Origin of the sequence: Nocardioides sp. NPDC087217 (assembly GCF_044744805.1) — a bacterium.
In the GTDB taxonomy this organism is placed as follows: Bacteria; Actinomycetota; Actinomycetes; order Propionibacteriales; family Nocardioidaceae; genus Nocardioides.
The window spans coordinates 338,928-564,864 of sequence record NZ_JBIUZB010000003.1 but is presented as its reverse complement, the minus strand read 5'-3'; the positions used below and the strand labels follow the sequence as shown (position 1 = coordinate 564,864).

Here is a 225,937-nt window from a genome sequence, read left to right as displayed (position 1 = left end):
CCGGCGACGGGGCGTGGGCAGCGCCTGCCCCACCACCGCTGGTCATCACGGCCACCGTTCCCGAGGCGTGGAGGGAGGAGATGTCTCGCCCGTTGTCCGGCGCCGTCCGTGCCGGCGTACGCAGGCTCGACCGCAACCACGGCTGGACCAGGCCGGGCGGACACCTCTGGATCAACCTCGTCGGGATCGCGGACGGCAGCATCGGGCTCAACGGCAGGCCCGCGACGGCGGACGACCTGACGAGCTGGATGACCGAGGAGTTCCGTGCGCGACACCGCGCGGGCGACGTAGACCTTCCCGAGGGCGTCGTCATCGATCCGGTGTGCGGCATGCAGGTCACCCTCGGCCTCGGAGCGATCACGTTGGAGCACGACGGCGAGACCATCGGCTTCTGCGCCGCGTCCTGCCGACGTGCCTACGCCAAGGAGCACGGTGGCCCGGCCTGATCAGGCCGGGCCACCGCCCAGCCCGATCTCGTTGCCGTCGGGGTCGCGGAAGATGGTCTTGCGGACCCCGTTGTCGTACCTCTCCTCCGACTCCGGCCGCAGACCACGGTCGGCGATCGCGGCGAGGCGGGCGTCCAGGTCGTCGACGAAGAGGGTAACGAAGCCGCTCCCGGCGAGCTCGGGCTTCACCTCGACGTAGACGTAGCCGTGCTCGACCACCTCGAAGACGGCCTCGACGTCGTTGGGGTAGAAGGCCGGCGGGCCGCCGAGCAGGGCCTCGTACCACCGGGCCGCTCGGGCCAGGTCCGCGACCGGCAGCCCGGCGAACAGGTCGGTCATCAGAACCTCCAGCGGGTCGCACCGTAGGGCTCGACGGTCGCGACCGCATGGGCGGAGGTCGCGTCGATGCGGAACACGTGCCAGGGCGCCGGGCCCGCGCTCTGCGCGTTGAACGGCGCGGTGACGGCCTCGCCCGACTCGTCGACCTCGGCCGGCCAGCCCTCGTCGTCGTGGTAGTGCTTGGCCACACGCTCGAGCTGGTCACCGAGGACCCGCGTCACGCGGCCCTCCACGACCAGGTCGAACTCTCGCACCGAGAGCGACAGCGCGCAGCGGGGATCATGGGCGAGGTTGCGGCCGCGCCGCGTCCCCGGGCCGGTGACCAGGTAGAAGCTGCCGTCGAGCCAGATCGCGCCGACGGCGTTCACGTGCGGACCGCCATCGGCGTTGATCGTGCTCACCCAGGTCGTGTAGCGCCCGGGCTCGCCCTCCTGCGACCCCGGGCCCTGGTTGAACCCCTGGTCGAGGCGAGCGGTGACCTCCTCCCAGGACATGGGCGGAGCGTCGTACATCTCGGCAAGGTTGTGGGTCTTCATGGCGGTCTCCCCCAGTTGGAAAGGATGTTTCACCTACTCCACGAACAGGATGCGTCGATTCCGACACCGCCGCACGACGAAGTGGGCGAAAGCGGCACCCGGATCTCAGGACTCCCTGCCACTTTCGCCCATTGTTGCTGGTCAGGCCAGGAGTGTCGGTGCTCCCGGGGATGCTGGGGCGTATGACCACGAAAGGGAAGCGGCGACGGCCGCGGCAGCCTCGGCGCCGGGGGCCGACCTGGGAGCGGATCGGCCATGGCGTGTACGTGCCGGCCGGCCTTAACGGAGACGAGCGCTGGCGCGCCGAGCTCGCCGCGTGGGCCGAGGTGCTTCCGGATTCGGCCACGTTCACCGGACTGACCGCGGCCCGGATCCACGGTCTCTGGCTCCCGCCGCTCCCGGACGACGTCCCGACCTTCGTCGCGCTGCTCGAGTCGTCCGTACGCATCCGCCGGCCCGAGCTGCGCATCACTCGGCATCGGCGGGCCCCGGCCGCGACCGAGATCGATGGCCTGTGGGTCGCCCCGGTGGCCGAGGCGATCCTGGCCTGCGCCCGGGACCTCGGCGTGCTCGACCTGGTGGTGCTGATAGACAGCGCTCTCCATCTGGAGAAGTGCACCCTCGCCGACCTCGAGACCGTCGCCGCGACCGGGCGGTCGGGCTCCCCTCGGCTGCGCGAGGCATCACGCTCGTGCGACCGTCGCGCCGAGTCGGCCTGGGAGTCGGTCCTCCGGATCCTGCACACCGCCTGCGGCATCGAGGTCGAGCCCCAGGTCGACATCCATGACGCTCGTGGAGTCTTCATCGGACGCGCCGACCTCGTGGTGACCGGGACCAGGACGCTGCAGGAGTACGACGGCGCCCAGCACCGCGAGCGTGGCCAGTACCGCCGCGACCGCACCCGGGATGCCGACCTCGCCAAGGCGGGATACGTACGCCACGGCTGGATCGCCAGCCAGGTCCGTCACGACGGCTGGCAGATCCTGCGGGCGGCGACGGACGCGCTCGGCCGAGAGCTCACCGTCGACGACGTCCGACCGTGGTGGAGGCTTCTGGAGGCCTCACTCTTCTCGAAGCCCGGCACCGCGGCGTTGCGACGCATCTGGGGACTGCCGGACGAGCGAGTGGGCGAAAGTGGCCGTCAGATCGCCGCCTGACCTGCCACTTTCGCCCACCCGAACGCCGGTCCTGCTCAGAAGGTGTGCCGCAGCGGGTAGCCCGAGAGCCCGTCGACGGTCTTGGTCGCGAGCACGTGGTGGAGCTGGATGTTGTTGCGCTCGAAGCCGATCCGGGAACCGGCCATGTAGATGCCCCAGACCTTCGCGGTGCCGAGGCCGACCTCGTTGACGCAGGCGTCCCAGTTGTCGCGGAGGTTGTCGTTCCACGCCGTGAGGGTCTTGGCGTAGTGGACCCGGATGTTCTCGTGGTGCTGCACCTCGAGATCGGTGTTCTCGATCGCGGACACGATGGTGCCCGAGCCGATCAGCTCGCCGTCGGGGAAGACGTAGCGGTCGATGAAGGCTCCCGCGTTCGCCTTCGAGGCGTTGTCGGGACGGGTGATGCAGTGGTTGAGCAGCCGACCCCCGTCGCGCAGCTTGCTCTTGATGAAGCCGAAGTAGGCCGGGTAGTTGGCCACCCCGATGTGCTCGGTGAGCCCGATGGAGCTGACCGCGTCGAAGTCCCCCTCGACCACATCGCGGTAGTCGGAGAAGCGCACCTCGGCGACGTCGTCGAGACGATCGGCCTTGATCGCCTTCTGGGCCCAGTTGGCCTGTTCGCGCGAGAGCGTGACGCCGAGCGCCTTGACGCCGTAGTGCTGCGCCGCGTGGCGCACCATCCCGCCCCAGCCGCAGCCGATGTCGAGCAGCCGCATCCCGGGCTCGAGCCCGAGCTTGCGGCAGATCAGGTCGTACTTGGCCGCCTGCGCCTCCTCGAGCGTGGCGTCATCGGTCGGGTAGAGCGCACACGTGTAGGTCATCGACGGGCCGAGGACGTACTCGTAGAAGGTGTTGGAGACGTCGTAGTGGTGGTGGATCGCGTCGGCGTCGCGCTCGGGCGAGTGCCGCGTCCACGGCAAGGCGCTGATCGCGCGGCCGGAGAGGTGGCGTACGTTCTCGGCCCGCTGCCGCCACGCCGGCAGGTGCTCCTGCGGCGGTGGCTTGGGCGGGACGAAGTTCTTCGCCCCGAGCGCGCGCACCATGTCGACCGTCTCGCGAGGACTGGGCCGCTTGAAGTCGGTCTTGTCCAGGATCAGGTCCAGGAGCGGGTAGGGGTCGCCCGGATGGATGCCGTGCAGGGCCATGTCACCGCTGACGTAGGCACGTGCCAGGCCGAGGTCGCCCGGCGCGGTCAGCAGGTACGCGAGCCCGCGCGGGTTGAGGATCTCCATCCCGAAGGGAGAGTCCTTGTCGCCGGCGACGCTGCCGTCATACGCGGTGAGCTTGATAGGCAGCCCACCGTCGAAGAGTTCGTTGATGGTCTCTGCAATGTGGTTCACAGTCTCTTCACCGCCTTGCTGTACAGATCGGTCAACCGGTTGGCGGGGTCATACCTCGCCTTCACGGCCGCGAGGTTGTCCCCGTCATAGAGAGCGTTGAAGACATCCTTGTCGTAGAACGCCTCGGAGTAGAGCGATTTATGCCCGCCGAGCTCGTGGACCTGATCCTCGATCGCACGGTTCTTGGGCGCGTTGACGGCGCCAGGGCCGACGTGGACCGTGCCCCAGAAACCGACGTTGACGTACGTCCGGCCCGCCTCGAGCGGGTAGGTCGGCCATTTCCCTCCTGTGCTCGTGCCGTGGGACACCAGCGGGCACAGCCACACCGGCCGCATCCCGATCTCGGCGTCGAACCACTCCAGGAACGCCGGAAGGTTCTCGACCGGGACCTCGATGTCCTGGATCACCCGTTCCCTCAGAAGCCGTCCGGCACGCGCGTCGAGCTTGTCGGCGATGCCGAACCTCCGGTCCAGGCCGACCAGCTTCATGTAGACGTCCGAGCGCCGCAGCCGGCGCGGCCACACCCTGCGGAGGTACTTGTTCTGCGCGCCGAAGGCGCCCGAGCACCAGAACCAGTCGGTGTCCCAGCGCCACAGGTAGTCGTAGGTCGTCAGCACATCAGTGCGACGCTGCTGGATCGAGCGGTAGTAGATCTGCTGGCCGCCGTAGTCGCTGGGGTTCTGCGTTGCCTGGTCGTTCCAGGTCGCGAGGGTCAGGTAGTACTCCCCCGGCTCGAACGCGACACCGTCGAGCCCGTCGACCCGCTCCCCCTCGTACGTCCTGCTCTCGGTGATCTGCGCGATCGTCTTGGTGAGCAGGCCGAGGTCGTCGAAGCGTACGTGGCGCAGCGCGACGTAGCCCGGCACCTTCTCCAGCTTGATCTTGAGCCGGGTGGCGTAGCCGAGGGAGCCGTAGGAGTTGGGGAAGGTGTCGAAGAGGTCCTCCCCAGGTCGGGTCGTGACGATCTCGCCCGACCCGGTCAGGATGTCCATCTCCAGCACCGACTCGTGCGGCATCCCGTTGCGGAACGAGGTCGACTCGATGCCCATCCCGGTCACCGCACCACCGAGCGTGATCGTGCGCAGCTGCGGGACGACGTACGGAATCATCCCGTGGGCCAAGGTGGCGTCGACGAGGTCCTCGTAGGTGCACATCCCCTGTACGTCGGCCGTGCCCGCCTCGGCATCGACCTCGATCACGCCGCCCAGGCCGGAGACGTCGAGACCCGGGGCGTCTGTCGCCGCCCGGGCCCGGAAGAGGTTGGTGGTGCGCTTCGCCAGCCTGACAGGAGCCCCCTCCGGAATCGCTGCGTAGGAGGTCGTCAGCCGCTCGACGGCTTCGTTGTGTCGTTCCCAGCCAGTCTCACCCGTCACTCGACGCACTTTACTCCCGCGTTCGGATCTCGGGTTTCGATTTCTCGGTTAGTTCGCTTACAGTCGCCAAGCGTCGACTGCTCCCGTCGGCTCCCCCATCTCGTGCACCCTGGAGGGTCCTCATGTCCAGTGCTGCCCATCGTGACGCTGTGTCGACGCTCGCCGAGAAGGCAACCCCCTACTTCACCGAGAACCAGGTCAAGTGGCGCAACAAGTCCGTGTCCCAGGCACGGCTCGCCCTGGCGATCGACCAGATCGTCGTGCACATGCGCGAGAAGGGTGTCGACATGGCCACCATGAACGGCCTGACCGCCTACCGTGACGAGGACGGGATCCACGTCACGATCGAGCTCGGCACCCTGCCCCTCCTCGCCGAGTCCGGCGGTGGAACGGGCGGGCACCGAGCCGCTCGCTAGGACCTTCCGACCTACCGACCGATCGCCGAGGCGACGACGGCTCCGGCCGCGTCCATGCCGCTCTGGTTCGGGTGGTACGGCGCCGCTGCGCTGGTCGGGATGAGGCCCTCGACCCACTTGCTCGCGTAGGGCGCGCAGACGCCGTGGCCGGTGCTCGGCGTGGCGATGTCGATGTAGGTCGCGCCGCTCTCGGTCGCGGCCTGCCGAATCATCGCGTTGGTCCGGTCGAAGATCGACTGCAGCCACTCGGCGTCGACGGCCCAGATCGGGTCGGTCGGATAGCAGCCGGTCTCGTCCCAGTAGCGCAGGTAGCCGACGAGGTGGACCGTGGCCCCGGGCGCCTTGGCGTGGATCCGGTTCACCGCGTCGACGATCTTCGGACGGACGGCGGCCAACTGGGTGTCGGTGGTGTCCCCGCCCGCCGTCATCCACGACTTGCAGGAGACCCCGAACGGCTCGGGCAGCGGCTGGGTGCAGCCCACCACGGTGCCGCCCATGTTGATGTCGTTGGCACCGATGGCGAGCGTGACGATGTCGGTGTCGGCGGTCACCGCGTCGAACTGCGGGGCGATGTAGCCGAACCGCTTCCCCGTCAGGTCGGCGGTGGTCGCACCCGAGCAGGTGACGTCGGTCAGCTGTGCGCCGAGAGCCCGGGCGGCGATGGTCGGCCAGTTCGAGCTCGAGCGCAGGCAGTCCAGGCTGTTCTGCGTGCCCACCAGCGGCCCCGCGGCGGAGGAGTCACCGAGGGCGACCATCGTCAGCGTGCCGGCGGCCGAGGCCGGCTCCGCACCTCCCGGTCCTGGTCCGATGCCCAGCATGACCATCGCCGCACCGGCTCCCAGCAGGGCCGCACCACGCCGTACGTACCGTCTCATCTCTTCCTCCCAGATCGTCGTCACGGCCGATGAGCCGTCCCCTCGATGCTCGGGCACCGGGCCGGTGCGCGGGTGTGGGAGCAAAGCCAGACTTTCGCGACGATGACTGTGACAGGTCACAACCTCTGGGCGGACCGGAGGCACCGTCTGCCACGATGGCTTTGTGACAGGTCCCAGCAGCTGGCTCATCGGCGGCCACGAGGTCACGCAGATCCTCTCGACCCGGATCCCCGACCTCACCGACGAGGTCCTCCGTGTCCTCACCGCAGAGCTGCCCGTCTACGCCCGCCTGCCCACGGACCTGCTCAACGGGGACGTACGCAAGGTGGTCGCGCGGGCCATCCGGCTCTTCGTGACGGCCCTCGACACCGACGGACGGCCCGACGACGCGGCACTGGCGGACCTGGCCGAGTCGGCCGCGCGTCGCGCCGAGGAAGGGGTCCCGTTCGAGATGGTGGTCGCCGCCTACCACCGCGGAGCACGGGTGTGCGCGGACACGGCCCTCGCCGGGGCCGGACCCGAGGACGTCGACGCGGTTCGGGCCATCCTCCGCACCACGATGAGCTTCCTCGAGCACATCGCGGTCGCGGTGGCGAGCGGCTACGCCCAGCACAGTAGGACGGCGCTGGCCGAGCAGGCGGCCTCACGGACGCTTCTGGTCAACACCCTGGTCGAGGGTGGCGACATCCACGAGGCGGCGGGCCGCGCCGGGGTGCCCCTGCCGGCGTCCTACCTGGTCGCCACGCTGGCCGCCGGCGCCCACCCCGACGAGTCCGACCCGGACACCGACCCGCTGGTGGCCGCGCGCTGGAAGCTGCGCCGCATCCACGAGGAGCTGAGCAGGCACTACCGCGAGACGGTGCTCTGGATCCCGGCGACCGACGGCGGCCAGGCGCTGATCCCGCTCCCGGCAGCCGCCGAGGAGAGCTCCTCGGCAGGCCTCGCACGCCTGGAACGGATCCTGGCCGACGTGCGCCGGGCCGCCGGGGCGGAGATCCACGTCGGTGTCGCCGTCGCGGCACCGTCCGGGGTGCCGGAGGCGGCACGTCTCTCGCGCGAGGTCCTCGAGGTGGCCCTGCTGATGGGCAGGCCGCCCGGTCTCTACCGTCTGGCCGACGTGGTGCTCGAGCACCAGCTGTCGCGAGCCGGAGCCGGCCGGGACCTGCTCGTTACGTTGCTCGAGCCCCTGGACGGCCACGAGGGCCTCGGCGAGACCCTGCAGGTCTTCCTCGCGAGCGGCCTCAACCGCCGCCGGACCGCCTCGACGCTGCACGTCCATCCCAACACCGTCGACAACCGGATCCGGCGGGTGAGCGAGCTGACCGGGCTCGACGCGACGCGCGCCGAGGACCTGCCGCTGTTGCACGCGGCAGTGACCGCGCGCCGCACCTCCCCGGGCCTATGAGCGCACGGAGGCGGCCAGCGTGCCACGCGGGTCGCCGAGAAGGACCGGGACGTCCTCGCCGGCGAACTCCTTGACGGCCGCCAGGTCGGCCGCGGACGGCGCGTCGGACTCACCGAGCACCACGACCGCCTCGAGCCCCTTGGAGCCGGAGGCCACCGCCATCGCCACGCACACGCCGATCGCGGAGACCTGGAGCGAGGGCAGGTCCACGGTGGCGGCGGCGTAGGTGCGGCCGTCGAGGTCGCGTACGGCTGCTCCTTCGGCCGCTCCGGTGCGGGCACGCGTCGCACGGGCCAGGGTCACCAGCTTGCGGTCCTCCGCGGAGAGCTCACTCTGCTCGGGCATGTGCCTCTTTCTTCCTGTCCGTCTTCTCGCTCTGCTCGTCCTCGCCGTCGGCCTCGGTCTCGGCTGGGACGACGACGCTGATGCGTACGGTACCGATCTTGTTCCGCCGGCCGGCAGCCTCCTCGGCCACGAAGCGGAGCCCGTGGGCCTCGACCTCGGTCCCCGGGATCGGCACGAGGCCGAGATGCTTGGCCATCAGACCGCGTACGGAGTCGACGTCGTCCTCCTCGACGGGGAGGCCGATGAGCTCTTCGATGTCGCTGACCAGGAAGCGGGAGGGCACCCGCCAGGAGCCGTCGCCGAGGTGGAGGGGCTCGCGGTCCTCGATGTCGTACTCGTCGGTGATCTCGCCGACGATCTCCTCGAGGATGTCCTCGATGGTGATCAGGCCGGCGGTGCCGCCGTACTCGTCGACGACGACCGCGATGTGCTGGCGGTGCTGCTGCATCTCGGCGAGCAGCTCGTCGACCGGCTTGGAGTCGGGGACCCAGGTCGGCTTGCGCATCAGCGACTCGACCCGCTGGGTGGTCTCGACCTCCGGCGCCTCGAAGTCCCGTGCGACGACGTCCTTGAGGTAGACCATCCCGATGATGTCGTCGAGGCTGTCGTCGATCACCGGCATCCGGGAGTAGCCCGAGCGCAGGAACAGCGACAGCGCCTGTCGCAGGGTCTTGCGGCGCTCCAGGAAGACGATGTCGCCGCGGGGAACCATCACCTCGCGGGCGCGGGTGTCGCCGAGCTCGAAGACCGAGTGGATCATCCGGCGCTCGTCGGCCTCGATCAGGTCGGAGGCCTCGGCGATGTCGACCAGCTCGCGCAGCTCGGTCTCCGTCGAGAACGGGCCCTTGCGGAACCCCTTGCCGGGGGTGAGCGCGTTACCGAGCATGATCAGCAGGCTCGGGATCGGGCCGAGGATGGCGGTGATCGCACCGATCGGCCCGGCGACCGCGAGGGCGATGCCCTCGTGGTGCTGGCGCCCCAGCGTGCGCGGACCGACGCCGATGACGACGAAGGAGACCACGGTCATCGTGCCGGTCGTGGTGAGCACGGTCGGCCACCAGCGCCCCTGGTAGAGGTCGTACGCCCACAGCGCGACCAGCACGGTCGCACCGATCTCGCACAGCATCCTGAGCAGCAGGACCGTGTTGACGTAGCGGGCGGGGTCGCCGACCACCGCCACCAGGCGCTTGGCGCCGGCGCGGCCCTCGGAGACCAGCTCCGCGGCCCGGGCGCGGGAGAAGGCGCTGAGCGCCGCGTCGGCGGCTGAGAAGATGCCGGCGATCAGGACCAGAACTGCGGCTGCGATCAGCAGCCTCGCATCGTCCATGGGTGGTGGTGGTGCTCCTACTCGGGTGCGGTGGCCGAGGAGCCCCAGGCCTTGAGCAGCTTGGCCTGCAGCCCGAACATCTCGGCGTGCTCGTCGGGGTCCACGTGGTCGTAGCCGAGCAGGTGGAGGATGCCGTGGGTGGTCAGCAGCTCGATCTCCGCCATGGTGCCGTGGCCGGCTGCCTCTCCCTGCTTGGCCGCGATCGTCGGGGCGATGATGATATCGCCCAGGTCGCCCTCCTCGGGCTCCTCGTCGAGGCGGCCGGGGAGCAGCTCGTCACCGGGGAACGACAGCACGTCGGTCGGGCCCTCGGTGTCGAAGTAGCGCTCGTTGAGCTCGGTGATCGTGGCCTCGTCGCCGAACTTGATCCGGAGGTCGGCCTGCGGGTGCACACGCAACTGCTCGAGCAGGAAACGAGCGAGCTTGGCGACGTGCTCGACGTCGATCTCCTGCTCGGACTCGTTGATGATCTCCGTGCTCACGCCGCCGCCTCCGTAGCGCAAGCGCAATCATACGGACGCGGCGACCTGAGGCTTATGGTCGCTCGCTGGCGCTCGCTCATCGCCCTTCCCCGGAAGCTCGTTCCTGGCTCCGCACGTCGTGCGCCTCGTAGGCGGCGACGATCTTGGCGACCAGTCGGTGGCGTACGACGTCGTGGCTGGTCAGGTTGTTGAAGCTGATGTCCTTGACGTCGTCCAGGATGCCCTCGACGACCCGCAGGCCCGACCGCTGCCCGGAGGGCAGGTCGGTCTGGGTCACGTCGCCGGTGACCACGATCTTCGAGCCGAAGCCGAGGCGGGTCAGGAACATCTTCATCTGCTCGGGCGTGGTGTTCTGCGCCTCGTCGAGGATGATGAAGGAGTCGTTGAGGCTACGCCCACGGAGGAACGCGAGCGGGGCGACCTCGATGGTCCCGGACGCCATCAGCTTGGGGATCAGCTCCGGGTCCATCATGTCGTGCAGCGCGTCGTAGAGCGGGCGCAGGTAGGGGTCGATCTTCTCGGTCAGGGTGCCGGGCAGGAAGCCGAGCTTCTCGCCGGCCTCGACCGCCGGGCGGCTCAGGATGATCCGGGTGACCTGCTTGGTCTGCAGCGCCTGGACCGCCTTCGCGACCGCCAGGTAGGTCTTGCCGGTGCCGGCCGGGCCGATCCCGAAGGTGATCGTGTGCTTGTCGATCGCGTCGACGTAGCGCTTCTGGTTGAGCGTCTTGGGACGGATGCTCCGGCCGCGGTTGGAGAGGATGTTGAGGCTCAGCACGTCGGCCGGCTTCTCGGTCGTGTCGGCCTGGAGCATGCCGATCACGCGCTCAACGGTCTCGCCGCTGACGCCCTGGCCGGTGCGGATGATCTGGACCAGCTCCTCCAGGACCCGCTCGATCATCGCGATCTCGCTGGGGGCGCCGTGGAGGGTGATCCGGTTGCCGCGCACGTGCACGTCTGCGTCGAAGTGGGCCTCGATGATCCCGAGGTGCTCATCGGCCGGACCGAGGACGGTCACCATGTCGACGCTGTTCGGAACGACCACGGTGTGCTTGGTCGTAGCGGAGACCCCCTGGGCGGAGGCGTCGGTCGGAAGCGGACTTGGGTGTCGATCGGTCATGGATGCCCGGAGCGGGCCCTTTCTCGTCATGAGGCTGATGCGTCCATGGTACGCGGGCGCGCGGCCCCTCTCCTACTGGATAGTTCCGGCGTCAGCTCGAGAGCAGCGATTCGACGCGTACGGTCTCCTCGGCGAGCTCGTCGCGCTCGTCCGGGGTGAGGTCGCGGAGCAGCTTGACGACCTCGACCTTGCCGTCGACCGGCTTCCAGAGGCCGATGAGGTGGCCGCCGCCGATGATGACCGCGCCGCCGCCACCGATGCCCCACTCCTTCCGGGTCCCCTTGGCGGTGATCCGCTCCCGGTTGGCGTGCGAGAGCCAGACGTTGTCGAACCTCCCCAGCAGCCGCACCGGGGCGTGCTCGTCGCCGGTGGCGAGCGGAGCGTCCGGGACGTCGTAGAGGGTCTTGCCGGCCTCGTCGCGGTAGGTCACCAGCCCCTCGATCCGCTTGACCACCGGGCCCAGTCGCGTCAGCGACGACCACGTGGTGATGTCGGCGGCGGTCGCCGGCCCGAAGGCGAGCAGATAGCGGCGTACGATCTCCGGCGCCAGCGTCGGGACGACGTCGTCCACCTCAACCGGGGGCACCCCGGTCCAGCGTGGGAGCAGGTCGTAGACGAGCCCGCCCGAGCCCTTCCACAGGCCTCGCGGCGGGAGCTGGACCAGCGGCAGCTCGTTGCGCGCCCGCAGACCCAGCGCCTTGGCCGGTACGCCTGGGAAGTGCTCGACCAGACCGGCCTCGAGGGCCGCGTTGGGCAGCGCCCCGAGAGCGAGTACGTCCTCGGCCGCCTCCACGAAGCCCTCCAGCTGCGCCGCCGGGCGGACGATCTCGACCCGCTGGGTGTAGAAGTCGTGGACCGGCTGGGTCCACGCCCTGATCAGCGCCGCATCGGCGGCGGTGTGCATGTGGATCGTCGACCGCAGCGAGGAGAGCCGGACCAGCGCGCTCGACTCGAGCTGTGCGCTGAGCGCGTAGGGGTCGAACGACTCCAGCCGGGCGGCCAGCGCGAAGAACGGCGGCGAGGTCTCCTGCGCCTGCAGGCCGACCAGATGCTCGATCATCTCGGCCGGGGCGAGCGAGGCCCGCGACAGCAGGTGCTGGCGGAGCAGGAGGGTCCGGTTGAGCTGCCGTTCGGTGAGGATCACGGTAGCGATGATCTCCTACTCGACGGTGATCCGGGCGCCAACCTCCTCAGAAGGCTTCCCCTCGCCGTCGGAGGTGTCGTCGGTGCGCGCGATGAAGAGGTACGTCCCGGGCTCGAGCTCGGAGACGTCGACCGTGGTCTTCCACGGGTAGAGCTTGTCCATCCAGCCCTCGGCCGTCGCGAACCCCTTGAGCACCGTCTCCCCGGTGGTGTCGCGGACCTCCCACGGCACGTTGGCCTCGGGAGAGTTGGCCTTGCCCGAGGCCTCGAAGCTGTCCGAGACGGTCGCACCCTCGGCCGGCGCCGCCAGCGTGATCAGGCCGGAGGTACGTGGCAGCGTCGACGGCTCCTCGGACGGCTCTGCCGACACCTCGGGATCCTCGGCGACGGCATCGTTGCTGCCGCACCCGGCAGCCAGAACGCCGCAGAGAGCAAGAGCGATCATGGCGCCCGCCGGACGCGTACGTGTGCTCCTCATGCCTCCATACTCACCTGGCATCGTCGAAGGACGAACCCACCACGCCGAGCAGTCGGCGGTCAGTCGGCCGGTCAGTCCCAGCGGCGGGTGCGGGCCAACAGGGCGGCGCTCGCCGCCACGCCTGCCGTGGAGGTGCGCAGCACCTCGCCGCCGAGACGGATGGTGGTGGCGCCGGCCTTCTCGAACAAGGAGATCTCCTCCTCCGTCAGACCACCCTCGGGGCCGACCACGACCAGGATGGTGCCCTCGTCGATGACCGGGACCGCGCCGAGCGGGAGGGTGCCCTCCTCGTGGAGCACGACGGCGACGTCGGCCGCCTCGATCTTGGCCACGACGGCGTCGGTGGTGGCCAGCGGCTCGACCTCGGGGTGCCACAGCCGGCGCGACTGCTTGGCGGCCTCGCGGGCGGTGGCCCGCCAACGGGCCAGGGACTTGACCGCTCGCTCGCCCTTCCAGACGGCGACCGAGCGGGTCGCCGCCCACGGGACGATGCTGGCGGCGCCGATCTCGGTGAGCATCTCGACGGCGAGCTCGCCGCGGTCGCCCTTGGGCAGCGCCTGGACGATCGTCAGTGCGGGCTCGGGCGGCGCGTCGCCGAGGATGATCTCGTCGACACGTACGGTCATCGACTTCTTGGTGGTCTGCGTGATCGTGCCGGTGACGCCCTCGCCGGCACCGTCGGTCAGCACGACCTCCTCGCCGACCCGGAGGCGGCGTACGACGACCGCGTGGTGGCCCTCGTCACCGCTCACCTCGATGTCGTCGCCGACACGGGTGCCGACGAGCGACTCGACGAGGTGAACGGGGAGAGTCATCGTGGATCAGTGCCCGTTGAGGGTGTCCTTGAACCAGGAGAAGACGCCGCCCTTGTGGGCCGCCTTGAGCTGGCCCTGGACGGACTCCTCACCGCGCATCTCGGCGAGCTGGCGCAGCAGCGCCTCCTGCTCGAGGTCGAGCTTGGTGGGGGTCTCCACGTTGATGGTCACGATCAGGTCGCCGCGACCGCCGCGCAGACCGGGCACACCGCGGCCACGCAGGACGTGGTCGGTGCCGGACTGGGTGCCGGGCTTGAGGTCGATCTGGATCGAGGCGTCCTCGGGGTCGATCTGGTCGGCACCCTCGCCGACGAGGTCGGCCTCGAGCGTCGGCAGGTTGAGCGTGGTGCCGAGCGCGGCCGCGGTCATCGGCACCTTCGCGGTGCAGTGCAGGTCGTTGCCCCTCCGCGTGAAGGTGGCGTGCTTGGCGACGTGGATCTCGACGTAGAGGTCGCCGGCGGGACCGCCGCCGGGGCCGATCTCGCCCTGCTCGGCGAGCTGCACCCGGGTGCCGTCGTCGACGCCCGGCGGGATCTTGACGGTCAGGGTGCGGTGGGAGCGCACCCGGCCCTCGCCGCTGCAGTCGCGGCACGGGTCGGGGATGACGGTGCCGAAGCCGTTGCAGGCCGAGCACGGGCGCAGCGTGCGGATCTCGCCCAGGAAGGAGCGCTGCACGACCGCGACCTCACCCTGGCCGTGGCAGGTCTCGCACGGGATCGGGTGGGAGCCTTCCGCGGCCCCCTCGCCACCACAGGTGTCACAGACGACCGCGGTGTCGACCTTGAGGTCGCGGGTGACGCCGAAGGCGGCCTCGGCCAGGTCGATGTCGAGACGGATGAGGGCGTCCTGCCCGCGGCGTACGCGCGGACGGGGGCCACGCCCCGCGCCTCCGGTGCCGGCACCGGCGCCGCCGAAGAAGGCGTCCATGATGTCGGTGAACGAGAAGCCTGCGCCCTGCGCACCGAAGCCGCCTGCGAACGGGTCGCCACCACGGTCGTACGCAGCCCGCTTCTGCGGGTCACTCAGCACCTCGTAGGCGTGGGAGATCTCCTTGAACTTCTCCTGCGACTCGGCGTCCGGGTTGACGTCAGGGTGGTACTGGCGCGCCAGCTTCCGGTACGCCTTCTTGATCGTTGCGTCGTCGGCGTCCTTGTCGACACCGAGGAGCTCATAGGGGTCCAACGTCGGTCTTCCTGCCATCGAAGTTCGCTGATCTTCCTTGAATCGAGTCTGCTGCTCAAGCCTCGTCGAGGATCCGGGAGAGGTAACGCGCCACCGCGCGCACCGCCGCCATGGATCCGGGGTAGTCCATCCGGGTGGGGCCGACCACGCCGAGCGTGGCCAGCGCCTCGTCGCCAGGCCCGTAGCCGGTCGCGACCACGCTGGTCTGGGAAAGCTCCTGGTAGGGGCCCTCGGCGCCGATCCGCACCGTGACCAGCCCGCCCGCGGTCGCCTCGCCCATCAGCTTGAGCAGGACGACGTGCTCCTCGAGGGCCTCCAGGAGCGGGCGTACGGCGGTGTCGAAGCTGTCGCCGAAGCGGGCCAGGTTGCTGGTGCCGCCGATGGAGATCCGCTCGTCGGAGCGGTGGTCGTTCATCGCCTCGATCAGGGTCTCGGCCACGGCGGAAGCGAGCGGGTCCTGCGGGGCGTCGGCGGGCGCATCGGCCGGCTGGGCGATCGTGCGCAGCGCCTCGCCGGCCTCGGCGATGACGGCGCCGGAGACCGCGGTGTTGATCTTCGTGCGCAGCGTGGCCAGGGCCTCCTCGGAGACCTCCTCGGTCACCTCGAGCAGCCGCTGCTCGACGCGGCCGGTGCTGAGGATGAGCACGAGGAGGAGCCTGGTCGGGGCCAGAGCGACCAGCTCGACGTGGCGGACGGTCGAGCGGCTCAGGGTCGGGTACTGCACCACCGCGACCTGGCGGGTCAGCTGCGAGAGCAGCCGGGTCGAGCGGGTCACGACGTCGTCGAGGTCGACCGCGCCCTCGAGGAAGCCGGCGATCGCCCGCTTCTCGGCGGCGGTCATCGGCTTGACCGTGGTCAGCCGGTCCACGAAGAGCCGGTAGCCCTTGTCCGTGGGCACCCGGCCGGCGCTGGTGTGGGGGGCGGTGATGTAGCCCTCCTCCTCCAGCGCGGCCATGTCGTTGCGCACCGTCGCCGGGGAGACGCCGAGGCCGTGACGCTCCACGAGCGCCTTGGAGCCGACCGGCTCCTCGGTCTTCACATAGTCCTCGACGATCGCCCTGAGGACGGAGAGCCTGCGTTCGTTCTGCATCTGCCCTCCTATCGCCCTGGCTGCTTGGCACTCATTCCGTGCGAGTGCCAATCCTACCGGTTCGTGTCACAGGCACCAGTTCTCGGTGGCTGCTCCGCTCTGTGGAACGGAACACTTCTCTCGCCATCGAGATAGCCTTAGGTTAGGCTGACCTTAGAGCCACCCGCTGCACTGCTTCCGCCCCACTGGAGAGTCCTATGATCGCCGACGATCTGCTGGTCCGCATCACGGCCCACGCCAACGACGAGCACCAGGCGGACCTGTGCCGATCGCTCTCGGCACGGCTCGGGCTGCGGCCGCGTCACATCGTGGGCGTACGCCTCTCCCACCTCACCGCCGAGAGCGTCGACGTCTCCTGGATCACCCTCGACGGCGGCCACCACGTGACCTTCCGGTTCCCGGAGACCGCGGCCACGCCGGACGACGTTCTCGAGCAGCTCGGGCGCGTGCTCACCGGTTCTCGCTGCTGACTCCACTACCGTTCTCCGGATGAGCGATCGCTACGGCTCCGACGTACTGGCCGGCGACTGGCGCAAGCCCAAGAACGGGCGTGCCGTCGAGACTCCCGCAGAGCTGGGCGCGGTGGTGGAGGAGGTCGAGACCGATTTCGTCGGCGAGATCGTGCGGATCGACCGCGACCTGCACACGCTGACCCTGGAGGACCGGAAGGGCAAGCGGCGTACGTTCCCGCTCGGGCCGGGCTTCTGGCTCGAGGGCAAGCCGGTCATCCTCACTCCCCCGGTGACCCGCACGGCACCCGCGAAGCCGACCCGCACCGCGTCGGGCTCGGTGGCCGTGGACAACGTCAAGGCAAGGGTCGCACGCGAGTCGCGGATCTTCGTCGAGGGGCGCCACGACGCCGAGCTGGTCGAGAAGATCTGGGGTGACGACCTGCGGATCGAGGGTGTCGTCGTCGAGTATCTGGGCGGTGTCGACGACCTCGCCGACCACCTGGTCTCGTTCAAGCCCGGACCGCAGCGGCGGGTCGGGGTCCTGGTGGACCACCTGGTGAAGGGCTCGAAGGAGGCCAGGATCGCGGAGTCCATCCGGCGCTCCGCGGTCGGCCAGCACGTGCTGATCGTCGGTCACCCGTTCATCGACGTGTGGCAGGCGGTCAAGCCCGCCCGGCTCGGGCTCGAGGCCTGGCCGAACGTGCCGCGGTCGATCGAGTGGAAGAAGGGCATCTGCCAGCACATGGGCTGGCCACACCGGGATCAGGCCGACATCGCCCGGGCCTGGAAGCACATCCTGGGGCGGGTCAACTCGTTCGGTGACCTGGAGCCCGCCCTGCTCGGGCGGGTCGAGGAGCTGATCGACTTCGTGACCGAGCCCGTCTGAGGCTCCGTCAGTAGGACGACTTCTTCGGCATGATGATCCACAGCACGATGTAGACGATGAACTGCGGTCCGGGAAGCAGGCAGGAGATGACGAAGGCCAGCCGGATCAGGTTCGAGTTGATGCCGAAACGTTGACCGAGGCCACCGCAGACGCCGGCGATCCATTTGTCGTTGCTGGGACGGGAAAGAGTTGTGGTTGCCATAGCTCCACTCTCCCCTGTCGGACCCTCTTTACCAATCAGGATCACCCCTGATCCTTCGATCAGGACCAAGGTCCCGAACTCAGGGATACTCAGGGAAGCAGGTCTCGGACCACCGCGTCGGCGAGGAGTCTGCCGGTCTCGGTGAGGAAGATCGTGTCGTCGGCGACGGTGACCAGGCCGCGGCGTACCTGCTCCGGGAGAGCGGCACGGCCCTCGTCGTCGAGAGCGTCCCCCGGGAGGCCGTCGGCGAGTCTCAGCTCGAGCAGGACGCGCTCGACGCGGCGGTCCTCCTCGGCCAGGATCTCGCGGGCATGGGCAGGGCTCTGGTTGCTGTTGATCCGGTCCGCGTACGCCTTGGGGTGCTTGACGTTCCACCACCGGGTGCCGCCGACGTGGCTGTGGGCGCCGGGGCCGACACCCCACCAGTCGCCGCCCTGCCAGTAGAGCATGTTGTGGCGGCAGCGCTGGGACTCGTCGGTGGCCCAGTTGGAGACCTCGTACCAGGTCAGGCCGTGCTTGCGGAGGGTGGCGTCGGCCAGCTCGTACTTGTCGGCGAGGTCGTCCTCGTCGGGCATCTCGATCTCGCCTCTTCTGACCTGTCGGGCCAGGGCGGTGCCGTCCTCGACGATGAGGGAGTAGGCCGAGATGTGGTCGGGGTCGCTGGCCAGGGCGGCGTCGAGGCTGGTGCGCCAGTCGTCGATCGACTCACCGGGGGTGCCGTAGATGAGGTCGAGGGAGACCTGCTCGAAGCCGGCCTCGCGGGCCCACTCCACGACCAGCGGGACCCGCTCGGGGTCGTGGGTGCGGTCGAGGGTCTTCAGTACGTGGGGGACGGCCGACTGCATGCCGAAGCTGAGCCGGGTGAAGCCGCCCTCGCGCAGGGTGCGCAGGTAGTCGAGGTCGACCGAGTCGGGGTTGGCCTCGGTCGTCACCTCGATGTCGTCGGCGAGGCCGAACTCGTCCCTGATCGCTCCGAGCATGCCGGTCAGGTCGCTGGCCGGCAGGAGCGTCGGGGTGCCGCCGCCGAAGAAGACGGTGTCCACCTGCTTGTCACTGTCGGCCAGCACCCGGCGGGCCAGCCTGATCTCCTCGATGGCCTGGTCGGCGTACGTCTGCCGGCTCACGCCTGGGCCCAGCTCGATCGCGGTGTAGGTGTTGAAGTCGCAGTAGCCGCATCGGACCGTGCAGAACGGGACGTGGACGTAGAAGCCCAGCCCCTTCTCCCCCAGCGTGCTCAGCGATTCGGCCGGTAGCGACCCGTCGGTGGGGGCGGGGTCGCCGGGGGGCAGAGCGGAAGGCACCCCTCCATTATCGATCCACCTGTCGAAAAGGGTTAACCGTGACTGGGGCGGGGGTGGGAAAATTCCGGCGTGCCCGTCTCGCAGCCTGATCTTCTTCTCGACGATGTTCTCGACAACCCGGTCTGGCACTCGCTGACCGGTGCGCATGCCTCGCTCGCCGAGGGCTCGGGGCTCGCCCGTCGCTACCGTCCCGACGTCTCGCCCTTCGCCGCCGTCTCCGACCCGCGCGAGCCGCAGGCGTGGCGCGACCTGGCCGCGGCCGTCGGACCCGGTGGCACCGCGCTGATCACCGGCGCGGCCGGGGTCTGCGGGGACGGGTGGGAGATGGTCGGTGGGGGCGAAGGGGTCCAGCTCGTCGAGACGTCACGGGTCGCTGCCGCGCCCGATCCCGAGGCGGTCGTGCTCGGGGCCGCCGACGTCCCCGAGATGCTCGACCTCGTCGCCCGCACCGAGCCCGGACCGTTCGAGAAGGCGACCCACACGATGGGTACGTATCTCGGCCTGCGCCACGAGGGCCGCCTCATCGCGATGGCTGGCCAGCGGATGCACCCGGGCGGCTGGATCGAGATCAGCGCCGTCTGCACCGCCCCCGAGGCACGCGGCCGCGGCCTCGCCGGCCGCCTCGTCCGCGCCGTCACCGCCGACATCCACGCCCGCGGCTCTCGTGCGCTGATGCACGCCTCCGTCGCCAACACCGGCGCCATCTCGGTCTACCTCGGTCTCGGGTTCGAGGAGCGGCGGCGTACGACCTTCGAGCTCTTCCGCGCCGCCGGCTGAGTCCCTGCCGAGACTGTAGTTCTGGCGGCCGAAACTGCAGTTGTGGGCGACGAATCTCTACATTCGTCGCCCACTTCTACAGATTCGCCCGCCAGTTCTGCGGACTCGGCGGGCGGTCAGTGGAAGTCGCGGGAGCGGTGGCGGGAGGCGATGGCCTTGGCCGCCTCGGGGTGGATGTCCTCGAGCGGGCCGAGGCGGTCGGCGACCAGGTTGGTGACTCCGTCGTTGCGCTCGAGGATGCCGCGGATGAGCATGACGGAGGTGGAGACGGCGATCTTGCGGTGCTTCCTCCACAGGCCGGCGGAGCAGACGACGTTGAGCATGCCGGTCTCGTCCTCGAGGTTGATGAAGGTGACGCCACCCGCGGTTCCTGGGCGCTGGCGGTGGGTGACCAGACCGGCGACGGTGATGCGTCGGCCGGGCTCCGAGGTGGGGAGGTCGCTGATCTTCGGGAGCCCCGCCGCGGTCAGGCCGGCCCGGAGATGGGCGAAGGGATGGCTGCCTGGGGTCACGCCGGTCGCCCACAGGTCGGCGAGGGTCTCCTCGACCGGGTCGAGGCCGGGCAGCGCAGGGGTCTCGGCGGTGAACCGCACCCCTTCGAGCTGATCCTCGGTCTCGGTCCAGCCCGCCTGCCACAGCGCCTGTCGACGGCTCGATGTGAACACCTCCAAACATCCAGCGGTCGCCAGCGCCTCGAGCTGGGCGCGTTCCAGCCCGGCGCGACGGGAGAGGTCGAGGGAGTCCTTGAACGGTGCCTCCTCGCGAGCCTTCACGATCCGCTTGGCGACGTCCTTGCCGATGCCGCGTACGGAGTCCAGGCCCAGCCGCACCGCGAAGTTGCCATCACGCCGGTGCTCCGGGGTCGGGTCGGGGGTGCCGGGTACCCACGGGGTCTTCTCGCCGTCCAGCCGGCAGTCCTCCTTCCCGGTCGGCGACACGACGTCGACATCGAGCGGCTCCAGGTCCGCGGCGGCCTGGCTGAGGACGAGGTCGGGGCGGCGTACCTCCACTCCGTGACGGCGGGCGTCCTGGGTCAGCGACTGCGGTGAGTAGAAGCCCATCGGCTGGGCGCGGAGCAGCCCGGCCAGGAACGCGGCCGGGTAGTGGAGCTTGAACCACGACGAGGCGTAGACGAGCTTGGCGAAGCTCAGCGCGTGGGACTCGGCGAAGCCGAAGTTCGCGAAGGAGAGGATCTGGGTGTAGACCGCCTCGGCCGTCTCCTCGGTCATGCCCTTGGCCCGCATGCCCTCGTAGAGCTGCTCCTTGAGCGAGTCGATGCGCTCGAGACCACGCTTCGAGCCCATCGCCCGGCGCAGCAGATCGGCGTCGTCGTGGTTGAAGTCGCCCAGGACGCGGCCCATCTCCATGAGCTGCTCCTGGAACAGCGGCACCCCGAGGGTGCGCTCCAGCACCGGCTCCAGCAGCTCGTGGGCGTAGCTGACCTCCTCGCGCCCGGTGGCCCGGCGTACGTAGGGATGGACCGCTCCGCCCTGCACCGGCCCGGGCCGGATGAGCGCGATCTCGATCGCCAGGTCGTAGAAGCAGCGCGGCTGCAGGCGCGGCAGGGTGCCGATCTGGGCGCGCGACTCGACCTGGAAGACGCCGATCGAGTCGGCCCGGCAGAGCATGTCGTAGACCGCCGGCTCCTCCTTGGGAATGGTCGCCAGGGTCCAGCCCTCCCCCAGGTGCTCGAGAGCCAGATGCATCATGTGGTCGAGCGCCGCCAGCATCCCGAGCCCGAGCAGGTCGAACTTCACCAGCCCCATGTATTCGGCGGCGTCCTTGTCCCACTGGATCACGGTGCGCTTCTCCATGCGGGCACGCTCGATGGGTACGACCTCGCCGATCGGCTCCTCGGTCAGCACCATGCCGCCGGAGTGGATGCCGAGATGGCGCGGGGCTCCGTGGATCTCCTCTGCCAGCGCGAGGACCGGAGCGGGGATGCCGACGTCGTCGGGTGCCTCGACGCGGGAGTAGCCGAGGTGCTTGGACCAGGCGTCCTGCTGGCCGGGGCTGTGGCCGAGCGCCTTGGCCGCGTCCCTGACCGCCATCTTCGGCCGGTAGCCGACGATGTTCGCGACCTGCGCGGCGTTGCGCCGGCCGTAGGTGTCGTAGACCCACTGGATCACCGTCTCGCGCTTGTCGGAGTCGAAGTCGACGTCGATGTCCGGCTCCTCCTCCCGGTGCCGGGAGATGAACCTCTCGAACGGGAGGTTGTAGAAGACCGGGTCGATCGCAGTGATCCCGAGTGCGTAGCAAACCGCGCTCGCCGCCGCACTCCCCCTGCCCTGGCAGAGGATCTTCTCCTTCCGCGCGAAAGCCACGATGTCGTGCACGATCACGAAGTAGCCCGGGAAGTCCTTGCGCTCGATGACGTCGAGCTCCTCATCCACGCGCTTGCGAGCCTTCGCGATGTGCTTGGGGTTGTCGGCGTACGCCTCCTCATAGCGCTCCCGGAAACCCTCCTCGGTCAGGTGGCGCAGCCGGCTCGCGGCGGTCTCGCCCTCGGGGATCCCGCGCTTGGGCAGCTTCGGGGTGGCCTTGCGCAGGTCGAAGGCGCACTCCTCGGCGATCTCGACGCTGCGCGCCACCGCCCCCGGGTAGCGCCGGAAGAGCTGGTCCATCTCCTCCCCCGTCCTGACGTACGCCACCGGGCCCGCCGGGAGCCAGCCGGCGATGTCGCTCAGGGTGCGGCGCGCGCGGACCGCCGCGAGCGCGTCGGCCACCCGGTGCCGGTCGGGGGTGGCGTAGTGGACGTTGTTGGTGGCGACCGTGGGCAGACCAGCCTCGCGGGCGATGCCGGCGAGCAGATCGTTGTCGTAGGAGTCGGTCGGATGGCCGCGGTCGGTCAGCTCGACGATGACGTTCTCGTGTCCGAAACGATCAGTGAGGTCGCGCAGCGCCCGGGCCGCGGCGATCGGACCGGTGCCGGTGAGGGCTTGGCGTACGGTGCCCTTGCGGCACCCGGTCAGGATCAGCCAGCTGCCGGCGCGAGCCCGGTCGGCGAGCTCGTCGAGGTCGTAGGCCGGCCGGCCCTTCTCGTCGCCGCGCAGCTGCGCCTCGGTGATCGCGCCGGCCAGCTGCCGGTAGCCCTCGACGCCACGGGCGAGCACCAGGAGATGGCTGCCCTCGGGATCGGCGACCCCGTTCTGCGGCTTGGTCAGGCCCAACGACAGCTCGGCGCCGTAGATCGTCAGCAACCGCCGCCCCGGCTCTGTCAGCTTCTGTGCCGCCTCGGCGAAGGCAGGAGCCCCGTAGAACCCGTCGTGGTCGGTGATCGCGATCCCGTGCAGCCCCTGCCGGATCGCCTCGCTGACCAGCGCCGACGGGGAGCTCGCTCCGTCGAGGAAGGAGAAGTCGGAGTGGGCATGGAGCTCGGCGTACGGCACCACCGGGCCCTCCGGCCCGCGCACCTCCTCATCGGGCAGCCGCTTCTTGCGCCGGGAGATCGGCGCGTCGCCGTAGGGGTCTTTCGGCGGGCGACCCGACAGTCGCCGCTCCAGCTCCTTCCACGGGATCTCGGGGTTGTTCCAGCCCATCAGCCGAGCCCATCAGTCGTAGCTGGCTTCGGTGAGCCAGTGGTCGGTGTCGAAGGTGGCCAGCCAGGCGCGGCCGTCGACCCCGACGAGCTGGAAGCGGGCGACCCGTCGCCCGCCGCCGGGCTCCCACCACGCCTCGGTGACCGGCCACGGACCGGCCCAGGAGGCGACCCGCTGCCAGGGCTGGCCGGCCGAGGGGCGATAGCGGGCGGGGTCGGCGGAGACGCCTCCGCGCGGGAGCACCAGCACCTGCCGCCCGGCCTGGTCGCAGACCTCCGCAGGCCACGGTTCGGCCAGGACCCGGGCAGGCGCCGGCGGCGGGATCGAGCCCGGCCACGGCAGCGCGCGGTCGCGAAGGGTGCTGGGGCGGTCGCCCCAGGGGACGTACGCCTGGCGGTCGCGTGGGGTCCGGCCGCCCTGGAGCACCGGAGCGACGACGGCCTCGTGGCCGAGCAGGCCCTGCACCCGGGCGATGCCGCGATCGACGCGCTCGTTCGTGCCGCCCCAGAGACCGTCGGCGTGGACCGCCTCGGAGACGGCGACCTCGGGGACGAAGCGGACCTCGATCACCGCGCCGCCTGCGACGACCCCGGCCAGCTGCCAGTGCAGCCGGTCGATGAGATCGACGGAGGAGAACCACCGCGGGTGCGCCCAGGTGCGTACCGAGTCCGGGACGTCCTCCATGACGACCTCGATCCGCACCTCGGTGCAGACCTCCTGGCGCGTCGCGAGGCCCTTCACGAACCCCTCCGCCGCCTGCCGGGCCGAGAAGCAGACCGCCTCGGCGGAGTCAAGCGGCGGCTCGAAGGCCACCTCGGTGGTGAGCTCGGGCGGTGGCGTACGCCCCGTCACCGGCCGCGCTCCCTCGCCGTGGATCACCCGGCGGACCCAGGCGGCCTGCGCGCCGAAGCGCGCCTTCACGTCGGCGCCGGGCAGGTCGGCGAGGCCGCCGAGCGTGGTCAGACCGAGCCGCTGCAGCAGGCTGACCGCGTTCGCGTCCTCGAGGACATGGACCGGCAGGGCGCGCAGGAACGCGGTGGAGCCTCCGTCTGCCGGGACGGCGTACGTCTCCTGCGGCCCGGCGCTCCGCGCGGCCTGCTCGGCAGTGAAGAGCTCATCGGCGATGCCGATCCGTACGTCCCAGATCCCGAGCTCGACCACGCACTCGGCGATCGCCGCGCCGGCCTCGGCCTCGCCGCCGTAGAAGCGTGCCGGCGAGCGCAGCGCGACCAGCCCGGGACGCAGCGGCATGACACCGGGGCGCAGCTCCTCCAGGCGCACCAGCACCTCCTCGAAGACCCGCGCGTCACGGGCTTCGTCGGCGGCGAGCACCTGGATCTCCGGGCAGCGCGACTGGGCGTCGCGGCGCCGCATCCCGCGCTTGATCCCGAACTCCCGCGCCGCCTGGTTGTAGGCCTGGACCCGGTTCTGCGCGAAGACCGCGGCCGGCAGGTGCCGCGGCAACCCCGCCTCGCTCAGCGCCGCGGCGACCGGCCAGTCGGCACACCAGACCACCAGCGTACGACTCATGCCGACTCCTGTTTCCGCAGGTCAGCGACCGGTTCGAGGACGCGCCGCAGACCGCCGTCCTCGGCCGGGAACCAGAGTGCCGTACGCCGCGGCGGAGCCGTCCCGCGTACCGCCTCGACCACCATCCTGCGCGCCCGGAGATGGCCGTCGCCGTTGCCCAGCCCGACCCAGCGCGGCTCGGTCGCCCGGAGGCGTACGTCTGCTCTCGGCCACTCCCCCAGCGCGACCAGCGCGGCGCCACGGGTGCGCAGCCGGGCACCGATCTTCTCGGCGACGCTCGGCGTCACCCGCCCCACCGGCCGGACCAGCACCAGCGTGGTCACATCGACGAGCGCCGCGGTCGCCTCCAGCCAGGAGTCCTTCGGCCGTGGCACCAGGATGGTCCGCTCCAGGTCGACCCCGGCCTCGGCCGCAGCCTCGACGCCGAAGTCCTCCACCCCGACGACGGCGGTCCACTCCCCCGCCGCCGACGGCCCCGCGAGCAGCAGCATCGCCAGCGAGAGCGAGTCGGCCGCGTACGTCCCTCCGGCCCGGAGCTGCACCACCCCACCGAGCGCCTCGTGCGTCGCCAGCTCCGCGCCCATGCCCGGCTTCTGCTCCAGCCGTCGCACCTTCGACCGGAGCTGCTCGATCTGAGCCAGCTTCTGGTGTCGCTCAATCCCCGCTACCACTCCCACTCAATGAGTATCGAACATTTGTTCGAACAGAGCAACCCTGCCGAGACGTCGCTCCCGCCGGCCGAGACGTCACTTACGTCGGCCGAGTTGGCAGCGGAATGCCCATTCGGCCGACGGGAGTGACGCTTCGGCCGACGTAGCTGACGCCTCGGCGGGTGGGGTCAGCCGCGGAGCGCGGAGGCGAGGTAGGTGAGGCGGGGATAGTCGGAGGTGGGGAGGGCGGTGACGGTGGTCGTCTTGGCCACCGCGATCTTCCAGTACGTCGTGCCGGCGACGACCAGGAAGTCGGCCTTCGACGAGCCATCGCCGGACAGCGGCGTGGTGATCAGCTCGGGCACGCCGAAGGCCCGGAGGGCGGCGATGACCGGGGAGCTCTCCTCGAGTGCGGCGCGGGCGGCGGCGACGAGGCCGCCGTGGGCGTCGGGGACGGCGTTGACGCGCAGGGTCTGGATGCGCGGCTCGGCCTCCGGGGAGAGCATGACCTCGATGTCGTAGCGGCCCTTCTCGGCCGGCACCACGGCCAGCGCCACGCCCATCGCCCGGGAGAAGTAGCCGTAGGGCGCGCCGCCCAGCGGCAGCCCGACCTTCGCGCGCGCCTGGGTGATCTGGACGCGCCGCCCGGCGTCGGGGGCGTCGAGCTCGACGTTGTCGGCGAAGAGCGACGGCAGCGCGAACACCTCAGCACCCGCAGGATCGAAGGTACGCAGCCGCTCGACCGCGGCCTCCAGCGCCGAGTCGAGCCGCGGCCGCAGACCCTTGACCACCGTCGAGAACCGGTGCGAGCCACCACCGGCGAGCTCGTCGGATACCAGCGAGCGCAGCGCGGTCATCGCGGTCGGGTAGCCCCCGGCGTACGTGCTGTTGGACAGCGTGATCACACCCAGTCCGGTCTCGGGGTGCCACACCATCCGCGAGCCGTAGCCGGGGTAGCCGCCGGAGTGGTGGACGAACTGCCCGAGCCTGCTGTCGTGGTCGATCATCAGGCCGTAGCCGTAGCCGGCGGCGACCGCGCCGATCCCGGCCTCGGGGCCGTCGAAGCCGAGCGAGGCCGACACCGATCCGAACCGGTGCAGCTGCTGCATCTCCCGCCGCGACGCCTTCGACAGCGGATGCCCGTCGGCGGCTGAGGAGAAGGCGCCCAGGAAGCCGCCGACCCAGCGCGCCAGATCGGCGACCGAGGAGTGCAGACCGCCCATCGCCGCGAACGACCCGGACGGCACCGGCGCCGTCGCTGCCCACGTCGGCGGGCCCTCGAGCCGGTCGCCGGCCCAGGCCGGGTGCAGCGGCGGCACATGACCCGGCACCCGGTTCGGCACCGCATCGGGCGAGTAGGCCGAGGAGGTCATCCCCAGCGGCGCCAGCAGCTCGTGCTCGACGAAGTCGCGGTTCGCCCCCTCGGGCGCGTCACCACCGACGACGTTCTCGATCGCGCGCCCGAGCAGCGCATAGCCGAGGTTGGAGTACTCGAACCCGACCCCCGGCTCCCGCCCGGTCGAGAAGCCTCCGTCGAGGAACGTGCCGAAGTCGTCGTAGGACAGCGACTCCTGCCGGTCGCCCCACGGGTCGTCGGTCGGCAACCCGGCCGACATCGAGAGCAGCAGCCGCAGCGTCACGGCCGGGGAGTCGGCGGAGTAGGGCGCCTGGTCGACGAGCTCGGGCACGTACTGCGCGATCGCCTCGTCCAGGTCGACCAGCCCGCGGTCGCGCAGCAGCAGCACCGCGGCCGCTGTGAACGACTTCGACATCGACGCGATCCGGAAGACGCTCTCGGCCGTCGGCGCCGGACCACCCTCGGTCGTCGCCCCGAACGCGCCGGAGTGGAGCAGCTCGGAGCCGCGTACGACCCCATAGGCCAGGCCCGGAGTCAGGTTCTCCTCGAAACGCTGCTGGAAGAGCTCGTCGACGACGGAGGTGTTCAGGCTCATACAGGCGTTCCTTCGGTGGCAGGTTGCTCGACGCGTTGCAGCCTAACCACCGAGGGCACCGAGAGTGCGGCAAGGCAGACCGCGGCGTAGAGGACGCCACTGACCAGGAAGACCGGGCGCTCCCCGAACCAGCCCGCCAGCGGCCCGAAGAGCAGCTGCCCGACCGGCATCGCGAGGAACGAGCCGAGCGCGTCGTAGGAGTAGGCGCGGGAGAGCATCTCGCCCGGGACGTTCTCCTGCATCGCCAGGCTCCAGCCGAGGCTGAAGATCTCGATCCCGGCGCCGGCAACGGCCATCGCCACGATGAGCGGCACCGTCTCGGGCCACAGCGCGAGCGCGAAGAAGGGCAGCGAGAACGCCATGATCCCGAACATCCCCGCTCGCAGCGGGCGCCGGATCGTGGCCCGCATCAGCACGACGGTCATGATGAGCATCCCGGCCGCGAGCGCGGAGTTGGCCAGGCCCCAGCCCTCGACGCCGAGCGAGGAGGACTTCGCGTACGCAGGACCCAGCACGTGCAGCCCGCCGGACTGGATCGCGTTGAGGATCATGAAGGCGACGACCACCACCCACAGCCAGGTGGTGCTCCGGAAGTACGTCCACCCCGCCCGCAGATCCTCGATGGCCGAGGTCTTCTCCGCGTCCGCCGGGCGCGGCGGGATCCGCACCGGAAGCAGGAAGAGCGCCGCGAGCAGCCAGGTCAGCGCATCGACCGCCAGCGCCCAGCCGGCACCGACGCCGACCACGAGAGCGGCCGCGACCGACGGGCCCAGGACCGTCAGCGTGCCGCGCGACATCGAGAGCAGCAGGTTGGCCGACTGCAGGTCCTTCTTCGCCACCAGCTGCGGCACCATCCCCTGCATCGCCGGGAACGCCATCGCCATCGTGGTGCCGTTCAGCGCCTGCAGGACGACCAGATGCCAGATCTCGGCATGCCCGGTGATGACCAGCGCCGCAGCGGCCGCCTGGGTCAAGGCCGAGGCCACGTTGCTCAGCTGCAGCACCAGCCGCCGCGGGAACCGGTCGGCGATCACCCCGCCGACCAGCAGGAACACGACCATCGGGATGGTGTGCGCGGCGACCACATAGCCCAGCGCGGAGGCCGAGTCGGTCACCTCGAGCACTGCGAACGCGAGCGCCACGTGCGACATCGACGACCCCGCGAGATTCACGAACCGCGAGGCGAAGAACCACCCGAAGTCGCGCTCCTTGAGGACGAAGAGGCTGTCCCGGACGCTCACTGAGCGTCACCCATCACGAACGCGGATGCGGTCAGGTTCACATGGATCGTCCCCTCCGTACGCGGCGGCCGGGCGTTGTCGTGGAGCAGACCGCTCGCCTCCCGGACGAGGTCGTGGACCCGCTGCCAGACATCGGGGTCGACCCACATCTCCGCGTCCGAGATGATGGCCGGTCCGTCGGCGCGCAAGCGGCGGCGGCGTACGAGCTCCTCGGCGATCGCACGGGTGTGGACCTCGTCGTCCTCCCTGGACGGCGGCCCCTGGGCGGTGTCGCGGCGCCAGGCGTACCGGTATCGCTTCGCGACCCCACCTCGGATCCGCTCCTCGCCCGCGACCTCGAGCAGCCCGGCGCTCTCGAGCAGCCGGAGGTGGTAGGAGGCGTTGGCGTGGGTCAGGTCGAGCTCGCGCGCCACCTCCGCCGCCGAGAGCTCCGCACCCGTCAGCAGTGACAGCATCCGGAGCCGCAGCGGGTGCCCGGCCGCCCGCAGCCGCGAGATCTCCTCGTCCACCGAACCTCCCAAGAGTTGTTTGGGAGTGAGTCTGGTGAGGCCCGGGAAAACCGTCAAACAGTTATTCGGGTCGCGCCTAAACCGATAATGGCTGCTGTGCGTCATCCAGGCGTGAGCCGAGAAGAATTCACCGACTTCTACGTCGGTGCCAAGGACCGCTGCCTGCGTGCGGCGATCGCGACCGGCATGGATCCCGGGCGGGCAGAGGAAGCGACCGCAGAGGCCTTCGCGCGCGCCTGGTCGCGCTGGTCGACGGTCAGACTCGCCAACTCCCCCGCAGCCTGGGTCGTCCGCACCGCGATCAACGTGAACATCACCTGGTGGCGCAAGCGCCGCCGTGAGCTGATCGTCCCCGACACCCCCGATCAGCTCCCCCGCGACGACCTCGACATCGACCACGACCTGGTGGAGGCCGTACGCCGGCTGCCACCGCGCCAACGCCAGGTGGTCGCACTGCGCTACTTCCTCGACCTCGACGCCGAGACGACCGCCCGCGAGCTGGGGATCGCTCGCGGCACCGTCTCCGCCACGCTCCACCATGCGCTCACGAACCTGCGGCTGCAGTTGACCGACCCCGAAGGGATGCTGTCATGAACGACATCGAGACCCTGCTGCGCAACAGCAACCGCCAGACCATGGACCTCCCGGCCACCGAGATCCTGCGCCGAGGCGACCGGATGCGTCGCCGCCGTCGCGGCGCGAAGGCGGTCGCCGCCGTCGCCGCCTTCTCGCTCGCCGGGATCGGGGCGTACGTCGCTATCCCCGAACGGCTGATCGACTCGGAGATCGCGACCCCGGAGCCGCCCACCCAGAAGACTCCGGTCGACTGGTCCGGCAACCCGACCAACCTCACTCCCGAGGAGCTCGACGTGCTGAGCGATCGGTGTCTGATGACGGCCTGGGCCGACGTGAAGTCCTTGTACACGGACGCACCCGAGGCGACCAATGCCATCAACCCCGACGAGGTCGAGCAGATCCCGGAAGGCACTTGGCCGTTCCTCGCCGAGAAGCGTGGTTCGACGGCGATGGCGGTCTTCGACGGCCGCGACTACGAGGTGACCTGCTCGACGGTGCACGACGCCAGCCGGAGCGCTGACAGCGACCCCGACCTGGCGGGGGCCTTCGGCCTGCCCCAGGTCTGGGGTGCCTTCGCCGAGACCGGGCCGTGGGAGGACTTCTCCCGTAGCGGCACCAGCGTGGGTACGGAGTTCATGCTTCCCCTGCCGGAGACGATGGACGTCGCCAAGGTGGTCTTCACCTCGAGCGGGGAGGAGATCCCGGCCACCATCGTCAACGGCGTGGCGGTCGCGTGGACCGACCACGACGTCGACGTCGAGTCAGCGGACTTCCGTGCCTACGACGCTGACGGCAATCTGGTCCATGGCGATCCGGGTGAGGCGAGAATGGCACCGCCGACCACCGAGTGGACAGAGACCGCCGAAGGAGTCCGCGTCACCCGATCCCTGGGCAACGAGACGCTGGAGTCCGCCTGGTTCTGGGTCGGCGAGCAGCGGTTCGACGCGACCATCACCGAGGCCAACGTGGCGGTCGCGGTGATCCCGACCGGGACGCTCACCACGGACCAGCTGAACGGCCTCCAGATCCAGGGCGTCTCCCCCGAGGGTCTCTACCTGCGTGGCTGCACCGGACAGCCCTGCGGTCCCTAGGCCTGGGCGGCGACGTACCTCTCGGCCGCGGCACGCGGCTTGTCCCCGAGCCCCTCGATCCCGATCAGGCTCGGGAGCAGGCTGCGGTCGGTGGTGAGCGCCTTGAAGAGCGTCGAGACGGTGATGCCGTGGTCAGGACGGTGGACGAGGACGATCTCGTCGCCGGCCTGCAGCTGCCCCTCCTCGAGGACACGCAGATAGGGGCCCGGCCGGGCCTCCTGGGTGAACTTCTTGACCCACTGGGCGTTGTCGTAGCCCGAGACGCCCATCCAGTTCTTGAAGTCGTTGCAGGGCGTACGCACGCTGCAGACCTGCAGCAGCACCGTCCCGATCCGCCACTGCTCCCCCACCAGAGCCTCATTGATGTCGATCCCCTCGGTGGTGAGGTTCTCGGCGAACTGCCCGTCACGGAGCGTCACGCCCAACCGAGTGCCCCACACGTCGAGGTCCTCGCGGGCGAAGGCATAGACCGCCTGCTCCTCGCCGCCGTGGTGGCGCCGGTCGGTCTGGGTGTCGGTGACGATGCCCTCCTTGCCGACCGTCACCGGCTCGGGCGTGGCGAGCTTCTCGATCGAGGTGGCGCCCACCTCCGCCCACTCAGCGGGCTTGGATTGACCGACGTTGACGCTTCGCACGATGGGCATGGCGCAGATTCTCCTGGCTGCGCCGGATCGAGGCACGCGAGTTTCTCAGTCCTGGACGGCCTTCGCGACCGAGATCATCGCGGTGATCCAGTCCTTGTCGGGGGTTCGGTTGTCCTCCAGCTCGCCCTTGACGTTGACGATCAGCCGCAGCACCGCCCAGGCCCGAGCCCGGTCCTCGTCGAGCTCGGCGGCGTCGACGAGTGCGAAGAATCGCATCCGTACGCCATCGCGGATCCGCCCCGCATACTCCTCGAAACGGTTCCAGAGCATCGGCGCGAGCTCGTAGTGCGGGTCGCCGGAGAGGGGCTTCGGGTCGATCACCAGCCACTCCTCGCGATCGCCCTGGAGGACGTTCTCGTAGTGGAGATCGGTGTGGATCAGCGTCCCGTCGGTGGCCTCGTCGGCGGCGAAGTCGCGGGCGATCGCGCGGGCCTGCTCGACCATCCGCGGCGGCACCGGAAGCCGTCGCTCTTTCTCTCCCAGCTCGCTCGCCCAGCGTGCGGCCTGCGCCGACAACGTACGCAGCTGCGGCGGAGCCGGGACATGGAGCCGCCGGTAGAAGCCGCCCACGATCTCGCACGCCTGTACGTCCCAGAGCTCCGAGAGGTCCTCGGCGTGCAGCCGTTCCAGCAGCAGCGCAAAGCGCTTCGGGTCGGCCCGGAGAAGGCGTACGGCACCCCGGCCGCCCCAGGTCTGCAGCGCCAGCGCCTCGTGCTCGGCCTCCCAGTGCGGCCAGCCGATCTTCAGCACCGCCGCCTCGTCATCGGCGGTCCGCACCGGCATGACCAGGGCGGTGCTGCCGTGGGTCGCCTCGCCCTCGGGCCTCAGCGACCACTCCTCGAGCAGATCGCGCACCAGCCCGGGCAGCCGGTCGAGCCACGCCGCCCAGTCGGGACCGTTCGCCGCGAGTGCCACGAAGGAGTCCGGCAGCGGCGTCACGCGAGCCACCTTAATCCGCTTCCCAACCCCGGACGGATCGGGCAGGTTGTGCCCATGTCACTTCCAGAGTCGATGGGGACCAAAGGTGTTCCCTACCCGCCCGAGCGCTACGACGGCGAGGCCGGTGAGGTCTCGGCGTTCTACCGTCCCGACACCACCGCGCCCGACCTGTCCTACCCCAACGGCGTGAAGGTCGACTATCTCGCCACCGGAGCGACGACCGCAGGTGACTACGGGCTCTACCGCTGGCACTTCGGGCCCAACGAGACCGGCCCCGGGCCCCACTTCCACCGTGCCGTGGCCGAGTCCTTCTACGTGCTGACCGGGACCGTGCGGATCTACAACGGCGAGGAGTGGATCCCGGCCGGTGCCGGCGACTTCGTGCACGTGCCGGTCGGCGGCCTGCACGGCTTCCGCAACACCACCGACGAGCCCGCCTCGATGCTGCTCCACTTCACCCCGGGTGCGCCGCGGGAGGGCTACTTCGAGGGGCTGCGCGAGCTGGCCGAGGGCACCGAGCTCGGTCCGGACGAGATGGCCGAGTTCTACAAGCTCCACGACAACTACTGGGTCGACTGAGCGACCTTCAGGGCCTCGATCCCCATCCGGACGATGGGGCTGGTGGTGTCGGCTTGGATCGCGGGGTCGTCCAGCCCGATCCACGCGGCGTAGTCGGTGGTTCCGTCGATCTCCAGCGTGCCCAGCTCGCCCCCGACGATCCGTGCCTCGAAGACCACCCGGGTGGACTGGTAGGGCCGGCGACCGGGGTCGAACGGCACCACGTAGACATCGGTCGTCAGCGGAGCCCCGACCTCGACGTCGTAGCCGGTCTCCTCCTTCACCTCGCGCACGACTGCGGCGGGCATCTGCTCGCCGTAGTCGACGCCGCCACCCGGCAGCGTCCACCCCGGTTCATTGCGATGGTTGCCGTTGAACCAGCTCAGCAGGATCCGCCCTGCGTCGTCGACGATGACGGCGTACGCCGCCACCCGGGTGTCGTAGTCGGTGAAGTGCATCCCCGCGAGACTAGCGCGGACCAGCCGGAAGTCAGTCGAAGACGAAGGCGGTCGCGTCCTTGGGGAACGAGGTCCAGGCGCGGATCCGCCGTGGATGCACCGCCGGCGCCCCCTCGATGTAGTGCTTCGCCTCGAAGACGTTCTCGCCGTACTCGGGATACTTCGCGTTGAGCAGCCCCGCGATCTCCTCGGCTGTCGCCGGGGCGAATGACGTCGTCCGCACCTCGCCCTCGATGACGACCAGCTTCCACGGATCCGGCAGGTTCACCGTCACCTTCGGATGCTCGGCCGCGAGCCGCCGATGCAACGTCTCCGGGCTGCCGCCGTAGACCAGCTTCTCCTCGAACCAGATCCCGTCCAGCGGCGTCACGTGCGGACTCCGCCCCGGCCTCTCGAACGCGAACCAGAACTGCTTCGCCTCGACCAGCCGCTGACGTACGTCCTCCCACGCCAGCAGCTCGCTCGGCGTGCCGTATCCCTCCGGAAACCGGATCTGTTCTCTACGCATGTGCCTCACTCAACCACCGCCCGGCCCTGGCCGACCCGACCGAAATTGCTCAGCCGTACGCGGCAGTCAGCTCGGCCCCGATGCGAGCCAGCTCGCGGCGTACGTCCTCAGGCCCGGTGACCTCGATCATCGAGCCCCATCCGGCCAGCTGCTCGGCGAGGGACCGAGCGGTGTGGGCGGCGAGGGTCACCTCGATCCGCTCCTCGTCGCCGACCGCAGGCGCATCGCCGATCACATCGAGGTAGGTGCCGAAGTGGTCGCGCAGGACCCAGAGGTGCCGACGCCGCACGACCACCGTGGCCCGCACCCGAGCCCGCCGCTCCTCGACGTACGACACCACCCGCTGCCACTCCCGGGCGAGGTCGAAGCCTTCGGGCCGATTCGCCGGCTGTGCGGTGACCTCGACCGAGGCGACCCGGTCCATCCGGTAGGTGCGTACGTCCGGACCGTCCTCGCGGGTGGCCAGCAGATACCAGAGGTCGTCCTTGGCGACCAGGCCCAGCGGATCGAGCAGGACGGTGCTGACCTGACCGGTGCGGTTGGTGTAGTCCACACGCACCTGCCGCCGGTCGATCACGGCCTGCTGCACGACGTCGACGACCTCGGGCCGCGAGCGACGCTGCTCACCCCAGGAACCGGCATCGAGCCGCACCGCCTCCGCGGCAGCGGCCGCATCTGCCCGGAACGGGCTCGGCAGCGCCCGGAGCAGCTTGCGCACGGCCTGCTGCGCCTCGGGCGACGTGCTCGCACCCGGCCCGACGAGCGTGAACAGGGCCTGTGACTCGGGACCGGTCAACCCGCTCAGGTCGGTGCGTGCGCCCCCGACGAGGGACCATCCCCCGCCCCTGCCCGGCTGCGGGTAGACCGGCACGCCTGCCGACGACAGCGCCTCGAGATCGCGGCGGGCGGTCGCGACCGAGATCTCCAGCTCGGTGGCGAGCTCGGCCGCCGTCACCCGGCCACGCGCCTGCAGCAGCAGGAGCGTGGCGATCATCCGCTCGGCTCGCACAGATCTGAGATTGCCACACAAAGTGCTCATGAGGTGAGCACTTTGAGCGGAAGCATGGGTGTCACCACTACGAAAGGAAGCGCACATGTTCCGCGGATTCACCACCATCAACTACCTCGTCGACGACGTGAAGGCGGCCGCCGCCTGGTACCAGGAGCTCCTCGGCGTCGAGCCCTACTTCGCACGGCCAACCGCCGACGACCCGGCCTACGTCGAGTTCCGCATCGGCGACAGCCAGGACGAGCTCGGCCTCCTCGACCGCCGCTACGCACCTCAGGGCTACTCGTCAGCCAACCCCGCCGGCGCGATCATGCACTGGCACGTCGACGACGTGCAGAAGACGTACGACCACCTGCTCACCCTCGGCGCGGCCGGGCTCGCCGCCCCGCGACCCCTCGGCGAGCCCGGCTGGGAGATCGCCACCGTCGCCGACCCGTTCGGCAACGTGATCGGACTGATGCACAGCCCGCACTACCTGGCGATGCAGGCCGACCGCTGACCCATGGCGCGGCCGCTCGTCGCCTGTTGTGATGGACTGTCCGGCATGCATTCTCGGGCTGCACCCTTGATCGTCCTGATCGCTGCGACCTCGGCGTGCGGGGCCGGCTCGGGGCCGGTGACCACGGACGCACCGACGCCGTTCTCGGCATCCTCGACCTCGACGCCGGAGGGATTCACCGCGAGCGAGTGTGCGGGGGTGGTCGGCGGGAAGCAGGTGATTGTGAAGCTGGACATGCCGAAGGAGTTCGAGCCGGAGTCAACCGACCCGACCGACCAGACCCCCGACGGCCAGTGCACCTGGCGTACGTCCGAGGAGCGCTTCTTCAGTGTCGAGATCGGCGAGAAGGAGTCGCTCGCGGACCTGAACGACGAGCTGAAGGAGTACGAGGACATCGGCGGTGACGACGAGGTCAGGGACGTCGCCTACGACGCCGCGACCGACACCTTCGGCGGCCTGGAGGGCGAGCGGCTCGGCTGGTGGTCCTACTCCGACGGCATGCCCGCCGACTGCGTCCACGTGCAGGCCAACGGCATCCGCGTGTTCTGGCAGAACCCCGACGATGTCGAGCAGCGGCTCGACGACCTTGACGCCGTCCTCGACAGCATCGAGCTCATCCGCTCCTGACCGGCGCCATGGCCCGGCTGCCGCTCACGACGATCAGCACCACGAGCATCACGGGCACGATCAAGGCCCACATGGTCGGCAGCAGCCCCGCGACACATCCGATCGCCGTGAGCATGAACCCCGCCCTGGGCCTATGGGGCAGAAGCAGCGTGCCGGCCAGGACGAACGAGCCTCCGCCGACAAGCGTGCCGAACCAGAAGACAAACCCGCCGTCCCCGCTGCGTACGAGCCGAACGGTCTCTGCCGCTCCCGCCGCCAGCAGCAGGCAGCCAATGAACAGTCCGTACCACCAGACCCAGCCGTGGGCGCCCGAGCGCTCCTCATCGGATCGCATCGCGTCCCCTCCCGTCTTTGTCGCCCCCGGGAAAGGCTCTCCACCATCGAGCGTAAGGCGTAGCGACTCAGGCCGCGAGCGTATGAGTGAGGAGTACGCGGCGCAGCATGAGCTCCGCCGGCGACAGTGGTGGTGGATTCGGCGGCCAGGTGTCGGGTGGTGGGCTGATGTAGGTGTGCCCGGTGGGGGTGGTGGTGATGATGCTGCCGTCGGGTCCTGGTCTGGCCTGCCAGCCGAGTGCTTCCTTGGCTTGGTTGCATCGCTCGCACAGCCCTTGGAGGTTCTCGGCGCTGGTGATGCCGCCGTCGGCATGGCGCTCGATGTGGTCGATGTTGCGGATCGGGGCGTCGCAGCCGTTGGTGCGGCAGATCCCGCCGTCACGAGTCGCAATGAACTCGGCTAGCCCCTCGGGTGCCTTCCGGGAGCGTGATTCCATGGCGACCAGCTGCCCGGCGGGGTCGGTGAACAACCGCCTCACGAACACGTCCGCGTCGGCGAGCGTCTCGCGGGCCCAGGCCGCCGGAACAGGGCCGTAACCCTCCACCATGGCCGGCTGGTCGGCGTCGTTGGCGAGGGTGTCGGCGGTCATCACGATCTTGACCTCGATCCGCGGCTTCGCGCCGGTGGTGCTGCGGCCGGTGATCCGGTCGACGAGGGTGTCGGCCATGACCTGACCACGGCTGCGTTCGTCACCTGCTGCACGTGCGGCGTTCGCGGCCTGGTCCAGGGCGGCGAAGACGGCGACGCCGTCTTTGACGGGAAGGAGCGCACCGAGCCAGGTCATCGTGTCCGGTGCCGGCCGCAGGCTGACGCGACGGTCCTTCACTGCGTTGGCTGCCCGGGCGACGACGGAGGCTTGGTCCAGGGTGATGGCGAGTTTCTTGGCGGCGTTCTCGAGTTGGCGCAGCCCCATCGACACGGCCCTGGCGGGTTCCCCACCCGGCCCGGTGGCGCAGAGTTGGTAGTCGATGACCCGACGGTCCTCGAGTGAGAGACAGGCGGTTTCGCGGGCCAGGATGGTGGCCTGCCACTGGGAGAACAGCCCGGCCTTCATCAGCGCGAAGGTGTGCGGCATCTCGTTGATCAGGATCTTCGCCAGACCCAGTAGTTTGGCGCCCTTCTCGGGCGAGACCCTTCGCGCCAACGCGACCTGGGAAGCCACGCCTTCACCGAGCTTTCGGGCAGGCATCCCGGCCTCGGATTGGCGTGCCCGGACGGCTTCGTCGAGGCGTACCGCCGCTTCGGCTTGGGCCGCCTCGGCGGTGCACTTGACCTCTTCGAGACGCGTGATCCAGCCGACCAGCTCAGCCTCGGTCGCACCCGCAGGCGGCCCGGCGAGGAGGCGGTCGATGGTCTCGTACATAGACCTCATTATATGCGCAAGAGCACCATCGCGCGACCTATTTAAGCAGGTCAAACCCAGTTTTCGCAGTCAGTGAACAAGCAACGTGGACTCCGCGCCACACTCTCGCCGCCGCCCCGTTATAGGCGAAATCTTTCTCGATCGGGTGCCGTGTCAAGGACCGCGAAGCGGCCGGCGAAGCCGGCGCCCGAAGGGCGTCCTTGACGCGGCGCACGATCGAGAAACACTCACAGCAAGGGTCGGCGGCGAACCCCGAAACCAAGAACAGTCACCCAACCGAGGTTTCCCGCGCAAGAGAACCGTGTTGGTCTCGACACGCCTCCGCCTAGCGGCTCCGGCGGCTCGACCAGCGGAGCAAGGCGGCTCGACCAGCGAAGATCTACTTCTTCCCGGCAGACTTGTCGGTGGAAGGCTGGGTGGTGGAGAGCGCGGCGACGAAGGCCTCCTGGGGGACCTCGACGCGGCCGACCATCTTCATCCGCTTCTTGCCCTCCTTCTGCTTCTCCAGCAGCTTGCGCTTACGCGAGATGTCGCCGCCGTAGCACTTGGCGAGAACGTCCTTGCGGATGGCGCGGATGGTCTCGCGGGCGATGACGCGGGCTCCGATGGCGGCCTGGATGGGCACCTCGAACTGCTGCCGCGGGATGAGCTCCTTGAGCTTGCCGGCCATCATCACGCCGTAGCCGTAGGCGGCCTCGCGGTGGACGATCGCGGAGAACGCGTCGACGGGCTCGCCCTGGAGCAGGATGTCGACCTTGACCAGGTCGGCGGCCTGGTCGCCGCTGAACTCGTAGTTCAGCGAGGCGTACCCCTTGGTCGAGGACTTGAGCTGGTCGAAGAAGTCGAAGGCGATCTCGCCCATGGGGAGGACGTAGCGCATCTCGACGCGGTCCTCGGAGAGGTAGTCCATGCCGCCGAGGGTGCCGCGCTTCTTCTGGCACAGCTCCATGATCGTGCCGATGTAGTCGGACGGCGAGAGGATGGTGGCGTTGACGACCGGCTCGCGGACCTCGCGGATCTTGCCCTCGGGGAACTCCGAGGGGTTGGTGACGATGTGCTCGGAGCCGTCCTCCATGATCACGTCGTAGACCACGTTGGGAGCCGTCGAGATGAGGTCGAGGTTGAACTCGCGCTCGAGACGGTCGCGGGTGATCTCCATGTGCAGCAGGCCGAGGAACCCGACGCGGAAGCCGAAGCCGAGCGCGCCCGACGTCTCCGGCTCGTAGGTCAGCGCCGCGTCGTTGAGCTGCAGCTTGTCGAGCGCCTCGCGCAGCACCGGGTACTGGTCGCCGTCGATCGGGTAGAGCCCCGCGAAGACCATCGGGTTGGGGTGGGAGTAGCCGCCGAGCATCTCCTTGGCCGGGCGGTTGTTGCCGGTGACGGTGTCACCCACGCGCGACTGGCGTACGTCCTTCACGCCGGTGATCAGGTAGCCGGTCTCGCCGACACCGATGTGGTCGGCCTTGACCGGCTCCGGGCTGATCACACCGAGCTCGAGCATCTCGTGGACCGCGCCGGTCGACATCATCTTGATCTTGTCGCGGTGGGTCAGCTTGCCGTCGAAGACCCGGACGTAGGTCACCACGCCGCGGTAGGTGTCGTAGACGGAGTCGAAGATCAGCGCCCGCGCCGGGGCGTCCGGGTCGCCGACGGGAGCCGGGGTCTGGGCCACGATCTCGTTGAGCAGCCCCTCGACACCCAGACCGGTCTTGGCCGAGACCTGGAGTACGTCCTCGGGCTCGCAGCCGACGAGGTTGGCCAGCTCCAGGGCGTACTTCTCCGGGTTGGCGGAGGGCAGGTCGATCTTGTTGAGCACCGGGATGATGTGCAGGTCGGCACCCATCGCCAGGTAGAGGTTGGCCAGCGTCTGCGCCTCGATGCCCTGCGCCGCGTCGACGAGCAGGATCGCCGCCTCGCACGCCTGCAGCGACCGGGACACCTCGTAGGTGAAGTCGACGTGGCCGGGGGTGTCGATCATGTTCAGCACGAACGTCTTGTCGGCATCCTCGCCCTCGGTGACCGTCCACGGCATCCGCACGGCCTGGGACTTGATCGTGATCCCGCGCTCGCGCTCGATGTCCATCCGGTCGAGGTACTGCGCCCGCGCGGCACGCTCATCGACCACACCGGTCAGCTGCAGCATCCGGTCGGCCAGCGTCGACTTGCCGTGGTCGATGTGGGCGATGATGCAGAAGTTGCGGATGATCGCCGGATCAGTGGAGCCGGGCTGTGGCGCGGAGTGAGTCACAGGCTGCTTTCGTAGATGCTCAAGAACGGGGGCGGGTACGTCACCGCCTAGTGTCCCACGCTCAGTACTGATGGAACCAAAGCGGCAGCTGCACCGACTCGCCCGGGCAGGTCACGTTGCGGTCGCGGCCGTCCTCGAGCCACTGCACCATCACCGCGGCACCGCCCTGGAACATCCACTCGCCACCGCACCGCTCCAGGGCCGCGGCCCGCGATGCCTCGCCGGCCGGGCGCCACTCGGGCAGCTGCAGCTGCAGGTCGCCGACGATCGGCGTCCACAGGCCCTCGATCGAGTAGACCCCGACCCGCTTCCCGGCGTCCTGATAGCCGGCCAGAGCTCCCTTGACCACCGCCTGGTTGGCCTCGATGTCGCCGGACCACTCCCAGACCGCGACCGGCTCGACGTCGAGCCAGACCGAGGGCGACTCCAGACCGGCGCGTTCCATCTGCTCGAGGTTCCACACCGCCTGCTGGTAGCCGACGTTGGTCAGCCGGCCGATCTTCGTGTCCGGGTCGCCCGGACCTTCGCCGCCGTACTCACGGATCGTGGCGTCACGGGGGTAGGAGGTGACCGCATAGGCCGAGGTCATCACCTTGTTCTGCTTGGCCCACTCGACCTGCGAGGCCAGACACGGGTTGGGGGTGAACGCCGGGCCGTTGGTGAGCCCGATGACCACGTACTCCGCCGAGGAGAGCGGCATCGGCAGCCCCAGCGTCCGGCGCTCCTTGATGCCCATCCCCTCGGGACACTGCGGCCAGCTCAGGTCACCGCCCTCGACGATGCCGCGATCGTCGGCGGGTGGGACGGACGGGATCTCCAGCGACTCGGGCGCGCGTGGCGGCACGCTCGCCGACGTCTCGGGCGCGGGGCTCGCGGGCATCGACGGCGAGCCGGACTCCGCCTCGGCCGGGGGCTCGGCGGCGCAGCCGAACAGCACCGGCGCCACCAGAACCAGCAGCACAGCGGCGAACATGTTCCTTCTAGCCCACATCACCGCAGATACTGCCACCCGTATCCCAGCGGGTCACACCGGGTCATACCTGCGCGAAGTCGTCCCCCATCACCGGCCGGATCTCGATCGGCTCCCCGAGGACCGCGACGATCCGCGAGACGATGTCGATGGCGCGCTCCTGGCTGGCCACGTCGATGACCGCGAAGCTGGCCATGACCTCCTTCAGCTCGGCGAACGGGCCGTCGGTCGCGACCGGACCGTTCTCGCCCGGCCGGACGGTGACCGACACAGCCGGGTGCCCCAGGCCCTCGGTGCTGACCAGCTCGCCGTTGGCGACCAGCTCCTCCTCGAACTTCTGGTACTCCGCGAACGCCGCGAGCGCCTCCTCGGAGGCCGTATCGGAGGCGTCCCACGCGTCGGCGGGCGTGTAGCCCAGCAGCAGGTATTTCATGCCTCGAAACTAGACCCCCGAAACTAGGCTCTGTCGGCATGACCGGACCGGTGGCGCTCGAGGACCTGCTGCGGACCGAGGCGCCGTACGTCCTGAGCGCCCTGGTCCGCCGCTTCGGCCGGTTCGAGGCCGCCGAGGACGCGGTCCAGGAGGCGCTGCTGGACGCCAGCATCCAGTGGGCGCGCGACGGCGTTCCGGAGAACCCGCGTTCCTGGCTGACCAGGGTCGGCTACCGGCGGATGGTGGATCTGCTCCGCTCCGAGCAGGCGGCCCACCGCCGCGAGCTCCAGATCGGGATCGCCGAGGTGGTCACGCCGGCCGGTCCGGCGGCGGAGACCGACGACAGCCTGGCGCTGTTGCTGCTGTGCTGTCATCCGGCGCTGTCGCGGACCGGGCAGGTGGCGCTCACGCTGCGCGCCGTGGGCGGGCTGACGACGACCGAGATCGCCCATGCGTACGGCGTACCCGAGAACACCATGGGTACCCGGATCAGCCGGGCGAAGCAGACGCTGCGCAAGGCCGGCGCCCGGTTCACGCCGCCCGGAGAGACCGAACGCGCGGATCGGATCGGCGCCGTGCTCGAGGTGCTGTACCTCGTCTTCAACGAGGGCTACACCGCCACCGCCGGCGCCGAGCTGGGCCGGGTCGACCTGGCGCACGAGTCGATCCGGCTGACCCGGATGCTCGCCCGGATCGCTCCGGGTGAGCACGAGGTCGCCGGCCTGCTGGCGCTGATGCTGCTCACCGAGGCACGGCGGCCGGCCCGCACCGACCCCGACCTCGGCCTGGTGCCGCTGGCCGAGCAGGACCGCTCCCGGTGGGATCGCGCGCTGATCGAGGAGGGGCTGGCCGTGCTGGAGGAGGTGTGGGGAGCCTGTGATCCGGGCCCGTTCCGGCTCCAGGCGGCGATCGCGGCGGTGCATGCCCACGCGAAGTCGGCCGCGGACACCGACTGGCACGAGATCCTCGGCCTCTACCTCCTGCTGGAACGTACGCTGCCGACCGCGCCGGTCCGCCTGGGCCGCGTGGTCGCGGCGGCTCACGCGTTCGGCCCGGTGGTAGGCCTGCAGCTGCTGGACGAGCTCGACGCCGAGCACGGCCTCGCCGGCGATCCGCTGACCGCGCAGCGGGTCCTGGCGGTGCGTGCGCACCTGCTGGACCAGCGGCGTGACCCGTCCGCCGCCGCCCAGTTCCGGGCGGCTGCGGAGCTGACCGCCAACGAGGCCGAGCGCGACTACCTGCTCCGGCGCGCGGATCAGGCCCGGGTCATCGTCGACTCATAGCCGCCCTGGCCGGCGTAGTCCCACTCGCCGGTCATCACGTCGCCGGTCTCGTCGAAGGTACCGACGAACTTCACCGGCGAGCCCTTCTCCCCTCCCCAGATGGTGAGAGTGTCGCCGTCGAGCTCGTAGACGTAGTCGAGGGTGGCGCCGGTGTTGTCGTAGTAGCGCGAGTGCACATCGGCGCTCGCCTCCTCGCCGAAGGGGCGCAGGTTGCCGATCACCTCGATCCCGGTCGTGACCTGGCCGAACTGCTCCAGGCGTACGTCCTGCAGCAGGAAGTAGCCGCCTTCCATCCAGCGGTAGGTCACCTCGCCTTCTGCCCCGCCGGTCACCTTCCAGGTGCCGATCAGCCGGTCCAGGGCGCGAACGCCGGGGCTCGGTGTGGGCAGTGCGGGCATGGCGTACTCGTCGTTCATGATGTCGCTCCTCGTGTGCGGCCGGCTTCTCCGGCCTTCACCCCTCTCTCGGAGCTCGCCCGAGGATCTCGACATCCGGGTGAAAGAAACTTCTCTTTCACCCGGGGACGGCACCCTTCGCGTACGTGTTCACCGACACGACCCGCGGAACTCACCGGTCGTTCCGCCGGAATCGGCAGGTTTGGTCCATGACCCCACTCAACCGCCGCTCCGTCCTCGGCCTCGGTGCCGCCGCCGGTGCCGGACTCGTCATCCCCACGACCGCAGCTACCGCCCACGCCGCCCCCGCCTCCGCGCCGGCCTTCGTCCGCGGCAACCGACCGACCCTCACCCACGGCGTCCAGTCCGGCGACGTCGGCGCCCGCGGCGGCGTCCTGTGGAGCCGCGCGGACAAGACCTCCCGACTGGTCGCGGAGATCTCGGCCGACGAGTCGTTCCGCCGGGCCCGGCCGGTCAGCGGCCCGGTGGTGACCGCGCGCAGCGACTTCACCGGGGAGCTGAAGGTCGACGGCCTCGAGGCGGGGCGCGACTACTTCTACCGGGTCCGTGCCGTCGACCCCGATGACCCGCGACGCGGCAGCGCCTGGGAGCTGGGCCGGCTGCGTACCGCTCCCGCACGCCGCCAGGACATCCGGTTCCTGTGGTCCGGCGACATCGCCGGCCAGGGCTGGGGCGCCAACCCCGACTTCGGTGGCTTCCGGATCGCGCCCGCGATGGCGGCGCGCGAGGCCGACTTCTTCCTGAGCTCCGGCGACAACGTCTACGCCGACGGCCCGCTCACCTCGACCGTGACCCTCCCCGACGGACGGGTCTGGAACAACATCGTCACCGAGGAGAAGCACAAGGTCGCCGAGACGCTGGCCGAGTTCCGCGGGCAGTACGCCTACAACCTGCTCGCCGACAACTGGCGCGCGTTCCTCGCCCAGACGCCGATCGTGGCGCAGTGGGACGACCACGAGGTCACCAACAACTGGTACCCGGGCGAGATCCTCCCCGACGACGGCCGCTACACCGAGCGCCGTGTGGATGTCCTCGCGGCGCGTGCGAAGCAGGCCTTCCACGAGTACATCCCAGTCGGCGACGCCTCCCCCGACCCCGACGGCCGGATCTACCGCAAGCTCTCCTACGGCCCGCTGATGGACCTGTTCGTCCTCGACATGCGCACCCACAAGGACGCCAACACGACCAACGCCGAGACGAGCTCCGACGGCGGCGTCCTCGGTGAGCGTCAGACGAAGTGGCTGCTGCGCGAGCTGGCTGCCTCCCGGGCCACCTGGAAGGTCATCGCCGCGGACCTGCCGATCGGCCTGGTCGTCCCGGACGGTCCGCTGCAGGAGGGCATCTCCCAGGGCGACGCCGGCGCCCCGCTCGGCCGCGAGCTCGACATCGCGACAGTGCTCTCCGGGCTCAAGCGCCTCGGCATCCGCAACCACGTCTGGCTGACCGCCGACGTCCACTACACGGCAGCGCACTCCTACTCGCCAGACCGTGCGTCCTACCAGGACTTCGACCCGTTCTGGGAGTTCGTCTCCGGTCCGCTCAACGCCGGCGCCTTCGGCCCCAACAAGCTGGACCCGACCTTCGGTCCGGCGGCCGAGTTCGTGGCCGCTCCCCCGGCCGCCAACACCTCACCCGCCGACGGCTTCCAGTTCTTCGGCGAGGTCGAGATCGACGGACGTACGCAGCAGCTCACCGTCACCCTCCGTGACGTCGACGGCGGTGCGCTATTTACGAAGACGCTGGACCCGAGTTTCCGTTAGGGTCTGCCGGCTAGGGCGTGTCTCTGCGAAGACACGCCCTAGCCGTCTCCCGTTCGGGCCCAGGAGGACCAGCAGACCATGAGCGAAATTCATGTCGTCCCCAAGGACATGAAGACATCCATCGGCATCGCCACGGACGCCGAGAGCGCCGTACGCAAAGCCGATTCCGCCGGCTATCTGAGCAAGGCGGGCGCTGCGGTCCCAGGGGCGGAGTCGGTCACCTACATGTCCGATCTCGGCACCCGCTGGACCGATGAGACGAAGGCCGCGGCCGACAGCTCCCAGAAGCTCGCCGCGGAGATGCAGAAGGCTCTCGACGAGTTCGAGGCCGCTGACCAGGCCGCCGGCGACAAGGGCGGAAAGGTCATGGGCCCGAACTGATGGCGATCACGTTCGGCCAGGTCAAGACCTGGAAGGCAGCGCCGCTGGGTGACGCCGGCGACGGACTCAAGGCCGACCTGCGCAAGCTGGAGACCAGCCGCGACGAGCTCGAGGCCAACGGCGTGGCCAAGTCCTGGACCGGTGCGGCCGCCGACGCCGCCCGCGGCCACCGCGACACACTGGTCAAGCAGCTGAGCGGCCACATCACCGGCAAGCAACAGATGCAGAAGGCGCTCTACGCCGCCGAGCCCGAGGTCGAGGCGATCGAGCGCCTCGTCGCCGGGATCCTCGACCGGGCCAAGACCAACGAGTTCACCGTCGGTGACGACGGCTCGGTGACCAGCACCGCCACGCCGCCGACGTTCAAGAGCCGTTTCGAGGCCGAGGAATGGAGCAGCAGCCGCCAGTTCGTCGCCCAGGAGATCGCCGACGACATCACCGACGCCCTCGCCAAGGCGGCCGGCGTGGACCAGATCCTCACCGACGGCATCCCGACCGGCACGGACAAGGATCTCGATCACACCCGTGACGAGCGCGGCCTGGCCTCCCCCGAGGTGACCGAGCGCTGGGCCCAGCTCACCGATGCCGAGCGCAAGGCGATCATCGACCAGAAGATCGAGGAGCTCGCCGAGGAGTACGGCGTCGATGTCGAGGACATCGTCTGGGACGCCCAGGGCAGCACCAACGGCTACTGGAGCGAGGACGACCACACCGTGCACCTCAATCCGGGCAATGTCGACAATCCCGACATCCTGCACACCGTGGCTCACGAGATGCGCCATGGCCGGCAGTACGAGGCGATCGAGGACAACAACGACTTCCAGTTCTGGTGGGAGGACGACCCCTTCGACGAGCACAAGGAAGACGGGATCACCGAGGAGCAGGCCGAGGACTGGGAGGAGAACTTCGACGACTACAAGAGCACCGACAACGGCGACACGTACGAGGAGTACTACAACCAGCCCGTCGAGGCCGACGCCCGCAAGTCCGGTCGCGAATATCTCGACAATCTGACCGCCGCTGAGCTCGACCGTCTCCTGAAGGAGTCGAAATGACGACGTACGCCGATCTGGTCACCGCCTACCTCGACGCCCCCGGCTCCGAGACGCTGGCGCCGCTGCGCCGCGCGGTCCGCAACTCCGCCAACTTCACCGTCGACCTCGACCTCAGCGCCGTCGACAAGCTGCTCGACGAGGGCGCCTACGCCGAGGCCGCGGCCGCGCTGCGGGCACTCATGCCCGGGGCGATCTTCAGCCCGTCCGCCCATCTGCGCCTGGCGACCGCCCTGGAGCGCTCCGGCGAGGAGCGCTCAGCCGCTCGCGAGCGTCAGGTCGCCAGCGCTGCCCTGCGGAGCATCCGGGCGACCGGCGACGGCACCTTGGAGCATCCTTGGACGGTGCTGCGGATCAACGACGAGTACGACCTGCTCCGCGCCCTGAAGAAGGTCCCCGGCCGCCAGGATCTCCTGGAGGCTGGCGGGCGGCGTATCGACCGCCACACCTGCACCGACGGGACCCTCGTCCACTTCGACGCGACCGCGCTCGTCTGATGGCGATCACGTTCGGCCAGGTCAAGACCTGGAAAGCCGCGCCGCTGGGTGACGCCGGCGACGGACTCAAGGCCGACCTCCGCAAGCTGGAGACCAGCCGCGACGAGCTCGAGGCCAACGGCGTGGCCAAGTCCTGGACCGGGGTGGCCGCCGACGCCGCCCGAGGGCATCGCGACGGCCTGGTCAAGAGCCTCAGCAGCCACATCACCGCCAAGCAGGAGATGCAGAAGGCGCTCTACACCGCCGAGCCCGAGGTCGAGGCGATCGAGCGCCTCGTCGCCGGGATCCTCGACCGGGCCAAGACCAACGAGTTCACCGTCAGCGACGACGGCACGGTGACCAGCACCGCCACCCCACCGACGTTCAAGAGCCGTTTCGAGGCCGAGGAGTGGAGCAGCAGCCGCCAGAACATCGCCCAGGAGATCGCCGACGAGATCGAGAAGGCCCTCGCCAAGGCCGTCGGCGTCGACGCGATCCTCGCCCGCGGCCTGCCGACCGGCATCAACGAGCAGGGCGACGAGTACGGCAACATCGACCCGGCGATCGCGGAGAAGTGGGAGACGCTCACCATCGAGGAGCGCAAGGCCGTGCTCGAGGAGATGGTCAAGAAGATCGCCGAGGAGAGCGGCGTCGACATGCCCACCATCGACTGGTCCGATCTGGAGAACGACGACTGGAGCGACGGCAGCATCACCTACGGCTACTGGAACGACGAAGAGCCGACGATGGCGCTCAACCCCAACGTGCTCGACGACCCCGGCCAGCTGATCAACACCGTCGCCCACGAGGTCCGTCACGGTCGCCAGCACGAGGCCATCGACGACAAGAACGACTGGCAGTTCTGGTGGGAGGACGACCCCTTCGACGAGCACAAGGAAGACGGGATCACCGAAGAGCAGGCCGAGGCGTGGGAGGAGAACTTCGACGACTACAAGAGCACCGACAACGGCGACTCCTTCGACGAGTACTACAACCAGCCCGTCGAGACCGACGCCCGCAATTCCGGCCGTGACTACCTGAACAACCTCACCGAGGAGGAGTTCAACCGGCTCCTGGAGGAGTCCCGATGACGACGTACGCCGACCTGGTCTCCGCCTATCTCGACGACCCGGGCCCCGAGACCCTCGGGCCGCTTCGCCGCGCCGTCCGCGGCGCGGCCAACTTCACCGCCGATCTCGACCTCGACTCGGTCGACAGGCTGCTCGCCGAGGGGTCGTACGCCGCGGCCGCCGCCGAGCTGCGGCGGGCCATGCCGGGGGCGATCTTCAGCCCCTCGGTCCACCTGCGGATGGCCACCGCGCTGGAGCAGTCCGGCGACGGCCGGGCCGCCGCCCGCGAGCGGCAGGTCGCCGGTGCCGCGCTGCGCAGCATCCGCTCCACCGGCGACGGCAGCGAGCAACATCCGTGGTCGGTGCTGCGTATCAACGACGAGTACGACATGCTCCGAGCCCTCGACAAGGTCCGGGACCGCCAGGACCTCGTCGAGACCGGGGGCCGTCGACTCGACCGCCTCACCTGCACCGACGGCACCGTCGCCTACTTCGACGTGTCCTCGTTCGCCTGACCGATCTCTCCAGAAGGACCGATGAAACCCCGAACGTACGTCCTCAGCGTCCCGCTCATCGGCGTGCTCGCCGCCGCGCTCCTGGCCGGGTGCGCCGGCGACCCCGACCAGGACGGCTGCGACATCTCCGCGCTCGGGACGTCCGGCGGCACGATCAGCCTGGCCGCCGCGGTCATGCCGTCGCGGGTCGACGCCGGCTCGCTGGTCACCGACCCCGACGGGAAGTACGTCGTGGCCAGCTGCACCGACGGCACCTGCCGCTGGAGCGCCGCCGGGGGTGCGTACGAGACGATCTCCGACACCGGCTACGGCGCCATCAGCCCCGACCTCACGCTCGTCGCGCGGCAGGTCGGCTGCTCGGACATCGCGCTGGTCGAGGTGGACGGCGACAAGCAGGTCCAGCGACTCGAGGGCCTGCCGAACCCGCAGGTCACCGACGCCAGCCCGGTCGGCGAGATCGCCTTCAGCCCCGACGGTCGCCTCGTGGCCGGCGCCGGGCTCGAGGGCGACCTGATCATCTGGTCGGTCGAGGACGGCGACGAGGTTGCGAGCACCGATCTCGGCAACGGTGTCGGATCGATCTCGTTCAGCCCCGACAGCAAGCAGGTGGCGGTCGCCTCCGGCGACAGCGTCTCGATCCTCGAGGCCGAATCGGGCGACGAGGTCGGCACGGTCTCGGCCGCTGGCGGCGCCGACCCGGTCTGGAGCCCGGACGGGCGCTGGATCGCCGGCGAAACTACCGAGGGCTACCCCACGATCTGGGACGCTGAGACGCTCGAGGCCGTCGAGACGCTACCCGGCGACCCGGTCGCCGCCGTCTCCTTCTCCCCCGACTCTCGGTCACTGGCCGCCATCGACGACTCCGACGATGCCCGGTTGATCCTGTGGGCACCCAAAGCGCTGGGCGGTACGGGCGGGTCCCGCGACCTTGCCCGGACCGCGTCCCCTGGATCGAACGTGATCTTCAGCCCCGACGGCAAGACCCTCTACACCGCGTCGACCGAGGAAGGCGTCGCCGCCTGGGACGTCGCCACCGGCAAGCCCGCCGCTCAGCTCGATCAGCCGCCGATGTCCTAGGGCGTGCCGTGGTGCGCTGGCGCATCATGGCCGGCGTACACAAGGATGTGGTCGTGAGCGCGATCCCGACGAACATCCCGCACGGGCAGACCGCCCGCCGCTTGGAGTGGCCGCACCTGCCGCCGTTCCTGCGGTCCTCGATCGAGAAACGCCTCGGCGGTGGGCCCGTGGTCTCGGCGGAGTCGCACGGGGCCGGGTTCACGCCGGGGTTCGCCTCGACGCTGACCTGCCAGGACGGCTCCCAGCACTTCGTGAAGGCGGCCTCCGCCAAGGCGCAGCGCGACTCCGCGGCGCTCTACCGGGAGGAGGCCGTGAAGCTGAAGAAGCTCGCCGGCTGGGTCCCCGCCCCGAAGCTGAGGTGGTTCGACGACGGCGAGTGGGTCGTCCTGGCCTTCGAGCACATCGAGTCGCGGCTGCCTTCGCGGCCCTGGACTCCCTCGGACCTCGAGGTCGTCTCCCAGGCGCTGGTCGAGACCGCCACCGCCCTCACCCCGGCCCCGGGCATCGGCTGGCCGACCTTCGCCGAGGAGCACGCCTCGTACCCCGCATTGTGGGACCGGGTGGCCGGCTACCCGCACGCCGACCGTGCGGCCGAGATCGCCGCAGGGTTCGCGGAGCACACCGCCGGCGAGACGCTGGTCCACCTGGACGTACGCGACGACACCATCCGCATCCGTCCCGACGGTGGCGTCCTGCTGGTCGAGTGGACCTGGCCGGTCCTCGGCGCCGACTGGATCGACTCGCTCCTGATGCTGGTCGGACCGCGCGGTGACGGCCTCGACGTCGAGTCGTTCCTGGCCACCCATCCGCTGCTGTCGCAGGCCGCCCCGGAGGCCATCGACTCCGTCCTGGCCCTCTTCGCCGGCTACTTCCTGGCCGCCGCCGACCAGCCGGTCAAGACGACCTCGCCCCACCTCCGCAGGATGCAGCGGTGGCAGGGCGAGGTGTGTCTGGACTGGCTGGCGGAGCGCCGAGCCTGGGATCAGGACCCGGCGTAGAACGCGTCGATCCGCGCCTGCTCCTTCGCCTCCACGACGTTGCGCTTCACCTTCAGCGACGGGGTGAGCTCACCGCTCTCGACGGTCAGGTCGTGCTCGAGGATCTCCCACTTCTTGATGGTCTCCCAGCGGTTGAGGCCTGCGTTGAGCTCGTCGACGTAGCCGCCGATCAGCTCACGCACCTGCGGCGAGGTGACGATCTCCTCGTAGGACTTCCCCTCCAGACCGTGGGAGGCGCCCCAGGCGGTGATCGACTCGGGGTCGAGGGCGATCAGCGCGCTGACGAAGTTGCGGTTGGCACCGAAGACCAGGAACTGGCTGGTGTAGGGGCACAGCGCGGCGAACTTCGACTCGATCGCCGGCGGCGCGACGTACTTCCCGCCCGAGGTCTTGAAGAGCTCCTTGATCCGGCCGGTGATGGTGATGTAGCCCTCCTCGTCGATCGAGGCCTTGTCACCGGTGTGGTACCAGCCCTCGGCGTCGAGCGCCTTGGCGGTCTCCTCGGGCAGGTTGTGGTAGCCCGGCATCACGTGCGGGCCGCGGATGAGCAGCTCGTCGTTCTCGCCGATCTTCACCTCGCTGCCCGGGAACGCCTTGCCGACGGTGCCGAGCTTGTTCTCCTGCAGAGTGCCAACCGACGCGCCCGCGGCGTTCTCGGTCGAGCCGTAGCCCTCCATGATCAGGATCCCCGCGGCCCGGAACCACTCGGCGATCTCGCGGTTGAGCGGGGCCGAGCCGGAGATGAAGAACCGTACGCGGCCACCGAAGCGGTCACGGACCTTGCTGAGCACCAGCTTGTCGAGCACGGCGTGCTTGAGCGCCATCGAGGTCGGCACGGACTTGCCCTCGCGCAGCAGCCGGTCGCGGGCGATGCCGTTGGCGAAGGCGGCGTCGAAGAGCTTCTTCTTCACACCACCGTCGTTCTCGACCATCATCGTGATCCTGGCGTGCACCTTCTCGAAGATGCGCGGGGCGGCGCCCATGAAGGTCGGCTTCACGATCGCCAGGTTGTCGACGATCTTGTCCATCCGGCCGTCGATCGCGGTCGGGAAGCCGCAGGCGATCTGGACCGAGAGCAGCACCTTGCCGAAGACGTGCGACATCGGCAGCCACAGGAACTGCAGGTCGTCGGGGCCGAGTACGTCGCCCTTGGACCGGAATACCTCGCCCTCGTAGACCCAGGCGCGGTGGAGCAGGCGTACGCCCTTCGGCCGGCCGGTGGTGCCTGAGGTGTAGACCAGCGTGGCCAGGTGGTCCGGGGTGATCTTGGCCGCGGTCTCCTCGATCACGTCCGGGTGGTCGGCGAGGTACTTGTCGCCGATGGCGGCAAGGTCGTCCAGGCCGATGACCCGCTCGCCGTCGGTCTGACCGTCGAAGGTGATCACCTTGACGATCTCGGGCAGGTCGGCGGCCCTCTCGGCGATCTTGGCGAGCTGACCGTCGTCCTCGGCGAAGACGAAGCGGCACTCGGCGTCGCCGAGGATGTAGGCAGTGTCGTCGACGTTGGTCGTCGGGTAGACAGTCGTGGTGGCGCCACCGGCGAGCATCACCGCGAGGTCGGCGATGATCCACTCATAGCGGGTGGTCGAGGCGATGCCGACCCGCTGCTCGAGCTCGAGGCCGAGCGAGACGAGGCCCGCGGCGAGGCGGCTGGCCAGGTCGCTGGCCTCCTTCCAGGTCAGCGACTTCCACTCCTCTCCGCCTGCCTCGGTCGTCGAGCCGACCACGGGATAGCGGAACGCTTCCGCATTCGGGGTCGCCTTGACCCGGTTGAGGAAGTGAAGGGCGAAGTTCGCCGGCATCTCGTCGAGGAATGCGAGATCGATCGCGGACTGGGTCGGCATGATTCTCCTGGCCTGCAGTGTGTGCGTGGGGGGTGAACGGTGGGCGGTTAGCACGAGAGGGACCGCGCGGGGGACCCTAGACGCTGGAGCCGAGCCGCAACAGGGGGTTCCGCCGGAAATCTCGTGACCGAGATCACCACAGCCTACCCCGGAGTAGCTATGGGAGGTACGGCGATTTGAGGCCAAACGACGCGAGTCTGTAATCTTGACCGCAAGCGTGTTCGCGTAGGCCTCTCCCCTCTCATTTCCCCGAGGGGCCGGATTGAGAGCTCGCACCACCACACGTCGAAGCACTGGAGATCATTCACCCATGGCGAACATCAAGTCGCAGATCAAGCGCAACAAGCAGAACGAGAAGGCGCACGAGCGCAACAAGGCCGTCAAGAGCGAGCTCAAGACCGTCATCCGCAAGTTCCACGCCGCCGCTGAGGCCGGCGAGAAGGACGCTGCGGTCGAGACCGCCAAGGTCGCCACCAAGAAGCTCGACAAGGCCGTCTCCAAGGGCGTCATCCACAAGAACCAGGCCGCCAACCGCAAGTCGGCGATCGCCAAGAAGGCTTCCTCCCTCTGAGGTAAGCCCCACCGAAGCCCCCGTCCTCCGCGACGGGGGCTTTCGCATTTGCCGAGTCAGCAGTTGTGGCGGCCGAGAATTCAGTTGTGGCGAACGAAAGTCGAGTTTCGTTCGCCACAGGTGCGGATTCGCGCGCCAGAACTACCGATTCGGCGCGGGGGTCAGCGCTGGCGGAGGGCGGCGATCGTGAGGACGAGGCGCTCGAGCGTGTACGCCGGGTCGCTGGCGGCGCCCTTGAGGTCGGCGTCGGCTCGGGCGACCGAGCGGAGGGCCTCGCCGATGCCTTCGCGGGACCAGCCGCGGGCAAGGCCGGCGATGGACTTCTGCTTCCAGGGCGGAGTGCCGCTGTCGCGGATCCCGGCGACGTGGTTGGCGACCGTGCGCAGCTGGCCGGCCACGGCGGAGAGGACGTAGACCGGGGAGGAACCGGTGTCGAGCGCCCAGCGGATCTCCTCGAGGGCCTTGACCCGGTCGCCGGAGATGATCGCGTCCGCGATCACGTAGTTCTTCACCTCGGCCCGGCCGCCGAAGTACTGCTTCACGTGCTCCAGGCCGAGTCGCTTCGCCTCGTTGTCTCCGGCAAGCTGGCTGGCAGCGGCCGAGAGGGCGCGAAGGTCCTGGCCGACGGCCTGGATCAGGAAGTCGGCGCCCTCCTCGTCGATGCTCGCCCCGTGCAGCCGCAGCTCGGCCTTCACGAAGCTGCCGAACTCCCGCGCCTTCAGCTCGACCGACTTGTGCTCGGTCACCTTCGGGAGCTTGCGGAGCTTGGCCAGAGTGCCGCTGCCCTTCTGCCCACCACCGTGGACGAGGACGAGCGCGACCTCCTCCGCGGGCATCCCGGCATAGTCCATCAGGCCCGCCACCGACTCGTCCGGCAAGTTCTCGAGGTTCCGGACGACGACGCACCTGATGCTCGAGAAGAGCGACGGTGCGCTCAGCTCGCCGAGCGTCGCCAGCGTGAGGTCGGCAGCGGTCGCCTCGGAGACCTCAGCCTCGGAGTCGTAGGCCTTCACCGCGGCCTTCGCAGCCGCGACCGTACGCTCCCCCAGGAACTCCTCCTTGCCGGTCACCAGGGTGACCCGACCCAGGACGTCGGAGGCCGAGAGGTTGCCGGTGGGGCTCGGTGCGGAGGCGGTGCGTGCCATGCTCAAACCCTCCCACACGGCAACGACACTTATCGCGTCACCACGGCGGCCTCACCTCCCGACTCGACGACCGCGACCGAGCCGTCGCGGTCGGTGCGGTAGACCTTGGTGCCGCTCTCCGCGAGCCCCTGGACCGTGGCGGTGGCCGGGTGGCCGTAGTCGTTGCCGGCACCGACCGGGACGAGAGCGACCTGCGCGCGCAGCGTACGCAGCCAGTCGAGGTCCTGATAGCGCGAGCCGTGGTGGGGCACCTTGAGCACGTCGATGTCGAGCTCGGCCAGGTCGTCGGCGAGCTGGTCCTGACCCTCCGGCTCGATGTCGCCGGTCAACAGCAGACGCAGGCCGCGGGACTCGACGAGAAGAACCACGCTCGCGTCGTTGGCGGTGGAGCCGTCCCCGGGCCCGCGGGTGTCGGACTCGCCCGTCGGCCAGAGCACCTGGATCCGCACCTCACCGACGGTGGTCGTGGCCGCATAGGGAGCCGGAACCGGCACCACCCCCGCCGCACCGGCGGTCTCGCCGAGGACTCGTACGCCCTCGGGCGGGTCCTGGAGCCGCGAGGTCCACAGCTCCCCGACCCGGCGGCCGGCGAAGACGCCCTCGACGCCGTTGACGTGGTCGGCGTGGAAGTGGGTGATCACGGCGAGCGGAACGTCCTCGATCTCGAGGCGGTCGAGACAGTCGTCGACGAGGTCCGGATCGGGGCCGGCGTCCACCACGACGGCACTACCCGACCCGGTGCGCACCACCAGGGCGTCACCCTGTCCCACGTCGCACATCACGAGCACCCATCCCGGCGGGGGCCAGCCCGGGCTGGGCAGCCGCACCAGCGCGACCGCGAGCAGCACCAGGCATCCGGCCAACCCGGTGACCGGATGCCGCAGGATCCGCGGCGCCAGGAAGGCGATGGCGGCACAGACGACCACGAGCACCGCCAGGGCCAGCGGCCCGGTCGCCCAGCCGACCTCCGCGGTCGGCAGCCCGGCACCGAAGCGGGCGACCGCGATGATCCAGGCGACGCACCAGGTTGCGATCGTGCCCGCGACCATGCCGAGCGGATCCCACACCAGCCCGAGCAGACCTCCCAGGAGACCGAGCACCGTCGCCGGTGCGACGGCGGGCTCGACCAGCAGGTTGGCGAGCACCGCGACCAGGCTGACCTGGCCGGAGATGGCGGCGACCACCGGAGTGCAGGCCAGCTGCGCCGCTGCCGGGACCGCGATCGCCTCCGCGCACCACTGCGGCATCCAACGCCTCAGAGCATCCCGCCACGGTGGCCCGAAGAGGAGGATGCCGGCCGTGGCCAGGACCGAGAGGGTGAACCCGATCGAGGTCGCCAGCCCGGGGTCGATCAGCAGCAGCCCGATCACCGCCGCACCGAGCCCGCGCAACGCTCGCTGGCGTCCGTTGTGCGTCATCGCCAGCAGTCCGACCGCACCCATCGCGGCCGCCCGCACCACACTCGGCTCGGTGCGGGCGAGCACGATGAACCCGAGGATGCCGAGCACCCCGACGGCGTACAGCCCTCTCCCCCGCACCCCGGCCCAGCGGGCGACGATGAGCAGGAATCCCACCACCAGGGTCAGGTTGGTGCCGGAGACCGCGAGCAGGTGGGTCAGACCGGTCGTGCGGAAGTCGTCCGCGAGGTCGTCGGAGAGACCGGTGTCGTCACCGTCGACCAGCGCCGGAACCAATGCCGCCTGGTCCGGTGGCCGGTGTGCCACCGCGTCCCGGATCGAGCCACGCAGCGTCTCGGAGGCGCGCCACCAGATCCCCGGACCTGCGACGACTCGCGGCTGCCCCGCGATCAGCAGCGCCGACTCCTCGTGCGAGTCGCTCTCCCCCAGGCGTCCCGTCGTCGACACCGTCGCCCCGAGCGGGATGTCCGCCCAGGCGTCGCCGCCGAGCACGACCACCGGCGTACGCAGCCTGTAGACCACCCCGCGGCCCCTGATCTCTCGCACGCTGGCCCGCCGGAGCTGGTACGTCCCGTGCTGACCCGTCACCTCCTTCGGGTCGGTGGTGACGGTGGCGACCACCCGCACCTGCGCCTTGCGCGCGGCCAGGTCCGCCACCGGGTTGTCGCTGACCCGGGCGGCGTGCAGCCCCGCGACGACGGCGGTCCCGGCGACCATCAGCACCAACGCCAGCGCCGTCGGGCGGCGCTTCCGAACGGCCCATCCACCGCCGATGCCGAGGACCGCGGCGAGGAGCACGAGCAGAACCACCCCGGACCCTCCGCCGGCCACCACCACAGGCCCGGCCAACGCCCCCGCCCACGCCCCGGCTCCGAGAAGCGGCAGCCGCAGGTCGTTCACAACGTGACCAGCGGTGCCAGGGAGTCGTAGGTCTTCGGTCCGATCCCGTCGACCTCGAGCAGCTCGTCGACGGAGGTGAACGCGCCGTTGGTGGTGCGCCAGTCGATGATCGCCTGCGCTGTCACCGGCCCCACTCCGGGCAACGTCTCCAACTCCTCCAACGACGCGGTGTTGAGGCTCACCCCCGGCCCTGGAGCACCCGCCGCCGGGGCGCCAGAGCCGGGCGCCGCGACGCCACCTCCCCCGTTGGGCGCACCGACCACGATCTGCTGACCGTCGCTGAGCAGAGCAGCGAGGTTGAGCCCGGCGAGCTGCTTGTGGGAGGCCCCGCCGGCAGCCTCGACGGCATCCACCACCCGGGAGCCGATCGGCAGCACGACGATGCCGGGCTTGGGCACCTTGCCCTCGACGTCGACCGTCACCGTCCCGGCCGACGGCCCGCCCGACGGCACCGCAGCCGTGCTCCCGGGCGCCACCGAGGCGGTCGGCAGCGCGACCAGCGGGGAGGCCGAGGGCGAGGCCCGGGCGGCCGGCACCACCTCCGGGTCGGCGCGGATCATCCACCAGCAGGCCACCGCCAACCCGGCGACCAGCACGAGCGAGACGATGACGAGATGCCAGGGGCCGAGGCTCACCCGCCCGCGCAGCGGCTCGGGCAGCACCGCATCAGGCGAGATCACGACCTGACGCCGAGACGCGTGGCGTCCCGGGACCGGCACCAACGGATCCAGCTCCGCGGTGTCGGTCGGTCTCGGCCCGTCCCACCACGGCGGCTGCCAGTCCTCCTCGCCCTCGTCCTCCTCCCCCGGCGGGTCCAGCTCGGCGCGCAGCTGCTTCAGCCGCCGGGCGACGGCATCGGCGTGATCAGAGGTCGGTCGGGTCCGCATGACGCCGAAGCTATGCGCCCGCGCCGACACTTCCGAGCGCGTTCTCAGCGCCTGTGGACAACCCGATCCTCAACCGCCCCTGTGGACGGTAATCGGCCCAAGAACAGGCCCAGAATCAGAGCTTCGGCCCCACCACGACCGCCACACACCCCGGCCCGACATGCGCACCGAGCACCGCGCCCAGCACCCCGACGCGTACGTCGCCGTTGATCTTGCCGTTCAGCTCGGCGGAGAGTCCCTCGCTCATCGCGGCCGCCCGGTCAGGGCTGCCCAGGTGAGCGACGACGATCTCGACGGCGTCCGCGTCCTCGCCCGCCTCGACCCCGAGCGCCTGCAGCCGCGCGATCGCCCGCTCAGCCGTACGCACCCGCTCATGCGGCACGACCCGCCCGTCCTCGATCGTGAGCAGCGGCTTGACCGCGAGCGCCGTCCCCAGCAGGGCAGCAGCGGCTCCGATCCGCCCGCCCCGGCGCAGGTACTCGAGCGTGTCGACGTAGAAGTAGGAACGAGTGGCGGCGACCCGCGCCAGCGCGGCCTCACGCGCCTCGGCAGCACTCCCGCCGCGTCCGGCCACCTCCGCGGCAGCCAGAACGGCGAACCCGACCCCGGGCCCGACCACCTTCGTGTCCACCGTGATCACCGGCACCGGAGCCTCCCGCGCGGCGAGCATCGAGGACTCGCACGTCGCGCTCAGCTCCGCGGAGAGGTGGATGGAGACGATCTCCTCGAAGCCCTGCGCCGCGAGCTTCGCGTAGACCTCCGCCAGGAGCGCCGGCGAGGGCCGGGAGGTCGTCACCGTCTTGTGTGCCGCCAACGCCGCCAGCAGCGCCTCGGGCGACGTCTCCTCCACCCCGTCGTCGTACGACGTCCCATCCACGATCACCTGCAACGGCACCGATGTGATCAGCTCCGTGGCATCCCCGAGATCGGATGGAAGCATCGCGGTCGAGTCGGTCACGATCGCTACCCGGGCCATGTCAGAAGCCTACAGATCGACCCATCGCCTCGACAGCGCGAGCCGAGCCGATCAGACGACGATGTTGACGAGCTTCGGCGCGCGGACGATGACCTTGCGGACGGTCTGGCCCTCGATCGCGGCCGCGATCGTCGGGTCGGCCAGCGCGGCGGCCTCCAGGTCGGCCTCGGAGATCGAGGGCGAGACCTCCAGGCGCGCACGCACCTTGCCCTTGATCTGCACGACCGCCGTCACCGAGTCCTCCACGAGCAGGTGGGGCTCGACCGTCGGCCACGCAACCCGCGCAACCGTCGGCTCGTGCCCCAGACGCTCCCACATCTCCTCGGCGGTGTAGGGCGCGACCAGCGAGAGCAGGATCGCGACCGTCTCCGCGGCCTCACGTACGGCGGGGTCGGCAGGACCGACACCAGAGTCGATCGCCTTCCGGGTCGCGTTGACCAGCTCCATCACCCGAGCCACCACCACGTTGAACCGGTAGGACTCGATCAGCTGCTCGGCCTCGGCGACGGTCTTGTGAGTCGTACGCCGCAGCGCGACGTCGCCACCCGAGACGTCGACACCCGGGGACGACGTCACGTCCCCGGCCAGGCGCCAGGCCCGCTGCAGGAACTTCACCGAACCCGCCGGCGAGACGTCGGCCCAGTCGATGTTGTCCTCCGGCGGGGAGGCGAAGACCAGCGTCAGCCGGGTCGCGTCGACGCCGAACTCCTCCAGCACGTCCGACAGGTTCACACCGTTGCCCAGCGACTTCGACATCTTCTTGCCGCCGTTGATGACCTTGCCCTGCGACAGGTACGCCGAGAACGGCTCGTCCCAGTCGATCAGGCCGATGTCGCGCAGCGCCTTGGTGAAGAAGCGGGCGTACATCAGGTGCAGCACAGCGTGCTCGTCGCCGCCCAGGTAGAAGTCGACCGGGCCCCACTCGCGTGCCAGCTCCGAGGAGAACGCCTGCGTCTCGTCGGTCGGCGACAGGTAGCGCAGGAAGTACCACGACGAGTCGACGAAGGTGTCCATCGTGTCGGAGTCACGCGTGGCCGGACCGCCACACTTCGGGCAGGTGACGTTGACCCACTCCGAGGCCGCGGCCAGCGGCGAGACGCCCTTCGGCTTCAGGTCGGCGCCCTTCAGCTCCGGCAGCTGCACCGGCAGCTGGGCCTCAGGAACCGGCACCTCACCGTCGACCGGGCAGTGGATGATCGGGATCGGCGCGCCCCAGTAGCGCTGCCGGGACAGCAGCCAGTCACGCAGCCGGTAGTTGATCGTGCCCTTGCCGTGGCCCTCGGCCTCCAGCTTCTCGATGATCTTGTGGATGCCGCTCGCCTTGTCGGCGACGCCCTCCAGCTCCGGCGAGTTCACGTACGCGCCGTCACCCGCGGTCGCGACGTACGTCTCCTCGGGGTTGTCCGCGCCCGGCACGTCCACGACGCGGCGCACCGGCAGCGAGAACGCCTTGGCGAAGTCCAGGTCGCGCTGGTCGTGGGCCGGGACGGCCATCACGGCGCCGGTGCCGTAGTCGGCCAGCACGTAGTCCGCCGCCCACACCGGGATCTGCTCGCCGTTGACGGGGTTGGTCGCGGTGACGCCCAGGTCGACGCCGGTCTTGGGACGGTCGGTCGCCAGGCGGTCGATGTCCGAGGCCTTGCGTACGTCCTCCAGGTAGCCCTCCAGCGCAGCAGCCTGCTCCGGGGCCACGATCTCCTTGGCCAGGTCGGCATCCGCGGCGACGACCATGAAGGTCGCTCCGTACAGCGTGTCGGGACGCGTCGTGAAGACGGTGACCTTCTTGGTTCCGCCAGAGGTCAGCGAGATCTCGAAGTCGACGTGCGCGCCCTCGGACCGGCCGATCCAGTTGCGCTGCATGTTGACGACCTTGCCGATCCAGGTGTCCTGCAGCTGGTCCAGGCCGTTGTACAGCTCCTCCGCATAGGCAGTCGTGCGGAAGTACCACTGCGTCAGGTCACGCTTGGTGACCGTCGCGCCGCAGCGCTCGCACTCGCCGTTGACGACCTGCTCATTGGCAAGCACCGTCTGGTCGTTGGGGCACCAGTTGACCGGCGACTTCTTGCGGTAGGCCAGGCCGGCCTCGTACAGCTTCAGGAAGATCCACTGCGTCCACCTGTAGTACTCCGGGTCGGAGGTGTGCAGACGGCGCGACCAGTCGAAGGAGATGCCGTAGCGCTTGAACGACTCCGCCTGGGTCTCGATGTTGGCGTAGGTCCAGCCGGCGGGGTTCTCGTTGCGCTTGATCGCGGCGTTCTCGGCGGGCAGGCCGAAGGAGTCCCAGCCGATCGGGTTCAGGACGTCGAAACCCTTCAGCCACCAGTAGCGGGCCAGCACGTCGTGCAGCGCGGTCACCTCGGCGTGGCCCATGTGCAGGTCACCCGACGGGTAGGGGAACATGGTGAGCGCGTAGCGCTTCTCGGCCCCCTCGCGCTGGCCCGCCTTGAACGGCTCCAGCTTCTCCCAGATGGGGCGCCACTTGTCCTGCAGCTCGGTGACGTCGTACGTCGCGTGCTCGGCCTGCTCCTGCGTCATTGGTCTTTCGTCCTTGTCGAGTGTCGTGCGTCAAGACTGCTTCTGGAACGATCCCTAGAAATAAGAAGGGCCCCTCACATGGAGGGGTAGCCGCGTGACCGGGGTGTGTCCCTCAGGGTCAGCGCGGCTGCCTAAGAAGCAGGACAGACATCTGCATGTGTCCAGGGTAGCCGACCACCGCCGCCATCGTCATACGCAGCCCGGCCATACTCCCGCGCGCGGCGCCGGTGACAGGGTCGAAGTCCTCTAGAAAAGCACTTTCGATAGTCCATGAGTTCTGCCCTGCGGATCGACCGACAGAAAATATTGCCGGAGGGGCCTTCACCTATTGCGACGACAAGTTCGAGCGTGCCAAACTGGCGACGCTCCGCTGCTCGTGATGTCGGTCGTGAATGAGGACCCCCCCATCTCATCCAAGGAACGCTCCGAGCAGCGGAGTCCAAACTTCGGAGCCCCTGCGACCCGGTCGTAGGGGCTCTCGCATTCACGGCGCCGAGCCGGCACACCACCCGGGTCTCGTCCATTTGGGTCATGCGACACACCCTCCCCCGTAGCTAGCGTCGTCCTCGTGCAGAGCGCCCCCGAGCAGCACCAGGACGCCCTCGTCGGCCGAGACCCGGAGCAGGTACGCCTGGCCAGACTGCTGAGCCGTACACGGAACGGGAAGGGCGGGTCGATCGCCCTGCTCGGCGAGCCGGGCATGGGCAAGTCCGCGCTGCTCACCGCAGCCACCACGGGCACGAGCGTTCGGGTGATCAGGCTCGACGGCTACGAGTCCGAGTCCGACATGGCGTTCGCCGCGGTCCAGCGGCTGGTGACGTCGCTGCAGCCCGAGTGCGGGATGCTCCCGGAGCAGCAACGCCGCGCCCTGCTCGTCGCCTCGGGCGAGGCGGACGGACCGCCGCCCGACCGCTACCTGGTCGGCCTCGGGGTCCTCGGGCTGCTGGCCGCCGCGAGCAACGAGCACGGCATCGTCTGCACGATCGACGACGCCCATCTGATCGATCCGGAGAGCCTGGACGCGCTGGCGTTCGTGGCCCGCAGGATCGCGGTGGAGCGGGTCGCGGTCGTGTTCGCCGGGCGGGACGAGGCGGGCCTGGCCGAGCACCTCGGTGGCGTGCCCCAGCTCGCTCTGACCGGGCTGGACACCGATGCCGCCGTGCGGCTGCTGAACCGTGCGGCGGCGGAACCACTCCCGCCCTCGGTGGCCCTGGCGATCGCTCAGGCCACCGGCGGCAACCCGCTCGCCCTGATCGACCTCGCCGGCGAGTCGCTGGTCCACGAGCTGCCGGACCTGGGTATGGCCGGCGAGCCCGTCCCCGTCGGTCGCCATCTGGAGGCCCACTACGTACGCCGCGTTCGCCAGGCCGACCAGGCGGTCCAGACCTGGGCGCTGCTGGCCGCGGCGGACTCGACCGGCAACATCGACCTGCTCGCCGCGGCGGGGACGGACCTCGGCCTCACTCTCGACGACGCCGACCGCGCCGAGGTCGCCGGGCTCGTCCAGCTCACCCCGACCGTACGGTTCCGCCATCCCCTGGTGCGCTCGGCGGTCTACAACGCGGCCTCGGGCGTCGAACGACGCCGGGTCCACCGTGCCCTCGCGCACGCGGCCGACCGGGCGAACCTGACCGAGGCAGAAGCGTGGCACGCGGCCCGGGCCGTCGTCGGAACCGACGAGGAGGTCGCCGCACGGCTGGACCTGACCGCAGACCTGGCCGCCCGCCGCGGCGGCCTCGTCTCGTGTGCGCGTCTGCTCGCCCGTGCCGCCGAGCTGAGCCCGCCGGGAGAGGCACGTGCCGCACGGCAGGTCGGCGCGGCGGAGGCGGCGCTGGCCGTCGGCGCCGTGCATCTCTCCCAGCGGCTCGTCGACGACCTCGACGAGGAGTCCGCCGGCGCGGTCACCCGTGGCCGTGCGCTGATCATCCGCAGCGCGCTGGCGCTGCTGCGCGCCGAACGGGACGGGGTGATGGGCGGTTCGGCCGACCACCTGCGCGCCGCCGATCTCTTCCACGGACTCGACGACGTACGCGAGCAGGACGCCCTGCTCCGGGCCTTCGACCGATGTTCGAGCGCCGACCGGCTCATGACCGGCGTGACGCAGACCGAGCTGGGCCGGCGGATGCTCGCCGGCGCCGATCTGGACGGCCGGTGGTCGGTCGTGCTGCGCGGACTGGCCGCCGTGATCCTGGAGCCGTACGACACGGCGCACCCGAAGGTGCGCGCGGCGTTCGACGCCGTGCTCGCCCTGCCCGATGACGAGATCATGTACTTCGGCAGCGTCATCGCCGGTCTCGGTGGCTACCTGTGGGACGACGGGAACCGAGCCGCCGGCCTCGACCGCGCCGCACGGGCCGCACGCGACCGAGGCGCCCTGCTCGTGCTCGACACGCTGCTGTGGATCATGGCGCTCTCCGAGGTCTACGGGGGCTCCCTGCACCGGGCCGGCCGCTGCGTTGAGATGCATCGAGAGGTACGGGTCGCGATGGGCTATGAGGACGCGAACGTGCCCAACGTCGCGGTGATGGCCTGGTCCGGCGAGCCACGCGAGCTGGTGGCGGCGCTCGCCGACGGCGCCGGAGCGATCGGCTTCGGCGGAGTCCGGTCCTCGGGGATCGAGGGGCTGGTCGCGCGTGACCTCGCGGACCGGCGCTACCAGGACGCCTACCAGCGCCACAGACCGCTGGTCGAGGACCCGTTCCTCCAGGTCACCCCGATCTGGTACGCCGACTTCGTCGAGTCAGCCGTACGCTCCGGCCATCCGGACGTTGCACGGCGGGTCGCCCAGGACCTGGCGAGCCGGGCGGCGGTGAACGGCATGCCCTGGTGCGAGGGAGCCGCCGAGCGCGCGCTCGCCCTGGTGAGCACCGACGACGAGGCCGAGGCCCACTACCTCGCCTCGGTCGCGGCCCTGCACAAGACGCTGGCCGAGACCGAGCTCGGCCGGTCGTACCTGCTCTACGGCGAATGGCTCCGTCGCGTCCGGCGCCGTCGCGAGGCGGCCGAGCAGCTCCGCCTCGCGCTGCGGCACCTGCGCCACAGCGGCGCCGAGATCTTCGTCCCACGAGCTCTCGCCGAGCTCGAGGTTCTCGGCGTCCGGACCGACGTCGTGGACGCCGAGGTGGACCCGCCGCTGGAGCTCACCACCCAGGAGCACACGATCGCGCGCCTGGCCGCGTCCGGGCGTACCAACGCCGAGATAGCCGCCAACCTGTTCATCAGCCCGAACACCGTCGACTACCACCTGCGGAAGGTCTTCCAGAAGCTCGGCATCTCCTCTCGCCGGCAGCTGGCGGACCGTCTGGGCACCTAGGTCTACACCGGCAGCCGGAGCGGCAAGCCCGGCGTCGGCCAGCGGAAGCGGTCGGCGATCCCGGGCGGAGCATCGGCCAGGTCGGCGAGGATCCGGTCCTTCCCCTGACGAAAGTGCGACCAGCCCTCGTAGTGCACCGGCACCACCGTGACCGGGTCGAGCAGCCCGCACAGCTCGACCGCTTCCCGCCCGCCCATCGTGTAGGCGAGCGGGCCGGTCACCGGGAACCCGACACGCCCCAGGTGCAGGACCGCGGTCCCGACGTCGACCCGGGTCGCGACCTCGCCGATACCCCCGTAGAGCACCGTGTCTCCCGAGACCCAGACGGCTCCGTGCTGTTGCCCCTCCCAGGTCAGCGAGAAACCGATGACGTCGCCGACGATCGGTCTGCTGCCGAGGAAACCATGACGCGCGGGAGTCGCGGTCACCGTGACCGTCGGACGTCCCGGCGCCTGCAGCACCGTGGTCTGCCACGGCCGCAGACCCCTCACCGCCCGGACCAGGCCCGACCTGGAGAGCCTGACCGCGCCCGAGGCGGTGGTGGCCACGACCCCGACATCCGGCAGCAGCGCGCGGCCAGCGTCGTCGAGGTTGTCGGCGTGATGGTCGTGGGTGAGGAGGACGGCGTCGATGGGGCCGATCTCGGCAGCGAGGACCGCAGGGCCCGCGATCTTCCGCGAGGACGTACCCCAGCCGAACCTGTACGTCCGGCCGGGGGCGTCGAAGGTCGGGTCGGTCAGGATCCTCCACCCGGCCACCTCGAGCAGCGTCGTCGGTCCACCGACGTGAGTGAGCGTGAGGTCCATCGCGCGGCCTCAGGAGACAGTGGGCTCGGTCGCGCCCCGCTGCCCGGAGTTGGAGAGCGCCCACTCCAGCGCGTGGTCGGCGATCTCCTCCCACCCCGCACCCGCCACCATCAGATGCGGCCGGCCCTCGTACGTCTCGTGCTCGGTGACGGTTCCGGCGCCCTTGTAGTGCTTGGCGTTCGAGGCCTGCACCGAGGGCGGCATGATGTGGTCCTCGGATCCGGACAGGAACAGCAGCGGCGCGCGGTCGGCGTTCTTGAAGTCGACCCAGGCGCCCTGGTGACCGGGCTGGAAGTTCGCCAGCACGGAGTCGAACAGGACGCGTCCCGAAGCCGGGATGTGGTAGCGCTCGTAGAACGCCAGCGACTCCTCCTCGGTGTAGGTGTTGGTGAAGGCGTACTTCCACTGCTCGGAGTCGAACCCGACGGCGCGGTGATGGTTGGCCGGGTTCTTGAGCACAGGGAAGACCGAGCGCAGCTGGCTCCACGGCGTGGCCCGGACACCCTCGGTCGGAGCGGAGTTGAGGACGACGCCCGCAGCTCCGTAGCCGTGGTCCATCACGACCTGCGTGAACGCCCCGCCGGCCGAGTGGCCCATGATGATCGGTGCGGTGTCGAGCGTGTCGAGGAAGGCCTCGAGGTGGGAGACGATCGCCTCCAGGGTGAGGTCCGCGATCGGGGTCGGGTCGGCGCGGAGGGCCTCGACCTCGACCTCGAAGCCGGGGTAGGCAGGAGTGTGCACGGTGAAGCCCTTGGCCTCGTACCGGGCCTTCCAGTGTTCCCACGACCGGGGTGTGACCCAGAAGCCGTGTATCAGGACGATGGTGTCGGGGGTGCTCATGTCAGGTTCCCTTTCCAGTGCTGGGGCTGCGGCGCTCCGATCGTCCATCGCGTCGCGATGCGTCCGGACCACGTGGACCGCGTAGTCCCGCGGGACTACGCGGTCCACGTGGTCCGCCGAGCCCGATGGCCGCGCGAGGCTTGCCAGGACAGAGCCCAACCGACCGTGGGAGGAAGCCGATGCCTTACATCACCGCCGACGACGGCGCCCAGATCTTCTACAAGGACTGGGGCGACAGCGGAAGCCCCGTGCTGCTCAGCCACGGCTGGCCGCTCAACTCCGACGCCTGGGAGGCCACCGCGCTCTTCCTCGCGCAGCACGGCCACCGAGCCGTTGCCCACGACCGCCGGGGCCACGGCCGCTCCAGCCAGACCTGGTCGGGCAACGAGATGGACACCTACGCCGACGACCTCGCCTGTCTGATCGACGCTCTCGACCTGAGCGACCTCACCCTCGTCGGGCACTCGACGGGCGGCGGTGAGATCGTCCGGTACGTCGGCCGGCACGGCACCGGCCGCGTCGCCGGGCTCGTCCTGGTCTCGGCGGTGCCGCCGCTCATGCTGCGGACCGAGGACAACCCCGAGGGGCTACCCATCGAGGTCTTCGACGAGATCCGGGCCGGGGAGCTGGCCAACCGGGCCCAGCTCTATCGCGACCTGGCCGACGGGCCGTTCTTCGGCCACAACCGGAACGGCGATGTTCCGCAGGGCTTCCGCGACGCCTTCTGGCTCCAGGGCATGGCCTCCGGGCACCGTGGCGCCTACGAGTGCATCGCGGCCTTCTCCGCCACCGACTTCCGGCCCGACCTGGCCAAGATCGACGTGCCGACGCTGGTCGTGCACGGCGACGACGACCAGATCGTGCCGATCGACGTCGGGGGTCGCCGCTCGGTCGAGCTGATCGACGGCGCGGAGCTGAAGGTCTACGAAGGATCCAGCCATGCCCTCCCGGACACCGATCGCGACCGTCTGCACGCCGATGTGCTGGCCTTCATCGACCGCTGACGGCCTACGGCACCCTCGCGCGCCAGGCCGGGGTCCCGTGCTTGCTCTCGACCAGCGCCGCGGCCTCGTCGATCGTGGCCTGGTCGAGACCGACGTACGCCGCGCCGAAGCTCTGCTCAAACTCCGAGAGCAGCGCGTCGATGACCTTCTCGCGGCTCAGCCCGGTCTGGGAACGGATCGGGTCGACGCGCTTGGCGGCGCTCCGGGTGCCCTTGTCGGACATCTTCTCCCGGCCGATCCGGAGCACTTCGAGCATCTTGTCGGCGTCGATGTCGTAGGCCATCGTGACGTGGTGCAGGACGCCGCCGGGGATCCGCTTCTGGGCGGCGCCGGCGATCTTGCCGACCGGCGAGGCGATGTCGTTGAGGCCGGCGTAGGCGGCCTCGATGCCGACGCCGCGCAGGCCGCGCAGCACCCACTCGTCGAGGAAGGCGTACGACTCCTGGAAGGACATGCCGGCCACGAGCGTGTCGGGGACGGCGAGGCTGTAGGTGATCGTGTTGCCCGGCTCGATGAACATGGCGCCGCCACCGGAGATGCGGCGTACGACCTCGATGCCGTGACGCTCGGCTGCGGCCTCGTCGACCTCGTTGGAGATCGACTGGTAGCTGCCGATCACGACCGCGCTGCTGGCCCAGTCCCAGAACCTCAGGTTGGGGGCGCGGCGACCCTCGGCGACCTGGCGGACGATGACCTCGTCGAGCGCCATCTGCATCCGCGGCGACAGCGGCCCGGTCTCGACGATCTCGAGGTCGAGGTCGTCCCAGGTCGTGGCCCGGCCCAGCGCCCGCAGCACCGTCAGGGCGACGTCGCGGGTGCCGAAGCCGACCAGCTCGGCATCGCGGGCGGCGACGTCGAGCACCGCGGTCAGCTGGTCGAGGGAGACGTCGACGGACTGCCCCTCCAGCGCCTCGGTCAGCCAGCCCAGCGCCTCGTCGGGCTCCAGGAAGAAGTCGCCCGAGAGGACGACGTCGATGATCGTGTCAGCGGAGACTGTCGCGTCGACGACGACCAGCTTGCCGCCGCGTACCTTCCGCTCGCCATGCACTCTTTCACTCACAATTTCTCAACACCGCGAGCGCCCCGAATCATCCCGTCGAGACGTCACCCCGGTCGACCGAGACGTCACTCCGGTCGGCCGAGACGTCGCCCCCGTCGGCCGAGACGTCACCAACTGCCCACTCGGCCGACGTAACTGCCCACTCGGCCGACGTAACTGCCCACTCGGCCGACGTAACTGCCCACTCGGCCGACGTAACTGCCCACTCGGCCGACGCAACTGACGTTTCGGCCGACCTACCTGACGCCTCGGCAGGCGTTCCTCAGACGGCGGCGCCGCAGGAGCCGGCGGTGTCGGCGAGACGGGTCAGGCCGGCCGGCCCGACGAGCGGGCGCGGGTCCTCGGCGAGCGTCCAGGCCCCGTCGACGAGGACGTAGTCGCCTCGGACGTCACCCACGAGAAGAGCACGTACGCCGGCCACCAGCCGGTCCACGTCGGCGACCGAGGTGCCGATCCCGATGCTCGCGCGGACCGCGCCGCCGGTGAGCCCGAGGCGCTTGAGGAGCGGCTGCGCGCAGAAGCGGCCGTCGCGTACACCCAGACCGTGCTCGGCGGAGAGGTAGGCCGCGACCCGGCCGGGCTCGATCCCGTCGACCGTGAACGTCGCGACCCCGACCGGCTCCTCGGAGTCAGGCCAGAGCCTCAGCACGTCGACACCTTCCAGCTCGGACAGGCCGGCCACGAGACGCCCCCTCAGTGACGCCTCGTGGCGGTCCAGCTCGGCGGGCTCGAGGCCACCGAGAGTCGTACAGGCAGCGGCCAGCGCGGCGGCGCCGATGACGTTGGGCGAGCCGCCCTCGTGGCGTGCGGGGGCGGGCTGCCACGTCGTCTCGCCCACCTCGACGTCATCGACGGCCCCTCCCCCGGCGAGGTAGGGGGTGCCGACGTCGAGCCAGTCGCGGCGCCCGACCAGGGCGCCGGCGCCGTAGGGGGCGTAGAGCTTGTGGCCGGAGAGGACGACGTAGTCGGCGCCGGTGGCGGTGAGCGAGAAGTGGCGGTGGGCGAGCAGCTGGGCGCCGTCGACGAGGACCCGGGCGCCGTGGGCGTGGGCAAGGGTGACGATCTCGGCGACCGGCAGCGCCTCTCCGGTGACGTTGGAGGCGCCGGTGATCGCGACCAGGGCGAAGCTGTCCCGAGCCAGCTCACCGGCGAGGGCGTCGATGGTGCCGGCGAGGGTGTCCCGGCCGGCGACCACGGTGACGCCGGCCTCGACGCGGCGCCACGGGAGCAGGTTGGCGTGGTGCTCGATGTCGAGGACGAGCACCCGGCCGGGTACGCAGCCGGCCAGCAGGTTCACCGAGTCGGTGGTGTTGCGGGTGATGACGGTGACGTCGTCCTCGCGGGCGCCGACATAGGCGCCGATGGTCGCGCGCGACTCCTCGTAGAGGGCGGTCGAGACCTGGGACAGGTAGCCGGCGCCGCGGTGCACCGAGGCGTACCAGGGCAGGACCTCGGCAACCCGGTCGGCCACGCTCTGCAGCGCCGGCGCCGAGGCGGCGACATCCAGGTTGGCGTACGTCGCGGTCGTTCCGTCCAGCAGCGGGACCTGCGTGTTCGAGCCGACGAGCGGAAGCAGGGACATGGGGGCACCCTTCGGGTCATGGCTCCCCAGGGCTGCCCGGCGAAGCACGCGCTTGCCCGCGCCGCCTCGGCGCGGGCCTGGTCGTCACCCGGAGCACCCCACCGCGTGGGAGGGTTGCCCGCCAGCAAGCCGGGGCTTCGCGCTGGCAGTCGTGACCTTCGCCGACGATGGTGCCGGAGACCGCCTGCCCTCTCCAACTCGTCGTCTCGATCCGTGGGCACGGATCTCACATCACGGACGACCTTCCCAAGGGTTGCCGCCGCCTCCCCAGCCGCCCTCGCCGTCACCCTCGCAGGTGCCGAAGAACTCCGAGACCGGGTCGCACTCCTCGCCGTCGTCCTCCTCCTCCGGCGGCGCGGGCGGAGCGATCAGCTCCTCCTCGTGCCCGGACTCGGGATCCTGGCCGTCGACGTAGACGGGCTCGGGGAAGTTCTCGACCTCCTTGCCCTCCATGGCCTTCGCCATGATGGCAGCCCAGGTCTCGGTGGGATAGTCGGCACCGAAGTAGGACGGCATCCAGCCGCCGTCGAGCTTCCCCTCGCCGTTGCCGCGCGAGTAGCGCACGGCGGTGGCGATCTGCGGGGTGAACCCGACGAACCACGACGAGCAGACGTACTGCGCGCTGGTGCAGGTGCCGGTGCCGGTCTTGCCGGCTACAGGGCGGCCGATGCTCTGGGCCTTCTGACCCGAGCCGCTCTGCACCACGCCCTGCATCGCGTACGTCACGTCGGCGGCGATGTCCTCGGAGATCGCGTGCCGGGCGTTCTTCCGGCCGTTCCAGCTGTAGAGGACGTTGCCGGCGCGGTCACGGACCTTCTTCACCACGTGTACGTCGTGGCGGTAGCCGCCGTTGGCGATCGTGGCGTAGGCGTTGGCCATGTTGATCGGGCTGACGTTGGCGCGGCCGAGGGCGATCCGGTCGTCGGTCTGGTGGTCGAAGTCGGTGGTGGTGCTGGGGATCCCCGGGAACTTCGGGTCCGCCTTCGCCGGGGCGACCCCCGCGGCGACCGCGGTGTCGTAGATCGCCTTGCGGCCCTCCTCGGGGCCACCCATCGACTCGGTCATGTCGATGTAGGCCGTGTTCACCGACTGCTCCATCGCCTTGAGCATGGTGATGTGCTGGCCGTAGTCCATCCCGTCCGCGATGCCAGCCTGCTCACCCTCGTTGACGACCTCGGAGCCGGCGTAGGTCGTGAACGGCGAGTCACCGGCCCACGTCGAGTTCAGCGAGTAGCCCTTCGCGATCGCCGCTGCGGTGGCGAAGGCCTTCATCGTCGACCCGGCGTGACCACCGGTCGCGGCCCAGTTGTGCTGGCTGTCGAGGTAGTCCTGGCCACCGTAGAAGCCGAGCAGCGCACCGGACTCGACATCGACCGAGGCGGTCGCCACGTGCAGGGCGTTCTTCTGCTCGGGGTCGCCCTTGACGTACGCCTTCCGGTTCTTCGGCTTCACGGTCTTGGCCGCGGTCGCCGACGCCTTCATCACCTTGGGCGAGAGCGTCGCGGTGATCCGAAGGCCACCGCTGTCGATCTTCTCCTCGGTGAACAGGGGCTTGCCCTGGGCATCGGTGAGGCCGAGCAGCTCGGCCTTGATCATGGTGAGCGCGTGGCCGCGCTGACCGCCGAGCCGGCTCGGCACCGTCTTCGCGGGGAACTTCGGCAGCGCGTCCTTCACCTTGTCGGCGTCGGCCTGCTTCAGGTAGCCGAGGTCGACCATGCCGGAGAGGACGTACTGGTAGCGGCCGAGCAGCTTCTCCTCGCCACGGAAGGTGCTGCTGGCGGGGTCGAAGCCGGCGGGGTTGTTGAGGATGGCCGCGAGCGCGACCGTCTCCCGCAGCGACAGGTCCTTGGTGGACTTCGCGAAGTAGGCCTTCGCGGCCGCCTCGATGCCGTAGGCGCCGCGGTTGAAGTAGATCGTGTTGAGGTAGTCGGTGAGGATCTGGTCCTTGCTCTTCTGCCTGGTCAGCTTCAGGGCGATGACCGCTTCCTTCAGCTTGCGCGAGTAGGAGCGCTCGGCGCTGAGGTAGTAGTTCTTGACGTACTGCTGGGTGATCGTGGAGGCACCGCCCGAGGTGCCCTCGGTCGTGTTGGAGAAGGCGGCCCGCACGATGCCCTTCACGTCGACGCCGCTGTTCTCGTAGAAGGTACGGTCCTCGGCGGCCACCACGGCGTGCTTGACGGTCTCCGGGATCTCGTCGGCCTCGAGCTTGATCCGGTTCTGGTCGCCGTCCTGGTAGCGGCCGAGCTCGGTCTTGCCGTTGCCGTAGTAGACGAAGGAGGTCTCGACCTCGAACGCGGCGTTGGGGTCCGGCACCTTGATCCGGTTATAGGCCACGATCGCCGTCACCGACCCGATCAGGGCGATGGCCAGGAACCCGACCAGCGCCACCTTCGCCGTGACCTTCCCCCAGCGGCGCCAGGTCGTGGCCGGTGGACGACCGCCGGTGCTCCTGGATCCGGTGCTCCGGGTGGCCCACTTCTCGGCTGCCCAGGCCTTGGCCGGCTCGAGCTTTGCGAGCAAGTCGCGGGCCGCGGACGGCTTGGGATCCGCCCGACGCGCACCCGGTCGGCTGGGCACGACCCGAGGCGGCTCGGGCGCGATCCGAGGACCCTGCGCGGCGGGCGGAGGAGGCGGTCGCCACGACGGCGGCGGGCCGGTCGGACCCTTCGGAGGCTCGGCGCTCCGGTGTTCCATTGCTCCACCTGACCTAGGCGACTGACTGCGGCGGCCGTTGATCCTACCCGGGTGGGTATGACAACGGAGGCCGACCCCACAAGGGGCCGGCCTCCGTGTCAGGCGTACGCCGCGGCGTACGGCCTCAGGTCACTTCTTCAGGTCGAAGCGGTCGTTCTCCATGACCTTGACCCACGCCTTGACGAAGTCGTTGACGAACTTCTCCTTGGCGTCGTCGGCACCGTAGACCTCCGCCAGGGCGCGGAGCTCGGAGTTGGCACCGAAGACCAGGTCGACGCGGGAACCGGTCCAGCCGTTGGAGCTGGTGTAGGTCGCCTCGTCGGCGGACGGGGTCCACTGCTGGTCGTAGTCGAGCAGGTTGACGAAGAAGTCGTTCGTCAGCACGCCCGGGGTCTTGGTGAAGACACCGAGGTCGGAGCCGTCCCAGTTGTTGCCGAGCACGCGCAGGCCGCCGACCAGAACCGTGGCCTCGGGGGCCGAGAGGCCGAGGAGGCTCGCCCGGTCGAGGAACAGGAACTCGGTGGGGAGGTTGAGGAACCCGGAGTCGTAGTTGCGGAAGCCGTCGGCGACCGGCTCGAGCCAGGCGAAGTTCTCGACATCGGTCTGCTCCTGGGTCGCGTCGACGCGGCCGGCGGAGAACGGGACCGTGACGTCCTGGCCCGCGGCCTTGGCGGCCAGCTCGATGCCCACGCCACCGGCGAGGACGAGCACGTCGGCGAAGGAGACACCGGTCGCGGCCGCGATCTCCTCGTACTTCGCGAGGACCGGCTTGAGCTCCTCGGGCTGGTTGACCTTCCACGAGACCTGCGGCTCGAGCCGGATACGACCGCCGTTGGCGCCACCGCGGTGGTCGGACGTACGGTGCGTGGCCGCCGCCTTCCACGCGGTGGAGACCAGCTGCTGCACGCTCAGACCGGACTCGGCGATGGCCGCCTTGGCTGCGGAGATCGCGGCCTCGTCGGTCGCGCCGCCCTCGGCCGGGAGCGGGTCCTGCCAGAGCAGGTCCTCGGCCGGGACCTCGGAGCCGACGTAGCGGCTCTTCGGACCCATGTCGCGGTGGGTCAGCTTGAACCAGGCACGGGCGTACGCGTCAGAGAAGGCCTCCTGGTCGTCCCTGAACCGGCGCGAGATCTCGTCGAACTCCGGGTCCACGCGCAGCGCCAGGTCGGAGGTGAGCATGCGCGGCTCGCGCTTGCCCTCACCGTGCGCCTCGGGAACCATGTCGGAGCCCGCGCCGTTCTTCGGACGCCACTGCTTGGCGCCAGCAGGCGACTCGAACAGCTCCCACTCGTAGGCGTAGAGGATGTGGAAGAACTCGTTGTCCCAGCGGGTCGGGTGGTAGGTCCAGGTGACCTCGAGGCCCGAGGTGAGTGCGTCCGCGCCGACACCGGTGCCGTGGCCGTTCTTCCAGCCGATGCCCTGGTTCTCCAGCGGCGCGGCCTCCGGGTCGGGGCCGACCAGATCGTCGGGGTGGGCACCGTGGGTCTTGCCGAAGGTGTGGCCACCGGCGATGAGGGCGACGGTCTCCTCGGAGTTCATCCCCATGCGGCGGAAGGTCTCCTTGATGTCCACCGCGGACTTCATCGGGTCGGGCTCGCCGTTGGGGCCCTCCGGGTTGACGTAGATCAGACCCATCTGGACAGCGGCCAGCGGCGCCTGCAGGTCGCGGTCGCCGGTGTAGCGCTCGTCGTCGAGCCAGACCTTCTCCGGACCCCAGTAGATGTCGTCGTCGGACTCCCAGACGTCCGCGCGACCACCCGAGAAGCCGAAGGTCTTGAAGCCGCCCTCCTCCATCGCCACGTTGCCCGCCAGAACCATCAGATCGGCCCAGGAGAGGTTCTTGCCGTACTTCTTCTTGACCGGCCACAGCAGACGACGGGCCTTGTCGAGGGAGACATTGTCCGGCCAGGAGTTGAGCGGCGCGAAACGCTGCTGGCCACGGCCGGCGCCACCGCGACCGTCGTGACTGCGGTAGGTGCCGGCGGCGTGCCACGCCATCCGGACGAAGAGCCCGGCGTAGCTACCGAAGTCAGCCGGCCACCAGTCCTTGGAATCGGTCATGACCGCGGCGATGTCCGCCTTGACGGCAGGCAGGTCCAGGGACTCGAAAGCCTTCGCATAGTCGAAGTCCTCGCCCATCGGGTCGCTCACAGGGGCGTCCTTGGCGAGAATCTTCAGGTTGAGCTTGTTCGGCCACCACTCCTGGTTGGCACTGCCGGCGGTGGGGTGAACGCGGCCTGCGTTCATCACCGGGCACTTGCTCACGGCCTCTTCAGACATGAGATTCCTATCCGTTTCTGATCGGACTGGCTGCTGCCAGACGCTGTGATTCACATGTGTTGCGCCGGCCGATGACAAGCTCAGCCGGCGCGGGCTCTACCCCTGGGACAGGCTGCAGTCCGCGCAGGTGCCCCAGTAGATGACCTCGGCCTCATCGACCGTGAAGCCGTTGTCATCAGATGCCGTCAGGCAGGGCGCATGGCCGACAGCGCAGTCGACGTCGGCGATCGCCCCGCAGGAGCGGCAGACCACGTGGTGGTGGTTGTCCCCGACCCGGGTCTCATAACGAGCCACCGAGCCGGACGGCTGGATGCGGCGTACGATCCCGGCCGCCGAGAGGGCGGCGAGGGAGTCGTAGACGGCTTGATGGGAGACGTCCGGAAGCCGCTCGCGCACCGCTCCGAGAATGGTCTCGGTATCGGCGTGCGCGTTCTCGGTGACGGCCCCCAGAACGGCCACTCGCGGGCGAGTGACGCGCAGGGAGGCACCTCTCAGCAGCTGTTCGTAGTCCGCGTTCCCCACACCCCAGACACTACGCCAAATCTTGAATGAGTCAAGAAACGATGGGGAAATTTCTGGCGCGAATCAACCCAGTTTCACGGTCTCCGGAGACTCCGGAGCCGGACGGGTCGCGAAGCGGCCGGCCATCAGCGGGATCAGCACGGAGATCGCCAGCGGGATGACGAACATCGAGCGTTCCCCGAAGACCTCGGCGACCGCGGCGATCAGGGAGGCGGCGGCGAGGTAGCCGGCGTAGTTGGCGAGGTTGACCCGGGCGATCGCGTCCTCGGCGTTGTCCGGGGAGATGTGCGCGGCGGCGACGAAGGACTGCGGCGGGACCATCGCCAGACTGCCGCCGAGCACGGCGAAGCCGACGGCCGCCACGCTCCAGTGCGGGGCGACGACGATCAGCACCAGCGCGCCGACGCCGACGATGCCGCCGGTCCGGATCACCCGCTCGGGACCGAAGCGGGCGACGAGGCGGTCGCCTGGGAGGCGTACGGCCAGGAGCACGAGCTGGTAGGCGGCGTAGATCGCCGGCGCGACCGCCGCCGCGGCCCCGAGTCCGTCGACGACATAGATCCCGCCCCAGGCGGAGGCCGCCGAGTCGATGAACCACATCGCGAACGTCGGCACCGCGACCAGGAGGAGGGGCAGCCACGGCAGCGGGGGCTTCGGGTGCTGCGTACCGCTGGTCCGCTTCTCCGCCGCGTCGACCGCCTCGGGCGGCAGCAGGAGCCGGAACGTGGCGAGGTTGGCGGCCAGGCCGATGACGGCGATGGGGATCATGTCCAGACCCAGAGGTACGCCGAGGGCGATCGTCGCGGTCGCATAGACGGCGCCGAGGACGGCCGCCGCGCTCCACATCGCGTGGAAGCCGTTCATCAACGGGCGGGCGTACGCGTCCTGGGTGGCCGTGCCCTGCATGTTCATGGAGGCGTCGACGCCGCCGAGGAAGAAGCCGTAGACGCCGTTGAGCACCAGCAGCGTCGCCATGGTCGGCGCGAAGGCAGGCGCGACCGCGGCCAGGGAGGCCCCGCCGAGCATCAGCGAGAGGGTCGCGGCGCTGCCGATCCTGGTGGCGAGGTGGCCCGCGACGACACTGCCGATCGCCCCGACCGCGGTGGTGATGCCGAGCACCACGAACACGTCGCCGGCGCTGAGGTCGAGCTTCGTCGCGATCGACTCGAGCCTGGTGATCAGCGAGGCGAAGGTCAGTCCCTGGACCGCGAAGGCGACGAAGACCGCCATCCGGGCCAGCTGGAGTCGGGTCATGGACGCGAAGTCTGCACCCTCACGCCCGGTTGGTCGAGGGGTCAGTTGCCCTTGAGCAGGCCGTCGAGGATCTTCTCGCCATCCTTGCCGTCGCCCTTGCTCAGGCTGTCGAACTCCTCGCGGAGCTGCTCCATCTCGCGCTTGGCGCTCTCGCCCTTCTCGACGAGGTCGCGGATCTGCTGGATCTGGTCCTCCCACTCCTGGGACTGACCCTCGTCGATGACGTTCCAGCCCTCGAGGTTCTCGCGCCAGCGGTCGAGCCGGTCGAGACGGTTGAGGGTCTTGTTGTCCGACTTGTCGACGGGCTCGTCGGCGGAGTCGTCGGTGTTGTCGGAGTTGTCGGTGTTGTCGTCCGCGGTGTTGGAGTTGTCGGAGCTCTGGGACGGCTGAGCCTCGGCGGCAGAGGGCTCGTAGGCGGCCAGCCAGGAGGCGGCGAAGACGCACGCGATCACGATCGCCACCGCGCCGAGGAGGCGGCCGGTCGGGAACTTCCGCAGCGACCTCGGGCGCGGCCCGCGGACCGGAGGCGGGGTGCCGGGGCCGGGCAGGACGCCGGTGCGCGAGTTGGCCAGCGCCATCGGCTCGTCGAGCGGGCGCGGCGCCATCGCCTGGGTCGGCCGCGGCGCCTGCCCGGCGGAGAGCCGGTCGGTGGCGTCGGGGTCGGCTCCGCTGAGGACATAGCCGAGCTCGTGACCGACCTGGTCCATCGAGGGCCGGGCGGCCGGGTTCTTGTCGAGCATCCGGGTGACCAGCCGAGCCAGCGGCGCAGGCACCGCCCGGAAGTCGGTGATGCGCGGCACCGGCTCGCTGAGGTGCATGTGGAGGATCTTGACCGGATGCGGCGCGGAGTAGGGCACCTTGCCGGTGAGCATCTCGAAGAGCACGCAGCCGAGCGAGTAGACGTCGGCGGGCGGCCCGACCGGGTCGCCGGAGGCCTGCTCGGGCGAGAGGTAGGACGGGCTGCCGATCACGTGGCCCGTCTGGGTCAGCCCGGCGTCGACCCCCGTCATGGCGTACGCGATGCCGAAGTCGAGCACGGTCAGCCGGCCGTCACCGTCGAACATGAGGTTGGCCGGCTTGATGTCGCGGTGCACCACACCGGCCCGGTGGGCCGCGCCGAGCGCGCCGGCGACCTGGCGGGTGTATTCGACCGCCATGTCGATCGGCATCGGGCCACGCTGCTGCAGCGGCTCGGCCAAGGTGGGCCCGGGCAGCAACTCCATCACCAGGAAGACGTCGTTGTCGTCGCTGCCGGCGTCGAAGATCTTGACCACGTCGTCGTGGACGACCCGGGCGGTCGAGAGCGACTCACGGCGGAACCGCTCGGCCATCGTGGGGTCGTCCACGTCCCGCATCAGCTTCACCGCGACATCGCGGTCGAGGACGGTGTCACGCGCCCGCCAGACCTCGCCCATGCCGCCGGCTCCGAGCAAGGTGAGGAGCCGGTAGCGGCCGGCGATCGGGGGAAGCTCGTCCATGCCGGAAATTATGCCGGGGTCACCCAGGAGCCGAAGAGCGGGATGCCCTCCCAGGCTCCCCCGCGTGCGATCGCCACCACCGCGTGCGGCCGGTCGAACCTCAGGTCGATCTGCCGCACCGTCGTCTCGCGCGGCGCCGCGGCGGCGGCGCGGACCATCATCCCGGTCACCGCGGCCGCCTTGAAGCCCTCCCGGTCGTAGGACGCGACCGCCTTCTGCACGCAGACGGCCTCCGTCTCCTCCGCCACCGCGGCCATCACTCCGTGGGCGATCTCGGCGACCCCCGGCGCGGCCGACAGGTCGTGACGGTCCTCCGCGCTCCACTCCGGGAGGTGGCTGCGCCAGCGGTCGGACGGAGCGCTGCCGAAGGCGGTGACCTCGCGGACCGTCCAGGCGTGCCCGTCCTCCTGGCCGGCGTCGAAGGTGCGATCGTGGACCTCGCCGGCGTCGATCCTCCGGACGACCTCGTCGGCGGCCCGCCACACATCGTCGGCGGACACGCCCTCCTCGGCGATCACGGAGTAGACCGAGATGCCGTCCTCGCTCGGCGGGCAGGCGACGGCGACCGGGCCGGCAGCCTCTGTCGCCACCACCGCCTGAAAGCCGTCCTCGAGCACCAGCAACCCGTCCTCGCCCTGCTCCAGCTGCTCGCTCCAGCGCGGCGTCACCACCAGCGCGGAGCCGAGCACGAGCAGCGTCTGGGCGTCGATCTCGAGCGGGAACTCCCTGATCAGCCCGCGGGTGTGCGCACCGGCCCACGCGTCGAGCCCGGCCTGGTCCGGGAGCGGGTCGAGCATGATCGGCAGGCCCTTGGTCAGCTCGACACCCGATCGCAGCCAGCCGGCGACCGCCGCCCCGATCGTGGGGTGCGGCGCCTCCAGCAGCGTCAGTGCTGCGGCCCGCGCGTCGGCCTTGTTCAGGCCCAGGATCTCGTCGGTCTCGGTCTCCGCCGCGGGTGCCAGCGAGGCGAGTAGCAGCCACAGACCTGCGTACGAGATCACCGGGGCCTCGGCGGACCCGAGAGCGGAGCGAGTGGTGGCGGCGTACGTTCGGACCGCCTCGGCGGCCGCGAGGGACAGGGGCGTCTGCGTTCCCGACTTCTCCATGCAGAAGACATTACGGCGGGAGACACCACATGTGAGCCAAGTCACGATACAGTTATGTATCGAGCGAGGAGGCATCATGGCCAAGCTGAGTTGTCAGAGGCGGGCGCGCACGGCAGGGCTGGACCCGGAGACCGAGTTCCAGGAGATCTCGAGACGCCTGGGGCTCTACGAGTTCCCCTGGGACACGACTCAGGCGCTCAGCTTCGCGCTGTTCCGGACCTACGCGGTGCCCTCGATCGGCCGCCTGCTGGCCGACACGCACCAGTTCACCGAGAACGCCCAGAAGCGCTACGACGACACCGCGCTGCTGCTGGAGGACGCGGCGATCGAGGACCTGGACAGCCCTCGCGGCCGGGCCGCGGTGCGGCGGATCAACCAGATGCACAAGATGTACGACATCTCCAACGACGACATGGTCTATGTCCTCTCCACGTTCGTGGTGATCCCTCGGCGCTGGAACCAGGAGTTCGGCTGGCGGCAGTCGACCCCCGACGAGCAGCTCGCCGCCCTGCGCTACTACCAGGCGCTCGGGAAGCGGATGGGCATCAAGGACATCCCGGCGACCTATGAGGAGTTCGAGCAACTCCTCGACTCCTACGAGGCCGAACACTTCGGGTACGACGAGGGCGGCCGTGCCGTCGCCGACTCGACCCTCGAGCTGCTGACGACCTTCTACCCGCGGCCCTTGGCTCCGGTGATCCGCATCTTCTCGCTGTCGCTGATGGAGCCGCACCTGCTCGAGGCGTTCGGCTACCCCGAGCCCGGACGGCTCGCCCGGACGCTGTCGCGCGGGGCGCTGAAGGCGCGGGCGCGCGTCGTCGCGCTGCTGCCGGCACGGCGCAAGCCCGCGTACGTCCGGGACATGCCGCGCATCAAGAGCTACCCGCACGGCTTCAACACCGAGGACCTCGGCACCTTCGCGCCGGGCTGTCCGGTGCACCGTACGGCCGAGACCGCTTAGCCCGGTTCTCCCCCGCCCGTCACCACGGCTTTACCGGGCACCGCTTCGCTGTTGTCGATAACCCCATATCGACAGGAGCACGTCGTCCATGCCTGCCCCCAGCAACACTCCTGATCTCCGTGGCGCCCTCCGGGGCCTCGACCGCCGCCGCTTCCTGACCGTCTCGGCCGCCGCGACCGCGTTGGCCTTCACGACCGGCCTGCCGCGTACCGGCGCCTTCGCCGCTCCGGCCGGCTCCCCCGCCGACATCACCTCGGACCCGTTCACCCTCGCCGTGGCCTCCGGAGACCCGCTGCCCGACTCGGTGCTGCTGTGGACCCGGCTCGCGCCGCTACCGCTGGAGCCCACCGGCGGGATGCCGCCGTCGCGCTTCGACGTCGGCTGGGAGGTGGCGCGCGACGCCGCCTTCAGACGCGTCGTACGCCGCGGCACCGCTGTCGCGCACACCGAGTTCAACCACTCAGTGCACGCCGAGGTCCGCGGCCTGGACTCGGCGACCGAGTACTTCTACCGCTTCCGGGTCGGCCAGTGGATCAGCCCGGTCGGCCGGACCCGGACCGCCCCGGCCGTGGGGGCCGCGGTGTCGTCGCTGACCTTCGCCCTCGCGTCCTGCCAGCGCTACGACCAGGGCTACTACACGGCGTACAAGCATCTCGCCGGCGAGGACGTGGACGCGGTCTTCCACCTGGGCGACTATCTCTACGAGTACGCGGTGAACGCCACCGCCGGGACGCGCGCCTACACCGAGCCGCTGCCGGCGCACCTCAACCACGAGACCGTCACGCTGGACGACTACCGGGCACGCTACGGGCTCTACAAGTCCGACCCGGACCAGATCGCCGCCCACCTGGCGCACCCGTTCATCGTCACTTGGGACGACCACGAGACCGAGAACAACTACGCGGCCGACACCCCGGAGAACTCGGTGCCGCCGGAGGAGTTCCTGGTGCGCCGCGCCGCCGCCTACCGCGCCTACTGGGAGAACCAGCCGCTGCGGCTCCCGCAGCAGCCGTCCGGTCCCGACCTGACGCTTTACCGTCGGCTGCAGTGGGGCCGGCTGGCGCAGTTCGACATCCTCGACACCCGCCAGTACCGCACCAACCAGGCCAACGGCGACGGCTGGAAGGTGCCCTCGGCGGCGTCCGAGGCCGAATCGATGACGCTTCCGGGGAACGAGCAGGAGCAGTGGCTGATCAACGGCTGGCGACGCTCCTCAGCGCTGTGGAACGTCGTCCCGCAGCAGGTCACCTTCTCGCGCCGCGACAACCCGTCCGGCGACGGCACCCGCTCGATGGACTCCTGGGACGGCTACCCCGCCTCCCGGCGCCGGATCCTCGAGGGCTGGAAGGCGTCCGAACAGTCGAACCTGATGGTGCTCACCGGTGACGTGCACGTCCACTACGGCCTCGACATCCACGACGACTTCGACGACCCGTCCTCGCGGGTGCTCGGCACCGAGATCGTCACCAGCTCCATCACCTCCGGCGGCAACGGCGCCGAGCACCCCGCCAACTGGGCCGCCTACCTCGAGCGCAACCCGCACATGAAGTTCTACAACGGCCTCCGCGGCTACACCACGATCTCCCTCGGCGCCGCCGGCGCCGAGATCACGTACAAGAACGTCGCCCAGGTCAGCACCCCCGGCGCTCCGCTCACCGTCGGTGGCCGCTTCGTCACGGAGTCCGGCCGCCCGGGTCTCGTGGAGGCGTAGGGATTCGTACGTTCTGGCCGCGCCCACGCCGCTACCCTCAGATGCGTGACCCGGCCGCGGTACTCCCCTGCTGTCGGGATCGTCGTTGCCGCGCAGGCTGCCGTGCTGCTGGCGATGAGCCCTTTCTACGGGCCGCATCGAGACGAGCTCTACTTCGTCTCCGCAGGTCAGCGGTTGGCCTGGGGATATCCCGATCAGCCGGTGCTGACACCGTTCCTGGCGCGGGTCGCGACCGAGATCGCACCGTACAACCTCGTCGTACTGCGGTTGTGGAGTCTGCTGGCGATGGTCGGACTGGTCCTGCTGGCGGCGGAGTTCGCACGGCTGGCAGGCGGCGGACGTACGGCGCAGGTGCTGACCGCGGGACTCGTGGCCGTCGGAGTGGTCACGATGACGTTCGGGCACTGGCACTCGACCGCCACGTTCGACGCGCTGGCCTGGACCGCGATCCTGGTGCTGGTGGCCCGGGCGCTGATCGCCGACGGCGGGCGGCAGCGGGGGCTGTTCTGGCTGGCGGCCGGGATCGTCGCCGGGATCGGGCTGGAGAACAAGCACTCGGTGGTCTTCCTCCTCGGCGCGATCCTGTTCGGCATCGCGCTCGTTCCGGCGACCCGGCGCAACCTGACCACGCCGTGGCCATGGTTGGCCGGGCTCACCGCGCTGGTCCTGTGGACTCCCAACCTCCTCTGGCAGCTCGAGCACGACTGGCCGGTGCTCGACCTCTCCGAGGACATCCGGGAGGAGTACGGCGGGCTGACCGGACGGATCGGGTACGTCACCCAGGCGCTGATCCTGCTCAGCCCGGTGATCACGCCGATCTGGATCATCGGTCTGGTCGCGCTCTTCCGGCGACGTGAGTGGGCGCTCGTCCGACCTGTTGCCGTCGCGTTCGTGCTCGTTGCGGGCTTCTTCCTGGTCGCCGGCGGCAAGGGCTACTACCTGGCCGGCCTGTTCCCTCCCCTGGTCGCGGCAGGCTCCGTGGTGGTCGCCGAGCGACTGCGACCGCGCACCGTCGGCCTTCTCGGCGCCGGCCTGGCCCTGCTGACCATCCCCGCCTGGCCGATCAACCTCCCGGTGCTCCCGGCGAAGACGTACGCCGGCTCCTTCTACACCGCCGCCGGGGAAGACCAGCTGGAGACGATCGGCTGGCCCCAGTACGCCGCCCAGGTCCGCGCCGTCGTCGACGACCTCACGCCGGCCCAGCGGCGTACGGCCGTGGTCTTCACGACCAACTACGGAGAAGCCGGCGCCCTGGAGTGGTACGGCGCGGGGGTCCCCGTCCACAGCGGGCACAACGGCTGGCGATTCTGGGAGCAGCCGCCGAAGGACGCGACACCGATCGTCGTGGTCGGGTTCGAGGCCCCCGACCGCTTCTTCGACGGCTGCCGCCAGGTCGCCTCACTCCACAACCGCGAAGGTGCCGACAACGAGGAGAACGGCGCCCCGATCCACGTCTGCGACACCCCGACGCGGCCGTGGTCACAGCTGTGGCACTACAGCGCCTGATCTGCGTCGGTTGCTACCAGGGAGACCGTCCCGTCGTGTCCGACAACGGCGAGATCTCGAGGTCACCGGTCAGGTAGGCCAGGGTCGTGTCGTTGGACAGCACCACCCGGCGACCTTCGTCGGTACGCCGCTGCAGCGACCTCAACGTCGTGAGCACCTGCTCCGGGCGGTCGAGGAGCGGGTAGCCGACCCGGACGACGCCCTTGCGCCAGCGCTTCGGAATCACCCGGATCCGATGACGCCGCGTCACCGTCCATGACGGCGCATCGCCACGCGCCGTGATCTCGAGGAAGCGGTTCGTCACCGTGATCCCGTTCGGGCTCATGACCTGCTCGAACAGGTCGACGCGGAGGTCCGCCCACGCCGCAGAGACCGTCTCGGGGCCGAGCTCAACCCTCAGCACCTCGGGCGTGATCAGCACTGCTCGTCGCAGTCCCAGCGTCATCGCATGCTCGGCCACCACGACGGCGAAGAAGACCGCGAGGAGCGAGAAGAGCGGCCCGATGAGCGGATCGCCGGCCCGAAAGCCGAGCCCCGCCGCCAGGCACAGCATCGCCACGAAGCACACCAGCATCAGCTCTCCGCAGATGCCTGGCGCTCGCCTCAGCCGGATCACGATCCCGTCACCGGCGACCCCACCCAGCCGCTCGATCCTGCGCGTGGCGCTCCCGGCTGGACGTACGCCCTTGGTGAGCAGTCCGTGCACACCCGTCAGGAACAGCAGGATCCCGAAGCCGGTCCCCAGCAGATAGGGCCCGTACGCACCACCGTCGGCCACCACCGACCCGAGACCGATGGCGAGCCCGAGCATGGCGTTGACCACCCCCGTCACCGTCCAAGCAACGCGGCGCACCGTCGCCATCCACGGCGAGCCCAGATCCTCATCCCCGACCACGCCGTAGACCTTAAGGGTCGCCGCTGCGGCCGCGCTCGCAGCTGGCGTCATTCCCGGGCGAACGAATTTTTCGTTCGCCGTGTGCACGTGGTGCCTCCGGCTCGGGGTATACGTATCTCGTGATGCTGCTCGCGATCATCCTCGTTCTCGGGGCCGCCGAGGGCGCGACCTGCATGCCCTGATCAGAGCCTCGGCCTCCTCGGCCGTGATGTCTCCGATGAGAGCTCGCAGGGTGAGTCCGTCGGAGAGTGCGAGCAGTTCGACGGCGTGTGATCGTGCCTCGGCCTCATCGAGACCGTCAGCTTCCTGGATGTGGCGGGTGCACTCCTCGACACCGACCCGGGTCGCCTCGGCGAGGATCTCGCGTACGGCGGGGTGGGTCATCGCCTTGGCGACGTAGGCGTACCAGACGGTGACGCCGATGCGGCCTGCTTCGGTCGCGGGGATCTGCTGGAGCAGGATGTGCAGGAGGCGGTCCTGCGGCGGCCGCCCTACGGTTGCCTCGTACTCGATGACGGCCCTCTTGACGAGCAGGTCGATTCCGGCGACGACCAGTGCGTCCTTGGTGCCGAAGTAGTGCTGCACGCGACCCATCGAGACCCCGGCCCGGGCGGCGACGGTCCGCAGGCTGACGCCCTCGATCCCCTGCTCGGCGACGATCTGCCAGAGCCCGGCGACGATCTCGAACCGGCGCTGTTCGTGGTCGACGGCTCTTGGCATGGCGCCCAGGTTAGCAATACAGTCGCATCGCAACAGGTTTCAATGCGATCGCATCGTCATCGGGGACGAACATGGACGAGGACAATCAGGATGAGCACATCGAACCGCGCAGGAAGCGCCGGCGCTGGCCGGTCGTGCTCCTCACCGTCATTGCGGTCGTCTCGACCGGGTGCCTGGTGATGGTGCTCGGCACGAGCGGCCCCGGCGTCGGCCACTTCCGCAGCCCTGCCGGGCGCCAGACCTACACCGAGGCGTACGACGCGGCCTTCGCCGCGCTGCCGAAGCCGACCGAGACGCACGACGTGGAGACCACCTTCGGCACGGTCCGTGCGTACGCCTGGGTCAACCCGGACCCGGTCGACGAGATCCCGGTCGTGCTGGTGCCGGGACGGGCCAGCGGCGTACCCATGTGGGGAGAGAACCTGCGCGACTTCGTCGAGCACCGCACCGTGTACGCCTTCGACGCGATCGGCGACAGCGGGCTCTCCGAGCAGACCCTGCCGCTGCGCGGGATGGACGACAACGCCCGTTGGGTCGAGGAGGCGCTGGCAGGTCTCGGACTCGACCGGATCCACCTGGTCGGGCACTCCCAGGGCGGCGGGCTCGCCGCGGCCGTCGCCGTGCGCCACCCGGATCGGCTGGCCAGCCTCACCCTGCTCGAGCCGATCATGACGTTCGGCATGCTGCCGGCCTGGGCGATCGGCTGGTCGGCGGTGGCCGCTCTCCCGTTCCTGCCCGACTCGTGGCGCGACCATGCCCTGAACCGGATCGGAGGCGTCGAGGACGACGAGGTCGACCCGGATGACCCGATGGCTCGGATGATCGCCGCCGGGACAACCCACTTCGACTCCGGCAGCCTGCCGACGCCATCGCGGCTGACCGACGAGCAGATCCGCTCACTGCGGATGCCGGTCTACGTCGCGATCGCGAGCGACAAGTCGCTGGCCGGCGGCGAGGACGCCGCAAAAGAGGGCCGAGCTGCTCCCCCGCGCGACCGTCAAGGTGTGGCCGAAGACCACTCACTCCCTGCCGATGCAGGTGGCGTCCGAGCTCGACGCCGAGCTCGAGAGATTCTGGGCGGGCGTAAGTTGACGGCGAACGCCGTCCTCAAGCCCAGAGACCGACGTACTCGATGACCATCCTGATTCCGCCGTTGAACTCCGTGGTGTTCGTGATCGCGTTGATGACCCGTACGACCCAGAAAACCACCAGCGTGTAGCCGATCCCGAGCGCGACCCCTGCTGCCACGGTGCTCGTTCCAGCCGCCTTCGCCCGGCTCAGACCGAGATGTCCGAGCACCACCGCGCCGGCGATCGGCACGATCGAGGCGATCATGAGCAGCCCGAGGATCAGCCAGACGATCGGGCGGTCCTCCAGGCTGTAGAGGGCGTTGTAATAGCTCCGGCTGACCCCCGGGATACCGACGACCACCCGGACCAAGGCGACGATCGCGAGCGTTCCCGCCCCGAGCCCCAGCCCGGCAAGTCCAAGCCATCCTCCGGTGGTCCGATCATCGGATCCGGGCTCGGGAGCTCCCGGCGCTGTCCACGACGGTTCTGCTGCGGCGCTACTTGGGTTCGACATCCCGCTCTAACCCCTAGCCCAGCCTGCTCGAAAGCCACGAAGCACCAGCCACCGCCGTGCGCTGGCCGTCATCGGCTGGCGATTCCAGCGGGGCACTTGAATCGCCAGACGCCTGACTGGGCTGTGCGTCTGTCACGTTGGTGTTGAAGTCTTTCGCAATCGCCACCGCATCCTCAGCGGGTGTGCCAGTGGCTCCATTGATCGGCCGATAGATGATGCGGATGAAGCGAGTGTCAGTTGCGACCCCGAGAAAGACCTCTGTCGGCGAACCCGAATCGGGCGAGGATGGCGCCGCGATAATGATCCGTCCGTAACCAAGTTCATCGAGACCAGGCGCCTCAGTGGGTTCACCGTCGAAAGTGGCGGCGAACTCGTCAACACGCTTTCGAGACGCTGTGGCGTCGCCGTCCAACTTCGTCGCGTCCGCGGTGATGAAGGTCTTGCCGCTGTCCTTGTCGTAAAGGCGACACTTGGCGGCGTCGGCGCTTACCTGCTCGTCTTGCACCCCGACGTCGATCTTTGGCGCAACTTGCTCGATCACCTCGGCGCCAATCAGTCCACAAAGCATGTCTGAATCCTTTCCGTCACCAGAGTCGCCTGACGAGCTTCCGCACGCCGCGAGCGGAAGTACGAGCAGAACGGCTAGCAGTTGTAGTCGTCTCACTGCTGGATTGCCTCCATGCGTTGGGGGATGGGTTAGCGCAGGTTTCGGGCATACTCGACTGCCTCCTGCAACTTATCGTCATACTGCTGGAGGCCGTCGACGCCTACGTCGAGTGCGTAGAGCTCCTCGTCGCTTCCGTGCCACTTGTTCCAGTCCTCGACGAGCTGTGGGTTGGTCGTACGAAGTTTCTCCAACTCCGAAGAATCGAAGAGCTCAGGACGGAAAACCGGACCGTCAGGGGTGTTGACGACAGCTGCTGAGTTGTTCAAGTAGTCGGGTAGAAGACCGTTACGAAGGTAGGTGTTCATCGCACTTCGTTCCATCAGCAACTCGCCAGCGTTGTCCTGCTTCGCGATCCAAGCGCTCGATGGCGGGTCACCTGCAGCAACAGCGTTCTTGAGCGCGTCGACACCTTCGGATGTAGCCGTGTCGATGGCCGAGCCGACGACATGCTTGGTGGCGCCTTGGAGACTTTCGCCGATCACATCACCCGCACCGGGGATGAAGCCAGATCCGATGCTGATCGCCTTCTGCATGAATTCTGCCTTCGCGGCGGCCTCTTCCTCGCCCTCGAGATCCACCAAGACCGACGACCCAACCGTCTCCGCGAGGACCTCCCCCGTGCGCGTGTTGTGCCCAGAAAGCAAGCCGCCGATCTCACGGTTGACCTCCTGGATGTCTGCCCCCGGGTGCTTCTTCAGGTAATCCTGAATCGCCCCGTCGATTCGGTCGTTCCCCTCGGCGACCATGGCCGCGCCAACCATCTCGGCGCCGGTCTTGTCTTCGCCGCGACCCAGCTCACCGAGCACGACCTTGAAGTCGTCCTCAGAGATTCGCAGTTCGTCCTTGCCGTTGGGCACTTCACCGCTGAGCAGGTCGTAAACGTCGTTGGAGTAGCCGGATGCGATCGCGCCGAGGCTGTCGTTCATCTCAGGCCAGGTATGCCAGCCATCCTCGAACCAACCGTCATCCTTCCCGCTGTTGTCCGCGATGGTCTGCATGACCTCAGAAGCGATCGAGGCGCTGAGTTCAGGATCGATGCTCTTTCCGCCGACGGTCGCCGCTTCCAGCGCGAGACCGAGCCCGTCGCCTTCGTCGCTGCCATTGTCGCTAGCGAAAGTGCGGTCCAGCATGAAGTACTTGAGCCGATCATCACTGTCGCCGTTATCAAGCGTGTCGTCTGCGAAGAAACGTTGGGCCGCTTCAGGCGAATGATTCAAGCCACCCAACAGGTTGGCCATCCCGTCGTCAGCGTGGCCCGAGGTCCACACGTAGGCGCCCCTGCCGCGCGCGGCTGATCCGACCTCCGCGTCGGGATCAAGCAGGCCGGCACTCTTCGGACCCCACACCGGATCCCCGTCGTGATTTCGCTCCCAGTTGTACACGTCATCGGTGAGGTTGTACATGAAGTCCGTCTGGAAGGCTCCCCCGTCCTCGCCCCCCTTCTTGATCATCAGGGTCAGAGCGGATGCGTTCTCGTCATCACCTTCGGTGATCGCCTTGAACCACTCGCCAGCCAAGCCCTTCGGGTCCGGGTGGCCCTGGGTGTAAGTCGCGAGCGCCGAACCGCCGGCGCGGAGGAACTCCGAGTAGACCTTACGGTCCGCCTCGTCGATCTTGCCGTTACTGAACGCCTCGTCGTTCTCATGCTTGATCGCATCGGCCCACTCGTCGGGCGAGACGTTGGTGAAGAGCTCCTTGGTGAACTCGGCGTCCTTCTTGTACGCGCCGAGAAGGGTCGCCGTGTCTCCGCTGACGCCCTTGTTTGTGATGTCGTGCTCGACCCAGTCCTCGATCACACCGCGGCCTGTCGCGCCCATCGCAGCATGCAGATCGACGCCAACTGCCTCGGCGTTCTTGAAGGCGTTGGCGATGCCCTCACGACCCATCTGGCTCATGATCTCGCGCTTGAGTTCGGGCTCGTCCTCGAGCTCATCCATGTACGCGGCATAACGCTGCATCGCAGCCTTGTCGGGCTTGTCGCCATCTTCTTGACCAGAAGCAAGGATCTTGCCGATCTCAGGCGGAATGGCGTCGGCGATCTCGCCATCCCCGCCGTCGTAGCCGCCACTGGTTGCGGTGTTCAGGACCGCCTCCAGCTCGCTCTCGGCCTCAGTGGCGTCGGAAAGCGCCTTGGAGATCGTCTGAGCATAGGAGTCCATCGTGTCCTGGTCCGGGTGACCGACAGGCGTCCCTCGACGGTTCCCGGGAGCCTTCGACTCAGGCGGGGTCGGATCCTCGATCTCGACCTGCGTGCCACCCGGGAACTTCACGGTCCAGCCCTTGGCGATCGCGCCGTCGTAGGCCGTCTTCGCAGACTCCTTCGCGCTGCGGAGCGACGACGCCGCGCTGTCGAGGCCTGCGACGACTGCAGACAAGGGAGCCGCGATGTCGTTGAGGTCCTCCACGAGGCGCTTGTGCCGACTGCGCGCCGCTTCGGAGCTGTTCGGGGTCTGCCAGGAGGCTGGCGGCTTGCCGGCGTCCATCTCGTCCTGCTGGTCGATGAGCTTCTTGCGCAGGTTGTTCAGCTTGTCGGCAGCGCCGCTCAGGCCGTCGGGCTTCCAGCTCTGCAGCTTCTCGTAGGTGACGGTCATCGCGGACCCACCTGCTGATTGATCTTGTTCCCGGTCCGCTGGCTGGTCTCATCGGCGGCAACGATGTGGTCGGCCGCGTTGTTGGTGAGTTCATGGTGACTGTTGGCCGACTTGACCCACGCGTCGAGGTTGGTCTTTAGCTCTGTCTTGAGCTTGTTCGCCGCACCGACGCACGTGCTGTCCGGGAGAGCAGAGGTGATCGCACTGATCGAGTCTGAGAAGTCGATCCCTTTGACATTGTTTGCTGCGGCTTGGATCTTCTGCGCAGACTTCCTGACGTCTGCCTCGATCATCTGCACGTTCATGCGCGGCCCCCAAGACTCTTGGCGATGGTTTCAACCACCTCATACCCCGTTGCGGGGGTTCTAAACATAAAAGTTTCGGGCGCTTCGACGGCGGTCAGCAACCAAGCACCACGCGGCGCACCACGGCTTCACAGCCCACTGAGCAGCATCGTAGCTGCCCGCGTCGGACGCCAACTGGGCAAACGACTTGCTTTTCATCCGCTACTCAGCGCTACTATGTACCGGTAGTTAGCAACACTGAGTAGTGGAAGGAGGTGCCCGATGGGCAAGCAGATGACCGAGATGCTCAAGGGGACGCTGGAGGGGATCGTGTTGGCGTTCCTGACCGGCAACCCGGCGTACGGATACGAGATCACGACCTGGCTGCGGAGCCAGGGGTTCACCGAGATCGCCGAGGGCACGGTCTACGCGCTGCTGGTCCGGATCGAGAAGAACGGACTGGTGGACGTCGAGAAGCGGCCGTCCGAGAAGGGGCCGCCGCGGAAGGTCTACTCGCTCAACGCAGACGGCGAGAAGTACCTCGAAGAGTTCTGGACCACGTGGGGGTTCCTGGCCGAACGGCTGGAGAACCTCCGTACGGAAGGGAAGTAAGGCATGTCGATCCGATCAATGTTCGAGGCCGTCGTCGGCGAGCTCGAGCTGAAGAAGCGCTGGCGGCAGCTCAAGGCCCGCAAGCAGCAGCTTCCTGAGAACCACCGCAAGGCGCACGACGCGGTCGAGCGCTACCTGATGTACTCCGCCGGCATCGCCGACGGCGCGATCGTGACGGCGATGGCCGAGGACCTCCTCGAGCTCTTCGAGCAGGCCGCCGCCGACGGCACCCCGGTCAGCGCGATCGTCGGCGACAACCCGGTCGAGTTCGCCGAGGAGTTCGCCCGGAACTACTCCGAGGGCGCCTGGATCAAGAAGGAGCGCGCCCGGCTCAACGAGGCCATCGACAACATCAACGAGGAGGACGAGTCATGAGCGCGGCAGCTGCCATCTCCGTACGAGGGTTGGAGAAGTCCTACAAGGACAACCAGGTCCTGCGAGGGGTCGACTTCGAGGTGGCGCGGGGCACGATCTTCGCGCTGCTCGGGTCCAACGGGGCCGGAAAGACCACGGCCGTACGCATCCTCTCGACGCTCCTGAAACCTGATGCCGGCGCGGCGCTGGTCGAGGGTGCATCGGTGGTCGACGAGGCGCAGCGGGTTCGGGAGGCGATCTCGCTGACCGGCCAGTTCGCGGCGGTCGACGAGATCCTGACCGGGCGGGAGAACCTGATACTGGTCGCGAAGCTGCGGCATCTCCCCTCCCCCGGCGACGTGGCCGACGGGCTGCTGAAGCGCTTCGACCTGGTCGAGGCGGGCGCCCGGAAGGTCGCGACGTACTCCGGTGGCATGCGGCGGCGGCTGGACATCGCCATGTCGCTGATCGGCTCGCCGTCGGTGATCTTCCTCGACGAGCCGACCACCGGGCTGGACCCGGAGGCACGCCTGGAGGTGTGGCGGGTCGTACGCGAGCTGACCGCTCAGGGCACGACCGTCCTGCTCACCACGCAGTATCTGGAGGAGGCCGAGCAGCTCGCCGACCGGATCGCCATCCTGCACGGCGGGACGATCATCGCCAACGGCACGCTCGCCGAACTCAAGGCGCTGCTGCCGCCGGCGAAGGTCGAGTACGTCGAGAAGCAACCGTCGCTGGAAGAAATTTTTCTTTCACTCACCGGCTCCACCAAGGGAGGACAGTCATGACCAAGCACGCTTTCGCCGACGCCGGCACCCTGCTGGGCCGCTCGCTGCGGCACATCACCCGCAGCCCGGACACGATCATCACCACCGCACTCACGCCGATCGCGATGATGCTGCTCTTCGTCTACGTGCTGGGCGGCGCGATCCGGACCGGCACCGACAACTACGTCAACTATGTGCTCCCCGGGATCATGGTCATGGCGATCGCCTCGGGCATCGCGTACACCGCGCTTCGGCTCTTCACCGACATGCAGAGCGGGATCTTCGAGCGGTTCCAGTCGATGCCGATCGCCCGCTCGGCGGTGCTCTGGGCGCATGTCGGGACCTCGATGGTGGCCAACATGCTGACCATGGTGATCATCCTCGGCGTCGCGTTCCTGATGGGGTTCCGCACCTCGGCGGACCTGGGCGCCTGGCTCGCGGTGGCCGGGATCCTGGCGCTGCTCACCCTGGCGCTGACCTGGCTCGCGGTCATCCCCGGACTGGCGGCACAGACCATGGAGGGGGCCACCGGGTTCTCCTACCCGCTGATCTTCCTGCCGTTCATCAGCTCGGCGTTCGCGCCGACGGAGACGATGCCCGGTCCGGTGCGCGCCTTCGCCGAGAACCAGCCGGTCACCTCGATCGTCAACAGCATCCAGGCGCTCTTCGCGGGACAGCCGGTCGGTGACGACATCTGGGTCGCGCTGGCCTGGTGCGTGGGCATCCTGGTCGTCTCCTACGCCGCCGCCATGGCTGTCTACCGGCGCAAGATCAGTTGAGCCCAGCCACAAGATGCACCACAAGTACGGCGAAGAGCCGATCTACCCCTTCCGGTGGTAGGTCGGCTGCTCGCCGTCCCTGAGGTTGCCGCGGTAGAAGCCGGTCCGCAGCTCGTAGGTGTATTCGTCGAGCTCGGGCATGCCGACGCTCGCGGCGTACGCGATCTCGGCCTCCGCGTCATAGGGGACCCGGACCCACTGGATGCCGAACGGCGCCTCCTGGTCGCTGTCCATCACGCCCTCGAGGATGACGTAGACCGGGGTCGGGTCGCTCATGCAGTTGCCAACGCTGCCGGTGTTGAAGACGGTGCGCCGGTGCCGGTCGGTCTCGTAGTAGGGATCATGGGTGTCGGCGTAGCCGACGATGTCGGGCTCCGGCCGGTCGAAGCCGGTGGCCTCGGTGTTCCGGAACAGGCCCAGGAACTCCTCCTCGTCATGGTCGAACCTGACCCGGCGGTGGACCGTCTCCTCGGAGGCGTGGAAGAGTCTGATCCGACGGCCGCTCATCGTGAAGTCGTAGGAGAACGGGAGCGTACGCAGCCACTCGGCCTGCTCCCATGCCTGCAGCCGCCACCACATCAGCCCCACCGACTCGCGGCCGAAGTCGGGCTCGGGGGTGAGCAGGAAGTCCTCCCAGTTGCCGAGGATGTTGACCTCGCACCGCTCTCGGCAGATCTCGGCTACTTCTCGACCTCTCGGGCCCTTGCCGACGTAGTCGCCCAGGTTGAAGATCCTGGTGATTCCTCGTGCTTCGATGTCGGCGAGGACGGCTTCCAGGGCGGTGAGGTTGCCGTGTACGTCCGAGATCAGCGCGATACGCTCTGGGGTCATGGGTCGCAGGCTATGCGATGGCTGGGAGACTGGCCCGGTGAGGATTCTGGTGACGGGCGGGGTGCGGTCCGGGAAGTCGCGGCATGCTGAGTCGCTGCTCGCCGCCGCGCCTTCGGTGGCGTACGTCGCGCCGGGGCCGACGGTCGAGGAGGAGCCGGATCCTGACTGGGCTGCGCGGCTGGCGTCGCATCGGGCTCGGCGGCCGGAGGGGTGGCGTACGGTCGAGTCGCGGGATCTCGCGGGGGCGCTGGCCGAGGGGTTGACCAACGGCGACGCGGTGATGGTGGACTGCTTGGGCACCTGGCTCACGGCTGTCATGGATTCCCACCAGCTGTGGGAGGCCACGTCGGAGGAGGCGACCGCGGCGGTCTCGGCGCTGGCCGAGGATGCGGCTGCCTTGCTGGAGCAGCAGAACGGCGATGTCGTGCTGGTGACGAATGAGGTCGGGCTCGGGGTCGTACCGGCCCATCGCTCGGGCCGCCTCTTCCGCGACCTGCTCGGGCTGGTCAACCAGCGGTTGGCCGCGGCGTGCGACGAGGTGCATCTCGTCATCGCCGGACGGGTCCTGAAGCTCTAGCCGGTGCTCAGGCTGACCAGGATGGTCGCTAACGCCGCCTCGACGGCCGCACCGAAGACGTCGCCGGTCACTCCCCCGAACCGTTTGACGGCTCGGACCAGGATCAGCGCGACGACCAGCGCCGCGAGCACGGCGGCCGATGTGCCTCGCCACCAGCCGATGCCGGCCCACCACGCGGCCGCGGCCAGCGCGGCGCCCGATGCCAGCCACACAACGGCGGCGAGGAGCGGCGAGACGGTCTGGGTGAACGTGCGCCCGAGGCCGTCCTGGCGGGCGGGCCGCACGCCGCGTACGCAGCACAGCGACAGCGCCGCGCGCGACGTACAGACCGCAACGAGGGCGAGAAGAGCCAGGCGTACGTCGCCTTCACCTCCCAGCACGGAGGCCAGCGCCGCCACCTGGAGACCGAGGACCAGGACGATCGCGGTGACACCGGCGGGGCCCGAGGTGCCGGTCTTCATGACCGCCAGCGAGCGCTCGCGGTCGTAGGACGCCGCCATGCCGTCGACCGTGTCGGCGAGACCGTCGAGGTGGAGGGCCCGGTTGCCTACGACCACAACGCCGATCGCAAGCAGGGCGGTGACCAGGTGCGGTAGCCCGGTGAGCTGCCCCAGGAGTGCGATAGCGGCGGCCCCCAGTGCGAGCGGCAACACCGCCAGCGGCGCGACGGCCATCGCCACCGCGGCGCGACGGCGATCGACGTGCTCGGGAGGAGGCACGGGCATCGCGGTCAGCGTGCCGACCGCGAGACGCCAGGCGTCCCGCACGAGCATCAGGCAGGGTCTCCCGGCGCTAGCTCGGAGAGCAGGGCGACGTCGCGCAGCAGGGCGACTGCGCTGCGGACGACCGGCACGGCGGCGACGGCGCCGGAGCCTTCGCCGAGGCGCAGGTCGAGGTCGAGCAGCGGCTCGAGGCCGAGCTTCTCCAGGGCCATCGACTGGGCAGGCTCGGTGGAGCGGTGGCCGGCGGCGTACCAGGTCGCGGCGCCGGGCTCGATCCGGTCGGCGGTGAGGGCACAGGCGACGCTCATCAGGCCGTCGAGAAGGACAGGGGTGCCGCTGCGGGCGGCCTCGAGGAGGTAGCCGGTCGTCGCGGCCAGGTCGGCGCTGCCGAGTGCGGCGAGGGTCTCGACCGGGTCGCCGGCGCGCTCACCGGCGCGCTCCAGGGCCGCGGTGATGACGTCGGTCTTGGTCCGCAGCGCCTCGTCGCCGATGCCGGTCCCACGACCGGTGACCTCGCTCGCGGGCAGCCCGAGCCCGGCGGCCACCATCGCGGCCGCGGGGGTGGTGTTGCCGATGCCCATGTCGCCGCTGATCAGCAGCTGCGCACCGGCGGCGATCTCCTCGCGCGCCACCGCGGCGCCGGCCTCCAGCGCGGCCGTGGTCTCCTCGGCGGTGAGTGCGTCCTCGAGATGGATCGCGCCGCTCCCCCGCCGGATCTTGTGCTGGGTCAGCGCCTCCCGGGTCGTCGCGTCGAGGTCCGGGAACTCCTCGTCGACGCCGAGGTCGAGCACCCGGACCTGGACACCGTGCGCCTTCGCGAGCGCGCTGACTCCGGCCCGGCCGCCCAGGAACGTACGCACCATCGCGCCTGTGATCGCCGGCGGGAACGCCGAGACCCCGTGCTGAGCGACGCCGTGGTCGCCGGCGAAGATCACCAGTCGTACGTTCTCGACCGGCCGCGGCGGCACCTCGCCCTGGCACGCGGCCACCCAGACCGCCAGCTCGCCCAGGCGGCCCAGGGCCCCCGGCGGCGTCGCCAATGCTCCGAGGCGCTCAGCGGCAGCGCGGCGTACATCGTCGTCAGGGGTCTGGATCGTCACCAGCGCAAGGTACCCCACCCGCCGAGAAGGTCGTGATGGCGGCCGAGAAGTGAGTTGTGGGCGACGAGTGTCTACTTTCGTCGCCCACAACTGCAGTCTCGGCCGCCACAGGTGCAGATTCGGCGGGGCGGCTACGGGAGGGCGCGGGAGACGCCTTGGGCGGCGACCTTGAGCGCGGAGACGAGGCGGAGGCGGTTGCGGCGGAGGTCGGAGACGACGATGCCGAGGGAGCCGACGACGCCGGAGCCGGTGGTGATCGGGACCGCGACCGAGCAGGCGCCGAGGGTCATCTCCTCGGCGGTGGTCGCATAGCCCTCGGTGATCACCCGGTCGAGCTGGCGCCGCAGCAGGCCGGGGGTGGTGATGGTGTGGCGGGTGAACGGCTTGAGCGGGCCGGCCAGCACCTGGTTGCGTACGTCCTCGGGCGCGTGGGCCAGGAGCACCTTGCCGACGCCGGTGGAGTACATCGGCAGGCGCGAGCCGACCGAGGAGACGATGGGTACGTTGCGGGTGCCGCGGAGCGTCTCGAGGTAGAGCACGTGGTCGTCCTCGCGAACGGCCAAGTGGACCGTCTCCAGGGTCGCGCCGTAGAGGTCGTGGAGGAACGGGGAGGCGACCGAGCGCAGGTCCGTGGCCACCGGCGCGAGCAGGCCGGCGTCCCACAGCCGGCGGCCGACGGCGTACGTCCCGTCCTCCTCCCGCACCAACGCACCCCACTCGACCAGCTCGGCGACCAGGCGGTGGGCGGTCGGGAGGGAGAGGTCCGCGCGGTCGGCGAGCTCGCTCAGCGTGAGCCGGCGATGGCCGGCGTCGAAGGCGCCGATGAGACCGAGCACTCGGGAGGCGACGGTCCGGCCCCCGCTGCCTCCTGCCATCTCGACCCAACCTTTCGCTCAGCGGAAGTCCCTGCTTTCATCGTACGCCTCCGCCACCTAGCGTTCGGAGCGTGACAGCGCCCACCAAGAAACCACCAGTCGAGACTCAGGCCGACCTCTCGGCCGAGATCGAGAAGCTCGAGGCCGACTCCGCGGGCCAGAACGTACGTCAGCCGCTGCTGGACTACCCGCCCTACCGGTCCAGCATCCTGCGCCACCCGACCAAGGACCCGCGCCATGCCGACCCCGAGACCATCGAGCTGTGGGCGCCGTGCTTCGGGAACTCCGACGTGGACCCGCTCGAGGCCGACCTGACCATCGCCGGCAGCAACGAGCCGATCGGCGAGCGGATCACGGTCAGCGGCCGGGTGACCGACGGCGAGGGGCGGCCCGTGCGCAACCAGCTCGTCGAGATCTGGCAGGCCAACTCCGCCGGGCGCTACATCCACAAGCGCGAGCAGCACCCGGCGCCGCTCGATCCCAACTTCACCGGCGTCGGCCGCTGCATCACCGACTCCGAGGGGCGCTACCGGTTCCAGACGATCAAGCCCGGCCCCTACCCGTGGGGCAACCACATCAACGCCTGGCGGCCGGCGCACATCCACTTCTCGCTCTTCGGCCGCGCGTTCACGCAACGGCTGATCACGCAGATGTACTTCCCCAGCGACCCGCTCTTCGCGCTCGACCCGATCTATCAGTCGATCACGGACCAGAAGGCTCGTGACGCCCTGGTGGCGACGTACGACCACGACCTCTCCACCCCCGAGTACTCGATGGGCTACCACTGGGACATCGTCCTGACCGGCCCGAGCCGCACCTGGACCGAGCCCGAGGAGGGCGACCTGTGAGCACCCCCGACCGCCCGACTCCGGGGCAGACGATCGGCCCGTTCTTCGGCTACGCGCTCCCCTACGAGGGCGACGCCGACCTGGTCCCGCCCGGCAGCCCCGGCTCGATCCGACTGCACGGCAAGGTCTACGACGGCGCCGGCAACCCGATCCCCGACGCCCTTCTCGAGATCTGGCAGACCGACGCCGAGGGCAACGTCCCGCAGGCCGAGGGGTCGCTGCATCGCGACGGCTGGACCTTCACCGGCTGGGGCCGCGCCGACACCGACCTGAACGGCCACTACACGTTCTCGACGGTGCTCCCCGGGGCGTCCGAGGACGGCGCGGCGCCGTTCTTCGCGCTCACCGTCTTCGCCCGCGGTCTGCTCGACAAGCTGCACACCCGGATCTACCTGCCCGAGCACCCCGCCAACGCCGGCGACCCCCTGCTGGTGTCGCTGTCCGAGGACGAGCGTGCGACGCTGGTGGCAACCGCGGACGCAACCGGTTTGCGATTCGACATCCACCTCCAGAGCGACCGCGAGACCACCTTTCTCACCTACCGCTGAGGAGTCGAATGTCGCTGCTGTGGCCAGGCGAGGAGCGCGCCGGGGACCTCTTCTCCGAAGCCGCCTACCTCGCCGCGATGGTACGGGTCGAGGACGCCTGGCTGGCCGCCGTCGCTTCCTCCGGGATCGCCCCGGAGGAAGCACGTACGCCGCTGGCCGGCTTGGTCTCCCCGGACGACGTCCCAGCGCTCGCCGAGGGTGCTGAGGCCGGGGGCAACCCGGTCATCGGGCTGGTGAAGCTGCTGCGTGACCGGCTCGACGGTGAGGCCGCCCGGTGGCTCCACAAGGGGCTGACCAGCCAGGACGTGGTCGACACCGCGCTGGTTCTCTGCCTCGCCGACGTACTCGACCGGGTCGAGGACGAGCTCGCCGCGCAGGCCGCGTCGCTGGTCGGTCTCGCCCGGGACCACCGCGCGACGGTGATGGCGGGTCGCACCCTGACCCAGCACGCGGTGCCGATCACCTTCGGGCTCAAGGCCGCGACCTGGCTGTCCGGCCTGAGCGATGCCGCCGAGGCGCTCCACCGGACGCGTACGTCGCTGCCCGCCCAGATCGGGGGCGCGGCCGGCACCCTGGCGGCAGTCGTCGGCCTGGCCCGGCTCCGCGGTCTCGGCGATCCCGTGGCCGCCGCCCAGGAGGCAGCCACGACCGCGGCGACCACGCTCGGGCTGACCCCGCGAACCCCCTGGCACACCAACCGCGCCCCGCTGACGGCGGCCGCCGACGCGCTGGTCACCGCGGCCGACACCTGGGGCCGGATCGCCACCGACGTCACCCTGCTGACCCGCCCGGAGATCGGCGAGCTCACCGAGCCGGCCGGCGAGGGGCGGGGCGGTTCCTCGACCATGCCGCACAAGTCCAACCCGGTGCTCTCGGTCCTCATCCGTCGCCACGCGCTCGCCGCTCCCCCGCTGGCCGCGACGCTCCACACCGCCGCGGCGACGTACGTCGACGAGCGTCCCGACGGCGCCTGGCACGTCGAGTGGGAGACCTTGGCGACCCTCGCCCGCCGCAGCGTCGTCGCGGCCTCGCAGACCGCCGAGCTTCTCGCCGGGCTCCGCGTCGACGCGGCCCGGATGCGCGCCACGGCCGAAGCCGCGGGCGCGGACCTGCTGGCCGAGCAGCGGTCGCTGACCGGGTTCGTGGGTGGCGACATCCTCGCCGGGACCGAGGCCGCCGCCGGGCTCCATGACTATCTCGGCGCCACCGACGCCCTCATCGACACCACCGTCGCCCGCGCCCACGAAATCTGGAAGGACCTACCATGACGCCGAGGATCACCCCTGTCGAACTGGCCGGAGGCCCGAGCAAGCCGCTCCTGGTCGTCGGCCCGTCCCTCGGCACCTCGGTGACCGCGCTCTGGGCCGCCACCGCGGAACTGCTCGCGGACAGCTTCCACGTCATCGGCTGGGAGCTCCCGGGCCACGGCCACGGTGCCCCCACCACCGAAGCGTTCTCCATGGCCGACCTCGCCGCGGGCGTGCTCGCCTGCGTCGACCGGGTCCTCACCGACCGCGGCGAGCGCCACGGCACCTTCGCCTACGCCGGCGACTCGGTCGGCGGGGCCGTCGGCCTCCAGCTCCTGCTCGACGCACCCAACCGGGTGAGCGCCGCGGTGCTCACCAACACCGGCGCCAAGATCGGCGAGCCCGAGGGCTGGAACGACCGCGCGGCGACGGTCCGCAAGGCCGGCACCGCCTCACAGATCGCCGGCTCCACCCAGCGCTGGTTCGCCCCCGGCTTCCTCGAGCGCGAGCCCGCCCGGGGCGGCGCCCTGCTCCACTCGCTGCGCGACGCCGACGCGGAGAGCTATGCGCTGGTCTGTGATGCGCTGGCGGCGTACGACGTCCGCGGCCGGCTCGCCGAGGTCGCCGCCCCGGTCCTGGCGATCGCGGGTGTCGACGACGCCCCGACCCCGCCGGCCTCGCTCGAGGAGATCGCCGTCGGGGTGCGAAACGGGCGCCTCGTCACCCTCGACGCCGTCGGCCACCTCGCTCCTGCCGAGGCACCCCACGCCGTCTCCAGCCTGGTCACCTCCCACGTGACGGCCTCGGACCAGGCCTACGCGGCCGGGATGAACGTACGCCGCCAGGTGCTCGGCGACGCCCATGTCGACCGGGCCACCGCCGCGATCACCGACGTCAACCGCGACTACCAGGACCTGATCACGCGCTACGCCTGGGGCACGATCTGGACCCGCCCCGGCCTCGCCCGCCGGGACCGCTCGATCGGCGTGCTCACCGCCCTGGTCGCCGGGCGTCACTTCGAGGAGCTCGAGTTCCACCTCCGCGCCGCGCTCACCAACGGGCTGACCCGCGAGGAGATCATCGAGGTGCTCCTGCAGACCTCGATCTACGTCGGCGTACCCGCTGCCAACACCGCCTTCGCCGTCGCCAACCGGGTCCTGAACGAGTAATCATCCCCGCCGTCGACCAGCGGAGCGGAGAGACACACCGGCCGACTACGCGGCGTACAACCTCAACTACGTCGGGGGTGACATCTCCACCGGCGCGAATGCCCTCCGCCAGGTCGTCGTCCGGCCCACCGTCGCCGGCTACGACATGTCCGGCTACACGCCGCCCACCGAGCCCGGTGCCACCTGGCCGCCACGGGAAACCAGGTGCCGGCGACGTACGTCCTGGCTAACGTCGCACCCATGCCGCAAGCCCGTCTGCGCACCGAGCGCCTCGACCTGGTCCCGTTGTCCGAGGAGCATCTGCCGTTCCTGGTCGACCTCAACTCCGACCCGGTGGTGCTCCGCCACCTGTTCACCCGCGCGCTCCGGCCGGAAGAGACCGAGGAGCGGATGCACAAGTGGATCCGGGTGGCGAAGGAGACGGAGGCGCTGGGCAAGTGGATCGGGTTCTCGGCCGGCGAGCCCGTCGGCCTCTACATGTTCGAGCCGCCCGACAACCCGCCGCGCACCGATGCGGCCGAGCTCGGCTACCGGCTCCCGCAGCGCCACTGGCGCAAGGGGTTCGCGAAGGAAGGATCGCTCGAGCTGCTCCGCCACGGGTTCGAGGACCTCGGGATCGATCGGGTGATCGCACAGACGATGGCCGTCAACGAGGCCTCCCGCGCGACCATGGTCTCTGTCGGGATGAGCTTCGTGCGCGGCTTCCAGCAGGACTGGGACGAGCCGCTCGCCGGTCACACCGACGGCGAGGTCGAGTATGAGATCACCCGCGAGGCCTGGGTCGCGTCGAGCTTCCGCCCTCGGGGTCGCGAGCTCACGTAACCTGTTGGGCCTGCCGGAACATGAGCGGCGTGCCGTGCGCGACGTCGCCAGGGATGAACAGCTCTCCGCCCGCGGCGCGCCGGGTGGGGATGCCCCGGCTGCTCAGCAGCAGCTCCGTGGCCCGCAGGTCAGCGACGTCGACGGTGTAGGCACCCAGAGCCGGCGTATCCAGAGCTCGCTCGCCCGGGAGTCGGGCGGAGAAGGCAGACGGCGTGGTGATCGTGAGCCGGCTGCCGCCGAGGTCGAACCCGCTGGTGTCGGCGTCGTGCTGGGCGCGCAGTCCGAGGAGTCGCTCGTAGCGATGGACGACCGGTCCCCGATCACCATCGTCGACGGTGAGGACGCACTCGGACAGGGCTAGCGCCCCGTTGGGATGGTCGAGGTCGGTCTGGGCGTCCAGAGCGGCCGGCGGGGCGTCCTGGACGATGCCGACGCGACCTTCGGAAGGCATGCGGGGCATCGCGGCCGGCGCGTCGGCGTGAACTTCGACATGCATGATCGCCTCCAGCCGGGTGCCACCTGCGGTCGTGACGGGCCGCTGCATCGCGCGGGCACCCGCGTGAGCGACATCTGCGCCGTCCAGTCGGGCGACGGTCTGCTCGATCGCGGAGCTGGTGAACACGAGGATGTGGGCGCCTTCGAAGCGGTCGAGCCGTTCGACCACCCCGTCCACGGTTCGGCGTATCGCGGTCCGGGCTGCGGAGAGCTGGTCGTCGGGCACCTCGAGCACGGTGAGTGTGGCATCGGCGGGGAGGAGCCTGCGATCGTCAGGGACCGGAGCGAGCAGCTCGATGAAGCTGCGGGTGAAGTCGGCGTGGGTGTTTCCGGCTCCGAGCGGCTCGGGTTCGGCGCCTGGGGCCGGCGGCAGAGCCGGATAGGCCGGCGGGCGGATGTGGAAACCGAGATGGCGGAACGTCGCGATCGCCGCATTCAGGTCACGGACGACCATGCCGACGTGGTGGAGTCCGGAGATGTCGCTGCAAGTCATGGGTTGCCCTTCAGTCGGCTGCGGTGCCGTACGCGATATGACGGAACGCCTCGCGCAGCCGCTCGAAGGCGTCGATGACCTTCGGCGCGGCGGCGGCGTACCGATCAATCGTCGGCGGCCTGGTCGGCTCGAACGAACGACGGATGACCTCGGCGAGACGATCCGCCTGGTACTCGACGGAGAGTCTGGCCCCGCAGTCACTCAGGAATGGTGCAGCGGAGAAGAAGCCGTAGGCGATCGCCTGCGTCGCATAATCGACGTCACCCGGGTCCAGCCCCGGCCGTAGGAGTCGCTCGCCGCCGAGGGCGAGAATGTGGTCGCGCGCAGCCTGGCGCTTGACCGTGGCCAACTCGGTCCGGGCGGGATGACCGGACAGCGCGGTGAGCTCGGTTGGGTCGGCGATGAAGATCGACCTCAGGATCGGGCGATGCATCGCCTCGACGAAGTGTCTCCGCAGGTAGCGGTGCAGGGCGCCTTCGGTTGGGTCTGCGCGAACGGCGGCGATGACGGTCTCCAGCATGGCAACGGCCTCACGGGCAGCGACGGCCAGCAGCAGATGCTCGCGGTCGTCCCAGTGCAGGTAGACGGTGCCTTTGCCGACGCCGGCGCGCCGGGCAACCTCTCCGATGCGCACCGCACGCGGTCCGCTCCCCTCCACGACCTCGGCCGCCGCGTCCAGGAGCGCGTCAGCACGCTCGTGCAGGTCAGCACGTTGTGTTCGAGCCATGATCGCCTCCATCCAGCATCCGCGCGACTCGTGACTATATGAATCGTATGGTCACGAGTTTAACCATACCGTCTCCTCGCTCGCCTAATCCCGCGATGATGAGTCGGCAGTCGGGTGCCCGCTACAGCCGAGACTCACGTAGGCTGCGAGCACGCTCGTGGCGCAGGAACCCGGTGAGAGTCCGGGGCGGTTCCGCCACTGTGACGTCCGTACAGCTGCTGGGCACGGACACAGCCAGACACTGGCCGCGGGCTATCCGACCGATCGACGGGGCGAGAACCCCTAGGAGGACCTCGGCATGGCCGACTCTGCACGCGTACGCATCGCCCTTCTGTCCACCTCGGACACCGACCTGCTCTCGGCCCGTGCCAGCGGCGCCGACTACGCCTGGGCGAACCCGTCGCGGGCCACCGACCTCGAGCAGGTCGTCGCCGATGCCGACCTGGTCGTCTTCCGGCTCCTCGGCTCGCCCACCGATCTCTGGGACGGCCTGAGCGCGGTCAAGGAGCGGGGCACCCCCGTCGTCGTCCTCGGCGGCGAGCAGCAGCCGAGTGCCGAGCTGATGGAGCACTCCACCGTCCCGATGGGCGTCGCCGCCGAGGCCCACCGCTATCTCGCCGAGGGTGGTCCGGCCAACCTCGCTCAGCTGCACGCGTTCCTCTCCGACACGGTCCTGCTGACCGGCTTCGGGTTCGAGCCGCCAGCGACCGTCCCGGCCTGGGGCTTCGCGGAGCGTCCCTCGCCTGCCGACGACACCCTTCCCCGCATCGGCGTGCTCTACTACCGCGCCCACGAGACCAGCGGGAACACCGCGTTCGCCCATGCACTGGCCGACGCCATCGACGCGACCGGCGCGGCCACCGGCGTACCCGTCTTCGCGGGCTCGCTGCGCTCGGCCCCCGACGACCTCTACGAGGCGCTCGGCACCCTCGACGCCCTGATCGTCACCGTGCTCGCGGCCGGTGGCTCCGTGCCCGCCTCGGCGAGCGCCGGCGGCGAGGACGAGGCCTGGGACGTGGAGCGGATGGCGGCGCTGGACATCCCGGTGCTCCAGGGGCTGTGCCTGACCAGCTCGCGTGCGGACTGGGAGGCCTCCGACGACGGCGTCACACCGCTCGACTCGGCCAACCAGATCGCGATCCCCGAGTTCGACGGTCGGATCATCACCGCCCCGTTCTCCTTCAAGGAGCTCGACGAGCAGGGTCTCCCCCACTACGTCGCCGACCCGGAGCGCACCGCGCGGGTCGCCCGGATCGCGGTCAACCACGCCCGCCTGCGGCACACGCCCAACCCGGACAAGCGCCTCGCGCTGGTGCTCTCCGCCTACCCGACCAAGCATGCTCGCATCGGCAACGCGGTCGGCCTGGACACCCCGGTCTCCGCGATCCGGATGCTGCGCCGCCTGCGCGAGGAGGGCTACGACCTGGGCCAGGACAACGAGGTCGTACGCATCCTCGACTCCGTCGCCGCCGAGGAGGGCGACACCGCCGCCGGCGACGCGCTGATCCACGCGCTGATCGCGGCCGGCGGCCAGGACGAGGAGTGGCTGACCAACGCCCAGCTCACCGACGCCCATGTCCGCATCTCCAAGGCCGACTACGACCGGTGGACCGCGGATCTCCCCGCTGACCTGCGCGAACAGATGGTCGAGACCTGGGGGCCGACCCCGGGCAAGCTCTTCGTCAACGACAACGACGAGCTCGTGCTGGCCACGCTGCAGGCCGGCAACATCGTCATCCTGATCCAGCCGCCGCGCGGGTTCGGCGAGAACCCGGTCGCGATCTACCACGACCCCGACCTGCCGCCGTCGCACCACTACCTCGGTGCCTATCGCTGGCTCGAGCACGGCTTCGGGGCCGACGCCGTCGTACACCTCGGCAAGCACGGCTCGATGGAGTGGCTGCCCGGCAAGAACGCCGCGCTCTCGGCCTCCTGCGGCCCGGATGCGGCCATCGGCAACATGCCGCTGATCTACCCGTTCCTGGTCAACGACCCGGGCGAGGGCGCCCAGGCGAAGCGCCGGGCGCACGCCACGATCATCGACCACCTGGTGCCGCCGATGGCGCGTGCGGAGTCCTACGGCGACATCGCGCGCCTGGAGTCGCTGATGGAGGAGTACGACCGGATCTCCTCCATGGACCCGGCCAAGCTGCCCGCCATCCGCGGCGAGATCTGGCAGCTGATGAAGGCCGCCGAGCTCCACCGCGACCTCGGCATGGAGGAGCGGCCCGAGGACGACGACTTCGACGACTTCATGCTCCACATCGACGGCTGGCTCTGCGAGATCAAGGACGCCCAGATCCGCGACGGGCTGCACGTGCTCGGTGCCGCGCCGGAGGGTGAGGCACGCGTCAACCTGGTGCTCTCGATCCTGCGCGCCGCGCAGGTGTGGGGCGGCGTCGGCGGTGCCGTGCCCGGGCTGCGGGCGGCGCTCGGGCTCAAGGAGGGCGCCGACACCCGGGCCGTCGACGAGATCGAGACCCAGGCGAAGGATCTGGTGCAGCGGATGGATGCGGCCGGCTGGGACCCGGCGGTCGCCGAGACGCTCCACGACGACCCGGCCGTGCGGCAGGTGCTCGTCTTCGCCGCCGAGCAGGTGGTGCCGCGGCTGAACGGGACGACCGACGAGCTGTCCGCGGTCCTGCACGCGCTGGACGGTGGCTTCGTCCCCGCGGGGCCGTCGGGCTCGCCGTTGCGGGGGCTCGTCAACGTACTTCCGACCGGGCGCAACTTCTACACCGTCGACCCGCGCGCGGTGCCGTCGCGGCTGGCCTGGCAGACCGGGCAGGCGATGGCCGACTCGCTGCTGCAGCGCTACCTGGACGAGACCGGCGACTACCCGACATCGGTCGGGCTCTCCGTCTGGGGCACCTCCGCGATGCGTACGTCCGGAGACGATGTCGCCGAGGTGCTCGCGCTGCTCGGGGTGCGGCCGGAATGGGACGAGGCCTCCCGCCGGATCACCCACCTCGACGTCATCTCGCTCGAGGAGCTGGGCCGACCCCGGATCGACGTGACCGTACGCATCTCCGGGTTCTTCCGCGACGCGTTCCCGCACGTGGTCTCGATGCTCGACGACGCGGTCCGGATGGTGGCCGACCTCGACGAGCCGGACACCGACAACTTCGTCCGCGCGCACACCCTCGAGGACCTCGCCGACCACGGCGACCAGCGCCGCGCGACGTCCCGGATCTTCGGCTCCAAGCCCGGCTCGTACGGCGCCGGGATCCTGCAGGTGATCGAGGCCGGCAACTGGCGCTCCGACCAGGACCTGGCCGACGTCTACGCGGCGTGGGGCGGCTTCGCCTACGGACGCGACCTCGACGGCGCCCCGGCAGCCGACGACATGCGCGCCAACTACCGCCGGATCAAGGTCGCCGCCAAGAACGTCGACTCCGCCGAGCACGACATCGCCGACTCCGACGACTACTTCCAGTACCACGGCGGCATGGTCGCGACCGTCCGCGCGCTGACCGGCAGCGATCCGAAGGCGTACGTCGGCGACTCCACCTCCCCCGACGCCATCAAGACCCGCACGCTGCAGGAGGAGACCAACCGCGTCTTCCGGGCCCGGGTGGTCAACCCGCGCTGGATCTCGGCGATGCAGCGCCACGGCTACAAGGGCGCCTTCGAGTTGGCCGCGACCGTCGACTACCTCTTCGGCTTCGACGCGACCGCCGGCGTGGTACAGGACTGGATGTACGAGAAGCTCGCCCGTGAGTACGTCCTGGACGAGACCAACCAGGAGTTCATGCGATCCTCGAACCCGTGGGCGCTGCGCGGCATCGTCGAGCGGCTGCACGAGGCTGCCGAGCGCGGGCTGTGGGAGTCGCCCGACCCCGAGCTCGTCGCGGCGATGCAGGAGATCTATCTCGACATCGAAGGTGACCTGGAGGAGGAATGAGTTCTTCTGGCAAGCGTCGCATCAAGATCATCGGGGTCGGCCCCGGTGACCCCGACCAGGTCACCCTCGAGGCCGTGGCGGCGATGCGGTCGGTCGACTACTTCCTGGTCACCGACAAGTCGGGCACGGTCAAGCAGGGCATGCCCGACCCGCTGGTCCGGGCCCGCGAAGAGCTGCTCGACCGCCACCTCTCCGCTCCCGCGCGGGTCGTCAAGGTCGACGACGCGCCTCGCGAGCGGCGTGAGGAGTTCACCGGGACCGACGCGGAGTACCGGGCCGCCGTCGCCGCCTGGCACCGGGCCCGGGTCGAGCGGTACCTCGCCGTGCTCGCCGAGCACCCCGGCGACGTCGGCTTCCTGGTCTGGGGCGACCCCGCCTTCTACGACTCCACGATCCGCGTCGTCGACCAGATCTCCGAGCAGCTCGACATCGAGGTCGATGTCATCCCCGGGATCTCCTCGGTACAGCTGCTCGCCGCGCGGCACCGGCTCGTCCTCCACGACGTCGGGCGGCCGCTCTACGTCACCACCGGCCGCGCCGTGCTCGAGGCTGTCGAGGCCGGGCACGACAACCTCGTGGTGATGCTCAACCGGGTCGTCGACCTCCCTGGGCTCGAGGACTGGCGGATCTGGTGGGGCGGCAACCTCGGCACGCGTGAGGAGGAGCTGGTCGCGGGCACGGTCGGCGAGGTTCTGCCGGCGATCGAGTCCGCTCGAGCACGGTTGCGCGAGACGTCCGGCTGGGTGATGGACATCTATCTGTTGCGAGCCCCGCGCCGATGAGCGGGCTGCTGGTCGCCGGCACCACCTCGGACGCGGGCAAGTCGGTCGTGACGACCGGGCTGTGCCGGGCGTTCGCCCGACGCGGCGTCAAGGTGGCGCCCTACAAAGCCCAGAACATGTCCAACAACTCGATGGTCTGCGAGACGCCGGACGGGACAACGGCCGAGATCGGCCGGGCCCAGTGGGTACAGGCCCTGGCGGCGCGGGTCACCCCCGAGCCGGCGATGAACCCGGTGCTGCTCAAGCCCGGCTCCGACCACCGCAGCCACGTGGTCCTGATGGGGCATCCCGCGGGCGAGGTCTCCTCCCACGACTGGGAGGCGGGGCGCCGGCATCTCGCGACCGCGGCCCATGCGGCGTACGACGATCTCGCCTCGCGTTTCGAGGTCATCGTCGCCGAAGGCGCGGGCAGCCCGGCAGAGATCAACCTGCGGGCCGGGGACTACGTCAACATGGGGCTGGCCCGGCACGCCGGGCTGCCGACCGTCGTCGTGGGCGACATCGACCGGGGCGGGGTGTTCGCGGCGATGTACGGCACCCTGGCGCTCCTCGAGCCCGGGGACCAGGCCCTGATCAGCGGTTTTGTGGTCAACAAGTTCCGCGGTGATCTCGGCTTGTTGAGGCCCGGGCTCGACTCGCTGGAGTCGCTCACTCAGCGCCCGGTCTTCGGCGTGCTCCCCTGGGAGCCGTCGCTGTGGCTCGACTCCGAGGACGCGCTCGACCTCGAGGGGCGCCGTTCGGCGGCAGGCACGACCCGCAAGGTCGCGGTCGTACGCCTCCCCCGCATCTCCAACTTCACCGACGTCGACGCGCTCGGGCTGGAGCCGGACCTCGACGTCGTCTTCGCCTCCTCGCCGGCCGATGTCGCCGATGCCGATCTGGTCGTCCTGCCCGGCACCCGGTCCACGATCAGCGACCTGGCCTGGCTCCGCGCACGCGGCCTCGACGTGGCCCTGACCGAGCACGTACGCCGCGGCCGCCCGCTCCTCGGGATCTGCGGCGGCTTCCAGATGCTCGGCGGCGTGATCGCGGATCCCGACGGTGTCGAGGGCTCGGTCGCCGAGGTCGAGGGGCTGGGCCTGCTCGACGTACGCACCGACTTCACCCCCGCCAAGAATCTCCGCCTGCCCACCGGGTCGGCGCTCGGGGTCGAGGCGAGCGGCTACGAGATCCACCACGGCCGGATCACCCGCGGCGACGGAGTCACCGAGTTCCTCGGCGGCGCCCGCTCCGGCAACGTCTTCGGCACGATGTGGCACGGCAGCCTGGAGGGCGACGCGCTGCGCGGCGCCTTCCTCGCGGCGACACTCGGCCGCGAGCCGTCCACGGTCTCCTTCCCGGCCGCCCGCGAGCGCCGCCTGGACCTGATCGGCGATCTCGTCGAGGAGCACCTCGACGTCGACGCCCTGCTCGACCTCGCCCTCGCTGGTCGAGCCGACGTCGTGAGGAACGAACGACGTCGCGTCGAGACCAACACGTTCCCCTCGAGCGCGATGGCTGACCGTGTTGGTCTCGACACGCCTCCGCCTAGCGGCTCCGGCGGCTCGACCAGCGGGGAGCGAGGCTCGACCAGCGGGGGCGACGGCTCGACCAGCGGGGGCGACGGATCGACCAGCGGAGGAGCCCAACGATGAGGCTGTTGATCCTGGGCGGGACCGGGGAGGCGCGGGACCTGGCGGCGCGGCTGGTCGACGACGGGGTCGACGTCACCTCCTCGCTGGCCGGACGGGTGGCACGGCCGCGGCTTCCGGTCGGCGCGGTGCGGATCGGTGGGTTCGGTGGGGTCGAGGGGCTGCGGACGGCTCTCGCGGAGTACGACGCGGTCGTGGACGCGACGCATCCGTTCGCCCGCGGGATGTCGGCCAACGCGGCCGAGGCCTGCGAGCTGACCGGCCATCCGCTGCTCCGTCTGGAGCGGCCGGGCTGGACACCCGACCCGTCCTGGGTCTACGCCGACGGCCACGACCAGGCCGCGGATCTCGCCGCTGGCCTCGGCGCCCGACCGTTCATCACGGTCGGCCGCCAAGAGCTCGGCCGCTTCGTACCCGCACTGGCCGGGCGTGCGGCGCTAGCACGCGTGGTCGACCGGCCCGAGCTCGACCTGCCCGAGCCATGGACGCTGCTGACCAGTCGCGGACCGTACGACCTCGAGGGTGAGCTCGCGTTGATGCGGGAGCACCGCACCGACGTACTCATCACCAAGGACTCCGGCGGCACCTACACCCGGCCGAAGATGGATGCGGCGGCCGAGCTGGGCGTGAAGGTGGTCGTCGTCCGTCGGCCGGGCGGGCCCGGCGAGGTCCAGACGGTCAACGATGTCGCCGACGCGGTCACCTGGGTCAAGGGGCTCCGGTGAGCGTCCGCGTCCTCGTCGGGATGTCGGTGACCGATGTCGACCGGCGCCGGGAGCTGCTCGGCTGGGCCGGTGAGCTCGGCGCGAGCCTCGCGTTCCTGCAGATGGGCGGTCCCTCGCTCTCCGCCGAGCTGACCAGGCTCGCCGACTCCGGAGCGACAACCGTCACGCTGGCCGGCGTCAGCCTCGGCCCGCTCGCCCCCGGCCACTCCTGGCTGCGCCGGATCGCGGCCCACTGGTGGCGTGAGCGCCCCGGGGATCGCCCCGAGATCCAGATCGCGACCCGCCTGGCGACCACCCGCGACGACTTCCCCGACGCGCTCGCCGAGACCCGGCCGGTCACCGGCACCGAGCCCGGGCTGACCTCGCCCGCCTGGGAGCGAGTCCCCGACCACGTACGTCAGGTCCTGATCTGCCGCGGCCCCCGCTGCACCGCGAAGGGCTCGGAGGAGACCGCGAGAGCGGTGATCCTGGGCGCGATGGAGGCCGGTCTCGGCGACGACGATCTGCTGATCACCCACACCGGGTGCCAGTTCCCGTGCAACCAGGCGCCGGTGCTCAGCGTCCAGCCCGACGATGTCTGGTACGGCAACGTGGAAGCGGCCGCCGCCCGGGTGATCGTGCGTGATCACCTGGCCGACGACCGCCCCGTGGAGGCCTACCGCCTCCCCCGCTGCTGAACCTTCTCGTGGGCTGCTCACAGGCTCGCGGCAAGGGCCTTTCGCTCCGCGACGGCGCGCTCCGTCGCGTGCAGCCTGATCACCAGGCCGGTCAGTGCCACTCCGATCACACCCCACATGGTGGCGAGCGTGATCAGCGATGCCCGCCGGAAGAACCACAACGTGTCGGCGGGGAAGTCCCCGACCTCGTTGACCGTCGTGAACAGCTCCCCGGCGACGACCATCACGACCAGGTAGGCCGCGATCGCGCCGACCACGGCGAGATAGGTGCCGAACCGTCCGCGCAGCCGCACGGCGGCGTACGTCACCACCACGGCAGCCACGACCGAGAGGGCCTGGAAGGCGAAGTAGACCGCGGTGCGGACACCGATGGTGTCGCCGCTGCCGACCGCCGGCGGGGTCGCCGGATATTTGAGGAAGGGCACCAGCGCGACGGCGACGAACCCGATCAGGGTGACGAGGGCCGTCGACTGTCCCGGCGTGAGCCGTCCGATCCGCCCGAGAGCGAATGCGGCGACCAGCCCCAGGATGCCCCCGAGCGCGACGCCGACGGCCAGGGTGCCGGTCAGCAGCCCCCAGGTGCTCTGGTTGGTGCGGGAGACCTCGGCGGCCTCCTCCTCACCGGCCTCGGAGCCCTCGGCGGCATGCGAGTGCGAGTGCCCGTCGCCACCGGCCTCCTCCAGCGCGATGGCAGCACCGACCTGCGGCTCACCGACGGCGTACGCCACCAGGAAGGTGACGACGCCGGCGAGGAGTCCAGCTAGGAGGCCGCGTACGAGAAATGCACGCGGGCTCATCAGTGGCAGGGGTAGCCGAGCAGGTGACGACCGTCGTGGACCCACTCGTGGATGAGCGTGCCGGACGGGATCGAGACGGCGCCCTGGTCGGCGCTGATGAAGAAGAGCACCAGGAGACCGAGCAGACCGAAGAAGAGCGCCCAGGGGGCCAGCTCACGGAGCGGGATGGTGGGAAGGTCGGCGCCGGCGACGGGCGCCACAGCGTGCTGCGACATATGTCCTCCTCAGGGATACCTGCGTCCCTGTTCGTTGGGGTTGGACGGACACTCGGGTCTGACTCCACCGCCGCGGGGCGATGTCACAGTAGCGCGACTGTGCCGGAGTTCCACCGGCTTCCTCATGTCCGTTGCGTGCACTATAGCGGGATCTCAGCGGAGCCACTCGTTGCCGACGAGGTTGGTGAGATCGGCGATGTCGAGCCTCGGTTCGATCCCGGACTCGGGTGCGAGACCGAAGTGCTCCAGCGAGCGCCGGACCCACTCGGCGGCGTCGATGTTGAGCGGGCCGGAGACCCACATCGCGTAGGGCAGGTTCACGAACCTGTTCTCCTTGACGGCCGGGAGGTCGCGGGAGGCCGGGTTGGCCTTGAGCACCTTGACCTTCTCCTCGTAGGACTGCCCCGGGTAGTCCACGAAGTAGATGACGTCGGGCTCGGCGGCAGCGAAGCGCTCCCAGCCGACCTCGGTCCAGGTGTCCTCGACGTCGGCGGTCGCGTTGGTCACTCCGGCGGTGTCGAAGATCGCCTGCGGTCCCCCGAAGGATCCGGACGTGAAGATCGCGTCGGTGCCGGAGTCGAAGAGGAACGCGGTCGGCTCCTCGTCGGGCTTCGGCGCGCTCTCCAGGGCCGCGCGGCGCTCCTCGATGTCGGCGACGACCTTCTTCGCGGTCGCGTCGTGGCCGGTCAGCTCGCCGATGTTGAGCAGATCGGTACGCAGCGCCGTCCAGGCGTCCATGGTGCCGCGGTCACCGTCCTCCTGCCGGCAGGTCTCGCTGAGCAGGTAGGTCTCGATGCCCCGCTCCTGCACCATCTCGGGAATCAGGTTCCGCGACTCGCTGAACCCGTAGCCCCAGCCCGCGAACATCAGCTGCGGGTCGAGGGCCAGGACCGTCTCCAGCGTCGGATGGTCGTCGCCCACGATCTCGAGCTCGTCGACCCTGTCCTCGGGGTAGGCGAGCTCGAGCAGCTGCTGGTCCCGGGCCAGGCCGGTGACCGCGACCAGCTCCTCGCGGGCACCGACGGCCAGGGCGATGGAGATGATCCCGCCGTCGTAGGCGTACAGCTCGGTGACCGGCTGGTCGACCGTGAGCTTCTCGCCGCAGTTCTCGACGGTGATCGCGTCCTGGCCGGCCTCCTCGGCGGCCTTCTCCGCCGTCCCGCAGGCGGTGAGGATCGTGGTGCCGAGCGCGAGCGCGGCGAGGCAGCCGAGGCCGGGGCGTACGTGGCGGGTGATGCGCTGGTTCATGCGGATCGGTCCTTCCGAGGATGGATGAGCAGGTGGGGCTGGTCGAGGTGTGGGTGCGGCACCTGGACCGAGCCGACGCCGAAGTGGTGCTCCACGCGGATGCTGTCGAGCACCTCGACCGGCGGCCCGTGGGCGACGACGGTGGCCGGGCCGCTGTCGGGGTCACTGCCTCGGGGCCGGCCGAGGACGGCGAGCCGGTCGAAGGAGCGGAGCGCCAGGTCGAGGTCGTGGATGGTCGCGACGAGGGTCTCGGCCCGCTCGGCGACGCTCTGCAGCAGCCGCAGCTGCCAGGCGACGTCGAGATGGTTGGTGGGCTCGTCCAGGAGCATCACCGGGCTCTCCTGGGCGAGGCCCCGGGCCATGACCGCGCGGCGCCGCTCGCCGCCGGAGAGCCGGTCGCACGGGTCGTCGATGCGGTCGGCGAGGCCGACGGCGTCGAGGGCCGCCCGGACGATCTCCCGCTCCTGGCGCCCGCCTCGCGACCAGGGCCGGGTGCGGGGCACCCGGCCCAGCGCGACCATCTCCCCGACGAGCAGCTCGGCGGAGGCGACCTCCTCCTGGGGGACGTACGCCAGCCGGCGGGCGCGTTCGCGCGAGCCGATCCGGGCGGTCTCCTGGAGCTGTCCGGACTCGTCGGCGAGACAGGCCTGGCCGGTGCTGGGCCGCAGCACCCCGGCGAGGATCCGCAGCAGCGTCGACTTCCCCACGCCGTTGACGCCGACGATGCCGAGGCGGGCGCCCACCGGCACGTCCAGGTCGACGTCGCGCAGCACCTCGCGCTGGCCCAGCCGCGCTGAGACCCCGCGAAGCCGGAGCGCGGCCGGCGACCCACTCATCGGTCACCGCCGAACCGATACTGACCGCGACCGAGCAGCAGCAGGAACAGCGGCGCGCCGACGACGCCGGTGACCACCCCCAGCGGGATCTCCTGCGGGCGTGCCACCAGCCGGGCGAGCACGTCGACCCACAGCAGGAACACCCCACCTGCCAGGGCCGCGACCGGGAGCACCACCCGGTGCCGCGCGCCCACGAGCAGCCGGGCCGCGTGCGGCACGATCAGACCGACGAACCCGATCCCACCACTGACCGCGACCAGGATCCCGACCAGCACCGCCAGAGCGACGAAGAGAGTCGTACGCAGCGCCGCGACGTTCACGCCGAGCGCGGCAGCGGTCTCAGGCCCTGCGGCGAGGGCGTCCAGCCAGCGGTGCAGAGCCAGCATCCCGAGACCGAGGACGAGGCTGAGTGCCGCGGGCAGCCACAGCTTCTCCCAGCTGGCACCGCCGACGCTGCCGAGCATCCAGAACATCACCGAGTCCGCCGCGCGCGGATCATCGCTCATGAAGACCAGGAACGAGGCGATGGCGGAGAGCCCCGAGGAGAGCACGACCCCGGAGAGCACCAGCCGGATCGGGGTCAGCCCACCTTGGGCGGTGGCCACCAGCCAGACCAGCAGCGCCGAGCCGACGGCTCCGAGCAGGGCGCCGCCGGAGACGGCGTAGGCGCCGAGACCGGCCAGCGCGCCCGTGGTGATCGCGGCCGTCGCCCCCACCGAGGCGCCGGAGCTGATCCCGAGGAGGAACGGGTCGGCGAGCGGGTTGCGGACCAGGGTCTGCATGCCGGCACCGGCCACGGCCAGACCCGCGCCGACGGCGAGCGCCATCAGCGCCCGGGGGACGCGCAGCTCCCACACGATCACGTCCCACTTCCCCGGTGCGTCGCCCTGGAGCCGGTCGACGACGGCCGCGACGACCTCGCCGAGAGGGATCCGCTCGGAGCCGAAGGCCAGGGACGCCACGGCGCTGAGCGTCGCGGCGAGCAGCAGCCCGACGGCCAGCGGCACGAACGGCAGCCGCCGCCTCCCGGCACCGGCGGGGCTCGGGATCAGGGTGGGGGTCTCGCGGCACGGCGTCTGCACGCAGTTCGGCCTCTCAGGTCCTCTGGACCCTGGTCGCGAGGGCCGTGACGAACGTCTGAGCCGACAGGTTTTCGGACTCGGGTTCAACCGGCGACGCTGCCTTCCCAGGGACCCGTTCCCCAGTGGCTGCCTAGCGTCGCCGTCGCCCTCACCGCTGCGCGCCAGTCCCGGATTCACACCGGAGTTCCCTGGCATCCATCAGGATGCGTTCGACTCGGCGCAGAGGCTAGCACGGGTCGTCGAACCGGTGCCGGGGATGTTTCCGACGACACGGCGAAGCACAAGATCTAGGAAGTTGCATTGATGTAATTCCCGCATATAGTGGTCCTCGCAGCTGGTTCTCCCACCTCGGCGACGGGGCGGGAGAGGCAAGAGGGAACCCGGTGCGAGTCCGGGACTGCCCCGCAGCGGTGAGTGGGAACGACCGCCGTCACGAAGCACTGGGAGCAAGCCATGCCCCTGGGAAGCGACGGCCACTAGGACCAGCACGACCACGCCCACGAGTCCGAAGACCTGCCAGTGCCCACCTCATGGTGGGGTCCGCGACCTCGAGGGAAGGTCAGGGGATCGAGCGAGCACCACGTGACCGGGTCCGCCCGGGCGCGCTGCCGTCGTCCTCCCTGCCCCGGCACGGATGCACGAGACATCCAGCGGGCCGCGGGGCCCGCGTGAGCAAGGGGCATGGGCTTGATCGACACCGAGGGTCTACCGATCCGCACCGAGAAGTCGGCGTACGTCTTCGACTATCCGATGGCCGAGGACCTGGCCAAGAAGCAGCGGAGCATCTTCTGGACCGCCGAGGAGATCCCGGTCGAGAACGACAAGCAGGATTTCCTGGTCAACATGACCGACGCCGAGCAGGCGGCGGTGAAGACGACGCTGAAGCTGTTCACCATCTACGAGCTGATCCTCGGCGGTGAGGTGTGGGGCGACCGGATCTTCCACGCGTTCCCGCGTCCGGAGGTCCAGATGATGGCCAACGCCTTCTCGTTCGCCGAGCTGAACATGCACGCGCCGTTCTACGCGAAGCTCAACAAGGTGCTGATGATCGACACCGAGGAGTTCTACGACTCCTACAAGAACGACCCGGTGCTGGCCGAGCGGATCCAGTTCGTGTGGGACGCGATCGCCGACGAGGACCTCCTCTACGCGCTGAGCGTCTTCACGCTGATGGAGAACTGCGTCCTCTACTCCAACTTCGCCTTCCTCAAACACTTCCAGTCCGGCGGGAAGAATCTGCTGCAGAACGTGATCAGCGGCATCAACTTCTCCGCCCGCGACGAGAACCTGCACGCCACCGGCGGCGCCTGGCTGTTCAACACCACCCTGGACGAGTACGCCGCCACCGTCCCGGCCGACAAGTTCGAGGCCGAGCGTGACGACCTCTTCGCGAGGGTTCGTGGCGTCGCCGAGCACCTCTACGCCCACGAGGCCCGGATCGTGGAGATGCTCTTCGACCACGGGCCGATCACCGGCATCGACCAGGCCGACCTGGAGACCTTCGTGAGGTCCCGCATCGACATGACCCTGGAGAACATGCGGATGGAGCCGCTGTTCAACGTCGAGGCCAACCCGATCGCCGAGTGGTTCTACAGCGGCATCAACGGCACCCAGTTCCACGACTTCTTCCAGGTCACCGGCAACGAATACAACCGCAACATCGGCGAGACGGAGTTCAGCTTCTAATGAGCAACAGCAACTGGGAGGCGCTCTCCGCCGAGCGCAAGGCCCTGCAGGCCGACGGCGTCGTGCCCGCCTTCATGACCACGGCGGGCTATGCCATGTTCAAGGCCAAGTACACCGTCGCCGACCAGAGCGTCCGGGAGCGCTACGAGACCATCGCCAGCACCGCCGGCGACCTCGCCGACGAGATGTACCCCCGCGAGGACGGCGTCTCCTGGACGGAGCGGTTCTTCGAGGCTATCTGGAACGGCTGGCTCTCGCCGTCGACGCCGGTGCTGTCCAACCTCGGCACCGACCGGGGTCTGCCCGTCTCGTGCGAGGGCTCGTACGTCGAGGACTCGGTGTGGGGCTTCTACGAGACCCTCAAGGAGGCGGCGATCCTCTCCCAGAACGGGTTCGGGACCTCGGCGTACCTCGGTGATGTCCGGCCCCGCGGCGCGAAGTTCAGCGACAACGGCAAGGCCAACGGCGTGGTCCCGGTCTTCTGCAACTTCGTGGAGATGACCAACCAGATCAGCCAGGGCGCCACCCGCCGCGGCTCCTGGGCGGGCTACCTGCCCGTGGACCACCCGGACTTCTACGAGCTCGCCGACCTGATCTTCCGCGAGCCCGCCAACAAGAACATCGGCTGGATCTTCAGCCAGGCGTTCATCGACCGGATGCTGGCCGGGGATCGCGATGCTCTGGAGCGCTACCAGCGGGTGCTGAAGATCCGGGTCGTGCTCGGCAAGGGCTACATCTGGAAGGTCGACACCGTCAACGCGGCCCAGACCGAGTCCTACAAGGCCAACGGGCTGGAGAACAAGGCCTCCAACCTGTGCTCGGAGATCACCCTCTTCTCCGACGAGGACCACTCCTACACCTGCGTGCTCTCCTCGCTGAACCTCTCGACCTACGACGAGTGGAAGGACCAGGACACGGCGTACGTCGCGACCGTCTTCCTCGACGCGGTCGCCGAGGCGTTCCTGCGCAAGGCCCGCACCATCCGTGGTCTGGAGCGGGCGGTGCGCTACACCGAGAAGGCCCGCAGCCTCGGGCTGGGCGTGATGGGCTACCACGACTACCTGCAGAAGCAGCGGGTGCCGTTCGAGTCGGACAAGGCGGCGGCGCTCAACAAGGACATCTTCGAGCGGATCTCGGCGGATGCCGACGCCGCGTCGCGGTGGATGGGCTCGGTCGCGGGCATCCCGGAGTGGTGCGTCGGACGGCGCAACTCCCACCTGATGGCGATCGCGCCGACGATGAGCACCGCGGTGATCGTCGGCGGCACCAGCCAGGGCATCGAGCCGTACGTCGCCAACGTCTGGAACCAGACCACCTCGGCCGGCGAGATGCCGCGGGCCAACCAGAACCTCGTCGAGGTCATGGAGGAGCGCGGGGTCTACGACCAGGCGCACATCGACGACATCGTCGACCACGGCGGTTCCGTCCAGCACGTCGACTGGCTCGACGAGCACGAGAAGGACGTCTTCAAGACGGGCTACGAGATCGACCAGGAGGTCCTGCTCGCTCGCGCATCGGACCGGCAGGTCCACATCGACCAGGCCCAGTCGCTCAACCTGTTCTTCCAGGCCGACGCGACCCCGCAGTACATCAGCAAGATCCACAAGCTGGCCCTGCTCGACCCGAACATCAAGAGCCTGTACTACCTGCGCTCGCGAGCCGGCATCCAGGCCAGCAAGCAGACCCGCACTTCGAACTGACCACCTGCGACCGAGAGGCATGACCATGAACGAGAACCCGACCACCACCGACGCCATCGACGATCTCACCTGGGACGACTGGAGCGACGCCGCGGTCTGTGCCATCGAGAACGGCCCGGACTGCGAGGCCTGCGAAGGATGAGCGACCCCACCACCGGGCGGCCGACGCTGACGGTCTGCCGCGGCTGCTGCTGCGGGACGGAGCGGAAGTCGCCCGGGGTGGACCATGCGGCCGTGCTCACGACGCTGAACGCGGCGGCCGGGGAGTCGGCAACGGTACGTGTCGCCGACTGCCTCGGCCCGTGCGAGCGTGCCGACGTCGTGGTGGTCGGCCCCTCACCCGAGGGGCGGCAGCGCGGGGCGCGGCCGGTCTGGGTCGCCCGGGCCGGCTCGGTGCGGGTCGCCGACGCCCTGGCCGAGTGGACCCGCGCCGGCGGACCGGGCATCGCCGAGGCACCACCCGCCGTCCTGGCTCGGGCCTTCCGTCACGGGCGCTGAGTGATGACGGCGTACGCCGCCGCGACCAGGGCCGCGCCGATGCCGACCCTGCGTGCCAGCGTGGTGGCGCTGACCACGTCGGCGGGGGTGGCGTCGCGGCCGTCGCCCATCACCGCGCGGTGCTCGACACGGTTGCCGTAGTAGCGGTTCGTGCCGCCGAGGCGGATGTCGAGGGCACCCGCGAAGGACGCCTCGACGACGCCGGCGTTCGGGCTCGGGTGCCGCGCGGCGTCGCGCCGCCAGGCCTCCCACGCTTGCCTGGCCCGCGACGACGCGGCGGCCAGGGTGAGCAGGCCGGAGAGGCGCGAACCGGGCAGGTTGAGCAGGTCGTCGAGGCGGGCGCTGGCCCACCCGAAACTCTCGTAGCGGTCGTTGTGGTGCCCGACCATCGCGTCCAGGGTGTTGGCGGCGCGGTAGCCGAGCAGGCCGGGTACGCCCGCGACGGCGCCCCACACCAGCGGTGCGACCACTGCGTCCGAGGTGTTCTCGGCGACGCTCTCGACCACGGCCCGGGAGACCTCGGAAGCGTCGAGCTCCTCGGTGTCGCGGCCTACGAGGTGGGTCAGCCGCTGTCGCGCGGCCGGGAGGTCGCCGCGGTCGAGATGGGCGTGGACGGCCAGCGCCTCCCGCTCCAGCGAGCGGCCGCCCAGGACCGCCCAGGTCGCGGCGGCGGTGACCAGGGTTCTCCCCGCTCTTCCCGGAGCGGCACGTTCGGCAACCGCTCCGAGGACCACCGCTCCCCCGACCAGGGCGGCCGCGTGCAGGACCCCGCGGGCACGGTCGTCCGAATACCAGGCCCGTTCGGCCCGCATCGCCACCGTGCCGAACCCGGCGACGGGGTGGTAGCGCCGCGGGTCCCCGAGCAGCCGGTCGAGCGCGAAGCCTGCGAGGAGCCCGACCGCCCGTGCCCTCATCTCGAAGCTCCTGACCGGGGGCCGCCGGCACTTTCCCGCCATGGCGGGGATGTTCGGCATACCGGGTGGCGAGACGGCGGCATTTTCCCGCCATGGCGGGAAAGTGTCGCTGCCGCGAGGGCGATCCACTCGGGTGTCACGCCTTCACCTGCTGCTCGAGCTGGTGCAGGAGGCGGTCGGTGACCTTGGGCGGACGTACGGCTATCCGCACCCACTCCGGACCGAGCCCGGGGAACGTGTCCGCCCGGCGTACGGCGATGCCCTGCTCGCGCAAGGCCTCACGGACTCCGGCGCCCGGGCGGGCCAGGACGAACGAGGCGGCCGAGGGGACGTACTCGATCTGCTGGTCCCGCAAGCCCGCCTCGAGGTGGTCGCGCCAGGTGGCGATCCGCTCGGCGCGGTCGCGGGCCTCCGCGCTCGCCCGCTCGGTAGCGCAGGCGATCATCGCAGCGGCGGCGGTGGCCGACACCGACCACGGCGTGCGTACGGCCTCGAGGTCGCCGATCGCGGCGGGATCGCCGACGACGTAGCCTGCGCGGACCCCCGGGATCGACCAGTGCTTCGTCAGGCTGCGGATCACCAGCAGGCCCCCTGCATGCTCGCCGGTGAGGGTCTCGGGCTCGGCAGGAACCGCGTCCATGAACGCCTCGTCGACCACGACAAGGCGGCCAGGACGGAGGAGGGCGCGAAGGGTCGTGGCGGGATGGAGCGCGCCGGTGGGGTTGGTCGGGTTGCCGACGACGACGAGGTCCGCGTCGGCGGGCACGGCCGCCGGGTCGAGGGCGAACCCGTCCTCGGCCCGGAGGCGTACCTCGGTGACCGTGTGGCCGGCCTGCTCGAGCGCTGCGTGGGGTTCGGTGAACTGCGGGTGCACGACGACGGGCCGCCGCCATGGCCTGGCCCGGGCGACCAGCGTGAACGCCTCCGCCGCTCCCGCCGTCGGGAGCACCTCGGCCCGCTCGCGGCCGTGGTGCTTGGCCAACGCCGCCCGCGCCGGCCCCTCGTCGGGGTAGGCCGCCGATGCCAGCGACTCGTGCAGCGCCTGGTCCAGCCACTCCGGCCGCTCATCGGGGTAGACGTTCACCGCGAAGTCGAGCAGCCCCTCCCCCACCTCGACATCCCCATGGTGCCGCAGCGGATCGGCCGGCGGGCCGTCCGTCGCGGCGGGCATTTCCCCGCCATGGCGGGATTCTGAAGGCGGGTTGTTGCTCGTCTCTCCGCACTTTCCCGCCATGGCGGGAAAGTGCGGCGCCGACCTATGAGCCGCGACCGCGAACCGGGCCGCCAGGTGCGGATGGCCGGCCCAATGCACATGCAGGTACGAAGCATGCAAGGTCTCCGACGCGTACCCCGTCAGCGCCGAGGCGTCAGCGGCGTCCGCCGAGTTGGCACTTATGCCGGTCGAGTTGGCACTTGTGGGTTGCGAAACTCGACCTTCGTCGTCCACAACTGCAGTCTCGCCCACCACACCTGCCGTTTCGATCGACGTAGGTGACGTCTCGGGCGACGCGACTGACGTCTCGACCTTCCAGGCGGCTCGGGGGCCGGCGGGGGGCGAGGTGGTGGTGCGGTGGAACTCGTGGCCGGTGACCTGCTCGCCGGCGCGGGTGAGGAGGGAGTCGGAGGCAGCAGTGGCGACCGGGTAGCGCAGGGTCAGCCGCTCGCTCATCGCGGCGTGGGCTGGGATGGCACCGGCCATCGGCACGCCGTCGAGGGACTCGGCCAGGTAGAGGAGACCGGCGCACTCGGCGACGGTCGGCACCCCGGCCTCGACGGCCGCCCGGAGGTCGCGGAGCAGGCTCGTGTTGGCGGCGAGGTCGGCGGCGTACATCTCTGGGAAGCCGCCGCCGAGGTAGATCCCCCTGGTGCCCTCGGGCAGCGCGGGATCGGTGAGTGGGTCGAAGGCGCGTACGTCGCAGCCCGCCGCCTCCAGGAGCTCCTCGGTCTCGGGGTAGCGGAACGTGAAGGCGCGTCCGCCGGCCACGGCGATCACGGGAGGAGCCGTGTTGGTCTCGACACGCCTCCGCCTAGCGGCTCCGGCGGCTCGACCGACGGTGCAACCGTTGGTTGAGCCGGCGTCGTGAGGAACGAGCGACGCCGTGTCGAAACCAACACGGTCGCTCTCGCGCAACGCCGCCACCGGATCCCAAGGATCCCCGTCCAGCGCCGGAGCCGAGCGGGCGACGTCGAGCAGGGCGGACAGGTCGAGGTGGGCGGCGACCTGCTCCCCCAGCCGCTCGATCAGCGCGACCGACTCGTCGCGCTCCGCGACCGGGACGAGGCCGAGGTGGCGCGACGGGGACGCGAGCGTCTCGTCGCGGGGGAGCATGCCGAGCACCGGCAGCCCGATCTGCTCCAGCGCTCGCCGGATCTCCTCGGCGTTGCGTCCCGGGGAGCAGCGGTTGAGCACGACTCCCCCGATGCGTACGGATGGGTCGAAGGCTGCCATCCCGGCAGCGATCGCGGCAGCGGAGCGGGACATCCGGGCGACGTCGAGGACCAGGACCACCGGCGAGGAGGTCAGCGCCGCGACGTGGGCGGTGGAGGCGAAGCCGTCGGTGCCGAGGCGGCCGTCGTAGAGGCCCATGACACCCTCGATGACCGCGACGTCCGCGCCGGCGGCGCCGTGGAGCAGCAGCGGCACGACCCGCGACTCCCCCACCAGGTGAGGGTCGAGGTTGCGGCCCGGGCGTCCGGTGGCGAGCGCGTGGTAGCCCGGATCGATGTAGTCCGGGCCCACCTTGTGACCGCTCACGACGCTCCCGGAGGCACGCAGCGCCGCCATCAGCCCGGTCGCGATCGTCGTCTTCCCCGAGCCGGTCGAGGGAGCAGCGACCACCAGCCGGGGCAGGGTCACCATTCGATGCCCCGCTGGCCCTTCTGGCCGGCGTCCATCGGGTGCTTGATCTTGGTCATCTCGGTGACCAGGTCCGCGACCTCGAGCACGGCGGGGTCGGCGTCGCGGCCGGTGATCACCACGTGCTGGCGCCCCGGCCGCTCGGCGAGGACGGAGGCGACCTCCGCGGCGTCGACCCAGCCCCATTTGATCGGGTAGGTGAACTCGTCGAGGACGAGCAGGTCGTACGTCTCCGCGGCCAGGCACCGCTTGATCTCGGCCCAGCCCTCGGCGGCGGCCGCGGCGTGGTCCTCGGCGTCGCCCTGCTTGCGGCTCCAGGACCAGCCGGAACCCATCTTGTGCCAGTCGACCGGCCCGCCCTCGCCGGTCTCCTCGTGCAGCTTCCCGAGGCGCTCGAGCACGGTCTGCTCGCCGATGCGCCACTTGGCCGACTTCACGAACTGGAAGACCCCGATCCGCCAGCCCTGGTTCCAGCCGCGCAGCGCGAGCCCGAAGGCGGCGGTCGACTTCCCCTTGCCGGGGCCGGTGTGGACCATCACCAGGGGCCGGTTGCGACGCTGGCGGGTGGTGAGCCCGTCATCAGGTACGTTCAGCGGCTGTCCCTTCGGCATCAGGCAGCGCCCCTTCCCATGGTGGATCCGGTGAACCCGTGGACGGCGGAGGTCAGCGCCTCGGCGCTCACCTCGGCGACCGGCACGTGCTCGGCGCCCAGGTGCACGGCCAGCTGGCGGGCCAGCCCGAGCCGCATCGGCCCGCTCTCGGAGTCGATGACGACCGTGGTGACACCGAGTCCGGCGACGTACGCGGCGGCCTGCTGCGAGCGCCGGACGGCCTCCTTGCCGTGGGTCTTGGAGTTCGCGCGACCGTCGGTGACGACCACCAGCAGCGGTCGCAGATCGGGGTCACGCAGGTGCTCGCGCTGGAGCACGCGGGCGGCCTCGAGGAGGCCTTCGGCCAGCGGCGTACGTCCTCCGGCGGGCACCTCGTCGAGGCGGGCCGCGGCGAGGTCGACCGACCCGGTCGGCGGCAGCACCAGCTCGGCACCCTCACCCCGGAAGGTGATCATCCCGACCTTGTCGCGGCGCCGGTAGGCGTCGAGCAGCAGCGAGAGGACGGCGCCCTTGACCTGCGCCATCCGCTTGCGTGCGGCCATCGACCCGGAGGCGTCCACGCAGAAGAGGACCAGGTTGGCCTCGCGGCCCTCGCGGACCGCGGTGCGGAGGTCCTCGATCCGGAGCTCGACCTTCGACGAGGTACGGTCCCGGGCGCTCTGCTTGCCTGCGGCCGCCTTGAGCGTCTCGACGAGGTGGAGCGAGCCACGGGTGCTGGTGTCCGCGCCGATGCGGCGGCCGCTGCTGCCGATCGCCTTGCTCCGGCCGCCGGAGCGGCCGGTGCCCAGGCCGGAGACGGTCAGCAGGCGGGGGCGGTATGCGGCGCCTGCGGCGGTGACCGTGTTGGTTTCGACACCGCTCGCTGCGCTCGCGGGCTCAACCAGCGAAGAGTCGTCGCTCGCGGGCTCGACCGGCGGGGACTGCTGATCGGTGGTCGGGGACTCCGCGTCGGTCGAGTCGTCGGAGCCGCCAGGCGGAGGCCCAGCGGAATCTGGCTCAGTGGGACCAACAGAGTCGTCAGCGCCACCTTCGTCGGAGTCCCCACCCTCAGGCGGCTCGGGCGGTAGCTCCTCGTCGCCGAGGATGCGGTCGAGCAGGTCCTCGTCGAGCCCGGGAGCGTCGAAGGGGTTGCGACGGCGGCGGTGCGGGAGGGCCAGCAGCGCGGCCCGGCGGATGTCTTCGCGGGTGACCTCGGAGCGCCCGGCCCAGGCGGCGTGCGCGACCGCGGTGCGGGCGGTGACGATGTCGGCGCGCAGCCCGTCGACCTCGAACGCCGCGCAGACCTCGGCGATCTTGAGCAGACCGGGCGCGGTGAGCCGGACCTTCCCGACGAGGGCGCGGGCGGTGGAGACGCGTGCGGTCAGGTCACGCTCGGCGGCCACATAGCGCTCGACGAACGCGGGCGCGTCCAGGTCGAACGCCATCCGGCGGCGTACGACCTCGGCGCGCAGCGCCGGATCCCGGGGCGCGGCGACCTCGACGGTGAGCCCGAAGCGGTCCAGGAGCTGCGGGCGCAGCTCGCCCTCCTCGGGGTTCATCGTGCCGATCAGCACGAACCGTGCGGCGTGCTCGACCGAGACCCCGTCGCGCTCGACCGAGACCCGGCCCATCGCCGCCGCGTCCAGCAGCAGGTCGACCAGGTGGTCGTGGAGCAGGTTGACCTCGTCGACGTAGAGCAGGCCGCGGTGGGCCCGCGCCAGCAGCCCCGGCTCGAACTCGACGGCGCCGCGCGAGAGCGCGCTCTCCAGGTGGAGCGAGCCGACGACGCGGTCCTCGGTGGCGCCGACCGGGAGCTCGACCAGCCGCACCGGCCGGCTCTCCACGACGGCGGCGGACCCGAACGGGCCGTCCGGCGACTCCGCGGAGGGGTCGGCCGGGTCGATCGAGAACCGATCCCCGGCGTAGACCGAGATCGAGGGCAGCACGGCCGCCAGACCGCGTACGGCCGTCGACTTCGCGGTCCCCTTCTCGCCACGGACCAGGACCCCGCCGATCTCCGGGGAGATGGTGGTGAGCACGAGCGCGAGGCCCATGTCGTCGAGGTCGTCCGCCTGGCAGCCGAGGACGGCAGAAAATGGGTAGTGCACCGGCATGAGAGGCTCCCGCTCCCTATCGCGTTGATTGGATGGACGCGGGGCCGGTCTTCGGACTTGTCGAGTCCCCGTGATGGGGCTCGATTCACCGCAGCGGGCCTGTGCCGGAATCTCACCGGCTTCCCAGATTCTCCCCAGTCGGGGCACCTCGCGCCTGTGCGGTCACTGTAGCGTCTGGCCTCATGATCGTCGTGGTGGGCATCGGTGCCGGAGGTTGGGACGAGATTCCCGTACGTCACCAGCAGCTGATCCTGGAGTCCGCCGTCCTCCTCGGCGGCAAGCGTCATCTCGACCTCGTCCCCGACGTACCCGGCCAGCGCCGCGAGCCCTGGCCGTCCCCGCTGCGCGAGGGGCTCCCGGCTCTCCTCGAGTCGCTGCCGGACGGCTCACCCGTCGTGGCGCTGGCCTCGGGCGACCCGCTGGTCTCCGGCATCGGAACGACCCTGATCTCGCTTCTCGGCCGGAAGAACGTACGCATCGAGCCGGCCGTCTCCTCCGTCGCCCTCGCCCGCGCCCGGATGGGCTGGCCGGCGGAGTCGTGCGCGGTCGTCAGCGTCGTCGGCCGCGACGTGTCGCTGGTCGCCCGCGAGCTCGCCCCCGCTCGCCGGATCCTCGCGCTCTCCTCGGACGGATCGACCCCCGCCTCGATCGCGAACCTCCTGGTCACGGCCGGTTTCGGAGGGTCCATGATGACCGTTCTGGGCGATCTGGGAGCGGAGACCGAGAGCGCGCGGACCGGGACCGCCTCGACCTGGGCGGGCGAGTCGCCGCGGCTCAACGTCGTGGCGATCGAGTGCGTCGGCACCACCCTCCTCGGCTGGGCCGCGGGCCTGCCCGACGACGTCTTCGAGAACGATGGTCAGCTCACCAAGCGCGACCTGCGCGCCTCTGCTCTGGCACGCCTGGCCCCCACCCCCGGGGCGCACCTGTGGGACGTCGGCGCCGGCGCCGGCTCGGTCGGGATCGAGTGGATGCGGGCGCACCCCTCCTGCACCACGACCGCGGTCGAGGCCTCGCCCGAGCGGGCGGCCCGGATCGCCCGCAATGCGACCCGTCTCGGCGTGCCCGGCCTCACCGTCGTCCAGGGCCGCGCCCCCGACGCGCTGCGCGATCTCCCTGCGCCCGACGCGATCTTCATCGGCGGCGGCGCCACCCGCACCGGAGTGCTCGACACCTGCCTGGCCGCCCTCCGCCCCGGCGGCCGGCTCGTCGTCCACGGTGTGACGCTGGAGACCGAGCAGCTGCTGGCCACCGCCTATCAGCAGCACGGCGGCGAGCTCACCCGCATCGCCGTCGAGACCTCCGCCCCCATCGGCACCTTCACCGGCTGGACTCCCGCACGGACGGTGACGCAGTGGTCCTTCGTCGTCCCTGCCGACGGCTCCGTCGGAGCGTCTATCCGTTGGTGAAACTCCGGTGAACGAAAATTCGTTCGCCCGCCGCGTCCCCGCCCACACCCAGGGAAGGAAAATTCCTTCCGCTACCAACGGGTCCGAACTGGAGGCCTCGCCGCCGAACGAATTTTCGTTCGCCTCCGGTCCGCCACCGAGCGGCGGTCGCCGCGTGGAAGAAAAATTCCTTCCACCCACCAAACCACCCCGACTACCGGTGCAAGGTCAAACCAGGATTCCCAAGCCCGTGACCAACTCAAAACTCCGCGCCACACCCCTGCCGCCGACCCGAAAGCCAGCCAAAATTCTCGGCGACGTCCGGTGTCAAGGCGATGTATCGAGCTTGTCGAGATGATCGCCGAAGGCGACCGGCGCCAGCCGGCGGCCGAAGGCCGTCCTTTACTCCGGACGGCGCCGAGAACACCCTCCAAGAACGGGTCGGCGGCAAACACCAACCACGAAAAACCTCAGCGCCCCGAGAGATACCTCTCCTCATGAACCACGGAGGACAGCTCCGACCGATGCCTCCACCCAAACCGCTCGAGGTCGGGAACACCCGGGAGACCTTCGACGTGTCCGACGCAGAGCCAAGCCACCGGACGTACGTGCGACGGAAGCCCGACCAGCGACCGCAGGAACTCCTCGCGGTAGAAGCTGACCCAGCCAACGCCGAGGCCCTCGGCGGTGGCGGCGAGCCAGAGGTTCTGGATCGCGAGGACGGTCGAGTAGAGCCCCGCGTCGGCGATGGCATGCCGCCCGAGGACCTGTGACCCGCCGCGAGTCGGGTCGTAGCCGACGACCACCCCGAGCCCGGACTCGCAGATGCCCTCGATCTTGATCCGGGAGAACGTCTCGGCCCGCTCCCCGGAGAGCGAGGACGCGAACACGTCCCGCTCGGTGGCAACGTGCTCACGGAAGGCCGCCAGCGTCTCCGGCGAGCGCACCAGCACGAAGTCCCACGGCTGCGTCATCCCGACACTCGGCGCGGCGTGGGCTGCCGACAGAACCCGCTCGAGCACGGCAGGGTCGACCGGCTCACCGGTGAACTCCGCACGCGTGTCCCGACGGCGGTTGATCGCGTCGTAGAGCTCCATCAGGCACCTCTCGCCCTGGTGGTCGAGCTTGTCGAGACCCGCGGGCGAGCCGCATCGTAGAGGAACGACTCGCCTCCGTCGCGGGCCAGGGCGGGCCCGGCGAGGATGATGGCTGCCTGCCTCAGACCCGCCTCCTCGACCGCGTCGGAGATGGTCGACACCGTCCCGCGAAGCACCCGCTCCTCGGGCTGGCTGGCGCGGTAGACGACCACCACCGGGCACTCCGGGCCGTAGTAGGGCAGCAGCTCGGCCATCAGCTCACGGGTGCGACGGATCGCCAGGTGGAGCACGAGCGTGGCGCCGGTCGCGGCGTACGCGGCGAGAGACTCCCCCTCAGGCATGGCCGTCGACCTGGCCTGCGTGCGAGTGAGGACGACCGACTGCGCCACCAGCGGCACGGTCAGCTCCCGGCCCACGAGCGCGGCTGCCGCGGCGTAGGCGGGCACGCCCGGCGTCACGTCCCAGGGCACCTGGGCGGCATCGAGCCGCCGGGTCTGCTCGGCGACCGCCGAGTAGACCGACGGGTCGCCGGAGACGAGGCGTACGACCTGCTTGCCATCCCGGTGCGCGGCGACGATCTCGCCGACGATCTGGTCCAGGTCGAGCTTCTGGGTGTCGACCAGCTCGGCCGCGGGGCTGCAGTGCGCCAGCACGTCGGGGTCCAGGTAGGTGCCGGGGTAGAGCACCACGTCGGCGGCCTCGAGCAGTCTCGTCGCGCGTACGGTCAGCAGGTCGGCCGCGCCGGGGCCGGCACCGACGAAGTGCACGGTCTGCTGGGTGGTCACTGGACGTACCTCGGCGTCCAGACCTGCCCAGCGGCGGTCGCCCGGGTCGAGCTCGCCCCGACGATGACCAGGCACTTCATGTCGATGGTCGATGGGTCGAGGTCACCGAGCGTGGTCACCGTCAGCGACTCCTCGGCCCGCCCGACGTCACGCCCGACGACGACCACGGTGTCCGGCTTGCGCTGCTCGAGGAGCACGTCGCGAGCCCGGCCGATCTGCTCGGTGCGCGAGCGCGAGGCCGGGTTGTAGATGGCCAGCACGAGGTCGGCGGCCGCGACCGCGCGCAGGCGGTCCTCCACGACGGACCACGGCTTGAGCCGGTCGGAGAGGGACATCACCGCGAAGTCGGCCCCGACCGGGGCGCCCGCCCGCGCGGCCACCGCCTGGACGGCGCTGACCCCGGGCAGCACCCGGACGCGTACGCCGGCATAGGCCGGATCCTCGGCCGCCTCGAAGACGGCTGACGCCATCCCGAAGACACCCGCGTCGCCGCCGGAGACGACGGCGACCCGCTCCCCGGCGAGCGCCAGGTCCAGCGCGTGCCGGGCCCGGTCGACCTCGACGGTGTTGCCCGACGCGTGCCGCCGCAGCCCTTCGCGTTGCGGCACCCGGTTGACGTACGGCGCGTAGCCGACGACGTGGCCGACCTCGGCCAGCGCCGAGCTCACCTCGGGCGTCAGCCACCCGTCCGGCCCCGGCCCGAGTCCGACGACGAGGACCTCCCCGGTGTCCCCGGAGGTCGAGCCCGTCGAGACGCCCCCGCGCGTCACCTCGACGGACTCGACCGCGGGGAGCTCTTGCCGCAGCCGCGCCGCGGCGGGTCCGGGAGCCGTGTCTCCGGGCACCACGATGAGCGAGAAGTACGGCACGGAGGACGGGTCGACATCGGCCACCGGCAGCCAGCGCTCCTCGGGCTGCGAGGCACGCTCGACGTACCACGCACCGTCGAGCCGCCCGGCGGCAGCGAGCGCGGAACGGACCGCGGGGAAGGTCCGGCCGAGCTTCATGATGATCGCCGCCTCGGTGTCGGCGAGCCGACGGGCGAGCTCGGGCTCGGGCAGGGTCCCCGGGAGGACCGTGAGCACGTCGGTCTGGCGCACCAGCGGGGTCGAGACCGCGGCGGTGGCGGCCGCGAAGGCGGGGACGCCCGGCACGACGGAGGTCTCGTAGACCTCCTTGAACCGGTCGTGGAGGTACATCGAGGAGCCGTAGAAGAGCGGGTCGCCCTCGGCGAGCAGGACCACGTCGCGGCCGGCGTCGAGATGGGCGGAGAGCCGGACCGCGCAGGACTCGTAGAACTCGGCCATCGCCCCGACGTAACCGCCCGGGTGCGAGGTGGTCCCGGTGGTGACCGGGTAGCGCAGCTCCTCCTCCACCGCGTCGGCGGGGATCAGGGACGACGCGATCCGCCGAGCGTGCGACTGCTTGCGCACCCCGGCGTGGTAGGCGATCACGGGGGCCGCGCCGATCAGCCGGGCGGCCTTGAGGGTGATCAGCTCGGGATCGCCCGGACCGATCCCGACGACGGTGAACCGCCCGCGTACATCGGTGCTCATTCCTGCTCCTGGGCGAGTGCGTTGAGGGCGGAGGAGGTCATCGCGGAGCCGCCGCGGCGGCCCCGGACGGTGACGTAGGGGATGTCGATCCCGTGGTCGGCGGCGAACGAGGCGAGCGCCTCCTTGGACTCGGCCGCGCCGATGAAGCCGACCGGGCAGCCGACGATCGCGGCCGGCCGCGGACCGCCGTCGAGGATCATCTCGAGCAGGTGGAAGAGCGCCGTCGGGGCGTTGCCGATGGCGACCACCGCGCCCTCGAGGTAGGGCTCCCACAGCGACAGCGCGGCGGCGGTGCGGGTCGTTCCCCACTCGCGCGCGAGCGCCGGGACCCGGTCGTCACCGAGCATGCAGAGCACCTCGTTGTCGCGCGGAAGCCGGCTGCGGGTGACCCCGGTGGCAACCATCGTCGCGTCGCACAGGATCGGCGCTCCTGCCTCCAGCGCGCCCCGGGCGGCCTTCACCAGTCCGGGGTGGATGACCAGGTCGGAGGCGAGGTCGACCTGCCCGCTGCCGTGGATCATCCGCACCGCGAGCCGCTCGGCGTCGGCCGGCACGGCAGAGAGGTCGGCCTCGCGCCGGATGGTCGCGAAGGAGTCGACGTAGATCGCCGGCCCCTGGTCGATGTAGTCGTAGCGCCGGGGCGGCCGCACCTGCGGCGACGGCACGAGTACGCCACGCCACGGCGTCACCACGACCGCCGGCACCCGCTCCGCCAGCGCCGAGACCGCGGCCCGGTCCAGGGCGCCGTCCGGGGCGGCGACGTGCTCGCCACCGGGCACCGGCCCGTAGCCGAGCTCCTCGGCCGGGGCAGGGACCCGATCGTCGGCCGCGACCGGCTCGACCATCGGTGCGTCCAGCTCGGAGACGTGCCAGGGCGCCGACGGCCCCTCGCCGCGTACGTCCAGGAAACGTGAGGCGAGCGCGACCAGCCGGGAAGCGGCCTCGGCGAGCGGCACGACCGGCCCCCAGGAGCCGCCGACGCGCAACTGTCCCTCCGTGGCAGACAGCGCCACCACGCCCAGGTCGCACTCCCGCGAGACCAGGTCGCCGCGACCGTCGTCGAGCACGAAGAGGAACCGGCCCGGCAGCGCGGCCAGCCGCGGCGAGGCGCACAGCAGCCGGTCCAGGGACGCCGCGACGCCGCGCAGGTCGGCCCGGCCACTGGCTAGCCCCGTCTGCGGAGAGACCATCACGTTGCGTACGAGCTCGTGGGTCTGCGCCGGCACCAGTCCGGTCGCCTTCAGCGCGGTGAGCACCTCGCCCGGCAGCCCGCCGTCGACGCTCGGCAGGCCGCGCACCTGCAGGTTGGCGCGACCGGTGAGGTAGATCCGCCCGTCGCCGTAGGTCTCCGCCACGGAGATCAGCGAGAGCAGCGCGGCGGACGAGACGGACCCGCCGATCAGGCGCAGCCGCACCAGCAGGCCGTCCTCGGCCGCCCACGGACGACCGACTCCGGGGCACCGGTCGGTTCGGACTCGCGACATCAGGACACCTGCTCTGCGTCATGTGCCCTTGCGCGGGGCACGTGGTGACCTGGCGGCGGGCGCCGCCAGAGCCAGCAGGTCTTCGGACTCGGAATCGATCGGAACGGAGCGCCTTCCCGGAGCCAGGCTCCAGTGGCTGCTCTCCCCGGAAGGAGGGCGTGCCCCGCCCGTCATCCTCACCGCTGCGCGTCAGTCCCGGACTTTCACCGGGTTCCCTGACCCCATCAGGCATGGAGTACGACTGGCAGGGCGAGACTACCGACTTGGGGACACGGCGCCGAATTGCTCGCCGCCCGGCCGGGGTTTGTGCCAATGTTCGGCTACTCGAAATCTTCCGAGGCCACCCCCAAAGATGGAGTCTCCCGTGACAGGCTCGGCTCACCGGCAGTTGTTCGTTCTGGCGCCCATCCCGGCGCTCGCGCTCGGCCTGACGGCCTGCGCCACGACCTCGGAGTCGAAGGTGTCGATCGGTCTGGTCGTGCCGACCTCGGGCGTCCACAAGTCGATCGGCACCGACATGAGCCGGGGTTTCGACCTCTACCTCGACCAGCACGGCGGGGAGCTCGGCGGCCGGCTGGTCGACGTCGTCGAGGCCGACGAGGGCGACCGCGCCGAGACCGGCGTCGCCGCAGTGACCAGGCTGATCCAGGACGACGAGGTCCAGGCGGTCGTCGGCGTGGCGAGCTCGGAGACGGCACTCGCAGCCAAGGACGTCGCGAACAACAGCGAGACGCCGCTGATCGTGACCGGCGCCGGCGCCGACGAGTTCGCCGATGGCTCCGACTACCTGTGGCGTACGTCCTCGACCAACTCGGACCTGGGCGGTGCCCTCGGGACGGCGGTCGCCAAGGAGACCGACGGGGGCACGGCGTACGTCATCGGGTCCGACGACGCGGCCGGTCACGAGTTCTCCGACAGCTTCATGATCGCCCTGGAGGCGTCCGGCAGCAGCGTGGCCGGTCAGAGCTACACGCCGGCGGGCGTGACCGAGGAGTGGTCGGGGCTCTTCGACAAGGCGAAGGACTCGGGCGCGGACGCGATCTTCGCCGCCTATGCCGGCAAGGAGGCGGAGGCGTTCGTGCAGCAGTACCGCGAGTCCGGGCTGGCCAAGAGCACCCGGCTCTACGGCCCGGGCTTCCTCACCGAGGGCGACGTGCTGTCCGCTCTGGGCAGCGCCGCGTCAGGCGTACGGACCGCGCTGCACTACAGCGACACGATGGACTCGCTGATGAACGACGCCTTCGTGAAGGACTACCGCGAGGCGTACGACGCCACCCCGACGGTCTACTCGGTGCAGGCCTACGACGCCGCGGCCGCGCTCGACAAGGCGCTCGACCTCTCCGACGACGTCAGCCGCAACGAGATCGCCGACTCCCTCGGCTCGGTCGGCACCATCGTCAGCCCGCGCGGGAACTGGACCTTCGACCCCAACCACAACCCCGACCAGCCCTACTTCCTGCGGGTGGTCAAGGGCACCGCCGACGGTCCCCGCAACATGGTGGTGCAGGAGATCGCCTCAACGGGCAGCTGAGTCCGATTTCAGCTCGGCCCGGGTGGCGGCCAGCTCCTCGCGTACGGCGGTGAGGTCCTCCCGCAACGAGGTGAGGATGGCCATCATCTCGGCGTCGGACTTCTCCTCATGCTCGGCGAGCGTCTCGACGCTCTCCATGCCGGAGACGACCACGGCGAGGAAGAGGTTGAGGACGGCGAAGGTCATCACCAGGATGAAGACGACGAAGAAGATCCAGGCGGAGGGGTCCTCGGCCATCACCTCGCGGGCGATGTCGGGCCAGGCCTCCCCGGTCATGGTCTGGAAGAGCGTGAACGCACTGGTGCCGAGGTCGCCGAAGTACTCCGGGGCGATCTCGCCGTAGAGGTTGGTCGAGATGACCACAGCGACGTACATCATCAGCACCAGCAGGGCCGCGACCGAGCCCATCCCGGGCATCGCCGCGATCAGGCCGTCGACGACGCGACGCATGGACGGGACCGAGTTGACCAGGCGCAGCACGCGCAGGATCCGCAGCGCCCGCAGCACCGACATCGGCCCGGTCGCCGGCACCAGCGCGATCGCGACGATCACGGTGTCGAAGATGTTCCACGGGTCGCGGAAGAACTTCGGGCCGTACGCCACCAGCCGCAGCGCCAGCTCGACGACGAAGACTCCGAGGAGCACGCTGTCGAGGAACGCCAGCTCGTGGGCGAGGTGTTCGGGGACCATCGTCTCCACGCCGAGGACCACCGCGTTGAGGATGATCACCCCGATGATCGTCTTCTGGAAGAGGTCGTCCTCGACCAGCGCACGCACCCGGGCGCGCACCGAGATGTTGCTCGAACCCATGCTCGCGATGTCCTCCTGTGACCGTGACCGCGGCCGGAGCCTATCGGGCCGAGCCGGGTCTCAGGTTGTCGCCAGGTGCAGCGCGAGCCCGAGACCGGCCAGACCGACCAACCAGCGCAGCGGGCGCTCGGGGGCGACCCGGACGATCGCGGGCCCCAGGAATCCGCCGATCACGGCACCCGCTCCGAGCGCGATCGCGGCGGGCCAGTCCACGGGAGCGAAGAAGACGTACGCGATCGCGGCGGTGCCGTTGGCGACGCCGGTGGCGACGTTCTTGACCGCGTTGGTGATCGCCAGGGCCTCGGTGCGCTCGAGCACCAGGACGGCCAGCGCGATGATCCCGACCCCGGCGCCGAAGTAGCCGCCGTAGATGCCGAGCACGAACACGATGACGCCCCAGCCGAAGCCGCGGGCGAGCGTACGTCGCCCATCGACACCTGTTGACGAGTCCTCCCGTGGCGGCCGCGCGGCGGCGCGGGCGGCTGCCCAGGACCGGATCCGGTCGCGGAGCAGCAGGAGCACCGCTCCACCACCGACGAGCCAGGGCACAACGGTCTCGAACGCCTCGGCAGGCGTGGTGAGCAGCAGGGCCGCGCCGACCGCGCCGCCGAGGAAGGAGGCGAGTGCCAGCCAGGCGATCCTTCTGCCCTGGCCGCGCAGCTCGCGCCGCGAACCCGCGACGGTGCCGCCGGTGACGCCGAACATGGCCACCGTGTTGGTGACGTTGGCGACGACCGGCGGCAGCCCCGCGGCCAGCAGGGAGGGGTAGCTGACCAGCGAGGCCAGACCGGCCACCGAGCCGGTCAGTCCCGCACCGATGCCGGCGAGCAGGAGCCAGGCGAGCTCGGCGCTCACCGGGCTGTCAGCGGACCAGGCACGGGCGCTTGGGATCGAAGGCCCACCCCGGCACCAGGTACTGCATGGCGACGCCGTCGTCGCGTACGCCGAGCCCGTGCTCGAGGTAGAGCTCGTGCGCGGCCGCGAGACGGTCGCGGTCGAGCCGGATCCCGAGACCCGGTGCAGTCGGTACTGCGACGGCACCGTCGCGGATCTCCAGCGGCGACTCGGTCAGACCCTGGCCGTCCTGCCAGATCCAGTGGGTGTCCAGCGCGGTGATCTCCCCCGGTGCGGCGGCGCCGACGTGGGTGAACATGGCCAGCGAGACGTCGAAGTGGTTGTTGGAGTGGGAGCCCCAGGTCAGCCCGAAGTCGTGGCACATCTGGGCGACGCGGACAGAGCCGGACATGGTCCAGAAGTGCGGGTCGGCCAGCGGGATGTCGACGGCGTTGGTGCGGATCGCGTGCGACATCTGACGCCAGTCGGTGGCGATCATGTTGGTCGCCGTACGCAGCCCGGTGGCGCGCTTGAACTCGGCCATGATCTCGCGACCCGAGTAGCCGCCCTCGGCGCCGCAGGGGTCCTCGGCGTACGCGAGCACGTCGTCCTTGCCCTTGAGCAGCCGGACGGCGTCGGCGAGCAGCCAGCCGCCGTTGGGGTCGAGGGTGATCCGGGCGTCGGGGAACCGCTCGTGGAGCGCGGTCACCGCGGCGACCTCCTCCTCACCGGCGAGGACACCGCCCTTGAGCTTGAAGTCGGCGAAGCCGTAGCGGGCCTGGGCGGCCTCGGCGAGACGTACGACCGCCTCGGGGGTCAGCGCGACCTCTCGCCGGACGCGGTCCCAGTCGTCGGCGCCGTCCGGCTCCCGCAGGTAGGGCAGTTCGGTCTTGTCGGGGTCACCGACGTAGAAGAGGTAGCCGAGCATCGGCACCGAGTCGCGCTGCTGCCCGTCGCCGAGCAGCTCGGCGACCGGCACACCCTGTGCCTGACCTGCGAGATCGAGGAGCGCGGACTCCAGCGCGGTGACGGCATGGACGGTCGTACGCAGGTCGAAGGTCTGCGCTCCGCGGCCGCCGGCGTCGCGGTCGGCGAACCGCTCCGCGACTTGCCGCAGCAGGCTGCGGTAGCGGGTGACGGGCTGGCCGACGAGCAGCTCGGCGGCCTCTTCGATGGTGCGCCGGATCGGCTCGCCGCCCGGCACCTCGCCGACACCCTCGCGACCCTCGGAGTCGGTGAGGATCGCGATGTTGCGGGTGAAGAACGGCGCGTGCGCGCCGCTGAGGTTGAGCAGCATCGAGTCGTGGCCCGCGACGGGGACGACCTCGATCTTCGCGATGGTCGTATTGGTCATGGCAGCTGCAGCTCGCCGTCGATCCGCCGGGCGAGGTGCCACGGGTTGTCGTCGCGTACGGCCTCCGGGAGGATCGCGGCAGGTACGTCCTGGTAGGCGACGGGGCGCTGGAAGCGCTCGATCGCGAGGCTGCCGACCGATGTGGTGCGGGAGTCGGAGGTGGCCGGGAACGGGCCGCCGTGAACCATCGCGTGGCCGACCTCGACGCCCGTCGGCCAGCCGTTGAAGAGGATCCGTCCGGCCTTGAGCTCGAGCGCGGAGACGACCTGGGCAGCCGCCTCGTTGTCGGCGTCGGTGGCGTGGACCGTCGCGGTGAGCTGGCCCTCGAGGGAGTCCAGGCTGGGCAGCAGCTCCTCGACGGTCTCGTAGCGGACCACGACGCCGGAGGCGCCGAAGACCTCGTCGGTCACGCCGTCGAGACCGGCGGCCTCGACGAGCTGGGGCGCGGGGGCGTCGGTCTCCCCGGCGGTGCCCTCGCCGACAACGGTGACGCCGTCGGTGGCACGGAGGGCGGCCGTGCCCTTCTCGTAGGCGGCGGCGATGCCGGAGGTCAGCATGGTCGCGCCGACGGCTTCGGCCGTGGCCCGGCCGGCGGCGGCCAGGAAGGCGTCGCCCGCCTCGCTCTTCGGGAGGAAGAGCAGGCCGGGGTTGGTGCAGAACTGGCCGGAGCCGAGGGTCAGCGAGCCGACGTACGCCGTGGCGAGCGCGTCGACGTCACCATCGAGCGCCCCGGGGAGGACGACGACGGGGTTGATCGAGGACATCTCGGCGTAGACCGGGATCGGCTCGGGTCGGGCCGCCGCGGCCGCGACGATCGCCAGCCCGCCGCCGCGGGAGCCGGTGAAGCCGACGGCCTTGATCCTCGGGTCGACGACCAGGGCCTGGCCGAGCTCGATGCCGCCCTTGAAGTCGGTGTCGAGGAGGAAGGAGAAGGTGCCGGCGTGCAGCCCGGCCTTCTCGACCGCACGGGTGATGGCCTGCGCGACCAGGTAGCCCGTGAGCGGGTGAGCAGGGTGGCCCTTGACCACCACGGGGCAGCCCGCGGCCAGCGCCGAGGCGGTGTCGCCGCCGGCGGTGGAGAAGGCGAGCGGGAAGTTGCTGGCGCCGAAGACCGCCACCGGACCCAGGGCGATCTGGCGCTGACGGATGTCCGACCGCGGGAGCGGGGTCCGGTCAGGGATGGCCGGGTCGATGCGTACGCCCAGGTGGTCACCGCGCCGCACGACGCCGGCGAACATCCGGAGCTGGCCGGTGGTGCGGCCGACCTCGCCGCTGATCCGGCCCTCGGGCAGGTGCGACTCGGCGACAGCGGCCTCGACGATCTCGGCGCGGGCCGCCTCGATCTCGGCGGCGACGGCTTCGAGGAAGTCCGCCCGGGCCTCAGGGGATGTGGCGCGGTAGCCGGCGAAGGCCTCGGCCGCGGCGCTGGTGGCGGCGGTGACGTCGGGCTGCTCGGAGTCGGCTCCGGCGATGATCGAGCGGTAGCTCATGTTCCCTTCCTATCGGGTCGGTCTCTCAGGGGCGGATCGGCGTCAGGCGATCCGGGCGATCAGTTCGCGCAGCTCGTCGATCTCGTCCTCGCGCAGGTCGGTCAGCGGCGGGCGGACCGGGCCGGCGGGCCGGCCGATCGCGGTCAGGCCACCCTTGACGATCGACACGGCGTAGCCGGCCGTGCGGTCGCGGATGTCGAGGTAGGGGATCACGAACTCGTTGAGACGACGGTAGACCTCGTCACGATCCTGGGCACGCACGGCGTCGTAGAACTCCACCGCCCACTTCGGCGCGAAGTTGAACAGCGCCGAGGAGTACGTGCTCACGCCGAGCTGGAGCAGCGGCAGCGCGAACGTCTCCGCCGTCGGCAGGCCACCGATGTAGATGAGCCGGTCGCCGACCCGGGCGTAGGTACGAGTCATCTGCTCGATGTTGCCGACGCCGTCCTTGAAGCCGATCAGCGTCGGGTTGCGCTCGGCGAGCTGGTCGACGGCCTCGTCGCGCAGCACCGCGTTGGCGCGGCTGTAGACGATCACGCCGAGCCCGGTCGCCTCGCACACGCGGCTGGCATGCTCGACGAGCCCCGCCTGCCCGGCCTCGGTGAGGTACGGCGGCATCAGCAGGATCCCGTCGGCGCCCGCGGCCTCCGCCGCCTTCGCCTGCGCGACCGCGTTGGCCGTGCTGCCCGTCGCCGGCGCCAGCACCGGCACGGCCCCCGCGACCTCGTCGACCGCGGCACGTACGACCTGGTCGGTCTCCTCCGCGTTCAGCGAGAAGCCCTCACCCGTGCCGCCGGCTGCGAAGAGCCCGGCCACCGGGTACTCGGCCAGCCAGCTCAGGTGCTTGCGGTAGCCCTCTTCGTCGACCTGGAGGTCCTCGTTGAAGTGGGTGACCGGGAACGAGAGAAGCCCGCTCTTGAGCTGGGCGGCCAGGTCGGTCGGGCTGTACTCGGTCACGAGTCACGTCCTTCAGGTGTTGGGTGTGCTGTGGGGAAGGTGGTGACCATCACGCTATGAACGTTCGATGATGCTTGTCCAAGCCCGAATTTGAATCTCGTGATGCTTTGAGGGCATTGCGGGGTCTGCTTGTTGCAGGCGGGTTCTTCGGGGCTGGTGGGCCGCCGACCCGTTCTTTGAGGGTCTTCTCGACGAACCCCGGAGTCAAGGACGGCCTGCGGCCGCCGGCTTCGCCGGCCGCTGCGCGGTCCTTGACACCGGCGCCCGTCGAGAAAGAACTTGGCTGGCTATCGGGGCGGCGGCCCGGGTGTGGCGCAGCGGAATCTTGCTTGGGACAGGTGATGCTGATGGGGTGGAAGGGTGGCCCTTCGGGCCACTTACCATCCACAGAAACGAGGCCGTTCGCTCACCGCAAAAATGGTCTCTGACCAGGGAAAATAGGTGGTCATACAGGGGTGGGGAGCGTAGAATCAGGCACATCACAGCACACCTCTGAAGGAGAGGGCAGCGATGAGTCTCGGCCGCGACATCGACCACTGGGGCACCAACCCCGGCGATGCGATCGACGCTGCCTTGGCCGCCATCGAGACCGCCCTCCAAGAGTTGCTGGCCACCGACCCGGCCTTCTGGCACACCGGGCAGAAGAAGGACCTCCTGGAGCGGTTGGAGAAGCTCCAAGCCCAACAAGCCGCCTTGAAGCTGCGGGTGATCGCCACGGCCGGTGACATCGCCGAGGAGACCGGCGCGAAAGACGCCTCCGGGTGGATGCGGACCGAGCTGCTCGTGGACAAGGGCGTGGCTCGCTCCCAGATGAAGCTCGCGGCGGCGGTCGCGAAGTACGACCTCGCGGCGGCGGTCGCGAAGTACGACCTCGTGGCGGCGGGCCTGGCCGAGGGTGTGGTGTCCCAGGACAAGGCCCGGGTGATCACCCAAGCTCTCGACCAGATCGAGGCCGACCCCGCCGCCAGCGCCGAGGACCTGGCCCTGGCCGAGAAGCTCCTGGTCGATTACGCGACTCGGTTGACGGCGAATGAGTTGAAGATCGTCGGACGCCGGATCCTGAGCGAGATCGACCCGGAGCGGTTCGAGCAGGCTGAGGCCAAGGCGTTGCAGCGGGAGGAAGAGCACGCCCAGCGGCGTACCTTCTTCTCCTCCCGTGACAACGGCGACGGCACCATCGACATCCACGCCCGGGTCTCCCGCGCGGTCGGGATGCGGCTCCGCACATTGTTGGACTCCCTGGCCCAGCCCAGGAAGCTCTCGGCCGAGGACAAGGGCCGCAAAGCCCCCTACGACCGGTTGCTCGGTCAGGCGTTCGCTCGCGTGGTCGAGACCTACGACGTCGACCAACTCCCCAGGCACGGCGGGCATGCGACCACGATGTTCATCACCATGAGCGTCGAAGACCTCCGCAACGACCTCGGCACCGCCGCCCTGGGCTTCGACGGGGAGCAGATCACCGCTGCCGAGGCCCGCCGGATGGCCTGCAACGCTGACATCGTCCCGGTGGTGTTGGGCACCGACTCCGAGATCCTCGACCTCGGCCGCACCGCGAGGTTGGCGTATCCGGTCCAACACCGCGCGCTCCGGCTGCGAGACAAGTGCTGCCAGGCCGAAGACTGCGACGCCCCCGCCGCCTGGACCGAAGCCCATCACCTGAAACCCTGGTCCGCAGGCGGTCTCACGAATCTGGCCAACATGGTCTTGTTGTGTGCGAGCGACCATCGCCGGATCCACGACCCCGACTACACCTATGAGCGGCTCCCGGATGGGCGGATCCGGTTCACCAGGCACACCCGAACCAGCTGATCCCCGGGGCGGGCCTGCGCCGCCGTGCCCGTACTCATCCGAGCCCCCGACCGGCGATCACTGATCCGTGTCCTCAGGCACCGTGGCGTCGTGTTGTGCCGCATTCTCTGCGTGCTCGTCGCCAGCTGATGACCCTGCCCGTCAGCCCGCGTGATCCACCTGAAACCGGTTGCGTCAGCACGCTTGTGAAGCGTTCACAAGGTGTCATCGTCTTGTAAAAGCACGAGGAGACCATCCGTCCCCAGGGAGATCACCGGCCCGGACTCCCAAGCCCGTACCCAACCCAGGGAATCCGCGCCACACCCCGCCGCCGACCCGATAGCCAGCCAAAATTCTCGGCGGAGCCCGGTGTCAAGGACCGCGAAGCGGCCGGCGAAGCCGGCGGCCGAAGGCCGTCCTTTACTCCGGGATCTGGCGAGAACACCATCCGTAACGGGTCGGCGGCCAGTCCCTTAGCGATTCATCTCGATGATCGCATCGAGAACCCGGCGTACGACCGGACTGACAGAGCCGCGCGCCCAGATCGCATGGAGCTCGACGGGGCGCTCGGGGTCCTTGTCGAGGCGGGTGTCGCCGCCGCCGTGCTCGATGGGGCGGAAGACGACGCCTTCTACGTGCAGCGAGCTGGCCGAGACCGGGACGAAGCCGACGCCACGCTCGGCGGAGACCAGGAGCATGGCGGTGAGGACCTGATGGACACGCTGCTCGATGCGGGGGTGGGCGTTGGCCAGGAAGCGTACGGAGAGCTCGTGGAAGTAGCGCGACTGCTGGGGGTGATAGCCGATGACGGGTTGGCCCTCGAAGTCCTCGGGCGTCAGCGGTCGGTCGAGCTCGGCCAGGGGGTGGCCCTGCGGGAGTACGGCCATCAGCGGCTCGCGGGAGATGACCCTCGAGGAGAGCAGCTCGGTGTCGAAGGGCGGGCGGGCCAGGCCGATGTCGAGCTCGCCGTGGCGGATGCCGTCGACCTGGGCGAGGGTGACCCGCTCGGAGAGCCGCACCTCGACATCGGGGAGCTCGACGGTGAGGCGGCGCAGCAGGGGTCCCAGGATCGAGATCGCGGAGACCGCGGTGAAGCCGAGCCGGACCACGCCGGCGGCGCCCGCGTCCACCCGTCGGGCCAGGTCACCGGCACTCTCGACCAGGTTGAGCATCCGGTAGGCCTCGTCGAGGAAGGCGGCTCCGGCACCGGTGAGAGCGACCCGGCGGTTGTCCCGCTCGAGCAGCTGCGCGCCGACGGCCTTCTCCAGTTTCTGGATCTGTCGAGACAGCGGCGGCTGCGTCATCCGCAGCCGCTCGGCGGCCCGGCCGAAGTGGAGCTCTTCGGCGACCGCCACGAAAGAGCGCACCTGGTCGAGCGTGATCATCTGGCCAGAGTAGACCACGATGCACCAAGTGGAACACTCTATGCCGAATCGGGCTTGGACCGGTATCGCTAAGACTCTTAGTGTCGGTGGTCACACGACGTCGGGCCATGCCACGTGCCACCACCAGCCCGGCCACCAGGAATTAGGAGCAACGATGCGTACCACTTCCCACCTTCTTGCCGCGACCGCAGGCGTCGCGGCCCTGGCTCTCTCGGCCTGCGGTGTCTCGAACACCACCGGAGGCAGCGGTGACGGCGAGGACTACCCCGCCGGCAACGTCGAGATGTACGTCGGTGCCTCGGCCGGCGGCTCCAGCGACCTGATCAGCCGGGCGGTCTCCAAGGGCCTCTCCGACGAGCTCGGCGCCTCCTTCCCGGTGATCAACCTGGAGGGCGCCAACGGTGCGCTCGCCGCCAACAAGGTCGCCAAGGCCGAGCCCGACGGTCAGACCATCGCGATCCAGAACGCCTCCCTGTTCGCCATCACGCCGCTCGCGGTCAGCGAGGAGGAGGCCACCAGCCTCGACGACTTCGACGTCGTCCAGGGTGTCTCCCGCGACGACTACGTGATGGTTGCCGGCCCGAAGAGCGGCTTCAAGTCGCTCGACGACATCAAGGCGGCCAAGAAGAAGCTCACCTACGGCACCACCGGTGTCGGCACCGGCTCACAGCTCTCCTGCGGCCTGACGTTCGGCTCCAGCGACGTCGAGGCCGAGGCCGTGCCGTTCGACGGCGGCGCGCCCGCCCTCACCGCGGTGCTCGGCGGCCAGGTCGACACCGCCTGCATCCAGGTCGGCGAGGCGATCGAGAACATCGAGTCGGGCAAGCTGACCCCGCTGAGCGTCTTCGGTCCCGAGCGGGTCGACTACCTGCCGGACGTCCCGACCGCCCAGGAGCAGGGCCTCGACGTCGAGGTCGCGCAGTACCGCTTCATGACCGTCCCCAAGGGCACCCCGGACAACGTCAAGGACACCCTCGCCGAGGCGATGCAGGCCACCTTCAAGACCGAGGAGTACCAGGCCTTCAACAAGCAGAACAGCCTCACCCCGATGGAGATCTCGGGTGACGAGGTGGTGACCCAGCTCGAGGAGGACAAGAAGCGGTACGCCGACCTGGTCGAGCAGTACGGTCTCAACCTCGGCGAGGGCTGAGCCTCTCCCGGCGGCGCAGCACCCAGCACGTACGAACCCACGAAGGCATGACGATGAGCGACGAACGCACCCCATCTCCTGACCAGGACATCCTGGCCGAGATCCAGGCCGAGGTGGCCCATGAACTGGAGGAGGAACGCCCTCCCTCCGGCGGACCGGTCTACCAGGTGGTGGGTGCGCTCGTCGCTCTCGTCGTCGGCATCGGCGGCGCGGTCCTCTCCTACGGCTACGGCCTGGGCTCGCTGCGCCAGCCCGGGCCCGGCCTGTGGCCGTTCGTGGTCAGCATCGCCATCACGCTGATGGCCGCGGCGCTGCTCGTCGTCGGCCGGAGACTGACCGACAGCGAGAAGTTCACCCGCTCCAGCATCCTCCCCGCGGTCGGTTTGGTCACCTTCATCGTGCTGGCCCTGCTGATGCCCGTGATCGGCTTCGAGATCCCCTCGCTGCTGCTGTGCGTCGTCTGGCTGAGGTTCCTCGGCGGCGAGTCCTGGCGCAGCACGATCATCACCTCGGTCGCCACGGTCACCGCGTTCTACTTCCTCTTCCTCTACGGGCTGCGCATCCCGCTGCCCCACCTGTTCTGAGCGGAGCCCCCAGTGGACGTCAACGCATTCCTCGACGGCTTCGGGCTCGTCACCGAACCGCAGAACCTGCTCTACTGCCTGATCGGCGTGCTCATCGGCATGCTGATCGGCGTACTTCCCGGCCTCGGGCCGGCGGCCACGATCGCCATCCTGCTGCCGATCACCTACAGCATCGACCCGGTCTCCGCGATCATCATGCTGGCGGGCATCTACTACGGCGCCCAGTACGGCGGCACGATCACCTCGGTGCTGCTCCGGCTGCCAGGTGAGGCCTCATCGGTCGTCACCGTCTTCGACGGCTTCGCCCTCGCCAAGCAGGGCAAGGCCGGCACCGCCCTCGGTATCGCCGCGATCGGCTCCTTCGTCGGCGCGACCGTCTCCATCCTCGGCCTGACCCTGGTGGCGCCACTGATCGCCGGCTGGGCGCTCAACTTCGGTGACCCGGAGTACGCGGCCCTGGCCCTGCTGGGCGTCCTGCTGGTCGCCACCATCGGCAACGGCAACAAGCTCAAGGCCATGATCGCCGCCGCGTTCGGCCTCCTGCTGGCCACGGTCGGCCGCGACAGCTTCAGCGGCGCCGAGCGCTTCACCTTCGGCAGCCTGCAGCTGACCGAGGGCATCGACTTCGTGGTCGTCGCGATGGGTCTCTTCGGTGTCGGCGAGATCCTCTACAACCTCGAGGAGCGGCACGGGAAGCCCCACGTGCCCGCCGTCGTGGCCAACATCTGGCCCTCCCGCAAGGACCTCAAGCAGTCCTCCGGCGCCATCGGCAGAGGCTCGCTGATCGGCTTCGTCCTGGGCGTGCTGCCCGGTGGTGGCGCGGTGATGGCCTCCCTGGCCGCGTACGCCACGGAGAAGCGGATCTCGAAGCACCCCGAGCGCTTCGGGCGCGGTGCCATCGAGGGCGTCGCGGCTCCCGAGAGCGCCAACAACGCCGCCGCAACCTCCTCGTTCATCCCGCTGCTGACCCTCGGCATCCCGGCCAACGCGTCGATGGCGATGCTCTTCGGCGCCCTGCTCATCCTGGGCATCTCGCCCGGTCCGCAGCTGGTCGAGGAGCGCCCCGACCTGTTCTGGGGCGTCATCAACTCGATGTACATCGGCAACCTGATCCTGCTCGTCCTGAGCATCCCGCTGGTCGGCATCTTCGTCCGCATCCTGCGGGTGCGTCCGGCGATCCTGGCGCCGATCACCGCGCTGATCACGATCCTGGGCGTCTACACGATCAACAACTCCACCTTCGACATCTTCGTGATGATCGTCTTCGGCCTGATCGGCTACCTGATGAAGAAGGTCGGTTTCGAGCCCGGCCCGTTGGTGCTCGCCTTCGTCCTGGGCTCGATCGTGGAGGACGGCGTACGCCGCTCGATGCTGATCTTCGACGGTGACCCGACCGGGTTCTTCACCCGCCCGATCTCGGGCACCATCCTCGCCGCCTTCGTCTTGGTCGCCCTCTGGCCCGCCGCCAAGGCGATCCTGGCCCGGCGCAAGGCCGCCACCGTCACCCCGGCCCCGGCCGAGCGCGACGACGCCGACACCCCGACCCGCTGAGAGAGGCACACCATGACCATCCTGATCGGCTATGTCCCCACACCGGTAGGCGAGGCGGCCCTCGAAGCCGGCCTGGCCGAGGCGGCGGCACGCGGCGACGACGTCGTCATCGTGAACAGCCCGCGCCGCGGCGCCACCGTGGACGCCGACCTCGTCGACGAGGCCGCGGCCGCGAAGCTCGTCGCTCGCGCCGCCGAGGTCGGGGTGAGCGCTCGCGTCGACCACACCACGCACGGCGCCGACGTCGTGGAGACCTTCGACAATCTGGTCGCCTCGACCGGCGCCCGGCTGATCGTGATCGGGCTGCGCCGCCGCTCACCGGTCGGCAAGGCGCTGCTGGGCAGCGACGCCCAGCGCATCCTGCTCGACGCCGGTGTGCCCGTCCTCGCCGTGAAGCCGACCGCATGAGCGCCGGCCCCAACGCCAGCCGCATCTCGAAGGTCGTCGTCACCCCGGTCGCGTTCGCCGACCCGCCGCTGCTCAACGTCGTCGGCGTGCACCAGCCGTGGGCGCTGCGCGCGATCGTCGAGCTGCACACCGACACCGGCCTGGTCGGCCTCGGCGAGACGTACGCCGACGAGACCCATCTCGCCCGGCTCGACGCGGTCGCCCAGTCACTCCCGGGCGCCGACCCCTACGACACCCACGGCCTGCGGCGGCTCGTCGTCGACGTGCTCGGCAAGGAGACCGGCGGGGCGGGTGCCTCCTTCGGCGGCATGCTCGACGTCTCCTCCGCGGTCGACACCGTCTACTCCCCCTTCGAGGTCGCCTGTCTCGACCTGGTCGCCCGCGAGGCGGGCCGTCCTGTCAGCGACCTGCTCGGCGGCGCGGTGCGCGACCGGGTGCCGTTCAGCGGCTACATGTTCTACAAGTGGGCCGGCCACCCCGGCCACCCCGACGACGAATGGGGCGAGGCGCTGAACCCCGACCAGATCGTCGCGCAGGCGAAGCGGCTGGTCGAGGGCTGGGGCTTCGGCTCGCTCAAGCTGAAGGGCGGGGTCTTCCACCCCGACGAGGAGTGCGCCGCGATCGAGGCGCTGCGCGAGGCCTTCCCCGAGCTGCCGCTGCGGCTGGACCCCAACGGCGCCTGGACGCCGGAGACGTCGGTCAAGGTCGCCGAGCGGCTGGCCGGCATCGTGGAGTATCTCGAGGACCCCACGCCCGGGATCGAGGGGATGGCGCAGGTCTCGGCCCGCACCGACGTACCTCTGGCCACCAACATGTGCGTGATCGCCTTCGAGCACCTCAAGCCCGCGATCGCGGCCGACGCGGTCCAGATCGTGCTCTCCGACCATCATCTGTGGGGCGGGCTGCGCCAGTCGGCGCTGCTGGGCGGCATCACCGACACCTTCGGGCTGGGCCTGTCGATGCACAGCAACTCCCACCTCGGCGTCTCCCTGGCCGCGATGGTCCATCTGGCCGCCGCGACCCCCAACCTGACCTACGCCTGCGACACCCACTACCCGTGGAAGACCCAGGACGTCGTACGCCCCGGGGTGCTCGACTTCAACGACGGCGCGATCACGGTGCCGACGGGTCCGGGCCTCGGCGTGGAGCTCGATCGTGACCTGCTCGGCGTGCTGCACGAGCAGTACCTCAGCTGCGGCGTGCGCCGCAGGGAGGACACGGTCTACATGCGTTCGTTCGAGCCGGACTTCACCCCGAACACCTCGCGTTGGTGACTGGCAGGAACCAACCCCTAACCCCCATGAGGGAGCTGCGGCCCGCGATGCGCGGGCCGCAGCTCCTTGTTCTCACCAGGGCGACGTCAGCGCTGCTGCAGACGCCTGCGGGTGCCGCCCAGATGCACCCGCATCGCGGCCCGGGCGGTGTCGGCGTCGCCGGCGAGGATCGCGGCCGCGATGTTGTCGTGCTCGCGCTGCACCCGCTCGACGTGCAGCGCGTCGCTGGGCGAGTACGCGTCGCCGAGGCGGGTGCGCGGCAGCATGATCATCATCGGACCCATCGAGTCCATCAGGTCGAGGTAGAAGCGGTTGCCGGTCGCGGCCGCGACGGCGCGGTGGAAGGCGAAGTCGGCCTCCACCGCGCCGTCGGGATGCGCTTTGGCCAGCGCGGCGAGCGCCTCCTCGATGGCGCGCGAGCCCTGCTCGTCGAGGTGGGCGGCGGCCAGGGCCGCCGCCTCACATTCCACGCCGAGCCGGAAGTCGACCATGTCGAGCACGTCGTGCTGGGTGCGGATCGCGGAGGACTCCAGCGCGAACGGCGAGGGCTCCGGCACCGCCAGGACGTACGAGCCGCGCCCCTGGAAGGTCTCGACCAGGCCCTCGGCACGCAGGCGGGTGACCGCCTCGCGCGCCACCGTCCGCGACACGCCATAGGTGCCGACCAGGTCGGACTCCGAGGGAAGCTTCGCCCCCGGAGCGAGGTCCCCGGCCAGGATCTGGTCCTTGATCCCGGAGACGACGCGGTCGGCGAGCCCGGTGCTGACTGTCATGCTGTGAACTTAGCCGTCTCCACGGTGAGCTTGCGCATCTGGTCGCTGAGCGTGAAGCCAAGACCCGGACGGTCCGGCACCCACATCTGGCCGTCGTGGATGTCGATGCGCTCCTCGAAGAGCGGGTTGAGCCACTCGAAGTGCTCGACCCACGGCTCGGTCGGGTAGGCCGCGGCCAGGTGCAGGTGGATCTCCATCGCGTAGTGCGGCGCGAGCGCCAGACCGGCGTGGGCGGCGAGGGTGGCGAACTTCAGGAACGGGGTGATGCCGCCGATGCGCGGCGCGTCGGGCTGCACGATGCCGCGGTAGCCGGCGTCGATGAGCGCCATGTGCTCGGGCACCGAGGTCAGCATCTCGCCGGTCGCGATCGGGGTGTCGAACGTACGCGACAGGTCGGCGTGGCCGACCGCGTCCCAGGCGTCGAGCGGCTCCTCGATCCAGATCAGGTCGAACTGCTCGAGCTCACGGCACATCCGGCGGGCGCGGGCGCGGTCCCACTGCTGGTTGGCGTCGACCATGAACGGGGTGTCGCCGAGGTGCTCGCGCAGGGCGGCGACGCGGCGCAGGTCCTCGGCCCAGTCGGGCTGGCCGACCTTGATCTTGATGCCGCCGATGCCGGCCTCGAGCGAGGCGGTGGCCTTCTCCTTGATCTCCTCGACGCTCGCCTGGAGGAAGCCGCCGGAGGTGTTGTAGACGCGGCAGGAGTCGCGGTGGGCGCCGAGCAGCTTGGCCAGGGGCAGGCCGGCGCGGCGCGCCTTGAGGTCGTAGAGCGCCACGTCGAGGGCGGCCACGGCCTGGGTCGCGACGCCGCTGCGGCCGACCGAGGCACCGGCCCACATCAGCGACTCGTAGATCTTGGCGATGTCCGAGGGGTCCTGGCCGATGGCGACCTGGGCGATCTCCTTGAGGTGGGCGTACTGCGCCGGGCCACCGGCGCGCTTGGAGTAGCTGAAGCCCATGCCCTCGAAGCCCTGCTCGGTGGTCACCTCGACGAAGAGCAGCACGGTCTCGGTGAGCGGCTTCTGCCGCCCAGTGAGCACCTTGGCGTCACTGACCGGGTTCTCGAGCGGGAGGACGACGTGGGAGAGGGTCAGTGACGTGATGCGGTCGGCGGCCATGGCGGGATGCTCCTCGATGGGCTAAGTTGTATGACAAGTTCAGAACTTATCCGATGAGTGGTGAGGAGTCCAGAGCGTGGCCGCCGATTCTCAGGTTGTCCGGCAGTTCGTCCGGCAGGTCCCCCGATGGCGCGATCTCGCGCCCTTCCTGCGACCGCGGCCGTTCCGGTGGCGGGCGGCCGACCGCAGGCTGGCCCGCTGCCTCAGCGTCGACGACCTGGAGCGGGCCGCGCGCCGGCGGGTGCCGACGGCGGTCTGGGACTACGTCTACGGCGGCTCGGACGGCGAGCACGCCATGCGCCGGAACCGGGCGGCCTTCGACAGCGTGGAGCTGCGGCCCACGGCCTTCGGCCAGGTGGGCGATCCGGAGGTGCGTACCTCGATCCTCGGGCGGCCCGCGGCGGCACCCATCGTGCTGGCCCCGACCGGCTACACCCGGCTCAGCCACCACACCGGCGAGCGGGCGGTCGCAGCGGCGGCAGCCGCGGCCGGGCTGCCCTACACGCTCTCGACGTACGCGACGACCTCGATCACCGACGTCGCGCACGCGGCTCCGCAGGGACGCAACTGGTTCCAGGTCTATCTGATGAAGGACCGGGCGGTGACTCTCGACCACATCACCGAGGCCGCCTCGCAGGGCTATGAGGCGCTGATGCTGACCATCGACACGACCGTGACGGGGATGAAGCGCAAGGACAAGCTCAACGGGTTCGCGATCCCGCCCCAGCTGAGCCTGCGTACGTTCGCGGACATGACCCGCCATCCCGGCTGGGTCGCCAACATCCTGACCACCGAGCCGCTGCGGTTCGCGACGTTCCCCGAGGGGTCGCACTACGGCCGCTGGGGCATGTCCAACGAGCTGCGCGAGCAGGCGATCCGGCCCTCCGACATCGGCTGGCTCAAGGAGCACTGGAACGGCCCGGTGGTGGTCAAGGGTGTGCTCTCGGTCGCCGACGCGATCGCCTGTGTCGAGGCCGGGGCCGACGCGCTGGTGCTCTCCAACCACGGCGGCCGTCAGCTCGACCGCGCCCCGGTGCCGCTGGAGCTGCTGCCGGCGGTCGTCGACGCGGTCGGCGACCGGGCCGAGGTGTACGTCGACTCCGGCGTCCGCTCGGGCGGCGACATCGCGGCGACGCTCGGCCTCGGCGCCCGCGGCGTGGTGATCGGCCGGCCTTACCTCTACGGCCTGATGGTCGCCGGGCAGCAGGGCGTCGACGCCACCTTGACGCTGCTGGTCGAGGAGCTGCGGCGGGCGATGTGCCTGCTCGGCACCCCCGACATCGCCTCGATCGGCCCCGAGCACGTTCGGCTGCGGTCTTCATGACTGCGGCCGCCCCCACCGACCGAAGGAGAACCGTGACCACCGACCTCGTTCACGACCTACGCGCCGCCCTCGGCGACAGCGCCGTGCTGACCGATCCGGCCGACATGGCGGCGTACGTCACCGACTGGACCGGCAGCTTCACCGGCACCGCCCTCGCGGTGGTGCGCCCGGCCTCGACCGCCGAGGTCGCCACCGCGGTCCGGCTGTGCGCGGCGGCAGGCGTCGGGGTCGTCCCGCAGGGCGGCAACACCGGCCTCGTCGGCGGCGGCGTACCGGACTCCGGCGGCGACCAGGTCGTGCTCTCGCTCGGCCGGATGCGCCGCATCCGCGAGGTCGACCCGGTCGCCGACACCCTCACCGTCGAGGCCGGCACCGCGCTGGCGACCGTCCAGGAGGCCGCCAGCGAAGCCGGGCGGCTCTTCCCGCTCTCCCTCGGCTCGGAGGGCTCGTGCACGATCGGCGGCACGATCGCGACCAACGCCGGCGGCACCGCGGTGCTGCGCTACGGGATGATGCGCGAGCTGGTACTCGGCCTCGAGGTCGTGCTCCCCGACGGCCGGGTCTGGGACGGCCTGCGCCCGCTGCGCAAGGACAACACCGGCTACGACCTCAAGCAGCTGTTCATCGGCTCCGAGGGCACGCTCGGCGTCGTCACCGCGGCGGTGCTGCGGCTGCTGCCGGCGACCCCGCGCCGGGCGACAGCGTTCGTGGCGCTGGAGTCGGTCGAGGCGGCGACCGCCCTGCTTCCGCTGCTGCGCGAGCACGGCGGCGGGCAGCTGACCACCTGGGAGCTGCTCGGACGCCAGGCCGTCGACCTGGTCCTCGCCCACCTGCCGGGCGTCCGCGACCCGTTCTCGGACCGGCACGAGTGGTACGGCCTCGTCGAGATCGCCGGCACCTCCGTCGACGTCGACGAGCGCCTCGAGTCGGCTCTCGCGGCGGCTGCCGAGGATGGGCTGCTCCTCGACGCCGTGGTCGCCGGCAGCCCCGCTCAGCGCGAGTCGCTGTGGGCGCTGCGCGAAGGCGTCTCGGAGGCGCAGAAGAGCGAGGGTGCGACCCTCAAGCACGACGTCACCCTGCCGATCACGGCGCTGTCCCGGTTCGTCGCCGAGGTCGGGCCTCTGTTGCTGGAGGCGCTGCCGGGGCTGCGGCTGGTGACGTACGGACACATCGGGGACGGCAACCTGCACTACAACATCTCCGCGCCGGTCGGCGACGACGCGGCCCTGAAACGGGACGCTCCCACCCTGACCCGGATCGTCTACGACGCCGTCACGGCGCTCGGCGGCAGCATCTCAGCCGAGCACGGCATCGGCACGCTCAAGCGGGATGCTGCCGCTGCGTACAAGACGGGTGTCGAGGTCGATCTCATGCGCGCCGTCAAGCAGGCGATCGACCCCGACGGGGTCATGAACCCTCGCAAGGTGCTGTGAGTCTTCCGGTCTCCGGGATCTGCCTGAAGCAGAACCGCTTGCCGCGTGGCGCTCGCAGGTGATTGCGTGTCCGCATGCGAATCCTGGTGCTCGGCGGCACAGTCTTCCTTTCCCGCGCAGTGGCGGAGGCGGCAGTACGCAGCGGTCACGAGGTGGTCTGCGCAGCGCGCGGCCGGTCGGGAACCGTCCCGGGGGGCGCGGAGCTGGTGCCGTGGGACCGCACCGAGAAACCTCCCTCCGCCTTGACGACTGCCGAGTTCGACACGGTCGTCGACGTGGCCCGGACCCCCTCGTGGGTTCGCTCTGCCGTCGCGGCCTTCAGCGAGGCCCACTGGGTCTTCGTCTCGACCATCAGCGTGTACGCCGACCACGGCACCCCCGGCGGCACCCCGGACGCGCTCCCTGTCCTCGCTCCGACGACGGACGACGTCGAGGACGACGGCCCCGATGCGTACGGCTCGATGAAGGTCGCCTGCGAGGAGCTCGTCCGGGCGGGTGCAGCCTCGGCCACCGTCGTCCGCCCCGGCCTGATCGTGGGCCCTGGGGACCCCAGCGGGCGGTTCTCCTACTGGCCACAGCGCCTGAAAGCCGGCGGCGAGATCCTCGCTCCCGGCTCGCCCGACGACAGCACCCAGGTCATCGACGTACGCGACCTGGCGGACTGGATCCTCCACTGCGCCACCGCCCGGGTGGAGGGCACCTTCGACGCCACCGGCCCGTCGATGCCGATCAGCACCTTGCTGACCGAGACCGCGAGCGGCGTCGGCGCCATCCCGACCTGGACCTGGCTCCCCCAGGACTTCCTGCAGGCCAACGAGGTCGACCCCTGGTCAGGTTCCGGCTCGATCCCGCTGTGGCTCCCCCGCCCTGAGTACGACGGGATGCTCGCCCACGACACCACCTCGGCCCTGGCGACCGGTCTCACCACCCGCCCGATCGCCGAGACCGCCCGAGACACCCTCGCCTGGCTGCAGGCCTCCCCCGATGCGTACGTCACCGGCATCTCGCCCACCCGCGAGGCCGAGCTCCTCGACGCCTGGCGTCAGAGCCCCTGAGCGACCCGGTAGAACACCTGATTCCACCGCACCTGGTCGGCGAAGCCGCGGCGGGTGGTGGACTCGTCGATGACCAGCAGCTCGGTGCGGGCGATGTTCGCGAAGACCTCGAAGGCCTCGATCCCGGCGGCCGTCGACATCACCGTGTGGTGGGCGCCGCCGGCGGTCAGCCAGGCCTCGGCCGAGGTCGCGAAGTCGGGACGCGGGGTCCAGACGGCGCGCGCGACGGGCAGATTGGGCAGCGCCTCGGTCGGGGGGACGACGTCGACGACGTTGGCGGTCAGCCGGAACCGGTCGCGCATGTCGGCCAGGGAGACGACCACGGCGCCCACGGTGGTGTCGGCGTCGAAGACCATCCGGACCGGGTCCTCGCGGTCGCCGATCCCGAGCGGGTGGATCTCGACGCGCGGGGTGGAGGTGGTCAGCGAGGGGCAGACCTCGAGCATGTGGGCACCGAGGATGACCTCCGCGCCCGGGGTGAGGTCGTAGGTGTAGTCCTCCATCAGAGAGGCGCCACCGGGCAGCCCCTCCCCCATCACCTTGGCGGCACGCACGAGCACGGCGGTCTTCCAGTCGCCCTCGGCGCCGAAGCCGTAGCCCTTGCTCATCAGCCGCTGCACGGCGATGCCGGGGAGCTGGCGCAGACCACCGAGGTCCTCGAAGTTGGTGGTGAAGGCCTTCGCGTCGCGCTCCACCAGGAACGCCTCCATGGCGATCTCCTGACGCGCGGCGTAGCGGAGCGAGTCGTGGCGCTCGCCGCCCTTGCGGAGCTCGGGGACGACGTCGTAGAGGGCCTCGTACTCGGCGGCCAGCGCATCCACGGTCTCCTCCGACACCGCCTCGACCGCGGAGACCAGGTCGTTGACGCCCCAGGTGTTGACCGAGACGCCGAAGCGCAGCTCGGCCTCGGTCTTGTCGCCCTCGGTGACCGCGACGTTGCGCATGTTGTCGCCGAAGCGGACCAGGTTGAGCCCGTGGGTGGCGTCCCAGCCCGCGGCGCCGCGGACCCAGGTGCCGACCCGGCGGGTGACCGCCGGGTTGGAGACGTGGCCGACGACGGTGGTGCGGGCGACGCCGAGGCGGGTCGCGATGTAGGCGTACTCACGGTCGCCGTGCGCGGCCTGGTTGAGGTTCATGAAGTCCATGTCGATCTCCGACCAGGGGAGCTCGACGTTGGCCTGGGTGTGCAGGTGCAGCAGCGGCTTCTGGAGGGCGTCCAGTCCGGCGATCCACATCTTGGCCGGGCTGAAGGTGTGCATCCAGGTGATGACGCCGAGGACGTTGTCGTCGGAGTTGGCCTCGAGCATCGCGCGGCGGATCGCCGCGGAGTCCTTCAGGACGGGCTTCCACACGACCTTCGCCGGTACGTCCGAGGAACCGTCGAGGGCGCGGGCGACCTCCTGGGACTGCTCTGCCACCTGACGAAGGGTCTCCTCGCCGTAGAGGTCCTGGCTGCCGGTGAAGAACCAGACCTCGCGGTCGCCATAGGGTTTCAACGCTGCGGGCTTGCTCATGTGGGGTCCTTCCAGTGCTGAGATTCGGGGGGCGGGCAGCTCAGTGCTGGCCGTAGACGTTCTGGTAGCGGTCGTAGAGCGAGTCGATGTGGCCCTGGTCGATCGGCAGCGGCTGGCCGAGCTGGCGCGCGATGTGCACCGTGCGGGCGACCTCCTCGCACATCACCGCGGCCTTGACCGCGGAGCGGCCGTCCTTGCCGATGGTGAAGGGACCGTGGTTCCGCATCAGCACCGCAGGGCTGCGCGACTCGCGCAGCGTCTCCACGATGCCGCGCCCGATCGAGTCGTCGCCGATGATCGCGAACGGGCCGACCGGGACCGGTCCGCCGAACTCGTCGGCCATCATCGTGAGCACGCAGGGGATCTCCTCCCCGCGGGCGGCCCAGGCGGTGGCGTAGGTGGAGTGGGTGTGGACCACTCCCCCGACCTCGGGCATGTTGGCATAGACGTACGCATGGGCGGCCGTGTCCGAGGACGGCGACCGCTCGCCCTCGACGAGGTTGCCCGCCAGGTCGCAAACGACCATCGCCTCGGCGGTGATGTCCTCGTAGGCGACGCCGGAGGGCTTGATGACCAGCAGGTCCTCACCGTCGGGGTTCGGCACGCGCTCGGAGACGTTGCCGGCGGTCCACACGACCAGCTCCCAGCGGGGCAGCTCGGCATGCAGCGACGCGACACGCTCCTTGGCGGCGTCGACGGCGGCGCGAAGAGCGGCGGGTACGCCCGTCATCACTGGTCTCCTTCTGCTGCGTCGGGGGCGAGCGAGGCCACGGCGGCGCGCTCGATGTCGAGCCCGGCCTCGTAGCGTTCGAGGTAGGTCCGGAACCCGGCGAGATCGGCGGCGTCTGGCTCGACGACCTCGAGGTCGATGTCGCCGAAGACGCGCTCGGCGAGATAGGTGCTCAGGCTGAGGTCGCCTTCGGCCTCGGCGGCCCGGGCGTACGCCGCCAGGACCGCGATCCCCCAGGCACCGCCCTCGCCGGCGGTGCGGCCGACCGCGACCGGGGCGCCGATGGCGGCGGCGAGCAGCCGCTGCGCGACGCCCGCGGTGCGGAACAGGCCACCGTGGGCGAACATCGCGTCGATCTGGACACCCTGGTCGGCGAGTACGCGCATGCCGAGGGCGAGGGTGCCGAAGACGCCGTAGACCTGGGCGCGGGCGAACCCGGCGAGGTCGAGACGGCTGCCGGGGGTGCGTACGAAAAGCGGACGACCCTCGTCGAGGCCGGTGATCGGCTCACCGGCCAGGTAGTTGTAGGCCAGCAGGCCACCGCCGTCGGGCGAGCCCTTGAGCGCGGCGGTGAGCAGGGCGCCGAAGACGTCGTCGGGCTCGCAGGGGTGGCCGAGCGCGGCGGCGAACTCACCGAAGACCCCCGCCCAGGCGTCGAGCTCGCTGGCGCCGTTGTTGCAGTGCACCATCGCGACCGGGTCGCCGGATGGGGTGGTGACGATGTCGATGGCGTGGTGGACGGTGGCCAGCGGCGCCTCGAGGACGACCATCGCGAAGATCGAGGTCCCGGCGCTGACATTTCCGGTGCGCTTGGCGACGGAGTTGGTGGCGACCATCCCGGTGCCGGCGTCGCCCTCGGGCGGACACAGCGGGATGCCGGGCTGGAGCGTGCCGGTCGGGTCGAGCAGCGCGGCGCCGTCGGGGGTGAGCCGGCCGGCGGCGGCGCCTGCCGGGAGCACCTGCGGGAGCAGCCCCTCGACCCGCAGGCCGGGGCGCTTGGCGGCAGCCAGGTGACCCAGCTGCTCGAGCATCCGCTGGTCGTACGTTCCGGTGGCCGGGTCGATGGGGAAGACGCCGGAGGCGTCGCCGACGCCGAGCACGTGCTCGCCGGTCAGCGCCCGGTGGACGTAGCCCGCGAGCGTGGTGAGCGAGGCGATCTTGGGCAGGTGGGGCTCGTCGTCGAGGATCGCCTGGTAGAGGTGGGCGACCGACCAGCGCAGCGGGATGTTGGTGCCGAAGATCTCCGACAGCTCGGCGGCGGCGACGGCGGTGTTGGTGTTGCGCCACGTACGGAACGGCACCAGCAGCTCGCCGGCATCGTCGAAGGCGAGGTAGCCGTGCATCATCGCCGAGACGCCGATCGACCCGAACGTGGTCGGGCGGGTGCCGTAGCGGCGCTCGACCTCGTCACCGAGGGCTGCGACCGCGCCCTGTACGCCCGCCCAGACCGCCTCGAGGGAGTAGGTCCACAGGCCGTCGGCGAGCTCGTTCTCCCACAGATGGGACCCGGTGGCGACGGTCGCGTGATCGGGCCCGATCAGGCACGCCTTGATGGTGGTGGAGCCCAGCTCGATGCCGAGCGAGGTCTCTCCGAGGTCAGGCAGGTGGCCTGCTCGCTGCGTCATCACGGCTCCGTTTCTGCCCGTCGGCTCGGGGTGGGGTTTCGAGGCGATGTGAACGCTAACATATGACGGGCAGGTTACCGCTGGGTTCCCCGTAGAGCTCTTACCGAAGCGTCACTCCGGTCGGCCGAAGCGTCGCTCCCGTCGGCCGAGTGGGCAACGTCGTGCCAACTCGGCCGACCTAACTGACGTCTCGGCCGACCTAACCGACGTCTCGGCGAGGAGACAGCGGGGCGGCCGAGGAGCGCACGACCAGCTCGGGCTGCAGCAGCGGCGGCACCTCGACGGTGCCGTCGGCGATGGCCTTCGTGGCCACCTCGACGGCGAGCTCGCCCAGGGAGGCGAAGTCCTGCCGGACGGTGGTCAGCGGAGGCCAGAGGTACGCGGCGTCCGGGACGTCGTCGAAGCCGACGACGCTCACGTCCTGCGGGACCCGGCGGCCGGCCTCGTGCAGCGCCCGGATCACGCCGAGCGCCATCGAGTCGTTGGCGGCGAAGACCGCGGTGACCGAGGGGTCCCGGGCGATCTCGGCCCCGGCCTCGTAACCGCTCTTGCTCGACCAGTCACCGAAGATCTCGGGCCCGGGTTGCACGTCACTGTCCCGGAGCGCGGCCATCCATCCCTCCCGGCGCTGCCGGGCGTCGATCCAGCCGACCGGACCGGCCACGTGGGCGATGTTGCGGTGGCCGATGTCCAGCAGGTACTGCGTGGCCAGCACTGCTCCGGCGTGCTGGTCGATCCCCACCGAGCGCACCCCCGCCGGCGGGTCGCTGTGGATCATCACGACCTCGACCGTCTCCGTGAGCTGAGCGACCAGGTCCTCGAACGACTGGTGCGAGACGCCGAGGAGCACGGCCTCGACCGCGTCGTCGAGGAGCGCCTCGATCGCCCGCTCCGCCGAGGTCGCCTCCAGGTGCGGCACGGGGCTCAGGATGACGTCGTAGCCGGCCTTCTGACCGGCCTGGTGCACCGAGGCGGCCAGCGTGCCCGGACCGTAGAGGTGCGGCTGGGTGTAGAGCAGGCCCAGGCGTCCCGACTTCCGCGTGACCAGAGCGCGTGCCGACTTGTTGCGCCGGTAGCCCAGCTCCTCGATCGCCGCCAGCACCCGGTCGCGGGTGTCGCCACGTACGGCGTCGGAGCCGTTGACGACCCGGGACACGGTCTGGTGCGAGACCCCTGCCCGGGCCGCGACATCTGCCATGCTCGGCGCGTTCTTCGACTCCCCGTTGACCATGCGGTGATCCTAAGCGGGATCTCCGCGGGCAGCGGGACTGCCTCAGGTCTCCTCGAGATCGGGACGCCCGTGACGTGCTCGGGTGAGGGCCGCCGCGAGCGGGGCACAGCGTCCCCCGGGGACCAGCGACGCGAGCTCGTCGGGGTCGTCGGGCAGGCCGAGGTCACGAGCCTGGTCGAGGAGCGGGCCGTCGAGGAAGGGCGACAGCTCGGGCCACACGTCCTGCACCTCACGGCAGAAGATCCGGGCGCCCACCGGGCCGATGCGGGGCGACTCGGTGAGCGCGTCGATCAGGGCGTCGGCGCCGTCGTGCGAGGTCGGGCGGAGCCGGCGCAGGTCGCCGCGACAGGTCTCCAGCAGCCACTGCGCCTGCTCTTCGAGCTTGGTCGCGGTGCTCTCGTCGTAGCGGCGGTAATGGGCCCGGCCGAGGGCATCCACCCGCTGCTGCCAGGTCGAGTCGAGCAGCCGGTGCGGCGTACGCCATCCGGCGGACGACAGCTCGCGCGCCGCAGCGACCGCGATGTCGGTCGAGATCCGGGTCGAGGAGAGCATCGCCAGGACGAGGAGACGATAGAGCGGCGATGGCTTGTCCCGGAGCCGGATGCCGGCCTCCTCGGCGTACGTCGTGCCGCCGGCGTCCAGCAGACGCCGCACCACGTCGCGGTCCCGTTTGCTCACCCCGTCGACGTACCCACCGCTGACCGGGCCCATGCGCTGCCTCGCAGGCTGGGATCGGCAGACCCTGGATAGATCCTGGTGGGCGACCGAGGATGGATTCGACCTAAGAGCCACTCTCCAGGAGCAGACCGATGCCACGTCGACCCATCGACATCACGATCCCCGACCTGTCCGGCAAGCGAGCCTTGGTCACCGGGGCCAGCGACGGCATGGGCCTGGTGATGGCCACCCGGCTGGCGGCGGCCGGGGCCGAGGTCGTGATGCCCGTCCGCAACGCCAGCAAGGGCGAGAAGGCGCTGGCCACGATCCGCGGACACGTCCCGGAGGCCCAGATCTCGCTGCGCGACCTCGACCTGTCCTCGCTGTCGTCGGTGGCGGCGCTCTCCGAGACGCTGCTGGGCGAGGACCAGCCGTTCCACATCATGATCAACAACGCAGGCGTGATGACTCCGCCGGAGCGGCAGACGACCGCCGACGGGTTCGAGCTCCAGTTCGGCACCAACCATCTCGGTCACTTCGCCCTCGTCGCCCGGATCCTGCCGCTGCTGCGAGCCGGGCAGGCCCGGGTGACGTCGCAGGTCAGCGTCGCCGCGAGGCGCGGCGCGGTCAACTGGGAGGACCCCAACTGGGAGCAGAGCTATGAGGACATGAAGGCCTACAGCCAGTCGAAGATCGCCGTCGGTCTCTTCGCGCTGGAGCTGGACCGACGCAGCCAGGCCAACGGCTGGGGCATCACCAGCAACCTCTCCCACCCCGGCGTCGCGCCGACCAACCTGCTGGCCGCCCGACCCGAGATCGGCCGCACGACCGACACCCTCTCCGTACGCATGATCCGCTGGCTCTCGGCCCGCGGGATCCTCCTGGGAACCCCCGAGACCGCAGCCCTTCCCGCCCTGCTGGCCGCCACCTCGCCCGAGGCGACCGGCGGCCGGCTCTACGGCCCCAGCGGGCCGGGGCACCTCGGTGGCGCTCCCGCCGAGCAGGCGCTCTACCGTCCGCTGGTCGCCGAGGACGCCGCCCGGCTGTGGGAGCTCTCCGAGAGCCTCACCAGGACCGCGCTCCCGACATCCTGACCCGGCGGCGCTGGAGTCTTATGCTGCCGTCATTCTCGGGCGCGGCCCGATGTCCATAGAACGGAGCCATGGATGCGCGTGCTGTTGTCGACGTACGGGTCACGGGGAGACGTCGAGCCGCTGGTCGCGCTCGCGGTGCAGCTGCAGCAACGGGGCGCGGAGGTGCGGATGTGCGCGCCGCCGGACGAGGAGTTCGTCGACCTGCTGGAGCGGGAGGGTGTGCCGCACGTGCCGTTCCTCAAGCCGTGGCGGTCGTGGGAGCGGCCGCCGACGTCCGAGGAGCGTCACCAGCGGGTGACCGACTTCATCACGGCGCAGTACGACACCGTGGCCGAGGCCGCCGCGGGCTGTGACGTGGTGGTAGCGACCGCGATGTCGCAGTTCGTCGCGCCTTCGGTCGCCGAGCGCAGGGGCGTCCCGTACCACTACGTCCTCTTCTGCCCGGACGTCGTCGACGGTCTGGACGGGCGCGGCTTCAACGAGCTGTTCAAGGAGCCGGTCGACGCCCACCGGGCCTCGATCGAGCTGCCGCCGGTCAGCGATGTCACCGAGTTCATGTTCACCACTAGTCCCCTACTCGCGGCCGATCCCACCCTGGGTCCATGGCACGGGACCTCCAGGCTCGACGTCGTGCAGACCGGCGCCTGGATGCTCGATGACGACCGTCCGCTCCCGGCCGACCTGCTGGGCTTCCTCGACGCGGGGCAGGAGCCGGTGTACGTCGGTTTCGGCAGCATGCGCACAGTCGGCGAGGAGAGCGTGCGGGTCGCGGTCGAGGCCATCCGCGCGCACGGCCGTCGCGTGGTCATCGGGCGCGGATGGGCTGGGCTGGACGTCATCGACGGCCGTGACGACTGCTTCGTCGTCGGCGAGGTCAACCACCAGCGGCTCTTCGGCCGGGTCGCCGCCGTCGTCCACCACGGCGGCGCGGGCACCATGACGACGGCATACCGGGCCGGCGCGCCGCAGCTGGTGGTGCCGCAGGCCGGCGATCAGACCTACTGGGCCGGGCGGGTGGCCGCGCTCGGCATCGGGGTCGCCCACGACGGCGCCGCACCGACGGTCGAGTCGCTCACCGCCGCTCTCGGCCCGGCGTTGGCGCCGGAGGTCCGAGCGCGGGCGACCGCGATGGCCGCTGACGCCCGGGGCGACGGGGCGGCCGTGGCCGCGGAACTGCTGCTGAGCGGCGTGGCCTGACCCTCAACGACCGAGTACGTGACGTAGCGCCGCCTCCAGCGTCGGGTGACGGAACTGGTGCTGGCTCCCGAGAACAGCCGGCTCGACGCGCTGGCTCGCCAGCGCCATCTCCCCGGCGCCCTCCCTGCCGAGCAGGAGCCGTGGGCCGAGGGCCGGCGTGGGCAGGAGCGCGGGCCGGTGGAGGACGTGCGCGAGGGTCTGGGCGTAGACCCGGCCGGTGACCGTCTCGGGGGCGACCGCGTTGACCGGGCCGACGATCGTCTCGTCGAGGACCGCGCGGTGGTAGACGTCGACCAGGTCGTCGATGCCGATCCAGCTCAGCCACTGCTCACCGCTCCCGAGCCGGCCACCCAGACCGGCCGCGAACAGCGGTCGTTGAAGCCTCAGCGCTCCCCCGGCGGGCGTCTGCACGATCCCGGTCCTGACCTGGACCACCCGTGGCCCGTCCACCCGGCTCGCCGCCTCCCAGTCGGCGACCACGTCGGCGAGGAAGCCCGTGCCCCGGACCGAGGGTTCGGTGAGGATCTCGTCGCCGCGGTCGGCGCCGTAGATCCCGATCGCGGAGGCGCTGACGAAGGTGCGTACGCCGCTGCCTGCCGCCGCCTCGGCGAGCCGTCGGGTCGGCTCGATCCGGGAGTCGCGGATGGCCGCCTTGTGCGCCGCGGTGAAGCGGCCCGCGATGGACGCCCCGGCCAGATGGACGACCGCGTCCACCCCGTCGAGCACGTCCGAGCCGGGCGCCGACGGATCCCAGTGGCGCTCTCCCTCCCCCGCCGGCGGGTGCCGAACCAGCCGGATCACCCGATGGCCGCCGCTGGTGAGGAACGGGACCAGGGCGCGCCCGACGGTCCCGCTCGAGCCGGTGACCGCGATGGTGAGCGACCTGCCCGCTGCGTACGCCCTGCGGTGGGCGGCGAGGTCGGCGACCAGCTGATCGTGACGGTAGCCGAGCATCCGGTCCACCATCCGCCCGAGCACGTTCGTCTCGACCCGGTCGGTGACCAGGGTCGCGTCGCCGTCGGCGGCGAACTCGTGCCTGTGGGTCCATGTCAGCGGCCGCAGCGAGGCGAGCCGGTCGGTGAACAGGTGCGGTGGGTCGTAGGCGTTGGGATCGTGACGGGCCACCCAGTCCACCCCGCGGCCGAGCGAGATCACCGCTGTCCCGTCGGCGAGGTCGGCCGCCTCTACCCGCACCTCCCCCGGCGTCCACGGAGGCGTCAGCCGGCGGATCGCTCCCGGGCGCCGATGCCACCCGAAGACCTCCTCGACCGGCGCCTCGACGCGCGTCGTCAGCGTGTGGACCCGGACCAGCGGGGGCGTCATGCCAGCAGCCTCGCGCGGATCGCGCAGACGTACAACCTCCCTCGAGCTACTCGCTCACCCCCGGAAGTCCTTCACCATCTGCTTGGCGATGATCAGCTTCTGGATCTCGCTGGTGCCCTCGTAGAGCCGGAACAGCCGCGCGTCGCGGTAGAACCGCTCGACCGGCACCTCGCGCATGTAGCCGAGGCCGCCATGGATCTGAACCGCGCGGTCGGCGATCCGGTCGACCGCCTCGGTGCAGAACAGCTTGCACAGCGACGGCGCCGTACGCCGGTCGCTGCCGTCGTCCCAGCTGCGGGCGGCCTCGAGCACCATCGCGCGACCGGCGTACGCCTCGGTCCGGCTCTCGGCGAGCATCGCCTGGATCAGCTGGAACTCGGCCAGCTTCTGGCCACCCTGGCTGTTGGTCGTGGCATGGCGCAGGCTCTCCTCGATCAGCCGGTCCGCCAGGCCGACGGTCAGGGCGGCGATGTGCAGCCGGCCCTTGGCCAGCGATCGCATCGCCGCGGAGAAGCCCTCGCCCTCGACCTCGCCGACCAGGTTCTCGGCGGGCACTCGGACGCCGTCGAGGAAGATCTCGGACGTCACCGCGCCGCGCTGGCCCATCTTGTGGTCTTTCGGACCGATGGTGACGCCGGGGGTGTCGGTCGGCACCACGAACACCGAGATGTTCTTCGCGCCTTCGTCGAGGTCTCCGGTGCGGGCGAACACCATCAGCAGGTCGGCCCAGATCGCGTTGGTGATGAAGCGCTTCTGCCCGTTGATGACGTACGCGTCGCCCTCACGGACCGCGCGCGTGCGCAGGCCGCTCGGGTCGGAGCCGGCCTCGGGCTCGGTGAGCGCGAACGAGGCCACCAGCTCACCGCTGGCCAGACCGGGCAGGTACTGCTGCTTCTGCCGCTCGGTGCCGCAGTTGACCAGCACCTGGCCGGCGATGCCGTTGTTGGTGCCGAACATCGAGCGGAACGACGGCGTGGTCCAGCCGAGCTCCATCGCCAGCCGGACCTCCTCGGACATGGTGAAGCCGAGACCGCCGTACTCCTCCGGGATGGCATAGCCGAACAGCCCCATGGCCGCGGCCTGCTGCCGGAGCCGGTCGGGGATCTGGTCGGTCTCCTCGATCTCGTCCTCGGCCGTGACGACCTCCTTGCGGACGAACGCGCGGACGGCGTCGAGGATCGACGTGAACTCGTCGGGCTCCATGGGTGCTGCTCCTTCGTGCGGGGGATCAAGGCGTCTGAACGAAGACGCTCCACCCGCGGATTCTTCCCCATGGTCTGAACGCCGAGAGCCCTATGGCACAACTCAGGAGCAGCAAGACAGGATCGTCACCTGGCGGCGCCCAGCGAGCTACGTGCGAGCTGGGCGACGCGCTGGTTGCTGATCCCGGTCTCCGCCGCGATCCGCCCGAACGACCAGCCGCGGCGCCGCAACAGCCGTACGGCTCGCGCGCTCTCGTCGTTCAGATCCGCGAGATGCCGGTCGACCTGGCAGCGCTGGTTCTCGAGGTCACGGAGCGTCGCGGCCGGGTCGTCCGGCAGATCGGCGATGGCCCGGCGGGTCGGGGATCCACCCGGCGCCAGCGCATCGGGCGGGTTGAACGCCCACAGCGTGTAGTCATCGGCCCACCGGATGAACCGGGCCATGCGGCTCTCGCGGTGGAATCTGTTCGGGACGTCGATCTGTCCCACGGGACGTGTCGCCTCAGCTGCCATCTCCGGCTCCTTCACATGGTCGGGACAGGTGGGGGGAAGGTCCTCGGTATCCATGGTCCGGGGACGGGATGACCGAGCCGTTGAGGTTCGGTAACGGGCAGGTAAGGGCTGCGGGAGGGACCAGATCCCTCAGGGAGCTCGAACACCCGGATACCCGATCTTCGGCATGCGCAAATACCCCGAGCGGGATAACGATCGAGTAACGAGGAACGAGCATCGAACCCCCACCCGATGCCCCTCCCCCGCTGAAGACACCATCCGTCCAGGCCGCAGCCGCGCGCGCCGACGGAGCCCCGCATCTGGGAAGCGGGCCCCGCCCTCCCACGTTGACAGCGACCGCGAGGTCTCTGAAAGGGGACACGCCATGCGCTCGACACCGAGCCCGCTCATGCCTCGCGCCACCAAGCCGAGGCTCTTCAAGAGGTTGGCGGCGCTGAGCGCCACCGCCCTCGTCGCCACGACGCTCGTCGCCTCCGGTGCCGCTGCGTCTCATCCCGAGGCCAGCCTCGCCGGCAGCAACTTCGAGATCGACGTCGACGCCAACCTCAAGGTCGACGACCCGGCCCCCTCGCTCGACTGGGCCAACGTCACCGAGACCCGGGCCACCGACAAGGTCAACGGCACCGGCGACAACTCCTACGCCGGAGGCGTCAAGGAGGACACCTCCTGTCCCGGTGAGGTGACCGACTCGATCCCGCCGAACAAGAGCGACCTGCTGAGCTTCCACGTCTACCGGGAGGCCGGCACCGGAACGCACCCCGGATTCCTGAACCTCGCCTGGAGCCGGGTGAGCGACCCGAGCGGCACCACGCTGATGGACTTCGAGTTCAACCAGTCCAGCACGAAGTGCGCCTCCGGGCCCAACGTCGTCCGCACCGCCGGTGACCTGCTCATCGAGTACGCCATCGACCAGGGCGGCTCCCGTGCGGACATCTCCGCACGCCGATGGACCGGCACCGCCTGGGGTCCGACCACCGACCTGGACGTCCCGTCCGCCACCTGCGGCGGCGCTCCGTGCGCGGCCGGCACCATCAACTCCTCGCCCATCCCCGCCGCGGACTCCGATGGGCTGATCGCCTCCGGCTCGAAGCAGGCACGGACCTTCGGTGAGGCTCAGCTCGACCTACGGCTCCTGTTCCAGCCCAACAAGTGCACATCGTTCGGCAGCGCGATGCTGAAGAGCCGCTCCTCGGACTCCTTCACCTCGCAGCTGAAGGACTTCGTGGCACCCGTCGGCATCAACCTGCAGAACTGTGGTCAGGTGATCATCCGCAAGCAGACGCTCCCGGACGAGGACCCCAACGCCACCAACTTCGGCTACACCAAGGCGTTCAGCACCGACCCCACCTCCGCGAACACGTTCACGCTCCAGGATGACGGGGTGAAGGACTACGGCAAGACCGTGCTCTTCGGCTCCGGCTACACCGTCGTCGAGGACGTGATCCCGTCCGACTGGAGCTTCGTCAGCGTGAACTGCGATGCCAGCACCGGAGTCACGCCGAGCATCAACGGCGCGACGGTGACATTCGCGATCAACGAGGACACCGACGTACTCGACTGCACCTACACCAACGAGCTCCAGCTCGGGGCGCTGAAGATCCTGAAGAACAGCACGAAGGGAGGAGCGGTCACCAACCCGGGAGCGGTCTTCTCCTACGACGGCACCAGCGTCACCGACAACGGCACCGGCGACCAGGATCCCGACGTCGGCGAGGTCTGCGTATCGGGCCTCTCCCTCGGGGACTACGACGTGACGGAGACGTCGCCGCCTCCCGGCTACGCCGACGCCCCCGGCGGCGCACAGACCGTCACCGTGGTCAGCGGGACGAACTGCACCGACAACCAGCCGACCGGTGCGGCGGTCGCGACGTTCACCAACGCGCCGCTCGCCGACATCCAGGTCAACTTCCGTGACGGCGGTTCGGGCGAGACCAGCCTGACGTCGATGACCTGCGAGAACACCGGCGTCACGCCGGACACCGGCACCGCCACCGGTTGGGACGACACGATCACCCATGAGGGCATCGCGATCGACCCGTCACCACGGACGGTCACCTGCACCATCGTGATCGATCCCTGATCCCCCACATCCACCCCAACCGCGGGGCCGCCCGGTTCACCGGGCGGCCCCTTCGGGCGCCCCGCCGGCGCAGCGGCAACATGATCGAAACCCATGGCGATTACCGTGCCATCATGGCGCGGGTGATCGAGCAGCAGTCGCGGGTGATCCACGGATACAAGCGCGCGTTCCGCATCGGCGGTGACGGCTCCGCGATCATGTTCATCCACGGGATCGGCGACAGCTCGCGGACGTGGGAGGACGTCCTGCCGATGTTCGCCCAGAATCATCTGGTCATCGCGCCCGACCTCCTCGGGCACGGCGACTCCGACAAGCCACGCGCCGACTACTCGATCGGCGGGTTCGCCAACGGCATGCGCGACCTGCTCTCCGTGCTGGACGTGGAGCGAGTCACCCTCGTCGGCCATTCGCTCGGCGGCGGTGTGGCGATGCAGCTCGCCTACCAGTACCCGCAGCTGGTCGAGCGGATCGTGCTGGTCTCCAACGGCGGCTCCGGACGCGGTGTCTCGACCTGGTTGCGACTCGCGACCCTGCCGATGGCGCCAGAGCTGCTCAAGCTGTTGCGACTGCCGATCTCACGCACCGGGCTGTCCGCCTCCCTCGGCCTGTTACGTCGCTTCGATCACGATCTCGGCGTCGATGCGCCGGACCTGACCAGGATCGTCGACGCGTTCCCGGACAACCAGTCCCGCCAGGCGTTCGCCCGGACCCTGCGCGCCGTCGTCGACTGGCGCGGCCAGGTCGTCACAATGCTCGATCGCTCCTATCTGGCCTCGAACATTCCGCTGCTGATGATCTGGGGCGACCGCGACGGCGTCATCCCCTACCGCCACGCCGAGCAGGCGCAGGCGGCGATGCCGCAGGCCATGCTCGAGGTGTTCGAGGGCGCCGGCCACTTCCCGTTCCGCTCCGACCCGGGCCGCTTCGTGATGGCCGTCGAACAGTTCATCCGGAGCACCAAGCCGGCGATCTGGGATCAGCATGGATGGCAGACCCGGCTGCGCAACGGCCCCGAACCGGAAGACGATCTTCATACGTGGACGGGCATCTGACCCGCGCATTACCCTGCGGACATGAACGACGCTGCCGCACCCGATGCCGCCACCGGAGGGGTTCGCGAGGTGAAGTCCGCCGCCCGTACGGTGGAGATCCTCGAGTTCCTCGCCGCGCGCCAGAACCGCCCGGTGCGGCTGCGCGAGCTGAGCGAGGCGCTCGGGGTTCCCCGCAGCAGCCTGCACGCCCTGCTCCGCACGCTCGCCAAGCACGGCTGGGTACGCAGCGATGCGACCGGCACGCTCTACGGCATCGGCATCCGGGCCCTGCTGGCCGGCACCAGCTACCTCGACACCGACCCCTACCTGCCCCAGGTGACCCCGTTCCTCGTCGAGCTCCGCGAGCAGCTCGACGAGACCTTCCACTTCGGGCGTCTCGACGGCACCGACGTGGTCTACCTCGCCACCCGCGAGTCGTCGCAGTACCTGCGCCCCTACAGCCGCGTCGGCCGCAGGCTCCCGGCCTACTCCACTGCGCTGGGCAAGGCGGTCCTGGCCGCGCGACCCGAGGACCAGGTCGCCGACCATCTGCCGGCCGAGCTCGCACCGCTCACGCCGCACACGTTCACCGACCGGGGCGCACTGGCCGCCGAGCTCGAGGCGACCCGCCGGCGCGGCTACGCGATCGACAACGAGGAGAACACCCTCGGGCTGCGCTGCATCGCCGTCGCCCTGCACTACGACGAGCCGGTCTCCGACGCGATCAGCGCCTCCATCCCGATCGCCCGGCTCACCCCTGAGCGGGAGGCCGAGGTCATCGCCGCGCTGCGCCAGGCAGCGGACCGGATCGTCCGCGTCGTCGGCCCGATCCGCAACTCCCTCACGTGGGCCTGAGCCGCGACCAATCCCGAGAGCGTCCGCTGCCGGCGCCAGCTTGGACTTCTCTGGCAATTCCTGCACTTCTCTGGCGTTGCAATGCCCGAGAAGTGCAGGAATACCCGGTTAACCGGGTACTCCTGCACCGCCTCCCGGCATCGCTGTCCACCCCATATGAGACCTTGTCCACGGATGTAGACGCATGACACAATCGCGGACGTGCCCTCCACCTCTCCCACCACGCCGCTGAACGTGCTGGTGACCGAGCCGATCATGGCGCGGTTCACCGACGTGCTGACCCGGAAGGGCGCCTCGCCGCACACGTGGACGTTCGCGTGGGGTGACGACCCTCGGCTCGCCGAGGCCGCCGCGACGGCCGAGGTGCTGGTCTGCTCCTCGACGACTCCGGAGCTGCTGGCCGCGATGCCCCGGCTCCGGCTGGTGCACGTGACCGGTGCCGGCGTGGACAGGATCCCGCTCGCGGCGCTGCCCGGCGACGTACGTCTGGCCAACACCTACCACCACGGCCGCTCCATCGCCGAGCACGTGGTGATGGTGTCGATGATGCTGTTGCGCGGCGTCCTGCGGTCCGAGGCCGACATGCGCCGCGGCGTGTGGAGCAACGCGATCGTCTCCGACGACTACCCCTTCGGCGGCGTGCTGGCCGGTCGCACCCTGGGCATCGTCGGCTTCGGCGAGATCGGCTCCAGCGTCGCCCGGCTCGGTTCCGCGATGGGGATGAAGGTCCGGGCCGTACGCCGCAACCCCGACGCCCCGCTGCCGCAGGGCGTCGAGCTGGACTGGGTCGGGCCCGACTCGGCCCTGCACGACCTGCTGGCCACCTCCGACGTGGTCGTCGTGACCGTGCCGCTGAGCGATGCGACCCGCGGGCTCATCGATGCCGCCGCCCTCGCCGCGATGCGGCCGAGCGCTGTCCTGGTCAACGTCGCCCGCGGCGCCGTGGTCGACGAGCAGGCGCTCCACGACGCACTCACCGCCGGCACGATCGCCGGTGCCGGCATCGACGTGTGGTGGCGCAACCCCCGCGACCCCGACGCTCCCCCTCCCTCGTACCTCGATTTCGCGAAGCTGCCGAACGTCGTGCTGACCCCGCACCAGTCGGGGCACACCGCGGAGGTGTTCGCCGGCCGTGCGCAGGACATCACCGACAACGTCGACGCACTCGCCGAGGGCCGGCCGCTGCGCAACCCGGTGGCGAGGAGCTAGCCGAGGAGCTGGTCGGCCACCAGCATGACGGCGCCGAAGATCGACACCGCGATCGCCGTACGCCGCAATCGCACCGGCGACATCACCCGGTTGAGCAGCAGCGACAGGCCCCACCCCAGGAACGGAGCGGGCACGAGCGCGGCGGTGACCAGCAGGGTGCGCTGGTCGACGGAGCCGGTGGCGGCCAGGGCGAGGAACGACAGGGCCGAGCCGACGAGGAAGAACGTGCTCATCGAGCTGCGCAGCCCGGCGCCCTCCTTCTGCTGCCACACCAGCGCCATCGGCGGACCGCCGATCGAGGTGGCGGTGCCGAGCAGCCCCGAGGCCGCACCCGCGGCCACGAGGTTGGCGCGCACCGGCCGCGGCTGCCAGCCCAGCGAGTTGAGCGCTACCCCGGTCAGCACCACAGCGGCCAGCATCAGGGCGAGACCCCGCTCGGGCAGCGCCGCGACGAGCAGCGCCCCCGCGATCGTCCCGGGCACCCGGCCGAACAGCGCCCAGCCGGTGCCACCCAGATCGATGTGCTGCCGCTCGGAGACGACGACCATGATCGTCACCACGAAGGCCAACATCACCAGCGTGCCGGGTAGCAGCGCCGGGTCGACCAGCGCGACGACGGGCGCGGCGAGCATCCCCATGCCGAAGCCGATGGACGCCTGCAGGGCCGAGGCCAGGACGACCGCGACAGCGACGAGCGCGAAGGACCCGAGCGAGAGTCCCATCAGCCCGCCTGTGCCGAGGCCAGCTCCTGCTCCTCAGCCCCCAACGGGTGGAAGCACTCCGCGGTGTGAGCGCCGTCGACCGGATCGATGGCGAGCGGCGGGAGCGCGGTGGCGCATTCGTCGGTCGCCTTCCAGCAGCGGGTCCGGAACCGGCAGCCGGACGGCGGGTTGAGCGGCGAGGGGATCTCGCCGGACAGGATGATCTGCTCGCGCCGACGCTCGTGGTCGAGCGAGGGCGCCGCCGACAGGAGCGCCCCGGTGTAGGGATGCTGAGGCCGCTCGAACGTCGACTCGGTCTCTCCCTGCTCGACGATCCGTCCGAGGTACATCACCACGACCCGGTCGGCGACGTGCCGCACCACTGACAGGTCGTGCGAGATGAACAGGTACGCCACCCCGAGCTCCTGCTGCAGGTCGTTGAGCAGGTTGAGCACCTGTGCCTGCACCGACAGGTCGAGCGCGGAGACCGGCTCGTCACAGACGATCACGTCGGGGTTGAGCGCGAGCGCGCGGGCGATCCCGAGACGCTGCCGCTGACCCCCGGAGAACTCCTGCGGATACTTCCCGGCGTCGCCGGGCCGCAGCCCGACGAGGTCCAGCAGCTCGCGCACCCGAGCCGCCCGCTCACGCGAGGTCCTGTACAGACCGGTGTGGGTACGCCACGGCTCGCCCACGATGTCGCCCGCCGACATCCTGGCGTTGAGCGAGGCGAACGGGTCCTGGAACACCATCTGCACCCGGCGCCGGAACGCCAGCAGGTCGGCGCCCTTGGTCGTGGTCGGGTCGACCCCGTCGAAGCGTACGGAGCCGCCGTCGGGGGTCTCCAGCATGAGCAGCGTGCGGGCCAGCGTGGACTTGCCGCAGCCGGACTCCCCCACCAGGCCGAGCGTCTCGCCCCGGTGCAGGTCGAGGGTGACACCGTCGAGCGCTCGCAGCTCCTTGCGCTTTCCGGCGTGGCGTACCGGGAAGATCTTGGTGAGGTCGCGGACCTCGAGAAGGGGTGCGTCAGTCATCGGTTCACCTCGTCGGGGAAGTGGCAGGCGGACAGGTGGCCGGGGGCGACCTCGCGGGCCGCGGGCCGCTCCTCGCGGCAGCGGTCGCGGGCGATCAGGCAGCGGTCCTGGTAGACGCAGCCGGCCGGGATGGCGGCCAGCTCGGGCGGCGAGCCACCGATCGACTTGAGCTCCGCACCGCGCTCGGCGTGCACGGGCACCGACTCCAGCAGGCCGGCGGTGTAGGGGTGCTTCGGAGCGCCGAAGACCTCCTCGACCAGGCCCTGCTCGACCACGTTGCCGGCGTACATCACCACGACCCGGTCGGCCTGCTCGAAGACCAGGGCGAGGTCGTGGGTGATCAGCACGACCGCCATGTCCCGCTCCTCGCGCAGGTCCTTGAGCAGGCTCATGATCTGGGCCTGGACCGTGACGTCGAGCGCGGTGGTCGGCTCGTCGGCGAGCAGCACCGCCGGCGACAGCGCCACGCCGATCGCGATCAGCAGCCGCTGGCGCATGCCGCCGGAGAACTGGTGCGGGTAGGAGTCGACCCGGGTCTCCGGCTCGGGGATGCCGACCCGGCGCATCAGCTCGATGGCCTCCTGCCGGGCGGCCTTCTTGGACAGGCCGCGGTGGATCCGGAACGGCTCGGCCAGCTGGGTGCCCACGGTGTAGACGGGGTTGAGCGCGGTGAGGGCGTCCTGGAAGACGATCGCCAGCTCCTTGCCGGCGATGTCGCGCCGGCGCCTCGCCGAGGCCGTCCGCAGGTCGGTGGTGCCACCATCACCGGTGATGCGGACGGCCCCCTCGGTCACGTCGGCGACCGGCTCCAGCAGGCCGACGACCGCGGTGGCGGTCATCGACTTGCCGCAGCCCGACTCCCCGAGCAGCGCGAGGGTCTCGCCCCGGCGTGCCTGGAAGGTCACCTTGTCGACGGCTCGGACGACACCATGGGGCGTACGGATGTCGACGCTCATGCCGTCGACGTCGAGGGCGACGGCCTTCTCGGTCAGGGTGCTGTTCACTGGGCGTCCTCCGTAACTGCCTGAGTGACGGTCGGGGTGACGGTCGGGGTGGCGCGGCGACGCTGCCGCCGCGGGACGGTGAGCCGCCACCGCTGAGCGGGATCGGTGGCCAGCCGCACCCAGGCGGCGAGCACGGCGGCGGACACCGTCGCGATCACGATGGCCAGGCCGGGGAAGAACGAGAGCCACCATGCGGTCTGCAGATAGTTCTGCCCCTGGGCGACCATCAGACCCCAGCTGACGTCGGGTGCCTGGATACCGATGCCGAGGAAGCTCAGCGACGACTCGGCGAGCATGACGTAGCAGAAGTCGAGCGTGGCGACCGTCAACAGCGTCGGCAGCACGATCGGGAAGACGTGACGGCGGATGATGCTGAAGCTCCCCGCCCCGAACGTACGGGCCGCGTCGACGAAGACCCGGCTCTGCAGCTCGGCCGACTCGGCCCGCGCGGTGCGCAGGTAGATCGGGATGCGGGTGATCGCCAGCACGATGACGATGTTGCGCGGGCTGGGCGAGTAGACGTACAGGACGACGACCGCCATCAGCAGCGACGGGAAGCTCAGGATCACATCGGCGATCCGCATCACGAGGGTCTCGCGCCAGCCGCGGTGATAGCCGGCCCACATGCCGATCACCGAGCCCACGACCAGCGAGATCAGCACCGCCGGGATGGCCACGCCGAGGGTCGTCCGGGTCGCGACGACGATCCGGGCCAGGACGCTGCGCCCGAGCGAGTCGGTGCCCAGTACGTAGAGCCAGCCGTCGAGCTCGAGCGGTGCCTTGTTGCCTCGGGTCAGGTCCTGGGCGTTGGCCTCGCTGCCGAGCAGGGCCGGCCCGAAGACGGCCACGAGCAGGATGAAGCAGAGGATCACGGCGGCCACGGTCGCGACCTTGTCGCGCAGCAGCATCCGCCAGTAGCTGGTGCTCATCAGTTCTCCTCTCTCACACCATCGCCTTGTCGCGCACACGGGCGTCGAGCAGGGCGTAGCAGATGTCGATGGCGATGTTGAGCAGGAAGATCGTCACCGCGGTGAGCAGTACGGCCGCCTGCAGGATGGCGAAGTCGCGGCCGGTGATCGAGTCGATCATCAGCTTGCCGATGCCGGGCCACCCGAAGATCGACTCGACGACCACGGCACCGTTGACCAGCCCGACCGCCAGGTCGCCGGCCACGGTCAGCGCCGGGGCGGCGGCGTTGCGCAGGGCGTGGTGCGCGACGACCCGACGGCTGTCGGCACCCTTGCTGCGCGCCAGCCGGACGTACGGCGCGGACAGGGCCGCCACCATCGCACCGCGCACCACCTGGGTGAGCACACCGACGGGGCGCAGCAGCAGGGTCGCGATCGGCAGGACCCAGGAGAGCAGCCCGGCGTCGACACCCGAGGTCGGCAGCACCCCGAGCATCACCGCGAAGACCCAGACCCCCATGATGGCGAGCCAGAAGTCGGGGACGCTCGCGGCCGTCATCGACAGGAACGACGCGAACCGGTCGGCCAGCGAGTTCGGACGGTACGCAGCCCACGAGCCGATCACGACGGCGAGGACGACCGCGATGAGCATCGTGGTGATCGCCAGCTGGAGCGTCGCGGGGAAGGCCCGCAACGCCATCGCGGCCGCGGACTCACCCGTGCTCAGCGACGTGCCGAAGTCAAGGCGGAGGATGCCCTGGAGGTAGTCGATCAGCTGCTGCCAGACCGGCAGGTCGAGGCCGTTGACGGCGCGGAAGGTCTCCTTCTGGGCCTCGGTGGCGTTCTCCGGCAGGTACAGGCTGGCCGGGTCGCCGGTGAGGCGGGCCAGGAAGAACACCCCGAGCAGCACCACGACGAGCGGCAGCAGCGAGGTGAGCGCTCGCTTGCGGAGGAACGTCACCATCGATGACCTCCTGGGTGAGTCGCGGCCGGGATCACTTGGCCGGCTTCATCTCGGTCACGCGCATCTCATCACCGGTCGCCGAGTTGGGCTCGTACTCGACGTTGTCCGACTCGCCGATGATCCCGGTCATGTGCGCGATGTAGGCGAACTGCGAGACCTTCTCCGGCTCGTCGGCGAAGATGCCGGCGAACGCGGCCTGGCGGTCATCGCCCTCGGCCTTGTCGGCGGCCTCGATCTGGGCGTCGAACTCCGGGGTGCCGAACGTCGACTGGGCGCCGTCGCTGAGCATGTACTGGTCGACGGAGAACTGGGCGTCACCGGCCTGGTTGCCGTGCTGGACGAGGATGATGTACGGCCCGGTGTTCTTCGGGAACGGGCGGGACTGGTACTCGACCGACGCGGCGGTGTCCATCATCTCGATCGAGACGTTGAGACCGATGTCCTCGAGCGCCTTCTGGACGACCTCGACGGTCTCGCCGACCTTGGGGAAGAGGCCGTTACGAGAGATCAGCCGGATCTTGGTGTCGGTCGGCACTCCGTCGGCCTTCGCCTCGGCGATGAGCGACTTGGCCTTCTCCGGGTCGTAGGGCCACGCCTCCAGATCCGGGTTGTGGCCCACGACGCCCTCGGGCACCAGCTGGGAGGCGACGTCCGCGTAGCCCTCGAAGAGGCTGTCGACGATGGACTCGCGGTCGATCGCGTAGTTGATCGCCTGGCGCACCCGGATGTCGTCGAGCGGAGCGTACGTGCCGGTCGACCGCAGCGCGGTCGTCTCGTTGTTCGGGTAGCGGACCGCGGCGTCGCCGGAGAGGTCCTCGGGCGCGAGCCCGGTGGCGATGTCGGCCTCGTTGTTGGTGATCATGGCGGCGCGTACGCTGCCCTCCTCACGCCACTGGTACTCCGCCTTCTTGAAGGCGGGGGTGTCTCCCCAGTAGGTGTCGTTGACCGCGAGGGTCAGCTTGGTGCCGTTCTGCCAGTCCTCGATCTTGTAGGGGCCGGTGCCGATCGGCTCGCGCACCTTGGCGGTGTCGCTGGTCGACGCGGGCACGACCTCGATGAAGGAGAGGCGCAGCGGCAGGATCGGGTCGGCCTCGGCGGTGGTCACCTCGAGGTGGGTGGCGTCGACGGCCTTGACCTGGAGGTCGTCGTCACCGAAGACGTACCCCTCGACGTTGCAGCCGAAGGTGCCGTTGACCGCGCGGTCGATGGAGTGCGCGGCGGCCTCGGCATCGAACGCGGAGCCGTCGGAGAACTTCACGCCCTCGCGGAGGGTGAAGGTCCACGTGGTCGGCTCGGTCTGCTCCCACTCGGTGGCGAGCAGCGGCTGGAGCTCGCCGGAGGCGGGGTCGCGCTCGACCAGCGGCTCGGTGATGTTGGAGCGCACCACGACGCCCGTCGAGGTCAGGTTGGCATCGCACGGTTCGAGGGTCGGCGGCTCCTGCGGGAGCACGATCCGGACCGTGTCACCGGCGGCACCGGCGCTGTCGGAGTTGGCGACGCCACACGCCGAGAGGGTGAGCGAGACAGCCATGAGCGAGGCGCTTGCGAGTCCGAAGCGGGACCGCAGCGAGGGACGAAAGTTCATGCGACTGTTCCTCCAGTCGATCGGCGACATCTACATATGTGGACGTCGTTGTCATTCGTGGATGAACCGTACGAGCGAGTTTTGTGTGACGTCAAGCACGTTGCGCAATGCCCATAGGGCATCGAGCGATGCCGTCACGATGTTGGACGCGTATCACTTCCGCTACCTAGCCTCGGGATCTCCGACGTCGTCGAACCCTTGAGGAGACCCCATGGGCCGCTACTCCCCCACCGAGCTCCGTGACGCCCTCGGCGCCGGCCTGCTGTCGTTCCCGGTGACGCACGCGACCGCCGACTACGCCTTCGACGAGGACGGCTACCGCGCCCATCTGCAGCACCTCGACGGCTTCGAGGTCGCCGGCCTCTTCGCCGCCGGCGGCACCGGTGAGTTCTTCTCGCTGTCCCACGACGAGGTGTCCCGGGTCCTGCGAGCCACCGTCGAGGAGGTCGGGGACGGCACCCCGGTGATGGGCGCGGCCGGCTACGGCACCTCCCAGGCCGTCGCGATGGCGCAGCGGGCCGAGGCCGACGGCGCCGACGGCATCCTGCTGCTGCCGCCCTATCTGACCGAGCTGCCGGGTCGCGGCCTGTACGAGCACGTCGCCCGCGTCTGCTCGGCGACCTCGCTCGGCGTGATCGTCTACCACCGCGCCAACGCCCGCTACGACGCCGACACCGTCGTCCGTCTCGCCGAGGAGTTCCCGAACCTCATCGGCTTCAAGGACGGCGTCTGCGACATCGACCTGCTCGCCACGCTCAACGCGCGCCTCGGCGACCGCCTGCTCTACGTCGGAGGCCTGCCCACCGCAGAGACCTACGCCCTGCCCTATCTGGAGCTCGGCGTCAGCACCTACTCCTCGGCGATCTTCAACTTCGCGCCGCAGTGGGCGGTCGAGTTCTACACGGCCGTGCGCAACCGCGACCGCGACGAGGTGCTCGCCCGGCTCCGCGACTTCGTGGTCCCCTACATCGCGATCCGCGACCGCGGAGCGGGCTACGGCGTCTCGATCGTCAAGGCCGGTCTCACCGCCGCCGGCCGTCCAGCCGGTCCCGTACGTCCCCCGCTGACCGACCTCACCGAGCACGAGCTGGCGGAGCTGACCACACTCGTCAAGACCGTCATCTGACGGCCACTCGACCGACAGGAGCAACCGTGACCCGCCGCATCCTCCAGGTAGGACCGCTCAAGCCGTCGCTGGCCGAGACCCTCACCGACCGCTACGACGCCCTGGTGCTGCCCGACGACGACAGCCGCGCCGCGTTCCTCGCCGAGCACGGGCCCTCGATCGGCGCCGTGGTGACCACCGGGCGTACCGGCGTACCGGCCGAGCTGATGACGCAGCTGCCCGCGCTCGGCGCCGTGGTCAACTTCGGGGTCGGCTACGACACCACCGACGTCGAGACCGCAGCTGCACGTGGCGTGCTGGTCTCCAACACCCCCGACGTGCTGACCGACTGCGTGGCCGACACCGCGATCGGCCTCGCCATCGACACCCTGCGCCAGCTCAGCGCGGCCGACCGGTTCGTACGCCGCGGCGACTGGCCGCAGGCCGGCAACTTCCCGCTGACCCGCAAGGTCTCGGGCAAGCGGGTCGGGATCCTGGGTCTGGGCCGGATCGGCCAGGCCATCGCGACCCGCTTCGAGGCCTTCGGCTGCCCGATCTCCTACCACTCCCGCCGCGAGGTTCCCGGCTCGCCCTACAGCTACGCCGCCTCCCCCGCGCAGCTCGCCGCCGACGTCGACATCCTGGTCCTCGCCACCTCCGGCGGCAGCGGTACGCAGCACCTCGTCGACCGCAAGGTGCTCGAGGCGCTCGGGCCCGAGGGCTACCTGATCAACATCGCGCGTGGCTCCGTGGTCGACCAGGACGCGCTGATTGAGCTGCTCCTCGACGGTGGCATCGCCGGCGCCGGCCTCGACGTCTACACCGAGGAGCCCACGGTCCCTGCGGAGCTGATGGCCCTCGACAACGTGGTGCTCCTCCCGCACCTGGCGAGCGGCACCGTCGAGACGCGTGCCGCCATGGAGCAGCTGACCCTCGACAACCTCGACCGCTGGCTCGCCGACGGCACCGTCCTCACTCCGGTGCCGGAGGTGACGTCTCGGGGCGCAGCGCGATCTCGGTGATGCGGTTGCCGTTCCGGGCGGTCACCTCCAGGGTGCCGTCCCGGAGCGCCAGCACCTCCCCGACCTGCGGGATGTGCCCCAGCCGAGCGATTAGGTAGCCCGCGACGGTCTCGTAGGCGCCGTCCTCGAGCTCGATGCCGGTGGTGTCGGCGAAGTCCTCGATCGTCATCGCGCCGTCGATCCGGGACAGGTCACCGTGGTCTCGGATGCGGGCCTCGCCGTGGTCGTACTCGTCGCGGATGTCGCCGATCATCTCCTCGACGAGGTCCTCGAGGGTCACGATGCCGTCGGTGCCGCCGTACTCGTCCACGACCATCGCCAGGTGGGTGCCACCCTCGCGCATCGTGGCGACCGACGGGATCACCCGCTTGCTCCCCGGCAGCGAGAGCACCGGGCGGCAGATGTCCCGGATCGTGCGCTCGTCCGTCGCGACGACACCGAGCAGGTCGCGCACGTGCAGGAAACCGAGGATGTCGTCGAAGCCCTCACCGGTCACCGGGTAGCGGGAGTAGGGCAGGTCGCGCACGGTCTCGGCAGCCGCCGGAAGCGCCATCGAGGCGGGCATGAAGGTGACGTCGCCGCGCGGACGCATCACCTCCCTCAACGTCGTCTCGGTGGTGGCGAACACGTCACGCAGGATCCGGCGCTCCTCCTCCTCGAGGTCCCGGTTGGTGGAGACCATCTCGCGCAGCTCCTCCTCCGAGACCTGCTCGGCCGATGCCTTGGGGTCACCGCCGAGCAGCCGTACGACGGCATCGGTGGAGACCGAGAGCAGCCAGATCACCGGCCGCATCACGGTGGCGAACCGGTCCAGCACGGGCGCGACGGCCAGCGAGATCCCGGCGGCCTTCTGCAGCGCCAGCCGCTTGGGCACCAGCTCGCCCAGCACCAGGGAGAGATAGGCGATGAACAGGGTCAGCACGATCAGCGCCGTGGTCTCGGCGAGCGCCTCGGTCAGGCCGAGACGCTCGAGGTAGGGCGCGACGTCGGGAGCGATCGCCGACCCGCCGTAGGCCGCGGAGAGGAAGCCCGCGACGGTGACGCCGATCTGCACCGCGGCCAGGAAGCGGTTGGGGTCGCGAGCCACCTCGGCCACCCGTGCGCCACGTGGGCCCTTGCGCTCGAGCGCGGTCAGCTGGCTCTCACGCAGCGACACCAGCGCCAGCTCGGTCGCGGCGAACACGCCGCCGACCAGCACGAACACCAGCACCAGCCCGAGGCTGAGGAATGTCTGGCTGTCCATCAGGCCCGCTCACCATCCGATCGGAACGCAGGTGAGCGGTAGGGACTTCGAGGCCTCTTCACACAGAAGAATCTACAGGCGCGTCTCTCCTTCGATGGTTGCGGAGTACCCGCTTGTCGAGCTTGACCTGACTGGCCCGCCGAGGCCGGCGCACCCGACCTGGATTGAGGCGCGTGCGGGCCCAAGGGAGATGCCCTTGGACCCGCACGGAAGAGTCTCACCTCAGAGCTGGCTGATCACCGCCTGCGCATCCCGAACCAACGCGGCACGCGCCTCGGGGTTGGCGACGTTGAGCGCGCTGGCCGCCAGGCCGGCGTACTCCTGCAGCTGCGACCGCGCAGAGGCGAGGCGCCCGGCTTCGGCGTGCTTGGCGGCCTGCCGGAGTCGCTTCTCGAGGACGCTCTCCCCGGCAGGTGTGACATCGCCGGAGCGAGCGAGCCGTTCGGTCAGGGCGGTGAGCTCGGTCAGCGACGTGGTGGTCGTGAACGTCACCGTTCTCGTCGTCGCATGTCCGGCCTTGTCGGTCGCGGTGACCTCGAGGGTGTGCGACCCGAGCGAGAGGCGCCACAGGGCGAGCTCGTCGCCGGCGACCGCGGCACCGTCCAGGGTCGCGGTCACGGACCCGACACCGGAGGTGGCGTCGGTGGCCGACCACGATGCATCCCCGGAGTTGCCGACTGCGGCCCCGTCGGTGACACCATCGACCGCGACCTGCGGAGCGGTCTTGTCGATCCGCACCACGACTTGCCCGACCTCGGAGACGTTGCCGCCGTTGTCGGTCGCGCGGTACTGCACGGTCGTGACACCTTCCGCGGACACCGTGAGCGGGTTGTTCGCGTTCTCCCAGGTCTGACCGCCGTCGGTCGAGCGCTGCCGCGAGGCGACGGTGCCGTTGTCGGTCGCCGCCACGGCCACAGACACATTCCCCGTCCACCAGCCGTTCTGCCCGGTCGGCTGCGCCGGGTTGAGCGTCGCCGAGACCGTCGGAGGCGTGACGTCGGCGAAGCCGTCGCCGACGAACCTGATCCGATCCAGAGTGACGCCGCCGGTGGAGGTCACGAACAGCTCGCCGCTGCCCGACGGCGCTCCGGTCAGGTCGGACGTCGTCTCGGACCAGTCCTCGCTGGCGACGTCGAACGAGGCGAACGGCGTCGCGTCGGCCGACCCCCATCGCAGCTTCACGCTGCCGGTGCCGCTGGCGCGCAGCTTCGCCGAGGTGATGCCGGCGAGGTTCACAGGCTTCCAGGAGAGCCAGTCGCCCGCATCGAGCGAGGTGACCTTCCGCAGGCCGCTCGCCGTGTCGTCCGGAGCGATCGCGACGCCCTCGGAGGCATCGGCCCACTCGGCCTCCTGCGACTTCGGGTTGAGGATCATCGACACCTCGGACCTGGCCGCCGGCACACCGTTGGCGCCGTTGTCGGTGTAGCCGATGACGACGACTCCGTAGATGTTCTCCGTCTCGCCGTGCTCGGTTGCATCGGCGGGAGTCGGGATCGCGAATCGGCACCCGGTCCCCTGGCTGAGCGGGTGGGCGTGGACGTCGTGCCCGAGGCCGAACGTCCAGGTCACCCGTGAGCACACCGTCGCGTTCCCGTCCTCGGCGTCGTCGGTCGTCACGTCGAACGGCACCGCCTGACCCCAGTCGAAGAAGCCTCCCTCGGCCGGCGTGGCCACCTCGATCGTCGGCGCGACGTTGCCCACGCTGATCGAGGTCGAGGTGATGCCGCGACGCCCCTCGGCATCGGTGACCCGGAGCCGAGCGGTGTAGCGGCCGAGCTCGTCGTAGGTGTGCGACGTGGTCGCCCCGGTCGCGTCGAAGGTGCCGTCGCCGTCCAGGTCCCACTCGTAGGTGAGCGCACCGCCTTCGGGGTCGACCGAGCCCGAACCGTCGAACTCGACGGTCAGCGGTGCCGAGCTGCTGGAGATGGGATCGGCGACGATGTCCGCACGCGGTGCCTTGTTGCCGACGCTGTAGTCGATCCGATAGAGCCCGGCATCCGGGTTCGCACGGAAGAAGCCGTCACCGTAGTCGAGGACGTAGAGCGACCCGTCCGGCCCGAACTCGATGTCGATCGGGCTGTCGGTGATCGGCTGCCGGTTCGTCTCGAGATCGGTGTTGGGCAGGAACTGCTCGATGTGCGAGACCGGGCCGCCGGGCCAGTCGACGGTGAACGCCGCCAGGTAGTCCTGGGAGAACTCGGCGAAGAACGCCTTGCCGTCCCAGTACTCGGGGAACTTCGTCGGCGAGGGGTTGTCCGCGTCGTAGTGGTAGACCGGACCGCCCATGGGCCCCTGGCCGCCTGCCGGACCGAAGTCGGTCAGCTCCGGCCAGGGCTGGTGGGTGTTGTTGTCGCCGTAGTAGAGCGTCGCAGCAGTGGCCGGCGGAACGGTCGAGAGCCCCGTGTTCCACCGCGAGTTGTTCTCCGCACCAGCGGCGCAGTTGAAGAAGTCCCCCGGTGTCGCCGTCTCGAAGTCCCACTCGTTGTAGTTGAACTGGTCGCCGGTGCAGTACGGCCAGCCGCCGTTGACCGGCTCGTCGGTCGCGGTCGTCTGCCACTCGACGTACCCCATCGGGCCACGCTCCGGGTTCGGCGCCCCGGCGTCCGGGCCGTAGTCGCCCCAGCTCACCGAGCCCGTGGCGGGGTCGACGTCGATCCGGAACGGGTTGCGCAGACCCATCGCGAAGATCTCCGGTCGCGTCCCCTCCGTGCCGGGGGCGAAGAGGTTGCCCTCCGGGATGGTGTACGAGCCGTCCTCCTGGACCGCGATCCGCAGGATCTTGCCACGCAGGTCGTTCGTGTTGCCCGCGCCGCGGCGGGAGTCGAAGCCGGGGTTGAACCCGGGAGCGTCGTTGTTGGGCGCGAACCCGTTCGCACCCGGGGTTCCTGCCGGGGTGTTGTCACCCGTCGCCAGGTAGAGGTTGCCCTGGTCGTCGAAGTCGACGTCGCCGGCGACGTGGCAGCACTGGCCACGCTGCACCTCCACCTTGAGGATCACCTGCTCGGTCGCGAGATCCAGCTTGTCGGCGGCCTCGTCCCACTTCACCCGGGTGAGCTGGTTGTAGCCCTTCCACTGGTCCCAGTAGGCCTCGGTCTGACCGGCGGGCAGCGTGTTGGGCGCCGAGCCGGCCGGCGTGGTCGTCGGGTAGGGGCCGGTCATGGTGCGCGGCGCGTAGTAGAGGTAGACCCAGCCCGACTCCTCGAAGTCCGGCGCGAGGGTGACCGTCTGCAGGCCGTCCTCGGAGTTGTTGTACGTCGCGATCGTGTTGACCACGCGGGTCGTACCGGCGTCGGGATCGACGAGCCGGATGTCGCCGTTGCGCGCGGTGGTGAGCACGCGCCGGTCCGGCAGGACGGCCATGTCGATCGGCTCACCGGTGTCCTTGGTGAGAGTGACCTTCTCGTAGTTGGACCAGTCCAGGGCGAGGCCGGCCCCGGGCTCGGTGCCGTGGTCGACGCCGTCGTGGGCGGCAGCGGACGTCGCGAGTGCGAGCCCGGAGGTGAGAGCGAGCGCGAGCCCGGAGGTCACTGCGAGGAGTGATCGCCGGGCACGACGGCGGGGTACCCCACCGCCTGAGCTGTGTGTGGGCATGACGGTTCCTTGGAGAGCGAGGGCGAAAGAAGCCGGAGGAGGGCGTGCGAGCACGCCCGTGGCCGGAGCGCGACCCGGTGAGGGCGCGCTCCGGCGGTCAGCGAAGGGAGAGGGGGCGGCCGGTCAGCCGCGGAGCTCGTCCATGTTCTGGTAGCTCAGCTTGGCCAGGGCCAGGGACTGGCCCGGGTTCGCCGCACCGCCGGGCGCGGTGTCCTGCTCCCACATCGGGTTGTGGTAGCCGCGCGCCGGCATGTCACCGAAGAAGGTCTGATAGTCGATGTCGCCCTCCCCGAACGGCGCCATCACGTAGCCGTTGGCCTGCGTCTCGTCCTTCTTGCCGTCCTTGGCGTGGAACAGCGGGAAGCGCATCGGCGCGGACTTGACGACCTCGAGCGGGTCGAAGCGGTCCTCGACGAGACTGCCGTCCGGGGCGGTGTAGGTGTGGTGCTTGTGCTGCGCGACGTGCGCCCAGTAGATGTCCATCTCCAGCGACACGTAGCCGGGGTCCGTGTTCGCCAGGAACCACTCCAATCGGCGCACACCGGAGGACCGCGTCGGGCGGCCCAGCGCGTCGCTCGGCCCACTGTCCAGGAGGAAGCTGTACGCCACGTCGTGGTTGTGCGTGTAGAGCTTGAGCCCGTGTCGGGCGGCGCGCTCACCGAGGATGTTCCAGCGATCGGCTGCGGCCTGCCAGTCGGCGAGGTAGGCCGACCCGGTGGGATCGCTTCCAGTCCCGATGTGTCTCATCCCCAAGATGTTCGCGACCTCGCACGCCGCGTCGAACGCGGCCAGTGACGCATCGGTGATCGTGGAGGGAACCGACCCGTGGTTCCCCTCGGCCTCGAGACCGTTGTCATCGAGCCACGTCCGCAGCAGGTGTGCGCCCTCGACGTTGTTGACGTTGCCGCCGGGCGCGTTGGCGTTCTGGTTGTAGCCTGCGAACTCGATCTGCCGGTAGCCGATCTTCGACAGCTCCTCCAAGACCGCCTTGAACCCCGAGGCGTACGGGCTGGTGGCCGGATCGCGACTGATCGCGTCGCGCACCGTGTAGAGGATGATTCCGCGCCGCGGCCGCGGGATCAGCAGCGCGTCGGCTGCGGCGGATCCGGCGAGAGGGACACCGCCGAGGGCGATTCCCGCCGCGGCCATGCCTGTGGTAGCCGCCAGCAGCTGCCGACGGTTGAGCCCGAGCTTGCGTGCGATAGCCGGAACCTCGTGGTTCGCGGCAGGGGTGGGACGGTTGCGCATCAGTGCTCCTTCGGGAGGGTGAAGCCAAGTGAGCCGCAACTGTGACCTGTGTCACGTTGTGCGATCGTCAACTTACGGTTTCCACGAAGCACCCGTCAATAGTTCTAACTCGTCATGCAAAAGTTAGAAAGTATCTTTCGAAAGTCCGGGGGAGACTCCTTTCGGACTGCCCCAATGAACCCATCCGGCAGCGTCATCCTCCGAAGCCGCCGTCCGCGGCGACGACCGAGCCGTTGAGCACCGCCCCGGCACGCGAGCAGGCGTGCACGACGGTGGCGGCGACCTCGTCGGGCGTGAGCGGGCGACGTAGGAGCTGGTGGGCGGCGAGGTCCTCCGGGCCGACCGCGTAGAGGTCGGCGGTCGCAGCGAGCATCGCGGTGTCGGTTGAGCCCGGTGAGACGGCGCAGGCGGTCACGCCCGTGCCGGCCAGGTCGGCGGCCAGGCCCCTCACCAGACCGATCACGGCATGTTTCGCGGCGTTGTAGGCGGCGAGGTGGAACAGCCCGCGCGAGCCCGCGGCGGAGGCGAGCGCGACGAACCGGCAGCCGCCGGGATCGGGCCCGGCGAGCATCGCCGGGACGGCCGCCGTCGCGGTGTTCCAGACCCCGGCGACGTCGATCTGCCACTGCAGGTCGAGCGAGGTGTCCTCCCACAGCGGGCGCCCGCCGGCGATCACCGCCGCACCTGCGACCGCGATGTCGAGCCGTCCCCACCTCGCCTTCGCGGCATCGACCGCGGCGGCCAGCGCAGCCGGGTCCCGTACGTCACCGACGACCGGTTCGACCCAGCCGGCCGGCAGCGAGGCGACCAGGGTGGCCAGGTCGGCCTTCGTGGCCTGGGGGTAGCCGGCCGGAGAGTCCTCCCCCACGCACCAGTCGAGCGCGACGACGCGTACGCCCTCCGCCACCAGCCCACGCACCGTCGCCGCGCCGATCCCGCGCGCGGCGCCGGTCACCAGCGCGACCCGTGTCGTCTCGACAGGCATCATGCCGCGGCTCTCATCCGGAGCCGGCCACCGGCAACAGGACCGCGGAGCCGAGGACGGTGTGGAGGATGTCGATCTGATCGCCCACCGCGGTGGCGGTCAGGGGCAGCCCGATGGTGGCCGGGGTTCATGACGACTCTCCTTCATCTCCGGCGTCCAGCGACGCAGCTCGAGTGACGCACAACACATTAATGACACGCAGCGTCGAAAAGAGAGAGGTACGCCCGAGCCAGCACTCTTGTGCTTCGGCGCGCCTGAGGCTGCCGATAGCGACGGGCCGTGATGGCTCGCATTCATCGTGCTCAGCGTGGCGGATTCGCGCTGATCGTGGTGTGACCAGCCGCCTGGGGCCCGAGAACACCCCGCTGTGGCAGGTGGCCTGTTCGCCACGGTCGCCACGGTCTTGGTCCTTACGGGCCCGAGTGCTCTCCAAGCTTCTCGCCGCCCATCGTATGTTGGCTCAACCGGACCAGCCGTCCAGCAGCGATGTCTCTTCGGCCTTTGAAAGAGTCAGTCCGTCCCACGCGGGCCCCACGCCTTAAGCCAGGGTGTTGGCGCTGCCTCGCCGAGCGACACGAACGGGAGTGATGCCCTGTTCCTGTGCTCCTCTGAGCCCGACGCCACCGCCGTCACCGACATGGAGCTCCTCAGGGCGGGCGTCGAGACGTTCGAGGGCTTCTCGGTAGAGCACCGAGGACGGCTCGCGGCACCCGACGTGCAGGAGAAGACGGCGTGGTCGACGTCATGCGCGAGTCGACTGGGTGGCCATGCCTCGGCGACCTCGGCGCTTGCGTCGCTGATGAGGCCTGCGACGCCGGGCTTCGCTCACGCGCTGCACAACAGTCAGCCCGTCGCGCGAGTGGAGGAAGCCGCTCGCAGCGGGCAGCGACAGTAGAACACCTCAGCAGGGTGCGGGGTGCCGAGCGGACGCGGCGGTGACGCCCAAGGCATCGATGAGGACGATCGCAGAGTTCGATGTCTCAGTCGTGGGACCAGGACACCGCGTTCATCGCCACATCAGCAACCCGGCGCAGTTCTGCCTCGCTCTTGCCCGTCGCCGCTTGAACGGCGATGCCGTACGCAACCGTCGCGATGTAGGCCGCCAGCGTGCGCGGATCCTCGGTCTCCGGCAGATCACCCTCGGCCCGCGCACGCAGAAATCGGGACTCGAGGCGCGCAGCGCCATCCTGGCGCCAGTCGACGAGGACCTTCTGGGCAGTGAGCCCGTTGTCGCCGGCGGACAATGCAGCCTGGACGCCAAGGCATCCGTGGGGTGCCTCGCTACTCGTGCTGGCAGCGGCTGCGCCGCGAAGAATGGACTCGGCGACTTCGCGTGCGGTCGGCTCGGACAGGGCACGGATTCCGTAGGAGGCTGGGCCTTCCGTGTACCGCTCGACCGCTCGGCGGAACAGCTCGTCCTTGCTCCCGAACGCCGCATACATGCTGCTGCGAGTGATGCCCATCGCCTCGGTCAGGTCCGTCAGGCTCGCCCCTTCGTACCCTTTGGCCCAGAACACTCTCATGGCTTGTTCGAGGGCGTAGTCGTAGTCGAACCCGCGGGGTCGCCCCAGCTTGGTCTGCGATGTGGGCATGGCAGTCATTGTGTCCCCTTACGGACCAGGCAGTCCAGATAAGGCGAAGGATCAGGCGTTCAAGTCGCCGTCGATGGTGAGCACAGCTCCGGTGATGAACGCCGCCGAGGCGCCCGCGACGAAAGCGACGAGGGACGCCCCGGTTCAGCACGCGGTCATCGTGGAGTAACTGGCCGCTGACGATCGAGCTCGCGCGGGCCGAGGACGGCGCGAACACCCAGGCCTGACGCCCCGGGCCGTGACGCCTGCCCGCACGGTCGAGGGCTTGCGAATAAATCTCTGACCGCCTACGTTACTTCCGTACCGATCGGTCCTGAAGTGACGTACTGGACCTAGGGACGTGACCTCGCTGCCGGGCCTGCGTGAGCGAGCACACCGAAGCAGGCCGCAGCGGAAGTGCCGCCGGCTTGGTATGAGAAGGAGAAGGATCAACATGAAAGCCGCCGTCATCGCCTCGTTCGGCGAACCCTCCGTGTTGCGGGTTGCGGAGGCTCCGCGACCGGTGCCGGGTCCGGGTCAGGTGCTGGTGCGGGTTCACGCCGCCGGGGTGAACCCGGCGGAGATCTTGGCGCGCGCCGGAGCGTTCCGCCTGCGTGCTCCCGCCATCATCGGATTCGAGTTCGCCGGCGTCGTCGAGGCGGTCGGCCTGGGCGTCGACGAGGGCGTGGTCGGCGACCGCGTCGCCGGGTGGCCGGACTCCGCCACCCAGGGCTCCTACGCCGAGTACACGGTCAGCAGCAACTTCGCGACGATCCCCGACGGCGTTTCCTTCGAGGAGGCCGCGGCTACTGTCATCGGCGCCGACAACGCGGCGAGGGCTCTCGGGCTTCTGAACCTTCGCCCGGGTGAAACGCTCGTGGTCACCGGTGCGAGCGGTGCTCTGGGCAGCGCCGCCGTGCAGTTCGCGCGACAGCGGGGTGTGACGGTGATCGGCGTCGCCGGGACTGCCAACGCGGACTTCGTCCGGAGTCTCGGGGCGACCCCTGTCGCCCACGGCCCGGGCCTGGTCGATCGCATCCGTGCCGCTGCTCCGGGCGGGGTCGACGCCGCGCTCGACACCGCCGGCAAGGGGCTCCTTCCCGCCCTCGTCGATCTTCTCGGCGGCCCCGACCGGATCGTGACGCTCGCCGACCGCGATGCCGCACAACACGGCGTCGCATTCAGCCCCGGGGGCAGCGGGAACCGCGACCGTGGCCCTGTCCAGGAAGCCCTGAATCTGATCGCCGCCGGCGCATGGACCGTACGCATCGGCCGGAGCTTCCCGCTCGACGAGGCCGCGGACGCTCATCGCCTCGTCGCCACGGGCCACACCCACGGCAAAGTCATCCTCCTTCCCTGACTCGGCCGATCGGCCGTTCAACCACGACAACAATCAATTGGAGAATCCGAAATGCCTGCAGTCCTCGTCCATGGTGTACCTGATACCCACCGGCTCTGGGACACCGTCCGTTCCTATCTTCAGCGCGAAGATATTGTGACGATCGATCTCCCCGGGTTTGGCGTACCCCTGCCAGCGGGATTCACATCGACGAAAGAGGAGTATCTCGACTGGCTTATCAAGAAGATCGAAGAAATCGGCGAACCCGTCGACCTGGTCGGTCATGACTGGGGGTCTCTGCTCACGGGCCGTCTCGCGTCTATCCGACCAGATCTGGTGCGGACATGGACAGGCATCAGCGGACCAATCGATCCGGAGTATCCGTGGCACTATCTCGCCAAGATCTGGCAAACGCCAGGCGAGGGCGAGCAATGGATGGCGGACCTCGACCTCGAGGCGTTCGCAGCAAGCCTCAACGAGGCGCAGATGCCGCGCGACGCGGCAGACGAATCGGTCCGGCATCTCGATGCCACTATGAGAGCAAGCATTCTCGCCCTCTACCGTTCGGCGATCGAGGTCGGGGCGGAGTGGAAGCCAGGTTTGAGCAACGTGACCGCACCAGCGCTAGTGATCTGGGGCCTGGACGATCCGTTCCTTCCTCACCGCTTCGCCGACGAGCTCGGTAATGCCACACGCGCACGTGCCGTCTTCAAACTGCGCAGCTCGCACTGGCCGATGATAGAGCGTCCGGCCGATGTCGCGCGCGAACTCGAGGCCCACTGGGCTCACGTGTAAAGCCTCCGCTTGGGCCACTCGGGCTCCCCGCGGCCGCTACGCGAACGGCCATGACTGCTCGCTCGCCATGGTGAGCCCGAGTGCCCACGCCTTTATTCGGAAACGATCATCGTGACGCAGCCCGGAGAGCGTTGCCGGGGCCGTACAAAGCAGGAGCATCCTCATGACGAAGTCAGCAATTACCCCGATCGGCGTCGGCCTTATCGGTGCCAGTGCCGATCGGGGTTGGGGCGGAATTGCTCACGTCCCGGCGCTCCAGGCGCTCGACGCGTTCCAGATCCGCGCCGTCAGTACGACTCGTATGGAGAGCGCGAACGCGACCGCTCGTCGGCTGGGCGCCGATCTCGCCTTCGACACACATGAGGCTCTGGTCGTGCGACCGGAAGTCGACCTCGTGGTGGTTGCGGTCAAGGTGCCGGAGCACAAGCAGATTGTTTCCGACGCGCTGGCCGCGGGCAAGATGGTTTATTGCGAATGGCCGCTCGCAAGAGACCTATCGGAGGCCGAAGCGCTGGAGGGGTTTGCCCGCGAGCGGCGGCTGCGGACGGTGGTCGGGTTGCAGGGCGGCCTGCACCCGCCGATCCTCTTCCTTCGCGACCTCGTTGCGCAAGGCGTGATCGGCAAGCCGCTCAGCACGAGCATCCGAGCGCATCTGAACGACGACATGTGGGTCGGCCGATATGACCCGCCGGTCGAGTACATGGCTCGCGCAAAGCACGGCGCCACGCTTCTGAGCATTATGCTCGGCCACGGGCTCGAACCGCTTGCGCGCGTGCTCGGCACGTTCGAGAGTCTGTCCGCCGTCGTCGCCAATCAGCGCGGTGACGGCGTCCGCCTCTCCGATGGCGCGTCGCTGCCGAAGGACGCGCCGGATGAGATCGTCGTCGCCGGCGTTCTCGAAGGCGGGATCGTCACTTCGCTGCACTACAGTGCCGGGCAGTCTGCCGGCTCGGCGATGGTATGGGAGATCCAGGGCACCGAGGGCAGTGTGCGTGTGGAGTCGGCGTCGGGCTACATCCATTTCACCGATCTCACCATCACGCTGCGCCGCGGCAGCGAGCCTGTCCAAGTGCTACAGGTCCCTCCCGCTTATGCGGCTCCCGACCTGCAACTCGACGCACCCGCAGCGGGGGTCGCCCGCCTCTACGCCCAGATCGCCGCCGACCTCCGCGACGGAACCGCCGATGCGCCGGATTTCGCGGTCGCACTCGATCGCCACCGGGTACTCGAGGCGATCACACGGGCCGCTGAAACAGGTCATCGGCAGCATCTGTCCCGCCCCAACCGAATGGACCCCAATCTTTGAACCCAGGAGAGGCACTGCCGCAGGACTCGAGGAGATGGCGATCCGCGAGCTAACCCTGACTTGATCACACAGAGCCGACCCGCACCGTGTCGAAGAACTCTGCCGACCAGCGGGACCTCGCCATCCATCCCTCTTCTTCAATGCGACGCCGGCTGCGTCGCTCGCCCACCGCTTCCCCTGCGCCGTGCGGCGCTCATCCGCATCGCCGAATCGTGCCCATGTGTCCCCACGGCGCGGACTGCTCAGGTGGCATTCGACACCAGCTGGCCGCGAAGGCACAGCTGGCCCTCATAGCGGCATGCAGGCGTGGCGTGGCCATTCGGTTGCAGGCTGGCGGCGCTGCTCGGAAGTCAGCTTTCAAAGGCACCCGGAGCAGATGTCCTCGGCTGGGATCGCTGCGCCTGGCCGGCCAGGAGGACATGATCATCGACATCGCGTTGGACCTACGCTTCGAGTCCGCTAACGCCAGCCAGTAGCCTTGCCCCATGGCCCGAGAACGCCATCGACGCCCACTCGGCGAATCCTCCCGTCCCTCCTCGATTGCCTCTGGCGCCGGGGCCGGCGACTCCGCCCCGGCGGTGGAACCACACTGGCTCGACCGCCGCGAACGCGCGGCCTGGCTGGCCACCTCCTCCATCATGATCAGCCTCCCTGCGGCACTCGATGCGCGCATGCAACGGGAATCACAGCTGACCTTCTTCGAGTACATGGTGCTCTCCGTCCTCTCGGAGGAGACCGGCCACGAGATGCAGATGAGCGCCTTGGCAGCGCGAACCGCGGCATCATTGTCTCGCCTCTCACACGTCGCTGGTCGCCTCGAGAAGCGCGGATTACTGGTGAGGAATCGTCTTCCAGGAGCAGGTCGACGTACCAGCGCAGTCCTCACCCATGCCGGCCTCGAGGCGGTCATATCCGCGGCACCAGGACACGTCGCCGCCGTTCGCGAGTACCTCATCGACCACCTGGACCCTTCCCAGCTGGCCGCTCTCGAGTCCATCGGCAGCGCCGTCCGGGCTGCCGTGGCCGGCGAAAGCACCGTCGCCTCGTCGCCGGCCTGATCCTGTGCGCGTCGCGCAGTTGATGCGCTCGCACCTTTCCGCCGCCCGAGCGCCCTCCTGACGCGGACCATCGCCGACCCCAGACCGACGGCGTTATTGATGCTTCAAGTTGACTCTGTTATGGTAGTTCTTGAAGCTACAAGTTCACCAGGATAGGGGCTCTCATGATCACGGCGTCGCTCAACGGTCTGAATGTCTCCCGCATCGGCCTCGGCGCCATGGGGATGTCGGCCTTTTATACGGGCGCCGGCCGTTCGGACGCGGAGGCGATCCGAACGATCCACCATGCACTCGATGCTGGCCTGACCCATCTCGACACTGCCGAGGCGTACGGGCCGTTCACGAACGAGGCACTGATCGGCCGAGCGATTCGCGGTCGCCGCCGGGATCAGGTCGTCCTCGCGACGAAGTTCGGGGCACTCTCCCACACGAGTCGACCTGGACGCGACAGCAGCCCGGCAAGCATCCGGCAGGCCGTCGAGGGGTCCCTGCGACGATTGGGCACCGATTACATCGACCTCTATTACCAGCACCGAGTCGACCCTGAGGTCCCGATCGAGGAGACCGTCGGCGCGCTCTCCGACCTTGTGGCCGACGGGAAGGTACGCCACATCGGCCTGTCCGAGGCTGGGGCCGAGACCATCCGTCGAGCGCACTCCGTCCATCGCCTCGCCGCTGTCCAGACCGAGTACTCATTGTGGACCCGTGACCCGGAGGCGGCCATCCTCCCCGTCACGCGGGAGCTCGGGATCGGCTTCGTCCCCTATGCGCCCCTCGGCCACGGCTTCCTGACGGGGACCATCCGCACTCTTGAGGGTTTCGCCGACGACGACTGGCGCCGCACCAACCCCCGCTTCGCAGACGGCAACCTCGAGCACAACCTGCGCATCGTGGACCAGGTGCACGCTGTCGCAGCCGCCGTCGACGCGACGCCCGCCCAGGTGGCCTTGGCCTGGCTGTTGGCGCAGGGCGACGACGTCGCGCCCATCCCGGGCACGACCAAGGCCATGAGGGTCGACGAGAACGTGGCCGCCCTGGACCTGCGCCTTACCGCGGAGCATCTTGATCTGCTCGCCGCGGTCGGCACCCCGGTCGGCGAACGGCACCGCCCGGCAGACATGAACGCTATCGACCGTTAGCAGCCACTCCCCATATAGAGCGGACCATCGCCGTCCTGGCATCGCGAGCGTGCAGTCGCGGCCAGGCACCGAGGCGAGCCGGAACCGCCTACTAGACGCGCCCGGCCATCTTTGCGCACCGACCACACCATACGCAGGGCGGAGAGACCGTACCTGATGACTGATAACAAGAACGAGAGATGCACTATGTCGAAGGAACCCATCAGAGTCGGCATCATCGGGGCCGACACCAAGGCGAGCTGGGCCGGGGCTTCGCACGTCCCCGCACTGGCGGCTCAGCCAGAGTTCCGGCTCGCCGCCGTCGCGACGCGCCGAGAAGAGAGCGCCCGTAGTGCGGCCGAGGCGTTCGGCGCCGATCGGTGGTTCGCGGACCCGATGGAGTTGATCCGAGATCCTGACATCGATCTTGTCACTGTCGCCGTCAAAGTCCCGGCCCACCGCGAGCTGGTGCTCGCCGCGTTGGCCGCCGGCAAGGCGGTCTACTGTGAAGCCCCCCTGGGCACGACACCCAAGCAGAGTGAGGAAATGGCAGCGGCAGCCAGCCGGCTGCACACCGCCATCGGCCTGCAGGGCCGGGCGAACCCCGCCGTTCGACGCGCGGCCGAGATGATCAGCACCGGTCAGCTCGGACGCGTCCTCTCCGCGCGGGTCACCGCGACCACGTTCGGGAACGGTCCCGAGTCGGTGACCGCCTACGAGTACTTCGACAAGGCAGAGGCCGGGGCTGGATTCCTGCAGATCGCGGTCGGTCACGTCCTCGACGTCATCGAGGCGGTTCTGGGGGAGATTGCCGAGATCGACGCTCGCACGGAGCTGCTATGGCCCGAGGTTCGGCTGGTGGATACCGACACGACGACGGCCCGCGAGATCCCCGATCACCTCGATGCCGTCGCCAAGACCGCGTCAGGGGCCTCGGTGGGCATCCAAGTCCTCGCTGGCGTACCGGCCGACCAGGCCGAGTTCAGGCTAGAGGTTCGCGGCACGGAGGGACGGCTGACCCTGATCGGCCATCACCCGGCGGGCGTGCAGGTCGGCGACCTGACCCTGGCCTCCGACATCGAGTTCTCGGCACCCGACGCACCGGTCGCGACCGGCACCGGTCCGACGGCGGCCGAGATCTGGAAGGGCGCCTCCATCAACGTCGGCGAGGTCTACGCCGCACTGGCCCGCGATATCCGGAACGGAACTTACCTCACGCCCGGGTTCGAGCATGCTGCGCACAACAGCCGCCTGGTCGCCCGGACCCTGGTCGCCGCAGAGACCGGCGTCCGCCAGCTGCGGCGGAGCTGGTAGCGCCGACAGGGACAGGACGTTGCATGGCCCCGATGACTGCGACTTCACCGCAGCTCTCCGAACTGGACCGGCGTCCGCGGTCAACATTGCGGACGCCGGTCCAGTTCTGGCCAGGTACGCAGCCCATCACGATTGCGCGAACGGATTCTCCTCCGCGTGCCGGTGCCCCCAGACGTCCGACGTCCCGAAGCGTGCGGGACCCAGCCCTCGGGGATCTGAATGCCACCGCAGCCGATCTCCAGATGGAATCCACTGGGGTTCTTCACGTAGAACGAAAAGCCTTGTCATTCGTGTGCCGCCCCAGGCTGATCGCCACAGGAACCCCATTGTCGAGTGCGCAGTCGTGCGCTCGGCCGACGCCGTCGCCGCGGCTAGGCGGTTGGGTCACCCGCCTTCGCCCTGATCGAAGCCAAGGGCTCAACCGGTTTCGCTGCGTCAGCAGGCGTCACCTGTCACCGTGAGTGCCGATCGCCAGGCGTGGGCAGCCGGCCATCACGCATCGCCCCCGTGTCGATCGGCGTCCTCTTCCTCGAGCCTGGCCAGCCAGGCGTCGATCTCGGAGCGCCGGAATCGCAGACAGCGACCGACCGGAATCCGATCGATCCGCGAGCCTGCGTGCGCAGGTCGTAGAGCGTTTGGACACTCACCCCGAGCTCCTCGGCCAGATCCTTGATCGAATAGGACGCCTCGAAGGCGCCATGGAGGACGTTGTCGACCTCACCGCCACGGACATCGTCGCGCCCGGCATCGGTCGGGGTGAGAGCTCTGGAGGTCTTCATGCACCCGAGGTACGCGCCCGTCTCCGAGTCGATTCGCAGCCGTCCGAGACGGCGCGCAGAGATTCCGAAACCGGAACGATAACGCGATAAATGCGAGTCAGGGCCATGTTCAAATCCTTCAATTAGGATTCAGAACACGGCCCTGATCAGGTGTTTCGGTGGAGGTGAGGGGACTCGAACCCCTGACCCTCTGCATGCCATGCAGATGCGCTACCAGCTGCGCCACACCCCCGTGGCGTTGTCCCGGTTGATCACCCCGGGCAACGAGAAGAACAGTAGCGGAATGCTCCCGCGATCACGAAATCGGGGTCCCCATTCCGTACGTCGCGAGTCGCCAGGGCGCCGCCGGGATGAGTCCGTGAGCGGACTCCCGGGCGGTGAGCTCGATCCAGGCGCAGTTCGTCAGCGGGGCGAGGGTGGTGACGACGGACGGGTCCCAGCCGAGGAAGGCGGCCAGGCCCTGCCGGATCGCACCGCCGTGAGCGACGACCACGACGGTCTCGCCGGGTGCGACGGTCTCGGCGACGTCGTGGAGCGCGCCGCTGAAACGTGCCGCGACCGTGGGCCAGGACTCCCCGCCGTAGGGCTCCCAGCTGGCCGGCATCTCACCGAAGCGCTCGAGGATCTGGGCGCGGTTCATCCCTTCGGCCTCCCCTGCGCAGACCTCCCGCAGCCGTGGGTCGTACGCGGCCTCGAGACCGGTCTCGTCGGCGACGTACGCAGCGGTCTGTCGGGCCCGCATCAGGTCCGAGGAGACGAGGCGGGTGACGGCGAAGGTCGTCACGAGAGCGCGAGCTGCGGCCTTGGCCTGCTGGTGGCCGGTCTCGGCCAGCTCGATGTCGGTCTGGCCCTGGTAGCGGCCGTCGGCGTTCCAGCCGGTGACTCCGTGGCGGAGCAGGATGAGGCGACGGATCTCCGCAGGCTCGACCACCGGACCTCAGCCCTCGGAGACGATGTCGGCGGGCAGCGAGATCGAGGGGCAATCACGCCATAGCCGCTCGAGGGCGTAGAACTGGCGCTCCTCCTCGTGCTGGACGTGGACCACGATCTCGCCGTAGTCGAGCAGCACCCAGCGCCCCTCCTTGTGCCCCTCGCGGCGCAGCGGCTTGGAGCCGAGATCGCGGAGCTTCAGCTCGACCTCATCCACGATCGATTGCACCTGCCGCTCGTTGGGAGCGGAGGCCAGCACGAAGGCGTCGGTGATGGCCAGCTGGTCGCTGACATCGAAGGCCAGGATGTGCCCGGCCTTCTTGTCCGAGGCCGCCCGGGCGGCGGTGATGGTGAGCTCGATGGCGTGCTCGGTCGCGGTCATACGCGGTCCTTATTGTGGAGAGACTTGGATTGAGGGGCCCTGGATTCCCTGGGCCGGTAGAGGTCGTGCTTGCCGATGTACTGCACCACGCCGTCAGGGACGAGATACCAGACCGGCTCGCCACGGCGACGCCGCTCGCGGCAGTCGGAGGAGGAGATCGCCAGAGCGGGGATCTCGAGCATGGTGATGCGGTCGGAGGGGATCTTCGCGATGACCTCGGGATCCATGGCGTAGCCCGGGCGCGTGCACCCCACGAACTGGGCGAGCTCGAAGAGCTCGTCGGTGTCGCGCCAGGTGAAGATGTCGGCGAGCGCGTCGGCCCCGGTGATGAAGTAGAGCTCGGCGTCAGGAAGCGCCTTGGCGAGGTCGCGCAACGTGTCCCGCGTGTAGGTGCGGCCGGCTCGGTCGATGTCGACCCGGCTCACGGTGAAGCGCGGGTTGGCGGCGGTCGCGATGACCGTCATCAGGTAGCGGTGCTCGGCCGGCGAGACATCCCGGTCGGCCTTCTGCCACGGATCGCCCGTCGGCACGAAGACGACCTCGTCGAGGTCGAAGAACGACTGCACCTCGGAGGCCGCCACCAGGTGGCCGTGGTGGATGGGATCGAAGGTGCCACCCATCACCCCGACGCGGCGCTTGCCGGTCAGGCCCTCCAGACCTGGCTCGGGCGCTCCCCCGCTGCCCATCGGATCAGCGCTCAGGAGTGCTCACGGCCACCGGCGAACCAGACCAGGACCAGGAGCGCGAAGACCAGGATCGCCAGGGCGCCGCCACCGATGACCCACTCGATGCCAGAGGTGCCGTGCTCGGCCCCGTGCTCAGCGGAGGTGATGATGCTCGACACAACAGAGTTCGACATGGCGCACAGATTACCTTGTGGCTGCTGCCGCTAGCGCACGTGCCCGTCCCCGGTGACCACATACTTCGTCGAGGTCATCTCGGGCAGACCCATCGGGCCCCGGGCGTGCAGCTTCTGGGTCGAGATCCCGATCTCCGCGCCGAAGCCGAACTCGCCGCCGTCGGTGAACCGCGTCGAGGCGTTGACCATGACCGCCGCGGAGTCGACGGCGGCGGTGAACCGCCGGGCGGCGCCCAGATCCTCGGTCAGGATCGCCTCGGTGTGACCGCTCGACCAGCGCCGGATGTGGGCGATGGCGGCGTCGAGGTCGGGGACGACCGCGGCGCTGATCTTCAGCGCCAGGAACTCGGCCGCGTAGTCCTCGTCGGTGGCGGGCTCGACGAGGTCGTATGCCTGGAAGGCCTCGTCGCCGTGGATCTGCACCCCACGCTCCTGCAGGGCAGGGACGATCATGGGCAGGAACTCCTTGGCGATGTCGGCGTGCACGAGCAGCGACTCGGCGGAGTTGCACACGCTGGTGCGCTGGGTCTTGGAGTTGATGACGATCGAGACCGCCTTGGCGAGGTCGGCGGCCTTGTCGACGTAGACGTGTACGTTGCCCACCCCGGTCTCGATGACCGGCACCGTCGACTCCTCGACGACGCTGCGGATCAGCCCGGCGCCACCACGCGGGATGAGCACGTCGACCAGGCCGCGGGCACGCATCAGCGCCTTGACCGAGTCGTGGCCCTCACCGGGCACTACCTGGATCACGTCGGCCGGGAGACCGACGGAGACGACGGCGTCGCGCAGCACCGCGGCGATCGCCACGTTGCTGGAGGCGATGTTGGAGGAGCCGCGCAGCAGCGCCGCGTTGCCCGACTTCAGGCAGATCCCGGCCGCGTCCACGGTCACGTTGGGACGCGCCTCGTAGATCATCCCGACGACGCCGAAGGGCACCCGCACCTGGCGCAGCTCGAGGCCGTTGGCGAGGGTGCTGCCGCGTACGACGTCTCCGACGGGGTCCGGAAGCGCGGCGAGCTCGCGGAGCGCGGCGGCGATGCCGTCGAGACGCTCCGGGGTCAGGGTGAGGCGGTCGATGATGTTGGCCGGGCTGCCCGACGCCTCGGCACGGGCGACGTCGTCCGCGTTGGCCTCCAGCACCTCGTCGGCCCGCGCCAGGAGGGCGTCGGCCATCGCATGCAGCGCCGCGTCCTTCACGCTGCGCGGCGCGACCGCGAGCTCGTAGCTCGCCTCTCGTGCCTTCGCCGCCACCTCACGGATCACTGCCTCTGCGCTCATACGGAAAGCCTATGCGGTCCCGCGTACGCAGCCATCACCCTTTCGCCGTGCGGACCGCACGGCCGGGGTCAGTCCTCTTCTCCCAGTCCCAGCAGGACGCCGAGACCTCCGAGCGGGTCGAACGGGCTCTCGGACGGCTCCGGCGTCGCCATCGGCTCGCCGCTCCCCGATCCGGAGGACGAGGGCCGGACCTCGCGCGGCGCATTCACCGGCGTCGGGTCGGCGGGCGCGCCCGTCGGTCGCGTCGAGGGCGACTCGCGCCTGTCCTGCTTCGCCGGAGCGGACGACGAGGTGCTCGCCGCGGGCTCGGACTCGGTCATCGCCGGGTAGTCCACCGGCGGCCGGTAGGACTTTCGGACGTACGCGATCCCCGATGTCGCACCTGCGAACAGCGCCGACAGCACGAGCGCCGAGATCCAGGGCGTCCAGCCACGCCACCAACTTCCGGCGGGGCCCCGAGCCCCGTCGAACTCACTCACTCCCACAACCATCCCCCAGGTTGCGCCGGCACCGTCCGGCGCGCTCCGATCCTAGCCGCGATCGGCGCCCTCCGGGGCGGTGTGGACATCCCCGGATCGGGCGATCTCGAGCAGGAGGTCGTGTGCCCGGGCGGCCACCGGATTGGCGGTACGCCGCGCCCCGAGCTCGACCAGCGCGACCAGGTCCGCGGCGCGGGCCAGCTCGAGAGCATCCGTGGCGCTGCCTCCACGCACCGCGACGTAGCCCTCCAGCACCCCTGAGACGTACGCCGCCTCACGATCGAAGCGCACCAGGTTGCCGAGGTCGGCGAACGGTGAGCCGGCGTGGGCGAACTCCCAGTCCAGCACCGCGCGGACGCGTAGCGTCTCCGGGTCCACGATGAGGTTCTTGGGGTTGAGGTCGCTGTGCACCAGGCTCACCCTGGAGACCGTGTCGAGCAGGTCCTGGGCGTCGGCAGCCACGTCCCGCAGACCCTCCAGGTCGGCCGGCGACCAGTCGAGACGCTCGGCGTACGACTCGACCCACTCGGTCAGGTCCAGGGCGAACGTCTCGACCCGCAGGTCTTTGTCGGCGAAGGTCCCGGCGGTCAGGAACGGCATCCCGGCCAGGGTGCCCGCGACCTCTCCGAAGCCACGCCCGAGCCTGCCCTGCTGCGCCTCGTCCAGGTCGGGGAGCAGCAGGTCGCCGCGTACGCCTTCGACGAACTCGGTCACCAGCAGCGCGGGCGTGCCCGTGGTCGGGTCGGCGCGGCGTACCTCCAGGACGTCCGGGACCGGGACGAGGCCCCGCACCAGACGGTGCAGGGCCTCGTGGACCTCCGCGGCCTGCGGGTGGTGGCGCGGGTCGGCGAAGACCCGCACGACCGACCTCTCCCCGCCTGCCTCTGCCAGGAACGTCTCGCCCGACCAGCCGCCGTCGAGCGGCCGAAGGCCCCCACCGAGTTCACCGAAGCTCACCCGGCGAGGGTAGCGGCCCGACGGTCAGGCGCAGGGCCGGGTCTTCGGCTCCAGGTAGATCCGGTGCGTGGCCCGCGGGCTGTCCCACATCTTGTTGAACCGGGCGGTGTAGGCGGTGTAGTAGCTCTTCGAGGTGAACCGGAAGGTGACCTCGTCGTTGCTGAACGACGGCGGCGACCAGTTCTCCGAGCCGGTCCAGACGCTGTAGGTGCCCCGGTCCGCGTAGCGGCCGTTGACGCTCATCCACTTGTAGTGGGAGTAGCAGCGCGAGCCGTAGACGATGTTGTCGCCGCTGGTCGACTTCTTCTGGCCCCAGTCCCAGGCGGCGTCGCGCGCCGGGATGCCGACCGCCCTCAGCTTGCGGTAGACCACGTTGCTGGTGACCGAGCCGATCACCCGGACCACGCAGCCTCGCTTCTTCAGCCGGACGACCTCGTCGGCGATGCGCTCGCCACGGCGGCCGTACCAGGCGTACATGTGGATCCGCAGGATCGTCTTGCCCTTGGTGCCGTAGCCGCTCGGCGCGCTGCAGCCGATCAGGCGCAGCCGGTCGATGACCCGGTCACCGGTGCCGCGGGCGTAGATCTCGTCGCTGGTCGTGCCTGGACGCGTGCGCTGGAAGCCGACGGAGGTGCCGCCACCGGACCACGACACGTAGCGCGGCGAGGCCTTCCTGTCGGCCTTGAGCTCGTTGAACATCCGCAGCCAGGTCTTCCACAGGCTGTCGTTGGCGTAGATCGTCTGCGCGTCGTTCCACTGCGAACCGGCCGCGCCGCCACCGAGGTTGCCGGAGCTGTTGATGATGACGTTGCGCTTGGCACCGATCTGGGTGAACGAGTGGATCTTGATGTGCAGGTTGCCCGTGTCATAGCCGCGGCAGGCGCCGGCGCAGCCGTAGATGAAGCTCGGGCGGGAGCGCGTGGTGCCTAGACGGCCGGCCAGCTTCCGCTCCCCGCTGCTCCACATCTTCCGGTTGACCAGGATCTGCACGTGCACCCCGCGCTTGTGTGCGGCGATGAGGTGATCGACGGTGTCGGCGCGGTCCAGGTTGTAGGTGACGAACCGGATGTAGGAGCCCTTGGCCGCGTAGCGGATGCTGTTGTTGATCCGGTGGACGATGAAGTTGCGCTGCGTCGCATCGCCGGTCGGGTTGTTGAAGAACGGCCCCGCCGGCGGCGTCCAGGTCGCCGCTGTTGCTGGTGTCGAGACCACGGACATCGTCGCGATGACCAAGGCAGCCACGCAGCCAGCCACAGCCGAAGCGATCGAGATCTTCCGGGTCGTCCTCGACCTCAGCGCATTCACCCACATGCGGCCGGACTATACCCAGCGACGTATGGCCCGCAACGACAATTCCCAGAACAAGATGCCAAACCGAAAGAAACCCGCCTCCGAGCCGTGCTCGGAGGCGGGTTTTCGGGACGTACGTCACACCGTGATCAGCCCTTGGCCGCCTTCACAGCCTCGGTGACGGCCGGGAGAACGGTGTGCAGATCGCCCACCACACCGAAGTCGACGAGCTCGAAGATCGGTGCCTCCTCGTCCTTGTTGACCGCAACGATGGTCTTCGAGGTCTGCATACCGGCACGGTGCTGGATCGCACCGGAGATCCCGTTGGCCACGTAGAGCTGCGGGGAGACGGTCTTACCGGTCTGGCCGACCTGGAAGGTGTGCGGCATCCAGCCGGAGTCGACCGCGGCACGCGAGGCGCCCACGGCGGCACCGAGCGCGTCGGCGAGACCCTCGACGGCGGAGAAGTCACCGCCGGTGCCACGACCACCGGAGACCACGATCGCGGCCTCTGTGAGCTCGGGGCGGCCGGAGGCCTTACGCGGCTGGGAGGCCACGATCTGGGCGGTCTTGGCGGCGTCGGAGATGGTCACCTCGAACGGGGTGACCGCGGCGGCACCGGCCTTCTCGACCGGAGCGGCCGAGTTGGGCTTGACCGTGATGATCGGGGTGCCCTTGGTGACCTTGCCCTTGACCGTGAAGTTGCCGGCGAAGACGGACTGGGTCGCCACACCGGACTCGTCGAGGTCGACGGCGTCGGTGATCAGACCGGAGTCGAGCTTGATCGCCAGACGGGCGGCGACCTCCTTGTTCTCCGCGGAGGAGGGCAGCAGGATCGCGGCCGGGGAGGCGGTGCCGGCCAGCTGCGCGAGCGCCTCGGCCTTCGGGGCCACCAGGTAGCCCTTGATCTGGGCGTCGTCGATGACGTAGACCTTCTCGGCGCCGTAGCCCTTCACGGCCTCCGCGGCACCAGCGGCACCGTCGGCGCCACCGATGTAGACGGCGGAGGGCTCGCCGAGCTTGGCGGCCAGGGTGAGCAGCTCGTAGGTCGGCTTCTTGACCTGACCACCCACGTGGTCGATGAGAACGAGAACTTCAGCCATGATTCAGAATCCTTCCCGGCCTCAGATGAACTTCTTGGACGCGAGGAAATCGGCCAGCGCCTTGGCGCCCGAGCCGTCCTCGTCGGTGACGATCTCGCCGGCGGTGCGCGGCGGGCGGGCCGCCGTCTCCTCGACCGCGGTGTAGGCGGCACCCAGACCCACCTGGGCGGCGTCGACACCGAGGTCGGCCAGCGACCACCTCTCCAGCGGCTTCTTCTTGGCCGCCATGATGCCCTTGAACGACGGGTAACGCGCCTCACCGGACTGGTCGGTGACCGAGAGGACCAGCGGCAGCGTGCCGCCGATGACCTCGGTGGCCACGTCACCGTCACGCTTGATGCGGATCTGGTCGCCCTGGGTCTCCACGACCGAGGCCAGGGTGACCTGCGGCAGGCCGAGTCGCTCGGCGAGCATCGCCGGGACCACGCTCATGCCGGCGTCGGTCGAGGCCAGACCGCCGACCACGAGGTCGACCGGACCGAGCTTCTCGATCGCCTTGGCCAGCACCAGCGAGGTGGCGATGGAGTCCGAGCCGGCGATCGCGTCGTCGACGACGTGGACGCCCTTGTCGGCGCCCATCTGCAGCGCCTTGCGCACAGCGGCCTCGGCGGCCTCCGGACCAACGGTCAGCGCGGTGACGGTGATCTCCTCACCCTCGCGCTTCTCCTTGATCTGCAACGACTGCTCGACGGCGTACTCATCGAGCTCGGAGAGCAGACCGTCGACGTTCACGCGGTCGACGGTGAAGTCGTCCTCGAACTGCCGGTCCGCGGTCGCGTCCGGCACGTACTTCACAAGCACAACAATGTTCATGATGGTGCGGCCTTGCCGGCCCCTCCTGGAATGGTCGTAGTTCGCCAGCGATGTTACCCGTCAGTCACATACGGATGACAGGTGCCTACGCGTTGAGAATGTCACATGGCCTCAGGGCCGGATCACACCGGCCACGATGCGGCCGACGATCAGCCACGCCAGCGCACCGATGCCCCAGTTGAAGAGCGCGTTCTTGATCTCGGCGTCCTCACCGCTGAACTGCTTGATGCCGTTCTCCCGCGAGAACAGGCCGAGGTCGGCGATGTCGGCGAGGTCGAGGATGAACGCCACGAGGGTGTTGTCCTGGTTCGCCTTGAGCGCGATCAGCAGCGCTCCGATCGCCAGCGCCAGCGCGGCGAGCAGCGCGATCGCCCAGACCACCCTGGAGGCGTAGGAACGGATGGTGTGGACCATGCCCGGGCCGGTGGACGTCTTGGTGTCGGACACGAGATTCACTTCCCTTCGAAGTTGGCTTTGCCGGGGCCGTTCTCCAGGAACGATGCCATTCCGGTCTGGGAGTCCTTCGTCGCGAACACGCCGGCGAACTGCTGCTGCTCGATGGCCAGCCCGGTGGCGAGGTCCACCCCGAGCCCCTTGTCGATCGCCGTCTTCGCCGCCGCCAGAGCGTACGGTGCCGCCTTCTTGAACTGGCTCGCCCACGCGAGCGCCTCCTCATAGACCGAGGCCGCCGGTACGAGCCGGTCGGCCAAGCCGATTGCAAGCGCCTCGTCTGCCTTGACGAAGCGGCCCGAGAAGATCAGATCCTTGGCCTTGGACGGCCCGATCAGCCGTGCCAGCCGCTGAGTGCCGCCGGCACCGGGGATGATGCCGAGCAGGACCTCCGGCTGACCGAAGGTCGCGTCGTCGGCGGCGATGCGGAAGTCGGCCGCGAGCGCCAGCTCGCAGCCGCCACCCAGCGCGTAGCCGGTCACCGCGGCCACCACCGGCTTCGGGATCTCCGCGACGGCCGTCACCGCGGCCTGCACGCCCGCGACCCGCTTGGCCATCTCGGAGTAGGAGAGGCCGGCCATCTCCTTGACGTCGTTGCCGGCGGCGAAGAGCCGCTCGCCGCCGTAGACCACGACCGCGCGTACGTCTTCGTCGGCTGCCGCCTCGGTCGCGACCTCGAGCAGCTCGGCCTGCACCTGGAAGCTGATCGCGTTCATCTTCGGCCGGTCGAGGCGGATCGTGCCGACGCCGTCCTCGACGGTGAGGTTGACGAAGTCACCCATCGTGGCGCTCCCCTGTCTGTGAAGGCGGTTACATGTGTCCGGAACACTATCGGGTGCCTTCCACCTCTTGTGTGCCGGTTCGCGGTACAGGCGTTGCGTGTATCGCGTAACCCGCGCCGGTAAAGGGACGTTTCAATAACATGACCGATATTCGTTCCAGTCGCGCCAGGGTGAGCCTCGGTGCCGCGCTGAGCATCGCCCTCGGCGCCTTCGTGCTGGTGACGCCGGTCTCGGGTGCCGCGCTCTCCACCACTGATGACACTGCCACCACGGCCGACGTGTCCCGCTCCGGCGGGCTGCTCGGTCACGAGGCCGATGCCGGCCTGGACGTACGCGACCGCGTACTGCCCACCTCAGCCCAGGAGTCCGCGGCCCAGGCCCTGGACGCCGTCGACATCCGCTGGAACGCCCACGGGACGCCGACCTCGCTGATCTCCTCCGACGGCGTGCTGGCCACGGCCGCCTCCTCGGACCCGGTCACCGCCGCCCGGGGCTTCCTCGACGACAACGCGGCGGTCTTCGGGCTCACTGCGGCTCAGCTGGGCGACCTCGAGCTCGTCAGCGACCAGAAGCTGGCCGGCGGGGGCGGTCACGCCGTGCTCTTCCGGCAGACCTACGACGGCCTGTCCGCCGCCACGGAGGGGATGGTCACCGTGGGCGTGGCCGACGGCGCCATCACCTACGTCTCCTCCTCGCTGTCCAAGGTGACCGGCACCCCGGCGAAGGCCGAGCTCACCCCGACCGAGGCGTGGCTGAAGGCGGCGGCCTCGGCCGGACGCCCGATCTCCGGGTCGAAGGTCGGCGAGATCGTCACCGCCGCCGCCGCGAAGCTGACCGACTGGACCAAGCTGACGGTCCCCGGCCTGGCGACCGACCAGCTGGTGCGCTTGCGGGCACTCCCCGTCCCCGGCGAGGGCGTACGTCCTGTCTTCCAGGCCACCGTCGTCGACTCCGCCGCCGCCACCCTCCTGGGGCAGACGGTGCTGGTCGACGCGGTCACCGGCGAGGTGCTCCTGCGCCGCGACAACGTCGACCACGAGAACGACGTCGAGGGTCCGTTCACCGGCACCGCGCTCGGGGCCTGCGGCCCGAAGCACACCTTCGAGATCTCCGACGACAAGACCCGCACCCTGGCCGCGGTCGCGATCGGGCTGCCGACCGACGACTTCACCGTGAAGCTGTTCGCTCCTGATGGAAAGCTGCTCGTGGAGGGTGACCTGCTCACCAGCCCTGAGACCGCGACCTACACCGCCGAGAGGATCGACCCCGGGACGTACGCGGTCCAGGTCTGTCCCTTCGACGACTCGCTCCTCGTCGGCAGCTACACGGTGACCGTCGCGTCCTCCGATGCCGGTGCGGAAACAGGTGACCTGCCGGGCAGCAACCCGCGCTGGTCCTACTTCCCCGGCACTCCCGACGCCGCCTCGTCCGACGGTGAGGCGGTCCCGGCCAACGACGTGATCGCGTGCTGGACCAAGGTGGCCGAGTGCACCGGGCCGGAGCTGAAGAGCCTGGCCAACGCCGGTCCGTGGGACACGCTGCTCAACACGACCGTCGGCGTGCCTTCGCTGACGACCATCGGCAACAACGCCAACACCCACGAGGGCTGGCTGTCGCCGCTGGCCGCCGGTGGCCTCGAGCAGGCGCCGATCTCGCCGGTGCGTGACTACACCGGCACGTTCACCGACGCCTGGAACAACTCCAAGTGTGCCCCCACCAACCTGGTGCCGGGCGGCAACGACGTCAACTACGTCGTCGGCAACCTGTTCGCGAGCCACAACCGGATGCACGACTGGTCCTACTTCCTCGGCTTCACCGAGGAGAACTACAACCTGCAGACCGACGACCTGGGTCGCGGCGGACGTGGCCTCGACGCCGAGATCGGCAACGCGCAGGCCGCGGCGCTCGACTCCCAGGTCGTGGAGCAGACCGGGCTGCTGACCGGTCGCAACAACGCCAACCAGCTCACCCTGATGGACGGCGTCCCGGGCATCACCAACCAGTACCTCTTCCAGCCCGCCGCCGGCGCCTTCTACGCGCCCTGCACCGACGGCTCGCTGGACTTCGGGATCGTCGGCCACGAGTACACCCACGCCATCTCCAACCGGATGGTCGGTGGTCCCGACGACGGCCTGACCTCGGAGCAGGGCGGCGCGATGGGTGAGTCCTGGAGCGACCTGGCCGCGGCCGAGCACATGTTCGCCCACAACCTCTACAACGGCGGCAGCCCATGGGCCGTCGGCTCCTACGCCACCGGCAACACCGACGTCGCGATCCGTGACTTCGCGATCGACAGGAACCCGCTCAACTTCTCCGACTACGGCTTCGACAGCACCGGGCCCGAGGTCCATGCCGACGGCGAGATCTGGAACGGCACGATGTGGTCGGTGCGGCAGGCGCTGGTCGACAAGTACGACGCGACCTACCCCTACGCCGACAAGGCCCTGCAGCGGCGCTGCTCGGTCGGGACGACCACCGCCTCGCCGCTGGCCGCCGACAAGTGCCCCGGCAACCGCCGCTGGATCCAGCTGGTCTTCGACTCGTTCCTGCTCCAGCAGGGTGCGACCTCGATGCTGGACGCCCGCGACGCGTTCCTGGCCGCCGACCAGATGCGCTTCGGTGGCGCCAACCGCCAGGTGATCGCCGATGCGTTCGCCCGACGCGGCATGGGTCAGTACGCCACCACGACCGCCGACGACCACGAGCCGACCCCGAGCTTCGCCTCGCCGGCTTCGCGCAACGTCAAGGTCACCTTCACCGCGCCGGCGGCCGGGAAGGTCTACGTCGGCCGCTTCGAGGCGCGGGCGACCCCGATCGCCGACACGCTCTCCAACACCGCGCTCGGGTCGGTGGCTCACTTCGTGCCGGGGACGTACGAGCTCCTCTACGTCTCCGCCACCGGTGGCGCCCATCGCAAGACGGTCACGGTCTCCCCCGCGGAGATCACCAAGACCGTCTCGTTCGCGACCGGGACCAACCTGGCCGCGGCCGCCAACGGGGCCAAGGTGCTCACCTCGACCGAGGGCTCGCGCAACCCGGCCGCCCTGATCGACGGCACCGAGGGCACCAACTGGGGCGGGGTGACCGCGGACAACGTGGACGCCACCACGCCCTCGATCGCCGTGGACCTCGCCGGTGGGACGCGCACGGTGAAGACGGTCAACGTCAGCGCCTACCTGTCGCCGGCGACCGACACCGATGCCGACTCGGGGTCGCGCTTCACCGCACTCCGGAAGTTCGCCCTGGAGGCGTGCGTCTCCGCGTGCGACACGGCCGGGGCGACCTGGAAGCGCTTCTACACCTCGGCCGACGACGCCTTCCCCGGAAAGCGCCCGAGGCCGGTCGCGCCCAACCTCAACCTGCGCACCTTCGACGTCCCCGACACCTCTGCCGCGGCGGTCCGTCTGGTGGCGTTGGAGAACCAGTGCACCGGCTATGCAGGCTACGCCGGTGAGCAGGACGCCGACCCGCTCACCACGACCGACTGCAAGACCGGCTCCGACCGCGGCACCATCGTCCACGCCGCGGAGCTGCAGGTCTTCGGACAGTAGCCGGACCCCGTTCTACCCTGGCATCCACGCGGACGCCAGGGTAGAACGGGACGCAGCGGCGGGCGGGGGTCCTGCCGGTCTGGAGATCGACGATGAAGGCTCTGAGGTACGTCAAGATCGGCGCTGCGCCGGAGATCAGCGAGGTTCCGGTGCCGGAGCCGGCACCGGGCCAGGTGCGGGTGAAGATCACCGCCGCCGGCGCCTGCCACTCCGACTCCTTCCTGATGGGCCTGCCCGAGGACGCCTGGCAGGCGTTCGGCTACCCGCTGCCGATGACGCTCGGGCACGAGGGCGTCGGGGTCGTCGACGCCCTCGGCGACGGGGCGCACGGGATCGAGCCCGGTGAGCCGGTGGCGATCTACGGACCGCAGGGCTGCGGCCGCTGCTACCCGTGCGCGCAGGGCAAGGAGAACTACTGCGAGCGCGCCGCCGAGCTCCGCATCAGCCCGCCAGGGCTCGGCACCGACGGGACCATGGCCGAGTACGTGCTCGTGCCGGACGCCCGCCACCTGCTGCCACTCGGTGACCTCGACCCGGTCGCCAACGTAGCGCTCACCGACGCCGGCCTGACGCCCTACCACGCCATCAAGGGCTCCCTGCCCAAGCTGGTCGCCGGCTCGACCGCCGTCGTGATCGGCGCAGGCGGCCTCGGCCACGTCGCGATCCAGCTGCTGCGGGCCCTCTCCCCCGCGACCGTGATCGCACTCGACCTCAGCGAGGACAAGCTCGCCCTGGCCACGGACGTAGGCGCCCACCACGCCTTCCTGTCCGACAAGACGGCCGCCGACAACATCCGCAAGGTAGTCGGCGCCCGCGGCGTCACCGCCGTCTTCGACTTCGTCGGCGCCCAGCCCACCGTCGACCTGGCCTCGTCCGTGATCGGCGTGGAGAGCGATCTGGTCATCGTCGGCGTCAACACCGCCAGCGCCCAGGTAGGCACGCTCTCCAAGCCGTACGACGCGGTGATCCGGGCTCCGTACTGGGGCTCGCGCTCGGAGCTGATGGAGGTCTTCGACCTCGCCCGCGCCGGGCTCGTGCACGTGGAGACGGAGCGGTTCTCCCTGGACGAGGCACCGGAGGCGTACCGGCGGCTTCACGAGGGCACGCTTCGCGGCCGCGCCGTCGTCGTCCCCTAGTCCGGCCTCGCCGCAAACGCGGCTCCAGCAAGCAACGCAGCAACGACCACAGTCCCAGCAAGAACCCAGTAGAGCGCGTCATACCCGCCCAAGACCGTCGCGAGCGCAGCCCCCACAGCAGGTGCAAGCGCACCGGCAACCCCAGCAGGAGCCGAGTAGACACCGTTGAGCGCGGCGTACCTCTCCGGCCCCCACACGTCACTGACGACGGTCGCAGCGATGAGCGTGTAGAGCCCACGAGCGGTGCCGGTGAGCACCGCGACGACGATCATCACCCAGCCGACCGCAGGCAACAACGGAAGCAGCGCGACAGAGGCGGCGAACCAGAGCACTCCCCCGATCATCCGGGCGCGGACACCGAAACGCCGCGCGAGCATCGGATAGAACGCACGCCCCGCGACCTGACCGGCGCCGCTGAGCCCGAGGGCCCAGGCGGCGGTGGTCGCGCTCAGCCCGTGCTCGACGAGGAACGGCACCAGGTGGACGATCGAGGCGAACACGGCCAACGAGACCAGGGTGCCGGCAAGCGTGAGGAGCACGAACCGGCTGCTCCGCAGCACGTCCCGGTCCCGCACAGGACGGCCGTCCTTGGCCGGAGCAGCAGGCTGCCAGGCGAGATCGAGCACGACGACGCTCGGCACGAATGTCAGCACGACGAAGGCGCCGGCCAGGATCACGTACGTCCATCGCCACTCCACCCACCCCGCCAGCGCATCGGTGAGCGGCGCGAAGATCGTCGAGGCGAACCCGCCGGCAAGGGTGAGCGTCGTGATCGCATCCACCCGCCGCGTACCGAACCAGTGGGTCAGCGCCGCGAAGGCCGGCGGGTAGAAGGTGCCGGCGGTCGAGAGCCCGACCAGCAGCCAGCCCAGAGCGAAGATCCAGTACGAGGGCCCGGCAGCGACCACGAGCAACGACACCGCCCCCAGCAGGCTGGCCCCAGCCATCACCCACCGCGGCCCGAAGCGCTGGATTACCCGCCCGACGGGGATGCCCGCGACGGCCCCCACCAGCGTCCCGGCGGAGAAGGCGGTGGTGATCGCGGCCGCCGACCATCCGGTGGTGTCGACGATCCGCGGCTGCAGGACGGTGAAGGCGTAGTAGAGGACGCCGTACGCCGCGGTGACGGTCACGCAGAGCGTGACCAGCACCGCGAGCAGTGGCCGGCCCTCGACACGCTCTTCCATCGCCCACCTCCAAGCAGCACGTAGGTCGTCACCCTTGCACGCGCCACTTCAGGGCCGGCGTCGGCCTCAGCGTTCCAGATGGACCTGCTCGACGACGCCGCTGAGCTTGGAGGGGTTGCGTACGTAGTAGAGGCCGGTGACCATGCCGTCCTCGACGTGCAGAGTGACGACCCCGTCGACCTCCTCGCCGAAGTAGACCAGCATCCCGGGCGCGCGGTTGACGCTGGTCAGCTCGAACCTGGGGATGCCGTACTTCGTGGCCAGGCCCTCGAAGAACCGGAGCACCTTCTCGGCGCCGTGGATCGGCCTGCGGGCCGCCTGCACCACACCGCCGCCGTCGGAGAAGAGCACGACGTCGGGGGCGAGCACGTCCAGCAGCGACTGCAGGTCGCCGCCGGTCGCGGCGTCACGGAACCGTTCCAACGCGCGCCGCGCCTCGACCGCCGAGACCGACTCGCGCGGCCGCCGCTCGGCGACGTGGTCGCGCGCCCGGTGGGCGATCTGCCGAACCGCGGCGGGCGACTTGTCCACCGCCGCCGCGATCTCGTCATAGCCCAGCGCGAAGACCTCGCGCAGCACGAAGACCGCCCGCTCGGTCGGCGAGAGCGTCTCCAGCACCAGCAGCACCGCGGTCGAGAGCGAGTCGGCGAGCTCGGCGTCCTCGGCGACGTCCGGCGCGGTCAGCAGCGGCTCGGGCAACCACGGCCCGACGTACGTCTCCTTGCGGCGCGACAGCGTCCGGATGCGGTTGAGCGCGAGCCTGGTCGTGATCCGCACCAGATAGGCGCGGTGGTCGCGCACCTCCTCCAGCGGCACCTCGGCCCAGCGCAGCCAGGACTCCTGAAGCACGTCCTCGGCGTCGGCGGCCGAGCCGAGCATCTCGTAGGCCACCGTGAAGAGCAGGTTGCGGTGGGCGACGAAGACCTCGGTCGCGGCGCCCGCGCTCGCCCCCTGGGACTCACTCATGCGCCCGACCCTACCGACGCGGGAGTCAGCGGGTTCGCTGCCTTCGGGATCCTGAATGTGCTGGGCATCGGTGCCCTCCTGTGTCGTACGGAGCATCTCGTCACCATCCAGACACCGACGACCCCCGGGCTGTGACAGGTTCGGCTCGCTAGGGTTGGGGCCGTGAGCGAGCCAGAGACGACGACGGTGGCGGAGGGCGTTGCCCGGATCGAGTGGGCCGCGGGCGAGGCCGTCGATGTCGTACGCCGCGAGGTGGCCGCCGCGCTGCTCACCCATCATCGGGTGGAGGCGCTGGTCGACCCGGACGACCCGTCCGAACAGCGCACCGCGACCTGGTCGGGACTTCACCGCGAGGGCCTGCTCCGCGGTGTGGCGGGCGGCAAGGACCGGATGATCTACGCCCGGGTCGCGAGCGATGCCCCGGTGGAGGCGCCCGAGGGCTTCCGGGCGCTGCTCAACTCGTTCCTCCCGCGCAAGCGGGCGATCGGGCAGATGCTGGTGCGCGACGCCGAGGAGCGCGTCCTGATGTGCCAGCTGACCTACAAGAAGGACTGGGACCTGCCCGGCGGCATCGTGGAGGTCGGCGAGTCGCCGAAGCTCGCCACCACCCGCGAGATCGAGGAGGAGCTCGCCCTCGTCCTCCCCGCCGGCGACCTGTTGCTGACCGACTGGCTGCCGCCCTGGGGCGGCTGGGACGACGCCGTCTGCCTGGTCTTCGACGGCGGCGTCCACCCGGCATCGATCGTCGAGCGCACCACCCTCCAGCCTCGCGAGATCCGCTCGGTGGCGTTCTGCACCCTCGACGAGGTCCGCGAGCGGGCCGCCGACTTCACCGCGCGCCGGGTCGAGGCCGCTCTGGCGGCGCTGAAGGGCGGCCCGACCTATACCGAGTCGGGCCGCCCCTAGCTCTGGCTCACCTCGACGCGGTCAGCTCCGCGACGACCACCGCCCTCGGACGGAGGCTGACCGGCCCGAGCAGGCCGGAGGTCGGCGGGACCTGGTTGGCCTTGCCGCGCTGGTTCAGCAGCGTGTTGGTGACCCGGACCTCGATCGTGTTCGCACCGGCACGGAGCGCCTCGGTGGCGTCGATGACGTACGGACGCCACAGCGCCCGCGGCAGCACGACCCCGTTGATCGTGACCTGCGCGATGTCGCGCACCTCGCCGAGGTCGAACAGCATCCGCCGTCCGGCCAGGTCGGCGGCGGTGATGTCGACGGAGGTGCGGTAGGTCGCGCTCCCGGAGAAGCGGGGGTCGATGGTCGTCCACGATCCCAGCGGCCGGGTCTGCTCCGACTCGCCCTCGCGCTCGAGCTTCACCGTCCACGGCCCGTCCAGTGCGATCGGCTGCAGCGGGTCGGTCGTCGTGGCCTCGCCGCGGTAGGTCCGTTGCCCGTCCTTTCCGATGAGAGCCGTCGTCCCGGGCTCGTCGACCAGGACGGTCGCCTCGAGCGCCTTCTCGCTCCGGGTCACCGACTCGGCGACCTGGTCGCCGACCAGGTGAGCCCCTGCCGTGGTGCCCTTCTGGAAGACGATCGCGAGCGTCTCGTAGGGGTCGAGGCGCAGCGACACGGTGGTCTCCTTGCTCCCGCCCTCGTCGTACGTCGCGGCGACCTCGGTGCTGCCGTCCCGCGGGTCCCAGATCTCCGGTACACCGTCGACCGGGAGGGTCGCCGAGGTGGTGATGGCCTGGTCGCTCTCGTTGTTGACCACGAACGCGACGTCCCCGTCCCGGCTGGTACGCAGCACCCGCACCGCCGGTGCGGCCGGGCTGAGCTCGGCGGCGGAGACACCGGCGGAAGCCGCGAGCCCACCGAGAGCGTCCGTGTCCGCGACGACGGCGACGTGGCCCTCGCCGTGACGGGTCCACCCCGCCGAGGCGCCACCGAACAGCGAGCGCAGCTCCCGGTCCAGCTCGGCGGTCCGACCGCCGGCCTCTAGCTCGGGCAACGGCCCGACGGCCGCCACGCGGCCGCCGCCGCGTACGAACTTCTTCAGGGTCCGGGCCGTCTCCAGGTCCAGCACCGGTGTCGTCGGCAGCACGAGCATCCGGTAGCTCGCCTCGCCAACCTTCAGCACGCCGTCATCGGAGCGCGCCTGATAGCGAGTGCCCGGATCACCGGACAGCGAACCGTCGCTGACCAGGTCGAAGTCGACCTGGCCGCGCTCGAGCGCGAAGGCGGCGCCGCTGAGGTGGTCGTCGAGCTCGTGCTCCACGTCCGTCGACCTGGTCTGCTCCGCGGCCCGCTGCGGCTGGACCAGGGCGGTCCGGGCGAGCGAGTCGCCCCGGCCGAGCTCCATGACGCGGCCGATCCAGGCGTCGACGTCGCCCATCGCGTCCCAGTAGGTGCTGGCGGGCCCGAACGGCGGCGCGAAGTAGACCTGCTTCTCGTCGGTCCACATCGCGTGCAGCGCGGTGAAGTTGGCTCCCCGGGTGGCCAGGGCACCGATCGTGGCGTGCATGTACTCCGGCGCGACACCCCACCCGGAGTTGCCGAACACCTCCACCAGGGCACGCTCGGCACCGCTCTGGTGTGCCGCCGAGGCGGCGTTGCGCATCAGGGTGGTCTGCCTGCCTGCCGTGTAGTCGGTGGTGATCATGTCGGTGCCGGGGACCTGGGCGTACTGGTTGTTCTTGGCCAGGTCGCCGGTGCTGTGCATCCGCTGTTGCGGGCCCTCCTCGTCGAGGAGCGGATTGGTGATCAGCTGCAGCCCGTGCTCGCCCATCCAGGCGGCCTGGCGCTGGTAGTAGTTGGTCGCGAACGCGTCGTTGACCGCACGCCAGTAGGTTCCGGCGTACTGCTCACCGGTGCGGCCGAGCTGGTCGGAGGCGGCGGTGAACGCGACGCCCGGGGACCCACCCGCGTCCTCGATCAGGTCCGCGAGACCGTCGGACCAGGCGAGCCGCTTGAACGGCCACGGCTCGGCCGAGGAGATGAACGGCTCGTCGTCCCAGAAGCCGGGAACGACCGAGCCAATCGCCCAGCCGAAACGGCGCAGGTACTCGCCCTGCACCACCTCGAGCAGCCGGTCGGTCGCGTCGGGGTCGAGCAGATTGAGGTAGCCGCGGTGGTAGCCGCTGGTGTCGTCGACCAAGGTCGTGTGGGCGAAGGTGTCCACCTGCCAGCGCCCCGCCGGCACTGTCCAGGAGCCGTCCTCGAGGTTCGGGGTGAGCTCGACGAGGTCGCCACCGTCGGCAGATCCCGTCGGGCGAGCCGCGGCCGCGACCGTGTCCTTCAGCCTGACCAGCGGGCCGCCGAAGTCACCGATCGCCTCGCTGCCGTCGAAGCTCTGCGACCACAGGGCCGCCCCGGCCGGGTCAGTGACGGTGAGGTCGTTCCACTGCACGCGCTGAAGGCCCTCGACCGCGTCCTCGATCCCGACGCCGCCGAACTCCGCGCTGACCGCCGGAGCACCCGTGGCGTACGTCGCATCGACCGCAGCGGGCTGGACGGTCTTGTTGATCACCGGCTGGATCCGGTCGCCGGCGACGGTGACGCTGATCGTCTGCTCCCGACGTGGCGAGAAGCCCGGCGTGTTCACGCCGGTGGTCAGCCGGGTCCGCGAGCCGCCGTCGAGGCGCCAGACGCTGGCCTTGCCCTTCACGTCGACGTCGACGAGGTAGCCGCGGCTGCCGTCCTCGGAGGCGCGTACGACGAGCTGCGCGCCGGAGGCGGTCAGGGTGACCTTCCCGGTCGCGGTGTAGTCGCTCCAGGTCGCACCGGAGCTGATCGGGTGCGCGCCCTCGCGGATGGCCGCGTCCACGACGAGCCGTCCGCCTTCGACGCTGAGACCGCTGGACTCGGCCGGGTCGATCGTCGTCGGGCCCTCGACGACCCGCGTCGAGCGCTGTAGAGCCTTCAGCCGCAGCTCGGGGCTCGGCTCGTACGTCGTGTCCCCGACGGTGCCGCCGTTGGCGATGATGCCGCCCGCCTTGCCGCTGGGGAAGTTGCTGTCGTTGAACAGCCAGATCCGCATCCCGGTGCGCTGCGCCTCCCGCAGGACGTGCTCGACGATGTCGAACCAGGCCTCGGTGAAGAACGCCGGCTGCATCTTGTCGCCGCCGTAGGGGAAGAGGACCGCCTCGTAGACACCCTTGTCACGCATCTCCGCCATCTGCGCGTCGACGACGTCCGGGGTCACGTTGCCCGTCCAGTACCAGTAGAACGCCGGGCGGCTGTCGCTGGGCGGGTCGGCGAAGGCCGCCGGATCGAAGCCGCGCACCTCGGTCGCCGCCTCCGTCGCCTGGGTCGCCACCGCAGGATCGGTGGGTACGGCGCCGAGCGCGAGCGAGGTTGCCAGGGCCACGGTGCCGGCGAGAACGCCGGTGAGTCGGATCATTTTCTGCTCCCTACCTGGTGATGAACGTGTACGTGCCGGTCCCGACCTCGAACTCGGCGAACCCGGGGACCGTCGAGGTCACCCGGCGGGCGCCGGTCGGGGTGGTGACCCGGACGCCCTCGGCTGCCGGCACCCGGACGGTCGCGGTGGTGTTCGGCGGGATCGTGGCGGTGAGCCGGACCTGTCCGTCCGCCCGGACCCACGAGCTGGAGATCGTGCCCCGGACCGACTCGTAGGAGGACGCGGCCGACTCGACGTCACCGACGAGCGCGGGCTCGATCACGACCTTCTTCCAGGCGACCGAGTCGTCGGCCTGGGTGATGCCGGCGACCCCACCGGTGAACCAGGAGTCGATCGCGCCGAGCATGTAATGGTTCTGCGAGGCGCCGGAGCTGGTCCAGCTCTCCGGCAGCGAGGTCGCGCCGGCGGCGAGGAACTTGCCGTAGCTGACCCCGTCGTCGCGCTGCACCCAGTCGTGGAGCACGTCGTCGAGCCGCTCCCGGGAGAGCAGGTCGACGGCGGCGTACAGACCCACCTCGCCGACGACGATGTGGTCGTCGGCGGCGCGGATCTGCTGGACGAACCTGTCCAGGACGCCGGCACGCAGATCGGCCGGGACGAGGTCCTCCTGGAGCGCCAGGGCCTGGCTGGCCTGGTCGCCGTTGCCGTAGAGGCCGGTCTCCGGGTGGTAGAAGGTCGCGTGGAAGGCCGAGGCCACCGCCGCCGCCTTCTGCTCGTACGCAGCGGCGTCCGCGTCGCGCCCGAGGGCGCCCGCGATCCGGCTCATGTGGGTGAGGATGCGGTGGTAGGCCCAGGTCTGGGTCAGCGCCGGCGGTGTGGCGGGCGAGGCTGGGGTGATCCAGTCACCGAGGCCGCCGGGGACGATGCCTTCCTTCGAGATCGAGGCCAGGTAGTCGGCGTACTCCACCATCTGCGGCCAATGGGCCCGCATGGCGCTGTCGTCGCCGTACCACTGGTAGATCTGCCAGGACGAGACCGCCAGGGTCGCGCCCCAGTTGGCGTCGTGCCGGAAGGCTCCGGCGAAGAGGGCGTCCTCCGGTGCGGTGGTCGGGATCAGCCCGTTGCCCTGCTGGGCGTCCACGACGTCCTGCAGCATCTTGCGGTAGTGCGCCTGGACGTCGTAGCCGTAGGCCAGGGTGTCGAAGACCAGGTTGGTCTGGTCGAGCCAGCCGAGCTTCTCGCGGTGCGGGCAGTCGGTGAAGACGGAGTACATGTTCGACTGCACCGAGCGGTCGATGATCCGGTGGATCCCGGTCATCTGCGGGTCGGAGGTGGTGAACGAGCCGACCGCCCGGTCGCTCGCGCGCAGCACCAGCCCCTTCACCGTCTCAGCGGTCGGCGCGGTGGTCAGACCCTCGACCTGGAGGTAGCGGAAGCCGTGGTAGACGAACCTCGGGGTGAACGTCTCCTCGCCGGTGCCGGCCAGGGTGAAGCGGTCCCGGATGTCGCCACCGACGCTGCCCTGGTCCACGGTGCCGTCGGCCTTGAGCTTCTCGGCCGGGCGCATCGTGATCGTGGTCCCGGCCGGGCCGCTGGTCGTCAGCTGCTGCCAGCCGGCGAAGTTGGTGCCGAGGTCGAAGACGTACGTCCCCGCCTTCGGCTCCTTTACGGCGACGGTCTCCAGGGTGTCGACCTTGCGGATCGGCGGGCTCTGCTGAGCCACCAGCTCCGGGTCGCCTGCCGGGGCGCCGATGTCGACCGCGTCGAGCCAGCCGCCGCGGTCCGCGCCCGGCTCGTTCCAGGCACCGAGGTCGCGCCGGGCGTCGTGGTCCTCGCCGCCGTACCAGTTCGAGAAGGTGACCTCACCGAGGGTCGACTTGAACGAGGAGCCGGTCGCGACCGTCTGGCGCCGGCCGTCGCGGTAGGTGATCTCGAGCTGTCCCATCGCCCGCGGGGCGCCGTGCCCGGCGGCGGCCTTCATGTAGCGCTTCGGGATCTCGGGGGTGTTGAAGACGTTGTAGATCCCGTTGCCGAGCTCGATCCCCCAGGTGTTGCTGCCCCTGCGGAGCAGCCGGGTCACGTCGTACGTCGCGTAGGGCACCCGGACGCTGTGCTCGGTGTTGCCGGGCTGCAGCAGATCGGGCGAGACCGGCTCGCCGTTGAGCGAGGCGTCGTAGACGCCCTCGCCGGTGACGTAGAGGCGCGCGGAGGCGACGTCGTCACCCGCGGTGAAGTCTCGGGCCAGCACCGGCAGTCCGTCCGGAGAGGCGTGCAGGTTGGAGACCGCGGTCACCTTGGTCCGCGGCCCGACCTTGGTGAAGGTCGTGTCGTCGGTGGAGACCGAGACCTGGAAGTCGCGGGGGAAGTTCGGTGTGGTGCCGTAGTCGCTGGGCGCGTCCCACAGCGAGTAGAGCCGAACCGTGTCGATCGCCGTCGGCTCGCCGAGGTCGATCGTGATCACGATCGGCTGGTCCTGGACGTCGGTCTCGGGGTGGTAGTCGCTGCGGTAGCCGCGCGGGTCGTCCGCGGTGGTGACCTTGCCGTCGGTCAGGTAGGCGGGATCCCACACGCCCGGCTCGGAGTTCTCCTCGGAGACCGTCACGGTGGCGCCCTCGGCCAGGTTGGCCCCGTCGGCGCCGTGGGTGACCTCGATCTCGCCGAGCTCGAGGCGCGGCTTCCAGTTCGGGTCGTCCAGGGGCTCGCCGGGTCGGCCGAGGTCGATCACGGTCAGCCGTACGTAGCGGGCTTCCTGGGCACCGATGCTGACGTCCTGGTGAAGCGGAGCGGCCCAGCGCTCGTCGGTGATCCACCGGCCCTGCCAGTCGGACTCGTCGAGCAGACCCATCTCGAAGGAGGCCGGCCGGCTCCACTCGCTCACCTCGCCGGCGGCGTCCCACACCCGGACCTGCCAGGAGGCCTTGTCGCGGGAGCCGAGGCGGTCGCCCGCGTAGGACGTCGCCATCGCGGCCGAGTGGACGCGGCCGCTGTCCCACAGGTCAGGGTCGCCCAACCTGCTGCGCGTGGATGCGACCCGGACCTGGTAGGCCGTCTGCCGGGCGACGCCGGCGCCGTTGCGCCATTGCAGGTCGGGGGTGAGGTCGTCGATGCCGATCGGGTCGCTCACCCCTCCGACGCTGAGTCGGGCCGGGGCGGCAACCCCGCCGGACGGGTCGCTCGCGACCGCCGCGGACGGCATCAGACCGACGGCTGACGCCACCAAGGCCAGGGTGACCAGGGCTCTCATCGCACCTCCTGAAACGATTCAACTCCAACGGAGGTTCAGTATGGCGCACGTCACACGTATGACGGGAGGCCCAGTGACGGACTGGCCGCATGTGGCCAGTCCGTCGCTCAGGCCAGGAGAGCGCTCAGCGGCGCTTCCCGCTCTCGACGAGATCCGGGAGCGGCCCGGCGACCCCACCGGACCGTGGCAGGCGTACCACTCCCTGAGCAACCAGGGCCCCGATCACCAGGAGAGCGCCGCCGGCGAGCTCGCCCACGCTCGGCACCTCCCCGAGCAGGAGCCAGGCCGAGCCGATGGCGACCGGGGGCACCAGCAGGATCCACGGCACCACCGACGACGCCGGGTGCCGCGCGAGCAGCGAGTTGAAGATCCCGTAGCCGACGAACGAGGCCAGCACCACCGTGTAGGCCGTGGAGACGAGTGCCTCCCAGCCGAAGGCGACCACTCCCTCGCGGACCCCCTCGGGTCCGTCCAGAACCAGCGAGAGCGCCAGCAGCGGGAGCGGGACGACAAGGGCCGACCAGACCGTCAGCGAGAGGCCGCCGGGCACCTTGGCCGCCCGGGAGATCACGTTGCCGATCGCCCACGACAGCGCGGCGAGCAGGCACAGCACCAGCGCGACGACGGGCACGTGACCGCCCCGTCCGAGCGCCACCACGACCAGCCCCAGAGCGCCGGCGACGACGCCCACCACCTGCATGAGGGTGGGCCGCTCGCGCAGCACGCCGGCCGCGATGACGATGGTGAGCACGACCTGCGCCTGGAGCACCAGCCCGGCGAGCCCAGGCGGCATCCCGGCCGCCATGCTCGTGTAGAGCAGCCCGAACTGGCCCAGGCTCATGAAGATCCCGACCGCCGCCACCACCCGCCACGAGGCCTTCGGCCGCGGGAGCAGGAACACCGCCGGGAAGGCGACCAGGACGAACCGCACCGCGAGCAGGAGCAGCGGCGGCACCGCATGCCCGTCTCGCGCCTCGAGGCCCCAGTCGATGACGACGAAGTTGAAGCCCCACAGGACGGCGACGAGGACGGCGAGCAGTGAGTCACGGCGGTTCACACCGTCAACGATGACAACAATGACAATGAAGCACCAGCGAATGATTCTTCATCCGATGACGTAGCATTTCTTCATGATCGACCTCGCCTCGCTCGTCGCCCTCCGCACCGTCGACACCCACGGCTCGGTGGTGGCGGCCGCCGACGCCCTGGGCTTCACGCCCAGCGCCGTGTCACAGCAGGTCAAGCGGCTCGAGCGGCAGGTCGGCGTACCTCTTCTGGAGCGGATCGGGCGCGGCGTCATGCTCACCCATGCCGGCAGGCACCTGGTCGAGGAGGGGTCGCGGCTGCTCGCCGACATGGAGTCGCTGGAGTCCGGGCTGCACGAGCAGGCCACCACCGTGGCCGGTCGGCTGCGGCTGACCGCCTTCTCGACCGCGATGCGCGGACTGGTCGCGCCGGTCGCGGGCCGCCTCCGCGTCGACCATCCCGACCTCGCCCTCACCCTCTCCGAGCGCGAGCCGTGGGACACCGTCGATCTGGTCGCCACCGGTCACAGCGAGATCGGCGTCGTGCACTCCTGGGGCGACGTGCCGCTCTCCATCCCCGACCATCTCGTCACCACCGAGCTCCACCGGGACATCGCCGACGTGGTCGCCCATCGCGACCATCCGCTGGCCCAGCTCGCCAAGGTGACCCCGCACGACCTCGTCGCCGAGGACTGGATCGCGACGCCGGAGGGCACGATCTGCCGACAGTGGCTGAACCGGATGTACGCCGGCACCGGCCAGCTGCCGCGGATCGCGCACGTCTCGATGGAGTTCGACAGCCATCTCGCCCTGGTGCGAGCCGGGCTCGGGATCGCGCTCATCCCACGCATGGGCAGGGCGGCGCTGGGCGAGGACCTGGTCGCGGTACGCGTCGTCGACCCGGTCCCCACGCGCGAGATCCTCGCGCTGCACCGGCGCACGATGGCCGCCTCACCGGCGGTCACCGCCGTGCTGACGGCCCTCGCGGCTCAGAACGATCTAGATCAGAACAAGGCAGAGGCCAGCGACTGACGGCCCTTGAGCACCCGCTCATCGTCGTTGCCGACCGCGGCGAAGAGCCCCAGCAGGTGCTCGCGCGCCTTGTTGCGCTCGTCCCCCGACGTACGGCGCACCAGCTCGACCAGCCGGAGGAAGGAGTCCTCCACGTGGCCGCCGAGCAGGTCCAGGTCGGCGACGAGCGTCTGCGCGTCGACGTCGTCGGGCGCGGCCGCGGCTGCGGCACGGGCAGCGTTGAGGTCGACCCCCTGCGTACGCTGCAGCACCTTGGCCATCGCCAGCCCGGCGGCGGCCTCGGAGTCGGCAGGGTTGGAGGCGATCAGCTTCTCGTACTCGGCGACGGCGGCGTCGATGTCGCCGCGCTCCAAGGCGTCCTGGGCCGGGGCGTAGCGCGGATCCATCGCCGGCTCGTCCCCGTCCTCGGTGGCCACGGCACCGCCGAGGGCGTTGGGCTTGTGCCGCCCGCCGATCCCCTGGGTGGTGAGCTGCTGGCCGAGCTGCTGGAAGACCGTACGCAGCTCCTCGAGGTTGAGCGCGCCCGGGATCGGCTGGGTGACCGGCCGGCCGTCGAGCAGGATGTAGAGGAGCGGCACCTGGGGCACCTGCAGCGCCTGCGCGATCTGCGGGTTCTTGTCGATGTCGACCAGGCCGACCAGGAAGCGGCCGTCGTACTCCTCGACGACCGTCGACACGTCGCGCGCGTAGGTGACGCTCTCGGGAGCGCGGGAGGCCGAGTAGAAGACCAGGACGACCGGAGCGGTCATCGACGCCTCGAGCACCGACTGGAAGATCTGCTCGTCGATCTCGACGGTGTAGGAACCGGCGCTCCGCCCCTGGGCGGGAGCCGCATCGGCCGGACCGCCGAAGGGGGCGTCCTGTGCGGGCGTGGTGCTGGCGAGCCCGGAGAGGTCGACGGCTCCGGGACGGGAGAACGGCTGCTGCGTCATGCGGTCAATCCTATGGGGTGGCCTAACCCACGCTGCCGCGGAGACCCGCGCGCTGGACGACGCGCTGGATGGTCAGGTCTCGCTCGTTCGGCCGGCCGACGAAGTAGATGTTGTTGAGGCCCTGCTCCTGGGCGGCCGACTCGAAGACGAAGTGGCCGTAGTTGAAGATCTGGCCGGTGAACGACTGCTTCACGGTGATGTCGAGGACTCGGGCCAGCGGCATGGTCGCCAGCTCGCTCGAGAGCACGCCGTGGACGCGGAAGATGCGCATGTTGGTGACCACGAATCGGTCCCGGCTGACCACCAGCGCGCGCCAGAACGCGTGCCCGACCAGCGCGAAGGCGAGCAGCACGATGATCCAGGCGACGTTCATGTCGATCGTCGCCGCGACGATCATCAGCGCCAGCCCGAGGATCGCCTCGCCCACCGGACGGAGGTAGGAGACCCAGTGATGGGTGACCTCGTCGACGACGACCTCACCTTCGTCGCGAAGAAGGTGCTTGGAGATGTCGACACCGAAGAGGTTCACACCGCCCACGATAGTGACTCCGCCGAACCCATGGCGAGAGAACAGGCCGTACGCCGGGACAACTCTAGTCGTCGAGGAGGGTGTCGGCGGCGGCGTACGGGTCCCGTACGCCCTTGACCACCTCTGCCGCCAGGGCGTCCAGGTCGCCGTCCGAGCCGACGCTCGACCATCGCGCGCGGAGGGTCTCGACGGCGATGGCCTCGACCTCGGCCCGGGCCCGACGCGTACGCCGCAGCTCCAGCGTCCCGCTGGAGCGCAGCCACTCGCGGTGCTCGTCGAGCGCGCCGACGACCTCGGCCAGCCCCTTGCCGGACTGGGCGACGGCGGTGAGCACGGGCGGGGTCCAGGCCCCCTCGGTGCGGTCGGTCAGGCGCAGCATCCCGCGCAGGTCGCGCTGGACCTTGGTCGCGCCGTCGCGATCGGCCTTGTTGACGACGTAGAGGTCGCCGATCTCCAGGATCCCGGCCTTCGCCGCCTGGATGCCGTCACCCATGCCGGGCGCGAGCAGCACCACGGTGGTGTCGGCGAGCCCGGCGATCTCGACCTCCGACTGGCCGACGCCGACGGTCTCGACCAGCACCACGTCGAACCCGGCAGCGTCCAGCACCCGGATCGCCTGCGGCGCCGACCAGGCCAGGCCGCCGAGGTGGCCGCGGGAGGCCATCGAGCGGATGAACACACCCGGGTCGGTGGCGTGGTCGGTCATCCGGATCCGGTCGCCCAGCAGCGCGCCGCCGGAGAACGGCGAGGACGGGTCGACGGCCAGCACCGCCACGGTGCGCCCTTCAGAGCGCAGCTCGCGGACCAGCGCGGAGGTGGTGGTCGACTTCCCGACCCCGGGCGCGCCGGTGAGCCCCACGATGTGGGCGTTCCCGCCGTGAGGCGCGAGCGCGGCCATCACCTCGCGGAGCCGCTCTCCCCCGCCGACCGGGGCGTTCTCGACGTACGACACCAGCCGCGCGACCGCCCGGGGCTCACCGCCCCGGGCGCGCGCGACCAGGTCGCTCACATCAGCGATGGCTCAGGCCTTGGGGACCCGCACGATCAGGGCGTCGCCCTGACCGCCACCGCCGCACAGCGCGGCGGCACCGGTGCCACCGCCACGACGCTTGAGCTCGTGGGCCAGGTGGAGCACGACCCGCGTACCGGACATGCCGACGGGGTGGCCGAGGGCGATCGCGCCACCGTTGACGTTGACGATCTCCGGGTCGAGGCCGAGCTTCTTGGTGGACTCGATGCCGACGGCCGCGAACGCCTCGTTGAACTCGACGAGGTCGAGGTCGGCGGCGGTGATGCCCTCCTTCTCCAGCGCCTTGGCGGTGGCGTTGGCCGGCTGCAGCTGCAGCGAGGAGTCGGGGCCCGCGACCATGCCGTGGGCGCCGATCTCGGCCAGCCACTCCAGACCGAGCGACTCCGCCTTCTCCTTCGACATGACCACGACGGCGGCAGCACCGTCGGAGATCTGCGAGGCGGAGCCGGCGGTGATGGTGCCGTCCTTGGAGAACGCCGGGCGGAGCTTGCCGAGCGACTCGACGGTGGTGTCGCCGCGCACACCCTCATCGGCGCTGATCACGATCGGGTCGCCCTTGCGCTGCGGGATGGAGACCGGGACGATCTCGTCGTCGAAGACGCCGTTCTTCTGGGCCGCGGCGGCGCGCTGGTGCGAGGTGGCGGCGAAGGCGTCCTGCTCCTCACGGGTGAGCTTCACGCCCTCGGAGTTGATCTGCTCGGTCAGCCCGCCCATCGCCTGCTGGGTGGCCTGGTCGTAGAGCGCGTCGTAGGCCATCGAGTCGACCAGCGTGGTGTCGCCGTACTTGAAGCCCTCGCGCGACTTCGGCAGCAGGTGCGGCGCGTTGGTCATCGACTCCATGCCGCCGGCGACGATGATCTCCGCCTCACCGGCGCGGATCAGCTGGTCGGCCGTGGCGATGGTGTTGAGGCCGGAGAGGCAGACCTTGTTGATCGTGATCGAGGGCACGTTCATCGGCAGCCCGCCGGCGATGCCCGCGGCGCGCGCCGGGTTCTGGCCGGCACCGGCCTGGATGACCTGGCCCATGATCAGGTAGTCGACCTGATCCGGGGAGACGCCCGCCTTCTCCAGGGCGCCCTTGATGGCGATGCCGCCCAGATCGGCCGCGGACAGGCTCTTGAGCCCGCCGAGCAGGCGGCCGATCGGCGTGCGCGCCCCGGCGACGATGACGTTGGACATGGGTCCTCCAAATGTTGGTGGTGCTGATCTGCTCCGAGGTTACTAATTAGTAACCTCAGTTGGAAGAGTGTTGAGCGCAGCCCGGTGTGGCTGTCATCACACATTGTGCCCGTTGGCCCCGACCTCAAGGAGAGTAGGCCCATGACATCCGTAGAGATCCCACCGCACCTGTTCACCCAGATCGATCACGTCGGTCTCGCCGTCGCCGACCTGGATGCGGCGATCGACTTCTACGAGAAGACCTTCGGCATGAAGCTCGCCCACCGCGAGACCAACGAGGAGCAGGGTGTCGAGGAGGCGATGATCGCGATCGGCGACTCCGACAACAAGCTCCAGCTGCTCGCCCCGCTCAACGAGAACAGCACCATCGCCAAGTTCCTCGACCGCAACGGCCCCGGAATGCAGCAGCTCGCCTACCGGGTCACCGACGTCGAGCAGGTCTCGGCGATCCTCAAGGAGCGCGGCGTACGTCTTCTCTACGACGCGCCGCGACGCGGCACCGCCGACTCCCGGATCAACTTCATCCACCCCAAGGACGCCGGCGGCGTCCTGGTCGAGCTCGTCGAGCCGGCTGCCGACGCCGCCCACTGATCCCGAGGACCCACCACGGCACGTGAACGATCCAAGAGTCATGTGTCACATCAGGCTGGTCATTGCGGTTACTCACCAGTAATGTCCACCGAACTAGAGTCAACCGCGACCCCTACGACGACGCAGGAGCCGACCATGCAACACATCCTCGACGCGATCCTCGCCGGCGATACGCCCGGCGAGGAGTTTGCGAACCTCGAGATCCCCGACCACTACCGTGCCGCCACCGTCCACAAGGACGAGGTCGACATGTTCGAGGGCGTCGCGACCAAGGAGAAGGACCCGCGCAAGTCCCTCCACGTCGAGGACGTCGCCCTGCCCGAGCTCGGTCCGGGCGAGGCCTTCGTCGCGGTGATGGCCTCGGCGATCAACTACAACACCGTGTGGACCTCGATCTTCGAGCCGGTCTCCACCTTCGGGTTCCTGGAGCGCTACGGCAAGGAGTCCGAGCTCGGCGCCCGCCACAACCTCGACTACCACATCGTCGGCTCCGACCTGTCCGGCGTCGTGCTGGCCGTGGGTGCCGGCGTGACCAAGTGGAAGCCCGGCGACCGCGTCGTCGCCCATTGCCTCTCGGTCGAGCTCGAGGCTCCCGACGGTCACAACGACACGATGATGGACCCCTCCCAGCGCATCTGGGGCTTCGAGACCAACTTCGGCGGCCTCGCCGACGTGGCGATGGTCAAGGCCAACCAGCTCATGCCGAAGCCCGAGCACCTGACCTGGGAGGAGGCCGCCTCCCCCGGCCTGGTCAACTGCACCGCCTACCGCCAGCTCGTCTCCGCCAACGGCGGCAACATGAAGCAGGGCGACAACGTCCTGATCTGGGGCGCCTCCGGCGGCCTCGGCGGCTTCGCGACGCAGTACGCCCTCAACGGCGGCGCCAACCCGGTCTGCGTGGTCTCCAACGAGGAGAAGGCCAAGATCGTGCGCAACATGGGCGCCGAGATGGTCATCAACCGCTCCGAGATGGACTTCAAGTTCTGGAACGAGGACGGCACCCAGCAGAACCCGAAGGAGTGGCTGCGCCTGGGCAAGGCCATCCGCGAGCTCACCGGCGGCGAGGACATCGACATCGTCTTCGAGCACCCGGGCCGCGAGACCTTCGGTGCCTCGGTGTTCGTGACCCGCAAGGGCGGCACCATCACCACCTGCGCGTCGACCTCGGGCTACATGCACGAGTACGACAACCGCTACCTGTGGATGAACCTCAAGAGGATCATCTCGAGCCACTTCGCGAACTACCGCGAGTCGTGGGAGGCCAACCGCCTCATCGCCCAGGGCAAGATCCACCCGACGCTGTCGCGGACGTACACCCTCGAAGAGGTCGGCCAGGCCTCTCTCGACGTCCACCACAACAAGCACCAGGGCAAGGTCGGCGTGCTCTGCCTGGCTCCCGAGGAGGGCCTCGGCGTCCTCGACGAGGAGAAGCGCGCGGCTCACATCGACAAGATCAACCTGTTCCGCGGAATCTGAGAGGTCCAGCCCGGGTAAATAGCCCATTTGAGACTGGATTCACGGCCGGTCTCCCCTTGCGCGAGGGGTGACCGGCCGTAGTCTTGCCCTTTGGGAGCAGAGGGCAAGACACAAACCCCCCTAAAGTGTGAGGAATCCGCCACAAATGACGAATGAGGGACTATCCATCTTCAACGAGGCTTCAGAGCCTCGGAAGAAGCCCGACCAGGACTCGACGGAGACGCAGGTTCTCCCACGGGTTCCTGGCGCTTCCGGATCGCCCAGCTCCGGCCACAACTCGGCTCCACCGGCTCCAGGCTCACTCCCAGCCTTCCCGGTCGTGCGGCGTGGCGGATACGACCCCGGCACGGTGAACGCGCGGGTGCAGCAGCTGCTCCAGGCCAACGGCCAGGGTCAGTCGGCGCTGCGCAACGCCCAGCGCCGCATCGCTGAGCTCGAGCGCAAGGTCACCGACCTCAAGGCCGCTGCCACCCAGGGCAACGAAGCCCCGTCCTACGCCTCCCTGGGCGGTCGCGCGAGCGCGATGCTCCGGCTGGCCGAGGAGGAGGCCGCCGCGGTCAAGGAGTCCGCTGAGAAGGAGGCCGCGGTCATCCGCGAGGCCGCCCAGCGTGAGGCCGCCGCGACCAAGGCGTCCGCCCAGCGCGACATCGAGGCGCTGCGTACGACGCACTACAAGGAGATCGACGATCACCGCGAGAAGGTGACCTCGGAGGTCCAGCAGGCCCGCAAGATGGTGCAGGCCGAGAGCGACGAGCTGCTCGCCGCTGCCAAGCGCGAGGCCGACCAGATCCGGCTCGCCGTGCAGCAGGAGGTCACCCAGCTGCGTACGTCGACCCAGCGTGAGGTCGAGAAGGCACGTGCCGGCGCGGACCGCGAGGTCCAGGAGGCCCGGCGGATGCTCGCCGTCGAGCGCGAGCGTCTCGCCCGCGAGGCCGCCGACCACCACGACCAGGCGATGGCCGAGACCGCTCGCATCGTGACCGAGGGCGAGACCCGCGCCGCGGACGCCGAGGAGCGGGCCCGGATCGCTGCCCAGCACGTCGCCGACCAGCGCGCCGAGCTGGCCAAGGAGTCCGAGGGCATCATCGCTCGCGCCCGCCGCGACGCCGAGGCGATCCTGTCCAAGGCTCGCGCCGAGGCCGACCACCTCGCGTCCACCGCGACCGTCGAGGCCGAGAAGGGCCACGCGATCATCAAGGCCGAGGTCGACCGCCTCACCAAGCGTCGCGACGCGATCGCCGCTCAGCTCTCCTCGCTCACCGACCTGGTCTCCGGGTTCGGCAAGACCGAGGACCCGGCCGAGCTGGAGGCCCCGAAGCCGATCACCGAGGACGAGGACATCGTCGACGGTGAGCTGGTGGTCGACGAGAGCGTCACCCTGGTCGACTCGGACGACGACCTCGACGACGACTACGACGACTACGACGAGCCCTCCGAGAAGACCGCCATCCGCGAGCCCGAGACTGCGACCGAGAGCCGGTGAGCGGGGCCGCTGCCGACCGTCCTGCGGACGGTCCGGAGATGACGTCTGCCCAGACCGACTCCACCGACGACGCGACGGTCGACAGCGAGGCCGCGATCGACCTCGAGGAGCCGGAGGAGGAGAGCGAACGGGACAAGCGGTTCGGTAAGCCCGGACCGCCGTTCGACCGGAAGTCGCCCTACCTGTTCGGGCTGCTCCTGGGCCTCGGTCTGCTGACGGCCTACGCAGCGAGCAACCTCCTCACCACGATGGGGAGCGTGATCCTCCAGGTGGTGGTCTCGCTCTTCATCGCCGCGGGGATCAACCCGATGGTGGTGTTCCTGCAGAGGCGTGGCTTCCCACGT

Annotated in this window: 201 protein-coding genes, 1 tRNA gene, 3 pseudogenes and 6 riboswitches (2 of these 211 only partly in view); of the genes and pseudogenes, 79 read left to right on the top strand and 126 right to left on the bottom strand. The window is 70.0% G+C overall.

Features of this window, described 5'->3' with window-relative positions:
• Positions 1–446, top strand: the 3' portion of a protein-coding gene (locus tag ACIO3S_RS16995) for a hypothetical protein (protein ID WP_400465859.1). Its footprint begins 175 nt before the window's first position; 446 of the gene's 621 nt are visible here — the last part of the coding sequence; the start codon falls outside the window, past its left edge; it ends in the stop codon at positions 444–446.
• Here the strand turns inward: ACIO3S_RS16995 and ACIO3S_RS16990 are convergent, their stop codons facing one another.
• Positions 447–785: a VOC family protein gene (locus ACIO3S_RS16990; RefSeq protein WP_400465856.1), complete on the bottom strand. Its 339-nt coding sequence runs from the start codon at positions 783–785 to the stop codon at positions 447–449.
• Positions 785–1,321, bottom strand: a complete 537-nt coding sequence (locus ACIO3S_RS16985) for a pyridoxamine 5'-phosphate oxidase family protein (protein WP_400465853.1) — start codon at positions 1,319–1,321, stop codon at positions 785–787. The genes ACIO3S_RS16990 and ACIO3S_RS16985 overlap by 1 nt, the downstream gene beginning before the upstream one ends.
• A 182-nt stretch (positions 1,322–1,503) precedes the next feature.
• Between ACIO3S_RS16985 and ACIO3S_RS16980 the strand changes: the two genes are divergently transcribed.
• A complete protein-coding gene (locus tag ACIO3S_RS16980) occupies positions 1,504–2,478 on the top strand; it encodes a hypothetical protein (protein ID WP_400465850.1) in 975 nt (324 codons plus the stop codon).
• A gap of 35 nt (positions 2,479–2,513) precedes the next feature.
• Here ACIO3S_RS16980 and ACIO3S_RS16975 read toward each other — a convergent pair whose 3' ends face one another.
• Positions 2,514–3,818 carry a class I SAM-dependent methyltransferase gene (locus ACIO3S_RS16975; protein ID WP_400465847.1) on the bottom strand — a complete coding sequence of 435 codons (1,305 nt, stop codon included), beginning with the start codon at positions 3,816–3,818 and terminating at the stop codon, positions 2,514–2,516.
• Positions 3,815–5,191, bottom strand: coding sequence for an FAD-binding oxidoreductase (locus ACIO3S_RS16970; protein WP_400465844.1), 1,377 nt, complete (start codon positions 5,189–5,191; stop codon positions 3,815–3,817). Before ACIO3S_RS16970 ends, ACIO3S_RS16975 begins: the two co-directional genes overlap by 4 nt.
• Positions 5,192–5,313: 122 nt before the next feature.
• Here ACIO3S_RS16970 and ACIO3S_RS16965 point away from each other — a divergent pair, with 122 nt between their 5' ends.
• A complete protein-coding gene (locus ACIO3S_RS16965) occupies positions 5,314–5,607 on the top strand; it encodes a hypothetical protein (protein ID WP_045549010.1) in 294 nt (97 codons plus the stop codon).
• Between the two features lie 11 nt (positions 5,608–5,618).
• Here ACIO3S_RS16965 and ACIO3S_RS16960 read toward each other — a convergent pair whose 3' ends face one another.
• A complete protein-coding gene (locus ACIO3S_RS16960) occupies positions 5,619–6,482 on the bottom strand; it encodes an SGNH/GDSL hydrolase family protein (protein WP_400465841.1) in 864 nt (287 codons plus the stop codon).
• Positions 6,483–6,645: 163 nt separating this feature from the next.
• Here ACIO3S_RS16960 and ACIO3S_RS16955 point away from each other — a divergent pair, with 163 nt between their 5' ends.
• Positions 6,646–7,887, top strand: coding sequence for a PucR family transcriptional regulator (locus tag ACIO3S_RS16955; protein ID WP_400465838.1), 1,242 nt, complete (start codon positions 6,646–6,648; stop codon positions 7,885–7,887).
• On the opposite strand, the gene ACIO3S_RS16950 is transcribed toward ACIO3S_RS16955, so the two are convergent.
• The 9 genes from ACIO3S_RS16950 to hrcA all read right to left on the bottom strand — a co-directional run bounded on the left by ACIO3S_RS16950 (position 7,882) and on the right by hrcA (position 15,866).
• Positions 7,882–8,232: a cytidine deaminase gene (locus ACIO3S_RS16950; protein WP_350712896.1), complete on the bottom strand. Its 351-nt coding sequence runs from the start codon at positions 8,230–8,232 to the stop codon at positions 7,882–7,884. The genes ACIO3S_RS16955 and ACIO3S_RS16950 overlap by 6 nt on opposite strands.
• Entirely contained in the window at positions 8,216–9,559 is a 1,344-nt protein-coding gene (locus ACIO3S_RS16945) for a hemolysin family protein (protein ID WP_400465835.1), read from the bottom strand. The genes ACIO3S_RS16950 and ACIO3S_RS16945 overlap by 17 nt, the downstream gene beginning before the upstream one ends.
• 17 nt (positions 9,560–9,576) lie before the next feature.
• On the bottom strand, positions 9,577–10,041 hold the full coding sequence (gene ybeY, locus ACIO3S_RS16940; protein WP_400465832.1) for an rRNA maturation RNase YbeY: 465 nt from the start codon (positions 10,039–10,041) through the stop codon (positions 9,577–9,579).
• A 76-nt stretch (positions 10,042–10,117) separates the two neighbouring features.
• The gene (locus ACIO3S_RS16935) at positions 10,118–11,158 is read right to left on the bottom strand and encodes a PhoH family protein (protein ID WP_400465829.1); all 1,041 of its coding nucleotides are present in this window, start codon (positions 11,156–11,158) and stop codon (positions 10,118–10,120) included.
• Between the two features lie 91 nt (positions 11,159–11,249).
• Positions 11,250–12,302 (bottom strand): winged helix DNA-binding domain-containing protein, encoded by a 1,053-nt coding sequence (locus ACIO3S_RS16930; RefSeq protein WP_400465826.1) that lies wholly within the window; start codon positions 12,300–12,302, stop codon positions 11,250–11,252.
• Positions 12,303–12,317: 15 nt separating this feature from the next.
• Positions 12,318–12,779, bottom strand: a complete 462-nt coding sequence (locus ACIO3S_RS16925; protein WP_400465823.1) for a Gmad2 immunoglobulin-like domain-containing protein — start codon at positions 12,777–12,779, stop codon at positions 12,318–12,320.
• A gap of 71 nt (positions 12,780–12,850) precedes the next feature.
• Positions 12,851–13,594, bottom strand: a complete 744-nt coding sequence (locus ACIO3S_RS16920) for a 16S rRNA (uracil(1498)-N(3))-methyltransferase (protein ID WP_400465820.1) — start codon at positions 13,592–13,594, stop codon at positions 12,851–12,853.
• Between the two features lie 6 nt (positions 13,595–13,600).
• On the bottom strand, positions 13,601–14,794 hold the full coding sequence (dnaJ, locus tag ACIO3S_RS16915) for a molecular chaperone DnaJ (RefSeq protein ID WP_350840099.1): 1,194 nt from the start codon (positions 14,792–14,794) through the stop codon (positions 13,601–13,603).
• A gap of 37 nt (positions 14,795–14,831) precedes the next feature.
• A complete protein-coding gene (gene hrcA, locus ACIO3S_RS16910; protein WP_400465817.1) occupies positions 14,832–15,866 on the bottom strand; it encodes a heat-inducible transcriptional repressor HrcA in 1,035 nt (344 codons plus the stop codon).
• A gap of 197 nt (positions 15,867–16,063) precedes the next feature.
• Here hrcA and ACIO3S_RS16905 point away from each other — a divergent pair, with 197 nt between their 5' ends.
• Together ACIO3S_RS16905 and ACIO3S_RS16900 are read left to right on the top strand one after the other, a co-directional pair.
• Positions 16,064–16,336, top strand: coding sequence for a hypothetical protein (locus ACIO3S_RS16905; protein ID WP_160028225.1), 273 nt, complete (start codon positions 16,064–16,066; stop codon positions 16,334–16,336).
• Between the two features lie 19 nt (positions 16,337–16,355).
• The gene (locus tag ACIO3S_RS16900) at positions 16,356–17,204 is read left to right on the top strand and encodes a DUF3097 domain-containing protein (RefSeq protein ID WP_160028223.1); all 849 of its coding nucleotides are present in this window, start codon (positions 16,356–16,358) and stop codon (positions 17,202–17,204) included.
• A gap of 7 nt (positions 17,205–17,211) precedes the next feature.
• Here the strand turns inward: ACIO3S_RS16900 and ACIO3S_RS16895 are convergent, their stop codons facing one another.
• Complete coding sequence (locus ACIO3S_RS16895; RefSeq protein ID WP_160028221.1) at positions 17,212–17,406, bottom strand: PspC domain-containing protein; 195 nt, start codon at positions 17,404–17,406, stop codon at positions 17,212–17,214.
• A gap of 89 nt (positions 17,407–17,495) precedes the next feature.
• Entirely contained in the window at positions 17,496–18,707 is a 1,212-nt protein-coding gene (gene hemW / locus ACIO3S_RS16890; protein WP_400465813.1) for a radical SAM family heme chaperone HemW, read from the bottom strand.
• 69 nt (positions 18,708–18,776) lie between these two features.
• Between hemW and ACIO3S_RS16885 the strand changes: the two genes are divergently transcribed.
• On the top strand, positions 18,777–19,484 hold the full coding sequence (locus ACIO3S_RS16885; protein ID WP_400465810.1) for a GNAT family N-acetyltransferase: 708 nt from the start codon (positions 18,777–18,779) through the stop codon (positions 19,482–19,484).
• A 116-nt stretch (positions 19,485–19,600) separates the two neighbouring features.
• On the opposite strand, the gene ACIO3S_RS16880 is transcribed toward ACIO3S_RS16885, so the two are convergent.
• From ACIO3S_RS16880 to ACIO3S_RS16855, 6 genes are all read right to left on the bottom strand, one after another.
• Positions 19,601–23,023 (bottom strand): error-prone DNA polymerase, encoded by a 3,423-nt coding sequence (locus ACIO3S_RS16880; protein ID WP_400465807.1) that lies wholly within the window; start codon positions 23,021–23,023, stop codon positions 19,601–19,603.
• A gap of 12 nt (positions 23,024–23,035) precedes the next feature.
• Complete coding sequence (locus ACIO3S_RS16875; protein WP_400465804.1) at positions 23,036–24,553, bottom strand: Y-family DNA polymerase; 1,518 nt, start codon at positions 24,551–24,553, stop codon at positions 23,036–23,038.
• Positions 24,550–25,230: a hypothetical protein gene (locus ACIO3S_RS16870; protein ID WP_400465801.1), complete on the bottom strand. Its 681-nt coding sequence runs from the start codon at positions 25,228–25,230 to the stop codon at positions 24,550–24,552. The genes ACIO3S_RS16875 and ACIO3S_RS16870 overlap by 4 nt, the downstream gene beginning before the upstream one ends.
• A 161-nt stretch (positions 25,231–25,391) precedes the next feature.
• Positions 25,392–27,155 carry a serine hydrolase domain-containing protein gene (locus ACIO3S_RS16865; protein ID WP_400465798.1) on the bottom strand — a complete coding sequence of 588 codons (1,764 nt, stop codon included), beginning with the start codon at positions 27,153–27,155 and terminating at the stop codon, positions 25,392–25,394.
• A complete protein-coding gene (locus tag ACIO3S_RS16860) occupies positions 27,152–28,396 on the bottom strand; it encodes an MFS transporter (protein WP_400465795.1) in 1,245 nt (414 codons plus the stop codon). Before ACIO3S_RS16860 ends, ACIO3S_RS16865 begins: the two co-directional genes overlap by 4 nt.
• The gene (locus ACIO3S_RS16855; protein WP_400465792.1) at positions 28,393–28,905 is read right to left on the bottom strand and encodes an ArsR/SmtB family transcription factor; all 513 of its coding nucleotides are present in this window, start codon (positions 28,903–28,905) and stop codon (positions 28,393–28,395) included. Before ACIO3S_RS16855 ends, ACIO3S_RS16860 begins: the two co-directional genes overlap by 4 nt.
• Before the next feature lie 111 nt (positions 28,906–29,016).
• Here ACIO3S_RS16855 and ACIO3S_RS16850 point away from each other — a divergent pair, with 111 nt between their 5' ends.
• Positions 29,017–29,499, top strand: a complete 483-nt coding sequence (locus ACIO3S_RS16850) for a sigma-70 family RNA polymerase sigma factor (protein ID WP_400465789.1) — start codon at positions 29,017–29,019, stop codon at positions 29,497–29,499.
• Positions 29,496–30,572, top strand: a complete 1,077-nt coding sequence (locus tag ACIO3S_RS16845) for a hypothetical protein (protein ID WP_400465786.1) — start codon at positions 29,496–29,498, stop codon at positions 30,570–30,572. The genes ACIO3S_RS16850 and ACIO3S_RS16845 overlap by 4 nt, the downstream gene beginning before the upstream one ends.
• On the opposite strand, the gene ACIO3S_RS16840 is transcribed toward ACIO3S_RS16845, so the two are convergent.
• Both ACIO3S_RS16840 and ACIO3S_RS16835 read right to left on the bottom strand, forming a co-directional pair.
• Positions 30,569–31,216, bottom strand: coding sequence for an MOSC domain-containing protein (locus ACIO3S_RS16840; protein WP_400465783.1), 648 nt, complete (start codon positions 31,214–31,216; stop codon positions 30,569–30,571). The genes ACIO3S_RS16845 and ACIO3S_RS16840 overlap by 4 nt on opposite strands.
• A 45-nt stretch (positions 31,217–31,261) precedes the next feature.
• Complete coding sequence (locus ACIO3S_RS16835) at positions 31,262–32,155, bottom strand: aminoglycoside phosphotransferase family protein (protein ID WP_400465780.1); 894 nt, start codon at positions 32,153–32,155, stop codon at positions 31,262–31,264.
• Between the two features lie 54 nt (positions 32,156–32,209).
• Between ACIO3S_RS16835 and ACIO3S_RS16830 the strand changes: the two genes are divergently transcribed.
• Complete coding sequence (locus ACIO3S_RS16830; protein ID WP_400465777.1) at positions 32,210–32,734, top strand: cupin domain-containing protein; 525 nt, start codon at positions 32,210–32,212, stop codon at positions 32,732–32,734.
• Here ACIO3S_RS16830 and ACIO3S_RS16825 read toward each other — a convergent pair.
• The 3 genes from ACIO3S_RS16825 to ACIO3S_RS16815 are packed head-to-tail and all read right to left on the bottom strand — an operon-like array spanning position 32,719 to position 34,688.
• On the bottom strand, positions 32,719–33,171 hold the full coding sequence (locus ACIO3S_RS16825; protein ID WP_400465774.1) for an NUDIX hydrolase: 453 nt from the start codon (positions 33,169–33,171) through the stop codon (positions 32,719–32,721). The two genes, ACIO3S_RS16830 and ACIO3S_RS16825, sit on opposite strands and share 16 nt — an antisense overlap.
• Before the next feature lie 31 nt (positions 33,172–33,202).
• Positions 33,203–33,679, bottom strand: a complete 477-nt coding sequence (locus ACIO3S_RS16820) for a pyridoxamine 5'-phosphate oxidase family protein (protein ID WP_400465771.1) — start codon at positions 33,677–33,679, stop codon at positions 33,203–33,205.
• Between the two features lie 49 nt (positions 33,680–33,728).
• Positions 33,729–34,688, bottom strand: coding sequence for a helix-turn-helix transcriptional regulator (locus ACIO3S_RS16815; protein ID WP_400465769.1), 960 nt, complete (start codon positions 34,686–34,688; stop codon positions 33,729–33,731).
• 85 nt (positions 34,689–34,773) lie between these two features.
• Here ACIO3S_RS16815 and ACIO3S_RS16810 point away from each other — a divergent pair, with 85 nt between their 5' ends.
• Both ACIO3S_RS16810 and ACIO3S_RS16805 read left to right on the top strand, forming a co-directional pair.
• Entirely contained in the window at positions 34,774–35,187 is a 414-nt protein-coding gene (locus tag ACIO3S_RS16810; RefSeq protein ID WP_400465766.1) for a VOC family protein, read from the top strand.
• 45 nt (positions 35,188–35,232) lie between these two features.
• Positions 35,233–35,814, top strand: a complete 582-nt coding sequence (locus tag ACIO3S_RS16805; RefSeq protein WP_400465764.1) for a hypothetical protein — start codon at positions 35,233–35,235, stop codon at positions 35,812–35,814.
• Here ACIO3S_RS16805 and ACIO3S_RS16800 read toward each other — a convergent pair.
• From ACIO3S_RS16800 to ACIO3S_RS16780, 5 genes are all read right to left on the bottom strand, one after another.
• Positions 35,801–36,148 carry a hypothetical protein gene (locus ACIO3S_RS16800; protein WP_400465761.1) on the bottom strand — a complete coding sequence of 116 codons (348 nt, stop codon included), beginning with the start codon at positions 36,146–36,148 and terminating at the stop codon, positions 35,801–35,803. The genes ACIO3S_RS16805 and ACIO3S_RS16800 overlap by 14 nt on opposite strands.
• 67 nt (positions 36,149–36,215) lie before the next feature.
• Positions 36,216–37,511, bottom strand: coding sequence for a DUF222 domain-containing protein (locus ACIO3S_RS16795; RefSeq protein WP_400465758.1), 1,296 nt, complete (start codon positions 37,509–37,511; stop codon positions 36,216–36,218).
• Positions 37,512–37,890: 379 nt separating this feature from the next.
• On the bottom strand, positions 37,891–39,759 hold the full coding sequence (gene lepA, locus ACIO3S_RS16790) for a translation elongation factor 4 (protein WP_160028190.1): 1,869 nt from the start codon (positions 39,757–39,759) through the stop codon (positions 37,891–37,893).
• A 61-nt stretch (positions 39,760–39,820) separates the two neighbouring features.
• Positions 39,821–40,732, bottom strand: a complete 912-nt coding sequence (locus ACIO3S_RS16785; RefSeq protein ID WP_400465755.1) for a hypothetical protein — start codon at positions 40,730–40,732, stop codon at positions 39,821–39,823.
• A gap of 61 nt (positions 40,733–40,793) precedes the next feature.
• Positions 40,794–41,162, bottom strand: a complete 369-nt coding sequence (locus ACIO3S_RS16780) for a YciI family protein (RefSeq protein ID WP_400465752.1) — start codon at positions 41,160–41,162, stop codon at positions 40,794–40,796.
• 38 nt (positions 41,163–41,200) lie between these two features.
• On the opposite strand from ACIO3S_RS16780, the gene ACIO3S_RS16775 reads away from it, so the two are divergent.
• Positions 41,201–42,445 carry an RNA polymerase sigma factor gene (locus ACIO3S_RS16775; protein ID WP_400465749.1) on the top strand — a complete coding sequence of 415 codons (1,245 nt, stop codon included), beginning with the start codon at positions 41,201–41,203 and terminating at the stop codon, positions 42,443–42,445.
• On the opposite strand, the gene ACIO3S_RS16770 is transcribed toward ACIO3S_RS16775, so the two are convergent.
• Positions 42,418–42,861 (bottom strand): hypothetical protein, encoded by a 444-nt coding sequence (locus tag ACIO3S_RS16770; protein WP_400465747.1) that lies wholly within the window; start codon positions 42,859–42,861, stop codon positions 42,418–42,420. The genes ACIO3S_RS16775 and ACIO3S_RS16770 overlap by 28 nt on opposite strands.
• Before the next feature lie 188 nt (positions 42,862–43,049).
• Here ACIO3S_RS16770 and ACIO3S_RS16765 point away from each other — a divergent pair, with 188 nt between their 5' ends.
• The 8 genes from ACIO3S_RS16765 (at position 43,050) to ACIO3S_RS16730 (ending at position 50,190) form a co-directional block, all read left to right on the top strand.
• Positions 43,050–44,621, top strand: a complete 1,572-nt coding sequence (locus tag ACIO3S_RS16765; protein ID WP_400465744.1) for an alkaline phosphatase D family protein — start codon at positions 43,050–43,052, stop codon at positions 44,619–44,621.
• Positions 44,622–44,699: 78 nt separating this feature from the next.
• Complete coding sequence (locus tag ACIO3S_RS16760) at positions 44,700–45,002, top strand: hypothetical protein (protein WP_160028178.1); 303 nt, start codon at positions 44,700–44,702, stop codon at positions 45,000–45,002.
• Positions 45,002–46,057 (top strand): hypothetical protein, encoded by a 1,056-nt coding sequence (locus ACIO3S_RS16755; protein WP_350840059.1) that lies wholly within the window; start codon positions 45,002–45,004, stop codon positions 46,055–46,057. Before ACIO3S_RS16760 ends, ACIO3S_RS16755 begins: the two co-directional genes overlap by 1 nt.
• Positions 46,054–46,551: a DUF4919 domain-containing protein gene (locus ACIO3S_RS16750; RefSeq protein ID WP_400465740.1), complete on the top strand. Its 498-nt coding sequence runs from the start codon at positions 46,054–46,056 to the stop codon at positions 46,549–46,551. The genes ACIO3S_RS16755 and ACIO3S_RS16750 overlap by 4 nt, the downstream gene beginning before the upstream one ends.
• Positions 46,551–47,621, top strand: coding sequence for a hypothetical protein (locus ACIO3S_RS16745; RefSeq protein ID WP_400465737.1), 1,071 nt, complete (start codon positions 46,551–46,553; stop codon positions 47,619–47,621). The genes ACIO3S_RS16750 and ACIO3S_RS16745 overlap by 1 nt, the downstream gene beginning before the upstream one ends.
• Positions 47,618–48,115 (top strand): DUF4919 domain-containing protein, encoded by a 498-nt coding sequence (locus tag ACIO3S_RS16740; RefSeq protein ID WP_160028170.1) that lies wholly within the window; start codon positions 47,618–47,620, stop codon positions 48,113–48,115. Before ACIO3S_RS16745 ends, ACIO3S_RS16740 begins: the two co-directional genes overlap by 4 nt.
• A gap of 21 nt (positions 48,116–48,136) precedes the next feature.
• Positions 48,137–49,192 (top strand): WD40 repeat domain-containing protein, encoded by a 1,056-nt coding sequence (locus tag ACIO3S_RS16735; protein ID WP_400465734.1) that lies wholly within the window; start codon positions 48,137–48,139, stop codon positions 49,190–49,192.
• Between the two features lie 53 nt (positions 49,193–49,245).
• Positions 49,246–50,190 carry a hypothetical protein gene (locus ACIO3S_RS16730; protein ID WP_400465731.1) on the top strand — a complete coding sequence of 315 codons (945 nt, stop codon included), beginning with the start codon at positions 49,246–49,248 and terminating at the stop codon, positions 50,188–50,190.
• Here the strand turns inward: ACIO3S_RS16730 and ACIO3S_RS16725 are convergent.
• A complete protein-coding gene (locus ACIO3S_RS16725) occupies positions 50,175–52,034 on the bottom strand; it encodes an AMP-dependent synthetase/ligase (RefSeq protein ID WP_400465728.1) in 1,860 nt (619 codons plus the stop codon). The two genes, ACIO3S_RS16730 and ACIO3S_RS16725, sit on opposite strands and share 16 nt — an antisense overlap.
• Before the next feature lie 310 nt (positions 52,035–52,344).
• Here ACIO3S_RS16725 and rpsT point away from each other — a divergent pair, with 310 nt between their 5' ends.
• Entirely contained in the window at positions 52,345–52,605 is a 261-nt protein-coding gene (rpsT, locus tag ACIO3S_RS16720; protein ID WP_091048431.1) for a 30S ribosomal protein S20, read from the top strand.
• A 161-nt stretch (positions 52,606–52,766) separates the two neighbouring features.
• Here rpsT and holA read toward each other — a convergent pair whose 3' ends face one another.
• The 5 genes from holA to leuS all read right to left on the bottom strand — a co-directional run bounded on the left by holA (position 52,767) and on the right by leuS (position 60,466).
• Positions 52,767–53,750 (bottom strand): DNA polymerase III subunit delta, encoded by a 984-nt coding sequence (gene holA / locus ACIO3S_RS16715; protein ID WP_400465725.1) that lies wholly within the window; start codon positions 53,748–53,750, stop codon positions 52,767–52,769.
• 29 nt (positions 53,751–53,779) lie between these two features.
• Entirely contained in the window at positions 53,780–56,068 is a 2,289-nt protein-coding gene (locus ACIO3S_RS16710; protein WP_400465722.1) for a ComEC/Rec2 family competence protein, read from the bottom strand.
• Positions 56,065–56,955: a helix-hairpin-helix domain-containing protein gene (locus ACIO3S_RS16705; protein WP_400465719.1), complete on the bottom strand. Its 891-nt coding sequence runs from the start codon at positions 56,953–56,955 to the stop codon at positions 56,065–56,067. Before ACIO3S_RS16705 ends, ACIO3S_RS16710 begins: the two co-directional genes overlap by 4 nt.
• A 115-nt stretch (positions 56,956–57,070) precedes the next feature.
• On the bottom strand, positions 57,071–57,931 hold the full coding sequence (locus ACIO3S_RS16700; RefSeq protein WP_160028156.1) for a DegV family protein: 861 nt from the start codon (positions 57,929–57,931) through the stop codon (positions 57,071–57,073).
• A 51-nt stretch (positions 57,932–57,982) separates the two neighbouring features.
• Positions 57,983–60,466, bottom strand: a complete 2,484-nt coding sequence (gene leuS / locus ACIO3S_RS16695; RefSeq protein WP_400465715.1) for a leucine--tRNA ligase — start codon at positions 60,464–60,466, stop codon at positions 57,983–57,985.
• Positions 60,467–61,034: 568 nt separating this feature from the next.
• Between leuS and ACIO3S_RS16690 the strand changes: the two genes are divergently transcribed.
• Entirely contained in the window at positions 61,035–63,779 is a 2,745-nt protein-coding gene (locus ACIO3S_RS16690; protein WP_400465713.1) for an AAA family ATPase, read from the top strand.
• A 2-nt stretch (positions 63,780–63,781) separates the two neighbouring features.
• Here ACIO3S_RS16690 and ACIO3S_RS16685 read toward each other — a convergent pair whose 3' ends face one another.
• The gene (locus ACIO3S_RS16685; protein WP_400465710.1) at positions 63,782–64,585 is read right to left on the bottom strand and encodes an MBL fold metallo-hydrolase; all 804 of its coding nucleotides are present in this window, start codon (positions 64,583–64,585) and stop codon (positions 63,782–63,784) included.
• Between the two features lie 9 nt (positions 64,586–64,594).
• Complete coding sequence (locus ACIO3S_RS16680) at positions 64,595–65,425, bottom strand: alpha/beta hydrolase (protein WP_400465708.1); 831 nt, start codon at positions 65,423–65,425, stop codon at positions 64,595–64,597.
• A gap of 179 nt (positions 65,426–65,604) precedes the next feature.
• Between ACIO3S_RS16680 and ACIO3S_RS16675 the strand changes: the two genes are divergently transcribed.
• A complete protein-coding gene (locus tag ACIO3S_RS16675) occupies positions 65,605–66,429 on the top strand; it encodes an alpha/beta fold hydrolase (RefSeq protein ID WP_400465705.1) in 825 nt (274 codons plus the stop codon).
• 4 nt (positions 66,430–66,433) lie between these two features.
• Here the strand turns inward: ACIO3S_RS16675 and ACIO3S_RS16670 are convergent, their stop codons facing one another.
• The 9 genes and pseudogenes from ACIO3S_RS16670 to ACIO3S_RS16630 all read right to left on the bottom strand — a co-directional run bounded on the left by ACIO3S_RS16670 (position 66,434) and on the right by ACIO3S_RS16630 (position 78,405).
• Positions 66,434–67,489 (bottom strand): biotin/lipoate A/B protein ligase family protein, encoded by a 1,056-nt coding sequence (locus ACIO3S_RS16670; RefSeq protein ID WP_400465703.1) that lies wholly within the window; start codon positions 67,487–67,489, stop codon positions 66,434–66,436.
• 262 nt (positions 67,490–67,751) lie between these two features.
• The gene (locus ACIO3S_RS16665) at positions 67,752–69,071 is read right to left on the bottom strand and encodes an aminotransferase class V-fold PLP-dependent enzyme (RefSeq protein ID WP_400465700.1); all 1,320 of its coding nucleotides are present in this window, start codon (positions 69,069–69,071) and stop codon (positions 67,752–67,754) included.
• Between the two features lie 43 nt (positions 69,072–69,114).
• A riboswitch (SAM riboswitch) is annotated at positions 69,115–69,228 on the bottom strand.
• A gap of 74 nt (positions 69,229–69,302) precedes the next feature.
• A pseudogene (locus ACIO3S_RS16660) lies at positions 69,303–70,385 on the bottom strand (penicillin-binding transpeptidase domain-containing protein); the annotation flags it as partial.
• A gap of 411 nt (positions 70,386–70,796) precedes the next feature.
• A pseudogene (locus tag ACIO3S_RS16655) lies at positions 70,797–71,765 on the bottom strand (transglycosylase domain-containing protein); the annotation flags it as partial.
• Between the two features lie 129 nt (positions 71,766–71,894).
• Positions 71,895–74,045 carry a catalase/peroxidase HPI gene (katG, locus tag ACIO3S_RS16650; RefSeq protein WP_400465697.1) on the bottom strand — a complete coding sequence of 717 codons (2,151 nt, stop codon included), beginning with the start codon at positions 74,043–74,045 and terminating at the stop codon, positions 71,895–71,897.
• A 96-nt stretch (positions 74,046–74,141) separates the two neighbouring features.
• Positions 74,142–74,567: a Fur family transcriptional regulator gene (locus ACIO3S_RS16645; RefSeq protein WP_160028146.1), complete on the bottom strand. Its 426-nt coding sequence runs from the start codon at positions 74,565–74,567 to the stop codon at positions 74,142–74,144.
• A gap of 63 nt (positions 74,568–74,630) precedes the next feature.
• Positions 74,631–75,821, bottom strand: a complete 1,191-nt coding sequence (locus ACIO3S_RS16640) for an MFS transporter (protein WP_400465693.1) — start codon at positions 75,819–75,821, stop codon at positions 74,631–74,633.
• A 41-nt stretch (positions 75,822–75,862) separates the two neighbouring features.
• Complete coding sequence (locus ACIO3S_RS16635) at positions 75,863–77,299, bottom strand: protein kinase (RefSeq protein ID WP_400465690.1); 1,437 nt, start codon at positions 77,297–77,299, stop codon at positions 75,863–75,865.
• An 8-nt stretch (positions 77,300–77,307) separates the two neighbouring features.
• Positions 77,308–78,405, bottom strand: coding sequence for a hypothetical protein (locus ACIO3S_RS16630; protein WP_400465687.1), 1,098 nt, complete (start codon positions 78,403–78,405; stop codon positions 77,308–77,310).
• 76 nt (positions 78,406–78,481) lie between these two features.
• On the opposite strand from ACIO3S_RS16630, the gene ACIO3S_RS16625 reads away from it, so the two are divergent.
• From ACIO3S_RS16625 to ACIO3S_RS16615, 3 genes are all read left to right on the top strand, one after another.
• A complete protein-coding gene (locus tag ACIO3S_RS16625; protein WP_400465684.1) occupies positions 78,482–79,366 on the top strand; it encodes an oxygenase MpaB family protein in 885 nt (294 codons plus the stop codon).
• Between the two features lie 88 nt (positions 79,367–79,454).
• Positions 79,455–81,077, top strand: a complete 1,623-nt coding sequence (locus tag ACIO3S_RS16620; RefSeq protein WP_400465681.1) for an alkaline phosphatase D family protein — start codon at positions 79,455–79,457, stop codon at positions 81,075–81,077.
• A 45-nt stretch (positions 81,078–81,122) separates the two neighbouring features.
• Positions 81,123–82,583, top strand: a complete 1,461-nt coding sequence (locus tag ACIO3S_RS16615; RefSeq protein WP_400465679.1) for a glycosyltransferase family 39 protein — start codon at positions 81,123–81,125, stop codon at positions 82,581–82,583.
• A gap of 13 nt (positions 82,584–82,596) precedes the next feature.
• Here the strand turns inward: ACIO3S_RS16615 and ACIO3S_RS16610 are convergent, their stop codons facing one another.
• Both ACIO3S_RS16610 and ACIO3S_RS16605 read right to left on the bottom strand, forming a co-directional pair.
• Positions 82,597–83,478: a hypothetical protein gene (locus tag ACIO3S_RS16610; RefSeq protein ID WP_400465676.1), complete on the bottom strand. Its 882-nt coding sequence runs from the start codon at positions 83,476–83,478 to the stop codon at positions 82,597–82,599.
• Positions 83,479–83,613: 135 nt separating this feature from the next.
• Positions 83,614–84,198 (bottom strand): TetR/AcrR family transcriptional regulator, encoded by a 585-nt coding sequence (locus ACIO3S_RS16605; protein ID WP_400465673.1) that lies wholly within the window; start codon positions 84,196–84,198, stop codon positions 83,614–83,616.
• Positions 84,199–84,269: 71 nt separating this feature from the next.
• On the opposite strand from ACIO3S_RS16605, the gene ACIO3S_RS16600 reads away from it, so the two are divergent.
• Positions 84,270–85,334, top strand: coding sequence for an alpha/beta fold hydrolase (locus ACIO3S_RS16600; protein ID WP_400465670.1), 1,065 nt, complete (start codon positions 84,270–84,272; stop codon positions 85,332–85,334).
• On the opposite strand, the gene ACIO3S_RS16595 is transcribed toward ACIO3S_RS16600, so the two are convergent.
• The 4 genes from ACIO3S_RS16595 to ACIO3S_RS16580 all read right to left on the bottom strand — a co-directional run bounded on the left by ACIO3S_RS16595 (position 85,306) and on the right by ACIO3S_RS16580 (position 89,345).
• Complete coding sequence (locus tag ACIO3S_RS16595; RefSeq protein WP_400465667.1) at positions 85,306–85,782, bottom strand: hypothetical protein; 477 nt, start codon at positions 85,780–85,782, stop codon at positions 85,306–85,308. The genes ACIO3S_RS16600 and ACIO3S_RS16595 overlap by 29 nt on opposite strands.
• A 13-nt stretch (positions 85,783–85,795) precedes the next feature.
• Positions 85,796–86,350: a hypothetical protein gene (locus ACIO3S_RS16590; protein WP_400465665.1), complete on the bottom strand. Its 555-nt coding sequence runs from the start codon at positions 86,348–86,350 to the stop codon at positions 85,796–85,798.
• Between the two features lie 128 nt (positions 86,351–86,478).
• Positions 86,479–89,040: a hypothetical protein gene (locus ACIO3S_RS16585; protein ID WP_400465662.1), complete on the bottom strand. Its 2,562-nt coding sequence runs from the start codon at positions 89,038–89,040 to the stop codon at positions 86,479–86,481.
• Entirely contained in the window at positions 89,037–89,345 is a 309-nt protein-coding gene (locus ACIO3S_RS16580) for a hypothetical protein (RefSeq protein WP_400465660.1), read from the bottom strand. Before ACIO3S_RS16580 ends, ACIO3S_RS16585 begins: the two co-directional genes overlap by 4 nt.
• A gap of 261 nt (positions 89,346–89,606) precedes the next feature.
• Here ACIO3S_RS16580 and ACIO3S_RS16575 point away from each other — a divergent pair, with 261 nt between their 5' ends.
• Genes ACIO3S_RS16575 through ACIO3S_RS16560 form a run of 4 tightly spaced genes read left to right on the top strand, consistent with a single transcriptional unit; the run spans position 89,607 to position 91,836 of the window.
• Positions 89,607–89,936, top strand: a complete 330-nt coding sequence (locus ACIO3S_RS16575) for a PadR family transcriptional regulator (RefSeq protein ID WP_160028116.1) — start codon at positions 89,607–89,609, stop codon at positions 89,934–89,936.
• A gap of 3 nt (positions 89,937–89,939) precedes the next feature.
• Positions 89,940–90,311, top strand: coding sequence for a DUF1048 domain-containing protein (locus tag ACIO3S_RS16570; RefSeq protein WP_400465657.1), 372 nt, complete (start codon positions 89,940–89,942; stop codon positions 90,309–90,311).
• Complete coding sequence (locus ACIO3S_RS16565; protein ID WP_400465654.1) at positions 90,308–91,078, top strand: ABC transporter ATP-binding protein; 771 nt, start codon at positions 90,308–90,310, stop codon at positions 91,076–91,078. The genes ACIO3S_RS16570 and ACIO3S_RS16565 overlap by 4 nt, the downstream gene beginning before the upstream one ends.
• Positions 91,075–91,836 (top strand): ABC transporter permease, encoded by a 762-nt coding sequence (locus ACIO3S_RS16560; RefSeq protein WP_400465651.1) that lies wholly within the window; start codon positions 91,075–91,077, stop codon positions 91,834–91,836. The genes ACIO3S_RS16565 and ACIO3S_RS16560 overlap by 4 nt, the downstream gene beginning before the upstream one ends.
• A gap of 42 nt (positions 91,837–91,878) precedes the next feature.
• Here the strand turns inward: ACIO3S_RS16560 and ACIO3S_RS16555 are convergent, their stop codons facing one another.
• Positions 91,879–92,667, bottom strand: coding sequence for a metallophosphoesterase family protein (locus ACIO3S_RS16555; RefSeq protein WP_400465648.1), 789 nt, complete (start codon positions 92,665–92,667; stop codon positions 91,879–91,881).
• A gap of 37 nt (positions 92,668–92,704) precedes the next feature.
• On the opposite strand from ACIO3S_RS16555, the gene cobU reads away from it, so the two are divergent.
• Complete coding sequence (gene cobU / locus ACIO3S_RS16550) at positions 92,705–93,244, top strand: bifunctional adenosylcobinamide kinase/adenosylcobinamide-phosphate guanylyltransferase (protein WP_400465645.1); 540 nt, start codon at positions 92,705–92,707, stop codon at positions 93,242–93,244.
• Here the strand turns inward: cobU and ACIO3S_RS16545 are convergent.
• From ACIO3S_RS16545 to ACIO3S_RS16535, 3 genes are all read right to left on the bottom strand, one after another.
• A complete protein-coding gene (locus ACIO3S_RS16545; protein WP_400465643.1) occupies positions 93,241–94,017 on the bottom strand; it encodes an adenosylcobinamide-GDP ribazoletransferase in 777 nt (258 codons plus the stop codon). The two genes, cobU and ACIO3S_RS16545, sit on opposite strands and share 4 nt — an antisense overlap.
• Positions 94,017–95,066 carry a nicotinate-nucleotide--dimethylbenzimidazole phosphoribosyltransferase gene (gene cobT, locus ACIO3S_RS16540; RefSeq protein WP_400465640.1) on the bottom strand — a complete coding sequence of 350 codons (1,050 nt, stop codon included), beginning with the start codon at positions 95,064–95,066 and terminating at the stop codon, positions 94,017–94,019. Before cobT ends, ACIO3S_RS16545 begins: the two co-directional genes overlap by 1 nt.
• 131 nt (positions 95,067–95,197) lie before the next feature.
• Positions 95,198–95,941: an IclR family transcriptional regulator gene (locus ACIO3S_RS16535; RefSeq protein ID WP_400465638.1), complete on the bottom strand. Its 744-nt coding sequence runs from the start codon at positions 95,939–95,941 to the stop codon at positions 95,198–95,200.
• Between the two features lie 71 nt (positions 95,942–96,012).
• On the opposite strand from ACIO3S_RS16535, the gene pcaH reads away from it, so the two are divergent.
• From pcaH to ACIO3S_RS16510, 5 genes are all read left to right on the top strand, one after another.
• Positions 96,013–96,789: a protocatechuate 3,4-dioxygenase subunit beta gene (pcaH, locus tag ACIO3S_RS16530; RefSeq protein WP_400465635.1), complete on the top strand. Its 777-nt coding sequence runs from the start codon at positions 96,013–96,015 to the stop codon at positions 96,787–96,789.
• Positions 96,786–97,337 (top strand): protocatechuate 3,4-dioxygenase subunit alpha, encoded by a 552-nt coding sequence (gene pcaG, locus ACIO3S_RS16525; protein ID WP_400465633.1) that lies wholly within the window; start codon positions 96,786–96,788, stop codon positions 97,335–97,337. Before pcaH ends, pcaG begins: the two co-directional genes overlap by 4 nt.
• Positions 97,338–97,345: 8 nt before the next feature.
• Positions 97,346–98,605, top strand: a complete 1,260-nt coding sequence (locus ACIO3S_RS16520; RefSeq protein WP_400465630.1) for a lyase family protein — start codon at positions 97,346–97,348, stop codon at positions 98,603–98,605.
• Positions 98,602–99,753, top strand: a complete 1,152-nt coding sequence (locus ACIO3S_RS16515) for an alpha/beta fold hydrolase (protein ID WP_400465627.1) — start codon at positions 98,602–98,604, stop codon at positions 99,751–99,753. The genes ACIO3S_RS16520 and ACIO3S_RS16515 overlap by 4 nt, the downstream gene beginning before the upstream one ends.
• Positions 99,754–99,993: 240 nt before the next feature.
• Positions 99,994–100,575: a GNAT family N-acetyltransferase gene (locus tag ACIO3S_RS16510; protein WP_400465624.1), complete on the top strand. Its 582-nt coding sequence runs from the start codon at positions 99,994–99,996 to the stop codon at positions 100,573–100,575.
• Here ACIO3S_RS16510 and ACIO3S_RS16505 read toward each other — a convergent pair.
• Both ACIO3S_RS16505 and ACIO3S_RS16500 read right to left on the bottom strand, forming a co-directional pair.
• The gene (locus tag ACIO3S_RS16505) at positions 100,568–101,563 is read right to left on the bottom strand and encodes a VOC family protein (RefSeq protein ID WP_400465621.1); all 996 of its coding nucleotides are present in this window, start codon (positions 101,561–101,563) and stop codon (positions 100,568–100,570) included. The genes ACIO3S_RS16510 and ACIO3S_RS16505 overlap by 8 nt on opposite strands.
• A gap of 10 nt (positions 101,564–101,573) precedes the next feature.
• Positions 101,574–102,290 (bottom strand): TetR/AcrR family transcriptional regulator, encoded by a 717-nt coding sequence (locus tag ACIO3S_RS16500; RefSeq protein ID WP_400465619.1) that lies wholly within the window; start codon positions 102,288–102,290, stop codon positions 101,574–101,576.
• A 123-nt stretch (positions 102,291–102,413) separates the two neighbouring features.
• Positions 102,414–102,555, top strand: a riboswitch (cobalamin riboswitch).
• Positions 102,556–102,588: 33 nt separating this feature from the next.
• Here ACIO3S_RS16500 and ACIO3S_RS16495 point away from each other — a divergent pair.
• The 5 genes from ACIO3S_RS16495 to ACIO3S_RS16475 are packed head-to-tail and all read left to right on the top strand — an operon-like array spanning position 102,589 to position 110,009.
• On the top strand, positions 102,589–106,194 hold the full coding sequence (locus ACIO3S_RS16495; protein ID WP_400465616.1) for a cobaltochelatase subunit CobN: 3,606 nt from the start codon (positions 102,589–102,591) through the stop codon (positions 106,192–106,194).
• Positions 106,191–106,976, top strand: coding sequence for a precorrin-6A synthase (deacetylating) (cobF, locus tag ACIO3S_RS16490; RefSeq protein ID WP_400465613.1), 786 nt, complete (start codon positions 106,191–106,193; stop codon positions 106,974–106,976). The genes ACIO3S_RS16495 and cobF overlap by 4 nt, the downstream gene beginning before the upstream one ends.
• On the top strand, positions 106,973–108,610 hold the full coding sequence (locus tag ACIO3S_RS16485; RefSeq protein ID WP_400465610.1) for a cobyric acid synthase: 1,638 nt from the start codon (positions 106,973–106,975) through the stop codon (positions 108,608–108,610). The genes cobF and ACIO3S_RS16485 overlap by 4 nt, the downstream gene beginning before the upstream one ends.
• The gene (locus ACIO3S_RS16480) at positions 108,607–109,332 is read left to right on the top strand and encodes a cobalt-precorrin-6A reductase (RefSeq protein ID WP_400465607.1); all 726 of its coding nucleotides are present in this window, start codon (positions 108,607–108,609) and stop codon (positions 109,330–109,332) included. The genes ACIO3S_RS16485 and ACIO3S_RS16480 overlap by 4 nt, the downstream gene beginning before the upstream one ends.
• Positions 109,329–110,009 carry a (2Fe-2S) ferredoxin domain-containing protein gene (locus ACIO3S_RS16475; protein ID WP_400465605.1) on the top strand — a complete coding sequence of 227 codons (681 nt, stop codon included), beginning with the start codon at positions 109,329–109,331 and terminating at the stop codon, positions 110,007–110,009. Before ACIO3S_RS16480 ends, ACIO3S_RS16475 begins: the two co-directional genes overlap by 4 nt.
• A 17-nt stretch (positions 110,010–110,026) precedes the next feature.
• On the opposite strand, the gene ACIO3S_RS16470 is transcribed toward ACIO3S_RS16475, so the two are convergent.
• From ACIO3S_RS16470 to ACIO3S_RS16450, 5 genes are all read right to left on the bottom strand, one after another.
• On the bottom strand, positions 110,027–110,806 hold the full coding sequence (locus ACIO3S_RS16470; protein WP_400465602.1) for a CbtA family protein: 780 nt from the start codon (positions 110,804–110,806) through the stop codon (positions 110,027–110,029).
• A complete protein-coding gene (locus ACIO3S_RS16465; protein ID WP_160028078.1) occupies positions 110,806–111,021 on the bottom strand; it encodes a CbtB-domain containing protein in 216 nt (71 codons plus the stop codon). Before ACIO3S_RS16465 ends, ACIO3S_RS16470 begins: the two co-directional genes overlap by 1 nt.
• 153 nt (positions 111,022–111,174) lie before the next feature.
• Complete coding sequence (locus ACIO3S_RS16460) at positions 111,175–112,269, bottom strand: ABC transporter substrate-binding protein (RefSeq protein WP_400465599.1); 1,095 nt, start codon at positions 112,267–112,269, stop codon at positions 111,175–111,177.
• Positions 112,266–113,105, bottom strand: a complete 840-nt coding sequence (locus ACIO3S_RS16455) for an ABC transporter ATP-binding protein (RefSeq protein WP_400465596.1) — start codon at positions 113,103–113,105, stop codon at positions 112,266–112,268. Before ACIO3S_RS16455 ends, ACIO3S_RS16460 begins: the two co-directional genes overlap by 4 nt.
• On the bottom strand, positions 113,102–114,121 hold the full coding sequence (locus ACIO3S_RS16450; protein WP_400466444.1) for a FecCD family ABC transporter permease: 1,020 nt from the start codon (positions 114,119–114,121) through the stop codon (positions 113,102–113,104). The genes ACIO3S_RS16455 and ACIO3S_RS16450 overlap by 4 nt, the downstream gene beginning before the upstream one ends.
• Positions 114,122–114,231: 110 nt before the next feature.
• Positions 114,232–114,416, bottom strand: a riboswitch (cobalamin riboswitch).
• 89 nt (positions 114,417–114,505) lie between these two features.
• Positions 114,506–114,723: riboswitch (cobalamin riboswitch) on the top strand.
• A gap of 151 nt (positions 114,724–114,874) precedes the next feature.
• Here ACIO3S_RS16450 and ACIO3S_RS16445 point away from each other — a divergent pair.
• The 3 genes from ACIO3S_RS16445 to ACIO3S_RS16435 all read left to right on the top strand — a co-directional run bounded on the left by ACIO3S_RS16445 (position 114,875) and on the right by ACIO3S_RS16435 (position 118,071).
• Positions 114,875–115,873 carry a ribonucleotide-diphosphate reductase subunit beta gene (locus ACIO3S_RS16445; RefSeq protein WP_201451261.1) on the top strand — a complete coding sequence of 333 codons (999 nt, stop codon included), beginning with the start codon at positions 114,875–114,877 and terminating at the stop codon, positions 115,871–115,873.
• On the top strand, positions 115,873–117,573 hold the full coding sequence (locus ACIO3S_RS16440; protein ID WP_350844723.1) for a ribonucleoside-diphosphate reductase subunit alpha: 1,701 nt from the start codon (positions 115,873–115,875) through the stop codon (positions 117,571–117,573). The genes ACIO3S_RS16445 and ACIO3S_RS16440 overlap by 1 nt, the downstream gene beginning before the upstream one ends.
• A gap of 138 nt (positions 117,574–117,711) precedes the next feature.
• Positions 117,712–118,071, top strand: coding sequence for a (2Fe-2S) ferredoxin domain-containing protein (locus ACIO3S_RS16435; RefSeq protein ID WP_350844721.1), 360 nt, complete (start codon positions 117,712–117,714; stop codon positions 118,069–118,071).
• Here the strand turns inward: ACIO3S_RS16435 and ACIO3S_RS16430 are convergent.
• The 4 genes from ACIO3S_RS16430 to ACIO3S_RS16415 form a co-directional block, all read right to left on the bottom strand.
• Positions 118,059–118,985 (bottom strand): cobalamin biosynthesis protein, encoded by a 927-nt coding sequence (locus ACIO3S_RS16430; protein ID WP_400465591.1) that lies wholly within the window; start codon positions 118,983–118,985, stop codon positions 118,059–118,061. The genes ACIO3S_RS16435 and ACIO3S_RS16430 overlap by 13 nt on opposite strands.
• A 136-nt stretch (positions 118,986–119,121) precedes the next feature.
• Entirely contained in the window at positions 119,122–121,845 is a 2,724-nt protein-coding gene (locus tag ACIO3S_RS16425) for a cobyrinate a,c-diamide synthase (protein ID WP_400465588.1), read from the bottom strand.
• The gene (gene cobO / locus ACIO3S_RS16420; RefSeq protein WP_160028064.1) at positions 121,839–122,453 is read right to left on the bottom strand and encodes a cob(I)yrinic acid a,c-diamide adenosyltransferase; all 615 of its coding nucleotides are present in this window, start codon (positions 122,451–122,453) and stop codon (positions 121,839–121,841) included. The genes ACIO3S_RS16425 and cobO overlap by 7 nt, the downstream gene beginning before the upstream one ends.
• Positions 122,453–124,546 carry a magnesium chelatase subunit D family protein gene (locus tag ACIO3S_RS16415; protein ID WP_400465583.1) on the bottom strand — a complete coding sequence of 698 codons (2,094 nt, stop codon included), beginning with the start codon at positions 124,544–124,546 and terminating at the stop codon, positions 122,453–122,455. Before ACIO3S_RS16415 ends, cobO begins: the two co-directional genes overlap by 1 nt.
• Positions 124,547–124,570: 24 nt before the next feature.
• Positions 124,571–124,712: riboswitch (cobalamin riboswitch) on the bottom strand.
• 16 nt (positions 124,713–124,728) lie between these two features.
• On the opposite strand from ACIO3S_RS16415, the gene cbiE reads away from it, so the two are divergent.
• Positions 124,729–125,955, top strand: a complete 1,227-nt coding sequence (gene cbiE / locus ACIO3S_RS16410) for a precorrin-6y C5,15-methyltransferase (decarboxylating) subunit CbiE (RefSeq protein WP_400465581.1) — start codon at positions 124,729–124,731, stop codon at positions 125,953–125,955.
• Between the two features lie 449 nt (positions 125,956–126,404).
• On the opposite strand, the gene bluB is transcribed toward cbiE, so the two are convergent.
• From bluB to ACIO3S_RS16385, 5 genes and pseudogenes are all read right to left on the bottom strand, one after another.
• Positions 126,405–127,031: a 5,6-dimethylbenzimidazole synthase gene (gene bluB / locus ACIO3S_RS16405; protein WP_350712985.1), complete on the bottom strand. Its 627-nt coding sequence runs from the start codon at positions 127,029–127,031 to the stop codon at positions 126,405–126,407.
• Complete coding sequence (gene cobM / locus ACIO3S_RS16400) at positions 127,031–127,816, bottom strand: precorrin-4 C(11)-methyltransferase (protein ID WP_400465577.1); 786 nt, start codon at positions 127,814–127,816, stop codon at positions 127,031–127,033. Before cobM ends, bluB begins: the two co-directional genes overlap by 1 nt.
• Positions 127,813–129,372 (bottom strand): precorrin-3B C(17)-methyltransferase, encoded by a 1,560-nt coding sequence (cobJ, locus tag ACIO3S_RS16395; RefSeq protein ID WP_400465574.1) that lies wholly within the window; start codon positions 129,370–129,372, stop codon positions 127,813–127,815. The genes cobM and cobJ overlap by 4 nt, the downstream gene beginning before the upstream one ends.
• Positions 129,369–130,022 (bottom strand): precorrin-8X methylmutase, encoded by a 654-nt coding sequence (locus tag ACIO3S_RS16390; protein WP_201451410.1) that lies wholly within the window; start codon positions 130,020–130,022, stop codon positions 129,369–129,371. The genes cobJ and ACIO3S_RS16390 overlap by 4 nt, the downstream gene beginning before the upstream one ends.
• 645 nt (positions 130,023–130,667) lie before the next feature.
• Positions 130,668–130,856, bottom strand: a pseudogene (locus ACIO3S_RS16385) (nitrite reductase); the annotation flags it as partial.
• A 55-nt stretch (positions 130,857–130,911) separates the two neighbouring features.
• Positions 130,912–131,117: riboswitch (cobalamin riboswitch) on the bottom strand.
• 103 nt (positions 131,118–131,220) lie between these two features.
• Between ACIO3S_RS16385 and ACIO3S_RS16380 the strand changes: the two are divergent.
• Entirely contained in the window at positions 131,221–132,387 is a 1,167-nt protein-coding gene (locus ACIO3S_RS16380) for an ABC transporter substrate-binding protein (RefSeq protein ID WP_400465571.1), read from the top strand.
• Here the strand turns inward: ACIO3S_RS16380 and ACIO3S_RS16375 are convergent.
• From ACIO3S_RS16375 to kdgD (ACIO3S_RS16355), 5 genes are read right to left on the bottom strand one after another with little or no spacing between them, the layout of a single operon-like run.
• Positions 132,373–133,197, bottom strand: coding sequence for an ion transporter (locus ACIO3S_RS16375; RefSeq protein ID WP_400465568.1), 825 nt, complete (start codon positions 133,195–133,197; stop codon positions 132,373–132,375). The genes ACIO3S_RS16380 and ACIO3S_RS16375 overlap by 15 nt on opposite strands.
• Before the next feature lie 60 nt (positions 133,198–133,257).
• The gene (locus ACIO3S_RS16370; RefSeq protein ID WP_400465565.1) at positions 133,258–134,052 is read right to left on the bottom strand and encodes a sulfite exporter TauE/SafE family protein; all 795 of its coding nucleotides are present in this window, start codon (positions 134,050–134,052) and stop codon (positions 133,258–133,260) included.
• A gap of 7 nt (positions 134,053–134,059) precedes the next feature.
• Positions 134,060–135,385, bottom strand: coding sequence for an enolase C-terminal domain-like protein (locus ACIO3S_RS16365; protein WP_400465562.1), 1,326 nt, complete (start codon positions 135,383–135,385; stop codon positions 134,060–134,062).
• On the bottom strand, positions 135,382–136,875 hold the full coding sequence (locus ACIO3S_RS16360) for an aldehyde dehydrogenase (NADP(+)) (protein ID WP_400465559.1): 1,494 nt from the start codon (positions 136,873–136,875) through the stop codon (positions 135,382–135,384). Before ACIO3S_RS16360 ends, ACIO3S_RS16365 begins: the two co-directional genes overlap by 4 nt.
• Positions 136,876–136,917: 42 nt before the next feature.
• Entirely contained in the window at positions 136,918–137,832 is a 915-nt protein-coding gene (kdgD, locus tag ACIO3S_RS16355) for a 5-dehydro-4-deoxyglucarate dehydratase (protein WP_160028042.1), read from the bottom strand.
• Positions 137,833–138,342: 510 nt separating this feature from the next.
• On the opposite strand from kdgD (ACIO3S_RS16355), the gene ACIO3S_RS16350 reads away from it, so the two are divergent.
• Positions 138,343–139,641: a DUF222 domain-containing protein gene (locus ACIO3S_RS16350; RefSeq protein ID WP_400465555.1), complete on the top strand. Its 1,299-nt coding sequence runs from the start codon at positions 138,343–138,345 to the stop codon at positions 139,639–139,641.
• A 452-nt stretch (positions 139,642–140,093) separates the two neighbouring features.
• Here the strand turns inward: ACIO3S_RS16350 and ACIO3S_RS16345 are convergent, their stop codons facing one another.
• The gene (locus tag ACIO3S_RS16345; RefSeq protein WP_400465552.1) at positions 140,094–141,005 is read right to left on the bottom strand and encodes a LysR substrate-binding domain-containing protein; all 912 of its coding nucleotides are present in this window, start codon (positions 141,003–141,005) and stop codon (positions 140,094–140,096) included.
• Between the two features lie 154 nt (positions 141,006–141,159).
• Here ACIO3S_RS16345 and ACIO3S_RS16340 point away from each other — a divergent pair, with 154 nt between their 5' ends.
• Genes ACIO3S_RS16340 through ACIO3S_RS16320 form a run of 5 tightly spaced genes read left to right on the top strand, consistent with a single transcriptional unit; the run spans position 141,160 to position 145,972 of the window.
• Positions 141,160–142,155: a Bug family tripartite tricarboxylate transporter substrate binding protein gene (locus tag ACIO3S_RS16340; protein WP_400465549.1), complete on the top strand. Its 996-nt coding sequence runs from the start codon at positions 141,160–141,162 to the stop codon at positions 142,153–142,155.
• 53 nt (positions 142,156–142,208) lie between these two features.
• A complete protein-coding gene (locus ACIO3S_RS16335) occupies positions 142,209–142,739 on the top strand; it encodes a tripartite tricarboxylate transporter TctB family protein (protein WP_400465546.1) in 531 nt (176 codons plus the stop codon).
• Positions 142,740–142,751: 12 nt separating this feature from the next.
• On the top strand, positions 142,752–144,290 hold the full coding sequence (locus ACIO3S_RS16330; protein WP_400465543.1) for a tripartite tricarboxylate transporter permease: 1,539 nt from the start codon (positions 142,752–142,754) through the stop codon (positions 144,288–144,290).
• A 12-nt stretch (positions 144,291–144,302) separates the two neighbouring features.
• Positions 144,303–144,698 (top strand): universal stress protein, encoded by a 396-nt coding sequence (locus ACIO3S_RS16325; RefSeq protein ID WP_400465541.1) that lies wholly within the window; start codon positions 144,303–144,305, stop codon positions 144,696–144,698.
• Positions 144,695–145,972, top strand: a complete 1,278-nt coding sequence (locus ACIO3S_RS16320) for a glucarate dehydratase family protein (protein WP_400465538.1) — start codon at positions 144,695–144,697, stop codon at positions 145,970–145,972. The genes ACIO3S_RS16325 and ACIO3S_RS16320 overlap by 4 nt, the downstream gene beginning before the upstream one ends.
• Before the next feature lie 86 nt (positions 145,973–146,058).
• Here ACIO3S_RS16320 and ACIO3S_RS16315 read toward each other — a convergent pair whose 3' ends face one another.
• Complete coding sequence (locus ACIO3S_RS16315) at positions 146,059–146,745, bottom strand: FadR/GntR family transcriptional regulator (RefSeq protein ID WP_400465535.1); 687 nt, start codon at positions 146,743–146,745, stop codon at positions 146,059–146,061.
• Entirely contained in the window at positions 146,742–147,863 is a 1,122-nt protein-coding gene (locus ACIO3S_RS16310) for a mandelate racemase/muconate lactonizing enzyme family protein (protein WP_400465532.1), read from the bottom strand. Before ACIO3S_RS16310 ends, ACIO3S_RS16315 begins: the two co-directional genes overlap by 4 nt.
• 76 nt (positions 147,864–147,939) lie before the next feature.
• Between ACIO3S_RS16310 and ACIO3S_RS16305 the strand changes: the two genes are divergently transcribed.
• The 3 genes from ACIO3S_RS16305 (at position 147,940) to ACIO3S_RS16295 (ending at position 151,675) form a co-directional block, all read left to right on the top strand.
• Positions 147,940–149,187, top strand: coding sequence for an alpha-hydroxy acid oxidase (locus ACIO3S_RS16305; RefSeq protein ID WP_400465530.1), 1,248 nt, complete (start codon positions 147,940–147,942; stop codon positions 149,185–149,187).
• Between the two features lie 32 nt (positions 149,188–149,219).
• The gene (locus tag ACIO3S_RS16300) at positions 149,220–150,620 is read left to right on the top strand and encodes an FAD-binding oxidoreductase (protein WP_400465527.1); all 1,401 of its coding nucleotides are present in this window, start codon (positions 149,220–149,222) and stop codon (positions 150,618–150,620) included.
• Between the two features lie 74 nt (positions 150,621–150,694).
• On the top strand, positions 150,695–151,675 hold the full coding sequence (locus tag ACIO3S_RS16295; protein WP_400465524.1) for an NAD-dependent epimerase/dehydratase family protein: 981 nt from the start codon (positions 150,695–150,697) through the stop codon (positions 151,673–151,675).
• Here the strand turns inward: ACIO3S_RS16295 and araA are convergent.
• From araA to ACIO3S_RS16270, 5 genes are all read right to left on the bottom strand, one after another.
• Positions 151,663–153,189: an L-arabinose isomerase gene (gene araA, locus ACIO3S_RS16290; protein ID WP_400465521.1), complete on the bottom strand. Its 1,527-nt coding sequence runs from the start codon at positions 153,187–153,189 to the stop codon at positions 151,663–151,665. The genes ACIO3S_RS16295 and araA overlap by 13 nt on opposite strands.
• Before the next feature lie 40 nt (positions 153,190–153,229).
• On the bottom strand, positions 153,230–153,919 hold the full coding sequence (locus ACIO3S_RS16285; protein WP_400465518.1) for an L-ribulose-5-phosphate 4-epimerase: 690 nt from the start codon (positions 153,917–153,919) through the stop codon (positions 153,230–153,232).
• Positions 153,919–155,544, bottom strand: a complete 1,626-nt coding sequence (locus ACIO3S_RS16280) for a xylulokinase (protein WP_400465515.1) — start codon at positions 155,542–155,544, stop codon at positions 153,919–153,921. The genes ACIO3S_RS16285 and ACIO3S_RS16280 overlap by 1 nt, the downstream gene beginning before the upstream one ends.
• Before the next feature lie 199 nt (positions 155,545–155,743).
• Positions 155,744–156,775 (bottom strand): LacI family DNA-binding transcriptional regulator, encoded by a 1,032-nt coding sequence (locus ACIO3S_RS16275; RefSeq protein ID WP_400465512.1) that lies wholly within the window; start codon positions 156,773–156,775, stop codon positions 155,744–155,746.
• A 42-nt stretch (positions 156,776–156,817) separates the two neighbouring features.
• The gene (locus ACIO3S_RS16270) at positions 156,818–157,486 is read right to left on the bottom strand and encodes an endonuclease (protein ID WP_400465509.1); all 669 of its coding nucleotides are present in this window, start codon (positions 157,484–157,486) and stop codon (positions 156,818–156,820) included.
• 98 nt (positions 157,487–157,584) lie between these two features.
• On the opposite strand from ACIO3S_RS16270, the gene ACIO3S_RS16265 reads away from it, so the two are divergent.
• Positions 157,585–158,526 carry an SDR family oxidoreductase gene (locus tag ACIO3S_RS16265; RefSeq protein WP_400465506.1) on the top strand — a complete coding sequence of 314 codons (942 nt, stop codon included), beginning with the start codon at positions 157,585–157,587 and terminating at the stop codon, positions 158,524–158,526.
• A 72-nt stretch (positions 158,527–158,598) separates the two neighbouring features.
• Positions 158,599–159,723 carry a glycosyltransferase gene (locus ACIO3S_RS16260; RefSeq protein ID WP_400465503.1) on the top strand — a complete coding sequence of 375 codons (1,125 nt, stop codon included), beginning with the start codon at positions 158,599–158,601 and terminating at the stop codon, positions 159,721–159,723.
• A gap of 3 nt (positions 159,724–159,726) precedes the next feature.
• Here ACIO3S_RS16260 and ACIO3S_RS16255 read toward each other — a convergent pair whose 3' ends face one another.
• From ACIO3S_RS16255 to ACIO3S_RS16245, 3 genes are all read right to left on the bottom strand, one after another.
• Positions 159,727–161,046: a TIGR01777 family oxidoreductase gene (locus tag ACIO3S_RS16255; protein WP_400465500.1), complete on the bottom strand. Its 1,320-nt coding sequence runs from the start codon at positions 161,044–161,046 to the stop codon at positions 159,727–159,729.
• A gap of 54 nt (positions 161,047–161,100) precedes the next feature.
• On the bottom strand, positions 161,101–162,249 hold the full coding sequence (locus tag ACIO3S_RS16250; protein ID WP_400465497.1) for an acyl-CoA dehydrogenase family protein: 1,149 nt from the start codon (positions 162,247–162,249) through the stop codon (positions 161,101–161,103).
• Between the two features lie 125 nt (positions 162,250–162,374).
• Positions 162,375–162,761: a hypothetical protein gene (locus ACIO3S_RS16245; RefSeq protein ID WP_400465494.1), complete on the bottom strand. Its 387-nt coding sequence runs from the start codon at positions 162,759–162,761 to the stop codon at positions 162,375–162,377.
• Between the two features lie 364 nt (positions 162,762–163,125).
• Between ACIO3S_RS16245 and ACIO3S_RS16240 the strand changes: the two genes are divergently transcribed.
• The 4 genes from ACIO3S_RS16240 to ACIO3S_RS16225 all read left to right on the top strand — a co-directional run bounded on the left by ACIO3S_RS16240 (position 163,126) and on the right by ACIO3S_RS16225 (position 167,936).
• A complete protein-coding gene (locus ACIO3S_RS16240; protein WP_400465491.1) occupies positions 163,126–164,841 on the top strand; it encodes a collagen binding domain-containing protein in 1,716 nt (571 codons plus the stop codon).
• A gap of 113 nt (positions 164,842–164,954) precedes the next feature.
• Positions 164,955–165,893 (top strand): alpha/beta fold hydrolase, encoded by a 939-nt coding sequence (locus tag ACIO3S_RS16235; protein WP_400465489.1) that lies wholly within the window; start codon positions 164,955–164,957, stop codon positions 165,891–165,893.
• 21 nt (positions 165,894–165,914) lie between these two features.
• On the top strand, positions 165,915–166,727 hold the full coding sequence (locus tag ACIO3S_RS16230) for an IclR family transcriptional regulator (protein WP_400465486.1): 813 nt from the start codon (positions 165,915–165,917) through the stop codon (positions 166,725–166,727).
• Positions 166,728–166,928: 201 nt separating this feature from the next.
• Positions 166,929–167,936, top strand: a complete 1,008-nt coding sequence (locus ACIO3S_RS16225; RefSeq protein ID WP_400465483.1) for a 2-hydroxyacid dehydrogenase — start codon at positions 166,929–166,931, stop codon at positions 167,934–167,936.
• On the opposite strand, the gene ACIO3S_RS16220 is transcribed toward ACIO3S_RS16225, so the two are convergent.
• From ACIO3S_RS16220 to ACIO3S_RS16195, 6 genes are read right to left on the bottom strand one after another with little or no spacing between them, the layout of a single operon-like run.
• The gene (locus tag ACIO3S_RS16220) at positions 167,933–168,658 is read right to left on the bottom strand and encodes a sulfite exporter TauE/SafE family protein (RefSeq protein WP_400465480.1); all 726 of its coding nucleotides are present in this window, start codon (positions 168,656–168,658) and stop codon (positions 167,933–167,935) included. The genes ACIO3S_RS16225 and ACIO3S_RS16220 overlap by 4 nt on opposite strands.
• Complete coding sequence (locus tag ACIO3S_RS16215; protein WP_400465477.1) at positions 168,658–169,671, bottom strand: ABC transporter ATP-binding protein; 1,014 nt, start codon at positions 169,669–169,671, stop codon at positions 168,658–168,660. Before ACIO3S_RS16215 ends, ACIO3S_RS16220 begins: the two co-directional genes overlap by 1 nt.
• Complete coding sequence (locus ACIO3S_RS16210; protein WP_400466440.1) at positions 169,668–170,627, bottom strand: ABC transporter ATP-binding protein; 960 nt, start codon at positions 170,625–170,627, stop codon at positions 169,668–169,670. The genes ACIO3S_RS16215 and ACIO3S_RS16210 overlap by 4 nt, the downstream gene beginning before the upstream one ends.
• A 44-nt stretch (positions 170,628–170,671) precedes the next feature.
• Entirely contained in the window at positions 170,672–171,604 is a 933-nt protein-coding gene (locus ACIO3S_RS16205) for an ABC transporter permease (RefSeq protein WP_400465475.1), read from the bottom strand.
• A 13-nt stretch (positions 171,605–171,617) separates the two neighbouring features.
• Positions 171,618–172,547, bottom strand: coding sequence for an ABC transporter permease (locus ACIO3S_RS16200; RefSeq protein WP_350838024.1), 930 nt, complete (start codon positions 172,545–172,547; stop codon positions 171,618–171,620).
• Between the two features lie 31 nt (positions 172,548–172,578).
• Positions 172,579–174,132: an ABC transporter substrate-binding protein gene (locus ACIO3S_RS16195; RefSeq protein ID WP_400465472.1), complete on the bottom strand. Its 1,554-nt coding sequence runs from the start codon at positions 174,130–174,132 to the stop codon at positions 172,579–172,581.
• A 211-nt stretch (positions 174,133–174,343) separates the two neighbouring features.
• Here ACIO3S_RS16195 and kdgD (ACIO3S_RS16190) point away from each other — a divergent pair, with 211 nt between their 5' ends.
• Both kdgD (ACIO3S_RS16190) and ACIO3S_RS16185 read left to right on the top strand, forming a co-directional pair.
• Complete coding sequence (gene kdgD, locus ACIO3S_RS16190) at positions 174,344–175,258, top strand: 5-dehydro-4-deoxyglucarate dehydratase (RefSeq protein WP_400465470.1); 915 nt, start codon at positions 174,344–174,346, stop codon at positions 175,256–175,258.
• Between the two features lie 26 nt (positions 175,259–175,284).
• Positions 175,285–176,259, top strand: coding sequence for a 2-hydroxyacid dehydrogenase (locus ACIO3S_RS16185; protein WP_400465467.1), 975 nt, complete (start codon positions 175,285–175,287; stop codon positions 176,257–176,259).
• On the opposite strand, the gene ACIO3S_RS16180 is transcribed toward ACIO3S_RS16185, so the two are convergent.
• The 5 genes from ACIO3S_RS16180 to ACIO3S_RS16160 all read right to left on the bottom strand — a co-directional run bounded on the left by ACIO3S_RS16180 (position 176,210) and on the right by ACIO3S_RS16160 (position 184,918).
• Positions 176,210–177,502 (bottom strand): hemolysin family protein, encoded by a 1,293-nt coding sequence (locus tag ACIO3S_RS16180; protein WP_400465464.1) that lies wholly within the window; start codon positions 177,500–177,502, stop codon positions 176,210–176,212. The two genes, ACIO3S_RS16185 and ACIO3S_RS16180, sit on opposite strands and share 50 nt — an antisense overlap.
• A 222-nt stretch (positions 177,503–177,724) precedes the next feature.
• Complete coding sequence (locus ACIO3S_RS16175) at positions 177,725–181,093, bottom strand: PQQ-dependent sugar dehydrogenase (RefSeq protein WP_400465461.1); 3,369 nt, start codon at positions 181,091–181,093, stop codon at positions 177,725–177,727.
• Between the two features lie 123 nt (positions 181,094–181,216).
• Positions 181,217–182,341: a sugar phosphate isomerase/epimerase family protein gene (locus ACIO3S_RS16170; RefSeq protein WP_400465459.1), complete on the bottom strand. Its 1,125-nt coding sequence runs from the start codon at positions 182,339–182,341 to the stop codon at positions 181,217–181,219.
• 193 nt (positions 182,342–182,534) lie between these two features.
• On the bottom strand, positions 182,535–183,329 hold the full coding sequence (locus ACIO3S_RS16165) for a mycofactocin-coupled SDR family oxidoreductase (RefSeq protein ID WP_400465456.1): 795 nt from the start codon (positions 183,327–183,329) through the stop codon (positions 182,535–182,537).
• Between the two features lie 977 nt (positions 183,330–184,306).
• A complete protein-coding gene (locus ACIO3S_RS16160) occupies positions 184,307–184,918 on the bottom strand; it encodes a TetR/AcrR family transcriptional regulator (RefSeq protein WP_400465453.1) in 612 nt (203 codons plus the stop codon).
• A gap of 433 nt (positions 184,919–185,351) precedes the next feature.
• On the opposite strand from ACIO3S_RS16160, the gene ACIO3S_RS16155 reads away from it, so the two are divergent.
• The 6 genes from ACIO3S_RS16155 (at position 185,352) to ACIO3S_RS16130 (ending at position 191,827) form a co-directional block, all read left to right on the top strand.
• Positions 185,352–186,257: an NADP-dependent oxidoreductase gene (locus tag ACIO3S_RS16155; RefSeq protein WP_400465450.1), complete on the top strand. Its 906-nt coding sequence runs from the start codon at positions 185,352–185,354 to the stop codon at positions 186,255–186,257.
• A 51-nt stretch (positions 186,258–186,308) separates the two neighbouring features.
• Positions 186,309–187,031, top strand: a complete 723-nt coding sequence (locus tag ACIO3S_RS16150; protein WP_160027888.1) for an alpha/beta fold hydrolase — start codon at positions 186,309–186,311, stop codon at positions 187,029–187,031.
• A gap of 163 nt (positions 187,032–187,194) precedes the next feature.
• A complete protein-coding gene (locus ACIO3S_RS16145) occupies positions 187,195–188,337 on the top strand; it encodes a Gfo/Idh/MocA family protein (RefSeq protein ID WP_400465448.1) in 1,143 nt (380 codons plus the stop codon).
• A gap of 671 nt (positions 188,338–189,008) precedes the next feature.
• Positions 189,009–189,395 carry a MarR family winged helix-turn-helix transcriptional regulator gene (locus ACIO3S_RS16140; RefSeq protein ID WP_400465446.1) on the top strand — a complete coding sequence of 129 codons (387 nt, stop codon included), beginning with the start codon at positions 189,009–189,011 and terminating at the stop codon, positions 189,393–189,395.
• Positions 189,396–189,559: 164 nt separating this feature from the next.
• On the top strand, positions 189,560–190,534 hold the full coding sequence (locus ACIO3S_RS16135; RefSeq protein WP_400465444.1) for an aldo/keto reductase: 975 nt from the start codon (positions 189,560–189,562) through the stop codon (positions 190,532–190,534).
• A gap of 186 nt (positions 190,535–190,720) precedes the next feature.
• Positions 190,721–191,827, top strand: coding sequence for a Gfo/Idh/MocA family protein (locus tag ACIO3S_RS16130; RefSeq protein WP_400465441.1), 1,107 nt, complete (start codon positions 190,721–190,723; stop codon positions 191,825–191,827).
• Between the two features lie 452 nt (positions 191,828–192,279).
• Here ACIO3S_RS16130 and ACIO3S_RS16125 read toward each other — a convergent pair whose 3' ends face one another.
• The 14 genes from ACIO3S_RS16125 to ACIO3S_RS16060 form a co-directional block, all read right to left on the bottom strand.
• The gene (locus ACIO3S_RS16125) at positions 192,280–192,606 is read right to left on the bottom strand and encodes a transposase (RefSeq protein ID WP_400465438.1); all 327 of its coding nucleotides are present in this window, start codon (positions 192,604–192,606) and stop codon (positions 192,280–192,282) included.
• A 159-nt stretch (positions 192,607–192,765) separates the two neighbouring features.
• A tRNA-Ala gene (locus tag ACIO3S_RS16120) sits at positions 192,766–192,838 on the bottom strand.
• A gap of 63 nt (positions 192,839–192,901) precedes the next feature.
• The gene (locus tag ACIO3S_RS16115) at positions 192,902–193,537 is read right to left on the bottom strand and encodes a histidine phosphatase family protein (RefSeq protein ID WP_400465435.1); all 636 of its coding nucleotides are present in this window, start codon (positions 193,535–193,537) and stop codon (positions 192,902–192,904) included.
• A gap of 6 nt (positions 193,538–193,543) precedes the next feature.
• The gene (gene rsfS, locus ACIO3S_RS16110; protein ID WP_091047921.1) at positions 193,544–193,918 is read right to left on the bottom strand and encodes a ribosome silencing factor; all 375 of its coding nucleotides are present in this window, start codon (positions 193,916–193,918) and stop codon (positions 193,544–193,546) included.
• On the bottom strand, positions 193,915–194,604 hold the full coding sequence (gene nadD / locus ACIO3S_RS16105; RefSeq protein WP_400465431.1) for a nicotinate-nucleotide adenylyltransferase: 690 nt from the start codon (positions 194,602–194,604) through the stop codon (positions 193,915–193,917). Before nadD ends, rsfS begins: the two co-directional genes overlap by 4 nt.
• Before the next feature lie 11 nt (positions 194,605–194,615).
• Positions 194,616–194,777 (bottom strand): hypothetical protein, encoded by a 162-nt coding sequence (locus ACIO3S_RS16100; RefSeq protein ID WP_160027856.1) that lies wholly within the window; start codon positions 194,775–194,777, stop codon positions 194,616–194,618.
• Between the two features lie 30 nt (positions 194,778–194,807).
• A complete protein-coding gene (locus ACIO3S_RS16095) occupies positions 194,808–196,058 on the bottom strand; it encodes a glutamate-5-semialdehyde dehydrogenase (RefSeq protein WP_400465428.1) in 1,251 nt (416 codons plus the stop codon).
• Positions 196,059–196,126: 68 nt separating this feature from the next.
• Complete coding sequence (locus ACIO3S_RS16090; protein WP_400465425.1) at positions 196,127–196,537, bottom strand: hypothetical protein; 411 nt, start codon at positions 196,535–196,537, stop codon at positions 196,127–196,129.
• A gap of 51 nt (positions 196,538–196,588) precedes the next feature.
• Complete coding sequence (locus ACIO3S_RS16085) at positions 196,589–197,494, bottom strand: phosphotransferase family protein (protein ID WP_400465422.1); 906 nt, start codon at positions 197,492–197,494, stop codon at positions 196,589–196,591.
• 24 nt (positions 197,495–197,518) lie between these two features.
• Positions 197,519–198,736, bottom strand: coding sequence for a phosphatidylserine/phosphatidylglycerophosphate/cardiolipin synthase family protein (locus ACIO3S_RS16080; RefSeq protein ID WP_400465419.1), 1,218 nt, complete (start codon positions 198,734–198,736; stop codon positions 197,519–197,521).
• A 197-nt stretch (positions 198,737–198,933) separates the two neighbouring features.
• Positions 198,934–199,887, bottom strand: coding sequence for an electron transfer flavoprotein subunit alpha/FixB family protein (locus ACIO3S_RS16075; RefSeq protein WP_160027846.1), 954 nt, complete (start codon positions 199,885–199,887; stop codon positions 198,934–198,936).
• A 21-nt stretch (positions 199,888–199,908) separates the two neighbouring features.
• A complete protein-coding gene (locus ACIO3S_RS16070) occupies positions 199,909–200,700 on the bottom strand; it encodes an electron transfer flavoprotein subunit beta/FixA family protein (protein WP_400465416.1) in 792 nt (263 codons plus the stop codon).
• Positions 200,701–200,811: 111 nt separating this feature from the next.
• Positions 200,812–201,147 (bottom strand): hypothetical protein, encoded by a 336-nt coding sequence (locus ACIO3S_RS16065; protein ID WP_378683010.1) that lies wholly within the window; start codon positions 201,145–201,147, stop codon positions 200,812–200,814.
• A 5-nt stretch (positions 201,148–201,152) separates the two neighbouring features.
• The gene (locus tag ACIO3S_RS16060; protein WP_160027840.1) at positions 201,153–201,932 is read right to left on the bottom strand and encodes an enoyl-CoA hydratase-related protein; all 780 of its coding nucleotides are present in this window, start codon (positions 201,930–201,932) and stop codon (positions 201,153–201,155) included.
• A gap of 140 nt (positions 201,933–202,072) precedes the next feature.
• Between ACIO3S_RS16060 and ACIO3S_RS16055 the strand changes: the two genes are divergently transcribed.
• Together ACIO3S_RS16055 and ACIO3S_RS16050 are read left to right on the top strand one after the other, a co-directional pair.
• Positions 202,073–205,483 (top strand): M36 family metallopeptidase, encoded by a 3,411-nt coding sequence (locus ACIO3S_RS16055; RefSeq protein WP_400465413.1) that lies wholly within the window; start codon positions 202,073–202,075, stop codon positions 205,481–205,483.
• Between the two features lie 92 nt (positions 205,484–205,575).
• On the top strand, positions 205,576–206,619 hold the full coding sequence (locus ACIO3S_RS16050) for an NAD(P)-dependent alcohol dehydrogenase (protein WP_400465411.1): 1,044 nt from the start codon (positions 205,576–205,578) through the stop codon (positions 206,617–206,619).
• Here the strand turns inward: ACIO3S_RS16050 and ACIO3S_RS16045 are convergent.
• Positions 206,616–207,806: an MFS transporter gene (locus tag ACIO3S_RS16045; RefSeq protein ID WP_400465408.1), complete on the bottom strand. Its 1,191-nt coding sequence runs from the start codon at positions 207,804–207,806 to the stop codon at positions 206,616–206,618. The two genes, ACIO3S_RS16050 and ACIO3S_RS16045, sit on opposite strands and share 4 nt — an antisense overlap.
• A gap of 66 nt (positions 207,807–207,872) precedes the next feature.
• Complete coding sequence (locus ACIO3S_RS16040; RefSeq protein ID WP_400465405.1) at positions 207,873–208,772, bottom strand: RNA polymerase sigma-70 factor; 900 nt, start codon at positions 208,770–208,772, stop codon at positions 207,873–207,875.
• Positions 208,773–208,934: 162 nt separating this feature from the next.
• Here ACIO3S_RS16040 and ACIO3S_RS16035 point away from each other — a divergent pair, with 162 nt between their 5' ends.
• Positions 208,935–209,678, top strand: coding sequence for an NUDIX domain-containing protein (locus ACIO3S_RS16035; protein WP_400465403.1), 744 nt, complete (start codon positions 208,935–208,937; stop codon positions 209,676–209,678).
• A 7-nt stretch (positions 209,679–209,685) separates the two neighbouring features.
• Here the strand turns inward: ACIO3S_RS16035 and ACIO3S_RS16030 are convergent, their stop codons facing one another.
• The 3 genes from ACIO3S_RS16030 to ACIO3S_RS16020 form a co-directional block, all read right to left on the bottom strand.
• A complete protein-coding gene (locus ACIO3S_RS16030; protein ID WP_400465400.1) occupies positions 209,686–213,111 on the bottom strand; it encodes a glycosyl hydrolase in 3,426 nt (1,141 codons plus the stop codon).
• Between the two features lie 10 nt (positions 213,112–213,121).
• Entirely contained in the window at positions 213,122–216,316 is a 3,195-nt protein-coding gene (locus tag ACIO3S_RS16025) for a family 78 glycoside hydrolase catalytic domain (RefSeq protein ID WP_400465397.1), read from the bottom strand.
• A 124-nt stretch (positions 216,317–216,440) separates the two neighbouring features.
• Positions 216,441–217,373, bottom strand: coding sequence for an EamA family transporter (locus ACIO3S_RS16020; protein WP_400465395.1), 933 nt, complete (start codon positions 217,371–217,373; stop codon positions 216,441–216,443).
• Between the two features lie 73 nt (positions 217,374–217,446).
• Here ACIO3S_RS16020 and ACIO3S_RS16015 point away from each other — a divergent pair, with 73 nt between their 5' ends.
• Complete coding sequence (locus ACIO3S_RS16015) at positions 217,447–218,373, top strand: LysR family transcriptional regulator (protein WP_400465392.1); 927 nt, start codon at positions 217,447–217,449, stop codon at positions 218,371–218,373.
• On the opposite strand, the gene ACIO3S_RS16010 is transcribed toward ACIO3S_RS16015, so the two are convergent.
• From ACIO3S_RS16010 to ACIO3S_RS15995, 4 genes are all read right to left on the bottom strand, one after another.
• Positions 218,346–219,305, bottom strand: coding sequence for a co-chaperone YbbN (locus ACIO3S_RS16010; protein WP_400465389.1), 960 nt, complete (start codon positions 219,303–219,305; stop codon positions 218,346–218,348). The genes ACIO3S_RS16015 and ACIO3S_RS16010 overlap by 28 nt on opposite strands.
• Positions 219,306–219,327: 22 nt before the next feature.
• Complete coding sequence (locus tag ACIO3S_RS16005) at positions 219,328–219,834, bottom strand: PH domain-containing protein (RefSeq protein ID WP_160027818.1); 507 nt, start codon at positions 219,832–219,834, stop codon at positions 219,328–219,330.
• A gap of 64 nt (positions 219,835–219,898) precedes the next feature.
• Complete coding sequence (meaB, locus tag ACIO3S_RS16000) at positions 219,899–220,843, bottom strand: methylmalonyl Co-A mutase-associated GTPase MeaB (RefSeq protein WP_350837937.1); 945 nt, start codon at positions 220,841–220,843, stop codon at positions 219,899–219,901.
• 12 nt (positions 220,844–220,855) lie between these two features.
• Positions 220,856–222,043, bottom strand: a complete 1,188-nt coding sequence (locus tag ACIO3S_RS15995) for an acetyl-CoA C-acetyltransferase (protein ID WP_378834790.1) — start codon at positions 222,041–222,043, stop codon at positions 220,856–220,858.
• A 141-nt stretch (positions 222,044–222,184) separates the two neighbouring features.
• Here ACIO3S_RS15995 and mce point away from each other — a divergent pair, with 141 nt between their 5' ends.
• The 4 genes from mce to ACIO3S_RS15975 form a co-directional block, all read left to right on the top strand.
• The gene (gene mce / locus ACIO3S_RS15990) at positions 222,185–222,634 is read left to right on the top strand and encodes a methylmalonyl-CoA epimerase (RefSeq protein WP_350837934.1); all 450 of its coding nucleotides are present in this window, start codon (positions 222,185–222,187) and stop codon (positions 222,632–222,634) included.
• Positions 222,635–222,769: 135 nt separating this feature from the next.
• Positions 222,770–224,110, top strand: coding sequence for a crotonyl-CoA carboxylase/reductase (gene ccrA, locus ACIO3S_RS15985; protein WP_160027802.1), 1,341 nt, complete (start codon positions 222,770–222,772; stop codon positions 224,108–224,110).
• Positions 224,111–224,429: 319 nt separating this feature from the next.
• On the top strand, positions 224,430–225,593 hold the full coding sequence (locus tag ACIO3S_RS15980; protein ID WP_160027800.1) for a hypothetical protein: 1,164 nt from the start codon (positions 224,430–224,432) through the stop codon (positions 225,591–225,593).
• 38 nt (positions 225,594–225,631) lie between these two features.
• A protein-coding gene (locus ACIO3S_RS15975; RefSeq protein WP_400465382.1) for an AI-2E family transporter crosses the window boundary here: on the top strand, positions 225,632–225,937 show its 5' portion. Its footprint extends 849 nt past the window's final position; 306 of the gene's 1,155 nt are visible here — the first part of the coding sequence; the start codon lies at positions 225,632–225,634; its stop codon lies beyond the right edge, outside the window.

Coding starts and splice junctions, on each gene's coding strand:
- ACIO3S_RS16555 (WP_400465648.1), bottom strand. CDS start 92,667: ATGACCCCAGAGCGTATCGCGCTGATCTCGGACGTACACGGCAACCTC.
- ACIO3S_RS16985 (WP_400465853.1), bottom strand. CDS start 1,321: ATGAAGACCCACAACCTTGCCGAGATGTACGACGCTCCGCCCATGTCC.
- rsfS (WP_091047921.1), bottom strand. CDS start 193,918: ATGACCGCGACCGAGCACGCCATCGAGCTCACCATCACCGCCGCCCGG.
- ACIO3S_RS16595 (WP_400465667.1), bottom strand. CDS start 85,782: ATGTCGAACCCAAGTAGCGCCGCAGCAGAACCGTCGTGGACAGCGCCG.
- ACIO3S_RS16415 (WP_400465583.1), bottom strand. CDS start 124,546: ATGCCGGTGCACTACCCATTTTCTGCCGTCCTCGGCTGCCAGGCGGAC.
- ACIO3S_RS16735 (WP_400465734.1), top strand. CDS start 48,137: ATGAAACCCCGAACGTACGTCCTCAGCGTCCCGCTCATCGGCGTGCTC.
- ACIO3S_RS16580 (WP_400465660.1), bottom strand. CDS start 89,345: ATGAACGTGCAGATGATCGAGGCAGACGTCAGGAAGTCTGCGCAGAAG.
- ACIO3S_RS16320 (WP_400465538.1), top strand. CDS start 144,695: ATGAGCGCCGGCCCCAACGCCAGCCGCATCTCGAAGGTCGTCGTCACC.
- ACIO3S_RS16965 (WP_045549010.1), top strand. CDS start 5,314: ATGTCCAGTGCTGCCCATCGTGACGCTGTGTCGACGCTCGCCGAGAAG.
- ACIO3S_RS16575 (WP_160028116.1), top strand. CDS start 89,607: ATGGGCAAGCAGATGACCGAGATGCTCAAGGGGACGCTGGAGGGGATC.
- ACIO3S_RS16865 (WP_400465798.1), bottom strand. CDS start 27,155: ATGAGCCTGAACACCTCCGTCGTCGACGAGCTCTTCCAGCAGCGTTTC.
- ACIO3S_RS16310 (WP_400465532.1), bottom strand. CDS start 147,863: ATGGCCGCCGACCGCATCACGTCACTGACCCTCTCCCACGTCGTCCTC.
- ACIO3S_RS16590 (WP_400465665.1), bottom strand. CDS start 86,350: ATGCTTTGTGGACTGATTGGCGCCGAGGTGATCGAGCAAGTTGCGCCA.
- ACIO3S_RS16810 (WP_400465766.1), top strand. CDS start 34,774: ATGTTCCGCGGATTCACCACCATCAACTACCTCGTCGACGACGTGAAG.
- ACIO3S_RS16875 (WP_400465804.1), bottom strand. CDS start 24,553: ATGAGTCGTACGCTGGTGGTCTGGTGTGCCGACTGGCCGGTCGCCGCG.
- ACIO3S_RS16740 (WP_160028170.1), top strand. CDS start 47,618: ATGACGACGTACGCCGACCTGGTCTCCGCCTATCTCGACGACCCGGGC.
- ACIO3S_RS16600 (WP_400465670.1), top strand. CDS start 84,270: ATGGACGAGGACAATCAGGATGAGCACATCGAACCGCGCAGGAAGCGC.
- dnaJ (WP_350840099.1), bottom strand. CDS start 14,794: ATGGCAGGAAGACCGACGTTGGACCCCTATGAGCTCCTCGGTGTCGAC.
- nadD (WP_400465431.1), bottom strand. CDS start 194,604: ATGGGCAGCGGGGGAGCGCCCGAGCCAGGTCTGGAGGGCCTGACCGGC.
- ACIO3S_RS16470 (WP_400465602.1), bottom strand. CDS start 110,806: ATGAGCCCGCGTGCATTTCTCGTACGCGGCCTCCTAGCTGGACTCCTC.
- ACIO3S_RS16160 (WP_400465453.1), bottom strand. CDS start 184,918: ATGCCCACATCGCAGACCAAGCTGGGGCGACCCCGCGGGTTCGACTAC.
- ACIO3S_RS16845 (WP_400465786.1), top strand. CDS start 29,496: ATGAACGACATCGAGACCCTGCTGCGCAACAGCAACCGCCAGACCATG.
- ACIO3S_RS16535 (WP_400465638.1), bottom strand. CDS start 95,941: ATGGCAGGAGGCAGCGGGGGCCGGACCGTCGCCTCCCGAGTGCTCGGT.
- ACIO3S_RS16800 (WP_400465761.1), bottom strand. CDS start 36,148: ATGCGATCCGATGAGGAGCGCTCGGGCGCCCACGGCTGGGTCTGGTGG.
- ACIO3S_RS16150 (WP_160027888.1), top strand. CDS start 186,309: ATGCCTGCAGTCCTCGTCCATGGTGTACCTGATACCCACCGGCTCTGG.
- ACIO3S_RS16315 (WP_400465535.1), bottom strand. CDS start 146,745: ATGACAGTCAGCACCGGGCTCGCCGACCGCGTCGTCTCCGGGATCAAG.
- ACIO3S_RS16825 (WP_400465774.1), bottom strand. CDS start 33,171: ATGCACTTCACCGACTACGACACCCGGGTGGCGGCGTACGCCGTCATC.
- ACIO3S_RS15995 (WP_378834790.1), bottom strand. CDS start 222,043: ATGTCCAACGTCATCGTCGCCGGGGCGCGCACGCCGATCGGCCGCCTG.
- ACIO3S_RS16430 (WP_400465591.1), bottom strand. CDS start 118,985: ATGAGGGCACGGGCGGTCGGGCTCCTCGCAGGCTTCGCGCTCGACCGG.
- ACIO3S_RS16775 (WP_400465749.1), top strand. CDS start 41,201: ATGACCGGACCGGTGGCGCTCGAGGACCTGCTGCGGACCGAGGCGCCG.
- ACIO3S_RS16795 (WP_400465758.1), bottom strand. CDS start 37,511: ATGTACGAGACCATCGACCGCCTCCTCGCCGGGCCGCCTGCGGGTGCG.
- ACIO3S_RS16270 (WP_400465509.1), bottom strand. CDS start 157,486: ATGGGCCCGGTCAGCGGTGGGTACGTCGACGGGGTGAGCAAACGGGAC.
- ACIO3S_RS16340 (WP_400465549.1), top strand. CDS start 141,160: ATGCGTACCACTTCCCACCTTCTTGCCGCGACCGCAGGCGTCGCGGCC.
- ACIO3S_RS16900 (WP_160028223.1), top strand. CDS start 16,356: ATGAGCGATCGCTACGGCTCCGACGTACTGGCCGGCGACTGGCGCAAG.
- ACIO3S_RS16760 (WP_160028178.1), top strand. CDS start 44,700: ATGAGCGAAATTCATGTCGTCCCCAAGGACATGAAGACATCCATCGGC.
- ACIO3S_RS16830 (WP_400465777.1), top strand. CDS start 32,210: ATGTCACTTCCAGAGTCGATGGGGACCAAAGGTGTTCCCTACCCGCCC.
- ACIO3S_RS16215 (WP_400465477.1), bottom strand. CDS start 169,671: ATGACTGACGCACCCCTTCTCGAGGTCCGCGACCTCACCAAGATCTTC.
- ACIO3S_RS16585 (WP_400465662.1), bottom strand. CDS start 89,040: ATGACCGTCACCTACGAGAAGCTGCAGAGCTGGAAGCCCGACGGCCTG.
- ACIO3S_RS16045 (WP_400465408.1), bottom strand. CDS start 207,806: ATGGAAGAGCGTGTCGAGGGCCGGCCACTGCTCGCGGTGCTGGTCACG.
- araA (WP_400465521.1), bottom strand. CDS start 153,189: ATGAGCAAGCCCGCAGCGTTGAAACCCTATGGCGACCGCGAGGTCTGG.
- cbiE (WP_400465581.1), top strand. CDS start 124,729: ATGATCGTCGTGGTGGGCATCGGTGCCGGAGGTTGGGACGAGATTCCC.
- ACIO3S_RS16935 (WP_400465829.1), bottom strand. CDS start 11,158: ATGACCGATCGACACCCAAGTCCGCTTCCGACCGACGCCTCCGCCCAG.
- ACIO3S_RS16030 (WP_400465400.1), bottom strand. CDS start 213,111: ATGATCCGACTCACCGGCGTTCTCGCCGGCACCGTGGCCCTGGCAACC.
- ACIO3S_RS16435 (WP_350844721.1), top strand. CDS start 117,712: ATGAGCGACCCCACCACCGGGCGGCCGACGCTGACGGTCTGCCGCGGC.
- ACIO3S_RS16360 (WP_400465559.1), bottom strand. CDS start 136,875: ATGAGCTACCGCTCGATCATCGCCGGAGCCGACTCCGAGCAGCCCGAC.
- hrcA (WP_400465817.1), bottom strand. CDS start 15,866: ATGCAGAACGAACGCAGGCTCTCCGTCCTCAGGGCGATCGTCGAGGAC.
- ACIO3S_RS16785 (WP_400465755.1), bottom strand. CDS start 40,732: ATGTTCGCCGCTGTGCTGCTGGTTCTGGTGGCGCCGGTGCTGTTCGGC.
- ACIO3S_RS16240 (WP_400465491.1), top strand. CDS start 163,126: ATGCGCTCGACACCGAGCCCGCTCATGCCTCGCGCCACCAAGCCGAGG.
- ACIO3S_RS16350 (WP_400465555.1), top strand. CDS start 138,343: ATGAGTCTCGGCCGCGACATCGACCACTGGGGCACCAACCCCGGCGAT.
- cobJ (WP_400465574.1), bottom strand. CDS start 129,372: ATGAGCACCGATGTACGCGGGCGGTTCACCGTCGTCGGGATCGGTCCG.
- ACIO3S_RS16205 (WP_400465475.1), bottom strand. CDS start 171,604: ATGAGCACCAGCTACTGGCGGATGCTGCTGCGCGACAAGGTCGCGACC.
- ACIO3S_RS16765 (WP_400465744.1), top strand. CDS start 43,050: ATGACCCCACTCAACCGCCGCTCCGTCCTCGGCCTCGGTGCCGCCGCC.
- leuS (WP_400465715.1), bottom strand. CDS start 60,466: ATGACGCAGGAGCAGGCCGAGCACGCGACGTACGACGTCACCGAGCTG.
- ACIO3S_RS16345 (WP_400465552.1), bottom strand. CDS start 141,005: ATGATCACGCTCGACCAGGTGCGCTCTTTCGTGGCGGTCGCCGAAGAG.
- ACIO3S_RS16545 (WP_400465643.1), bottom strand. CDS start 94,017: ATGCTCGTGCGGGACGCCTGGCGTCTCGCGGTCGGCACGCTGACCGCG.
- ACIO3S_RS16245 (WP_400465494.1), bottom strand. CDS start 162,761: ATGGCAGCTGAGGCGACACGTCCCGTGGGACAGATCGACGTCCCGAAC.
- katG (WP_400465697.1), bottom strand. CDS start 74,045: ATGTCTGAAGAGGCCGTGAGCAAGTGCCCGGTGATGAACGCAGGCCGC.
- ACIO3S_RS16620 (WP_400465681.1), top strand. CDS start 79,455: ATGCCTGCCCCCAGCAACACTCCTGATCTCCGTGGCGCCCTCCGGGGC.
- ACIO3S_RS16770 (WP_400465747.1), bottom strand. CDS start 42,861: ATGAACGACGAGTACGCCATGCCCGCACTGCCCACACCGAGCCCCGGC.
- ACIO3S_RS16260 (WP_400465503.1), top strand. CDS start 158,599: ATGCGCGTGCTGTTGTCGACGTACGGGTCACGGGGAGACGTCGAGCCG.
- ACIO3S_RS16665 (WP_400465700.1), bottom strand. CDS start 69,071: ATGTCCCTGCTTCCGCTCGTCGGCTCGAACACGCAGGTCCCGCTGCTG.
- ACIO3S_RS16015 (WP_400465392.1), top strand. CDS start 217,447: ATGATCGACCTCGCCTCGCTCGTCGCCCTCCGCACCGTCGACACCCAC.
- ACIO3S_RS16235 (WP_400465489.1), top strand. CDS start 164,955: ATGGCGCGGGTGATCGAGCAGCAGTCGCGGGTGATCCACGGATACAAG.
- ACIO3S_RS16250 (WP_400465497.1), bottom strand. CDS start 162,249: ATGGAGCCCGACGAGTTCACGTCGATCCTCGACGCCGTCCGCGCGTTC.
- ACIO3S_RS16165 (WP_400465456.1), bottom strand. CDS start 183,329: ATGATGCCTGTCGAGACGACACGGGTCGCGCTGGTGACCGGCGCCGCG.
- ACIO3S_RS16465 (WP_160028078.1), bottom strand. CDS start 111,021: ATGTCGCAGCACGCTGTGGCGCCCGTCGCCGGCGCCGACCTTCCCACC.
- ACIO3S_RS16230 (WP_400465486.1), top strand. CDS start 165,915: ATGAACGACGCTGCCGCACCCGATGCCGCCACCGGAGGGGTTCGCGAG.
- ACIO3S_RS16880 (WP_400465807.1), bottom strand. CDS start 23,023: ATGGGCTGGAACAACCCCGAGATCCCGTGGAAGGAGCTGGAGCGGCGA.
- ACIO3S_RS16070 (WP_400465416.1), bottom strand. CDS start 200,700: ATGAACATTGTTGTGCTTGTGAAGTACGTGCCGGACGCGACCGCGGAC.
- ACIO3S_RS16175 (WP_400465461.1), bottom strand. CDS start 181,093: ATGCCCACACACAGCTCAGGCGGTGGGGTACCCCGCCGTCGTGCCCGG.
- ACIO3S_RS16625 (WP_400465684.1), top strand. CDS start 78,482: ATGGCCAAGCTGAGTTGTCAGAGGCGGGCGCGCACGGCAGGGCTGGAC.
- ACIO3S_RS16635 (WP_400465690.1), bottom strand. CDS start 77,299: ATGGACGAGCTTCCCCCGATCGCCGGCCGCTACCGGCTCCTCACCTTG.
- ACIO3S_RS16895 (WP_160028221.1), bottom strand. CDS start 17,406: ATGGCAACCACAACTCTTTCCCGTCCCAGCAACGACAAATGGATCGCC.
- ACIO3S_RS16375 (WP_400465568.1), bottom strand. CDS start 133,197: ATGGGTTCGAGCAACATCTCGGTGCGCGCCCGGGTGCGTGCGCTGGTC.
- ACIO3S_RS16515 (WP_400465627.1), top strand. CDS start 98,602: ATGACGCCGAGGATCACCCCTGTCGAACTGGCCGGAGGCCCGAGCAAG.
- ACIO3S_RS16220 (WP_400465480.1), bottom strand. CDS start 168,658: ATGGGACTCTCGCTCGGGTCCTTCGCGCTCGTCGCTGTCGCGGTCGTC.
- kdgD (WP_400465470.1), top strand. CDS start 174,344: ATGGGCCGCTACTCCCCCACCGAGCTCCGTGACGCCCTCGGCGCCGGC.
- rpsT (WP_091048431.1), top strand. CDS start 52,345: ATGGCGAACATCAAGTCGCAGATCAAGCGCAACAAGCAGAACGAGAAG.
- ACIO3S_RS16495 (WP_400465616.1), top strand. CDS start 102,589: ATGGCCGACTCTGCACGCGTACGCATCGCCCTTCTGTCCACCTCGGAC.
- ACIO3S_RS16500 (WP_400465619.1), bottom strand. CDS start 102,290: ATGGCTCGAACACAACGTGCTGACCTGCACGAGCGTGCTGACGCGCTC.
- ACIO3S_RS16210 (WP_400466440.1), bottom strand. CDS start 170,627: ATGAGCGTCGACATCCGTACGCCCCATGGTGTCGTCCGAGCCGTCGAC.
- ACIO3S_RS16705 (WP_400465719.1), bottom strand. CDS start 56,955: ATGCGGACCCGACCGACCTCTGATCACGCCGATGCCGTCGCCCGGCGG.
- ACIO3S_RS16455 (WP_400465596.1), bottom strand. CDS start 113,105: ATGAGTGGGTCGCCGGCCGCGCTCCGGCTTCGCGGGGTCTCAGCGCGG.
- ACIO3S_RS16170 (WP_400465459.1), bottom strand. CDS start 182,341: ATGCGCAACCGTCCCACCCCTGCCGCGAACCACGAGGTTCCGGCTATC.
- ACIO3S_RS16055 (WP_400465413.1), top strand. CDS start 202,073: ATGACCGATATTCGTTCCAGTCGCGCCAGGGTGAGCCTCGGTGCCGCG.
- ACIO3S_RS16440 (WP_350844723.1), top strand. CDS start 115,873: ATGAGCAACAGCAACTGGGAGGCGCTCTCCGCCGAGCGCAAGGCCCTG.
- mce (WP_350837934.1), top strand. CDS start 222,185: ATGACATCCGTAGAGATCCCACCGCACCTGTTCACCCAGATCGATCAC.
- ACIO3S_RS16280 (WP_400465515.1), bottom strand. CDS start 155,544: ATGACGCAGCGAGCAGGCCACCTGCCTGACCTCGGAGAGACCTCGCTC.
- ACIO3S_RS16265 (WP_400465506.1), top strand. CDS start 157,585: ATGCCACGTCGACCCATCGACATCACGATCCCCGACCTGTCCGGCAAG.
- ACIO3S_RS16140 (WP_400465446.1), top strand. CDS start 189,009: ATGCAACGGGAATCACAGCTGACCTTCTTCGAGTACATGGTGCTCTCC.
- ACIO3S_RS16425 (WP_400465588.1), bottom strand. CDS start 121,845: ATGGTGACCCTGCCCCGGCTGGTGGTCGCTGCTCCCTCGACCGGCTCG.
- ACIO3S_RS16990 (WP_400465856.1), bottom strand. CDS start 785: ATGACCGACCTGTTCGCCGGGCTGCCGGTCGCGGACCTGGCCCGAGCG.
- ACIO3S_RS16820 (WP_400465771.1), bottom strand. CDS start 33,679: ATGCGTAGAGAACAGATCCGGTTTCCGGAGGGATACGGCACGCCGAGC.
- ACIO3S_RS16905 (WP_160028225.1), top strand. CDS start 16,064: ATGATCGCCGACGATCTGCTGGTCCGCATCACGGCCCACGCCAACGAC.
- ACIO3S_RS16510 (WP_400465624.1), top strand. CDS start 99,994: ATGCCGCAAGCCCGTCTGCGCACCGAGCGCCTCGACCTGGTCCCGTTG.
- ACIO3S_RS16100 (WP_160027856.1), bottom strand. CDS start 194,777: ATGTCGAACTCTGTTGTGTCGAGCATCATCACCTCCGCTGAGCACGGG.
- ACIO3S_RS16520 (WP_400465630.1), top strand. CDS start 97,346: ATGTCGCTGCTGTGGCCAGGCGAGGAGCGCGCCGGGGACCTCTTCTCC.
- ACIO3S_RS16505 (WP_400465621.1), bottom strand. CDS start 101,563: ATGACTTGCAGCGACATCTCCGGACTCCACCACGTCGGCATGGTCGTC.
- ACIO3S_RS16925 (WP_400465823.1), bottom strand. CDS start 12,779: ATGAGGAGCACACGTACGCGTCCGGCGGGCGCCATGATCGCTCTTGCT.
- holA (WP_400465725.1), bottom strand. CDS start 53,750: ATGGCACGCACCGCCTCCGCACCGAGCCCCACCGGCAACCTCTCGGCC.
- ACIO3S_RS16685 (WP_400465710.1), bottom strand. CDS start 64,585: ATGGACCTCACGCTCACTCACGTCGGTGGACCGACGACGCTGCTCGAG.
- ACIO3S_RS16725 (WP_400465728.1), bottom strand. CDS start 52,034: ATGCCGACCCAGTCCGCGATCGATCTCGCATTCCTCGACGAGATGCCG.
- ACIO3S_RS16805 (WP_400465764.1), top strand. CDS start 35,233: ATGCATTCTCGGGCTGCACCCTTGATCGTCCTGATCGCTGCGACCTCG.
- ACIO3S_RS16075 (WP_160027846.1), bottom strand. CDS start 199,887: ATGGCTGAAGTTCTCGTTCTCATCGACCACGTGGGTGGTCAGGTCAAG.
- ACIO3S_RS16745 (WP_400465737.1), top strand. CDS start 46,551: ATGGCGATCACGTTCGGCCAGGTCAAGACCTGGAAAGCCGCGCCGCTG.
- ACIO3S_RS16040 (WP_400465405.1), bottom strand. CDS start 208,772: ATGAGTGAGTCCCAGGGGGCGAGCGCGGGCGCCGCGACCGAGGTCTTC.
- ACIO3S_RS16675 (WP_400465705.1), top strand. CDS start 65,605: ATGCCTTACATCACCGCCGACGACGGCGCCCAGATCTTCTACAAGGAC.
- ACIO3S_RS16335 (WP_400465546.1), top strand. CDS start 142,209: ATGAGCGACGAACGCACCCCATCTCCTGACCAGGACATCCTGGCCGAG.
- ccrA (WP_160027802.1), top strand. CDS start 222,770: ATGCAACACATCCTCGACGCGATCCTCGCCGGCGATACGCCCGGCGAG.
- ACIO3S_RS16130 (WP_400465441.1), top strand. CDS start 190,721: ATGTCGAAGGAACCCATCAGAGTCGGCATCATCGGGGCCGACACCAAG.
- cobF (WP_400465613.1), top strand. CDS start 106,191: ATGAGTTCTTCTGGCAAGCGTCGCATCAAGATCATCGGGGTCGGCCCC.
- ACIO3S_RS16780 (WP_400465752.1), bottom strand. CDS start 41,162: ATGAAATACCTGCTGCTGGGCTACACGCCCGCCGACGCGTGGGACGCC.
- ACIO3S_RS16480 (WP_400465607.1), top strand. CDS start 108,607: ATGAGGCTGTTGATCCTGGGCGGGACCGGGGAGGCGCGGGACCTGGCG.
- ACIO3S_RS16060 (WP_160027840.1), bottom strand. CDS start 201,932: ATGGGTGACTTCGTCAACCTCACCGTCGAGGACGGCGTCGGCACGATC.
- ACIO3S_RS16945 (WP_400465835.1), bottom strand. CDS start 9,559: ATGGACGATGCGAGGCTGCTGATCGCAGCCGCAGTTCTGGTCCTGATC.
- ACIO3S_RS16095 (WP_400465428.1), bottom strand. CDS start 196,058: ATGAGCGCAGAGGCAGTGATCCGTGAGGTGGCGGCGAAGGCACGAGAG.
- ACIO3S_RS16025 (WP_400465397.1), bottom strand. CDS start 216,316: ATGAGAGCCCTGGTCACCCTGGCCTTGGTGGCGTCAGCCGTCGGTCTG.
- ACIO3S_RS16570 (WP_400465657.1), top strand. CDS start 89,940: ATGTCGATCCGATCAATGTTCGAGGCCGTCGTCGGCGAGCTCGAGCTG.
- ACIO3S_RS16180 (WP_400465464.1), bottom strand. CDS start 177,502: ATGGACAGCCAGACATTCCTCAGCCTCGGGCTGGTGCTGGTGTTCGTG.
- ACIO3S_RS16050 (WP_400465411.1), top strand. CDS start 205,576: ATGAAGGCTCTGAGGTACGTCAAGATCGGCGCTGCGCCGGAGATCAGC.
- ACIO3S_RS16010 (WP_400465389.1), bottom strand. CDS start 219,305: ATGACGCAGCAGCCGTTCTCCCGTCCCGGAGCCGTCGACCTCTCCGGG.
- ACIO3S_RS16285 (WP_400465518.1), bottom strand. CDS start 153,919: ATGACGGGCGTACCCGCCGCTCTTCGCGCCGCCGTCGACGCCGCCAAG.
- ACIO3S_RS16155 (WP_400465450.1), top strand. CDS start 185,352: ATGAAAGCCGCCGTCATCGCCTCGTTCGGCGAACCCTCCGTGTTGCGG.
- ACIO3S_RS16950 (WP_350712896.1), bottom strand. CDS start 8,232: ATGCCCGAGCAGAGTGAGCTCTCCGCGGAGGACCGCAAGCTGGTGACC.
- ACIO3S_RS16195 (WP_400465472.1), bottom strand. CDS start 174,132: ATGAACTTTCGTCCCTCGCTGCGGTCCCGCTTCGGACTCGCAAGCGCC.
- ACIO3S_RS16920 (WP_400465820.1), bottom strand. CDS start 13,594: ATGACTCTCCCCGTTCACCTCGTCGAGTCGCTCGTCGGCACCCGTGTC.
- ACIO3S_RS16485 (WP_400465610.1), top strand. CDS start 106,973: ATGAGCGGGCTGCTGGTCGCCGGCACCACCTCGGACGCGGGCAAGTCG.
- ACIO3S_RS16125 (WP_400465438.1), bottom strand. CDS start 192,606: ATGAAGACCTCCAGAGCTCTCACCCCGACCGATGCCGGGCGCGACGAT.
- ACIO3S_RS16560 (WP_400465651.1), top strand. CDS start 91,075: ATGACCAAGCACGCTTTCGCCGACGCCGGCACCCTGCTGGGCCGCTCG.
- ACIO3S_RS16325 (WP_400465541.1), top strand. CDS start 144,303: ATGACCATCCTGATCGGCTATGTCCCCACACCGGTAGGCGAGGCGGCC.
- ACIO3S_RS16980 (WP_400465850.1), top strand. CDS start 1,504: ATGACCACGAAAGGGAAGCGGCGACGGCCGCGGCAGCCTCGGCGCCGG.
- ACIO3S_RS16605 (WP_400465673.1), bottom strand. CDS start 84,198: ATGCCAAGAGCCGTCGACCACGAACAGCGCCGGTTCGAGATCGTCGCC.
- ACIO3S_RS16460 (WP_400465599.1), bottom strand. CDS start 112,269: ATGAACCAGCGCATCACCCGCCACGTACGCCCCGGCCTCGGCTGCCTC.
- ACIO3S_RS16750 (WP_400465740.1), top strand. CDS start 46,054: ATGACGACGTACGCCGATCTGGTCACCGCCTACCTCGACGCCCCCGGC.
- ACIO3S_RS16145 (WP_400465448.1), top strand. CDS start 187,195: ATGACGAAGTCAGCAATTACCCCGATCGGCGTCGGCCTTATCGGTGCC.
- ACIO3S_RS16295 (WP_400465524.1), top strand. CDS start 150,695: ATGCGAATCCTGGTGCTCGGCGGCACAGTCTTCCTTTCCCGCGCAGTG.
- ACIO3S_RS16365 (WP_400465562.1), bottom strand. CDS start 135,385: ATGACCAATACGACCATCGCGAAGATCGAGGTCGTCCCCGTCGCGGGC.
- ACIO3S_RS16680 (WP_400465708.1), bottom strand. CDS start 65,425: ATGAGCACCCCCGACACCATCGTCCTGATACACGGCTTCTGGGTCACA.
- ACIO3S_RS16640 (WP_400465693.1), bottom strand. CDS start 75,821: ATGACCCGACTCCAGCTGGCCCGGATGGCGGTCTTCGTCGCCTTCGCG.
- ACIO3S_RS16630 (WP_400465687.1), bottom strand. CDS start 78,405: ATGGAGAAGTCGGGAACGCAGACGCCCCTGTCCCTCGCGGCCGCCGAG.
- ACIO3S_RS16135 (WP_400465444.1), top strand. CDS start 189,560: ATGATCACGGCGTCGCTCAACGGTCTGAATGTCTCCCGCATCGGCCTC.
- ACIO3S_RS16255 (WP_400465500.1), bottom strand. CDS start 161,046: ATGACGCCCCCGCTGGTCCGGGTCCACACGCTGACGACGCGCGTCGAG.
- ACIO3S_RS16275 (WP_400465512.1), bottom strand. CDS start 156,775: ATGGTCAACGGGGAGTCGAAGAACGCGCCGAGCATGGCAGATGTCGCG.
- ACIO3S_RS16565 (WP_400465654.1), top strand. CDS start 90,308: ATGAGCGCGGCAGCTGCCATCTCCGTACGAGGGTTGGAGAAGTCCTAC.
- ACIO3S_RS16840 (WP_400465783.1), bottom strand. CDS start 31,216: ATGCCCATCGTGCGAAGCGTCAACGTCGGTCAATCCAAGCCCGCTGAG.
- cobO (WP_160028064.1), bottom strand. CDS start 122,453: ATGCCGAAGGGACAGCCGCTGAACGTACCTGATGACGGGCTCACCACC.
- ACIO3S_RS16960 (WP_400465841.1), bottom strand. CDS start 6,482: ATGAGACGGTACGTACGGCGTGGTGCGGCCCTGCTGGGAGCCGGTGCG.
- bluB (WP_350712985.1), bottom strand. CDS start 127,031: ATGGAGCTCTACGACGCGATCAACCGCCGTCGGGACACGCGTGCGGAG.
- ACIO3S_RS16700 (WP_160028156.1), bottom strand. CDS start 57,931: ATGGCCCGGGTAGCGATCGTGACCGACTCGACCGCGATGCTTCCATCC.
- ACIO3S_RS16755 (WP_350840059.1), top strand. CDS start 45,002: ATGGCGATCACGTTCGGCCAGGTCAAGACCTGGAAGGCAGCGCCGCTG.
- ACIO3S_RS16200 (WP_350838024.1), bottom strand. CDS start 172,547: ATGGTGACGTTCCTCCGCAAGCGAGCGCTCACCTCGCTGCTGCCGCTC.